This is a genomic window from Clostridium sp. Marseille-Q7071, assembly GCF_965112025.1.
Genome location: NZ_CBCOPR010000001.1, coordinates 1,131,845 through 1,362,530 on the forward strand (window position 1 = coordinate 1,131,845; position 230,686 = coordinate 1,362,530).

The 230,686-nt window shown below is 27.6% G+C and carries 205 protein-coding genes, 2 pseudogenes, 1 riboswitch and 3 other annotated features (2 of these 211 cut by a window edge); of the genes and pseudogenes, 168 read left to right on the plus strand and 39 right to left on the minus strand.

Annotation, left to right across the window (positions count from 1 at the left end; all coding sequences use genetic code 11):
• Both ACWPW7_RS05410 and ACWPW7_RS05415 read right to left on the minus strand, forming a co-directional pair.
• Nucleotides 1–74, minus strand: partial view of a hypothetical protein gene (locus tag ACWPW7_RS05410; protein ID WP_454052651.1) — the beginning only. Its footprint begins 82 nt before the window's first position; the window shows 74 of its 156 coding nt (coding positions 1–74); it begins with the start codon at nt 72–74; the stop codon falls past the left edge of the window.
• 81 nt (nt 75–155) lie between these two features.
• Nucleotides 156–1,154, minus strand: coding sequence for a hypothetical protein (locus ACWPW7_RS05415; RefSeq protein WP_454052652.1), 999 nt, complete (start codon nt 1,152–1,154; stop codon nt 156–158).
• A 420-nt stretch (nt 1,155–1,574) separates the two neighbouring features.
• Between ACWPW7_RS05415 and cdaA the strand changes: the two genes are divergently transcribed.
• The 11 genes from cdaA to ACWPW7_RS05470 all read left to right on the plus strand — a co-directional run bounded on the left by cdaA (nt 1,575) and on the right by ACWPW7_RS05470 (nt 12,032).
• A complete protein-coding gene (gene cdaA, locus ACWPW7_RS05420) occupies nt 1,575–2,423 on the plus strand; it encodes a diadenylate cyclase CdaA (RefSeq protein WP_454052653.1) in 849 nt (282 codons plus the stop codon).
• Nucleotides 2,393–3,640: a CdaR family protein gene (locus ACWPW7_RS05425; RefSeq protein WP_454052654.1), complete on the plus strand. Its 1,248-nt coding sequence runs from the start codon at nt 2,393–2,395 to the stop codon at nt 3,638–3,640. Before cdaA ends, ACWPW7_RS05425 begins: the two co-directional genes overlap by 31 nt.
• Nucleotides 3,621–5,225 (plus strand): NAD(P)/FAD-dependent oxidoreductase, encoded by a 1,605-nt coding sequence (locus tag ACWPW7_RS05430; RefSeq protein WP_454052655.1) that lies wholly within the window; start codon nt 3,621–3,623, stop codon nt 5,223–5,225. Before ACWPW7_RS05425 ends, ACWPW7_RS05430 begins: the two co-directional genes overlap by 20 nt.
• Nucleotides 5,226–5,327: 102 nt before the next feature.
• Complete coding sequence (gene buk / locus ACWPW7_RS05435; protein WP_454052656.1) at nt 5,328–6,416, plus strand: butyrate kinase; 1,089 nt, start codon at nt 5,328–5,330, stop codon at nt 6,414–6,416.
• Between the two features lie 227 nt (nt 6,417–6,643).
• The gene (gene ptb, locus ACWPW7_RS05440; protein ID WP_454052657.1) at nt 6,644–7,549 is read left to right on the plus strand and encodes a phosphate butyryltransferase; all 906 of its coding nucleotides are present in this window, start codon (nt 6,644–6,646) and stop codon (nt 7,547–7,549) included.
• Nucleotides 7,550–7,566: 17 nt separating this feature from the next.
• Nucleotides 7,567–8,637: a butyrate kinase gene (gene buk / locus ACWPW7_RS05445; RefSeq protein ID WP_454052658.1), complete on the plus strand. Its 1,071-nt coding sequence runs from the start codon at nt 7,567–7,569 to the stop codon at nt 8,635–8,637.
• Nucleotides 8,638–8,649: 12 nt separating this feature from the next.
• Nucleotides 8,650–9,321 carry a nucleotide-binding protein gene (locus tag ACWPW7_RS05450; RefSeq protein ID WP_454052659.1) on the plus strand — a complete coding sequence of 224 codons (672 nt, stop codon included), beginning with the start codon at nt 8,650–8,652 and terminating at the stop codon, nt 9,319–9,321.
• Nucleotides 9,322–9,456: 135 nt separating this feature from the next.
• Complete coding sequence (locus ACWPW7_RS05455) at nt 9,457–9,666, plus strand: 4Fe-4S dicluster domain-containing protein (protein ID WP_039635976.1); 210 nt, start codon at nt 9,457–9,459, stop codon at nt 9,664–9,666.
• 16 nt (nt 9,667–9,682) lie between these two features.
• The gene (locus ACWPW7_RS05460) at nt 9,683–10,750 is read left to right on the plus strand and encodes a 3-methyl-2-oxobutanoate dehydrogenase subunit VorB (protein WP_454052660.1); all 1,068 of its coding nucleotides are present in this window, start codon (nt 9,683–9,685) and stop codon (nt 10,748–10,750) included.
• The gene (locus tag ACWPW7_RS05465; protein WP_454052661.1) at nt 10,750–11,499 is read left to right on the plus strand and encodes a thiamine pyrophosphate-dependent enzyme; all 750 of its coding nucleotides are present in this window, start codon (nt 10,750–10,752) and stop codon (nt 11,497–11,499) included. The genes ACWPW7_RS05460 and ACWPW7_RS05465 overlap by 1 nt, the downstream gene beginning before the upstream one ends.
• A gap of 2 nt (nt 11,500–11,501) precedes the next feature.
• The gene (locus tag ACWPW7_RS05470) at nt 11,502–12,032 is read left to right on the plus strand and encodes a 2-oxoacid:acceptor oxidoreductase family protein (RefSeq protein ID WP_291561139.1); all 531 of its coding nucleotides are present in this window, start codon (nt 11,502–11,504) and stop codon (nt 12,030–12,032) included.
• 239 nt (nt 12,033–12,271) lie between these two features.
• Here the strand turns inward: ACWPW7_RS05470 and ACWPW7_RS05475 are convergent, their stop codons facing one another.
• On the minus strand, nt 12,272–12,517 hold the full coding sequence (locus tag ACWPW7_RS05475; protein WP_291561142.1) for a hypothetical protein: 246 nt from the start codon (nt 12,515–12,517) through the stop codon (nt 12,272–12,274).
• A 509-nt stretch (nt 12,518–13,026) separates the two neighbouring features.
• Between ACWPW7_RS05475 and ACWPW7_RS05480 the strand changes: the two genes are divergently transcribed.
• From ACWPW7_RS05480 to ACWPW7_RS05545, 14 genes are all read left to right on the plus strand, one after another.
• On the plus strand, nt 13,027–13,818 hold the full coding sequence (locus ACWPW7_RS05480; protein WP_454052662.1) for a polymer-forming cytoskeletal protein: 792 nt from the start codon (nt 13,027–13,029) through the stop codon (nt 13,816–13,818).
• A 33-nt stretch (nt 13,819–13,851) separates the two neighbouring features.
• Nucleotides 13,852–14,472 carry a YhbD family protein gene (locus ACWPW7_RS05485; protein ID WP_454052663.1) on the plus strand — a complete coding sequence of 207 codons (621 nt, stop codon included), beginning with the start codon at nt 13,852–13,854 and terminating at the stop codon, nt 14,470–14,472.
• Nucleotides 14,473–14,555: 83 nt separating this feature from the next.
• Complete coding sequence (locus ACWPW7_RS05490; protein ID WP_454052664.1) at nt 14,556–14,909, plus strand: hypothetical protein; 354 nt, start codon at nt 14,556–14,558, stop codon at nt 14,907–14,909.
• Nucleotides 14,910–15,547: 638 nt separating this feature from the next.
• Nucleotides 15,548–16,897 carry a phosphoglucosamine mutase gene (gene glmM / locus ACWPW7_RS05495; RefSeq protein WP_454052665.1) on the plus strand — a complete coding sequence of 450 codons (1,350 nt, stop codon included), beginning with the start codon at nt 15,548–15,550 and terminating at the stop codon, nt 16,895–16,897.
• Nucleotides 16,898–17,441: 544 nt separating this feature from the next.
• Entirely contained in the window at nt 17,442–18,161 is a 720-nt protein-coding gene (locus ACWPW7_RS05500; RefSeq protein ID WP_454052666.1) for an ABC transporter ATP-binding protein, read from the plus strand.
• 12 nt (nt 18,162–18,173) lie between these two features.
• Entirely contained in the window at nt 18,174–19,742 is a 1,569-nt protein-coding gene (locus ACWPW7_RS05505) for a putative ABC exporter domain-containing protein (protein WP_454052667.1), read from the plus strand.
• A gap of 172 nt (nt 19,743–19,914) precedes the next feature.
• A complete protein-coding gene (locus ACWPW7_RS05510) occupies nt 19,915–20,481 on the plus strand; it encodes an RNA polymerase sigma factor (RefSeq protein ID WP_454052668.1) in 567 nt (188 codons plus the stop codon).
• On the plus strand, nt 20,460–21,830 hold the full coding sequence (locus ACWPW7_RS05515) for a hypothetical protein (protein WP_454052669.1): 1,371 nt from the start codon (nt 20,460–20,462) through the stop codon (nt 21,828–21,830). Before ACWPW7_RS05510 ends, ACWPW7_RS05515 begins: the two co-directional genes overlap by 22 nt.
• 997 nt (nt 21,831–22,827) lie before the next feature.
• Nucleotides 22,828–24,654, plus strand: coding sequence for a glutamine--fructose-6-phosphate transaminase (isomerizing) (gene glmS / locus ACWPW7_RS05520; protein ID WP_454052670.1), 1,827 nt, complete (start codon nt 22,828–22,830; stop codon nt 24,652–24,654).
• Between the two features lie 64 nt (nt 24,655–24,718).
• A complete protein-coding gene (locus ACWPW7_RS05525) occupies nt 24,719–24,946 on the plus strand; it encodes a hypothetical protein (RefSeq protein WP_454052671.1) in 228 nt (75 codons plus the stop codon).
• Nucleotides 24,947–24,958: 12 nt separating this feature from the next.
• Nucleotides 24,959–25,438: a Tn7-like element transposition protein TnsE gene (locus tag ACWPW7_RS05530; protein ID WP_454052672.1), complete on the plus strand. Its 480-nt coding sequence runs from the start codon at nt 24,959–24,961 to the stop codon at nt 25,436–25,438.
• 57 nt (nt 25,439–25,495) lie between these two features.
• Nucleotides 25,496–25,762: a TnsA endonuclease N-terminal domain-containing protein gene (locus ACWPW7_RS05535; protein WP_454055473.1), complete on the plus strand. Its 267-nt coding sequence runs from the start codon at nt 25,496–25,498 to the stop codon at nt 25,760–25,762.
• Nucleotides 25,749–27,722 (plus strand): S9 family peptidase, encoded by a 1,974-nt coding sequence (locus ACWPW7_RS05540; protein ID WP_454052673.1) that lies wholly within the window; start codon nt 25,749–25,751, stop codon nt 27,720–27,722. Before ACWPW7_RS05535 ends, ACWPW7_RS05540 begins: the two co-directional genes overlap by 14 nt.
• A 767-nt stretch (nt 27,723–28,489) precedes the next feature.
• Nucleotides 28,490–29,059, plus strand: coding sequence for a hypothetical protein (locus ACWPW7_RS05545; RefSeq protein ID WP_454052674.1), 570 nt, complete (start codon nt 28,490–28,492; stop codon nt 29,057–29,059).
• A 246-nt stretch (nt 29,060–29,305) separates the two neighbouring features.
• Here the strand turns inward: ACWPW7_RS05545 and ACWPW7_RS05550 are convergent, their stop codons facing one another.
• A complete protein-coding gene (locus ACWPW7_RS05550) occupies nt 29,306–30,574 on the minus strand; it encodes a radical SAM protein (RefSeq protein WP_454052675.1) in 1,269 nt (422 codons plus the stop codon).
• A gap of 1,049 nt (nt 30,575–31,623) precedes the next feature.
• Here ACWPW7_RS05550 and ACWPW7_RS05555 point away from each other — a divergent pair.
• Complete coding sequence (locus tag ACWPW7_RS05555; RefSeq protein WP_454052676.1) at nt 31,624–31,836, plus strand: hypothetical protein; 213 nt, start codon at nt 31,624–31,626, stop codon at nt 31,834–31,836.
• A gap of 312 nt (nt 31,837–32,148) precedes the next feature.
• On the opposite strand, the gene ACWPW7_RS05560 is transcribed toward ACWPW7_RS05555, so the two are convergent.
• A complete protein-coding gene (locus tag ACWPW7_RS05560) occupies nt 32,149–32,706 on the minus strand; it encodes a D-glycero-alpha-D-manno-heptose-1,7-bisphosphate 7-phosphatase (protein ID WP_454052677.1) in 558 nt (185 codons plus the stop codon).
• Between the two features lie 427 nt (nt 32,707–33,133).
• On the opposite strand from ACWPW7_RS05560, the gene ACWPW7_RS05565 reads away from it, so the two are divergent.
• The 6 genes from ACWPW7_RS05565 to ACWPW7_RS05590 all read left to right on the plus strand — a co-directional run bounded on the left by ACWPW7_RS05565 (nt 33,134) and on the right by ACWPW7_RS05590 (nt 39,458).
• Entirely contained in the window at nt 33,134–33,691 is a 558-nt protein-coding gene (locus ACWPW7_RS05565) for a sigma-70 family RNA polymerase sigma factor (protein ID WP_454052678.1), read from the plus strand.
• A 2-nt stretch (nt 33,692–33,693) separates the two neighbouring features.
• The gene (locus tag ACWPW7_RS05570) at nt 33,694–34,668 is read left to right on the plus strand and encodes a DUF4367 domain-containing protein (protein ID WP_454052679.1); all 975 of its coding nucleotides are present in this window, start codon (nt 33,694–33,696) and stop codon (nt 34,666–34,668) included.
• Between the two features lie 201 nt (nt 34,669–34,869).
• Entirely contained in the window at nt 34,870–35,589 is a 720-nt protein-coding gene (locus ACWPW7_RS05575; protein ID WP_454052680.1) for a response regulator transcription factor, read from the plus strand.
• 121 nt (nt 35,590–35,710) lie between these two features.
• Entirely contained in the window at nt 35,711–36,601 is an 891-nt protein-coding gene (locus ACWPW7_RS05580) for a sensor histidine kinase (protein ID WP_454052681.1), read from the plus strand.
• A 69-nt stretch (nt 36,602–36,670) separates the two neighbouring features.
• Nucleotides 36,671–37,435, plus strand: a complete 765-nt coding sequence (locus ACWPW7_RS05585; RefSeq protein WP_454052682.1) for an ABC transporter ATP-binding protein — start codon at nt 36,671–36,673, stop codon at nt 37,433–37,435.
• The gene (locus tag ACWPW7_RS05590) at nt 37,425–39,458 is read left to right on the plus strand and encodes an FtsX-like permease family protein (RefSeq protein ID WP_454052683.1); all 2,034 of its coding nucleotides are present in this window, start codon (nt 37,425–37,427) and stop codon (nt 39,456–39,458) included. Before ACWPW7_RS05585 ends, ACWPW7_RS05590 begins: the two co-directional genes overlap by 11 nt.
• Before the next feature lie 168 nt (nt 39,459–39,626).
• Here ACWPW7_RS05590 and ACWPW7_RS05595 read toward each other — a convergent pair whose 3' ends face one another.
• A complete protein-coding gene (locus ACWPW7_RS05595; protein ID WP_454052684.1) occupies nt 39,627–40,664 on the minus strand; it encodes a zinc-dependent alcohol dehydrogenase in 1,038 nt (345 codons plus the stop codon).
• Nucleotides 40,665–41,342: 678 nt separating this feature from the next.
• On the opposite strand from ACWPW7_RS05595, the gene ACWPW7_RS05600 reads away from it, so the two are divergent.
• From ACWPW7_RS05600 to ACWPW7_RS05690, 19 genes and pseudogenes are all read left to right on the plus strand, one after another.
• Nucleotides 41,343–42,215: a transglutaminase domain-containing protein gene (locus ACWPW7_RS05600; RefSeq protein ID WP_454052685.1), complete on the plus strand. Its 873-nt coding sequence runs from the start codon at nt 41,343–41,345 to the stop codon at nt 42,213–42,215.
• A gap of 284 nt (nt 42,216–42,499) precedes the next feature.
• A complete protein-coding gene (locus tag ACWPW7_RS05605; RefSeq protein WP_454052686.1) occupies nt 42,500–42,880 on the plus strand; it encodes a GNAT family N-acetyltransferase in 381 nt (126 codons plus the stop codon).
• A 517-nt stretch (nt 42,881–43,397) separates the two neighbouring features.
• Nucleotides 43,398–43,529 (plus strand): hypothetical protein, encoded by a 132-nt coding sequence (locus ACWPW7_RS05610; RefSeq protein ID WP_454052687.1) that lies wholly within the window; start codon nt 43,398–43,400, stop codon nt 43,527–43,529.
• 163 nt (nt 43,530–43,692) lie between these two features.
• Entirely contained in the window at nt 43,693–43,818 is a 126-nt protein-coding gene (locus ACWPW7_RS05615; RefSeq protein ID WP_454052688.1) for a hypothetical protein, read from the plus strand.
• Nucleotides 43,819–44,031: 213 nt separating this feature from the next.
• Nucleotides 44,032–45,078: a Fic family protein gene (locus ACWPW7_RS05620; protein WP_454052689.1), complete on the plus strand. Its 1,047-nt coding sequence runs from the start codon at nt 44,032–44,034 to the stop codon at nt 45,076–45,078.
• 895 nt (nt 45,079–45,973) lie between these two features.
• Nucleotides 45,974–46,369 (plus strand): GNAT family N-acetyltransferase, encoded by a 396-nt coding sequence (locus ACWPW7_RS05625; protein ID WP_454052690.1) that lies wholly within the window; start codon nt 45,974–45,976, stop codon nt 46,367–46,369.
• A 21-nt stretch (nt 46,370–46,390) separates the two neighbouring features.
• Entirely contained in the window at nt 46,391–47,824 is a 1,434-nt protein-coding gene (locus ACWPW7_RS05630) for a serine hydrolase (RefSeq protein ID WP_454052691.1), read from the plus strand.
• Nucleotides 47,825–47,842: 18 nt separating this feature from the next.
• Nucleotides 47,843–50,932 carry a GNAT family N-acetyltransferase gene (locus ACWPW7_RS05635; protein WP_454052692.1) on the plus strand — a complete coding sequence of 1,030 codons (3,090 nt, stop codon included), beginning with the start codon at nt 47,843–47,845 and terminating at the stop codon, nt 50,930–50,932.
• Between the two features lie 172 nt (nt 50,933–51,104).
• Nucleotides 51,105–51,611, plus strand: a complete 507-nt coding sequence (locus ACWPW7_RS05640; protein ID WP_454052693.1) for a GNAT family N-acetyltransferase — start codon at nt 51,105–51,107, stop codon at nt 51,609–51,611.
• A gap of 246 nt (nt 51,612–51,857) precedes the next feature.
• A complete protein-coding gene (locus ACWPW7_RS05645) occupies nt 51,858–52,547 on the plus strand; it encodes a response regulator transcription factor (RefSeq protein ID WP_454052694.1) in 690 nt (229 codons plus the stop codon).
• 2 nt (nt 52,548–52,549) lie between these two features.
• Nucleotides 52,550–53,617 (plus strand): sensor histidine kinase, encoded by a 1,068-nt coding sequence (locus ACWPW7_RS05650; RefSeq protein ID WP_454052695.1) that lies wholly within the window; start codon nt 52,550–52,552, stop codon nt 53,615–53,617.
• A gap of 347 nt (nt 53,618–53,964) precedes the next feature.
• On the plus strand, nt 53,965–54,660 hold the full coding sequence (locus ACWPW7_RS05655) for an ABC transporter ATP-binding protein (RefSeq protein ID WP_454052696.1): 696 nt from the start codon (nt 53,965–53,967) through the stop codon (nt 54,658–54,660).
• Nucleotides 54,647–56,059 (plus strand): ABC transporter permease, encoded by a 1,413-nt coding sequence (locus ACWPW7_RS05660; RefSeq protein ID WP_454052697.1) that lies wholly within the window; start codon nt 54,647–54,649, stop codon nt 56,057–56,059. Before ACWPW7_RS05655 ends, ACWPW7_RS05660 begins: the two co-directional genes overlap by 14 nt.
• Before the next feature lie 23 nt (nt 56,060–56,082).
• Nucleotides 56,083–56,418, plus strand: a complete 336-nt coding sequence (locus tag ACWPW7_RS05665) for a hypothetical protein (protein WP_454052698.1) — start codon at nt 56,083–56,085, stop codon at nt 56,416–56,418.
• 97 nt (nt 56,419–56,515) lie between these two features.
• The gene (locus ACWPW7_RS05670; protein ID WP_454052699.1) at nt 56,516–57,169 is read left to right on the plus strand and encodes an ABC transporter permease; all 654 of its coding nucleotides are present in this window, start codon (nt 56,516–56,518) and stop codon (nt 57,167–57,169) included.
• A gap of 284 nt (nt 57,170–57,453) precedes the next feature.
• Nucleotides 57,454–57,891, plus strand: a pseudogene (locus tag ACWPW7_RS05675) (DUF523 domain-containing protein).
• A 30-nt stretch (nt 57,892–57,921) separates the two neighbouring features.
• Nucleotides 57,922–58,341, plus strand: a complete 420-nt coding sequence (locus tag ACWPW7_RS05680; RefSeq protein ID WP_454052700.1) for a GNAT family N-acetyltransferase — start codon at nt 57,922–57,924, stop codon at nt 58,339–58,341.
• Between the two features lie 282 nt (nt 58,342–58,623).
• On the plus strand, nt 58,624–59,076 hold the full coding sequence (locus ACWPW7_RS05685) for a hypothetical protein (RefSeq protein ID WP_454052701.1): 453 nt from the start codon (nt 58,624–58,626) through the stop codon (nt 59,074–59,076).
• A gap of 415 nt (nt 59,077–59,491) precedes the next feature.
• Nucleotides 59,492–60,145 (plus strand): hypothetical protein, encoded by a 654-nt coding sequence (locus tag ACWPW7_RS05690; protein ID WP_454052702.1) that lies wholly within the window; start codon nt 59,492–59,494, stop codon nt 60,143–60,145.
• A gap of 249 nt (nt 60,146–60,394) precedes the next feature.
• On the opposite strand, the gene ACWPW7_RS05695 is transcribed toward ACWPW7_RS05690, so the two are convergent.
• Nucleotides 60,395–60,949, minus strand: a complete 555-nt coding sequence (locus ACWPW7_RS05695; RefSeq protein ID WP_454052703.1) for a DUF4177 domain-containing protein — start codon at nt 60,947–60,949, stop codon at nt 60,395–60,397.
• 641 nt (nt 60,950–61,590) lie between these two features.
• Here ACWPW7_RS05695 and ACWPW7_RS05700 point away from each other — a divergent pair.
• From ACWPW7_RS05700 to ACWPW7_RS05710, 3 genes are read left to right on the plus strand one after another with little or no spacing between them, the layout of a single operon-like run.
• On the plus strand, nt 61,591–63,111 hold the full coding sequence (locus ACWPW7_RS05700) for a serine hydrolase domain-containing protein (protein ID WP_454052704.1): 1,521 nt from the start codon (nt 61,591–61,593) through the stop codon (nt 63,109–63,111).
• 42 nt (nt 63,112–63,153) lie between these two features.
• A complete protein-coding gene (locus ACWPW7_RS05705) occupies nt 63,154–63,618 on the plus strand; it encodes an aminoacyl-tRNA deacylase (protein WP_454052705.1) in 465 nt (154 codons plus the stop codon).
• 51 nt (nt 63,619–63,669) lie between these two features.
• Nucleotides 63,670–64,227 (plus strand): GNAT family N-acetyltransferase, encoded by a 558-nt coding sequence (locus tag ACWPW7_RS05710; RefSeq protein ID WP_454052706.1) that lies wholly within the window; start codon nt 63,670–63,672, stop codon nt 64,225–64,227.
• A gap of 185 nt (nt 64,228–64,412) precedes the next feature.
• Here the strand turns inward: ACWPW7_RS05710 and ACWPW7_RS05715 are convergent, their stop codons facing one another.
• A complete protein-coding gene (locus ACWPW7_RS05715; protein ID WP_454052707.1) occupies nt 64,413–65,726 on the minus strand; it encodes a sodium-dependent transporter in 1,314 nt (437 codons plus the stop codon).
• A gap of 798 nt (nt 65,727–66,524) precedes the next feature.
• Here ACWPW7_RS05715 and ACWPW7_RS05720 point away from each other — a divergent pair.
• The 5 genes and pseudogenes from ACWPW7_RS05720 to tlp all read left to right on the plus strand — a co-directional run bounded on the left by ACWPW7_RS05720 (nt 66,525) and on the right by tlp (nt 71,219).
• Nucleotides 66,525–67,499, plus strand: a complete 975-nt coding sequence (locus ACWPW7_RS05720; protein ID WP_454052708.1) for an MBL fold metallo-hydrolase — start codon at nt 66,525–66,527, stop codon at nt 67,497–67,499.
• A 195-nt stretch (nt 67,500–67,694) separates the two neighbouring features.
• On the plus strand, nt 67,695–69,659 hold the full coding sequence (pepF, locus tag ACWPW7_RS05725; protein WP_454052709.1) for an oligoendopeptidase F: 1,965 nt from the start codon (nt 67,695–67,697) through the stop codon (nt 69,657–69,659).
• A 160-nt stretch (nt 69,660–69,819) separates the two neighbouring features.
• Nucleotides 69,820–70,026, plus strand: a pseudogene (locus ACWPW7_RS05730) (IS1595 family transposase); the annotation flags it as partial.
• Nucleotides 70,027–70,221: 195 nt separating this feature from the next.
• Nucleotides 70,222–70,413, plus strand: a complete 192-nt coding sequence (locus tag ACWPW7_RS05735) for a hypothetical protein (RefSeq protein WP_454052710.1) — start codon at nt 70,222–70,224, stop codon at nt 70,411–70,413.
• 578 nt (nt 70,414–70,991) lie between these two features.
• On the plus strand, nt 70,992–71,219 hold the full coding sequence (gene tlp / locus ACWPW7_RS05740; protein WP_291561247.1) for a small acid-soluble spore protein Tlp: 228 nt from the start codon (nt 70,992–70,994) through the stop codon (nt 71,217–71,219).
• 418 nt (nt 71,220–71,637) lie between these two features.
• On the opposite strand, the gene ACWPW7_RS05745 is transcribed toward tlp, so the two are convergent.
• The gene (locus tag ACWPW7_RS05745; RefSeq protein ID WP_454052711.1) at nt 71,638–72,267 is read right to left on the minus strand and encodes a hypothetical protein; all 630 of its coding nucleotides are present in this window, start codon (nt 72,265–72,267) and stop codon (nt 71,638–71,640) included.
• Nucleotides 72,268–72,928: 661 nt separating this feature from the next.
• On the opposite strand from ACWPW7_RS05745, the gene ACWPW7_RS05750 reads away from it, so the two are divergent.
• From ACWPW7_RS05750 to ACWPW7_RS05790, 9 genes are all read left to right on the plus strand, one after another.
• Nucleotides 72,929–73,555 (plus strand): sugar nucleotide-binding protein, encoded by a 627-nt coding sequence (locus ACWPW7_RS05750; RefSeq protein ID WP_454052712.1) that lies wholly within the window; start codon nt 72,929–72,931, stop codon nt 73,553–73,555.
• A gap of 200 nt (nt 73,556–73,755) precedes the next feature.
• The gene (locus ACWPW7_RS05755) at nt 73,756–74,505 is read left to right on the plus strand and encodes an ABC transporter ATP-binding protein (protein WP_454052713.1); all 750 of its coding nucleotides are present in this window, start codon (nt 73,756–73,758) and stop codon (nt 74,503–74,505) included.
• Nucleotides 74,506–74,507: 2 nt separating this feature from the next.
• Nucleotides 74,508–75,332, plus strand: a complete 825-nt coding sequence (locus ACWPW7_RS05760) for a hypothetical protein (protein WP_454052714.1) — start codon at nt 74,508–74,510, stop codon at nt 75,330–75,332.
• Between the two features lie 15 nt (nt 75,333–75,347).
• Entirely contained in the window at nt 75,348–76,118 is a 771-nt protein-coding gene (locus ACWPW7_RS05765) for an ABC transporter permease (protein WP_454052715.1), read from the plus strand.
• A gap of 503 nt (nt 76,119–76,621) precedes the next feature.
• The gene (locus tag ACWPW7_RS05770; protein WP_454052716.1) at nt 76,622–77,989 is read left to right on the plus strand and encodes a hypothetical protein; all 1,368 of its coding nucleotides are present in this window, start codon (nt 76,622–76,624) and stop codon (nt 77,987–77,989) included.
• A gap of 69 nt (nt 77,990–78,058) precedes the next feature.
• Nucleotides 78,059–78,925 (plus strand): radical SAM protein, encoded by an 867-nt coding sequence (locus ACWPW7_RS05775; RefSeq protein WP_454052717.1) that lies wholly within the window; start codon nt 78,059–78,061, stop codon nt 78,923–78,925.
• A gap of 318 nt (nt 78,926–79,243) precedes the next feature.
• Entirely contained in the window at nt 79,244–80,239 is a 996-nt protein-coding gene (locus tag ACWPW7_RS05780) for an ABC transporter ATP-binding protein (RefSeq protein WP_454052718.1), read from the plus strand.
• A complete protein-coding gene (locus ACWPW7_RS05785) occupies nt 80,232–81,029 on the plus strand; it encodes an ABC transporter permease (RefSeq protein WP_454052719.1) in 798 nt (265 codons plus the stop codon). Before ACWPW7_RS05780 ends, ACWPW7_RS05785 begins: the two co-directional genes overlap by 8 nt.
• The gene (locus tag ACWPW7_RS05790) at nt 81,019–81,810 is read left to right on the plus strand and encodes an ABC transporter permease (protein ID WP_454052720.1); all 792 of its coding nucleotides are present in this window, start codon (nt 81,019–81,021) and stop codon (nt 81,808–81,810) included. Before ACWPW7_RS05785 ends, ACWPW7_RS05790 begins: the two co-directional genes overlap by 11 nt.
• Before the next feature lie 198 nt (nt 81,811–82,008).
• Here ACWPW7_RS05790 and ACWPW7_RS05795 read toward each other — a convergent pair whose 3' ends face one another.
• Nucleotides 82,009–82,221 (minus strand): hypothetical protein, encoded by a 213-nt coding sequence (locus ACWPW7_RS05795; protein ID WP_039636072.1) that lies wholly within the window; start codon nt 82,219–82,221, stop codon nt 82,009–82,011.
• A gap of 558 nt (nt 82,222–82,779) precedes the next feature.
• On the opposite strand from ACWPW7_RS05795, the gene ACWPW7_RS05800 reads away from it, so the two are divergent.
• A complete protein-coding gene (locus ACWPW7_RS05800; protein ID WP_454052721.1) occupies nt 82,780–83,262 on the plus strand; it encodes a hypothetical protein in 483 nt (160 codons plus the stop codon).
• A gap of 65 nt (nt 83,263–83,327) precedes the next feature.
• Here ACWPW7_RS05800 and sufU read toward each other — a convergent pair whose 3' ends face one another.
• From sufU to sufC, 5 genes are read right to left on the minus strand one after another with little or no spacing between them, the layout of a single operon-like run.
• Nucleotides 83,328–83,750, minus strand: a complete 423-nt coding sequence (sufU, locus tag ACWPW7_RS05805) for a Fe-S cluster assembly sulfur transfer protein SufU (protein ID WP_454052722.1) — start codon at nt 83,748–83,750, stop codon at nt 83,328–83,330.
• Nucleotides 83,740–84,972, minus strand: coding sequence for a cysteine desulfurase (locus ACWPW7_RS05810; protein ID WP_454052723.1), 1,233 nt, complete (start codon nt 84,970–84,972; stop codon nt 83,740–83,742). Before ACWPW7_RS05810 ends, sufU begins: the two co-directional genes overlap by 11 nt.
• Entirely contained in the window at nt 84,965–86,050 is a 1,086-nt protein-coding gene (gene sufD, locus ACWPW7_RS05815; protein ID WP_454052724.1) for a Fe-S cluster assembly protein SufD, read from the minus strand. The genes ACWPW7_RS05810 and sufD overlap by 8 nt, the downstream gene beginning before the upstream one ends.
• A 12-nt stretch (nt 86,051–86,062) precedes the next feature.
• On the minus strand, nt 86,063–87,472 hold the full coding sequence (gene sufB / locus ACWPW7_RS05820; protein WP_454052725.1) for a Fe-S cluster assembly protein SufB: 1,410 nt from the start codon (nt 87,470–87,472) through the stop codon (nt 86,063–86,065).
• A gap of 18 nt (nt 87,473–87,490) precedes the next feature.
• The gene (gene sufC / locus ACWPW7_RS05825) at nt 87,491–88,228 is read right to left on the minus strand and encodes a Fe-S cluster assembly ATPase SufC (RefSeq protein ID WP_454052726.1); all 738 of its coding nucleotides are present in this window, start codon (nt 88,226–88,228) and stop codon (nt 87,491–87,493) included.
• A gap of 296 nt (nt 88,229–88,524) precedes the next feature.
• Here sufC and ACWPW7_RS05830 point away from each other — a divergent pair, with 296 nt between their 5' ends.
• From ACWPW7_RS05830 to ACWPW7_RS05845, 4 genes are all read left to right on the plus strand, one after another.
• On the plus strand, nt 88,525–89,754 hold the full coding sequence (locus ACWPW7_RS05830; protein ID WP_454052727.1) for an aminopeptidase: 1,230 nt from the start codon (nt 88,525–88,527) through the stop codon (nt 89,752–89,754).
• A gap of 405 nt (nt 89,755–90,159) precedes the next feature.
• The gene (locus ACWPW7_RS05835; RefSeq protein WP_454052728.1) at nt 90,160–95,013 is read left to right on the plus strand and encodes a cytidyltransferase; all 4,854 of its coding nucleotides are present in this window, start codon (nt 90,160–90,162) and stop codon (nt 95,011–95,013) included.
• Between the two features lie 4 nt (nt 95,014–95,017).
• Nucleotides 95,018–96,235 (plus strand): lactate/malate family dehydrogenase, encoded by a 1,218-nt coding sequence (locus ACWPW7_RS05840; RefSeq protein ID WP_454052729.1) that lies wholly within the window; start codon nt 95,018–95,020, stop codon nt 96,233–96,235.
• On the plus strand, nt 96,219–97,259 hold the full coding sequence (locus ACWPW7_RS05845; protein ID WP_454052730.1) for an NAD(P)H-dependent oxidoreductase: 1,041 nt from the start codon (nt 96,219–96,221) through the stop codon (nt 97,257–97,259). Before ACWPW7_RS05840 ends, ACWPW7_RS05845 begins: the two co-directional genes overlap by 17 nt.
• A gap of 193 nt (nt 97,260–97,452) precedes the next feature.
• Here the strand turns inward: ACWPW7_RS05845 and ACWPW7_RS05850 are convergent, their stop codons facing one another.
• The gene (locus ACWPW7_RS05850; protein WP_454052731.1) at nt 97,453–98,088 is read right to left on the minus strand and encodes a HutD family protein; all 636 of its coding nucleotides are present in this window, start codon (nt 98,086–98,088) and stop codon (nt 97,453–97,455) included.
• Nucleotides 98,089–98,358: 270 nt separating this feature from the next.
• On the opposite strand from ACWPW7_RS05850, the gene ACWPW7_RS05855 reads away from it, so the two are divergent.
• The 5 genes from ACWPW7_RS05855 to ACWPW7_RS05875 all read left to right on the plus strand — a co-directional run bounded on the left by ACWPW7_RS05855 (nt 98,359) and on the right by ACWPW7_RS05875 (nt 101,085).
• Nucleotides 98,359–98,625: an ArsR/SmtB family transcription factor gene (locus ACWPW7_RS05855; RefSeq protein ID WP_454052732.1), complete on the plus strand. Its 267-nt coding sequence runs from the start codon at nt 98,359–98,361 to the stop codon at nt 98,623–98,625.
• A gap of 30 nt (nt 98,626–98,655) precedes the next feature.
• Nucleotides 98,656–99,441, plus strand: coding sequence for an arsenite methyltransferase (arsM, locus tag ACWPW7_RS05860; RefSeq protein ID WP_454052733.1), 786 nt, complete (start codon nt 98,656–98,658; stop codon nt 99,439–99,441).
• Nucleotides 99,442–99,610: 169 nt separating this feature from the next.
• On the plus strand, nt 99,611–99,763 hold the full coding sequence (locus tag ACWPW7_RS05865) for a hypothetical protein (protein ID WP_291561306.1): 153 nt from the start codon (nt 99,611–99,613) through the stop codon (nt 99,761–99,763).
• A 215-nt stretch (nt 99,764–99,978) separates the two neighbouring features.
• Entirely contained in the window at nt 99,979–100,455 is a 477-nt protein-coding gene (locus tag ACWPW7_RS05870; RefSeq protein WP_454052734.1) for a GNAT family N-acetyltransferase, read from the plus strand.
• 75 nt (nt 100,456–100,530) lie between these two features.
• Entirely contained in the window at nt 100,531–101,085 is a 555-nt protein-coding gene (locus tag ACWPW7_RS05875) for a DUF4269 domain-containing protein (protein ID WP_454052735.1), read from the plus strand.
• Nucleotides 101,086–101,293: 208 nt separating this feature from the next.
• Here ACWPW7_RS05875 and ACWPW7_RS05880 read toward each other — a convergent pair whose 3' ends face one another.
• Nucleotides 101,294–102,184 (minus strand): polysaccharide deacetylase family protein, encoded by an 891-nt coding sequence (locus ACWPW7_RS05880; protein WP_454052736.1) that lies wholly within the window; start codon nt 102,182–102,184, stop codon nt 101,294–101,296.
• A 573-nt stretch (nt 102,185–102,757) separates the two neighbouring features.
• On the opposite strand from ACWPW7_RS05880, the gene ACWPW7_RS05885 reads away from it, so the two are divergent.
• Both ACWPW7_RS05885 and ACWPW7_RS05890 read left to right on the plus strand, forming a co-directional pair.
• Nucleotides 102,758–103,540 carry an ABC transporter ATP-binding protein gene (locus ACWPW7_RS05885; protein ID WP_454052737.1) on the plus strand — a complete coding sequence of 261 codons (783 nt, stop codon included), beginning with the start codon at nt 102,758–102,760 and terminating at the stop codon, nt 103,538–103,540.
• Between the two features lie 3 nt (nt 103,541–103,543).
• Complete coding sequence (locus ACWPW7_RS05890) at nt 103,544–105,232, plus strand: hypothetical protein (RefSeq protein ID WP_454052738.1); 1,689 nt, start codon at nt 103,544–103,546, stop codon at nt 105,230–105,232.
• 44 nt (nt 105,233–105,276) lie between these two features.
• Here ACWPW7_RS05890 and ACWPW7_RS05895 read toward each other — a convergent pair whose 3' ends face one another.
• On the minus strand, nt 105,277–105,894 hold the full coding sequence (locus tag ACWPW7_RS05895; RefSeq protein WP_454052739.1) for a DedA family protein: 618 nt from the start codon (nt 105,892–105,894) through the stop codon (nt 105,277–105,279).
• 29 nt (nt 105,895–105,923) lie between these two features.
• Nucleotides 105,924–108,575, minus strand: a complete 2,652-nt coding sequence (locus tag ACWPW7_RS05900; protein WP_454052740.1) for a cation-translocating P-type ATPase — start codon at nt 108,573–108,575, stop codon at nt 105,924–105,926.
• 588 nt (nt 108,576–109,163) lie between these two features.
• Between ACWPW7_RS05900 and ACWPW7_RS05905 the strand changes: the two genes are divergently transcribed.
• The 4 genes from ACWPW7_RS05905 (at nt 109,164) to ACWPW7_RS05920 (ending at nt 115,218) form a co-directional block, all read left to right on the plus strand.
• Entirely contained in the window at nt 109,164–109,877 is a 714-nt protein-coding gene (locus ACWPW7_RS05905; protein ID WP_454052741.1) for a response regulator transcription factor, read from the plus strand.
• On the plus strand, nt 109,867–110,982 hold the full coding sequence (locus ACWPW7_RS05910) for a sensor histidine kinase (RefSeq protein WP_454052742.1): 1,116 nt from the start codon (nt 109,867–109,869) through the stop codon (nt 110,980–110,982). Before ACWPW7_RS05905 ends, ACWPW7_RS05910 begins: the two co-directional genes overlap by 11 nt.
• A gap of 21 nt (nt 110,983–111,003) precedes the next feature.
• Nucleotides 111,004–113,271: an alpha/beta hydrolase family protein gene (locus tag ACWPW7_RS05915; protein ID WP_454052743.1), complete on the plus strand. Its 2,268-nt coding sequence runs from the start codon at nt 111,004–111,006 to the stop codon at nt 113,269–113,271.
• Nucleotides 113,272–113,760: 489 nt separating this feature from the next.
• Nucleotides 113,761–115,218, plus strand: a complete 1,458-nt coding sequence (locus ACWPW7_RS05920; RefSeq protein ID WP_454052744.1) for a methyl-accepting chemotaxis protein — start codon at nt 113,761–113,763, stop codon at nt 115,216–115,218.
• Between the two features lie 187 nt (nt 115,219–115,405).
• On the opposite strand, the gene ACWPW7_RS05925 is transcribed toward ACWPW7_RS05920, so the two are convergent.
• Nucleotides 115,406–116,281 (minus strand): 50S ribosomal protein L11 methyltransferase, encoded by an 876-nt coding sequence (locus ACWPW7_RS05925; RefSeq protein ID WP_291561334.1) that lies wholly within the window; start codon nt 116,279–116,281, stop codon nt 115,406–115,408.
• A gap of 240 nt (nt 116,282–116,521) precedes the next feature.
• Nucleotides 116,522–116,804, plus strand: a binding site (T-box leader).
• Nucleotides 116,805–116,978: 174 nt separating this feature from the next.
• Here ACWPW7_RS05925 and metG point away from each other — a divergent pair.
• The 4 genes from metG (at nt 116,979) to ACWPW7_RS05945 (ending at nt 121,489) form a co-directional block, all read left to right on the plus strand.
• On the plus strand, nt 116,979–118,607 hold the full coding sequence (gene metG, locus ACWPW7_RS05930) for a methionine--tRNA ligase (protein ID WP_454052745.1): 1,629 nt from the start codon (nt 116,979–116,981) through the stop codon (nt 118,605–118,607).
• Between the two features lie 139 nt (nt 118,608–118,746).
• Nucleotides 118,747–119,994 (plus strand): amidohydrolase family protein, encoded by a 1,248-nt coding sequence (locus ACWPW7_RS05935; protein WP_454052746.1) that lies wholly within the window; start codon nt 118,747–118,749, stop codon nt 119,992–119,994.
• Between the two features lie 168 nt (nt 119,995–120,162).
• Nucleotides 120,163–120,990, plus strand: coding sequence for an Mrp/NBP35 family ATP-binding protein (locus tag ACWPW7_RS05940; RefSeq protein WP_454052747.1), 828 nt, complete (start codon nt 120,163–120,165; stop codon nt 120,988–120,990).
• A 52-nt stretch (nt 120,991–121,042) separates the two neighbouring features.
• On the plus strand, nt 121,043–121,489 hold the full coding sequence (locus ACWPW7_RS05945) for a DUF134 domain-containing protein (protein ID WP_454052748.1): 447 nt from the start codon (nt 121,043–121,045) through the stop codon (nt 121,487–121,489).
• Between the two features lie 192 nt (nt 121,490–121,681).
• Here the strand turns inward: ACWPW7_RS05945 and ACWPW7_RS05950 are convergent, their stop codons facing one another.
• Nucleotides 121,682–123,178 (minus strand): DUF3298 domain-containing protein, encoded by a 1,497-nt coding sequence (locus ACWPW7_RS05950; RefSeq protein WP_454052749.1) that lies wholly within the window; start codon nt 123,176–123,178, stop codon nt 121,682–121,684.
• A gap of 276 nt (nt 123,179–123,454) precedes the next feature.
• On the opposite strand from ACWPW7_RS05950, the gene ACWPW7_RS05955 reads away from it, so the two are divergent.
• The 3 genes from ACWPW7_RS05955 to ACWPW7_RS05965 all read left to right on the plus strand — a co-directional run bounded on the left by ACWPW7_RS05955 (nt 123,455) and on the right by ACWPW7_RS05965 (nt 125,943).
• Nucleotides 123,455–125,056 carry a DUF4830 domain-containing protein gene (locus tag ACWPW7_RS05955; RefSeq protein WP_454052750.1) on the plus strand — a complete coding sequence of 534 codons (1,602 nt, stop codon included), beginning with the start codon at nt 123,455–123,457 and terminating at the stop codon, nt 125,054–125,056.
• A 101-nt stretch (nt 125,057–125,157) separates the two neighbouring features.
• Nucleotides 125,158–125,295, plus strand: coding sequence for a hypothetical protein (locus ACWPW7_RS05960; protein WP_454052751.1), 138 nt, complete (start codon nt 125,158–125,160; stop codon nt 125,293–125,295).
• 363 nt (nt 125,296–125,658) lie between these two features.
• Entirely contained in the window at nt 125,659–125,943 is a 285-nt protein-coding gene (locus ACWPW7_RS05965; RefSeq protein WP_454052752.1) for a DUF4491 family protein, read from the plus strand.
• 95 nt (nt 125,944–126,038) lie between these two features.
• Here the strand turns inward: ACWPW7_RS05965 and ACWPW7_RS05970 are convergent, their stop codons facing one another.
• The 3 genes from ACWPW7_RS05970 to ACWPW7_RS05980 are packed head-to-tail and all read right to left on the minus strand — an operon-like array spanning nt 126,039 to nt 128,903.
• On the minus strand, nt 126,039–126,830 hold the full coding sequence (locus ACWPW7_RS05970) for an ABC transporter ATP-binding protein (protein WP_454052753.1): 792 nt from the start codon (nt 126,828–126,830) through the stop codon (nt 126,039–126,041).
• A 1-nt stretch (nt 126,831) separates the two neighbouring features.
• Nucleotides 126,832–127,878 carry a FecCD family ABC transporter permease gene (locus ACWPW7_RS05975; RefSeq protein ID WP_454052754.1) on the minus strand — a complete coding sequence of 349 codons (1,047 nt, stop codon included), beginning with the start codon at nt 127,876–127,878 and terminating at the stop codon, nt 126,832–126,834.
• 17 nt (nt 127,879–127,895) lie between these two features.
• Nucleotides 127,896–128,903: an ABC transporter substrate-binding protein gene (locus ACWPW7_RS05980; RefSeq protein WP_454052755.1), complete on the minus strand. Its 1,008-nt coding sequence runs from the start codon at nt 128,901–128,903 to the stop codon at nt 127,896–127,898.
• Nucleotides 128,904–129,180: 277 nt separating this feature from the next.
• Nucleotides 129,181–129,364, minus strand: a riboswitch (cobalamin riboswitch).
• Between the two features lie 406 nt (nt 129,365–129,770).
• Here ACWPW7_RS05980 and ACWPW7_RS05985 point away from each other — a divergent pair.
• From ACWPW7_RS05985 to ACWPW7_RS06035, 11 genes are all read left to right on the plus strand, one after another.
• Nucleotides 129,771–130,328 (plus strand): histidine phosphatase family protein, encoded by a 558-nt coding sequence (locus ACWPW7_RS05985; protein WP_454052756.1) that lies wholly within the window; start codon nt 129,771–129,773, stop codon nt 130,326–130,328.
• Nucleotides 130,329–130,959: 631 nt separating this feature from the next.
• The gene (locus ACWPW7_RS05990) at nt 130,960–132,705 is read left to right on the plus strand and encodes an ABC transporter ATP-binding protein (protein ID WP_454052757.1); all 1,746 of its coding nucleotides are present in this window, start codon (nt 130,960–130,962) and stop codon (nt 132,703–132,705) included.
• A 1-nt stretch (nt 132,706) separates the two neighbouring features.
• Nucleotides 132,707–134,494 carry an ABC transporter ATP-binding protein gene (locus ACWPW7_RS05995; protein WP_454052758.1) on the plus strand — a complete coding sequence of 596 codons (1,788 nt, stop codon included), beginning with the start codon at nt 132,707–132,709 and terminating at the stop codon, nt 134,492–134,494.
• Between the two features lie 267 nt (nt 134,495–134,761).
• Entirely contained in the window at nt 134,762–135,193 is a 432-nt protein-coding gene (locus ACWPW7_RS06000) for a GNAT family N-acetyltransferase (RefSeq protein ID WP_454052759.1), read from the plus strand.
• A 212-nt stretch (nt 135,194–135,405) separates the two neighbouring features.
• Complete coding sequence (locus ACWPW7_RS06005) at nt 135,406–136,443, plus strand: serine hydrolase domain-containing protein (RefSeq protein ID WP_454052760.1); 1,038 nt, start codon at nt 135,406–135,408, stop codon at nt 136,441–136,443.
• A gap of 424 nt (nt 136,444–136,867) precedes the next feature.
• Nucleotides 136,868–137,422, plus strand: a complete 555-nt coding sequence (locus tag ACWPW7_RS06010; protein WP_454052761.1) for a GNAT family N-acetyltransferase — start codon at nt 136,868–136,870, stop codon at nt 137,420–137,422.
• A 206-nt stretch (nt 137,423–137,628) separates the two neighbouring features.
• On the plus strand, nt 137,629–138,837 hold the full coding sequence (locus tag ACWPW7_RS06015; protein ID WP_454052762.1) for a GNAT family N-acetyltransferase: 1,209 nt from the start codon (nt 137,629–137,631) through the stop codon (nt 138,835–138,837).
• A gap of 355 nt (nt 138,838–139,192) precedes the next feature.
• Nucleotides 139,193–139,735, plus strand: coding sequence for a GNAT family N-acetyltransferase (locus ACWPW7_RS06020; RefSeq protein ID WP_454052763.1), 543 nt, complete (start codon nt 139,193–139,195; stop codon nt 139,733–139,735).
• Between the two features lie 108 nt (nt 139,736–139,843).
• The gene (locus ACWPW7_RS06025) at nt 139,844–140,341 is read left to right on the plus strand and encodes a GNAT family N-acetyltransferase (RefSeq protein WP_454052764.1); all 498 of its coding nucleotides are present in this window, start codon (nt 139,844–139,846) and stop codon (nt 140,339–140,341) included.
• A 44-nt stretch (nt 140,342–140,385) separates the two neighbouring features.
• On the plus strand, nt 140,386–140,790 hold the full coding sequence (locus tag ACWPW7_RS06030) for a GNAT family N-acetyltransferase (RefSeq protein ID WP_454052765.1): 405 nt from the start codon (nt 140,386–140,388) through the stop codon (nt 140,788–140,790).
• A 32-nt stretch (nt 140,791–140,822) separates the two neighbouring features.
• Complete coding sequence (locus ACWPW7_RS06035) at nt 140,823–141,542, plus strand: gluzincin family metallopeptidase (RefSeq protein ID WP_291561383.1); 720 nt, start codon at nt 140,823–140,825, stop codon at nt 141,540–141,542.
• Between the two features lie 110 nt (nt 141,543–141,652).
• Here ACWPW7_RS06035 and ACWPW7_RS06040 read toward each other — a convergent pair whose 3' ends face one another.
• Nucleotides 141,653–142,828, minus strand: a complete 1,176-nt coding sequence (locus ACWPW7_RS06040) for a dicarboxylate/amino acid:cation symporter (protein ID WP_454052766.1) — start codon at nt 142,826–142,828, stop codon at nt 141,653–141,655.
• A 614-nt stretch (nt 142,829–143,442) separates the two neighbouring features.
• Here ACWPW7_RS06040 and ACWPW7_RS06045 point away from each other — a divergent pair.
• From ACWPW7_RS06045 to ACWPW7_RS06125, 17 genes are all read left to right on the plus strand, one after another.
• Nucleotides 143,443–144,105: an AIM24 family protein gene (locus ACWPW7_RS06045; protein WP_454052767.1), complete on the plus strand. Its 663-nt coding sequence runs from the start codon at nt 143,443–143,445 to the stop codon at nt 144,103–144,105.
• A gap of 167 nt (nt 144,106–144,272) precedes the next feature.
• The gene (locus ACWPW7_RS06050) at nt 144,273–144,656 is read left to right on the plus strand and encodes a hypothetical protein (protein ID WP_454052768.1); all 384 of its coding nucleotides are present in this window, start codon (nt 144,273–144,275) and stop codon (nt 144,654–144,656) included.
• 167 nt (nt 144,657–144,823) lie between these two features.
• Nucleotides 144,824–145,021, plus strand: a complete 198-nt coding sequence (locus tag ACWPW7_RS06055) for a hypothetical protein (protein ID WP_454052769.1) — start codon at nt 144,824–144,826, stop codon at nt 145,019–145,021.
• Nucleotides 145,022–145,175: 154 nt separating this feature from the next.
• Nucleotides 145,176–145,649: a GNAT family N-acetyltransferase gene (locus ACWPW7_RS06060; protein WP_454052770.1), complete on the plus strand. Its 474-nt coding sequence runs from the start codon at nt 145,176–145,178 to the stop codon at nt 145,647–145,649.
• Nucleotides 145,650–145,817: 168 nt separating this feature from the next.
• Complete coding sequence (locus tag ACWPW7_RS06065; protein WP_454052771.1) at nt 145,818–146,357, plus strand: GrpB family protein; 540 nt, start codon at nt 145,818–145,820, stop codon at nt 146,355–146,357.
• A 192-nt stretch (nt 146,358–146,549) separates the two neighbouring features.
• Nucleotides 146,550–146,795 carry a (2Fe-2S) ferredoxin domain-containing protein gene (locus ACWPW7_RS06070; RefSeq protein WP_454052772.1) on the plus strand — a complete coding sequence of 82 codons (246 nt, stop codon included), beginning with the start codon at nt 146,550–146,552 and terminating at the stop codon, nt 146,793–146,795.
• On the plus strand, nt 146,795–148,507 hold the full coding sequence (locus tag ACWPW7_RS06075) for a [Fe-Fe] hydrogenase large subunit C-terminal domain-containing protein (RefSeq protein ID WP_454052773.1): 1,713 nt from the start codon (nt 146,795–146,797) through the stop codon (nt 148,505–148,507). The genes ACWPW7_RS06070 and ACWPW7_RS06075 overlap by 1 nt, the downstream gene beginning before the upstream one ends.
• On the plus strand, nt 148,504–149,679 hold the full coding sequence (locus ACWPW7_RS06080) for a SpoIIE family protein phosphatase (RefSeq protein ID WP_454052774.1): 1,176 nt from the start codon (nt 148,504–148,506) through the stop codon (nt 149,677–149,679). Before ACWPW7_RS06075 ends, ACWPW7_RS06080 begins: the two co-directional genes overlap by 4 nt.
• A 54-nt stretch (nt 149,680–149,733) precedes the next feature.
• Nucleotides 149,734–150,108: a MazG nucleotide pyrophosphohydrolase domain-containing protein gene (locus ACWPW7_RS06085; protein WP_454052775.1), complete on the plus strand. Its 375-nt coding sequence runs from the start codon at nt 149,734–149,736 to the stop codon at nt 150,106–150,108.
• 212 nt (nt 150,109–150,320) lie between these two features.
• Complete coding sequence (locus ACWPW7_RS06090; RefSeq protein ID WP_454052776.1) at nt 150,321–151,319, plus strand: ABC transporter ATP-binding protein; 999 nt, start codon at nt 150,321–150,323, stop codon at nt 151,317–151,319.
• An 8-nt stretch (nt 151,320–151,327) separates the two neighbouring features.
• Entirely contained in the window at nt 151,328–152,152 is an 825-nt protein-coding gene (locus ACWPW7_RS06095) for an ABC transporter permease (RefSeq protein ID WP_454052777.1), read from the plus strand.
• A gap of 14 nt (nt 152,153–152,166) precedes the next feature.
• Nucleotides 152,167–152,997, plus strand: coding sequence for an ABC transporter permease (locus ACWPW7_RS06100; protein ID WP_454052778.1), 831 nt, complete (start codon nt 152,167–152,169; stop codon nt 152,995–152,997).
• A 157-nt stretch (nt 152,998–153,154) separates the two neighbouring features.
• On the plus strand, nt 153,155–154,078 hold the full coding sequence (locus tag ACWPW7_RS06105; protein ID WP_454052779.1) for a transposase: 924 nt from the start codon (nt 153,155–153,157) through the stop codon (nt 154,076–154,078).
• A gap of 501 nt (nt 154,079–154,579) precedes the next feature.
• Nucleotides 154,580–155,200 (plus strand): HD domain-containing protein, encoded by a 621-nt coding sequence (locus ACWPW7_RS06110; RefSeq protein ID WP_454052780.1) that lies wholly within the window; start codon nt 154,580–154,582, stop codon nt 155,198–155,200.
• A 225-nt stretch (nt 155,201–155,425) separates the two neighbouring features.
• Complete coding sequence (locus ACWPW7_RS06115; RefSeq protein WP_454052781.1) at nt 155,426–156,898, plus strand: UDP-N-acetylmuramoyl-L-alanyl-D-glutamate--2,6-diaminopimelate ligase; 1,473 nt, start codon at nt 155,426–155,428, stop codon at nt 156,896–156,898.
• A gap of 75 nt (nt 156,899–156,973) precedes the next feature.
• On the plus strand, nt 156,974–157,906 hold the full coding sequence (locus ACWPW7_RS06120; protein WP_454052782.1) for a hypothetical protein: 933 nt from the start codon (nt 156,974–156,976) through the stop codon (nt 157,904–157,906).
• A gap of 88 nt (nt 157,907–157,994) precedes the next feature.
• Entirely contained in the window at nt 157,995–158,477 is a 483-nt protein-coding gene (locus tag ACWPW7_RS06125) for a peptide deformylase (RefSeq protein ID WP_454052783.1), read from the plus strand.
• A 126-nt stretch (nt 158,478–158,603) separates the two neighbouring features.
• Here the strand turns inward: ACWPW7_RS06125 and ACWPW7_RS06130 are convergent, their stop codons facing one another.
• From ACWPW7_RS06130 to ACWPW7_RS06140, 3 genes are all read right to left on the minus strand, one after another.
• A complete protein-coding gene (locus tag ACWPW7_RS06130) occupies nt 158,604–159,164 on the minus strand; it encodes a cob(I)yrinic acid a,c-diamide adenosyltransferase (protein WP_454052784.1) in 561 nt (186 codons plus the stop codon).
• 300 nt (nt 159,165–159,464) lie between these two features.
• Nucleotides 159,465–159,683, minus strand: a complete 219-nt coding sequence (locus tag ACWPW7_RS06135) for a hypothetical protein (RefSeq protein ID WP_454052785.1) — start codon at nt 159,681–159,683, stop codon at nt 159,465–159,467.
• Nucleotides 159,684–160,114: 431 nt separating this feature from the next.
• Nucleotides 160,115–161,011 (minus strand): hypothetical protein, encoded by an 897-nt coding sequence (locus ACWPW7_RS06140; protein WP_291561763.1) that lies wholly within the window; start codon nt 161,009–161,011, stop codon nt 160,115–160,117.
• 148 nt (nt 161,012–161,159) lie between these two features.
• On the opposite strand from ACWPW7_RS06140, the gene ACWPW7_RS06145 reads away from it, so the two are divergent.
• From ACWPW7_RS06145 to ACWPW7_RS06175, 7 genes are all read left to right on the plus strand, one after another.
• Nucleotides 161,160–161,939, plus strand: coding sequence for a GNAT family N-acetyltransferase (locus tag ACWPW7_RS06145; protein WP_454052786.1), 780 nt, complete (start codon nt 161,160–161,162; stop codon nt 161,937–161,939).
• Between the two features lie 153 nt (nt 161,940–162,092).
• Nucleotides 162,093–162,518, plus strand: coding sequence for a flavodoxin (locus tag ACWPW7_RS06150; RefSeq protein WP_291561759.1), 426 nt, complete (start codon nt 162,093–162,095; stop codon nt 162,516–162,518).
• Nucleotides 162,519–162,554: 36 nt separating this feature from the next.
• Nucleotides 162,555–163,175 (plus strand): DUF3793 family protein, encoded by a 621-nt coding sequence (locus ACWPW7_RS06155; RefSeq protein WP_454052787.1) that lies wholly within the window; start codon nt 162,555–162,557, stop codon nt 163,173–163,175.
• Nucleotides 163,176–163,844: 669 nt separating this feature from the next.
• On the plus strand, nt 163,845–163,997 hold the full coding sequence (locus ACWPW7_RS06160) for a hypothetical protein (RefSeq protein WP_454055474.1): 153 nt from the start codon (nt 163,845–163,847) through the stop codon (nt 163,995–163,997).
• A gap of 261 nt (nt 163,998–164,258) precedes the next feature.
• Nucleotides 164,259–164,705 (plus strand): NUDIX domain-containing protein, encoded by a 447-nt coding sequence (locus tag ACWPW7_RS06165; protein WP_454052788.1) that lies wholly within the window; start codon nt 164,259–164,261, stop codon nt 164,703–164,705.
• Nucleotides 164,706–164,932: 227 nt separating this feature from the next.
• Nucleotides 164,933–167,071, plus strand: a complete 2,139-nt coding sequence (locus ACWPW7_RS06170; RefSeq protein ID WP_454052789.1) for a M1 family metallopeptidase — start codon at nt 164,933–164,935, stop codon at nt 167,069–167,071.
• Nucleotides 167,072–167,450: 379 nt separating this feature from the next.
• Nucleotides 167,451–167,924 (plus strand): hypothetical protein, encoded by a 474-nt coding sequence (locus tag ACWPW7_RS06175; protein ID WP_454052790.1) that lies wholly within the window; start codon nt 167,451–167,453, stop codon nt 167,922–167,924.
• Nucleotides 167,925–168,064: 140 nt separating this feature from the next.
• On the opposite strand, the gene ACWPW7_RS06180 is transcribed toward ACWPW7_RS06175, so the two are convergent.
• Nucleotides 168,065–169,009, minus strand: a complete 945-nt coding sequence (locus ACWPW7_RS06180) for an NAD-dependent epimerase/dehydratase family protein (protein WP_454052791.1) — start codon at nt 169,007–169,009, stop codon at nt 168,065–168,067.
• A gap of 498 nt (nt 169,010–169,507) precedes the next feature.
• Between ACWPW7_RS06180 and rsgA the strand changes: the two genes are divergently transcribed.
• From rsgA to ACWPW7_RS06230, 10 genes are all read left to right on the plus strand, one after another.
• Nucleotides 169,508–170,581, plus strand: a complete 1,074-nt coding sequence (gene rsgA / locus ACWPW7_RS06185) for a ribosome small subunit-dependent GTPase A (RefSeq protein WP_454052792.1) — start codon at nt 169,508–169,510, stop codon at nt 170,579–170,581.
• A gap of 31 nt (nt 170,582–170,612) precedes the next feature.
• Entirely contained in the window at nt 170,613–171,080 is a 468-nt protein-coding gene (locus ACWPW7_RS06190; protein WP_454052793.1) for a methylated-DNA--[protein]-cysteine S-methyltransferase, read from the plus strand.
• Between the two features lie 631 nt (nt 171,081–171,711).
• A complete protein-coding gene (gene abc-f / locus ACWPW7_RS06195; RefSeq protein ID WP_454052794.1) occupies nt 171,712–173,460 on the plus strand; it encodes a ribosomal protection-like ABC-F family protein in 1,749 nt (582 codons plus the stop codon).
• A gap of 683 nt (nt 173,461–174,143) precedes the next feature.
• The gene (locus ACWPW7_RS06200; RefSeq protein ID WP_454052795.1) at nt 174,144–176,513 is read left to right on the plus strand and encodes a YhgE/Pip domain-containing protein; all 2,370 of its coding nucleotides are present in this window, start codon (nt 174,144–174,146) and stop codon (nt 176,511–176,513) included.
• 55 nt (nt 176,514–176,568) lie between these two features.
• A complete protein-coding gene (locus tag ACWPW7_RS06205) occupies nt 176,569–177,141 on the plus strand; it encodes a TetR/AcrR family transcriptional regulator (protein WP_454052796.1) in 573 nt (190 codons plus the stop codon).
• Nucleotides 177,142–177,726: 585 nt separating this feature from the next.
• Complete coding sequence (locus ACWPW7_RS06210) at nt 177,727–178,422, plus strand: response regulator transcription factor (protein WP_454052797.1); 696 nt, start codon at nt 177,727–177,729, stop codon at nt 178,420–178,422.
• A 2-nt stretch (nt 178,423–178,424) separates the two neighbouring features.
• Nucleotides 178,425–179,675, plus strand: a complete 1,251-nt coding sequence (locus ACWPW7_RS06215; protein ID WP_454052798.1) for a sensor histidine kinase — start codon at nt 178,425–178,427, stop codon at nt 179,673–179,675.
• Nucleotides 179,676–179,807: 132 nt separating this feature from the next.
• Nucleotides 179,808–180,491 (plus strand): ABC transporter ATP-binding protein, encoded by a 684-nt coding sequence (locus tag ACWPW7_RS06220; RefSeq protein WP_454052799.1) that lies wholly within the window; start codon nt 179,808–179,810, stop codon nt 180,489–180,491.
• A complete protein-coding gene (locus tag ACWPW7_RS06225; protein ID WP_454052800.1) occupies nt 180,488–183,058 on the plus strand; it encodes an FtsX-like permease family protein in 2,571 nt (856 codons plus the stop codon). Before ACWPW7_RS06220 ends, ACWPW7_RS06225 begins: the two co-directional genes overlap by 4 nt.
• A gap of 380 nt (nt 183,059–183,438) precedes the next feature.
• Nucleotides 183,439–185,490 carry a methyl-accepting chemotaxis protein gene (locus ACWPW7_RS06230; RefSeq protein ID WP_454052801.1) on the plus strand — a complete coding sequence of 684 codons (2,052 nt, stop codon included), beginning with the start codon at nt 183,439–183,441 and terminating at the stop codon, nt 185,488–185,490.
• 93 nt (nt 185,491–185,583) lie between these two features.
• Here the strand turns inward: ACWPW7_RS06230 and ACWPW7_RS06235 are convergent, their stop codons facing one another.
• The gene (locus ACWPW7_RS06235; RefSeq protein WP_454052802.1) at nt 185,584–186,129 is read right to left on the minus strand and encodes a DUF4352 domain-containing protein; all 546 of its coding nucleotides are present in this window, start codon (nt 186,127–186,129) and stop codon (nt 185,584–185,586) included.
• A gap of 495 nt (nt 186,130–186,624) precedes the next feature.
• Here ACWPW7_RS06235 and ACWPW7_RS06240 point away from each other — a divergent pair, with 495 nt between their 5' ends.
• From ACWPW7_RS06240 to ACWPW7_RS06285, 10 genes are all read left to right on the plus strand, one after another.
• Nucleotides 186,625–188,805, plus strand: coding sequence for a DNA topoisomerase III (locus tag ACWPW7_RS06240; RefSeq protein WP_454052803.1), 2,181 nt, complete (start codon nt 186,625–186,627; stop codon nt 188,803–188,805).
• Nucleotides 188,806–189,036: 231 nt separating this feature from the next.
• On the plus strand, nt 189,037–190,032 hold the full coding sequence (locus tag ACWPW7_RS06245) for an aromatic acid exporter family protein (RefSeq protein ID WP_454052804.1): 996 nt from the start codon (nt 189,037–189,039) through the stop codon (nt 190,030–190,032).
• Nucleotides 190,033–190,121: 89 nt separating this feature from the next.
• The gene (gene aac(6') / locus ACWPW7_RS06250) at nt 190,122–190,568 is read left to right on the plus strand and encodes an aminoglycoside 6'-N-acetyltransferase (protein ID WP_454052805.1); all 447 of its coding nucleotides are present in this window, start codon (nt 190,122–190,124) and stop codon (nt 190,566–190,568) included.
• 200 nt (nt 190,569–190,768) lie between these two features.
• A complete protein-coding gene (locus ACWPW7_RS06255; protein ID WP_454052806.1) occupies nt 190,769–191,029 on the plus strand; it encodes a TIGR04076 family protein in 261 nt (86 codons plus the stop codon).
• Nucleotides 191,030–191,042: 13 nt separating this feature from the next.
• A complete protein-coding gene (locus ACWPW7_RS06260; protein ID WP_454052807.1) occupies nt 191,043–191,192 on the plus strand; it encodes a hypothetical protein in 150 nt (49 codons plus the stop codon).
• A 22-nt stretch (nt 191,193–191,214) separates the two neighbouring features.
• Nucleotides 191,215–192,381, plus strand: a complete 1,167-nt coding sequence (locus ACWPW7_RS06265) for a sensor histidine kinase (protein ID WP_454052808.1) — start codon at nt 191,215–191,217, stop codon at nt 192,379–192,381.
• A gap of 25 nt (nt 192,382–192,406) precedes the next feature.
• Nucleotides 192,407–193,063 carry a response regulator transcription factor gene (locus ACWPW7_RS06270; RefSeq protein ID WP_454052809.1) on the plus strand — a complete coding sequence of 219 codons (657 nt, stop codon included), beginning with the start codon at nt 192,407–192,409 and terminating at the stop codon, nt 193,061–193,063.
• Nucleotides 193,064–193,312: 249 nt separating this feature from the next.
• Nucleotides 193,313–194,257, plus strand: coding sequence for an ATP-binding cassette domain-containing protein (locus tag ACWPW7_RS06275; protein ID WP_454052810.1), 945 nt, complete (start codon nt 193,313–193,315; stop codon nt 194,255–194,257).
• A 2-nt stretch (nt 194,258–194,259) separates the two neighbouring features.
• Complete coding sequence (locus ACWPW7_RS06280; RefSeq protein WP_454052811.1) at nt 194,260–195,396, plus strand: ABC transporter permease; 1,137 nt, start codon at nt 194,260–194,262, stop codon at nt 195,394–195,396.
• Between the two features lie 2 nt (nt 195,397–195,398).
• Complete coding sequence (locus tag ACWPW7_RS06285; RefSeq protein ID WP_454052812.1) at nt 195,399–196,478, plus strand: ABC transporter permease; 1,080 nt, start codon at nt 195,399–195,401, stop codon at nt 196,476–196,478.
• 78 nt (nt 196,479–196,556) lie between these two features.
• Here the strand turns inward: ACWPW7_RS06285 and ACWPW7_RS06290 are convergent, their stop codons facing one another.
• Nucleotides 196,557–197,108, minus strand: a complete 552-nt coding sequence (locus tag ACWPW7_RS06290) for a sugar O-acetyltransferase (RefSeq protein ID WP_454052813.1) — start codon at nt 197,106–197,108, stop codon at nt 196,557–196,559.
• A gap of 790 nt (nt 197,109–197,898) precedes the next feature.
• Nucleotides 197,899–198,232: a binding site (T-box leader), on the plus strand.
• A 266-nt stretch (nt 198,233–198,498) separates the two neighbouring features.
• Between ACWPW7_RS06290 and aspS the strand changes: the two genes are divergently transcribed.
• Nucleotides 198,499–199,785 carry an aspartate--tRNA(Asn) ligase gene (gene aspS, locus ACWPW7_RS06295; protein WP_454052814.1) on the plus strand — a complete coding sequence of 429 codons (1,287 nt, stop codon included), beginning with the start codon at nt 198,499–198,501 and terminating at the stop codon, nt 199,783–199,785.
• A 241-nt stretch (nt 199,786–200,026) separates the two neighbouring features.
• Here aspS and mscL read toward each other — a convergent pair whose 3' ends face one another.
• Nucleotides 200,027–200,425, minus strand: a complete 399-nt coding sequence (gene mscL, locus ACWPW7_RS06300; RefSeq protein ID WP_454052815.1) for a large-conductance mechanosensitive channel protein MscL — start codon at nt 200,423–200,425, stop codon at nt 200,027–200,029.
• A gap of 269 nt (nt 200,426–200,694) precedes the next feature.
• The gene (proS, locus tag ACWPW7_RS06305) at nt 200,695–202,131 is read right to left on the minus strand and encodes a proline--tRNA ligase (protein WP_454052816.1); all 1,437 of its coding nucleotides are present in this window, start codon (nt 202,129–202,131) and stop codon (nt 200,695–200,697) included.
• Between the two features lie 845 nt (nt 202,132–202,976).
• Between proS and ACWPW7_RS06310 the strand changes: the two genes are divergently transcribed.
• From ACWPW7_RS06310 to cutA, 3 genes are all read left to right on the plus strand, one after another.
• Nucleotides 202,977–203,246, plus strand: coding sequence for a TIGR04076 family protein (locus ACWPW7_RS06310; protein ID WP_291565026.1), 270 nt, complete (start codon nt 202,977–202,979; stop codon nt 203,244–203,246).
• 277 nt (nt 203,247–203,523) lie between these two features.
• The gene (locus ACWPW7_RS06315; RefSeq protein ID WP_454052817.1) at nt 203,524–204,522 is read left to right on the plus strand and encodes a C39 family peptidase; all 999 of its coding nucleotides are present in this window, start codon (nt 203,524–203,526) and stop codon (nt 204,520–204,522) included.
• Nucleotides 204,523–204,802: 280 nt separating this feature from the next.
• Nucleotides 204,803–205,153, plus strand: a complete 351-nt coding sequence (gene cutA, locus ACWPW7_RS06320) for a divalent cation tolerance protein CutA (RefSeq protein ID WP_454052818.1) — start codon at nt 204,803–204,805, stop codon at nt 205,151–205,153.
• Nucleotides 205,154–205,253: 100 nt separating this feature from the next.
• On the opposite strand, the gene adhE is transcribed toward cutA, so the two are convergent.
• Nucleotides 205,254–207,863, minus strand: coding sequence for a bifunctional acetaldehyde-CoA/alcohol dehydrogenase (gene adhE, locus ACWPW7_RS06325; protein WP_454052819.1), 2,610 nt, complete (start codon nt 207,861–207,863; stop codon nt 205,254–205,256).
• A 218-nt stretch (nt 207,864–208,081) separates the two neighbouring features.
• Here adhE and yaaA point away from each other — a divergent pair, with 218 nt between their 5' ends.
• From yaaA to ACWPW7_RS06350, 5 genes are all read left to right on the plus strand, one after another.
• Entirely contained in the window at nt 208,082–208,843 is a 762-nt protein-coding gene (gene yaaA / locus ACWPW7_RS06330) for a peroxide stress protein YaaA (protein WP_454052820.1), read from the plus strand.
• Between the two features lie 142 nt (nt 208,844–208,985).
• Complete coding sequence (locus ACWPW7_RS06335; protein WP_454052821.1) at nt 208,986–209,855, plus strand: radical SAM protein; 870 nt, start codon at nt 208,986–208,988, stop codon at nt 209,853–209,855.
• Between the two features lie 112 nt (nt 209,856–209,967).
• The gene (locus ACWPW7_RS06340) at nt 209,968–210,174 is read left to right on the plus strand and encodes a cold-shock protein (RefSeq protein ID WP_454052822.1); all 207 of its coding nucleotides are present in this window, start codon (nt 209,968–209,970) and stop codon (nt 210,172–210,174) included.
• A 187-nt stretch (nt 210,175–210,361) separates the two neighbouring features.
• Nucleotides 210,362–210,934: a 5-formyltetrahydrofolate cyclo-ligase gene (locus tag ACWPW7_RS06345; protein ID WP_454052823.1), complete on the plus strand. Its 573-nt coding sequence runs from the start codon at nt 210,362–210,364 to the stop codon at nt 210,932–210,934.
• Between the two features lie 15 nt (nt 210,935–210,949).
• On the plus strand, nt 210,950–212,293 hold the full coding sequence (locus ACWPW7_RS06350) for a Na+/H+ antiporter NhaC family protein (RefSeq protein ID WP_454052824.1): 1,344 nt from the start codon (nt 210,950–210,952) through the stop codon (nt 212,291–212,293).
• 800 nt (nt 212,294–213,093) lie between these two features.
• Here the strand turns inward: ACWPW7_RS06350 and ACWPW7_RS06355 are convergent.
• Both ACWPW7_RS06355 and ACWPW7_RS06360 read right to left on the minus strand, forming a co-directional pair.
• Nucleotides 213,094–213,309 carry a hypothetical protein gene (locus ACWPW7_RS06355; RefSeq protein ID WP_454052825.1) on the minus strand — a complete coding sequence of 72 codons (216 nt, stop codon included), beginning with the start codon at nt 213,307–213,309 and terminating at the stop codon, nt 213,094–213,096.
• 17 nt (nt 213,310–213,326) lie between these two features.
• The gene (locus ACWPW7_RS06360; RefSeq protein ID WP_454055475.1) at nt 213,327–213,752 is read right to left on the minus strand and encodes a helix-turn-helix domain-containing protein; all 426 of its coding nucleotides are present in this window, start codon (nt 213,750–213,752) and stop codon (nt 213,327–213,329) included.
• A 232-nt stretch (nt 213,753–213,984) separates the two neighbouring features.
• Here ACWPW7_RS06360 and ACWPW7_RS06365 point away from each other — a divergent pair, with 232 nt between their 5' ends.
• The 7 genes from ACWPW7_RS06365 (at nt 213,985) to ACWPW7_RS06395 (ending at nt 222,205) form a co-directional block, all read left to right on the plus strand.
• Nucleotides 213,985–215,523: an ABC transporter substrate-binding protein gene (locus ACWPW7_RS06365; protein ID WP_454052826.1), complete on the plus strand. Its 1,539-nt coding sequence runs from the start codon at nt 213,985–213,987 to the stop codon at nt 215,521–215,523.
• A 251-nt stretch (nt 215,524–215,774) separates the two neighbouring features.
• Nucleotides 215,775–216,704, plus strand: coding sequence for a nickel ABC transporter permease (nikB, locus tag ACWPW7_RS06370; protein ID WP_454052827.1), 930 nt, complete (start codon nt 215,775–215,777; stop codon nt 216,702–216,704).
• 11 nt (nt 216,705–216,715) lie between these two features.
• On the plus strand, nt 216,716–217,585 hold the full coding sequence (locus ACWPW7_RS06375; RefSeq protein ID WP_454052828.1) for an ABC transporter permease: 870 nt from the start codon (nt 216,716–216,718) through the stop codon (nt 217,583–217,585).
• Nucleotides 217,586–217,609: 24 nt separating this feature from the next.
• A complete protein-coding gene (locus tag ACWPW7_RS06380; RefSeq protein WP_454052829.1) occupies nt 217,610–218,581 on the plus strand; it encodes an ABC transporter ATP-binding protein in 972 nt (323 codons plus the stop codon).
• Nucleotides 218,582–218,598: 17 nt separating this feature from the next.
• Nucleotides 218,599–219,549 (plus strand): ABC transporter ATP-binding protein, encoded by a 951-nt coding sequence (locus ACWPW7_RS06385; RefSeq protein WP_454052830.1) that lies wholly within the window; start codon nt 218,599–218,601, stop codon nt 219,547–219,549.
• Between the two features lie 191 nt (nt 219,550–219,740).
• Nucleotides 219,741–220,463, plus strand: a complete 723-nt coding sequence (locus tag ACWPW7_RS06390) for a gamma-glutamyl-gamma-aminobutyrate hydrolase family protein (protein ID WP_454052831.1) — start codon at nt 219,741–219,743, stop codon at nt 220,461–220,463.
• Nucleotides 220,464–220,930: 467 nt separating this feature from the next.
• Nucleotides 220,931–222,205, plus strand: coding sequence for an L-cysteine desulfidase family protein (locus tag ACWPW7_RS06395; protein WP_454052832.1), 1,275 nt, complete (start codon nt 220,931–220,933; stop codon nt 222,203–222,205).
• 100 nt (nt 222,206–222,305) lie between these two features.
• Here ACWPW7_RS06395 and ACWPW7_RS06400 read toward each other — a convergent pair whose 3' ends face one another.
• Nucleotides 222,306–223,727, minus strand: coding sequence for a Sapep family Mn(2+)-dependent dipeptidase (locus ACWPW7_RS06400; RefSeq protein WP_454052833.1), 1,422 nt, complete (start codon nt 223,725–223,727; stop codon nt 222,306–222,308).
• Nucleotides 223,728–224,012: 285 nt separating this feature from the next.
• On the opposite strand from ACWPW7_RS06400, the gene ACWPW7_RS06405 reads away from it, so the two are divergent.
• The 6 genes from ACWPW7_RS06405 to ACWPW7_RS06430 all read left to right on the plus strand — a co-directional run bounded on the left by ACWPW7_RS06405 (nt 224,013) and on the right by ACWPW7_RS06430 (nt 227,784).
• Entirely contained in the window at nt 224,013–224,750 is a 738-nt protein-coding gene (locus tag ACWPW7_RS06405) for a LytR/AlgR family response regulator transcription factor (protein WP_454052834.1), read from the plus strand.
• Nucleotides 224,751–224,760: 10 nt separating this feature from the next.
• The gene (locus ACWPW7_RS06410) at nt 224,761–225,555 is read left to right on the plus strand and encodes a hypothetical protein (protein WP_454052835.1); all 795 of its coding nucleotides are present in this window, start codon (nt 224,761–224,763) and stop codon (nt 225,553–225,555) included.
• Nucleotides 225,556–225,557: 2 nt separating this feature from the next.
• Nucleotides 225,558–226,061: an ATP-binding protein gene (locus ACWPW7_RS06415; RefSeq protein ID WP_454052836.1), complete on the plus strand. Its 504-nt coding sequence runs from the start codon at nt 225,558–225,560 to the stop codon at nt 226,059–226,061.
• A 143-nt stretch (nt 226,062–226,204) separates the two neighbouring features.
• Entirely contained in the window at nt 226,205–226,765 is a 561-nt protein-coding gene (locus ACWPW7_RS06420; RefSeq protein ID WP_454052837.1) for an accessory gene regulator B family protein, read from the plus strand.
• Nucleotides 226,766–227,073: 308 nt separating this feature from the next.
• Nucleotides 227,074–227,634, plus strand: coding sequence for an accessory gene regulator ArgB-like protein (locus tag ACWPW7_RS06425; RefSeq protein ID WP_454052838.1), 561 nt, complete (start codon nt 227,074–227,076; stop codon nt 227,632–227,634).
• Between the two features lie 21 nt (nt 227,635–227,655).
• On the plus strand, nt 227,656–227,784 hold the full coding sequence (locus ACWPW7_RS06430; RefSeq protein ID WP_080618872.1) for a cyclic lactone autoinducer peptide: 129 nt from the start codon (nt 227,656–227,658) through the stop codon (nt 227,782–227,784).
• A 305-nt stretch (nt 227,785–228,089) separates the two neighbouring features.
• On the opposite strand, the gene thrS (ACWPW7_RS06435) is transcribed toward ACWPW7_RS06430, so the two are convergent.
• A complete protein-coding gene (gene thrS, locus ACWPW7_RS06435) occupies nt 228,090–230,027 on the minus strand; it encodes a threonine--tRNA ligase (RefSeq protein WP_454052839.1) in 1,938 nt (645 codons plus the stop codon).
• A 115-nt stretch (nt 230,028–230,142) separates the two neighbouring features.
• Nucleotides 230,143–230,352: a binding site (T-box leader), on the minus strand.
• Nucleotides 230,353–230,534: 182 nt separating this feature from the next.
• A protein-coding gene (gene thrS, locus ACWPW7_RS06440) for a threonine--tRNA ligase (protein ID WP_454052840.1) crosses the window boundary here: on the minus strand, nt 230,535–230,686 show its 3' end. Its footprint extends 1,756 nt past the window's final position; only the last 152 of its 1,908 coding nucleotides appear in the window; the start codon falls outside the window, past its right edge; the stop codon is at nt 230,535–230,537.

Consider the following 230,686-nt stretch of genomic DNA (forward strand, 5'->3'; position numbering starts at 1 on the left):
AATGAGCTTATATTTTTCGAAGGCAATATAATTAATGTTAGTAAAACTAATCCAATTACTAAATTATTTTTCATTAAACTCATCACCTCTTTATATGGTATTTTTACCTTAATGTTAAAAATCATGCATAGATTTTATAAAAAAAGTGAAAGTATTTAAATTAAAGTAGGTGCACTTTTAAGTTTTTTATAAGAGCTTTTAAATTTACTATAGTGAGTTTCTGAGCTACTTAGATGTTTTTTTGACGTTATATATAGAGATTCATAAAAATCGCTATCAGTTTCTGGATTTTTAGCATGGACTTTTTCCATGGACAACGCGTATTTAAAATTCTGAAGATAATTATAATATTCTTCCATAGAGATATCTAATTCTTCATAAGATTTTAATCCGTTATTAGGTACTGAAATATTTTTTAAGCTATCTTTTAAAATTTTTAGAGAAGTAATTTGATTATCAATATCAGAAATAGCTAATTCATAAGTTACGATATTATTTCTAGCTTTTAAGGATAGAGGAGAAAAATCTATTTTTAATTTATCATAATAACTACTAATGTTATCCATAGCATTTACAAATAGTGTATTTTGGTCATCGTTAACTTCTTTTTCTCTAGTCGAGTTAAATGTTGATAAACAATAATTAGTAATATTATCAATAGCAAAAAAACTTGACTTTAATATAGATATAGCATTTTCACTAAAAATAGAATAATAATTTGAAGCAATAGTATAATAAGTTTTTAAATTTTTAGCTGCTTTTTCTATATCATTTCCCGCTGGATTTTTTAACATAGCTTCCATTTGTATATACATAAGTATATTATTTTCCACTCCATTTCTTAAGCTATCTAATTTTTCAGGGTCATATTCTTGAATGTTAATATCATCCTTTATTTTATTTAATTCATTAATCATTTCAGGAATTATTTTTAAAGATTTATTTACATTGATACTATCCTTTACTATAAAATCATTACATCTATTATTTATCGTATTAATTTCTTTTAAAGTACTATCAATATAATTTACTTGTGAATCTATAATTCTTCCTTTAAAAAAATTATAGCTAAAGCAGAATAATGATATGGCTGCAACAACAATCATCAAATAGTTTAGAAATATTTGCTTTTTATCCTTGATTTCTATATTCATGAAATCATCCTCCTAATTTTAAAAGTTTATTAATTTTTAAAAGTATGTTTTAAATTTAGACATCTGAAAAATAGTTAGTTTAAAATTTTTATGATATTTTATATTGCACAAATAATCACATTGCAAAGATATAGAGCACATAGTTTATAAACATTAGAATTATTATTTTTAAATATGCTTATACTTACAACATAGGTCATTATTCTAAGAGTAAAAAATGCTTTTTTTATTTACTATAACTATAATCACTTGAGAATAGAGTTATTACTTTTTTATATTGTTATATTAAGAATCAAGGAAAAATATTCATAAATTATAAATTCATTATTTTACTAAATAAAAATAAACTTACAATGTATTATAAATAAAATTATTAGTGTATAATTATAATTAGGAATTATAGTAAGAGGTGAGGCAGCAATGGAGGGTTTAAATTTTATAATAAATAGCTTAAAAGGATTTGATATATTTTCACTTATAGACATTTTGGCAGTTTCTGTAATATTTTATAAAGGATATACACTTATAAAAGAAACAAGAGCTGTACAACTCTTAAAAGGTGTATTACTTATATTTTTATTAATCCCTATAAGTGAGTTTTTCAATTTAACAATGCTTAATTATATTTTAAGCAATACAATCACAATTGGATTAATTTCCGTTGTTATTATTTTCCAACCTGAAGTGAGAAAAGCATTAGAGCACATAGGAAGAACTTCTTTTATGGATAAGATAATTTATGAAGATGAAGAAATTATGAACAATGTTGTTAATGAAATTGTTGATGCTGTAGAAGAATTAGCTAAAGAAAAAACAGGGGCACTAATTGTAATTGAACAAAAGACAGGACTTGGAGATATTATAAATACTGGTACTAAAATAGATGCAGTGGTTTCTTCTGCACTACTTCAAAATATATTTGTTGTAAATACTCCTCTACATGATGGAGCTACAATCATTAGAAATGATAGAATTGTATCAGCAGGATGTTTCCTTCCACTTACTAATAATGACAAATTGAATAAGCAGTTAGGTACAAGACATAGAGCAGCTATAGGTGTCACTGAAATAACAGATGCACTTACAATTATAGTTTCTGAGGAAACAGGTGTTGTATCTTTAGCTGTAAATGGACGATTACTAAGACACTATGATAAAGATAAGTTAAAGAGTATTCTTGTTAAGATAATGAAGAGTAGACATAAAACGGAAGTAACATTTAAAGAGAGGGTTAGAGTATGGATAAAGAGAAAAGACAAGATATCTTAATTAAAATTTGTTGTATCATAGCCTCATTTGCATTATGGTTTTATATAAGAGGTACGGAAAATCCTATTACAAGTCATTCAATAAAAAATATACCAGTACAAGTTTTAAATACAGAAGCTTTAGCTCAAAATAATTTAGTGTTACTACCTGATCAAGATTTTAAAGTTAATTTAAATGTAAAAGGACCAGCATCAGCTGTTTACCATATAGATAAAAATAAAGATTTTAAAATTGTAGTAGATTTAAGTAAATATGCTCTAAAAGCAGGAAAAAATACTATACCTATAGAGATAACGGAGAGCCCAAGTACTGTAAGTATAGCGAGTGAAAATTTATGGATAGAGGTACAAATTGATACTTTAAAGGAAAAAGAGGTAGCAATTACACCGGATATACAAGGAGATTTAACTCCAGGAGCATATAGAGAGGAACCAGTTATTTCTCCATCAGTTGTAAAGGTAAATGGACCATCTAAGTATGTAGATATGGTACAAGGCGTATTAGGAAAAATAGATGTTACTAATATGGATAGAGATGTAGAAAAAGTTGTTGAATTAATACCAATTGATGGCGAAGGAAAAGCAGTAAATAATGTTACATTATCAGCGTCTACTGCAACAATAAGAATATCAATAAAAAAAGGTAAATCGGTGCCAATACGAATTAACACTACTGGGGAAGCACCAAATGGAGTAACAATTGAAACTATGGATGTTAATCCAAAAAATGTTGAGATAACAGGTGTTAGCGACGCGGTAAATAATATAGCTAGTTTATCAACAGAGCCTATAGATTTAAGCACTATAAATGCTGATACCACTCTAGATGTAAATCTGGAAGTACCTGAGGGTGTTAAAATATCAAATATTACGGTAAAAGTTAAGTTCACTTTAAATTTGAAGAAAAAATCAGAGAAAAGCTTTAATATAGGCATAAAACAGCTTAATGTTCCAGAAAAATCAACGGTAACTCTAGATAAAGATACTTTAGAATTAGTATTATCTGGTTATGAGGAAGACTTAAATAAGGTGACTCCAGAAGCTATTACTGCAACTTTAGATTTGAAAAATTTAAATGAAGGAGATCATGATGTTCCAATAGTTATCGCTGGTATTCCAGAGAACTTAACAAAAGTATCACAAAATATACAAACCGTGAAAGTAAACATTAAGAAAACAACGGAGGTAAGTAACGATAATGTGGATTCGAGTGAATAACCTAATCCTAGATATAGAAGAGGATATTAATCTATTAAAAACAAAAGCAGCTAAAAAATTAAGAATAAAAGAAAATCAAATAAAAGATTTTAGAATTTCTAAAGAATCTATAGATGCACGTAAGAAGAATTCTATCAAATTTAATTACTGTGTTGAAATTACCTGTGACAATATGGAGAAGATTGTATCAAAGGTTAATAGTAGCGATGTTAAAATAGAAAAGAAAAAATATAATGCAGAATTTGAATTTGGAAATGAAAAAATGCATAGTAGACCAATTATAGTAGGTATGGGACCAGCAGGACTTTTTGCTGGTCTTCTTATGGCTCAAAAGGGATATAAGCCTATAATAGTTGAGCGTGGACAGGATGTGGATAGTAGAAGTAAGTCTGTGGATAATTTTTGGATTAAAGGAAAGTTAAATACAGAGTCCAATGTCCAATTTGGGGAAGGTGGAGCAGGTACTTTTTCTGATGGAAAGCTAACAACAAGAATTAAAGATGATAGATGTGATTATGTTTTAGAAGAATTAGTTAAGGCAGGGGCACCAGAAGAAATACTATATATGGCAAAACCTCATATAGGAACAGACATATTAAAGTCAGTGGTTAAGAATATAAGAGAAGCTATTATTAATTTAGGTGGAGATGTATTATTTAATTCTAAACTAGAAGATTTAGTCATAAAGAATAATAAAGTAGAAGAGGTAATTGTAAATGGACAAAAAATACCTTGTGAAGCATTAATATTAGCTATAGGTCATAGTGCAAGAGATACCTATGAAATGCTTTTTAAAAGAGGGGCATTTATGACACCAAAACCTTTTGCTATAGGAGCTAGAATAGAACATCTTCAAAGTTTAATAAATGAAAATCAATATGGAAAGTATAAAGACCATTCTAGGTTAAAAGCTGCAGAATATAAGTTGACTTATAGTAGCAAAAATTTAAATCGATCTGTCTATAGTTTTTGCATGTGTCCTGGTGGTCAAGTAGTTGCTGCTGCTTCGGAGGAGAATACAGTAGTGGTTAATGGAATGAGCAATTATAAAAGAGATAGTGATAATGCTAATTCTGCTATAGTAGTGTCCGTTAACCCAGAGGACTTTGGAAATACCTCTCCAATAGCAGGTATAGAATTCCAAAGGCATTATGAAGCTTTAGCTTACAAGGTAGCAGGAGCAAGTTATAATGCACCACTGCAATTAGTAGAAGACTTTTTACAGGATAGAAAATCAACAAAATTAGGTAAGGTTAAACCAAGCTATACACCAGGTTTTGAATTTAGTGAAATGAAGGATTGCTTACCTAATTATGTCATAAAGGCTTTAAAAGAAGCACTGCCAGTATTTGATAAGAGAATAGCAGGATTTGGTAGTGGTGATGCAGTACTTACAGGTATTGAAACTAGAACATCTGCGCCAGTTAGAATAAATAGAAATGAAAGCAATACAAGTATCTCAACAGAAGGATTATACCCTGCTGGTGAAGGTGCAGGATATGCTGGAGGAATTATATCTGCTGCTGTAGATGGACTGAAAATTGCAGAAACAATAATGAAAAAATACAATGTGCCGAATTGTTAGTCATTTTAAGTTGATATTTGCATTATAAATTTGATAAAATATAAGTGGGGATTTATAAGAATTGTAAAAGTATGTCGAGATTTCGATATAGAGGGGGATATTATGGCAAGGAAAAGTTATCTGTTAGTAATTAATCCAGGATCTACATCTACAAAGTTAGCAATTTTTAATGATGAAAATTCTATAGTATCAACAAATTTAACTCATGATATAGAAGAAATTAAAAAATTTGATACTATATATGAACAAAAAGATATGAGAGTTAAAATGATTCTAGAATGGCTTAAAGAAAAAGGCATAGAATTAAATGAATTAGCTCTTGTAGTAGGAAGAGGTGGGCTTTTAAGATCCATGCCAGGTGGAACTTATGAAGTCACAGAAAGAATGCTTGAAGATTTAAAAATAGGAATACAAGGACAACATGCTGCAAATTTAGGTGGAATTATTGCCTATGAAATAGCTAAAAAAGTAGGTATACCTTCCTACATTGTTGATCCAGTTGCAGTGGATGAAATTGAAGATGTAGCAAGAATATCAGGAATGCCTGAATTGCCAAGGAGGTCTCTACTTCATGCACTAAATATGAAGGCAGTAGTTAGAAAAGTTTGTAAGGATAAGAAATTAGATTTTTTAAATAGTTCTTTTGTAGTAGCACATCTTGGTGGGGGAATATCTATATCTCCATTTAAAGATGGAAAGCTAATTGATTGCAATAATGCAAGTCATGAAGGACCATTTTCTCCAGATAGAACAGGAACACTTCCAGTAGGTGATTTAGTGGAACTTGCTTTTAGTGGAAAATATACAGAAAAAGAGCTAAGTAAAAAAGTAATGGGACAAGGTGGGTTAATAGCTTATCTTGGAACTAATGATGGAAGAGTTATAGACAAGCTTATTGATGATGGAAACAAAAAAGCAGAGCTTATTTTTAAGGCTATGGCTTATCAAATTGCAAAAGAAATTGGAGCTATGTCAATAGCACTAAAAGGTAAAATGGATGCAATAATAATAACAGGGGGGTTAGCTCATAATAAGAGGCTAATGAACTGGATTTCTGAATATGTAGGTTTTATCGCACCAATAGAATTGGTTCCTGGTGAAGATGAAATGTTAGCTTTAGCTCAAGGTGCTTTAAGAGTACTCAAAGGAGAGGAAATTGCAAAAATTTATGAGCAAGAAGTAAATCTTTAATTCTTCATTTTGAATTAGGCATCTTGTAAAAATAATAAGTCAGTATGTTAGCCTATTTTGCATCATACTGTGTTGTTGGAACCAATCTATTAATTACTATGAATGGAACCTAAGGTCTTGTCTGATATAAAATAAACTAACATCTTTACTCTATTATTTTCTTTCAGATGCCTTATAAATTATCATTAGCTTAAAAAGCTATAACTAATGCATAGGGAGGATAAAAAATGATAAAGTCATTTGATGAAATTATTGGTAAGGTTAAATCTCAAGCTATAAAAACTGTTGCAGTTGCAGTGGCTCAAGATGAACCGGTGTTAGAAGCTATAAGAGATGCTAAAAAAAATGGCATTGCAAATGCTATATTAGTTGGTGACAAAGAAGAGATAATTGCTATTGGTAAAAAAATAGGAATGAACATGGATGACTTTCAGATTATTGACGAAAAAAATGTAAATGCTGCTGCATTAACAGCAGTTAAATTAGTATCAAGTGGTAAAGCTGACATGATGATGAAGGGATTAATAGATACAGCTACATTTCTAAGAGCAGTATTGAACAAGGAAGTGGGACTGAGAACTGGAAAGCAAATGTCGCATATAGCAGTATTTGAAATTCCAGGATATGATAGATTAATATTTTTAACTGATGCAGCCTTTAATATGTATCCGGAATTAAAAGAAAAGGTAGATATAATTAATAATGCTGTTATGGTTGCAAAAGCGGTAGGCGTTGAAACTCCAAAGGTAGCACCAATTTGTGCTGTGGAAGTTGTAAACCCAGCAATGCAAGCAACACTAGATGCTGCTATGCTTTCAAAAATGAATGAAAGAGGTCAAATAAAAGGATGTATAATTGATGGTCCACTAGCACTTGATAATGCATTATCAGAAGAAGCAGCTCATCACAAGAAAATATCTGGTCCAGTTGCTGGAAAAGCAGATATATTACTTATGGCCAACATAGAAGCTGGCAATGCAATGTACAAATGCTTAACATATACAACAGAATCTAAAAGTGGTGGATTACTTGCTGGAGCAGCAGCACCTGTTATAGTTACATCTAGAGCAGATTCACCAGAATCTAAGATGAATTCTATAGCTTTAGCTGCACTAGTTGCAGAAAGTAGATAGTTTAGGAGGATAAATTTATGGCATTTAAGTTACTTATTATCAATCCAGGTTCAACTTCAACAAAGATTGGTGTGTATGAAGACACAAATCCTATATTAGTTGAAACACTAAGACATAGCTCTGAAGAAATTGGAAGATTCCAGGCTATATATGACCAATTCAATTTTAGAAAAGAAGTTATATTAAATGTATTAAAGCAAAAGAATTTTGATGTTAATACATTAGACGCAATTGTTGGAAGAGGCGGACTACTTAAGTCAATTGAAGGTGGCACATATGCCATAAATAAAGCTATGTTAGAAGATTTAAGAGCAGGAATACAAGGACAGCATGCATCTAATTTAGGTGGAATAATAGCTAATGAAATAGCTAAAGAATTAAACATTCCAGCCTACATAGTTGATCCGGTAGTTGTAGATGAAATGACTGATATAGCTAGAATTTCTGGTATGCCAAAATTAGAGAGAAAGAGTATATTTCATGCACTAAATCAAAAGGCTGTTGCCAAGAGATATGCTAAAGAAAAAAATATTAAATATGATGAATTAAATTTAATAGTAGCTCATATGGGTGGTGGAATTTCTGTTGGAGCCCATGAAAAGGGTAAAGTTGTTGATGTTAACAATGCATTAGATGGAGAAGGACCATTTTCACCAGAAAGAAGCGGTGGATTACCAGTTGGAGACTTAGTAAGTATGTGCTTTAGTGACAAATACACCAAAGAAGAAATTAAAAAGAAAATTACTGGTCAAGGTGGATTTGTGGCATATCTAAATACAAACGATGCTAAAGAAGTTGATGATAAAGCTTTAGCAGGAGATGAAAAATATAAATTAATATTCGAAGCAATGGGATATCAAGTGGCAAAAGAAATAGGTAAGTGTGCAGCAGTTCTAAAAGGAAAAGTTGATGCTATAATATTAACAGGAGGAATTGCATATTCTAAATCAATGGTAAACTACATTAAGGAAAGAGTTGAATTTATCTCTGAAGTAGTAATTTATCCAGGAGAAGATGAGTTATTAGCACTTGCTGAAGGTGGATTAAGAGTTTTAAAAGCAGAAGAACAAGCTAAAGAATATAAATAAAAAGGTGATAATATGAGTAGAATTAGGGTTTTTACAGGACATTTTGGAAGTGGAAAAACAGAAATAGCAATAAATTATGCCATAAACCTAGCAAAAGAAGGGAAAAAGGTTGCAATAGTTGATTTAGATATTGTAAATCCATATTTCTGTGTTAGAGATTTAAAAACTGAATTAGAAAAGTATAACATAAGGGTTATATCTTCTAACCCAGATTTCGTAAATGCAGAGCTTATGGTAGTACCAGCAGAAGTACTTTCTGTATTTAATGATAAAAGCTATGATGTGGTATTTGATGTAGGAGGAGACGACTCAGGAGCAATAGGTTTAGGTCAATATAACCGATATTTTAAAGAAGAGCCTTATGATATGTATTTTGTTATAAATGGAAATAGACCATTTACATCAAATAATATAAATACTAAAGAATATATAGAAATGATACAAAGAGCTTCAAGACTTAAGGTATCTTACTTAATATCAAATACTAACTTATCCTATGAAACAACTAAAGAACATATAGTTAAAGGTGATAAGGAAGTTTCAAAATTAAGTAAAGATCTTAATATACCTCATGCATTTACAGTTTGCACTAAAGATTTAGTGGATGAAGTAAAAGATGAGATCAGTGGAAAATTATTCCCAATAGACATTTTTATGTTACCACCATGGCGAAAGTATGAATAGTTAGAATTTTAACAATTAAGAAAATTGACAGCGAATTCATACAGCGTTAAAATGGAGTGGACAACCATAAAAATAGTTATCTGAAATGCCAAATTATTGAAGTATAGGGTTTGGCATTATAAGGAGGTAGAAGTTATGGCAAAAGTTATCTTTAGAGAAGAAAGATGTAAGGGATGTGGTAACTGTATAGCAGCATGTCCTAAGAAAATAATAAGCTTCTCTGAAAAACTAAACTTAAAGGGTTATCATCCAGCTACAATCACTGAGGATAAAAAAGATGAATGTATTGGATGTGCGTCATGCGGAAGAATGTGTCCAGATCTTGTAATTACAGTTGAAAAGTAAAGAGGAGGTTAGATTCATGGCAGAAAAAGTATTAATGAAGGGAAATGAAGCTATCGGTGAAGCAGCTATTAAAGCTGGATGTCAATGCTTCTTTGGATATCCTATAACACCACAAACAGAAATCTCAGCATATCTTTCAAGAAGAATGCCTCAAATAGGAAGAGTATTTTTACAGGCAGAGAGTGAAATTGCAGCTATAAACATGGTTTATGGATCATCAGGAACAGGAACAAGATGTATGACATCTTCAAGTTCCCCAGGAATAAGCTTAAAGGCTGAAGGAATATCATATATAGCAGGTGCCGAACTTCCTTGCGTAATCGTTAACATTGTAAGAGGGGGTCCAGGTTTAGGTGGTATTCAACCAGCACAATCGGACTATTTCCAAGCAACCAAAGGCGGAGCTCATGGTGACTTTAATATGCCAGTATATGCTCCAGCTTCAATACAAGAAATGGTTGATATAATTCAAGATGCTTTTGATGTTGCTGAAATATACAGAACTCCTGTAATGATAATGGGAGACGGTATGATGGGTCAAATGATGGAGCCTGTTGAATTTAAAGAAAGAGAAGCTAGAGAACTTCCAGTCAAAACTTGGGCTGCTGAAGGACTAAGAGGAAGAAAAACTCATAACGTAATAAATTCTCTTTACTTAAAACCAGAAGGTTTAGAAGATCATAATAAAAAATTACAAGCCAAATTTAAAGCTATAAAAGAAAATGAAGTTAAATATGAATTATTTAATTGCGATAGAGAAAATGAATTAGTGTTAGTTGCTTATGGAACAACTTCAAGAATTTGCAAAAATGTTATTAAAATGGCAGAAAAAGAAGGTATTAAATTAGGTTTAATAAGACCAATAACTTTATGGCCATTCCCAGTAGAAGCTTTTGATAAAACTATAAATAATACAAAAGGATATTTATCAGTTGAACTTAGCTGTGGACAAATGGTTGAAGATGTAAGATTAGCAGTTGAAGGAAGAAAGCCAGTAAGCTTCTTCGGAAGAAGTGGTGGAATGGTTCCAAACCCAGATGAAATTTTAGATAAAGTAAGAGAAATAGTAGGAGGTGCTAAGTAATGGCTATAGTATTTGAACCAACAAAAGCATTATTAGATGTTCCTACACATTATTGTCCAGGATGTACCCATGGAGTTATCCATAGATTGGTAGGAGAAGTTTTAGAAGAGTTAAATGTTTTAGATAAAACAATAGGAGTTGCTCCAGTTGGATGTTCAGTTTTAGCATATGATTATTTTGCATGTGATATGTTTGAAGCAGCGCATGGAAGAGCACCAGCAGTTGCAACAGGAATAAAAAGATCAAAACCAGATTCAGTAGTATTCACATATCAAGGAGATGGAGACCTTGCTGCAATAGGAACTGCAGAAATAGTTCATGCTGCAACAAGGGGAGAAAATATAGTTACTATATTCGTTAATAACTGTATATATGGTATGACAGGAGGACAAATGGCTCCAACTACATTACCAGGACAAGTAACAGAAACTTCACCATATGGAAGAGATGTAAAAACTCAAGGACATCCTATAAGAGTTTCAGAAATGATAGCTACTTTAGAGGGTGCTTGCTATGTTGAAAGAGTGTCTGTAGATAGTGTACCAAATGTACTTAAAACTAAAAAAGCTATAAAAAAGGCTTTTGAGAATGCTATAGCAGGAAAAGGATTCTCATTAGTTGAAGTATTATCAATATGCCCAACTAACTGGGGATTATCTCCGAAGGAGTCAATGGAATGGTTAAGAAGCAATATGATGCCATTTTATACTTTAGGAGTTAAAAAAGACTCAACTGTGGAGGTGAAGTAATTATGGCATCACAAGAAATTATATTTGCTGGATTTGGAGGACAAGGTATTCTTTCAATGGGTAAATTCTTAGCTTATGCAGGAATGGACGCTAATAAAAACGTTTCTTGGCTACCATCTTATGGTCCAGAGATGAGAGGAGGTACAGCTAACTGTTCTGTAATAGTTACTGATGAGCAAGTTGGATCTCCTATAGTTACTAAACCAACTTCTGTTGTAGTAATGAATAGACCATCATTAGATAAGTTTGAAAAAACATTAGTTAAAGGTGGATTATTAATAATAGATAGTAACTTAGTAGATAGAGATATTGAGAGAACTGACATTGAAGTTATAAAAATTCCAGCACAAGATGAGGCTACTAAAGTAGGAAGTAGTCAAATAGCTAACATGGTGCTTTTAGGAGCATTAGTAGCTAAAACTCAAATAGTTTCTATGGATGAATTATTAGAAGCTTTAAGAGGACATGGAAAAGAAAAATTCTTTGAAATTAATAAAAAAGCACTAGAAATAGGAGCTTCATACACTAAATAATAAAAGGGTCCCATTGTTTAAACAATGGGACTTTTTTATACAATTAAAAAAATAAGTTTAATTAAAACTAATTTCAACTATAAATCTTCATACTTAATTCTTAATTTCTATAGAATTCTCACTAATTAAGTTTCCCTCAAATGAAAAAACTAACAATTCTCTTGGTTGCAAAAAAAATCAATCAGAACCACCGGTTTTACCAGTAATTCTGATTAAAATATAAAACATATTACAAAGTTTTATATCTTTTTAACGTCTTTATCTTCATGTGCTTTAATATAGCCTTTATAGCTACAGTTTGGACATTGAATTTTATAATTGTTATAAGTAAGAAATGATTTATTTGTCTTAGAATCAAAGATAAAGCCACATTCTGGACAAATAAAATAGTATTTCTTAATTGTGTTTTTAAAGATAAAAATAATAATTAGTGTTAAAGATATTACTATAATTATAGGCAATATACCAATAATAGAAGAATGCATTCTTCAATAATCCCCCTTTATGATTAAACCAATAATAAATTATATATTACCGAAAATAATAACTTTAGGCAAGAACATTCCACAATTAGGCATCTTAAATATAATTATCATAGTAGATTAGTAGTTTAAAACTAGTTAAAAATTGCTTTTATCATATAGAGAAATAAAGTATTAACTTTCTTACTATTTCAAATAAAGGTGCAGAATTGTGAACTATTAATTTAAAAGTTATGATTTTGTTGTAATTATATTATATTAAAATAAATGATAATTTACATCCTGTTTAAAGAAATTTTAAAATAATATTGCATGACGAAACAATGTTATGTTACAATGAGTTTATAAAAAATAGATAATATTTTTAAAATGAATATTTTAGTTATAAAAAATATAATTTTTATAATTAAATAGCTACAGCATAAATAATAATTTTGATAAATTTTACACGTAAATCATTTCAGAAAGTTATGTTAGAGGATAGATTTATATTTGAGAAAGAGGGAATGTATATGTCATTTGATAAAAATGAATTAAGAGAATTAAAAATTACAGGCAGTGGAAGTTCTTCAGGTGGTAAATACGATGAAGTAAGTATAAGCGGAAGTGGAAAAATATACGGTGATACGGAGTGTAATGATTTCAAAATAAGTGGTAGTGGGAAAGTAATTGGAAATTTAGATGCATCAGAATTTAGAATAAGTGGCAGTGGCGGAGTAGAAGGAAATTTAAAATGTAAATCAGGAAAAATTAGTGGTTCAGGTAAGGTGCTAGGACATGTTGATTCAGAAGATTTTAAGATAAGTGGAAGCGGAAAAATTGAAGGAGATTTAAGTGGAAAAGAGATTACAATTTCTGGCTCAGCAAAGGTTTTAGGTAGTATTTATGGAACTGATGTCAAAATTTCTGGTGGAGTTGATATTGAAAAGAATGTAGAAACAGATAATTTTCAAATGACTGGTAGCTTTAAATCAAAGGGCATGTTAAATGCTGAGAATGTTAATATATATTTAGGTGGAATTTCTAATGTAGAAGAAATAGGTGCTACTAATATTGAAATTTTAAAAAGGCCTTCAAGAAATAATATAGTAGCATTAATAGCTAAAGTTATTGGAAATAATTTTGGAACACTAACTACTAAAGTTATTGAAGCAGACGAAATTTATCTTGAGAATACTAGAGCGGAAGTTGTTAGGGGAAAAAATGTTATAATAGGTGATGGTTGTAACATAAAGTTGGTAGAATACAAAAATGAACTTAAAATATTAGGCGATGGGATAGTTGGTGAAGAAAGACATATATAAAATTAAAACCAAAGAAAAGTGGGAGGTGATAACTTGGAGGATTTAATATCTAAAAAAGAGCTTCTAGAAGTGACTAATATTTCCTATGGTCAACTATATAGGTGGAAAAGGAAAAAATTAATTCCTGAGGAATGGTTTATAAAAAAATCTAGTTTCACAGGGCAGGAAACCTACTTTCCAAAGGAAAAAATATTAGACAGAATAGAAAAAATTTTATCCTTTAAAGAAGATATGCAACTGGACGATTTGGCAGAAATGTTTTCACCTAAGGTTCAAATTGATAAGAAGAGTAAAGAAGAACTTTTGAAGCTAAAGATTATAGACGATTCTACTCTAGACATCTATAGTAAGATATATGGTGAAAAGGAAATATACGATTTTGATCATATACTCTCAATGTATATTTTAGATTATATTTTACCTAAGGGAGAGATAACTTTAGATGAAGCTAAATCTATAATAGTTATTATAAATAATAATTATATGGAATTTCAAAATAATAATTATAAAATATTTTTAATGAGGAAATTAGGAGTTTCTTTCTGTATAGCCACTGTTGAGAATAACAACGTAATATTAGATGAAACCGTAAAGGTCGTGCTAAAATTAGAGTTATCTAATTACATAGAAGAGTTAAAATTAAAACTAGTGTAACTTAAGAATAATCCTATTTTTTAGAATTACTATAATCATATTATCATATAATCTATAAGTAATACTAATTTAGGAGGAAATCAATGAGGGATGAATTAACTAATATATTAATTTCGTTTAAAGAAAATAATATATCTGTTGATAATGCCAAGATGTTAATTGAACGATTATATACTCCTTATAAAGGAAAAAATATAAGTATTATAGTATTTCAAAGTGGAAAAGAGCCTGTTAAGCTTAAATTGCCTATAAAATTTGTACTTTCTGTAATTAAAACCTTTGGTACAATACCAAATTTAGGAATAAAGCAATTAGAATCAATTGACTTAAGAAAGCTTTCAAAACTTGTATCAGTAGCAGTACAAGAGAAGATTACAGGTGAAATTTTAGAGGTAGAAACAGATGACCATAATATAATTAAGATTTCTATAGTGTAAACCTTAATCAATGGAGAATTGAGAATGGGAAATTGACAATTATGGTTGAAATTAATTCTGCAAATTAATTTCTTTAATAGATTTTTGTAGGGGCGAACAGTGTTCGCCAGTTCTCTTTTGTTTATGTATCATAATTTAATATAGATTAATATTATGGCGAGCACTGTTCGCTGCTACAGTTAGGTAATTAATATAGAAATTAATTTTTGCTATCATGAAATTTCTAGCTTTTTATAAAAAGTTACTGCGTAACTTCAAAGAAGAATCAATTTAAGACACTTCTCAGTTTTTGCTGAGAAGTGTCTTAAATTGTAAATTGAAAAAGTTTTAATTAAAATACTTAAAACGCCAACTTTTTTAACATATAAATTAAATTTGAACTGGTATAACTATAGGTACATTTAAAAGCATGATGTAAGTCATGCTTTTTTTACTTGAGGTCATTGTCGCAATTTCCAATTTCTTCTCATATTGTAGAGGTAAGGGTTTTATATTATAATAACAATGTATATTCATTAATAATTTATGAAAGAAACTATATTTATATAAAATTTGATGTTAGACATCTAAAATAAAATGACTGGTGAAGATGTCTTATACAAAATTAGAGAAAAACGGATTAGAAAAGAGGTAAAAATATGAGTAGAATATTTGGTACTGACGGTGTTAGAGGCATTGCTAATAGTGAGTTAACGGTAGAACTTGCGTACAATTTAGGACGAGCAGGAGCTTATGTATTAACTGAAACAGCGCATAAGCCTAAAATATTGGTTGGAATGGATACTAGAATATCAGGACAGATGCTTGAAGCAGCATTAGTTGCTGGAATTTTATCTGTTGGTGCAGAAGCTGTTTGTTTAGGTGTTGTTCCAACTCCAGCTGTTGCTTATTTGATTAAGAAATATAATGCTGATGCAGGAGTAGTTATATCTGCTTCTCATAATCCTGTTGAGTATAATGGTATAAAATTCTTTAATAAAGAAGGATTTAAATTAAGTGATGAATTAGAAGATAAAATACAATCTACTATAGAAAATAGCTTTAAAGAAGTACCTGTTCCTGTAGGTACAGACTTAGGAAAAAAATCTATAGTTGATACAGCTATTGAAGATTATGTTAATTTTGCAATTTCAACAGTTGAAGGAAATCTAAAAGGATTAAAAATAGCAATAGATTGTGCACATGGTGCTTCATACAAAACTTCAGAATTAGCTCTTAAAAAATTAGGAGCAGAGGTTTTAACTATAAACAATACTCCAGATGGATGTAATATAAATTTAAACTCTGGTTCAACTCATCCTGAAGGATTAATTAAATTCGTTGTTGATAACAAATGTGATTTAGGACTAGCCTTTGATGGTGATGCTGATAGATGTTTAGCAGTTGATGAAAAGGGAAACCTTGTTAACGGAGATTTTATGATGGTAATTGCTGCAAAGCATTTAAAACAGCAAGGAAAGTTAAATAAGGATACAGTAGTTGTAACTGTTATGAGTAATTTAGGATTAGATATAGCATTAAAAGAAGAAAATATAAAAACTATCAAAACTAAGGTTGGAGATAGATATGTTTTAGAAGAAATGAAAAAGAGCGGATATAGTATAGGTGGAGAACAGTCAGGGCACGTTATATTCCTAGATTATAATACAACAGGAGATGGATTAGTGTCAGGATTACAACTTGCTTCAACAGTTAAAGCAAGTGGAAAAACTTTAAGTGAACTTTCCTCAGTTATGACAGAACTTCCACAGATATTAGTTAATGCTAAAGTTCCTAATGATATGAAAAATATTCATAATGAAGATAAGGAAATAATGGATGAAATAGCTAAAATGGAAGCAAGACTTCAAGGCTGTGGAAGAGTATTAATAAGACCTTCAGGAACAGAGCCTTTAGTAAGAGTAATGCTTGAAGGAAAAGTTCAAAGTGAACTAGATGAAATGGCACATTCACTAGCTGAATTAATAGAAGAAAAAGCAAATAAATAAATTTTTTAACTAGCAATAATTTTATTGCTAGTTTTTTGCTTTAGCAGAATAGTAGTGCAGCCATGAAAGGATCCTCGTGAGGTGCAGTACTTGATTTAATAAATAATTTTATTGGAACTTAATTCTTAATAAATTAATATATTCAAAAATTGTATATTATAAGCTGCACATTGTTAATTCAATAACATTATTTAATTATTAAAAATTCATTAAGTTACTAAACTTAAAGTTTTTATATGCAATAATAGAAGAGAAACAAATTTATTATATAACTCTACTTAATTATAAGTTAATAATTATAAACTATGAATTTAACCTTACTCTCAAGAACTTAGCCAATTGAGAATTGACTATGGAGAATTGACAATTATGGTGGAAATTAATTTCTTAGAATGAATCAATTATGAATTTCTTCAATTTTATGAAGAAATTCATAAAAGTTGTCAAAAATGTACTTGTATTTATAAAAGTAATGAGTTATTATATACTATATTAAACGATATAAAATAATATGTATTGCATATTATTGATAAGGGGGAAAACAATGTTAAAGGTTGAAAATCTAACAAAGAAATATGGGAAAACCTTAGTGGTAAAGGATATATCCTTTGAGGTTAACGATGGAGAGATTGCTGTACTTTTGGGACCAAATGGTGCAGGAAAATCAACCACTATAAAATCAATCTTAGGATTATTAAAAACTAAGGGAGAAATTAAGGTGAACGGATATGAGAATAAGTCTATAGAGGCTAAAAGAGACTTAGGATTCATCCCAGAAATGCCAGTTTTATATGATTGGTTGACAATAGAGGAACATGTTGAGTTTGTATCTAAGGCTTATGGAATAAAAGATTATAAAGAAAAAATGGAAGAGTATTTTGAGAGATTTGATTTAGAAGATAAAAGAAGCAAGCTTGGTAGAGAACTGTCTAAAGGTATGCAGCAAAAGGTTTCAGTTATTTGTGCTCTAATTACAAATCCGAAAGTAGTTTTATTTGATGAGCCAATGATAGGACTTGATCCTAAGGCGATAAAAGAGATTAAAGCAATTATTAAAGAATTAAAAAATAATGGTTGTACTATTGTTATTTCAACTCATATTATAGATTCTGTAGATGAACTTTGGGATAGAGCTTTAATAATGGACAAGGGTGAGATTATAGTGTCTAAGTTAAGATCCGAAGTCGAAGAGGGTGGAGAATCACTAGAAGAAATTTTCTTTAGAGTAACAGAAAAAAGTAATAAAGAAGCAGAAGAAAAGTAGGAGGTGGGATAAATGAAACCATTACTTTATATACATTATAGAAGCTTCATTAATTTTTTTAAGGATATGGTTAAAAAGCCTCTAAAGCTTTTAGGTATGATTTTTTATGTTGGACTATTAGTCTTTGCAATAATTGGAGGGTTAAAAAGTGCAACAGGTGGTGATTATAAATCACCAGAAATACTTTTAGCTATAACATCAGGCGTTTGTATTTTCTTTTATGGATTAACCTTATTTGGTAGCGGAAGTAGTAAGGGGCTATTTAGAAAAAGTGATGTAAACTTTGTATTCACATCTCCTATTAAGCCACAAAAGGCAATTGTTTATGCATGTATTAAAAATATGGCACAGCTTCTTATTTTTGTTATTATGATTGCATTTAATTCAGCTACATTGGTGAGGTTCTTTAATTTAAAAGATACAGGTTTAATAAATATTTATGTATCAATAATTTTTTGCTTAATTTCAACTAGTGCGGTATCTGTATTATTAATATCATTAAATACTAAATATCCGATGTTAGATAAAATAACTAAGTATATAGCATATATACTAGGTGCAGCTCTTGTTATACAATTTGGATTTAGTTATTTTTCTACTAATAGCTTATATGAAGCATTTATAAACACCTTTAATAGTAATGTTTTATATTATGTTCCACTACTAGGATGGAATATGCAGATAGTTAAAGGTGGATTAGTTGGTTTTGAAGTTAACACTATTATTTTCATAGGAGCATTTTTATTATTTATAGCTGTAATAATTTATACTATAAATAGAATGAACTTAGAGTATACAGAAGAAATGGTACAAAAAGCAGAAGAGTTTGAGGAAGCGCTAGAATCTGTTAAAGATGGTAAGCAAATGAATGTCTTCAGCAAAAAGGGAAAGGCAAAAATGCTAAGAGAAGCTAAAGTTAATTACAACAAAAGTGGTGCTGCAACAATCTTTAAAAGACAGATATTAGAATTTAAAAAGCGTGGAGTATATACTCAAGGATTAAAATTATTAGCATTTACGTTAATCACTATTATAGCAACATATAAATCAGGAGAAAACGGCTTTAATATAGCACTTGGAATAAATTTATATTTTGCTTTTATAATGACAATGTCTGGAGCAATAGGCGGAGAAAGAAAAAAACACTATATTTATTTAATTCCAGATAGTAATTTTAATAAGTTATTTTATAGTACTTTATTTGATAACTTAACTACTATTTTTAATGGATTAGTAATTTTCTTACTTCCTGCTATTATATTTAGAATAAGTATAATTAATATAGTATTAAATATAGCTATATATTCAATGTTCCATTATTATTTAAGATATAATGAAATAATATTTAGTAAGTATTTAGGAAATATATTAACAAAACAATTAAAACCACTTATATATTCCTTACTTTTGGTTATAACTTTAGTGTTAGGTGGATTAATAATTGGAGTAATGGCAGCTTACATTGGTGAAGCATTCACTGTCATTTATGGTAAAATAATAGCATTAATATATATAACAATTTTATGTTTCATATTTATGATATGGGCAAAAGCTGTATTTAATAATATGGAATTAGAATAAAGGGATTTAAGAATAGCAATAGAAGATAGCTTTGAAAGAGGCTATCTTTTTTTATGATTAAATTAATAGCTATAATACATAAAACTTTATTATTTTCCAAAATTTAAGTTTAAAAGTTGTATTACTATATGAAAGGCTTTTCAAACTAATAAATTTTGGGAGGAGGGGTATTGTGGATGATAAAGAAATCATCAAATCAATATTAGAGGGGAATAAGAATGATTTTGAAAAAATACTCATTAAATATGATAAAAAAGTATATGGATTTATATGTAAACTTATAGGAGATAAACATATAGCCCAAGACTTGGCTCAAGAGACTTTTCTTAAGGCATATAGAAATCTTTATAATTTTGATCGCAATAAAAATTTCATAACTTGGCTTTTTACTATAGCTAAGAATACCAGTTTAAATTATTTAAAAAGTAATGAATCTAAAAGCTTTGAAAAAATTGACGAAGAATTTGCCCATGATTTAACACCAGAAGTGGTTATTGAAAATAAAGAAAACATGAAAGAATTATATGAATTAATTCATAGTTTGCCTGAAAAATATAGAGTTCTAATACTACTTAAATATGTAGAAAAGCTAACTGCAGAAGATATAGGAAAAGTTTTAAACCTGCCAAAAGGTAAAGTAGAATCAAGACTTTATATAGCTAGGCAAAAACTTATATCCATGAGAAATAAGAATAATGAAAAGAAGGTGAAGAATTTATGCATGATAAAAGACAATTAAAACTTATAAAGAAGTTATTTAATATAGAAAAAACATATGATATAAATTCTGAAGAAGAGGCCATTCTCGAAGAAGAGCTATTAGACCTGTTTGAAGAAGAAATACTAGATAAAAATTTTAGAAGTAATGTAATGGAATTAATAAATAAAGAAGAGGTTGAATTTAAAAATAAAAAGTTGAGAAAAAATAAAAAATCCTTAATAGCAGCCTGTGCAGTTATAATAGCTTTAATAATAATATTGCCCTATAACAAAGTTATAGTAGATGCTCTTGAACAATGGGTAAGAAATATAACTATTAGCAATAAGAATATCTCACAAACTTTTAAAAGCGTAGAAGACATAGAAAGCTTGATTGATAGGAATGAAGAAGGAAAATTAGATGAGTATGAAAAAATGAAAATGTTTAGACCAATCTGTAGAAAAGAATATACTAATATTAATTCAAAAGAAGCGGAAGAATACCTTAAAAATGAATCAATAATACAATTGTATAAAGTTGGTGATTTGGAATTGCATAATATGAGATATCAAGAATACAATAATTATAAGAGTTTTGAATATCATTTTTTACGTAGAATAGATAAAAATATGGAGGATTATGGAAACGTTAATGTTGTTATAGGGCAGCATGAGGAAGTTTTTACAAATATGACTACTTACAGCAAAAACAGTGAGTTTAAAAAAGTTAAAGTATTATCTTATGAAGGGGTATTTGAAAATACAACATCTGAGTATGAAAGTAAATGGGCCTATTCAAAATCTATTATTGTACCTATTCCAGAAGAAAAAATAGAGGTGAGATTAGAATTTCAGAATTATTTAAGTGAAAATTTTGAAAAAGAAGTAATAAAAATGATGGAGCAGATAATAAAAGAAATAAAGAGAAATAAGAATTTAAAAGTAGTTACTGAGAAGAAATATGATACTGCAAAAGAGGGAGAGAAATATATAAAAGAGCAATCAATTATAGAATTATATGAACTATTAGGAATACAATTGGATAGTATGGAATATAAAAAGTATACTACTAAAGAAAAATTCAGCTATTTATATATAGATAAAAATCTTGAGGCAACATCTTCTAAGAGTATAAATAATATTAGTATAGATATAACAAAATATAATAAAAATAATAGCAGCAATATATCAGTACCAGTTTCAAATTTTGAAAAAGTAAAGATTCTATCTTATGATGGAATATTTATGACACCTTTTGATGATGGCGAATGTCTTGAATTATACATGCCAGATAAAAAAATTAAGATACATTTATCTTCCACTAATTACATCAACAAAGTAGACGCAATAAAAGCCATGGAAACAATAATAAGAGATATTAGTAAATAATTAAATATGGATTTTAAAAGTGGTATTTAAGATGTTCTTAGATACCACTTTTTTATATAAATTATAACAGAGTGATTTTTATTTACTATTTATTCTAATTAAATTATCATATAAATTAGAAGCTCTGGAGGTAAATTGAAAAAGTTGAGAATGCTGCTGTATTAAATGAGAGAAATAGATTAGCAGGAGAAGTTCATGAACCATAGGTTGCAGTCTTACTACAACTCTTCATTATCAATCGTCAATTCTCAATTATATAAGGGTGCAGTACTTAGTTAATTGATGATTAAAAATTAAGAATGAGGAATTATGGTTGAAATTAATTTTTTACTATTAATACAATTGCTAGTTTTTCCACCTCTGGGGAACAGTGGTGAAGCCCTTTAGGGTTCCCCTGAGGTACAGCAAAATTCGGAGCAATACCTAATAAGCTTAACCAATATAATGGAGATACAGAGTACAATTAAAGTATTAATTAATTTACAGTAAGTTTTATGCGATTTATATGTCACACTAAATAACCCCAAAAAACAATCTCTAATCTTAAACGAATTGTTATTTGGGGTCGTAAATATAATGATATAATAATGCCATTTTTATGAGGTGAATATTTGTTGGCATAAATTAACATTGACCATTTTAAATTACTTGAATATAATAAACTGAGATTTAATTAGTTTAAATCTTAAATTTTTAAAGCGCCAGAACTTATAGAGTTTTTATTAGTAAAGCTTTCAAGAAAGCAATTACTAAAGAGCTTATAAGTTGACGAGGATGGGGAGTATCGAATCTTCGGCGGGTGCCCCACGGTATCGCACTACCGTTAACGATTGACAAAAGCAGAGAGTAATTTCTGTTACAAATCAATCTGGTGTTAAAACCTTATTATGCAATATAAGGAAATGGCTCTATTTTTATGGTATTTATTGAATATTGTGACAAATGGCCTTTGCTTATCTTTGTGTAAAATATTTTAATATGGAAGGAAGAAGATTTTATGTGCGGAATAGTAGGTTATTTCGGAAAAAGAGAAGCGTCACCATTATTAGTTGAAGGTTTAAGTAAACTGGAGTACAGAGGTTATGATTCAGCAGGAGTTGCTATTTTAGAAGAAGGTAATCTTGAAATAGCAAAGTGCAAGGGAAGACTTTCTTGTCTTGAGGAAAAGTTAAAGGAGAGTCCTCTTCATGGAACAATAGGAATAGGACATACAAGATGGGCAACACATGGACAGCCATCAGATGTTAACTCACATCCACATTCAAATGGAAAGAAAACTATAAGTGTTGTTCACAATGGAATTATAGAAAATTATATCAGTATTAGAGAGTGGTTAATATCAAAAGGATATGAATTCACATCTGAAACAGATACAGAAGTAATACCTCAGCTTATAGATTATTACTATGATGGAGATTTGATTAAAGCTGTAATGAAAGCAGTTTCCAAAATGGAAGGGGCTTATGCAATAGGAGTTGTTACAACTCATGAACCAGATAAGATGGTGGCTGTAAGAAAAGATAGCCCACTTATAGTTGGTCTTGGAAAAGATGAAACTTTTATAGCTTCAGATATACCAGCAGTTTTAAATCAAACTAGAGATATTTATTTATTAGAAGATAAAGAATTTGTTATTATAACTAAAGATGGCGTTAAAATAATAAATGAAGACGAAGAAGTTGTAAATAAAGAAGTTTATCATGTAACTTGGGATGCAGATGCTGCTGAAAAGGGCGGATATGAGCATTTTATGATAAAAGAGATACATGAACAACCAAAAGCAATAAAAGATACAATGACATCAAGAATAGTTTTAGGACAACCTATAAAACTTGATGATATTCATATAACTAAAGAGCAAATAAATAAATTAAATAAAATTTATATAGTTGCTTGTGGAACAGCATATCATGCTGGAGTAGTTGGAAAATATGTTATAGAAAAGCTTGCTAGAATAACAGTTGAGCTTGATATAGCATCTGAATTTAAATATAGAGATCCAATTTTAGATGAAAATTCATTAATGATAGTTATAAGCCAATCAGGAGAAACAGCAGATACTATGTCAGCATTAAGGCTTGCTAAATCTAAAGGTGCAAGAGTTATAGCTGTTACAAATGTTGTAGGAAGTTCAGCTTCAAGAGAGGCAGATGACGTTCTATACACTTGGGCAGGACCAGAAATAGCAGTTGCATCAACAAAAGCTTATGTAACTCAGCTTATAGCAATGTATATAATTGGATTATTCTTTGCACAAAACAAAGAAACTCTATCAAATGAGGAAATAGAAGAAATTAAAGCCGCAATGCTAGAACTTCCAGGAAAGGCAGAAAAAGCATTAGAATGCAAAGAAGTAATACAAAAAATGACTTCAAAAACATCTATGCAAAAGGATATGTTCTTCTTAGGAAGAGGACTTGATTATGCAGTAGCAATGGAAGGTTCATTAAAGCTTAAAGAAATATCATATATTCACTCAGAAGCATATGCTGCTGGAGAATTAAAACATGGTCCAATAGCATTAATTGAAAATGGAACTATAGTAATAGCATTAGCAACTCAAGAAGAGTTATACGATAAAATAGTGAGCAACGTTCAAGAGGTTGTATCAAGAGGAGCTAAGGTGTATATGATAGCACAAGAGGGACATTGTGAAGTACAGAAAACAATTAACTCAGCAATCTATATACCAAAAGTAATGGATTTACTAGCACCAGTAATTGCAGTAATTCCACTACAACTATTCTCATACTACATGGCAATAGAAAAAGGCTGTGACGTTGATAAACCAAGAAACCTTGCTAAATCAGTAACAGTTGAATAAGATATTAGTTTAAATAAAAAAAAGAGAAAATCAGAAATAAAATTCTGATTTTCTCTTTTTTGTTTTGAATAAAAACCTAAATGAGGATAGAGAGTTATATTCATACACTGATGGATATGCAGAAGCATCAGAAGGAATAAATACTTTTCTAATAAGTCATAAATATGAAATAATGCCTAAGATAAATAAATTTAAAAGTGATAGAAGAGCAAGAAGAATAAAAGAAGATGAGCATACAAAAATGTATATCATTGAAAATAACCAAGTAAGAACTGTAGTGGATATGGGATGAGAGAGTTTGATTATGGGATTAGAATTTACTAATCTATATAATGTACAAGAAAAAGGTGAACTAGAGGAATTTGTTGAGATATTAAAACTATTAGAAAAAAGAAATGATGTAAAATCAGTAGAAATTATCATTGGTGAGTTACCAGAAGGTAGAAAAGGTAAGAGATTTGTCAAATTAAATGATGAAGTAACTAAGAGAAAGTATGCTATTGGGAAAATAGCTATAATGGATGGTAGAGAATACAGCTTGATAGAAATTGAAAGGGAGACTAGATCGTTATCAATGTTAATATTAAAAGTTAATACATATGTAAATTGGAATTGGGTTTATAGTAAAGTGTTAATAGGATTAATTAATGAAAGTGGTAGATGGAGTAATGAGAGTATAAATGCTATACATAATTTTGAAATATTAACGTATGGAATAAAACATGGATTAAAACTTAATTATAAGATAATTATTACATTAATGGGAAATTTTTATATAATATAGTTGGTAAGAATAGAATAAATTGAGTAAAATATAAGGGAGAATATTAATGAATAATATATATCTACCTTCTTTAAAAAGTATAAATATAAAATGAACCAAAACTTTATTAATAAAGCTAGAACGATAAAAAGAAAAGAAGATATTCTTGATAGTAGAGTGTTAGAGAAATTTGAAATTGAGAGAAGATATTGGGAAAAGCAAGATATTAGTTGGGGAATAGTCACGGAAGAAGAAATTGATAAAGTGTTAGCTAAGAATATAAGCTATTACTACGAGTTAAATGATATTATAGTTACGAGGGGGTTTATTAATGAAAATGAATGAAAAAACATATCTAAGTATAGAAGAGATTATTTCATTACCAACCTTATCAGGTACAAACATAAGTGATGATGGCAAAAACGTAGCATTTGTCAAGAAGACAGCTAACTGGAAAGACAATAAATATAGGAATTATGTATGGATATATGAAAAAGATAAGGGGCAGTGTTACCCATTAACAACTAGGGATATAGATAGTACATACCCATTATGGTCTCCAGATTCTAGGGATATCGCATACCTTAGCCCAGTTGGTGACGGGGATAATAAGAAAGATCAGATCTTTGTTAAGTCAATAGATGGTTATAGTGGGGTTCAAATTACTGATGAGAAAGAAGGGGTCAGTAAATTCAAATGGGAGCCTACTGGCAAGGGTTTTTATTATGTTGCACAGTCAAAAGAATCTGAGGTGATAAAAAAACGTAAGGAACTATATGGAGATTTCCATCATATAGGTAAGGAATACCAGAATAATTGTTTATATTACATTGAAATAGAAAAAGTGATACAAAATGATAAATATGAACACGAAAATGGCGTTGTTTATCAACTAACTGATGGTAAGGATTTTCATATCCATGAATTTGATATTTCAAATGATGGGAAAAAGGTTGTATTTATGGCTACACCAAGCCCAAATATGGGAGATTATATTAATGGAGATCTATACATACTAGATATTAAAGCTGGAGAGCTACAAAAGATGAATATGGATAAGTTGTTGGGAGGGAGTGTTTGCTTTTCTCCTGAAGGCAGCAAAATATGTTATTCAGCAAGCATAAGGGAAAAGGATTACTATAAGACCCATATAGAAGACAGCACACTAGAGATATATGATATTAATAATGGAGAGCTAATTCAACCTTTAACAGATTTTGATAGTACGGTTATTCCATTACGGTGGACAGCTAAAGGAATTTTAATTAGATGGCAGAATAAAACTAATTATCTTATTGGGTTGCTATCTGAGAATGGCACTGTGGAAATGTTAAGCAAAAAAGCAGATAGCTTTATAATGGATGCTTCTATAACAAGGGATGGAAATCATATATCCTATAATAAGGCTATAACAAATGAAACCTTTGAAATCTATTTAGACGATAAGAAAATAACGAATGAAAATAGCTTTTTCAAAGGAAAGCTTAAAAGTAACAAGGAAATAATCTCATGGCAAAGTAGTGATGGCATTGAAATAGAGGGAGTTTTATCAACCCCAGTAGAGTTTGACGCAAATAAAAAATATCCCTTATTAGTGGTAATTCATGGTGGTCCGGCTTGGGCATCCTTTCCAATGTTTTTAGATTATTTTAATGAGAAATATCCTATTGAACAGTTTATCGAAAAAGGCTTTATAGTTTTAGAACCAAACTACAGGGGAAGTTCTGGTTATGGTAATGAATTCTTAAAAGAAAACTATAGAAAACTGGGAATTGCTAACTACGATGATGTTATATCTGGAGTGGATAAACTAGTTGGCAAAGGGATTGCAGATAAAGATAGAGTAGGGGTTATGGGATGGAGCAACGGGGGATATATATCAGCTTTCTGTTCTACATTTAGTAGTAGATTTAAAGCTATTTCAGTTGGAGGTGGAATTACTAATTGGAGTACCCATTATGTAAATACAGATATACCTTATTTTATTAGGATGTATTTAGGAAATAATCCATGGAATGATCCAGAGATATATGCTAAAACATCACCAATGACATATATTAAATCAGCCTGTACTCCTACCTTAATCCAACATGGCGAAAAGGATGCAAGAGTTCCAACTCCAAATGCATATGAGCTATATCAAGGATTAAGTGATATGGAAGTTGATACAGAATTAATTATATTTAAAGGAATGGCATATAGTTCGGACCAGCCAGGAATTAATATGGCTATTATGAAGCAGAATTTGATGTGGTTTTCACACTATATTCTTGGAGAAAGTATGAAAGATTTTAGGGTTTTATGATTAATAAATGGATATCCTCATAGGATACATAAAGAGGAAACAGTCTTCATAAGGAAGCTTTTTTTCTTATTTAGCCTGTGATTATAGCTCTATGATTTCCATGTGAATTTCCAATGTATAATACTCTAGCAACTACATTGACTTACAATTTTATAGCAACGTTATGGCATTAAGCTCCCTGTACCTTTGTATGGGTACGGAAACGATTCGTGTAAAAACTGCAATAGGATAAAAACGTGGCTCAGATATGGAATTTTACATATTTGCCACGTTTTCTTCTTATAAAAGATTAATTAGACCTAGAAGACAAAGGAAGAAATGAGGAAATTGTAATTATAAAGACTTGGAAGTTATGATAGTGTTATAGTAATTATCGCTATTCCTATTATACCAACATACACTAGTTATTTTTGTTGTAACCTAATAATTACTTCAAATAAACAGATAGATTATTTCTAACTACAAAACTAGCCTTAACCTAGCAATTTAAATGGTTAAGGCTAGTTTTAGTATTTGCATATAATATGTTTCAACTTATCATATGAAAAACTTTATAAATAAATTATTAAGCCTCAGATATGCACCTCCTATTACTGCAATAATGTATAATGAAGGTTGGATTAATTATAAGGTGAAAATACCAATAAAATGATATATGTAAAATTTATAGGTTATAGATTTTGAATATATCATTTTATGTATGTATAATAATCTATAGTCTTATTAGTAATAGTAAGGCTAATTTGTTTTTAGAAAGGTATTTTAAAATGAGAAAAAAATATTTAATTGCTCTGGCAATTACTTGTATTCTTTGTATTACTGGTTGTAGTAATTCAAGTTCAAATATCGAAAACTATCTTAGGAGTGGGACACCAATTGATTCAAAGGCAAAAGACATTATGCCAAATCTAGAGGATTTGCCTGAATGTGAAGATATTGAATACAAATATACAGATAAGTCCATGTTAATTTTTAAATCTCATTCCGTTGCCCTTATTGTGAGCTATGATGATGATACATTCAAAAGTGAAAAAGAGAAATTAGGTGAACAATATACTTTTTTAGATGAAAAAATCAGCTCTTATTTTGATAAAAGCAAATATTACATTCCTGAATATGAATTTTCAGTACAGAGTTATACTTTTAGAGTTATAGATAAGAAGGGTACTTCTAATACGGAATTTCCTAAGTCTTTTGGAATGATTGGAATATCTGAAGAGAAAAAAAGTATAGCATATTTGTATTTTTATGATGGAGATTTAGATTATATAGGAGAAGGAAATGAAAAAAATCCTATGGATAATTTCGTTAAGGAATATTTTAAATATAATTTTTAGCTATACATTCTCTATATTATAAGCATTAACTTTAGCTTATAATTTTGATATTGAACAATTTTAGTATAGAGTTAAATGGCTAAAAACTATTAATAATGTAGTAATTAAATCAAAGTTTATATGGGGAAAATAGGAATTGAGTTTTTTTCTCAGTGAAATTTCAATTCTCACATTTATGTAATATTTATTTATCATAAATTATAAAGCCTCTTCTAGTAAATAACAAGAAAAGGCTTTATAATTAAACTATTCATCCCATAAAACTTTATTTAAATAAGGTTTTAAATAATTACATCTTTCTTCAAGAGATTCTTTATCGTTATAATAGAAATCATTAACGCCTGAACATCTATCTATACAAAAATACCTTACATTACAATCTTTACATTTAGGTATATCATCAACAATACTTTTTCTAACTTTATTATTGATAAAGTTTATATATTCTTTAGAAGCAAATATTTCATTTAGTTCATCATTTAGAATATTTCCGAAGTTATATTCTTTATTATCTAAAATAAGGCATGGATGTAATTCTCCTAAATCATTAATGGAAAATTTACCAGTTCCTGCTCTGCACGCTATATTACATTCTAGACATTCTCTGACTTCCTCTAAATCATCGGAGTTATCTAATTTCAAATTTGAATAGTTATCAACTCCAAGGTTACTATAATTATCAAAACCTCTACCAAGAGGTACAAATTTTCTAACTCCTCCAGTAACATCAAGCTTTTCACATAATGAGTTAAAATCATTTTCATGGTTTAAATTTTGATTTGTTGCTGTCATTGTGAGAATTATAGTCTCTTTATTAAATCCTACTTCTTTAAGATTATATATAGCTTGTATAATTTTATCATAAGCGCCTTTTCCTCTTATAAATTCAGTAGAGGCTTTGTCATAACCATCCACACTAATAGAAACAGCGGTCACACACCTTTTTAATAAATGGGCAATTCCTTTATCAATTAATGTTCCATTTGTTATTAAATTTACTACACCTTTAAAATTGTTTCGAATATACGGAAGTAAAGTTTCTATATCTTGTCTTATTAGAGGTTCTCCTCCAGTTATAAGTAGAGTGTCTATATCTAATTTAAAAATTTTATCTAAAATTAATTTAATTTGATTAGTAGATAAAGTATCTATGTTGCTTATGTCAGAAGAAGCAGCACAATGTAGACATTTAAGATTACACTTATTAGTTACTTTAAATTCAATTTCTTTTATATTAATTTCGTCTTTTTCATTAGACTTTACAATGATCTCTTCATCAAATAGAGTTTTAAAAGCCTCCGATAGTTCCTGCTTCTCTGTTATATCATCTAAACTATCTATATATTTTAATGGAGCTACCTTATTATCTATACAATATTTTATTTTATTTAACATAGGTTTATTAATGATTAACCATATACCAGAATCACCATTTATTATTATAAATTCATCTCTATTTTCCATAAACTTTACATATTTAGAAAAACTGATGTTATTATCATTTAAGTTTATCATGTAGCACCTGCTTTCAAAGTTATTTTATAAAAAGAAAACACCAAAGCATGTATTTACTATGGTGTTTTCTTTATTCGATAAAGTCTTAATATTCTGCAAATTTAAGGTGTTTTTTTAAGTCGTTAGGAGATACCTTATCACTCCGTTATTTTGATATAATTCATTACAAAGAATAATGTAAGAATATAGGTTATTACCTTTTGTTATCTACATAGTTCAGGGTCACCAGCATACCAAACATATGTTGGTACTAATTGAGCTTTTTTATTCTTTCCGTAAACTTTCATTTTATATCCCCCTCTCTAAAATTAAATAATTATTTATATTATATTTCATTAAATATAATATAAGAATATTAGGTTACACATAATGTACCATATATTTGAATATGTTTCAAGTAATTACATGTAATTTAATGGTTGTATTGGGTTATATCTCATATTATCTAATTGTTTTTAAAATAATTTTATAATAAAAAGTATAAGAATTGTAAAATTTCACAAGTTGAGATATTAAGAAATTAATTACTTCAAAGATTCAAATGAATGTAATTTACACCTATAAAATTAGACTATGAACTATTTAATTAATTCTAGTAAAGATGTACTTTAGAGAATTATTTAGGAAAAATTGATACCATAAAACTAGCATTGGTTAATTTTTTCATAGAGTAAATACATATATATGTATTTATATCACTAATATATATGAAGGTGAAAACAAAAAGTTTCTATAAATTAGACAATTTATAGAAGTATCATAATTAATTATAATGGACGAGCCAGCGTATACATTAGATAAAGATAGTTGACAATTAAAGGAGATATTACAAAATGATAAAGAGGGGAAAATATTAAGTGTATTGATTGCAATTTAAGATTCGAAAATTTGAATATTATTGGATAAGACGAACTTATTCAAATAATACAAGCTGTAACCAAAGGAGCACTAGATAAACAAGAGAAAGAGAGTATTTTTAATTTGGAATCATTCAAAACTGACAATATTTCGATATATTAAAGGATATTGATTTTAATAAAGAATGGTGTTTGACAGCATATAATAAAGAGTGCGCTGTTGCGTTGGTTGTTCCACAGAAATTAAGAGATAACTTTGGAACTATTAATTACATTGGAGTAATTCCAAATGAAAGAAGCAAAGAAATTGTAGATATTTTAATTAAAAAAGCAAATCCAATTTTACTTAATAATATTACTAAGATTATTGCAGATACAGATGTAAACAATTGGACTACGCAATGAGTTTTAGAGAGAAATAAGTATAAATTAGATGGAAAAGTTGCAATTATAATATAGGTTTGTGAAAATGAATGTATAGAAATTTAATATTTAAAAGCTAAGTCTTAATGAAAAAAGCATTAAAAACAAAGTTTAATCAAACTGTGGTAATATTAAATAAAGGAACGTTTTTATTTATATTTTTAGTATTAATATAAATCATGCCATAGGTTATATTACTGTGAAAATTGATATAACATTTTGATAGGGTTAAACGTTCCTTTTATATATGATACTTTTTTATAAAAAATAAAAATTATGCTTAAATCTTAAGATTTATTTAAGATTCAATATCCAATTGACAGCTTTCAGAACATTTTCAGCAATATAATCAGCTTCATAATTAATCCATGTATCTCTAAATTTTGTTAAGCTTCCTTTACCAGCACCTGTTAATACCAGGATTCCTTTTGTTCCTATTTTATTTGATAAAATAATATCCGACATCCCCATGTCTCCTACTACAAAGCTATTTTTTAAATCAATGTTAAAATCTTGAACAGCCATATCAATTAATCCCGTTAATGGCTTTTTACAATTACACTTGTCTTCTCGAGTATGTGGACAGCAGTAAACTCCATCAATATATGCACCTCCTTCTTTTAATCTTTTCTTTAAAAAACTTACTTTATTATCAAAGTATTCTTGCGAAAGATATCCTCTTGATATATTACTTTGATTTGTTATAATAATGGTAAGAATACCATTTTTATTCAATTTTTTTATAGCTTCAATCGAAAAAGGATAGAAATCAAAATTTCTAATATCATCTACACCTGTTCCACCTAAAGTGCCTTGCATATCTAAAAATACTGCTTTATTTAAAATATCCATATTTATAAATTTCCTTTACATTTTTTCAAAATAGTATATAGAATAAAATTATAGTGAAATTTTTACATATGCCTTTAATAATATTTTACTACCATAGATTAGAAAATAGATATATTTATATATTAATTAAATGCTCTTTGCTTAAATTTGTCTATAAATCTTTATACAAAATAAAGAACTTCATTTTAAGGTGATAACTTCAATTTCAAGGACATATAGTGGCTACAAAAATAATTTTTCGTAGTCACTATATGGCTTTTTTATTTTGCAAGATATTTTATTATTATTACTTAGACACAAGGAAAAATATATTTTAATGTTGAAGTGAAAGAAATAATTATAAATATGTGTAATGAAATGAAAGTTTTCTCGTATTAACATATGAAATTAGGTACCTAAAGAAAATATGAGAGGAGGGTTTAAAAAGATGAAGCAACTCGAGTTGGATAATATTTTATATAAAGAAGAAATTAAAGAAGATTTGTATGAAGAAGAATTTGCTCATATTTTTAAACTGTATTATAAGAGAATTTATAACTATATATATTATCGGGTTAATAGTGAGTATGTAACAGAGGATCTAACAAGCCAAGTTTTTGAAAAGATAATGATTAACATAGATATGTATTCTGAAAATAAATCACCCTTTGAAGTATGGGTTTTTGCTATAGCTAGAAATATAGTAAATGATTATTTTAGAAGTTTGAAAAAACATAAAGTATTTTCTCTAGATAGTATTAAAGATTTAGTAGCAAGAGAAAAGACACCTGAAGATATGGTTCTTACAGCAGAGGCTAATAATAAACTTTCAAAGGCGCTAAACACTTTAAATACAAGAGAAAGAAATATTGTGGCGCTTAAGTTTGGTGCCAATTTAAAAAATAAAGAAATAGCAGAAATAGTAGAAATTACAGAAAGCAATGTTGGGGTAATACTTTATAGAACCATGAAGAAGTTGAAAAAGAAGTTGGAAAGAGAGGAGTAAATATGAGCAAGAAAAGTATTGAAGATAAATTTTCTATAGAAATAGATGCCTATTTTAATGGTATAGAAAAGAAGAGTAAATCAGATTATGAAGAATACAATGAACTTTTAGAATTAGGTAAGATTTTAGCAGATAAAGATTTCAGTAAAGAGCGCAATAAAGAAGCGGTGTTTAAGAAGACACTTGAAAATATAAATCAGTATAAAGGAGAAAATATTATTATGAAATCAAAAAGAAATAAGTTATATAAAAGATTAGCAGGGGTAGGAATTGCATGTATTGTAACTATTACTTTATCACAAACATCCTTTGCACAAAGTTTTGTAGAAAAAATAATAAAATCCATATCTTTAGAACATGTTAAATTTGTAGAGAATGAAGATCATAAGTTAGAAGTAGAATCTATGCCTGTTCCAGGGAAGTTAAAGGGAAAACTGTTTGATAAGGATGGAAACTTGATAGAAATATTTACAAAAGAAATGAAAAAATTTTATACAGCTGATGGTGAAGAAATCGATGATTTTGATATGAAAACTGGTGCAATAACAACTGTATCACAAGCAAAAGAAAAGGTATTAGAAGTTAAAGATACTAATGAATTAAATAAATACACTTGTTTTAATGTTATTCTTCCTAGTTACTTACCAGAGGGATATAAATTTGATAGAGCAGAATTTTTTAAAGGCAAGACAGGAGTTGTAAAAGACAGTAAATATATTACTATATATTTTACTAATGAAAAAACAGGAAAAAATATATATATGCAGCAAAGATTTGCTTGTGAGGAAACTAGAACTGTATCTAATGGTAGTAATATAGAAAAAATAAAAATTAATGGAGCAGATGCCATATTATCTGATGGTGTAAGATCTGGTAGTAAAGGACTTGATTGGGAAGCTAATGGAGTTATATATGGTATTAGTAGTAGAGGAATTACAAGGGATGAATTAATAAAGTTTGCAGAATCAATCAAATAATTATATTTTAAAAATAGGTTGTTATCATTTGATAATAACCTATTTTTTGTATTTAATAAACATTTTATAATTAAAGATATGTGATATTAAAAACATTAAATGCTAAAATAGTACTAGAAAGTATTAGTTATTAATCCATTATAGGGAAGTAAATACAGTATTTCAAAAATATAAAATAATAGATTAATGAGGGGAATTTTGATGTATAAGATATTTATTGTTGAGGACAATTTAAGACTTAGGACTTTGATTAAAGATGAATTAATTAAATATGATTATGAGGTAGTTGAAAGCGATGACTTTAAAAATATTGTAGAACATATAGAAAGAGAGAATCCAGATTTAATTCTTTTGGATATAAATTTACCATATTATGATGGGTTTTATCTGTGCAGAACTTTAAGAAGAAAAAGCAATGTGCCAATAATTATAATATCATCAAGGGATACAGCTATGGATCAAGTTATGGGACTTGAATTAGGGGCAGATGATTATATTACCAAACCTTTTATTATGGATGTTCTCATTGCAAAGATAAAATCATTACTTAGAAGAATTGAAAATGAACACTATAATAAAGAAATTGTAAAAGAAAATAATATACCCAATTTATATTTAGATGAAGATAATTTGATATTATGTTTCAATGAGAAGTGTATTGAGCTTACAAAAAATGAGTTTAAAATAGTGAAAATTCTTCTTGATAACAATAGGGTAGTGAGAAGAGAGGAATTGTTATCTGAACTTTGGGAAGATAGTATTTTTGTAGATGATAATACTTTAACTGTGAATGTTACAAGGGTTAAAAATAGACTAAAAGAACTAGGACTTAATAATGTTATAAAGACCAAAAGGGGAGTTGGATACAAATTTGATATAGATAAAATTAACTGTAGTAGAAAGTGTGAAGAATTTGAATAGGAAAAGAATAAATAATTTTTTAAAGGACAAGCTACTATCTATAATAATATTGCTTTGCAATACACTTTTTATATTTTTATTTTATTATAGTACAGTGGATAAAATAGAAATTTTATATCCTATGATTATAACAATTTTTTTGATTATAATTTATTTAGTAATAGAGTGGTATAGATATTACAAGTTCAATTTTCAATTAGAAAGATTTATAGAAGATTCTAGTCATAAAGTGGTTTTGTCAACCTGTGAGCAAAAGGAGATTTATAAAGTAATTAATAAAATTCATAATAATTACATAGGACAATTAGAGGATGTTGCTATAGAAAATAATAGGAAAAGCAAATTTTTAGCTCAACTAATTCATAATTTAAAAACGCCAGTAACAATAATAGATTTAATACTACAGAAGCAAAAGGATGGGAAATTAAGGGCAGAGGATATTAATTCTTTAAAACAGGAAAATATGGTTATATATGATGGATTACAAAATGTATTAAACTTAATTAGATTAGATGAATTCTCTAAAGACTATGTACCTACTTCTGTAGATTTAGTAGGAACTATTAATAATATAATTAAAAAGAATAAGAATTTTTTTATTTATAATAATGTATTTCCCAAAATAGAAATAGAAGAAAAAGATATTTTTGTATTGTCAGATAAAAAGTGGAATGAATTTATTATAGAACAGATTATATCTAATGGAATAAAATATTCTACATCTAAAAAATCACCTAAATATATTACATTAAAAATTGAGGAAGAAGAAGAATTTGTAATACTTAAAATAGTTGATGAAGGTATTGGAATACCTGATTATGATATGGATAGGATTTTTGACGCTTTTTTTACTGGAGAAAACGGTCGTATATATAAAAATTCTACAGGTATTGGACTATATATGTGCGGAATTGTGGCTGAAAAGCTTAATCAGAAGATAACCATTGAATCAAAAGTTGGCGTTGGCACTGTGGTCAGTATAAGATATAGGCGTAAGGTAAATGTAAGATAAATTTAACCTCTTTCGATTTCTCCATATGTTTATTAGCACTAAAATTAAACTGATAAGGGGAATGGTACTATGATTATACTTGAAGCAAATAAAGTTAAAAAAATATATGGAGGAGATAAAAACACAAAAAAGACAGAGGCATTACAAGGTATAGATATTAAATTAAATAAAGGAGAATTTACTGCTATTATGGGTCCTTCAGGTAGTGGAAAAACAACATTACTTAATGTTTTAAGTGGTATGAGTATGCCAACATCAGGGACTGTTAATTTCTTAGGAAAAAATTTAAATACATTTTCTAGTGATGAACTCACAAAATTCAGAAGAAAAACTATGGGATTCATTTTTCAAGATTTTAATTTAATGGATAGTTTGACTTTAAGAGAAAATATTTTACTGCCAATGGTGCTAGAAAAAAGATCTATAAAAGATATGGAGGAAATTTCTAAGAATATTATAGAAACTATTGGACTGGAAAAAGTTATGGACAAATATCCGTATAATGTATCTGGAGGGGAGATGCAAAGAACTGCTATGGCTAGAGCATTAGTTAATAATCCAGATATTATATTTGCAGACGAACCAACAGGAAATTTGGATTCTAAGTCTTCTAATTTGGTTATGAGATGCTTTCAGGAAATCAATGAAAAAAATAACAGCACAATTCTTATGGTAACCCATGATGCATTTGCAGCAAGTTTTTGTAGAAAAGTTATTTTTATAAAAGATGGAAATATACACTCTGAGATAGTCAAAAAGGGGAGTAAAAAAGACTTCTTTTATGAAATACTAGACTTTATGGCCGTTCTTGGAGGTGAAGCTAGTGACTTTTAAGGACGTAGTATATAAAAATTTTAGGTATAACATAAAAAAATATTTATCCTTATTTTTATGTAACAGTTTTACTATAATGGTTTTGTTTATGATGTTAGATTTAAATTATAATGAGGAGTTTATACAATATATTAAAAATGACATATCTATGACGTCGGTGGTATGGTTAGCAATACTAGTGGTATCACTGTTTGCAGTATTTTTTATCATATATGCTCAAACATATTTTATAAAATCTAGAAGCAAGGAATTTGGTCTTTTCATTACAGTTGGCATGAGCAAATGGGAATTAAATAAGTTAGTATTAATTGAAAATATACTTATTGCTATATTGTCTTTAATGATGGGATTAATTTCAGGTAGTATTTTCACTAGGCTTTTCTTTTTAGTAATAGTTAAAGTCTCTAAATTTGATAAGATAAGTCACCACTTTAATATTAAAAGTTATGCAAATACTTCAATACTGTTTTTATTAATATTTATAGTGGTTTTAGTTATTTTAATAATTTCTATGAATAGATTAGAACCAACGGAAATTATGAAAGAAGGACGTAAAGGTGACAAGGTTATAAAGTATAATCCAGTGATATTTTTATTAGGAATTTTTTTTGTAATTACAGCTATTTTAATTGTATTTTATACAATGGGTGATTCAGATCAGAACATAATTCCATACTTGCCATTATCTATAGTCTGCTCCTTAATAGGACTATATTTTATTATATCTCAGGTTGGAAGTGGAGTATTACATTTTTTAAAAAAGAATAAAAAAACATATCATAACCATTTATTATTTAACAACGAAATGCATCATAAATTTAATAAAAATAAAGGAATTATATTTTCATGCAGCATTTTAATTGGAGTTACTATATTTGGATTGGGCATTTTTTATGCAATGGGCAAAATATCTGTATGGTCAGTGGATGAAATGTACCCATATAATATAAGTTATAGCGAGGTTTTAGGAATAAATAATGTATCTACAGAAAAGATTAATAATATCATTAATGAAAGTAAAACCCCAATAGTTGATAATATGAAATTATCATTTTTATTGTATAACACTGAATCACTGATTACTGAAGAAAAAGATTTATCTAGTGGACATAATAATGTAGCTTTAGTATCAGAAAAAGAGCTTAACAAATGTGTTTTTAATAATGTAGTTAAAGATTTTTACCAAGACTCTTCTTTAAAAGATATTCAATTGAAGAAGGGTGAAGTAATTATAGCTAATTTAAGCTACAATAGAGAATTACAAGATTGTAGTTTGGATACAACTATTTCATTAGAAAATGATAAAAATACTTTAAAATTTAAGATTAAAGATATTGTAGTTGATAATGTGTACTATCTTAAGTTTCCAATGTCCAATTATATAATTATTTTAAATGATGAAGATTACAATGAGATAAAAAATACTATAGATAAAAAATATATTGGTGAATTTAACATGCTGGGATTTAAAGAATGGAGAAGAACTGGTGACATAGTAGAAAAGATTAAGGTAGAGCTTCAGGATCAAAACTCTAAGCTGCCTGAAGGATTAAAAGAAGAATACTCTAAATATAGTGAGCATTTTTCTCTATTTTCAAATATTGAAATATACAAAAATAGAGTTGAAGGTGGGAATTTTTCTAATTTCTTAGCAGTATTTATTAGTTTTCTATTTTTCATTGCATCATCTGTAATAATTTATTTTAAATTGTATACAGAGATGGAAGAAGAAAAGGTAAAATATAATAAATTGTATAGGATTGGGATGAGAGAAGAAGAGTTTAAAAATATAATTTATAACCAACTTAAAGTAATATTTTTTTCACCATTAATTTTTGGGGGAATTATAGCTTATCTATATTTGTTTACATCATTTAAAATAATGAATATTCCTATAGAGCTATATGTTAACTGTAGCTATATATTTATAGCATATTTATTATTTCAGATAATATATTATTTTATAGTAAGCAGAAAATATGTAAATAATATTATTGATAATTTAAGTGGAGCTTATAAATAAAAGCTAAGTAATTCTAAGCTTTGTTTATATATTATAGTAAAACATATAAAAATTAACTTATAAATCTAATCTATTATTATGTTTGAATTTTTGAAAATTCAAACATAATAATAGAGAAAGATGCTTTATGTTCTATTAATTTTAAAATTTATTATTTATAAAAGAAGATTAAGGTCTTATAAGTATTTTTATAACATCTTCTGTTCTTTTATCAAAAATATTATAAGCTCTATCTATTTGATCTAAGCTTAATCTATGGGTAATTAATGGCTTAACATCTATCTTTCTAGAGGCTATTAAATTTAAAAGGTCAGAAGCTAGATTTAAATCTCCAAGACCCATTGTTATATTAAGGTTTTTACAGAAAATTTCTGATAATGGAAAAAGTATATCTGCCCCTATACCAATAAGAGAAACTCTACCGCCAATTCCAGCACATTCTACAGCTTGTTGAATAGCTATCTCTGAACCAGAAGCTTCTATTACTACATCCGCTCCCTTACCTGCTGTAAGTTCATATACTTGCTTTAAAACATCACTTTTTGATGCATTTATTATATGAGTAGCACCTATTTCTTTTGCTTTATTCATTCTAAATAAGTCTTTTCTGCCTACTAAAATTATTTTATTTGGGTTATATAGTTTTGAAGTTAAAATACTACTTAACCCTATAGGACCAGCTCCCATTATAACAACGTTATCTCCAGGTTTTATATTTGTTCTTTTTACAGCTGAATAAGAGGTCGATAGTATGTCGAAAACCATTACAGCTTCTTCATCGTCTATATTATCAGGTACATGTTTTAAACACATATCTGCAAATGGAACTCTAACATATTCTGCATGTACTCCATCAAGATTTTTACTTCCATGAACATTTAAAGAAGAGCCCTTTACACAATGAGAAAAATTGCCTTTTAAACAATTTTCACACACTCTACAAAATGGAGCAGGAGGACCAATAACTCTATCATTAGGCTTAAAGTTCTTAACAGAGCTTCCTACTTGTTCAATTATACCAACATATTCATGTCCTAAAATAAAGCCTGGCTCTGAAGGGATAACCCCCTTTACTATATGAACATCGCTTCCACATAGAGATGTAAGAGATACTTTGACTATTACGTCAGTATCATTTACAATGGTTGGTTTTTCAACTTCCCTCAATTCAATCTTGTTAAAATCAGAAAAATAAAAAGCTTTCATAAAAATACCTCCCCTGAAATAACTCATTATAAGTACATTTTAATACATAAATCACGAAAAATTAACCAAATTTTACACATTTATAAAAATATTTAGGCATATGAGAGAAAATAACAGACCAAAGATATTAGTATATTTTTTATCAGACAAGAAGTTAGGTCCTGCTCATAGTGGCGCTATGTGTAGGTTCTAACGACATAGTATGATGAAAAATAGGCTAATATACTGGTCTATTATTTTTTGAAGATGCCTAAATTAATCACCTCGGGGAACAGTTAAGGAATTGAGAATTGATGATAGACAATTGACGATCATGATGAAAATCAACTCTTAATAATTGATTTCTTTAATGATTTTTAACTCACAATTTTATTAGTAGTCTCTAAGAATTTATATGTTAGCTGAAAGAGAAATTTAATAACTTTATATTGTAAATATTTATCTGTGCAGTAAATTTCTATTAAACTTTTTTACGTTTTGTGTTAAAATCTTATGGTACTTAATTATTACGCAATAAAATTTACTTTATATGTATTTCGATTTGCTTCTTATGTCTTAAAGTGGAGTTTTTATGATTGTACATAATAGCTTGCTATGGTAATATTTTCTCTTTTATATACTTAATATAAAAGTTGAAATAAAAATTATACAAATATATTTAAAGGAGATGAACTAAAGATGAAAAAATTTTTAGGGAAATTATTTGAAATTATAGTTATAGTTTTATTTTTATTGATGTCTACTAAAATATTTAGAGTGGTTAATGCTACTATTGAACTCTCTGGGAGAACTTCAGTAGAAGCTGAAAATTATAGTGAGTATTGTAATATAGTAAAACAAGCTGTAAATAATTATGACAGCTCTATAGCTATAAAGATTAAAGATTTTGATAAAAAAACATACGATGTTGATTCCATGAACAACATATTGAAAGCTAACGAATTAGAGACTCTTAATTCCAATGTAAAAGAATATACAATTACTAAATATGATACATTTAATACTGTTTTAAAAATTGATTTTAAATATGTAGATAGTGTGGAGGAATTAAAGAGAAAAGAAAAATTAGTAAATGAAAAAGTTCAGGAGATAGTTAAAAATACAATTACTAATGAAATGGGGGAGTATGAAAAAGAAAAGGCGCTATATGATTATCTAGTCAATAATTGTGAATATGATATGGATACCTTTAATTCCGGGGTATGGGACAAAAATAATGATGAATATAGTGCGTTAATTAATGGACTTAGTATGTGCAAAGGATATGCTCAGGCTATGAATAGGCTTTTAAAAGCTGCTAATATAGAGTCAAAGATCGTTATTGGAGATATTATTGATGCAGAAGAACCAGATAAGGAAAAACTTGGACATGCATGGAACATAGTTAAAATAAACGGTAAAAATTATCACATAGACGCTACTTGGGATTCTACATATACACATATGTATAATGAAACTTCAGGTTATTTCTTTAATCTGTCAGATGAAGAAATAGAAAGTACTCGTACATGGGAAAGAAAATCTTATCCTGTATGTAATACTTTACAATAATATATAGGAATTATAGAAATCATCTTAAAAGTTTATATTTTTTAATGAAAAATAAAGAGTATACAACTAATAATTACATATTTATAAGTACTGTCATAAAATTATACTTTTATGACAGTACTTATTTTTTGCCCTAAAAGAAGTAGCATATAGAAATATTAAATGTTAAAATACTATTTATTATTACATAATATTCACATAATTCTAAATTATAGAAAATGCCATGTAAAGAAATTAAAAAATTATTAGATACACTAAATATTTTAAGGGGAAGGAAAGTTGATATGAGAGTAAAGTATTTAATAAATGAAAGCTTTGATGCTGATGAAGTTTTAAATATCTTTAATAGTTTTAATTGGAAAAGAGAAAAAGAACAAATATATAGTGCTTTTAAAAATTCTTATTATATTTTGGTATACAACAATGAAAATTTAATTGGATTTGGAAGAGCTGTATCTGACTATTATTGTTATACTAGCATACATGACATTTTAGTATTAAAGGAATTTCAAAATAAAGGAATTGGAACAAATATAATGAATATGCTAATAGAAAAATTTTCAAATACAAATATCTATCTCACATATACGCCAGATAAAGATGTATTTTATAAGAAATTTAACTTCGAAAAAATAAATAATGCTATGCGACTAAAATGTAAATAATTGACACATTACTATTTTGTGAGAAATATAATTAAAAACTTACTATAAAAAATTTTAAATAAAAATAAAAGATATTGCATTATAACAGTGATGTTTACGTGTATTTAAAATAAGACATATGTTTTATGTAGGGGTGAACAGTGTTCGCTAGAAAATGTTGTACAGACAGTTGATATTTTGACTAGTTATTTAAACTTTTATCCACATTGTTGATAAAAACAAATCAATAATGTGGATATTTATTTTTAAATTTATATAAATTATTTAATTACAAGATTTAGATTATCCAATGAATGGATTAGACTTGTTAGAGTAAATGGCATAAGAGAACTATTGAAAGAATTAATAGAGCAAGGGACGACCACTTTATTAGTTAGTCATATGATATAGTTTCATTAGAAGATTTTTTGATGGAAATAATGATAGAGAGTCAATTAGGATGTAATATTTTAGAACATCTAGAAATAGAAAAATTTACTTAATATTAAAAGGAATAAGAAATAAATGAGGTGATTTTATGAGCGATCGTATTCCATGCTTAACAGAGGAATGTAAAGGAACAATTCTACAATCTACCTATGATAAGACAGGTGGATATTGTATGCCCTGTGTTATAGCTAGAGAAAAAAGGAATATGAAGAATATATAAGAAAAAATGTTATAATATACTTACTCATATAAATGATAATTTTTATGTAGATGTACTATCTGTCGCTAAAGCTACCAGTAAAAATAAAACTGCTATTGAGATAAACAATTTTCATAAAAACCCCAATATAAAAAGTATCAAAGAGATGATCAAAATAGAAAACTTGAAATTTTCTGTAGGAAGCGATGCACATAGACCAAAAGATGTAGGTAATTTTACTATGGCACTAAAGAAAATAGAAGTGTGTGAGATATTGAAAGAAAATATATTGAATACAGTTATAAATTGAATAAACATATTCAAAAAAGTATAAATGAACATGTTTATTTAGGTTTTAATATATTCATTTATAAATAAACATATTCATTTATATAGTAAATGAATATGTTTATTTTATTTTGGATATATTTATGGTAGAATTTCATTAAGGGTATGAAAGGAAAATAATGAGTAAAAGATTGTTTTTTTATATGCTTACTACTTTAATTAGGAAGGTGAAATAGTGAAATCATTTGAAATAGATAGATTAAAAAATATGGCAGTTCCATTAAAAATAGTTAGATTGATATCATTAATAAATGAATATAAAGGTAAAGAGCAGCTATATATAAAGCAAAGTCCACAGCTATTAAATACACTAAAAGAGGTTTCAATAATACAAAGTGCAGAGTCATCTAATAGGATAGAAGGTATATATACTAGTGGTAAAAGATTAAAAGAAATAATGAATAATAATATTACTCCAAAGGATAGAAGTGAGGGGGAAATTGCAGGGTATAGGGACGTTTTAAATACCATTCATAATGGATATGATGCCATACCTTTAACTGAAGGGGTCATACTTCAACTTCATAGAGATTTATACAAATACACTTTTGGAAGTAGAGGAATATGGAAAACACAAGATAATATAATAGAAGAAATTCTATCAGACGGAAGTAAATATATAAGATTTAAACCTGTTGACGCTTTTAATACACCAATATATATGAGAGAATTATGTGAAAGATATAAAGATGAAATATTAAAAGGCGAAGTAGATGACTTAATACTTATAAGCTCCTTTGCATTAGACTTTTTATGTATACATCCTTTTAATGATGGTAATGGAAGAATGGCTAGATTGCTTACCTTATTACTACTATATAAAAGTGGATATCATGTAGGGCAATTTATAAGTTTAGAAAAGATAATTGAGGAATCAAAGGAAAGTTATTATGATACTTTAAATAAATCATCTATGCTTTGGCATGAAGGAAATCATAATGAATTTATATGGATGGAATATTTTTTAGGGACTATATTAGCGGCATATAGAGAATTTGAGAACAGAGTTGGAGTTGTAGAAAATATAAAAGGAAGTAAGTCTAATAGAGTGGAAAAAGTTATTGAAAATACTCTGGGATATTTTACTAAAGAGGACGTAAGGAAGAAGTGTCCAGATATTGCTGAATCTACGCTAAATAGAGTGTTCAGCAATTTGAAAGAAGAAGGATTAATTGAATTAGTTGGAAAAGGAAGAAATGCTAAATGGAGAAAGTTAAAATAAGTACTTTTAAATTAATAAAAAATTCTTAAAATTATAAAATGGTAATTGATTTATGGTAAGTAATATATTACAATATAATTATTGGAAATGAAAGGAGAATTGATGATGAGTATGTTGTTATAATTCTAGTAAATAAAAAATCTAGTAATAAAATTATGGCAGGACTTTTATAACCTTTTTTAAAATAGGTTTGTTTGCTATGGATTTTAAGATTTTAATTATATAGATGAACAACATCAATTACAATTCTTTAATTTTCATTCATATTAAAATAAGTTATATAAAGGGTTAATTGTCACTTAGATTAATACTAAATATTATGAATTACAAAGCTAATTTTATAGAATTTAGCTATTAGAGGATAATGATTTATTAACTTTAGCTTATTTAATAATAATTTGAAATTAGAGCTGTGTTGTTTTTGATAACATAGCTTTTTATTTTAAATAAGGCGTTTACTATAAATAACCAGTCAAAGATGTGCGATATTTTGTACAATAATGACCAGTTAATTTTAAAGACGTTTAAGTATATATGTCAATTGTAAGTTGCCATAGCTATTAATCCTATAAAAGATAAATAAGTTTACTTTATAAGTATTTTTTAATAGTTGGTAATAAAATTTTAAAGTACAAAATTAAATTTAATTATATAGTATATAGTATTTCTACTATATACCTATACCATCATCATGGGGGAATAGATTTAAAGCTTATAGGTTTAACTATGGTGAAAAAAATTGTACTTTTAACATTACAGTAGATATATGTAATATGAATTTTAAAGGATGTAGATGAATAGTGTGTTCATCTGCATCCTTAATTTTTTTATTACATTTAAAAACTCGTAGGAATGGTTTTTAAGCGCTTATAACTTATAATCTGGGAGGGGAAATATGAAAATTCAAAGAAAAGAAAAAATAGACTTAGTAGAATTAAATGAATTACTAAGTACTATGGGATGGGGAATAAAAGATTTAGATAAGCTAGAGAATTCTTTGAAATTATCTTGGCGGTGGATAACAGCTCGTGATGACAATGGTAAATTAATTGGGTTTGTCCAAATACTTTCCGATGGTATTAAACATGCATATATTTTAAGATTATTAGTTCATAAAGAATATCAAGGACAAGGAATAGGAACTAAAATTGTTGAGAATATGATGGAATTACTTAATGAAAATAAATTAAATCCAGTTTTAATAACAAAACCATCAGAAGAGTCCTTTTACAATAAGTTTGGATTTGATAGAAATAGCAATGGTTTTATATCAATGTTTAGATGGGAATAGATAAAGAGAGGGAGAAAGATTATGGATATTAAAAATAGAATGATAAAAAATTTAGATAGGATAATAAATGAATATGTAGAGAAAGAATCCATTCCAGGACTAGCAGTAGGAGTAGTTTATGATAATGAGATTCTTTACACAAAAGGATTTGGAGTGAAGAATGTTGATACAGAAGAACCAGTTGATGAAAAGTCACTTTTTCACATGGCATCAGTTTCAAAAACTTTTGTGGCTACAGGAATAATGCAACTAGTAGAAAAGGGCAAGATTAAATTGGATTCACATTTAACAGAATATCTGCCGTACTTTCAGCTTAAAGATGATAGATATAAGAATATAACTATAAGACAATTATTGAGTCATATGTCAGGAATGCCAGATGTTGATGATTATGGATGGGATAAGCCTCAATATGATGAAGATGCTCTAGAGAAGTATGTTAAAAGTATTAAAAATGAAGAATTAATGTGGGAGCCAGGAGAAAAATTTGCTTATAGTAATATTGCTTTTGAGATTCTAGGAGATGTTATTGCAAAGGTTTCAGGATTATCTTTTGAAGAATATGTGAAAGTAAATATTTTAGAAGTTCTTCAAATGAAAGAAAGTGACTTTTTTAACCCTAATGTTTCAAGAGTATTGCTTGCAACGCCCCATATTCTTGGAGTTGAAAATGGATATGGCGGAGTAGTAAGTGAGATATTTCCTTATAATCGTGCTCATGGTCCAAGTTCTACCTTATGTTCAAATGTAACAGAAATGTGTAACTATGCTATTGCTAATATGAATGGGGGATGTTTTGGAGAAGAGAGGATATTAAAAACTCATAGTTATTCAGAACTTTGGCATAATCATGGTTCTACAGGTTGGGGTGGATACACTTCAGAAGTTGGATTAGCATGGTTTTTAGGAGAATATAAAGGAAATAAGATGAGATCTCACAGTGGTTTAGATACAGGATTTAGAAGCAATTTTATTATCTTACCTGAAAGGGGTATATCTATAGTTATTATGACTAATTCAGATTATATTGGACTTAAACTTATTTGCACAGCTATTTTAGACATACTTTTAGGAGAAGAAGTTCAATATGTAAAGCAATCTCTTGCACACCATATGGCAAAAAAATTGTTTGATAATAATTTTGAAGTAGCATTAAAAGAATATTACTTAATAAAAGAAAATTCATTTGATAAATATAATTTTATTGAGGATGAATTTAAATTTGTTGCTTATGAATTAGTGGAGAGGGGAAAAGTAAAAGAGGCTATTGAAGTTATGAAAATCTCCACTGAAATATCTCCAGAATCATCAAATCTTTATTATAATCTTGGTAAAATGTATTTACTTCATGGAGATAAAAAACTTGCCTTAGAAAGTTATAAAAAATCAATGGAACTAGATCCCAATAATATAAAGGTTAAAAAGAAAGTAGAAGAATTAATTAAAGAAATTTAGTAAAAATGGGGGCTATATATGGAAGATATAAAATTAGTAGAATATAATAACTCTTACGCAAAATCCATAGCAGATATGTGGAGAAGAAGCACTGAAGGATGGAACGGGAATAATGGTACAGAAACAGAAGAGAGTATTTTAAAAGAACATGAAAGCATCACAGATATAAATACTTATTTAGCATTAAAGGGGGAAGAGGTAGTAGGATATTGCGGTTTTTCTAAATATCAGTATGATGATAACACCCTTTATATAAGACTTTTAAATGTAAGATATGATCTTCACGGGATGGGTATTGGAAGGGCTTTGGTATGCAAATGTGTAGAGAGGACTACAGAGCTAGGATGGCCAAGAGTTGATCTTTTTACATGGCCGGGAAATACAAAATCTCTTCCTCTTTATAAAAGATGTGGATTTTTTTTAGAAAAGAGAGATGATACCACACATTTGATGAATTTTATCCCAAAAGTATTAAATACGGAAGCATTTAAAGAATATTTTAAAAATGTAAATTGGTATAGAGATTTAAAGAGAACTATAGATATGGAACCAGATGGCATAGAAGAAGATGGATTCACCTATTATGAGTATAGTTGGGAAAAAGAAGGAAAAGAATTAAAAGTTCAATTTGAAAATAAAAGCCGAGGCATTAGATTAGTTGACGCAGAAGATTACTTAATTAAGGCTTATGTGGAGGAACAAAAGCTTATATTTGGAGAGAAGTATAAGATTAAATATGAAGTTTTAAATAAATCTAAAACCCCTTTAAATATTAAAATTAAGGGTTTAGATGATAAAAATATAAAGTATTCATTTAATGGTGAATTTGAAGTTTTAGATAGAGAAATTATTGAAGGGGAATTTGTGGTTGAGGAACCTAAAGAAAAGGTGGCCTCATTAAATACTTATCCATCTGTTATATCAGAAGTTTTAATAAATGGAAAGAGTGTAGAATTTAGAATTGGTATAGATTCGCAATATCCAGCAGATATATCTCTAAAAGTTCCAACAGGAGAATGCTATAAAAATGTTAATTCATCTTTATATTTAGATATAAAAAATAACTATCAAAAAGATGTTACCTTTGAAATTAAGCTTAGAGATAATGAGTCTATTAAGTTTATAAATAAAGAAATAAATATAAATATGAAGGCAAATGAGAAAAAGTCTTTAAAGCTTCAATATATATTAAATAACTTTAATTTCTATAATGAATTGATTGAAGTGAAGGCTAAATTTCCAGATGGAAAAGAAGTGGTGTTTACAAAAGCATTAGTTGCTCCTTTTAAGGGTAGAGAAGGAAGATTTGGTGGCAAAACAGAAGATTTTTATATGATTGCAAATGGACCTTATTCATTAAAATTAGATGAAGAAAATAGTATATCAATAGAAGCTTTTGGAATATATGATTTGGATTTTGAACTATACTATCCAATGTTAGGAAGACCTTTTTCTGAAGAATTTTCTAATGGTAAACCTAATAATATAGAGCATTATGAAGAAAAAGATAAGATAGTTTTAAAAATAACGTATATATCTGAAATCTTTAAAAATATAAGAGTAGAATCTATATTAAAGCTTTCTCAAAATGGAATAGTAGAATATCATTACGAGATATATAATGATGGAGACGCTGAAATAGCTAGTGACATTTTCTTATGCAACAATTTATTTATGAAATTAACTAATGGTATTTTGCCAATAAAAAATAAATTTGTTCAAATTATAGACCCAAGAGCTATGTGGGCAGAAATTTTTAATCTTGATGATTTAACAGAAAATTGGATATATGCTAGAGGCACAGGAGAAAACATAGGAATATGCTGGCATAAAGATTTGAAAATTAAATCAAATGGGTGGAAGATTGCCTTTGAGCATAATCTTGGGAAGATGAAAGCTTGTGAGAAAAAGGTAACAAAGCCTGTGTTTATGGTGTTGAACACCTTTAAAGATTGGAAAGACTTTAGAAATTTTGCTCTAGAAGAAAGTAATGCTGAGAATTTACATTTTAATAACAATTTTGAAATGATTATAAACGAAGGTAATCCTTTTGTAGAAGAAAAGTTTGCTGTTAGTGTTAAGCAATATCAAAACTATGGGTTAGACGGAGAATATTCAATAATTTCCGGCTATAACAATTTTGAAAAATACAGCAAAAGCATAAATGAAGAAGATAAAATCTTTGAAACAAAACTTGAAGCTTCTTTAAAAAATGATATTGATAGAGATATTTTGAAATTAGAGGCAGATTCTAAAAGTATGTATTCAGAAGAATATAAAATGGTATTTAAAGTTAAAGATGCTTTCTGTGAATCAAAAATAATTGAAGAACAGGGGCATAAAGTTCACTCTGTGAATAATGGTGTTATGGAAATTAAAGCATGCGAGACTTTTAGCCACGTATTATATTCTTTAAAATACAATAATCATGATTTTCTTGAGAGTTCATTCCCAACACCAGTACCAAAATCATGGTTTAATCCTTGGTTTGGAGGCATAGGAACAATGCCAGAAGATTTAAGTTTTAGATCAGTATTAAAAGAAAATATTAAAGCAGATTTTGTTACTATTGAAGATAATTTCAAAAATAAATGGCAGGGTATTAAAGTAAAACTTCATATAAAAAATCATGAGAAGTTTAAGGGCTTAGTAATAAATCAATATTATTTAATGCTACCTGGAGTGCCAGTATTATGTCATACAGCGGAAATAGTACAAAATACAGGTAATTTTATGAGTCTTGAACCCTTTGAGAGCTTTACATTCTTCAATTTTGATGAGAATCTTAAAAATAATTGGCTTAAGTTAAAGAATATAAAAGGAGGCTTTGATAAGTATAAAGTAGGAGTAGAAGATATGGATATTCCAACTACTTCTTCAATACTATATGGAAGTAATGATATAAAGGATAAAATTCAACTTTATTTAAATCATAATGAAGCAAAATGTCTTGGATCTATAAATACAAATGATACTACTGCTTTAATATCAAGACATATAACCATGGAAGAAGGTATAGCAAAATTTACTTCTCCAGACTTTTATATATTTACTGAGGATTATATAGAAGATGAACTTCTAAAAGATTTAAAAAATATAAGATTCTAAGCTTGTAATAATAGGGGACGATTCTTAAAATTTTTAGGAATTATAAAAATTTGAGAACTGTTTCTATAAAGAAAGTAGGACTTATGAGATTTGAAAAATAGTCAAAGGGAATAAATAAGTATCTAAGTTTTATTTGTATAAAGCTTAGATACTTAAAAAAGGAAAATTTAAAATGAATATAACAATTAAACAATTACAAAAAGAATTATTTATAGATACAGCAAAGATGATAACGGAACTTATGAACTATCATAGAAAATTAAATAATGCACCAAAGGAGTTTTGGACTGATGATGAGGAATCTATTGAAACTCTTAAAGAATGGCAAGCAACAGGAACAATATACAATGTGTTTAAAGATGAAGAAACAGTAGGATTTTTTTATATAAGATTTGGCGGACAAAATGCTGCTTGGTTAGAAGACTTATATATATCAGAAGAATTTAGAGGACAAGGTATAGGAAAAAAAGCTATGACAGCTTTAGATAATCTTATGGAAGAGAAAAAAATAACAGCTATGTTTGTTAGTGTAATTCCAAGAAACATAGCTGCAATTAAGCTTTATAGAGATTGTGGTTTTGATCATTTAAATATGATTGAACTTAGAAAGAATTATGATAAGAGATTAAATAAAAATGAAGAAATAGATATTTTAGGGTTTCAATTTAAAAAGTATTAGAAAAGAGTGGAAGATATTTAAGAAGTTTGTATATAGATAAATAAGGGACGGTTCATTAATTTATTATATTTAATTTATAATAAATTTAGCGAACCGTCCTTTTAATCTTAATAATTTCATTTATGAAGATATTAGATTAAATATTATTTTAGTAAAAAGGATAATTTGATTTAGAAGATGAATTAATTAATATGATAATATAATTTGTGTTGTATAAACTAAAAAATGTTAAAGGATTGTTATGATATGAAAAATAAAACTATTCTTGTAGTTGAAGATGATATTATGCTTAATAATGGCATATGCTTTAATTTAAGAGAAGATGGATTTAACTGTGAATCTGTATTTTCATTAAAGGATGCATATGATAAGCTAAGCTCATATAAAATAGACATGATAATATTAGATGTTAATTTACCTGATGGAAATGGTTTTGAACTTTGTAAAAAAATAAGACAAACTGCAAATACTCCTATAATATTTTTAACTGCTTGTGATATGGAAATTGATATAGTTACAGGCTTTAAACTTGGTGGCGATGATTATATAACTAAACCATTTAGTTTAATGATATTACGTGAAAGAATTTTAGCTTTGTTTAGACGCTGCAAATCAATAGACACCAAGTCTAATATAGTAATTATAGATAATTTGGAATTTAATTTTGATAAAATGACTGTATCTAAATCAGGAAATAATATAATATTAACACCCACAGAATACAAATTACTTAAAGTATTGGTAGAAGCTAAGGGGCAGATTTTGACAAGAGGAGTATTACTGGAGAAGTTATGGGATAAAGACTCTAATTTTGTAGATGAACATGCATTAACCGTCAATATAAATAGGCTAAGAGCTAAGATAGAAGAAAATCCTTCTAATCCTCAATATATTAAGACGGTTTATGGTATGGGATATATATGGGCGGAGGGTTAATAATGAAATATAAAAATAAGGTTTCAATAAAAACAACTTATATTATATTTAGCTCTATATTTACATTGTTATGTATTATACTTTTATTCTTATCAATTATATCTAGTAATAATATTATAGCTTTACATCCCGAAGTAACTGAACAGATTTATTCATTTTTACTTTTACAAATAATATTTATAATTTTATTTTTCCTTGTAGCAATTGGATTTATTGGAGTTATAAGATTAAAAGTAGTTGAATTCTCTGACAAAATATGTACTGTTATTGATAATGCAATTTCACAAAATAGAAAATGCCCATTAAATGTAGTTGACGAAACTCTACTGTCTAAAATAGAAAGCAAACTAAAGCAACTAATTAATATCATAGATAATGAAAGAAAACACTTTTTTAATGAAAAGGATAATGTCAAAAGCCTTATATCAGACATATCTCATCAAATAAAAACACCACTTGCGAATATTTTAATGTATAATTCAACATTGATTGAAAGAGAACTTACGAAAGAACAACGAAAAGAGTTCTTAAAAAATATGAAAACTCAGATTACAAAACTTCAATGGTTAATGGAGTCTTTAATAAAAATGTCACGACTTGAAACAGGAATGATATCTTTAAATTCATCTATATATTCTATTGACGAAACAATTGCACAAGCATTAAGTGGAATATATTTAAAAGCTCAGCAAAAGAATATCAATATCTCTGTGGAGTGTAGAAATAATATAAGACTTCCTCATGATAAGAAATGGACAAGTGAGGCAATATTTAATATATTAGAAAATGCATTAAAATATACATCTAATGGTGGAAATATTGATATCAAAGTAAATCCTTGGGATATGTTCACCAAAATTGATATTACAGATAGTGGTATAGGTATAGATGAGTGTGAAATAAACAATATCTTTAAGCGGTTTTATAGGGGAACAAATGTACAAGAAATAGAAGGTGCTGGCATTGGATTATATATCACAAGAGAGATTATAAGTCGCCAAAATGGATACATAAAGGTGAAATCAGAAAAAGGTGTAGGATCAAATTTTTCTATATTTCTTCTTAATTAGATAAATACTCGTCAGATATTTAATATCTGACGAGTATTTAATTTTAAGGAATAAAATATTTTTATTAGAATGTGAGGTGATTTTAACACACTGTGTTTATAAAATTCTCTAATATAAAGTGTTAATAAAACTTTATGTTTTTATATGAGGAAAAACATTTAATTGTGTCTAATAGTTATTTCATATATCCAAATATAACAAAATTGTGAGGTTTCTGAGAGGAGTTCGTTACATTTATGTGATAACTTAGAGTTAGGCATTTGAAAAAAAGTTAATATGATGACTTATTTCATATTATATTGCAATGATACCTTAAAGTAATTGAAATTAGTGAGGGGATGAGTTAAATGAGTATATTAGTTGCTTCCAATTTAAAAAAATATTATGGAAAAGAGTCTAATATAGTAAAGGCATTAGATGGTGTAGATATAGAAATTAATAAAGGTGAGTTTATAGCTATTGTAGGGACATCTGGTTCTGGTAAAAGCACTTTGTTACATATGATGGGTGGACTTGATCATCCTACAGAGGGGAAAGTTTTTATTGATGATAATGATATATTTACAATGAATGAAGAAGAACTTACAGTGTTTAGGAGAAGAAATATAGGCTTTGTATTTCAAAACTATAATCTTGTTCCTATTCTCAATGTTTATGAAAATATTATACTTCCAATAGAACTTGATGGGAATAAAATTGATATAGACTATGTAAGTTTGATTATCGATACCTTAGGGCTTAATGATAAAATAGATAATTTACCCAATAATTTATCAGGAGGCCAGCAGCAAAGAGTTGCCATAGCAAGGGCACTATCTACCAAGCCATCAATTATTTTAGCTGATGAGCCTACAGGAAATCTTGATAGCAAAACCAGTCAAGAGGTGTTAATGCTTTTAAAAAGTACTAGTGAAAAATTTAATCAAACCATTATTATGATTACACATAATGAAGAAATTGCACAGATGGCAGATAGAGTTATACGAATTGAAGATGGCAAAATTGTAAGAAGCAAAGGCGGCGGTGATTATGTTTCAAAATAATAATCAAAAAATAGTAAATAAAATTGCTATGAGAAGCTTTAAAGCAAATAGACTACGAAACATTTTCACAATACTTGCCATTATACTTACTACAGTGTTAATTACCAGTGTTTTTACTATGGGAATAAGTTTAATGGAGTCTTTTAAACAATCAGAATTGCGAATGTATGGACATTATGCTCATGGAAACTTTAAATTATTAACTACAGAACAGTATGAAAAAATAAAAAAGCATCCTTTAGTTAAAGAATATGGGATGGGAATAATGGTTTCTAATGCAGATAATAATGTATTTATGAAAAAACCTTGTGAAATATGGTATCTGGATAAAAATAATGCAAAATACAGATTTTCTACACCTACAATAGGTAAACTACCAGAAAAAGAAAATGAAATTGCTATGGAAACTTGGGTATTAGATATGCTTGAAGTTCCTCATAAATTAGGTTCTACTGTAAACTTAGAGTATAAAATTAAGGGTAAACAATATAAAAAGGAATTTGAATTATCTGGTTTTTGGGAAGGCAATAAAAATCTAGCTATTGCTGGAACTGCGATAGTATCAATGGATTTTATTAATAAAAATTTATCTCATATTAATCAAATGGAATCTATAAAGAATAATGATTATACAGGACTTATTTCAATGGGTGTAATGTTTGATAGTGAAGTAGGCATAGATAATAAAATGAATCAAATTGTGACAGATATGGGATATGAGGCAAAAAGAGGATACCCGCCTAAATATATAAATTATGGAGAGCATCCAGCCTATTATTCTAGAAATTTAACAGATATTACAGTATTATTACCTTATATGGCAATAATATTACTTGTAATGTTTAGCGGATATCTACTTATATATAATATATTTTATATATCTGTAGTGAGAGATACAAGGTTTTATGGATTATTAAAAACTGTTGGGACAACATCAAAACAATTAAAAAAGATTATTACAAAACAAGGATTACTGCTTTCTGTAATAGGAATTCCTTTAGGTATAATTATAGGCTACTTCACAGGTGGAATAGCCACTAGATTATCTACAAAGACTTTGATTTTGGAGTGTTATGTAATATCTAAAAATCCATCAATATTTATAGGTTCTGCAATATTTTCATTAATTACTGTATTGATTAGTTGTAGAAAACCACGGAAAGTTGCATCTAAAATCTCTCCTATAGAAGCTGTAAAATATACAGGAGTAATTAACTCAAGTAAGAAGATAGTTAAAAATAATTCAAAAGGCGTAAAGCTTCATAAGATGGCTTTTTTAAATATATTTAGAAATAAGAAAAAGGTTTTTATAGTTTTAATATCATTGTCTCTAAGTATGGTTGTTTTTAATTTTTTTTATAGTTTAATTGCAGGATATAATGTTGAAAAAAGCTTATAGAGTATATCCATTCAGATTTTGTTGTGGCAGATTCTAGTATATATAATCAATATAATGCTAGCGACATGAACTATATACCTGAGGATATATATAGCAAGATTAAGAAGATGGGTAATATTGAAGATTTAAACAGAGTATATTATGAACATATACAAAGTACTTTAAGTAATATAGAGAAAGAGTTTATTGAAAAAAATAAAAATAATGAAAAGATAGAACATTATGAGGCTATGGAAGAATTGATTGAACATAACACAATAAATAAAGATGTGTTTGGAATTGAGATTAATGGAGTAGATGTATTTACTGATGATTTAGTCAAAAGTACCATATTGATAAAGAAAGTTTGCAACAGGTGAGTTTTGCCTAATAGGGGAGCATTTTTATCCATATTATGACGCAGGTGACAAAATAACTATTAAAACTAATGAGGGAAAAGAAAAAACTTTAGAGATAATGGCGATAGTTAGCCCATATATATACACAACAAGAAGATACTCAACAGGGGGATATGGTATATATTTACCTGACAATACTTTCAAAGAATTAATAACGAATCCTAAAATAATAGAAATTGATATTTATAGTGAAAACATAGAGGAGCTACAAATTAAAAAGAACCTTAAGAAAATTATATCAAACTATGATAATTTACTATTAAAGTCTAAGGAAGATTTTATATATGAATTAAAGACCATGATTAATACAATATCAACTATAGGATTTACTTTAAGCGGCATAATTGCCATTATTGGAATACTGAACTTTGTTAATACCACAATTACAGGTATAATTGCACGACGACAAGAGTTTGCTATGCTTGAAGCAGTTGGAATGACTAAAAAACAATTAAAGAAAATGATTACTTTTGAAGGGTTATATTATGGGTTAATAACAATTTTTATATCTTCTACTTTGGGAAGCTTAATAGTTAATTTCTTAATAAATCTATTAGGTGAGTCCTTTGGAATTGAAAGTTATAAGTTTGATATAATTCCGCTGATTTTATCTGCATTAATAGTCGGGGTAATATCATTAGTAATTCCAAGATTATCTTATAAAAGTATAAGCAAGTCAACTGTAATTGAAAGGCTTCGTGAAATTGAATAGAATTTTAAATTATTGAGAATTAGGAAGGTACGGATTAAATAATAGAAGTTAAAAAATAAATATTAAATTAGAGTTGAGCCTTGAATATGTCTCAGCTCTTTTTTATTTAGAGTTGTTTTTATAAAAAGTATAGATTGTAATGATAAATGTTTTATATTAATTTGTAAAGTATGAGTTAATGTAGCATTAGTCTATTATAAATTTGTTTTAATTTATATGTTAATAGATTATAATAGATGATTAATAGTATTACATTATATAAGTTATAAGGGGGGATTTTGATTATGTATTTAGTAAGTTCCTGTTTAGCGGGAGTGAACTGTAGATATAATGGAAGTAACAGTGAAAATAAATTCATATTATAGCTAGTTAAAGAAGGAAAAGCTATAGCCTTATGTCCGGAACAGCTAGCTAAATTACCAACACCAAGACCAAGTTGTGAAATTATTATAGATGAAAGTGGTAATAAGAAAGTAGTTAGTAAAGATGGACAAGATTTTACTAAAGAATTTACTGAAGGTGCAGAAAAGACTTTGGCTATTGCAAAAATTACAGGAATTAAGAAAGCAATATTACAGTCTAAAAGCCCTTCTTGTGGATATGGATTTATATATGATGGAAACTTTTCAGGTAAATTAACAAAAGGAAATGGATTAACTGCAGAGATATTAATTAATAATGGAATTAAAGTATATACAGAAGATGATTTAAATCAATTATAATTATATTAATATTTAAAAAGGAGGATAAGAATGAATAATATTATAAAGGATATTGATATTAAACATAGTATACCATCTATAGAAGAATATTTAAATCTTAGAAAAATATCAGGACTAGGTGAAAAAAGTATAGAAGCTGCAGAAAAAGGATTAAAAAATTCATTATATTCTGTAATCATATATCATAAAGATTTACTTATTGGAATGGGAAGGGTAATTGGTGACGGAGGTTGTTTTTTTCAAGTTGTTGATATAGCGGTTACCCCTACTTTTCAAGGTAACGGTATTGGAAAAATAATAATGAGGGAAATAATGAATTATTTAGAGACATCAGTACCTAAGGGAGGATATGTAAGTCTTATTGCTGATGACCCTGCAAATAACTTATATGAAAAATTTGGATTCAAATATACATATCCACGTTCATATGGTATGTATATATACTATTAAGAAATACTTAAAATAAATCTTTATTATTAATTTTTTATGTAATAAAATCATAGGACGAATTACAAGAAAAGATAGAAGAGATTTTTCTATTATTGAAGGGAAATTTATATTTACATAGAAATTATAAATTAAGAATAGTTATCTTTTAGTAACTATTCTTGAATGTTTTATAGTTATCTGTTAGGGTATATATAGGTATAGAGATTCACTAATATTATGATTAAAAGCTAACTATAGTATTTTTTGTAATTATTAGTAAGTATAATTTAAGGGAGGATTATCATGGGGGTTTTTGCAAATGAAATAAACTTTGATAGTTTAATAACTAATTTAGGAAATTGTTGTTTAAAGAAAGATAGCTGTACAAGCTGTATTAAAGAAAAATGCTTAATAGGATATTCAGAAGAAAGTGTTAAAAAGTGCTTAAAAAATAATGTTCCTTATGTTGAAAATGGATATGAAAATATTCCATTAGCTGATACTAAAGTATATGATCATGATAATTTAATTATTGCTATAGCTGATATTCTTAAACAGTGTAAAAGCTGTAGAGAAAATCATTATGATAATTGTATAATAAATGTTATAAGAAGTTGTTATGAAGTAGCTCTTGTTGGGGAAACTCAAAAATATAAAGGAAGTACATTAATTTATTTAAGTGATATAAAATATCTTAATGAAGATATAGGAAATAAAATACTTGACAAATATAATTTAATTAAATCATATAAATAATTAATAAACATATTCAAAAATAACTAGCCAGTATACTAGTGTATTTTTCATCATACTGCGTCGTTTCAAATTATTATGGAGATATATTCTTTCTGTTTGATGCAAAATATACTTTGTGTCTTTGACTAGTTGTTTTCTTTTATATGCCAAATTAAAAGTTATCTTTTATTAAATTAAACCGTAATAAAAATAATTCAATAGAGCATGATTTCAGTTTACAATTAGATATAAATATTGGAGGTAATATTATAAAATGATATCTTCTGAAATTTTAAACCGTAAAGGTGCAACAAAGGCAGAAAGAGTACCAAAGGAGATTATAGAACTACTTAATAGTGGAGAAATCGAAACTGTAAACCTAACTGAATGACTTCAAGTTGATCAAGTTTTTTTGTTGAAAAATATATTAAAAGAAATGAATAAAGAAAGCTATTTAGAATTAATTTTAACAGATATTATAAATTCTAAAAAGCAATCAACAGTGGCCTTAATTGGGATTATAGGAAGAAGAATGTCTCAATTATCACATGAAGATAATCAATGGGAAGAGAATTTGCAAATTCTTTCTAATCATAAATCTGATACTGTAAGGTGTTGGGCTGCATATTTTAGTATTAATAATAAAACTACCTTTGAGGGAAATTTAGAAAAGATTAAATTTTTTGCAGCAGATCACCATTTTGGAGTTAGAGAAATTGCATGGATGGCAATAAGAGCAGAAATTGATAAGAATCTAGAAAAAAGTATAGAAATACTTTCTAATTTGACAAAAGATAGTGATGAAAATATTAGACGTTTTGCATCAGAAGCTACAAGGCCTAGAGGAGTATGGTGTAAACATATTGAAATATTAAAAGCTAATCCAACACTAGGGCTTCCAATTTTAGAACCACTTAAGTCAGATGGTTCAAAATATGTGCAAGACAGCGTATCAAATTGGTTAAATGATGCAAGTAAAACACAGTCTAATTGGGTAATTGAAATATGTAATCAATGGAAAGAAGAAAGTCCTATAAAACATACTGAAAGGATTATAAAACGAGGTTTACGTTCAATAAATAAAGAATAAAATGAGGGAATATTGTTAAAATTTTCTTGTGCAATTAAAAGTAGTGTATAGGCTCAATTTAAATTAAAAAGTATTATATTTTAAGCGGCTAATTTTAAGTTTTTTACTGTTATAAAAATATATAATTTATAAATATAAGCTTTGGCATTTATAATCATAAAGATGCTTTGAAACAATATCAGAGCATCCTTATAATATTTTATTGAAAACAAAATTTCAATAGCTTTAAAGCTTTTCTTAAATGTATAATTACTCTCTATATTTAACTCTTTCTAGGATAATTATTGTATCTTGTATATTAGGCTTTGTAATATTAGATGTATGTGTATATATATTTTCACCCAATTCATTTGAAATGATAGAACTAATCTCCCAACCTTCTTTTCCGTGAGAATTAAGTTCGTATTCAAGGTAATTAAAATCTAATGAACCATCATCCTTATCCCTAAAGTTTATCACTTTATATTCCTTATATTCTTTACTTTTTTTAATATTATTTTCTAATTGTATTTTTAAATTAATAATTGGAATCAATGAAGACAATTCTTCCATAGGGTACTTTGATAAATCTAAATCAGGTTTTAATACTTTCCTATTCTTATGATCGGATTCCTCTAGTAATACCAAATCGGTAAACTTTCCTGTTCTTTCATATATCTCGTAAGATTCGTTTGTATATCTTTTACCAAAGAGTTTAACTGAAATATCATCTAAAGCCTCTGTAGATTCTACTTCTGTTTCGCAATTAAAATAACCAATATTCTTAAGTAACTCCTCTAATTCAGCTATTAACTTATTAACCATTTTTTCCTCCAGTATCTCATTATATTTTTATGTTGTTTGTATTATAATTTATTCTTTATAAAAACTATTTCTCCTTTTATTTATGCGTTTTAAAGAAGTTTCTAAAAAAAGTATATATACTTAGTGAAATAATATAATATTTAAAAAAATAATAAATAAAAATAACTGAGAATTTTAAAAATATGGTAAAATTTATAGTAAATAGTCAAAATATGAACTTCTATTTTAATAGATAAAGCAGAAGTTTAAATTGTGAGGGGCAATATATATTTAAGAATTGATTTAGAAAAGGTACTTATAGATATATGAAAAGATGCATTAGATATTGATAGAGTTGGTGTATATGAGAGTTCTTTCAACTAGGGGGCATTCTTTAAAGAGTATGCTCACTATAGGTTAAGTAGAGAAAAAATGAACAAGTATATATTTGTAGAAGATATACTTAATAATATAATAATAAGGAAAGTGAGTTGTATTATTGGATCAAGTTATGGGTTACATTAAACTAGTGGACAGGTTGCTGAGAGGTAAGCAGATGAAATTAAAACTCTTTAATTAAAAATGTTTTTAAATTTTAATACTTACTTAGCTAAGGAGCTGTTCTAGATATAGCATAAAATAATAATAAAGGGGAGATTAGGGTGAAAAAATTAAATCCTATATTTAAATTAGGAATATTAGCTATACTTTTAACTTATTTTACTACCTGCTTTAGTGTTTATGGTAAAGAATATAATTTAGGAGATACAGAAAAATTTATAAGCAAATTAAATGATGAAATGCCTAAATTGATGAGTAAATATAATATTCCAGGAGCTTCAATTGGAATAGTAGAAGAAGGAAAAATTCAAGGAATTTATAATTATGGCATGGCAAATAAGAAAGATAAAGTGATGGTAGATGATAACACAGTATTTCAAGTTGCATCTATTTCAAAAAGTATAACATCTTGGGGAATAATGAAATTAGTTGAAGAGGGTAAAATTGATTTAGATATGCCAGTTGAAAAATATCTTACAAGATGGAAGCTGCCGGAATCTGAATATAACACTGATAAAATTACAGTTAGAACATTGTTAAGTCATACTTCAGGTCTATCTGGTGTTAATTATGCAGGTTATTCTCCAAAAGAAAAGCTACCTACAATTGAGGAATCACTTTCAGGAGAAAACTATAGCAAGAATAAAGTAGAGATTATAAAAGAAGCAGGAGAACAATTTAAATATTCTGGTGGAGGATATACTATTCTTCAATTGATAGTTGAAGAGGTTACAGGAATGACTTTTGAAGATTATATGAAAAGAGAGATAATTGATAAATTAAAATTAAATAATAGTTCTTTTGCATTAGATAAAAGTATAGAAAAGAATCTTTCAAGCAGCTATGGTGTTTTAGGCAATGAAATTCCTGGATATATGTATACGGAAAAAGCTGCAGCAGGTTTATTTATAACTACAACTGATTTATGTAAGTTTATGATTGCAAATTTAGAAGGATACAATGAGAGTACTAATTCTAGAACACTAATAAGTAAAGAAAGCATTAATTTAATACATACTCCAGTAAAAAACAATTATGGACTAGGATATGTAACAAAAGAATTGGAAAATGGATATAAGACTATAGGACATGGTGGTTCAAATAGAGGATGGCGTTCCAATTTTACAATAATACCGGAGAAAAATAGTGGAATTGTAATTCTAACTAATAGTGATAATGGAACTAATTTACTTATAAATATAATGAGTTATTGGGAAAAGTACAGTATGGGAGAATCTATTGAAAACTATAAACCTGAGAATGGTTTTGTAAAAATTATTAAGTATGTATCTATTGGACTATTTTTCGTATTGTCATTATACATGTTATCCATAATAGTTAAGATAAGAAAGGGTAAAAGAGTATTTATTTCAAAAGTTCAATATAAATCTCTTTTAAGTAAGGTTATAAGGATTATAATTCCTGTATTAATTGGAATAATTTGGTGGGTGATTTTTTATGGACAAGTAGTAATTAAGTTGACTATAGCACCAATGTTACCATATGAATGTAAGTGGATTACGTGGGCAGTGATAACTTGGTGTATATTATTTGCCATATCTGGGATATTTCCAAAAGAAAAAGTTCACCATAAAATATACAATAACCATAAGTATAACTAAACTGATGATAACTATATTTTAAGATGTTTGGAGGAAATAAATTTGAAGGAGTTTGAGAATAAGCTAAAAGAATACTTATCAAAAAATAATATAGATGGAGAACAGTATATTTTTGAAGAGACTTGTCATTCTGTTGAAGAAGCGGCTACAGCAGCTAATGCATCTACAGAAGATTTTGTAAAAAATATATGTATGATTGATAGTAACGGAAAACTTATTGTAGCTATAGTTAAGGGTGAGCATAGAGCAAGTACATCAAGAGTAGCGAAAGCATTAAATATCGAAATCCCAAGAACTGCAACGCCAGAAGAAATACTTGAAAGTACTGGATATCCTTGTGGAGGAGTACCTTCATTTGGATATGAGGCAATATTTTTAATTGATCCTAAAGTTATGGAAAGAGAGTTCGTTTATACAGGTGGAGGATCACCTTATTCCTTAACGAAGATTTCAACTAAATTACTACAACAAACAAATAATGGTCAAATTATTAGGGTAAGAAAATAAATTATTATTGAAGATATAAAATAAACTATGAGATTAAAGGGGAAATGTGAAATGTTTGTAGATGCAAAAATAGAAACTAATAGATTACTTATAAGACCTTATTCTTTAGAAGATGCAGAAAGAATTTTTCAAATTGTGGGAGAGAAGAATTTTTATAAATATATTCCCGAAGATGTACCATCACTAGATGAGGTAAAGGATATTATTAAATGGTCTATAGATTGTTGTAAAAAGAATACGCCAGATAAGATATATAAGTTCAATTTAGCTATAATTCATAAGGATGATAATAAAGTTATAGGGTATTGTGGACTAGGTCCTGACGATTTAGATTTGCAAGAAGTTGAACTTTATTATGGATTGTCTAATGAATATAGAAGCCAAGGGTTAACATCAGAAGCTGCCTATGCACTTGTTGAGTATGGTTTTAAAGTTATTAAGCTGAAAAAAATTATTGGGCTAGTAGATGCTGAAAATATACATTCAATTAAATTGGTTGAAAAATTAGGTATGAAATATCATTTTAAGATTAAGGATTTACCTGAAAATCTATCTTATTTTGAAAATCTTTCTTATTATTCAATACTAAGAGAAGAATTTATTAAATAAATTCTTTTACATACTATATTGCTAAGGTAAAAGCAATTATATTGTATTAGTTGCCAAGTATTTTTATATTAAGTATAAAAAATAGAATATACAAAAAGCATTGTAAGACTTTAATAAATATATAAATCTTGCAATGCTTTTTATTTTATATTCATTTAAAGTGAAAAAAAATTTAATTTAAAGTATTAACCAATTCCTCCATATATCGCACCTAAAACAATAACTATTATTGATACAAATACAAAAACATATTTAGCTAAAGGTATAAACCAATTACCTAAAGGTCTTCTTGCTCCCATATTAATTTCTTTTAAAGCATTATCCATTCCATATATCCAAAAGAAAGCTATGGCTGAAATTACTGTACCAAAAGGAGCTATATAAATAGTAATTATATCAGAAAAATTATTAAATAGTTCTATATTGAAAGCTAGTGGTATAGCAGCTAAAAATGAAATTACTCCAATAAATAGTACGCTTTTTCTTCTACTCCATTTTGTTTTATACATAAAAGCTTCTGAAGTTGCTTCCATCATATTTATAGTTGAAGATACAGCTGCAAATACAATACTACCAAAGAAAATAGCTCCAAATAAATGTCCACCAGGCATTGATTTAAAGATAGTTGGAACTGTTATAAATAATAAAGTAGGACCTGACGCTGGATCTAGCCCAAAAGCAAAAGCTGCTGGAATTATTATAAAAGCTGCTAACATAGCTGATAAACTATCATAAAAAGCTGTATTTATTGCAGAGGAAGGTATATCAACATCTTTTTTTATGTAACTACCATATACCACCATACCAGCTCCATTTAAAGATACAGTAAAGAATGCTTGGCCAAGAGCCATAACCCAAGTGGTAGGATTTAATAAATAAGACCATTTAGGAATCAATAAATATTGTATTCCTTCTGATGCTCCAGGAAGGGTTACAGATCTAATAAGTAATATTACAAATATAATAAATAGTGCAGGCATCATAACTTTATTTGCTTTTTCAATTCCTTTACTGACTCCATAGGCTACAACAATAGTTGTTATCAGCAAAGCTAAAGCAAGCCAGAAAATAGTTTCATTGCTTCCTAAAAAACTATCTAAGTAATTTGAAACATCTATATTTTTAAAATTGCTAGTTGTGCTTATTGAAAAATATTTTAGAACCCATCCAACTACTACATTATAAAATAAAAATATTCCCCAAACACCTAAAGTGGGTATTAGAGATATGATAGATGAACCGAATATATTCTTTTCATCTAAGATTTCTTTTATACCACCTAAGGAACCTTTTCCTTTTGATCTTCCTAAAGCGAATTCTCCCATAAGCCCTGTAGTTCCTAATATAAATACAAATATAAAATAGGGTATAAGAAAAGCGGCTCCCCCATACTGACCTAATCTCCACGAAAACATCCATATGTTTCCGAGTCCAACTGCTGAACCTATACAGGAAAGTATAAATCCAAATTTACTTGAAAAATTTTCTCTTTCTTTCATTTTAACTCCTCCTTATTAATTTTCTATATAAAAAAATCACATAGATATTTTATCTACGTGGTTTAAATTCTTAACAAAATAAAACCACGCAGAGCTCTACGTGGTTTTATTGCACAATTATATAACCATCATAGACGCAAACTGTATTTTAAAAAATACTTTACCAGTTTGCATCTATGAATTTTTTTCATTTCAGCAAACCTTATCTATAATAGCTATAATAATATTCATTTGTATTTATCATTTTTATAGTAATCATAATAAGTTGCCCCTCACATTGAATATTTTAATAGATTATACTATAAATATTTAAATAATTCAATAAAAAATCTTTAGTTAATTACTATTTTATTTATATAACCTATGACTATAGGGTTCCACAACGAAAATTTAAATTATGCATGATTTTAATTTCCATAACAAAAATTCTTTTCTATGAATGAAAAATTAAGGATGAAAGATGAAGAATTATGGTTAAAACTCCACGGTCAAAGCCTTTGGAGTTTTTTAAAATAAATTTTATTTTAAGAAATTCATCTTTAGTGAATTTTTTCCTAAATCCTTCATTCTTCATTATTAATCCTTAATTTCTAAGGGATTAATCTGTTTTTATAGAAAATTTATTTTCTAGAGTGCATATTAAGTTTTCGCATTGTATCCCTATATAGATGGGATTCCAATTATAAACAATATTTAAATGTAAATTATAAGGTGTCATAGTATAATGATATAAACGAGGATTTATTCATAAGTAGGTATGTTAAACCAAAGAATAGATAATATGAAAGGGGAATTAATATGATGGAACAAGTATATAAAAATGTTTATAGGAATGAAATACCATTGCCTAATAATCCATTAAGAGCTATAAATAGCTATATTATATTGTCAGAGGATAGAAATTTAATAATAGATAGTGGATTTGATACAGAAGAATGTAGACAAGCATTTATGAATGGTATAGAGGAACTTGGTTTAGATTTAAATAAGACAGATCTTTTAGTAACTCATTTGCATGCTGACCATTCAGGACTTGCTGCTGTTTTAAGTAAACAAGGTTTTAGGGTATATTCAGGAGAAACAGATGGTCATATGATAAATAAGATGGCTACGGCAGAATATTGGAATACTTTTAATGACTATAAAAAACTATTTTCTCTTACTCAAGATAATATAAATTTTGATGATCATCCTGGATATAAATTTTCTCCAAAGGAGCCAGTAGATTTTATATTATTGCATGAAAATGATGAAATAAATATAGGAGAATTTTCTTTTAAAGTAGTTAATATTCCAGGACATACACCAGGTCATATAGGACTTTATGAAGAGGAACACAAATTGTTTTTCTGTGGAGACCATATATTAGGAAAGATAACTCCTAATATAGCATTTTGGGGATTTGAATATGGTGATATGTTGGAAGTATATTTAAAAAATTTAAGGAAAATATATGATTATGATATAAATTATTTATTTCCTGCTCATAGATTTATAATAAAAGATCATAAAACAAGAATAAATGAATTAATTAGCCATCATGAAAGCCGTCTTGATGAGGTTATGAATATAATAAAAGAAGAAAAGAAAACAGTTAGAGATACTGCAGCATCTATGCATTGGGAATTGCGATATGATAAGTGGGAAGATTTCCCTAATCCTCAAAAGTGGTTTGCTTCAGGAGAGGCTATGTCACATTTAGAACATCTTTTATATATGGGAAAAGTTGAAAGAACAGAAGAAAATGGAGTTTTATACTATAAGCTTAAGTAGAATAAAAACCTATTATCTTTAAAGATAGTAGGTTTTTATGATCTAAACTTATCATAGTATTGAATGATTAAATTTTAAGTTTTCATAATTTCTTTAAAATACATACACTGAAAATTAACTTATAAAGAGTATAATGTATCTAATATATGTAATAAAATTACAATTATTGAAATTTTATTCAAATGGAGGGGTATCATGCTAAAATCAAGAAAAAAAATTGTTATTATCTGCATAACTGCTAGTATGATGATGAATTCAACGATTAATACTTTTGCAATAGTTAATAAAAGTGGTGTAAATGTAAATGAAAAACAATCAATAATGTATTCTGAGTCTAAGAACAATACAATAAAGCCTCAAGGTGAAAAGAAGATTGATGACAAATATAAATGGAATTTGGAGGATATTTATAAAGATGTACAAGCGTGGGAAAAGGATATTGAGAAAGTAAGAAAAGAATATTTCCCTAAATATAAAGAATACGAAGGTAAGTTAAAAGATCCTAATAAGCTGCTTGAATTCTTGAAAATGGATGAAGAAGCATCAATTGTTTTAAGTAAAATATATTGGTATGCTGGTTTTAGAGGAGACTTAAATCAAGGAGACAATGAGGCAACAGAGCTGATTTCTAAAGCAGATAGTATTGTTGCAGAATATGATCAACTGGTAACCTTTTTTACACCTGAATTGTTATCACAAGATGAAGCTTCATTAAAAAGTCTTATAGCAAATCCAAAATTAAAAAATTATGCTCATTTTATAGAATCTTTAATAAGGCAAAAAGAACATGCCCTTTCAAAAGAAGAGGAAGATATATTAGCAAATGCATCAGAATTTGTAGGTAGTCCACAAGAGATTTTTAATAAATTGAGAATGGCAGATATGAGAAAAGCAATTATAAAAGATAAAAATGGAAAAGACATAGAATTAACTTCAGGAGTATATTCAAATATACTTGATGGAAAAGATAGAGATTTAAGAAAGAAAGCATTTGAAGCTAATGGTAAAGTAACAGAAGAACTTCAAAATACTTTTGCTTCTATTTATTTAGCTTCTGTAAAAAAGGATATTTTCTTAGCTAAATCTAGAAAATATAACTCCACTCTCGAAGCATCTCTTGCTAAGGATAATATTCCAAGAGAAGTTTATGATAATTTAATTACAGCAGTTAATAACAATATGGGACCACTTCATAAATATGTAGAATTAAAAAGAAAAATTACAAATCTTGATAAGATACATGCATATGATTTATATGTTCCACTAGTTGATAATTATAAATTAACAATACCTTATGAAAATGCTAAAAAGATGGTTTTAGAAGGATTAAAGCCACTTGGAGAAGAATATTTATCTATAGTTAAGACAGGTTTTGATAATAGATGGTTAGATGTTTATGAATCAAAAGGTAAGAGAACAGGTGGGTATAATCTAGGACTATATGGTGTACACCCATTTATACTTCTAAATTATACTGACTCTTTAGATGACATGTTAACAGTAGGACATGAAATGGGGCATGCGGTAAACTCTGTTTATGCAGGAAAAGCCCAATCATATATGAACGCACATACACCTATATTTAATGCGGAAGTAGCTTCAACAACTAATGAATTGATGATAATTAAAAATTTAATAAAAAATGCTAAGAATGATGATGAAAAGCTATATTTATTAAATCAATTAATTGAAAATATAAAAGGTACAGTATATACTCAAGTAATGTTTGCGGAATTTGAAAAAACAGTACATGAAAAATTAGAAGCAGGCGAGCCATTATCAGCTAAATCTCTAAGGCAAATATATGGAGATTTAGTAAAAAAATACTATGGTGATAGCTTTGCTCCAGATGAGCTAGGAACTTTAGGATGGGCAAAAATAACTCATTTCTATAACAATTTCTATGTTTATAAATATGCTACTTCTATGGCAGCTTCTAATGAAATTGTTAAAAATATACTTGATGGAAAAGATAAGAATGCAGTTAATAAGTACTTAGAATTTTTAAAGACTGGATCTTCAGAATATCCTGTCGATGCACTAAAGAAAGCGGGAGTTGATCCAACAAAAACAACTTCAATAGATAATTTATTAGCTGAGTTTGGACAGTATGTAGACGAAATGGAAACTATCCTTAAAAAGCAAGGAAAAATAAAATAATTAAGATAATATATTAGCATAATAATAAAGTTATAAAACTTCTATGGAACAATAAATAAAAGTCCTTAGAGGTTTTTTACTCTATGTTAGGGGACGGTTCATTATATTTGTATTTGTATAAAATAAGTTATCATTGAATTGTAATGAACCGTCCTTTATACACGCCAATTTAAAAAGATGGATGGGTAGGTTTAATTGTGTTGCAACTAAGTATATCAGTAACTATCTTAAATGGTTCAAATGGATAAATACCTCTAGTACAGAAAAAGAAATTGTAAGGACTAAAAACTTGATAGTTCATAGTAAAATACCACATAGTTACACTATAGTAAAGGAATTTAAGACAAGGCAACCTATATTTGTATAAACATCATTTAATTTATATTTTTATTGGAATTATATTCCGATTTTTATGTGTAATAAGAATATAAAGTAAAGAACAATGGTATTATGTGGCGAAAGACTAAATAATATTTTAACGTAAAAATTTATGATATAATTAGGCGAAAATATGATGGTAATCCGAAGCATTAAAACTAAAATTTAGAAAGGCGGAATTAAGATGTCAAATAAAATAAAAGTATATTGTCAACATGAGGAAGAGGAAGATAATGAGCAATTCCTAAGGAACTTTGAATATAAAGGAGAAGAAATATTCGCTTGTGATACTTGCGAAACTGAAATATCAGAAGAGGAATATAAGCGTAATGACGGCATATGTGATGAGTGTAACGCTGATATATATGGGTCTTAGTTACTTTACATTCCAAATAAATTACATATTAAAAACATTTAAAGATAGTCCATTGGACTGCCCTTAGTTTATGCATAACATTAAAATAATGTGCAAGTGGAAGGTTAGGAAGTCCAACTTATCTGCGTAGTGGAGGTATGCAAGTGCTACTGTACCCAAGCACATCTTAGCATTATACCAATTAGTATGTTAGGTGACGGTTCATTATATTTTTATAAAGTAAGTTATCATTAAATTGTAATGAACCGTCCCTTAAGTGTTGAAAGACATTTTATGTTTTTCACATCGTTGATAAATATATTTTGCTAATAAGTTTTTCAAATTTTTATTTCTTCTTAACCGTAAATTAAGGTTAAAGTTTATAATGATATGTTTTAATCACATTAATATTTATATATTAGTAAATTTATACTTGTCCATAAAAAGATGCAAATTCTTATATAATACAAGAAATATATAAGAAGTTAAAAATTATTACTACATAAATAAATATATTTATACACATAATAAAGAAAGAAGAGATTTATATATAAACTATCTTTTAAAGGATAAATTTTAAAAAGAGGAGAGATGAAATTATGAAAAATAAACCAGATGATAGAAGAGATAATGTAGATAGAATTCAATATAATATTAGTAATACTATTGAAAACATTCATCGTGCAGATGAAATGATTGAAAAAACAGATGATGAAAATACGAAGGAAGCATTAAGTGAAAAAAATCAGAGAAGAGAAGCAGCTCTTGATGCTATGAGAGAAGAAATTAAAGATGAGGCAATGGATAAACAAAACGGATATAAATAAAAATATTTTTTGTAGTTTATATTATTTAATATTATACATATAGAACCAGTACAAATTTAATATATCTAAAGTAGTAAATTATAGAAACAAAAGTATCATTTTTTAGTGATACTTTCGCTTTTTTTATTTATCTATGTACAATTTTATTAATTATCTTTATTAGATATTTTAGAAAGCACAGTTGCTGTTTTATAAGAATTTCTAAGATTTGAATTGGAAACTAACCTATCAAGAATCGAACTAGTCAACATATTATCAACGTGAATTATAATAATAAATATTACGAGAGTTATAAAATGATTATATTTCATTTTAGGGGACGGTTCATTATATTTGTATTTATAAATTATAAGGTAATTCAATAATTTTAAATTATAGGGTAAGTTATTATTAAATTATAATGAACCGTCCCTTACATTTAAACTATATCAAAATCTTTTACTAAGCTTGTAATTCGCCACTTCCCATCTTCTTTTGAAACTTCAAGGGTAGCATTCCAGATATAAGTATCTTTAGCAGAGGTTGTAGCCTCAAAAACTATTTTATATTTAAATTTGGAAGGTGAGATTTCCTCTTTTTCTATTGTATATCCTTTAACCCATGGACTTGAAAATCCAGTTACCCATGAACCACGACCTTCTATTAATTTTTTAAATTCATTTTTTAGAACTTTGCTATAAGTAGCATATTGAAATACTCCATTTCTGTCCTTTATACCTTTTGCCCAAAGTTCAGCTATCTCATCTGCAGTTTTAGGATCATATAAATCTGCAAATTCTTCAAACATTTCACATCTAGCTTTTAATTCAATTTTATTTGTATCATATAGTCTTAGCCTATTTTCTTCTTCCTCATAGAAAGTATTAATATTAAAGTCCCTCACCAATGCACTATCCTTAATATAAATTTTATCATCTTTAATTAAATAATCTCCATTATTAGGTACTTCCTTATCATTAACTAATACTGTAAAAGAGGATTTAGCATAAATTATGCTGGTAATAAAGAATGTTAGAAATAATGTAATAAATAATATCTTCTTACTCATTTAACTTCTCCTCAATAAAATAATCTTTAAAGCTATTTTGTGTATTAAGTTAGAAATATATAAATTTATTTTATACTTTTAATAGATCTGCAAATTAAATAAGGAACTTAGATTATTAAGAAATTATTTTATGTAGATATGTTGTGGGTATAAGGTTGAATTAAATATTAGAAAATTATGAAAATAATAATATAATTTGAATGCCATGTAAAACAACTTATTCACGGTTTATTTTGTGAGGAAGAACATAACTATATTAGTTAAAACTATAGTGATTTATAAAAAGGAGTGATAAAAATGAATGTTTTAATTCTTGGGCAAGTGGATTTTTAGGTGGACATATTTATAAAAAAATAAAATCTCAATTAGATTTTAATGTACTGGGAACTTGTTATGGATCAAATAATTGTGGTGATTTAATAAAACTTGATGTAACTAATGAGGAAGAAGTTAAAAGGCATGTGAAAGAAAATAATAGACCAAAGATATTAGGATATTTTTTATCAGACAAGGAGTTAGGTTCTGCTCATAGTAGAACTATGGGCAGGTTCTGACGACGCAGTATGATGGAAAATAAGCTAATATACTGGTTTATTATTTTTTGAAGATGCCTTAATCTATAATATATAAGTTTAAACCAGATATTGTTTTATGGAGCTTAATGAGTAAAGAAAGTGAAAAGTATTTAATAGAAATGGGTCTAAATAATATCTTAAAATACTTATCATATAAACAGAAATTAATCTTCATGTCAACAAATGCTGTTTTTAATGGAAAAGGTAATTACAGTGAAGAAGATAACCCGAAATATAAAAATAGTGACGAGCCATTAGCACTATATTCAAATGCAAAAATAGATGGTGAGAAAATAGTTAAGCATCATGACAATTATATTATCATAAGACCAGGTGCTATTTATGGACAAGATATAAATGGAAAGTGGGATAAACGGATATCTCATTTAATTAATAAATTAGAAGAAAAACAAGAAGTTGTAAGAACAGAAAATTTATACAATACTTTTGTAAAAGTAGATGAACTAGCAGAAGCCATAATAGAGTTAATAAAATGTGATTATAAAGGAATTATCCATTTGGGGCCAGAGAAGAAGGAAAGTTATTATAATTATTATAGAAAAATGGCTGCACATTTAAACTTAGATGTTAATTTAATTAAGAGCGATTTTATTGATGAAGATTATGCTGCTAAAAATAATCGCTCATTAGACTTATCAATAAATACATCTAAGTGCAGAAAACTATTAGGAAATATATTCAGTAATGTATAGGGACGGTTCATTACTTTTTACAAGTTAAGAAATTTAAAAATTTTAATGAACCGTCCCCCTATACCTAGTCCTAGAAAGTATTCATAATTTGAGTATTTTCTAGGACTATTATTTTTTGTTACATAAAATTATATTTCTTTATAAAATCTTTAAACTTTAGCTTTATTATGGGCTTATATGGATTAAGGGAGGAAATATAGATGAAAGAAAAAAAGTTACAAATAATTAATTTAAATAAAAAAATTAAAGGAAGGACTATTATAAGTAATTTGTCTTTTGAAGTTGAAAGTGGGGATATATGTGGATTTCTTGGATCAAATGGTTCGGGAAAAACTACTACAATTAGGATGATTACAGGACTTATTTCTCCTAATAGTGGAGAAATATTAATATCAGGTAAAGATGTAAATAAAAATCGTAAAGAGGCTCTTTTAAAACTTGGTGCTATTGTTGAATCTCCTATATTTTTTCCGTATATGTCAGGAAGAAAAAATCTTCAAAATCTTGCTAGATTAAATCCGAATATGGATCGCAAAAGTCAATTAAATAAAGTGGAAGAAGTTTTAGAAGTTGTAGGACTAAAGGATAGAGCAAATGATAAGGTTAAGACCTATTCTCTTGGAATGAAGCAGAGGCTAGGAATCGCTCAAGCACTTTTAAATAATCCTGAAGTGATAATTTTAGACGAGCCTGCAAATGGATTAGACCCCATAGGAATGAGGGATTTAAGAAATTTGATTATAAGATTGCAAAAAGAAAGAGGAATTACCTTCCTTATTTCTAGTCATCTTTTAGATGAACTTCAACAAATGTGTAATAGATTAGTTATTATAAAGGATGGTAAATTAATATGGCAAGGACTTACAAGTGAGTTATTGGAAAAAGCTAAAGGAAGTAACAGGCTAGAAGATGCATTTATAGAGCTTGTCATAAATAAAGAGGGTAAATAAAAATGAAAGCTTTATTTATAAATGAATTGGAAAGATTATGGTCTAAAAAAAGCACTTGGTTGATTTTTATTGCTATTCCATTAGTACTATATGCTTCCTCAAAATATTATTTAAGTCATAATTTATCTGTGCCAGAAATTAGCCCAGAATTTACTTCCTTTGCAAATTTTCCTTCTGCTGCAATACAAGAACAACTTATAGTATTCTTTAACATTGTAGTTGTTTTACTTTTAGTTTTATCAGTAACAGAAGAGTATAGAAGTGGACAAATTAGAATGGTTATGATTAGAACAAGATCTTTTACACAATTATTTTTTGCTAAGTTTCTTGCAGTTGCTACTACAATATTGTTACTTCTTATAACATATTATCTTTTAAGCATACCAATAGGATATATGTTTATGCCTAAATTAGAAAAGGTTCAAATATTTTATTATAATGGGTTGTCCACTATAAAGGAATCATTCTTATACGGGATAAAATATTATGCTATGTCATATTTAACACTAATTGCAATGACATCAGTGGTAATGTTTATTGCAGTAATAAGTAAAACTGTTACCACTGGGGTAGGAATTAGTGTGGCTTTCCTATTAGCATCAATGATATATCCACAAATTTTACTTATATTTTCCTCTAATATGACTGAGAGGTTGTTTAAGTTTCAACTTTTATCTCTAACTCATATACAACATATGGGAATTGCTATTATGCTGGGGGAACATCCTACTTTTGTATTATACGGATTCATTGTATTAATAGTATATACATTAATTTTTACAATATTATCTTCTGCAATTTTTACTAAATTAGATAGGTATATATAGCTTAGGAGGGGTTTTATGAGACAATTGATTATAAGCGAAATGGAACGAGTTTGGAGTCGTTCAAAAACAAAGACTCTATTAATTACTTTCATATTATTATCTACATTGTGGAGTATAGCAATGGGAAGTTGGAATGTAGGTTTTTATGATAGTAATATAACTATGCCATTAAATTCTTTAAATTTTTCAGTATTTATTTTAAGGGACATTCATCCACTATTAATGTTTGTAATTTTACCAATGCTTTATACTGATTGCTTCAATACTGAATATACTTCAGGTAGTTACCGTAATGTGATGACTAGGCCTTATAAAAAGACAGAATTTATATTAGCTAAATTAATAGCTCAGGCTTTTATAACCTTTGTTTTTTTAATGATACTTTTTATAATATCAAGTCTTTTCGGGAAATTTTTCTTAGACACAGTAGAATCAACTAAGTTTTTTAATATTACAAAGGATTTTAATTCAATTGAAGCTTTTATTTATAGCTTTAAATTTTATGTTATAGAATTCCTTATATTATTTGCTATTTTATCTATTAGCAGTTTAATCTGTGGAATTATCGAAAATTCTGTGTTATCATTTTTAGCAATTATAGCAGTGTTTTTAGGCTCACTATATATATCAGACAGCTTTGTATTCTTTTTAAGTAGTTCAAAAATGATTTTTGATGTATTAGCCAATATTGCACCTATGAGTTTTTTCACTATACTATTTTTTACAACTATAATAGGAATAGGTGGAACAATTGCATTATGGAAGCATAAAGATTGGTTATTTTAAAATTAGAATATAAATTGAATAATATAGTATTATTTTTTCATTAATATAATATATAGTAAATTGATTTACTTTTACTTGTTTGTTATAATATACCATATAAAATATAGGAGGTACTATAAGAATGACAGTCACTAATTGCTAATTAATTTTCACAACTGAAAATTGATTAAAAGAAGTTTTAAAACGCCTAGTCCATTAGGTTTTTTTGTGTACTTCTTTTATAGTTAGCAATTAGAAGACATAAATCTTATAGAACTAAAATTGTAATTTTTAATTTTGCATTGAGTTTGATTTTTATTATTTGCACATAATATTGAAGTGTATAGGCTTATTTTGACATAAAGTAAAAGGCATATAGACATATTAGAATCATGCTATTTATGTTTAAATTAATTTACGGATTTTTTAGGCTACAAGAAAGCTGTGCTTTTTTGTAGCCTTTTTCTATATCTAATAACCCAATGGAATAGGCCTTAAAAATTATTTTTAAGGAGGATTTATCAGTGGAAGAAAAGGGTATTTTTGCAACAATGGAAGATATTATTAGTGTAACAGAATTAATTTATGAAAATGAAAAACCAAACATTTTATCTTATAAGGCATTCAATATATGGAGTATAATATCTTTAATTAATTTTGGATGTATTAAGAATGGAGATAAGGTACTAATTATTTGTTCAGAAGTAGATACAATTATATGGACAATATCATATATTTATAAACCACAAAAGCTGATATCAAATAAGATAAATCTAGCTGAAAAGATTAATAATGTTGAATTACTTTATAATGAAAAATGGGAAAATATTAGTGGACTATTAACAGGATATTTACACACACAACCTATTTTTTTAAATGAAAATATAGATAATATAGAGTATAAAAATGAGAGGTTTAATGTCTTTGTTGCAGGATTTATTAATACAAATGAAAAAATGATAGAAATACCTATAAGTAGATTTGATATTAGAATGGGAATTGAATATGAGATGTTTAAAAAGTTACTAATTAAATCCAAAGATTTATTAGAAAAAGATGGAGTATTATTAATACTTTCTACGCCAGCATGGGTATTAAAGACTTGGACTTTAATACATGAATTTAGATTACAATTAGAATATGATAATTATAGACTATATACTGATAATCATAGAAATGCCAATGTCTTTATATGGCTAAGATTTGTTAAAAAAGAAAAAGACTTTAATGTAAATTTACAGAAAAGAAATGTATTATCCTTAATGAAGGATAATGGGATAGACAGGCTCTCTGCACATAGAAATAATTTAAGATTTCCCTATGTAGAATTGTCATATAGTAACTCTGAATCTTATATTAAATTAAATCAAAACTTAGAATACATGCAGTATTTTTTTTCAAATGAAACTACGATAAATTTAGCAGAATTATGTGAAGGTTATACAGCTTGTTTAGTTACTCCATCAATAGCCCAATATGCATATAAAACCAATAAAAATGTAGTGCTATTTGAACGTGATAATAGATTTAGAGAGAATAAAGGCCTTAAGTTTGTCAAATACGATTTAAACACTGGCTTAAAAAAATTTATACAAAATAAATATAGAAAAAAATTTGATAGAGTTATATGTGACCCTCCATTTAATATTAATTTGAATACCCTAGCAAAGGATATTGCTGAACTATTAAAGGAGAGTAATAATAGTGTTGTATATATTATTTTCCCTGATAGCAGAAAAATTAGCTTGGTTAATGCTATGAAAACTGAAAGTTTATTATTGAGTAAAGAAAATATGAACATAAATATAGAATATGCAAAGCCACCTAAAATAGTTAGAATTTATGGTAAACAAGCAATTCAATTATATAAATTTACTTATAATAAGCAATAAATATATATAATAAAGTAGTAATAGATTTAAATATTAGAAATGTATTATATAAGTATTGGAGTGAAAGTTATGGTAAAGATGATTCAGGCAAAGACTCTCCTTTCAACTATTAAAGAGGATAAGTTATTTGGTCTTAAATATAATATGAATCTTTATAGAGGCTGTCAACATGGATGTATTTATTGTGATTCTAGAAGTAATTGCTATGGTATTGAAAATTTCTCAGAAATACAGGTGAAAGAAAATGCTTTAGAGCTGCTTGAAAGTGAACTGAGAAAGAAGAAGGTTAAAGGTACAATTGGTACAGGAAGTATGAATGATCCTTATATGCCTGTAGAAAAGAAACTTTTGCTTACTAGAAGAGCATTAGAGATTATAAATATTTATGGTTTTCCAGTGCATATTCTAACTAAAAGCAATTTAGTGGAGAGAGATATAGATATTTTAAAGAAAATAAACAAGGTCTATTGTGCAGTTTCAATTACCATAACTACTGCAGAAGATAATCTATCATCATTAATTGAACCAGGTGCACCTAAGTCTTCTGACAGGTTTAAAACTATAAAAAAGCTTTCAGAAGAGGGGATTTATACAGGAATATTAATGATGCCGATACTTCCTTTTATAAATGATACTGAAGAAAATATAAGACAAATAGTTGAAAAGGGAAAAGCAGCAGGTGCTAAATATATTTTACCTTTTATGGGAATGACATTAAGAGAAGGACAAAGAGAATATTATTATAGAGAATTAGATAAACATTTTCCTACTATGAAAGAAAAATATATTAGAAATTATGGATATGAATATAATTGTTCGTCTCCTAATTCAAAAAGATTATATAATATTCTTTATGAATTATGCAAAAAAGAAGGTATAGCTACAAATATGAATTTTTATAAGGCTAATGAATATGAACAATTGCGATTGTGGTAATAAAACTATATTTTTAGAATATATATAGAATAAGCAATAATGCATTTATGAGTAAATGTAAAGTTTTTATATTTATATAAATTTTGAAAAAATGTAATTAACTGTTGAAATGTTAATTTTTATATGATACAATATTCAAAATTGTGAGAGTGTATCTAGGGTTCCGGTGCTGATAGGATACTATTTTGCATGGCTGGACCAAGCGGTACAGGAGTTATTTCTACACTTTTGGGATAAAAGCCCAGAGGATGAGTCTCTATAGGACTTATTCTTTGGGCTTTTTTTTATTAAAATAATTTAAATAAAGGGGGAGGCTTTATGACGGTAATAAGCGTTAATAATTTATGCAAATCATTCAAAATCAAAACAAAAGAACCAGGATTTAAAGGAAGTATTAAGTCTATGATTTCACCTAGGTATAAAGAGATAGAGGCAGTTAAAGATGTATCTTTTAATGTAGAAAAAGGAGAAATCTTAGCTTTTATTGGTCCTAATGGAGCAGGAAAATCTACTACAATAAAAATGCTTACAGGAATACTTTATCCAACTGAAGGAAATATGAAAATATTAGGGCTAGATCCTTCCACTGAGAGGAAGAAGTTATCTTATAAAATAGGTACTGTATTTGGGCAAAAGTCGCAGCTATGGTTTCATCTACCACCTATAGATAGCTTTAATCTCTTAGGAAAAATTTATGATATGGAGGAAGTAAGCCTTAAGAAAAGAATAAACTTTTTAAAAGAAATTTTTGAGATAGGTGAACTTATGGATATACCTGTTAGAAAGTTATCTCTTGGTCAAAGGATACGGTGTGAGATAGCAGCGTCTTTAATTCATAATCCAGAGATAATATTTTTAGACGAACCTACTATAGGATTGGATGTTATAGTTAAACAAAATATTAGAGATCTTATTTTAAGGATAAATAGAGAAGAAAAAAGAACTATATTTTTAACTTCACATGATGCAGGTGACATAGAACAACTCTGCAAAAGAGCTATAGTAATAAATCATGGTCAATTGGTTTTAGATGAATCCATTAAAAATCTTAAATATAACTATCTCAATAAAAAAATTATAGAGGTAAAGTTTAAAGAAGAAGTTCATATAGATAAAAACAAATTTAAGGTTTTAAAAAGTAATGGCTATGGAGTAAAAATAGAGATAGACACTTTGAAAGAAAATATAGAAGAAGTTTTAACGGAAATTATAAAGTATGGAAGTATTTTAGATATAAATATTCTAGAACCACCTATGGAAGAAATTATATCTCATATATATAGTGAAAGTAAGGTAGGTGATTGTAGTGAGTAAACTCAATAAATATATTCATATATTTAAGATAAGTCTTAGTAATAATTTAGTATATTTTTGGAATTTTCTAATTAGAAATTTATTCTTTGTTTTCATAATATATATATTTTTAATGCTTTGGGGAAATATTTATGGACAAAAAGGAGATATAATATCAGGACTAACTTTAAATAAAATTATATGGTATTTAATAGTTACAGAAACTATAACCTTATCTCGATCAAATTTCCATATCCAAATTAGTGATGATGTCAAAAGTGGAGCTATAGCTTATGGGATAAATAAACCTTACAACTATGTATTATATTGTTTTTTTAACTCACTAGGTGAAATAGCAGTAAAGTTAGGTTGTAATATGATTTTAGGAATAATTATTGGTATATGTTTTGTAGGATTTTTAGAAGGCTTCAATATAGTATATCTGCCATTAATACTACTTTCTATTTTAATAGGATCAACCATCAATTTTTTCATATATATTATTTTAGCACTAACTTCCTTTTGGATTGAGGAGAATAAGCCATTTTTTTGGATATATTCAAAGCTTACATTTACCTTAGGAGGAATGTTAGTACCACTTGATTTATTTCCTAACTGGCTTAAAAATATATCAAGTTATTTACCCTTTGCCTATGTCACATATGTACCTGGAAAGCTAGCAGTAGATTTTTCACTTAAAAAATTCTATGAGGGTTTTGGAATACAAGTTTTATATTTAATTATATTTGTAATACTAGCTTTAGTTATATATAGAAAGGGGGCAGAGAAATTAAATGTTAATGGAGGTTAAAAATATCATAAAACTAATAAGAGCATATTTTAAATTTAACCTATCTTCAGCTATGGAGTATAAAGTAAGTTTTATTATACAGGTGTTAGGTATGATAATAAATAATGCTTCGTTTATATTTTTCTGGTGGATATTATTTAATAATGTAGGCACTATAGGAGGATATGGTTTTAGTGATACATTAATGCTTTTTGCCATTATGTCCACATCTTTTGGAATAGCTTTTATTTTATTTGGAAATATTGGAGAACTTACAAAAATGATTGTAAATGGAGAGCTAGATTCATATTTGATCCAACCTAAGGATACTTTAATGAATATACTATGCTCTAAAAGTGTAATATCAGCCTTTGGTGATGTTATTTATGGAATAATTCTATTTATATTTGTAGGTAATTTTAATTTAATTAACATAGCTTTATTCTTATTTTTTTCTTGTATTTCAGCTATTATACTTTCAAGTGTTATAGTTATTGTAAACTCTTTAAGTTTTTATATAGGCAATGCTGAAGGTCTATCAGGACTTATGTTAGAATTTATGGTAAATTTTAGCTCATATCCAAAGGGGATATTTAAAGGTGCTACAAAATATATAATATATACCATAGTACCAGCGGCCTTTACTGCTCACATACCGATAGCTTTAATAAAATCTTTTAATATATTAGATTTTTCTATATTGATTAGTGTTACAGTTATTTGGGTATTGGCTTCATATAAGATATTTTATAAAGGTCTTAAAAAATATGAATCAGGAAACCTAATTATAGCCAAGTTATAATTTATGAAGATTAGAGCAATTGTTTAAATGATTGCATAATAAAATGAGTAAATTATAATCTATTTTGTCAAATTTTATTTAAAATTGTTATATTGATTAAGTATATATGATATAATAAGGGTAGATAAAAGGTATCAGGCCTTTACGGTTATTTAATAGTTGTTAGAAAATAGTGGGAGAATTTTGTGATACGACCCACTATTTTCTTTTGCTTTCAGAATTTCCTTCTATATCAACAGAAAGTTCAGCTTCTATTTTTCCATTTTGCAAATCTGTATTCATTTTAGTTCTAGTACCTGTTTTAAGTGTTTCATACTTATAAACAAAGCAACCAACAATGGATACTACGCTTATAATAACCAAAGCCAAGGTAATGATTCCAATTATTGCCAAGATTGTATAATCGGTCATCATATCGCCTCCTATGCCCTAAAGGCCCAATACCATCTACCCATATTAAAGCAGCACAGGAAGTTTGAATACTGAAACAACTATAAAATAAATCTCTATTAAACAAGAGGGGACTTGCTTAATTGAGTTAAGAACATTATAACATATTTTGGAATTTAAGTGAATGTAATTTTTCTGTGAATTTAAAGCAATTAAAAAAATTTTACAAGAAGATAAAAAATATATAAATTTTCACTTTATTTAAGACAAATATTTTTTATTTTATAATAAATATAATGTAATCTCTAAATAGAATAAGGTGAAACTACACGAAAAATGTAAGTTTTTTATTTTATAAGAAAATATAAAAGCTAGTAATAAATAAGGTTATAAAAATATGTTTAAAATAACTCTAAATTTTTCAATGGTAATTAAAAATAGACATAAATTTTTAAGGTTTATCGTATATAAATGATATCTAGAGTATTAGCTTGAATAGATTATTGTATTATATTACAATTAATACAATATAAAGCAAAGGAAGTTAACTATATTAAAAATATGATTTGGGGGATTGATATGAAAATTTTAAAGAGAATAGGAATAGTAATTCTATGTATAATCCTATTGTCTATAGCCTTTAGAATACCATATCATATAGTTAATACGTCTAAGTACGCTATATATAAGTATTTTCAAAGTTTAACCAATAAAGATTTAGAAACTTATAATAATGTTAAATTTCATAGTAGCAATAATGAAGAAAAAGATGAAATTTTTAAGTATGATACTAAGTATATACTACTTCATGCCAAAAAAATAGATGTGCCTGACCTAGGATTAGAGGATGAATTGCGTATGCTTAAAAGAAGGGGCAAAGTCTTTGAAAGTTATACTAAGGAAGATATTTTAATATATGAAGTGTTTGTATTTACAGATTATCCAATGACGGATCTTCCGTCAGGACTAGTTTTAATACGAAATAAAACTGATAGTAGTAAGCCTAAATGGTTAGTATTTGAAGATACTGTATTCATAAATTACGATAGATTTAAAAAATAATTAAAATAGGGATAGTTTATTAATATTTTTCAAATTGATATATTAATGAACTGTCCCTATTTTAGCTATTTAATTGACTCTTTAAGGGTATGCCATGCAAGTACCGCACATTTTACTCTTGCAGGCATGTTTGAAATATTTTGAAAGGCTATTGCATCTTCTAATATTTCAAGTTCTTCTTCAGATTTTATTTCTCTTTTTATCATTCCTATAAAAGTTTCTACTAAATTTAATGCCTCTTCCTTTGATTTTCCCTTTATAAGATCAATCATTATGGAAGTAGAAGCTTGGGAGATGGCACATCCACTGCCTGTAAAGGCTGCATCTTTTATAATGTCTCCATCAAATTTCAATTCTAGAGAAATCTCATCTCCACAACTTGGATTGTGTCCAAGTTCCTTAGTATCAGGATTTACTAAATTTCTTTTATTATGAGAGCTTTGATTATGCTCCATTATGAGCTCTGTATATATATCATTAAGATGCATAGCCTAACCACCTCCTTACATTTTTTAAAGCTTCAATAAATATATCTACTTCTTCAAAGGTATTATAAAAATAAAAGCTAGCTCTGGAAGTTGAGTTTACTCCTAAATACTTCATTAAAGGTTGAGCGCAATGGTGACCTGCTCTAACTGCAACACCATAACTATCTAAAATTGTAGCTACGTCATGAGGATGAATATCTTTTATTCCAAAGGATATAACTGAACTCCTATCTTTCATAGTTTGGGGACCGTAAATAGTTATGAAAGGTAGTTCTTTCATTTTTTCTAATGCGTAACTAGTTAATTCTTCTTCTATCTTTTTTATATTATCAAAGCCTATATTTTCTAAATAATCAATGGCCGCAGCAAGTCCAACTGCTCCTTCAACATTTTGAGTTCCTGCTTCTAACTTGTATGGAAGTTCTGAAAAGGTAGCCCTATCTTCCCAAACATACTCTATCATGTCTCCGCCAAATAAAAATGGAGGCATTTTATCTAAAATATGCTCTTTTCCATATAATACTCCAATGCCCATTGGAGCCAGCATTTTATGGCCTGAAAATACCATGAAATCTGCATCTATAGCTTTTACATCTACCTTCATATGAGGTACACTTTGAGATCCATCTAAAATAACTAATGCGCCTTTTGAGTGAGCATAACTAATAATTTCATCTACAGGATTTATAGTACCTAGTGCATTTGAAATATGAGTTATACCCACAATTTTAGTTTTTTCAGAAATCTTTGATTTAACCTCTTCCATGGAAAGCTTACCTTCATTGTCAATATACATATATTTGAGTATTGCACCTTTGGCTTTTGCTACTTGTTGCCAAGGGAGTATATTACTATGATGCTCTGCAATGGATAGAACTATTTCATCACCTTCATTTATAAAATTCATACCATAGGAATAGGCTATTAGATTAAGGGCTTCTGTAGCATTTTTAGTAAATATAATTTCACTACTTTTTGAAGCACTAATAAAATTTTTTACCTTTACTCTTGAACTTTCATAGGCGTCTGTAGCAAAAACACTTAGAGCATGAGCACCTCTATGAGGATTTGCATTATATTTTTCATAATATTTATCTATAGCTTCAATGACTTGTTTTGGTTTATGTGTTGTTGCAGCATTATCTAGATACACTAAAGGCTTTCCATTTACACTTTCTAAAAGTATTGGGAAATCTTTTCTTAATTCTTCAAATTTACCCATTTATAAGCCTCCTTTGAATTTCTGTATCAATTTCTTCTTTTATTTCTTCAACTGGAATTAGATCTATAATAGGTCTAAAGTTAGCTTCAATTATAAGCTTTTTAGCCTCTTGTTCACTAAAGCCTCTGCTCATTAAGTAATAAAGTTTATTTTCATCGATTTTTCCTGCGCTAGCAGCATGCATTCCTTCTACATCATCCTCGTCACAAAGTAGTAATGGAATAGCATCTGATTTTACAGTAGAATCTAGAAGGGTTACATATTCTTCTTCAGAACCCTTAGATCGAGCAGAACCTTTTTTAAAGTTTAGAGTTCCTCTAAATATTTTTTTAGAATTATCCATTAATACACCTTTACATATAATGTTGCTATTTGTTCTCATTGCTTTATGTAGAATTTCATAGCTCAAATCAATAACTCTATTTCCATCTCCAAGGTAGATAGAATTTACATTAGTTTCTCCAGAGGTATCTTTTAACTCTGAAATAAAATTAGTAACACTGAATTTGCTGCCTAAGTTAATCTCTATAAAATTAACTTTTGCTCCATATTCACAAATAGCTACGTTTGAATCAAAATTATGACTATCATCATTTAGAGTTTGAATTTTTATTAAGTTAACTTCTGAACCCTTTTTGGCTAAAACTCTTGTAACTCCATTATGAAAAACAGCTTCATTACCTTTATATTGAATAATTATATTTACTTTAGAATCTTCCTCAGCAATAATCAAATTATTATCTATTAAATTATTTTTATCAATTATATGCTCAACTCTAATTGGTTCTTTTTCTTGCCCATTAGCTTTAATAACCATAGAAGAATTATAATTGTTTAAAGCATAATCCTTAACTTCTTTAGATACTCCATAATTTATGGCCTCAAATCCAAAGTCTTCTAAAAGCTCTTTAGCATTAGGGGTAGTGTCTATGAAAATAGCTTTCGGCGATATTATATTTACCTTATTGTATTCTCCAACTGTAGGTAGGGAATAAGTATCAAGTGAGATATCATTAACTTTAAGCCATCTCCAAGTAATGACTGGAAGTGTATTTAAGTTTTTAAATTTAAGTTTCATTTAATTTCCCTCCTAACCTATTGTTCCTTCAAGCTCAAGCTTGATTAAATTATTCATTTCCACAGCATATTCAAGAGGAAGCTCTTTAGATATTGGTTCAACAAATCCACGAACTATCATTGCTTTAGCTTCCGCTTCACTTATACCTCTGCTCATTAGATAGAATATAGCTTCATCACTAATCCTTCCAATTTTAGCTTCATGTCCTAAATCTACTTCATCATTCATAATATCCATAACTGGAACAGTGTCTGATTTAGATATATTGTCAAGCATTAAAGATTCACAAGAAACTGTTGATTTAGAGTGGTGTGCATTAGGTGATATTTTTACAGCACCTCTATATACAGCTATTCCTCCATCCTTTGAAATGGATTTTGTATTTATATTAGAAGATGTATATGGAGCTGCATGAATTACCTTAGCACCTGTATCTAGTTCTTGACCTTTACCTGCAAAAGTAATACCTGTAAATTCGCATTTTGCTCTTTCGCCTTTTAATACACTCATAGGGTAAAGCATAGAAATCCTTGAACCAAAGGAACCTGATACCCATTCAATAGTTCCATCTTTTTCTACTATTGCTCTTTTAGTATTTAAGTTATACATATTTCTTGACCAGTTTTCAATAGTGCTATATCTAAGTTTTGCACCTTCTTTTACAAATAGCTCAACACAACCAGCATGAAGATTATTTACTGAATATTTAGGAGCGGAACAACCTTCTATAAAGTGAAGATTAGCGTCTTTTTCAACAATTATTAGAGTATGTTCAAATTGTTCTGCACCTGGTGCATTTAATCTAAAATAAGATTGAAGTGGAATGTCTACATTAACACCTTCTGGAACGTAAACAAATGAACCGCCAGACCATACAGCACCATGTAGGGCAGCAAATTTATGATCTGATGGGGGAACACATTTCATAAAATATTCTTTAACAATATCTTCATACTCTTTAATAGCTGATTCCATATCAGTGTAAACAACACCTTGTTTTACTAAATCTTCCTTTATACTATGGTAAACTACTTCAGAGTCATATTGTGCTCCAACACCTGCTAGAGAAGCCTTTTCAGCTTCTGGTATTCCTAGAAGATCAAAGGTCATTTTAATATCCTTTGGTACTTCATCCCAGCTTGCCTTCATATCTGTATCTGGTTTTACATATGTTACAATATTCTCAATATCTAGACCAGAAATATCTGGTCCCCATGTAGGAACATCTAATTGATTATAAATTTCTAAAGATTTTAATCTAAATTCAGTCATCCATTCTGGTTCATTTTTTTCTGATGAAATAGAACGAATAATATCTTCAGTTAGTCCACTATCTACTTTATAGCTATATCTAACTTCATTTTTTATATCATATATACCTCTGTCTACATCTTCAACATAGGTTTTATTTCTTTTTTCCAAGCCATCTCACCACCTATTCTATTTATAAGCCTCATAACCATTTGATTGAATTTCATCTATAAGCTCTATTCCACCGGTTTTAACAATTTTACCATCAACTAATATGTGAACAAAATCTGGTTTTAGATGCTCTAAAATATTATTGTGGTGAGTTATTATTAGAATAGATCTATCACCATTTACAAGCATTTTAACACCCTCAGATACAACCTTAACAGCATCCACATCTAATCCTGAGTCAGTTTCATCAAGAATTGCTAGTTTAGGCTCAAGGATTGCCATTTGCAGAATTTCATTTTTTTTCTTTTCACCGCCAGAAAATCCAACATTTAAATATCTACTTGCATAAGATTCATCCATTTTTAACATTGCCATTTTTTCTCTTAGGTCTTTTCTAAAACTCATCATTTTAAGAACTGTACCTGAAACAGCGGCCCTTGAAGTTCTTAAAAAATTTTCAACGGTAATTCCAGGAATCTCTTCTGGATATTGAAAGGATAAGAATATTCCTTTTTTAGCTTTCTCATCTGGGCCAAGTTCATTTATAATTTCCCCTTCAAATTCTATTATTCCTTCAGAAATTTTATATTTTGGATGGCTCATCAATGTGTTAGCAAGGGTAGATTTACCAGCACCATTAGGTCCCATAATTACATGAATCTCACCCTTATTTATTTCTAAGTCTAAGCCTTTTAAAATTTCTTTATCTTCAACTTTGCTGTGTAAATTATTTATTTTAAGTAATTTCTCTGACATTTTTATATCTCCTTTAAATTATATCAGAGTTAAATACTCTGAATTAATATATATTTATATCATACTACTTTGCTCGGAATTAGTCAAAAGCTTTTTAACATATTTTATTACATAAAAATATTAATAAAAATTAGGCTTATAAAGCTATATAAAAGGATAAATTAATAGTAAGCTTTTCGAACTATAGCGGCTTTTATAATGAAATTAAATACATATTTAAATGAAGTTTTACAAAAGTTACTAATTTAATGTTAAAATAGGTCTATATAAAAATGATTTTTCGGAGGTGTTTAATTATGAAAGAAGAAATGTTAAAAAAATATGCGAGATTGGCAGTTAAAACAGGAGTTAACATACAAGAAAATCAAACACTTGTAATAATGTCACCAATAGAGTGTGCTCCTTTTACTAGAATGATTTCTGAAGTTGCTTATAAAGAAGGGGCAAGAGAAGTTATAATTCATTGGTCTGATGAAATATCAGCAAAAATTAGGTACATGAATGCCAGCACTGAGGTTTTAAGTGAAGTAGCGCCTTGGCAGGTGGATTCTTTAATTCATTATGCAAAGGATGGTGCTGCATTTTTAAGCATATCTGCATCAGATCCAGAGCTTATGAAAGAAGTGCCAACTGAAAAAATTTCTACTTCAATGAAAGCAAGACAAATAGCATTAAAAGAATTTAATAAGAGATTGATGACTAATGAAAACCCATGGTCAATCGTTTCAATTCCTACAAGGGCATGGGCTAAAAAGGTATTTCCAAACCTTTCAGAGGAAGAGGCTGTGGAAAAGCTTTGGGAGGCAATATTTAAAATAGTTAGAGTGGATAAGGAAGATCCAGTGGAAGCTTGGAATGAACATAAAAATAATCTTAAAGTAAAAATGGATTTTTTAAACTCAAAGAACTTTAAATCTATTTATTTTAAGAACTCATTAGGAACAGATTTAAAAATGGAGCTTCTAGAAAATCATATTTGGGTTGGAGGAGCAGAGAAAAGTTCTGAGGGAATTGAATTCATAGCTAATATGCCAACAGAAGAAATATTTTCAATACCAAAAAGAGATGGAGTAAATGGTGTTGTATATAGCTCAAAACCATTAAATTATGCTGGCAATCTTATAGAAAATTTCTCTTTAACTTTTAAAGATGGAAAAATAGTAGATTTTACAGCTGAAAAAGGATATGAGTCGTTAAAAAGTTTAATTGAAACTGATGAAGGTTCTCATTATTTAGGTGAGGTTGCACTTGTACCTTTTGATTCTCCTATTTCAAACTCAGGAATAATTTTCTTTAACACATTATATGATGAAAATGCTTCTTGCCACTTTGCTATAGGAAGAGCTTATAGTCTATGTGTTAAAGATGGAGATAAAATGACTGAAGAAGAGTTATTAAAGGCTGGAGCAAATAATTCTTTAACTCACGTAGACTTTATGTTAGGTACAGAGGATTTAGATATAGTGGGAACTAGTTATGATGGAGAGTCAGTTCAAATCTTTAAAGATGGAAACTGGGCATTTTAAAGAGGAATTTATCATCTAGGTAAATAGATAACAAAATAAATATATATACCAGTAAAATATCTTAACCTCTTAAAAATTAAGAATTAATAGTTAAGAATACGAATCCAGGAAAAAATTCACTAAAGGTGAATTTCTTAAAATAAAATTTATTAAAAAAACTACAAAGATTTTGGTGGTGGAATTTTAACCATAATTCTTAATTCATAGAAAAGGATTTTTGTTATGAAAATTAAAATTATGTATAAGTTGAATTTCGACTAAGAAGCCCTATATAAAGTATTTATATAATAGAAATGGTCAAGATAAAAATAGGTTAAAGTCTATTTTTATCTTGACTTTTTTAAAAAATTAAACAATTTAAAATATGATATAATTTATTTACGGTGGAATAAAGGAGTGAGATTAGTGGAAGTAAATTTTGAGAATATTTACGCTCGTATTCAGAGAAAAGTTTTAAGTGTTAAATGGATTAATAAAGTAAATTTAGATAAGATTATTATAGATTCTCATATAAAATCCGATTATTTTGTGGCAAAGCTAAGAGAAATGATTTTAAAAAATGATTATACAGCAAAGTCTACATTGATATTATTAAAACCATTAATCTTAGAATTATCCTATAAAAATATATTAGAAAATTCAGATAATGAGCTACTTTTATACCTATATGAATACTCACTATCAAAAGTTTTTCCTGAAGCAGTAAGTATTGAATTAAATGCTAATTTAGACCCTATTTGTAATCTTTATTTTAGAGTTCTTAGAATAATTTCAGCCTTTGAAAAACACTGTAATGGAGAAAGTTTTATTTCTAAATATCCTATGGAATTTTTAAAAGGCCAAGAAGTAGAATTTCTTGAATATAGTGACGAGTACTTAAAATTTGTTAAAGCCTTTGACGATTCTTATATCTATGAAATGATGAAGGTAAATGGAGAGATAACAGGATTTAATACTTTAGAACATATTTCTGGAGTTCATTATTTAGCTATGCACATTGCAAGACAAGTTAAACATCAAGGACTTAAGGTGGATTTAGGAAGAGTTTCTGGAAGTGCTGCTGGTCATGATATAGGAAAGTATGGTTGCAAGAAAAATGAAATGAAAAGAGTACCTTATTTACATTATTATTATTCTGATATTTGGTTTAAAAAGCATGGTATAAACTATATAAGAAATATTGCTATCAATCATTCAACTTGGGATCTTGAGTTTGAAAATCTTTCTCTTGAAAGTCTTATTTTAATATATTCAGACTTTAGAGTTAAAAATAGACAAATAAATAATAAAAATGAAATGCACATATTCTTCCTTAAAGAATCTTTTGATGTAATTTTAAGTAAGCTTGATAATGTAGATCAAATCAAGGAAAAACGTTATAGAAGAGTTTATTCAAAGCTTAGAGATTTTGAAAAATTTTTGCAATCAATTAATGTTGAAACTGAGGTTAAGGATATAGATTTAAAGGGTATGAAGAAGATAAAAGAACCTTTATATTCTCTTAATCAGGGTGAGAAAATCGTTGATAATTTAAAATATATGGCCATAAATCACAATATAAATCTAATGTATATTTTAAGGGATGAACATTCATTAAATACTATTATTGAAGAAGCTAGAAGCGAAAAAAATTGGAAAAGTTTAAGAGAATACATAAGAATATTTGAGGAGTATTCCACCTATTTAACTCAAAATCAAAAAATCCAGACTATAAACTTCTTATATGAAAATCTTGTTCATCCTGAAGATGATATAAGGCGTCACTCTGCTGAAATTATTGGTAAGCTTATTGCTATATTAGATGAAGAATATAGAAAAGAATTACCAGAAGGTGCGGTAGATGATTTTTTTAATATTAATAGTAAAGATGTATTAAGGAAGTATATAGATAAAATGTTATTTCCAAGTCATAAAATTATATCAAGCCACAGATATTGGATTGGGTATAGCTTAAGTACATTAATAAAATCTCTATTTGAAAATTGTGGAGAAAATAAAAAAGAAGAATATAAAGAAGTAGTTCTAAGTTATTATGAGAGTTTTAAATATAAAAATTCAGATAATTTATTATTTCTAATTGAAAGTGCTAATTATATTCCAATAGATAAAGATGATAAGCTTTTAGATAAATTATATATTTTTATATTTACTATGTTAAAAAAGAGAAATATAACATTAAGACTTTCCACTTTAGGTTTATGTATTAATTTAATGGAAAAATTAAATGATGAATCAGTATTTGTAATTCACTTAAAAGACTATTTATATTCTGTTAGTGCTAAAAGCAGCTATGGAGCTGAAATCTTATTAAGATATCGGCTTTCACAAAAATTAAGTTTAAAAGATTTAGAATATAACTTAAAAGAAAATTTACAAGTTCAAAAGAAAAATATACAAGAAATTTATTTGAGTAATTTAAAATCTGCTACTGAATGGAGTGTAAAAAGGTATCAGATAGAATTAATTCTGGAATTTGTAAAAAATCATAAAGAAATCAATGCATTGCAGGCATCAATACATTTTTGTAATTTGCTTAAGGTGAGTGCTGTAGAAGAAGTTAGAGTTAGTGCAGGAAAAGCAATTGTTGAAATAATGGATTTTTTATCTTTTTCTGAAAGAAATGAAGTTGCTATAGAACTTTTAAGATCACTAGAAATAGAAGGCCATAAGATAACTGAATATATATCAAGATATTTAGGGCAAGTCCTTCTTTATATACCACCAAAAGAATTTGATGAGATAATTGATGATTTAGCCTTTAAGGTTAAAATAGCAAAGCCTTCAGTAAAGACATTAATGTTAAAAACTATAGGAGTAGTTTTAGAGTATTATAAATGTTATGCTAAAAGATTTAATGAACCAGAAAAAATATTAAATAAGAGGAAAAATACACTTCTTAGCATTCTTTTAAATGGGCTTGGTGACTATACAAATGAGGTTAAAAGAAGTGCCTTTACCACTATTGGAAAAGTTATTTTTGGCTCTAAGATTTTATCCTTAAAAGAAAAGAAGAATTATTTTGATCTTTTAGCTAAAAAGATATTGACTCTTGTTATAAATGATGAGAAGGAAGATTTATTTTTTCTTTCAAATGCAGCAGGATTAGCTCATATATATAGATTTATTGCTGATTATAATTTTTTTATTGGAAAGTTTAATATGGAGATACCACAGAAAATTGCATTTTTTCCAGGAACATTTGATCCATTTTCCCTCAGTCATAAAGAAATTGCAAAGACAATTAGGAATTTAGGATATGAAGTTTATCTTTCAGTAGATGAATTTTCTTGGTCTAAAAAAACTTTACCCCATTTATTAAGAAGAAATATTCTTAATATGTCCATTGCTAGTGAGTTTGGAATATTTGTATATCCAGAAAGTGAACCTATAAACCTATCTAATAAAGAAGATCTTCAAAGTCTTAAAGATAATTTTAAAGAGCAAGAAGTTTTTATAGTAGTTGGAGCAGATGTAATTACTAATGCTTCTAGTTATAAATTGCCTTACAATAAAGGATCCATTCATGATTTTTCTCACATAGTTATTGAGAGAAATAAAAACAATACTTTGTCAGAGCATTTAATGGAGATAAAGGGAAATGTCCATATTATTAATTTACCAAGTAAATATACAGATATAAGTTCAACACAAATTAGGAATTATATTGACAGTAATAGAGATATATCAAGTCTTGTAGATCCGCTAGCAGAGCAATATATTTATGATAATGGATTTTATCAAAGAGAACCATTAGAGAAAGCCACTTTAAACTTATTATATCTTGAAACAGAAATAGTAGAACATAAGAATGAAGAGATTATAAATGCCTTATGTAATATAGCTAATAATGGGCTAAGGAAAAAAATTGAAGAACTTTTCTCAAAACCTTCTGGTAGAATAGTAATTTTAAAAGATTGTAATAAAAATGAAATACATGGTTTTTCATTAATACACTGGGCTCGCTCAGGTATGCTCTATAGTGATATAAAGGATATGGAGATAGCTCAGTATATGAGAGAAGAAAGTCAAGGAAGAGTAATTTTATTAGATGGATTTTACATTAAAAATTATGAAAAAAATAAAAATTTACTTTCAATATTGATAACTGAAACTTTAGCTTTTGCTTGCAGTCGTGATTATGAATATGCTCTTTATAGGCAGTGTGAAAAAGATAATCTATCCACTACAATTAAGGATACTTTAGCTCTATATGGATTCAAAGAAATTTTTGATTCTGTTCATCTTGTAAATATGAGTTCACCTTGTATTTTAAATTTTGATATAGAAAATCTAATAAAAGAGCCTTTTAGAAGCAATAATAAAATAAAAGCTGCAATTAATGAAAGTAGAATTAAACTTCAGCAGGTAATATGTAGTCTTTTTCCAGGAAACTTAGTGCTTTCTTTTGATTCCAATATGGTTCATCAAGGACTTATAAAAAAGATTTGCAAAGAAAATAAAGTATCAGAATATGAAACAAATCCAAGATCATTAGGAAGTGCAATGTGCGTACCTTATGGAGATATATTAGATAGATATATAATTCCTAATACAGTGACTAAGTCACTTCACACGGAAAAATACTTTAATCCTGATATGAAATCATTTAAGATTGGAGAATTTCCACATTATCTTAGCTTAGAAAATCAGATTAAAATGCTAAAGTCTTTTAATAGACCAATTATATTAGTAGATAACCTCCTTCATAAAGGATATAGAATGAAAGCTATTGAGCCTATATTTAAAAAAGAAAAAATAAATATACAAAAAATTATAGTTGCTATATTATCTGGTCGTGGTAAAGATCTTTTAGATTATCAAGGAGGAGAGGTTGATTGTTTATACTTCATCCCTAGATTAAAAATTTGGTTCAATGAAAATGCATTATATCCATTTATAGGTGGCGATGCAGTTTGGAGAGGGGAATTTCCAGGCAGAAATCTTCTTCCATCAATCAATTTAATTATGCCATATACTTCGCCTAAATTTATAAGAGGTGCTAATAATAAAGACCGTTATAAATTATCTAAGGTATGTATAGAAAACTCTATAAGTATACTTAAAGCTTTAGAAGATGAATATCATTATATAAATGAAAGAAATTTAACACTTTTATCTTTAGGGCAAGTATTTACTATACCAAGATCTGTAGATAGAGGACTTGATATAAATTATGACTTAAATCACAAACCTTCACATTATTTAGAAAATGACCTTGAGAGTTTAAAGAGATTTGAAGATATGTATATAGGGAGATGATATGATGAAGTACTATAAATATAAAGACTTACTTTTTATAAGTGAGGAGACTTTATCAAATAAATTTACTAACATAACTGAGGAAGAAGGATTAAATTTAAATAGAAGGGCTTATTATCTTGGAAAAAGACCACTTAATAACTTTCGAAGTTATTTTAAAGTATCTTCAATAAAGGAATTATATAATGAAGATTTAAATGTGATTATAAAAGAAAAAGAAGAAGAAAACAAATTGTGTAAAATACTAAGCAATCTTTCCTTCATAAATTTAAATAATGATAAGTGGGAAGAAATTATAGAAGATAAGCCATCTAAAAAATATAAAATAAATATTGTTGGATTAGGTGATGTTGGAGGAACACTTCTTACAGGATTAAGGCTTTTAGGGGCAGATGTAGTTGAGAATATAGGTATATATGATCTAGATAAAAATAAAGTAGATAGATGGTACTTTGAAGCTAACCAAATATATGATACTAATAATACAGATATGCCAAAGATAATTAAAATAAATGAAAATGAGCTTTTTGATTGTGATTTATTTATATTTTGTGTATCTGTTTTTGTACCTGAAGTTGGTGATGAAAAGAAAGATGTTAGAATGGTTCAATTTGAAGGAAATAAAAAAGTGATAAGTATTTATAGTAAAATGGCAAGAAAGGCTAATTTTAAAGGGGATTTTGCAGTGGTGTCAGATCCTGTAGATTTACTTTGTAAAGTAGTATTTAATGAAAGTAATAAAAATGAAAATGGGGATTTTGACTTTAAAGGGCTTAGTTCTCATCAAATAAGAGGTTATGGTCTTGGAGTTATGAATGGGAGAGCAACTTTTTATGCTGATGAATTCAATATAGATTATGAGAGTGAAGGAAGAGCTTTTGGTCCACATGGAGAAGGATTAATAATTGCAAATAGCATAGAAAATTATGATGAGAATATTTCAAGCTTTCTCACAGAAAAAACTAAAACTGCAAACTTAGAAGTGAGAGCTTCAGGATTTAAGCCTTATATCGCTCCAGCATTATCTTCTGGAGCAGTGAGCATTCTTGCATATCTGAGAGGACAATGGCATTATAGTACTTCTTTTTTAGGTGGTGTTTTTATGGGAATTAAAAATAGAACTACTGAGAGTGGCATAGAACTTGAGACATACAATATGCCTGAAGAACTTTTAAATAAATTAAAACAAACCTATAATTATTTAAATGCTCTATATAATTAATCCAAGAAAAAAGACTTCTAAGATGCTTCAGGACATGATTTCTCAGTTTACCCATGAGAGCTACAAAATTATTCAAGATGAATTAGTAAATTTAAATAATAAAAAGATATTATTAGCAATAGATGTTGATGAAACACTTTCTGATATAAGTATGTTAAATTTTATGAAAAAACTCATGAAAAAAGACAAAAATGGATTCTCAGGTTCTCACTGTGGAATTATTTGTACATCTACTTCAGAGCTTGGCACAAAAGATATCTGTCAGGATATAATATTTCTTGCAAATTCTATGGGTGCAATTTTTATGGGGCATCCAATGGTAGAAGCTACTAAGGACCTTATAAATTTTTCAACATGGCAAAAAGTTCTTAGTGTACCTCTTCATGATATACTTTTAGAAAGATGTAAAAACTTAAATGAGAGACTAAGAAAGTTTGAGTTTAAGAAGTATGAAGAACTAGATATAACAGTTCTATATTCAACTCCTAATAAAATTTCTAACTCTTTAGATTTATGGAAAATGGTAAAATCAAGCCTTGATTCTACAATAAATATTAAAGAGATATTGATAGAAAATGGGTCAGTACAGGATTGTAAAGGCTGTGGGTATAAGGTATGTACTCACTATGGAAAAGATAATAAATGCTTTTATGGTGGCCCTATGATAAGTGATGTATTGCCTGCTATAGAGAAATCTAATGCAATAGTTTGGATTTGTCCTAATTACAATGATGCTATAGCCGCAAATTTAACAGCAGTAATGAATAGATTAACAGTACTTTATAATAAAAAGCCTTTTCATGACAAGGTTATATTTGGAATAATAGTATCAGGAAATTCTGGTGGAGACTCTGTAGCAAAACAACTAATAGGGGCATTAAACTTAAATAAAGGTTTCATGCTTCCATCAAAAGCATTCTTACTAGCAACAGCTAATGACCCTAAATCAATATTTAATTATAAAGATGTGGATAAACTTGCTAAGGAATTTAGTGAAGAAATAAAAAGAATTATTAATAAATAGTTGTATTACAAGGGGGATAAATATGTATAAAATATTTACCTCATGATGCTATTACTCTAATTTGTAGATTATATGAATAGCAATCATGAGGTATTTTTTGAATAAAATATACTTTTAAAATAATTAATGGATATGTTCCTTTATTTTTATATATTGAATCAGTATAATAACTCATTATCTTTAGTTAGTTATTTTATCTTATATTATACAAAACAGTTGACCTTATAATAGTAGCTTTCTCAGATATACTATTTATGGTAATTTTTAAGTTATCACAATAATCTTTTATAGTTATAAGCAATAAATCATTTTTCTCTAGTTTAATATTTTCAGCATCATTTATAGTTATATTGCAATTACCATCTGCAGCATAAAAACTTTCTAATAAGGTTTCATCTTCCCTTTTAGGAATTAAGTTATTTTTAGGAACAGAATAGGTATTATTATTATTTGATAAGAGTATAGAATTTACATAACCTTTGGAGTTTTCCCTAAGCATCAAATTAAAATCTCTTACTTTTCCAAAGCTCTTAGTTTCCCATTCACCACTAAAGCTATGTACTTCAAAAGGCTTTAAATTTATAATTTTATTATTTTCATGTTGAAGCTTTAAAGGATTATCTAAAGAGAGAATAAATCTAGATGTATTAGGTAAATAAGTAAAAGTAGATTCTTCTAATTCAACCTTTGCAGAGCTTAAACGCCATTTAAAATTTAAACTTTTATAATCAGAAGCAATAGGATATATAGCAAGTTCTGTGGTGGTTCCACCTGACCAATTGGAAGTTTTATAATCTTCATTATGAATAAGTTCTATAGAATAAGACATTTATATTAACCCCCCACAATTTTAAATATGTTCATAGTTTAATTTGATTATTTTACAATATTATACATCAAGTCATAATTTAATATAATATCTACAGAGAATAAAGTAAGTTATAAAAATAAAGTATATAGATAAATACAATAGATTTTATATGAAAATAATATGAGAGTAAAGATAAATTATTGACATATAATAATTTTGTGAGTATTATATAACTATATTATAATTTACTAATATAGTTATATAATCTTCAATTTAGGAGGATATTATATGGAAAATCAAGTGAAAATCTTTAAGGCATTAGCTCATCCTATAAGATTAAAAATAATTACAAAGCTAGCTCAAGGTGAGCTTTGTGTTTGTAAACTCAATGAAGATGTGGATTTTAGTCAATCTAATTTATCTCAACATCTTAGAATATTAAAAGAAGCCAATATCTTAAATGCTCGAAAAGATGGTATGTGGATCTATTATAGCATTAAAAATAATAAAATTTTAGACATTTTAAATATTGCTAAATCTATGAATGATTCTTAAAGTTTAAAGATAAGCTGGAGGTAGATTAAATTGAGCAAAATAAATAGTGATGATATAAGAAAAAGTGTTCGAGAAAGTTATAAAAAATTTGCAATTGAAGATAAGAAATCAGAAAGCTGCTGTAGTGGACTTAATCTAAAAAAATCTGCATTAACTATATCTAAAAATATTGGATATGCTAGAGAAGATATATTAGCGGTACCAGAAGGTTCCAATATGGGACTTGGTTGTGGAAATCCACAAACGATAGCTCAGTTAAAAGATGGAGAAGTAGTTTTAGACCTTGGAAGTGGTGGCGGCTTTGACTGTTTTTTAGCTGCTAATAAAGTAGGTGTAAATGGTCATGTTATAGGTGTAGATATGACACCAGAAATGATTAGTAAAGCTCGCTTTAATGCTATAAAAGATGGGTATAAAAATGTAGAATTTAGGCTTGGAGAAATTGAAAATCTACCTGTTGCAGATAATATAGTAGATGTCATAATTTCTAATTGTGTTATAAACTTATCTCCTAATAAACAAAGAGTATATAATGAAGCTTATCGTGTATTAAAAAAAGGTGGAAGAATTGCTATTTCTGATGTAGTGCTAATGAGGGAGCTTACAGAAGAAATGAAAAGTGATGAAAAACTCTATTGTGGATGAGTGACCGGTGCTTCTTCAGTTGAAGAATTAGAAATATATTTGAAAAATGCAGGTTTTAAAGATATTAATATTAAAATTAAAGAAGTATCTAAAGAGTATGCAGAAAAATGGGGATATGGATTGAACGTAGGAGAGTATATCATGTCTGGTGAAATTAAAGCAGTTAAATAATAGGATCTTATTTAATAATTTTTATTCTAAAAAATGCGCTGGTATTTTTGGATATTTAAATGTTCAATGCAATTCATAATAAATTCTTTATTACCAATGATAAATTCTATTTATTTCTTTAACATAAAATCTTTTCTCTAGGGCAACCTAAGAAGAAAAGGTGGTTTTTATGAGTAGAGATAATAATTTTAGAGATGGTAAGAAAAATATGAAAGCAATAGGACATTATACTAAAAATGCAATAGAAGAATTTGAAGAGAATATTGTAAGTCAGACGAACTTTTTAGAAAAAGTAAAAGAAAATACTGAAAAGAAGGATTAAGAAAGTTCAATTTAGGCTGACTTCTTATAGCTAATCACATTGAAAGCATAAAAGAGAGTGAGATTTTTTCATTCTCTTTTATTGATTTAAAATTAAAATTTCTATTTGCTATAATTAAATGGAACATACATAAATAAATTATAGTAAAATAATTCTATTTATGATACTATGATGTAATACTCTTTTACATTAGATTATAGAGGAGGTCAATAAAAATGAATTTTAGTATTAAAAAACTTAATGAAGTGGATATTGAGAAAACATATAATTTCTTTAAAGAATTGGAGATATTGCATAGTAGTAAGTTACCTAATATATTTAAAAGACCAGATGAAGTAGAATATATAAAAGAGTATGTTAATAATGCTCTTAACAATCCCAACCAAATATTTTTTATAGCAGAAATAGGGGGAGAACCTATAGGGTTAATAGAAGCACTTATTATTAAGAATGGTATAAATCCTGTGCATGTAGATAGAGAATATGCAATAATAGATAAACTAATAGTAAAAGATGAGTATAGAAAGTTTGGTGTTGCTACATCATTAATAGATACCACTGAAAGTTATTTAAAAGAAAAAGGAATTAAAGAAGTGGAAATCTATGTTTGGGATTTTAATAAAAATGCCTTTAATTTATACCAAAATAAAGGATTTACAACTCTTTGTAGAAGAATGATAAAAGAGATATAGCCTTTAAAATCGCACTTATGAAGAATATATATTAAAATTACTATAAAGATTAATAAAAAATAAATTGGAGGACTTATGGAAAAAGATTGGACAAATATAGAGTATTTATTAAATGGGAATACAAAGCAGCAACAATCTTATAATATACTTATGAATGCTAATATTCTTCGTATATTAAAAGAATATAGTCCAATTTTAGTTGGAACAATTCCATTAGAAATAGATATTGAAAAAAGTGATCTTGACATTATATGTGAAGTCCATAATTTTTATGAGTTTGAAAAGTTAATTAAAAACTCATTTCAAAAATATGAGAATTTTAATATTAATAAGATTAACGAAAATCAAGCTATAGTAGCAAATTTTTTTATTAAAGAATTTGAGGTAGAAATATATGGACAATCTATATCAACAAAAAAACAATATGGATATAGGCACATGGTTATAGAAGATAAAATTTTAAAACTTGGTGGAAATAAGTTAAAACAAGAAATTATAAATTTAAAGAGAAATGGTATGAAGACAGAACCTGCTTTTGCTAAATATTTAAATTTAAATGGAAATCCATATGAAGAATTATTAAGGCTAGAGAATATGAGTAATAGAGATATAGAATTACTTTTATCATAATAATATATACTAATATTATAAATTAATAATTAATTATAGAGGAATAATAAAGTGTAGGATAAGCAATGGAGTATTATTTTAGTGTATAAAACTATAAAAAATTATAGCTTTAAATAAAATTTACCCTATAGAGTAGACAATTTTAAAAAAGCTCTACTCTATAGGGTTTTTATACTTTTGAATTATAACAAAGTTTCAATTTTTAATACTATTCATATTTTGGAGTTGTCATTCTTCTGATAAATTCATCTAAGTCATAAAAATCACTCATATACACTCTAGGAATTGAAAATAAATCATCATCTCCAGAAGCCCATCCACTATCAGTTGAAAATCCCATTTTATAACCTATTTCTCTTGTAATATTTTTTGTATCATCATTATAGGAACCATATGGATAAGCTACATACTCAATTTTTTCATTTAATAAATTATCTAAACGATCTTTAGATTGTTGCAACTCTTCTTTTTGTTTTTCTTTCGGTAGCTTAGCTAAGTATAAATGATTTGCAGTATGGCTTTCTATATTGATTTTATTTTTTTCCAACTCTTTTAATTGTGATTCTGTTAAAAAATTTGGATTGCCAACAAAATCTGAAACCATAAATATTGTTGTATCAAAGTCAAATTCATTAATTATTGGCATAGCATTTGTATAATTATCTATATACCCATCATCAAAAGTTATAACTACAGATTTTTCAGGCACTGGAGTATTATATTTTATATAATTATAGAATTCTTCCATTGTTAAGGAGGTATAATTATTATTATTTAACCATTGTAAGTGGCTTCTAAAAAGTTCTGGATCCATCATAAGTTCATTTTCACCACTTTTTTGTATGGAGTGATAATAGAGCACAGGAACTCCTACTGAATTATCTTTAAGAGGCAATCCATCAAACTTAGTACTCTTACTATCTTCTTTGATTTGAACTTCTATATTTTGATTTTCTGATTGTGCTATCTTCTCATCTTCATTAGTTGAAGCTACTACACTTTCTTTAACGTTTTTTTCATTAAGATAAAATCCTGTTCCTGCTAGAAAAGCTATAATAGCAACAATTAATAGGATGAAAAATTTTCTTCTAGTATTCATTTCTACCTCCATATTTGTATTAAGTATCTTTAAAAATAATTAGTTAATATGCTAGACTATTTTATATGATATTTTGACCATAGAACTTGTAAATATAATCTCTATTAAGGATACCTAATTTTGTATCTAACACAAAATATTCCACTTATCTTTGACTAACTATTTTAATGTACATACTTTAGTATAGATAAAAAAGTTGTAGTTATTTTTAATTTATTTAATTTTTGCACTTTTAGAAAAAAGTTAAAATATGATATGACTATCAATTATAATATAGATATTAATCAAAATCTAAAAAGGTATTGTAAATGATTTTTATAATATGATTATTTTATTTGAAACTTCAATAATAAAAATATTATAACATATTATTTCGTGCTATAGATTAATTATATGTAACATAAAATATGGAAAATTTTTATTATATGAAGGATTAAAATAAGTCATTAACGAATTCTAGTTAAGAATAGATATTAAGGTATTTTCAAAAAAAGTAACAGGTCAGCATGTTATTTTTTAAAAACTGTCTTACATAGTTATAAAATTAAAACTACAATTTTAGGGGGAAGGGCAATGTGTGTAGAACCTATAATATCCGTTAAGGATTTAAAAAAGCATTATGGAAGTAAAGAGGTTTTAAAAGGAATTAGTTTAGATATTTACCCTGGACAACTTATTGGATACATTGGTCCTAATGGTGCAGGTAAAAGTACTACCATTAAAACTTTTCTTGGAATTATAGAAGATTATGAAGGTGAAGTAAAAATATTCGGCGAGAATATTTCATCTGATAATAAAGAATATAAAAGAAGGATAGGATATGTACCAGAGGTTGGAGAAATTTATGATAATCTCACCGCTAGAGAATATTTAACTTTTATTGGAGAGTTATATGGACTAAGTTATGAAATAGTAGATAAAAGAGCAAATAAACTCATGAATATTTTTGGCATAGGTGATAATTATGATAATAGAATTGCCTCTTTTTCAAAGGGAATGAGGCAAAAGGTTATGATAATTAGTAGTCTTTTACATGATCCAGATATTTTATTTTTAGATGAGCCCTTAAGTGGACTTGATGCTAATAGTGTTATTGTTATGAAGGAAATATTAGCACAGTTAATAAAAGAAGGGAAAACCATATTTTATTCATCTCATATAATGGATGTAGTTGAAAAAATAAGTAATAGAATTATTGTCATTAATAATGGTGAGGTAGTAGCTGATGGTTCTTTTGAGGAATTAAAAAAACAAAGCGAAGAGGGATCACTAGAAAAGATATTTAATGATTTAACTGGATTCAATTCTCAAGAACAATTAGCAAAAGACTTTATTGCTACGCTTAAGGAGGTGTAGTATATGAGGGAACCTTTCCAATTAAAAATAATAGATAGATTAGGTGGAATATTTGAAAGGTTAGGATACGACTACAATGTTGTTAGAAAGATACTTAAAATAAAACTTATTATGGATAAAAGAAATGTTCCAACTATAATACAGAATCAAAATAAGAAAGAGAAAAAAGAAAGCAATAATTTTAAGACACAAATGATAATGTATTTAATATTCGGAATTTTTACAGGATTATTATTAATCTTAGATATACCACTATATGTATCTATGAATATGATCTTTGGAATAACTATATTTATAATAGCACTAAGTATGATGAGTGATTTCTCATCAGTTCTTTTAGATGTAAAAGATAAAAACATACTTTTACCAAAGCCAATTAAAGGCAAGGATTTAAATTTAGCAAAAGTGTTGCATATAACTATTTATCTAATTACTTTAAGTGTTTGCTTTACAGGGGTAACTATAGTTATAGGAACAATTAAATATGGAGTATTATTTTTATTAATTTTTCTTTTAGTTATGCCACTTTTAGTTGGATTTATAATATTTCTTACATCTTTAATGTATTTATTGATTCTACATTTCTATGATGGAGAAAAACTAAAGGATATTATTAATTATTGTCAAATCATGTTAACCACTATTATGGTTATTTTTTATCAATTATCTGGAAGAGTTTTTAATTTAATGGAGATAATCAATTTAAATTATACTCCAAAACTTTGGCATTATATTTTACCATCAATGTGGTTTTCTGCTCCATTTGAACTTTTTGTTGGTAAAAATGATAATCCTAGTTTTACCATTTTTACAATACTATTAATAGGAATATCTATTGTATCGCTAATTTTATATTTGAAGGTTATTTCGCCATATTTTGAAAAAAATCTTCAAAAATTAAATAATAACTCCTCAAAAAAAGCATCCTTAAGAAAAGGGAAAAGACAAAGAGCTTTAGTAAATATATTATGTAGAGATAAAATTGAAAGAGCGTTTTTAAAATTTGATTTAAATATGCTAAATAGTGAAAGGAAAATAAAACTTACAGTTTACCCCAATATTGCTTTGGGGCTAATACTACCAGTTTCAATATTGTTAGCTCAAATTTTAAATAAAGGATCTTTTAGCGATGCTATGAGAGAGGCAAGCAATAGTAAGACATATCTTTTAATATATGTTACTATTACAATGCTGAGTACTATAATTTCACTAGTACATTTTAGTGAAAAATATGAAGGTGCATGGATTTATAAGGTAGTACCACTAGACTCACCAAGACCAATAATCAAGGGGATATTTAAAGCTATAATATTAAAATATATATTGCCTTTATTTATTGCTATTACAATAATTTTTACTTTCATTCTTGGAGTTGAAGTTATACCACATATGATTATAGCCTTTATAAATTATATTTTAATTATGATTGTAGTTTATAAAAGAAACACTAATCTTCAAATACCTTTCAGTAAAAAAAGCCAAACTGTTAGCAATAGTGGAGAACTTTCAACGTTATTTATTGTAATGGGAGTTACAGGATTATTAGCTTTTATACACTATAGAGCATCTCTAATAGATTATGGTATTTCTATTTATACTATAATAATTATTGTAATAACATATTTACTTGGAAAAAATGCTGTTAATATAAAATGGAATTATACAAAAAAGAATGAAATAAAAGATTCATAAGTAAATAATAATAAAAGCATCAGAGATTTCTGATGCTTTTATTATCATTTAGCTTTTTTAAAATTAAATTTTTTCCTAAAGATTATTACTACAATTATAATTAATGCAATAGCAGCACAGGCAGTACTATACTGTTTCATTAAAGATTCAATAACTGTCCAATTTTCACCGACGAAATAGCCTAATGTTATTAGTACTGTATTCCAAAGTGTTATTCCAACTAATGAATATAAAATAAAAATTATAGAATTAAACTTTGTTGCTCCTGCTATAAAAGAAACATAGGTACGGGTTAAGGGAAATAATCTTGCAAATAAAACAGCAAGTTTCCCATGTTTTTCAAACCATTTATTTAATGCAATTGTACTTTTTTTAGTTTTTGGGAATTTTTTTGTTAATGATAAGATCAGTGGATTGCCTCCATAATATCCCATTAAATAACAAATAATTGATCCAAAAATTCCAGCGACAACACTAACTAATATCACTCCTAAATAACTAAAGGAGTTTTGAGAAGCAAGTATTCCTATAAAAGGTAATATAACTTCACTAGGAATGGGAATACAGGCATACTCTAAAGTTACACCTAGGGCAATTCCTATATATCCCCATTGTTCTATTAAATCTATTAGTTTAGATACGAGAGTACTTAAGAACTCCACTTTTATTTATACCTCCTAAGTAAAAAATATTACATTTTATCTGTTAGATTTTTATTGAAAGAATAAGAATTTGTTGTAGATTTTCCATCAATAAATAGCTTTGATAATTGAACTAGTAGAAGTGGGATAAATGCAAGAATATAAACTAGTATGTATTCATTAAGTCCAAGTTTACTTAGTTCAAAGATTCTTCTTAATGGTTCAAATGCTAGTACTACATTAAGTAAGATTAATCCAGATAAAAAAGCAAACCAACTATATTTATTGGTAAATACTCCAACTTTAAATATAGAATTCTTAGATCTACAATTAAAGCCATGAAATAATCTTGCAATACATAAAGTTAAAAATGCCATAGTGCTTGCTAGTTGTTGATTTCCACGATTTAATCCAATATGGAAAGCAGTCATGGTACAAATTGCAATTATTAACCCTTCAATTAAAACTTCTTTTAGAAAGGCTTTAGATAAAATTGGAGCATTTATATATCTAGGTTTTTCATTTAATACATTATTATTTTGTGGTTCAAGACCTAATGCTATAGCAGGTAAACTATCCGTTAAAAGATTTATAAATAATAGATGAACTGCAGCAAAAGGCATTGGCAGAGCAGCTAGTGAAGCATATAAAACTGAAAGAATTCCAGCTGCATTTCCTGAGATTAAAAATTTTATAGAATTTTTAATATTGGTATATATATTTCTACCATTTGAAATAGCCTTTACAATAGTAGAAAAATTATCGTCAGTTAATACCATAGATGCAGCATCTTTGGCTACTTCAGTCCCAGTAATGCCCATTGCAACACCTATATCTGCCTGTTTTAAAGCGGGAGCATCATTAACTCCATCACCAGTCATAGCTACAACATTACCTTTTTCTTGCCAAGCTCTTACAATTCTAATCTTATGCTCTGGAGATACCCTAGCATAAACAGAAATTTTATCAACTTTTTCTTTTAGTTCTTCATCACTTAATTTATCTAATTCAACACCTTCAATAGCTTCACAATCTTTTTGTAAAATTCCTATCTTTTTAGCAATTGCAGATGCAGTTATTTTATGATCACCTGTAATCATTACTGGCTTTATGCCAGCTTCAATACAATCTTCTACAGCTTTTTTTGATTCCTCTCTAGGTGGATCAATCATTGAAATTAATCCAAGGAAAGTAAGATTATTTTCATCATCTAAACTAATATCATTTGAGCTATCAATTTCTTTATAGCAAAATGCCAAAACTCTAAGACCTTCATTAGAGAAATCTTTATTTACTTTTTCTATTTTAATTTTATCATGATCTGTTAATTTTCTAATGCCATCTTTTGTTTCTATATTTATTGTGCGGTTTAAAAGTACATCTAAAGCTCCCTTTGTAAGCATAAAGGTTTTATCATTAATTTCATGTACTGTACTCATCAATTTTCTTTCTGAGTCAAAAGGAATTTCACAAAGTCTAGTGTAATTCTTTCTAACATCTAATTCCTTTAGAGAATAAGCTTTACCTAAATCTGTTAAGGCAATTTCTGTTGGATCACCTATACCATTTTCATCATTTGAAATTGCGTCATTGCACAATAAACTTGATAACAGTAATTTATTATGAAGCTCTTCTTTTAAGTTCATATTTTTAGATGATATTATTTCTTCATTTATATAAATTTTGCTAGCTGTCATCTTATTTTGTGTAAGGGTACCAGTTTTGTCAGAGCAAATTATGGATACACATCCTAAGCTTTCTACCGCTTGAAGCTTTCTAATTATAGCATTTTCACTAGCCATTTTTTGAGTTCCAAGAGCAAGTACTATTGTTACTATAGAACTTAGTGCTTCAGGAATCGCTGCCACAGCTAAAGAAACCGCAAACATTAAAGAGTCAACAATTTCATAACCTCTATACATATTTAATAAAAAAACAATAGCACAGATAACTAATATGCAACTTGCTAACTTTTTACCGAAATTATCAAGACTTATTTGAAGAGGTGTTCTCTTTTCTTTTGTATTATCCAAAAGTGTAGCAATCTTTCCAAGTTCAGTAGACATACCTATAGATGTTACTAATACCATTGCTCTACCATAGGTTACTAGACTGCCAGCAAAGACCATGTTTTTTTGATCACCAATTGGTATATTATCTCCAGTTATAATATCTATATTTTTAATAACACTCTCTGATTCACCAGTTAATGAACTTTCATTAATTTGAATACTATAATTTTCAATAATACGTCCATCAGCACTTATATAATCTCCAGCTTCTAAGAATAAAATATCCCCAGGAACAACCTCTCGAGATGGAATCTCTATTTTTTCACCTTTTCTTAGCACTCTTGCCATTGGAGCAGATAACGCCTTTAAACTATTTAAAGATTGTTCAGCTTTTATATATTGGACTGTGCCTAAAATTGCATTAATTGTTATTACAGCAAAAATAACAATTGTACTTTCAACATTTCCTATAGACATTGAGATTAGAGCAGCTACAACTAATATTAGTACTAATAAATCTTTAAACTGTTCAAAAAATATTTGTAGAATTGACTTTTTCTTACCTTCAGTTAGTTGATTATAGCCATATTCAGACCGTTTTTTTTCTACCTCCTCCTTACTAAGTCCTTTAGAATTAGAATTAAACATATTGAATAATTCTTCTGGTACTCTTTTGTAATAATCTTTCATAAATTTTACTCCTCCTTAATAAAAATAAAAAAAGACTTTTAATATAATTCTTAATAAAATAAGAATTATATTAAAAGTCTTGTAACCAAATTATTGGTATATAATACCAGAATAGAAAAGCCTAGTCGGGTATGTTGGTATTATATTTGCTACTACTCCCTCTTAATATAGAGAATTGTATATTCAATTTAAATTAATGATATAGCATGTACAAAAACATGTCAAGTAGGATTTTAAATATTTAACAAAAGAATGCAAGATTACCAAATTATATTTAGAAATTAATTTTTTACAAAATAAGAATTCTTTTTTATTTCTAGTATCTTAAACTTAAGATTATCTTAAGAATATCTTTAGTCATCCTAAAGATTATCAATGTATCATTAGTACTAGAAAGGAGGAAAGGTATATATCTTTAAGTATTATAATATCTATTTTATAGAATACATTTATTCCTACAACTATTAAAAAGCTATATTTAAAAACATTCAATTAAATAAATTACTAAAATGTTATAATATTTTCATAATTATTAATAATAATACAGAAATTTTTATAATTAGCTTTTAATATTGAGGAGGAAGAATTATGGCATATAAAATTTTAATTGCTGATGATGATGAAGATATATTAGAGATACTTGAGCTTTATCTTGAGAAAGATGGATTTGAAGTAATTAAAGCAATAAATGGACAAAAGGCATGGGAATTTATAGAAAAAGGTAAAATAGATATGGCAATTGTAGATGTAATGATGCCTATAATAGATGGATTTAAATTAGTTAAGAAAATAAGAGAAGAACATAATCTTCCTGTTATTATTCTTTCAGCTAAAAATCAAGACACAGATAAAATATTAGGACTAGGATTAGGAGCAGATGATTATGTTGTAAAACCATTTAATCCTTTAGAAGTGGTAGCAAGAGTAGAAGCTCAGCTTAGAAGATTTTATAATTTAAATTCTGATAGTAAAAATGTACAGAAGATAATAAAAATTGGAGAGATAGAGCTTGATATATTTAGTAACACTCTTAGAAAAAGGGACAATGAAGTAATCTTAACATCAGTAGAATATAAAATTATAAAACTTTTAATGGAGAATGCGGGAAGAGTATTCACTAAGAAGGAAATATTTGAAACTGTTTGGGAGGACTATTTTATGGGAGATGATAACACTATAATGGTTCACATGAGCAATTTAAGGGAAAAAATTGAAGAGGATTCAAGGAAACCTATATATTTAAAGACTGTAAGAGGGCTTGGGTATAAGTTTGAAAAGAAGGTAATAAGCAATGAGGAATAAGAATAAAAAAATATTTACTTCGCTTATTATAAATTATAGTGTGTTTGTATTCATTCTCGCATTATTATTTGTTGTAATTGCAGGTGTTTTATCATGGAAATTAGAAAAAGTCATTGGTAGTGGAGCTGGCAGTGTAGAGGAGATTTCTAGTGCTAATTTAACTATATTTTACAATATGCTAATAAAAGCTGGAATAATTTTTTTGTTAACCTTTATAATAAATGTTATTCTTTTTAGCTTATGGACATCAAAAAAAATAAGTAAGCCATTAGGAAAGATAACTGAGGGAATGAGCAAAATGAGTGAGGGAAATTATGATACAAAGATTGAATTTTATGCAGAAAGGGAATTTGCAGTAATAAGAGATACCTTTAATTTTATGGCAGAAAAATTAAAAGTTATGGAAAGGGAAAAAAAAGAACTTGAGGACAGAAAAACCAGAATGCTTGTAGACTTATCTCATGATATTAAAACACCAATAACCACCATTCAAGGGTATTCTAAGGCGCTAAGCGAAGGGCTTATTGAAGATGAAGACAAAAAAATAAGATATTATAATACTATTTTTAATAAAGCTGGTAGAGTAAGTGAACTTACAGATGATCTCTTTGAATTTGTCAAACTGGAAAGTGTTGATTATAAGCTTTTAATAACAAAAACTGATTATGTAGAATTTGTACGAAAAATTATAGTAGACCACTATGAGGAAATTGAAGAAAAGGGATTTGAATTGGATTTAAGGTTTCCTGAAAAAGAAATTTTATTAGGTTTTGATACTAAGCTTATATCTAGGGCAATATCAAATATAATTGAGAATGCATTAAAATATAATCCTGACGGTATAAAATTACGAATAGAAATAATTGAAGAATATGACAAAGTTATACTTGAAATTGGAGACAACGGAATAGGTATACCTGAGAATATTAAAAATAGAATTTTTGATGCCTTTGTTAGGGGAGAAGAATCAAGAAAGGATGATGGAGGAACTGGTCTTGGACTAGCAATATCGAAAATGATAATTGAAAGACATGGAGGCCAATTGAGACTTAAAAACCAGGTTACAGAAGAAAAGAGTGTTTTTTCAATAATTTTAAATAAATAGAAATGTGAATTGGAGGTTACGATGAACAAAATAAGGAATAAATTTATAGATTTATTTAAAAAGTTAAGATATAAAATAAAAAATATTAAACCACTAAGTGATGGCTGGAAAGGTGCATCCATTAGCTTAATTATTATAACCTTATTTTTGTATATAATGCAGAGCTATTATTTATTCTCATCACACGGTTTTTGGGATTTTATTAAAGGAGCATTTGTACTTCTATTAGCAATATCATTAATAGGAAGTATAATATCTATTTTAATCCACTATATGAAAAAGGTTCCTAGTGGCTATATTCTAGTTTTTATTAGTTCATTTATTTTGATTTTCATAAGTTTTCTTGCACCTATGCAGGCTAATATTATAGCTACAATGTTCACAATAATAAGTTTTTCTTTATTAGGATCTTTAATATATAAATTTACAAAAGGGAGTTATAAAAATGTAAATAGTCTAAAAAAGATTACAACTATAGCTTTATCAGTAGTTATAATAGTATCTATAGGCTTAGGAGGATACTGGATAGTTAATGATGGGAATAACAGAGATTTAAATGCTATAAAAGAAAATATAAAAGAAAGTAAAAGACAAATAAAATATAGTAGTACAAGCATTGAAAATCCTTCCTTAGAAGGACCTTATAAAGTAAAAAAGCTATCCTATGGTAGTGAAAAAAGTTATCGTAAAGAATTTAATGAGAAGAATTCTATAATCACTAATCCTGTTGATGGGTCAGCATTTCTTGAAAAATCCTTATCAAAATGGTCATCTTCAAGAAGAAAATTTTTAGGCTTTGGACCAGAGAATATGCCTCTTAATGGACTAGTTTGGTATCCAGAGGGGGAAGGCCCATTTCCTTTAGTTGTAATTGCACACGGAAATCATATAATGACCGACTACTCAGACCCAGGATATGAATATTTAGGACAACTTTTAGCAAGTCGTGGATACATTGTAGCTTCAATAGATGAGAATTTTTTAAACTTTTCTCCATATGATGACAAATTCATGTTAAGTGTTTTAGAAGGTGAAAATCCTGCAAGAGGATTTTTGATGTTAGAACATCTTAAGGTTTGGAAAGAATGGAACGAAGATGTAGAAAAAGATTTTTATAATAAAGTGGATATGAATAATATTGCACTTATAGGTCATTCAAGAGGTGGAGAAGCAATAACTATTGCTACAGCTTTTAATAAATTGAAGTCTTATCCTGAGAATGGTAATGTGAAATTTGATTATAATTTTAATATACGTTCAATCATTGCTATTGCATCAACTGATAAACAATATAAACCTTCAGGAAACTCTCTTCCGTTAAAAGATGTTAATTATCTAGCTTTACATGGAGCTCATGATATGGATGTAAGTTCTTTCAGTAGTTCAGACCAATATAATAGAATAGATTTTACTGATGGCACTGATTATTTTAAGTCTTCTATTTATATATATGGAGCAAATCATGGCCAGTTTAATAGTAGGTGGGGAAGGGAAGATGCTGCTGGTTTAGGGAACAGATTTTATAATACCAAGCAGCTTATAAGTGAAGAAGAGCAGCAGAAAATATCAAAGGTATTGATAACATCATTTTTAGAAACCACTCTAAAGAATAATACGAAGTATAGGGAAGTATTTAAGGATATAGAATATGCTAGGAAATGGCTTCCAGACACTTTATATGTAAACAACTACTTTGATTCAAATACTAAAATAATTTGTTCATATAATGATGATATAGATGTGAATAGTACTACCATTGATGGAGGGAATATAACTGGAGAAAATTTAAGTCAATGGAAAGAAGAGAAAGTTAAATTGAAATACGCTGAAGGAGAGTATAGTGAAGTTCGCTTAGGATGGGACATAAATAAGAATCCTAATGTTGCTATGTATAATATAATATTACCTAATAAAGATTTAAACATTAAAGAAAATAGTAAAATAGTATTTTCTTTAGCTGATGGTGATGAGGAGAAAAGTGATAATGACAAAAATCTATTAATAGATTTAACAATAAAAGTTGAAGATATGAATGGAAATAAATCAAGTCTTCCACTAAGTCATTTTTCTTATTTACCACCAATGATCCAAAGCAAAATATTAAAGGCACCATTTAGTAGTTTCTTACCAATAAAAGAACCTGTTTTTAAAAGCTTTGAGTTCAATTTAGAAGATTTTAAAAAGACTAATACAAATTTTAATCCAGAGCAATTAGCCAAAATAAGTTTTCAATTTGATAGAACTGAAAGAGGTACTGTATTATTAAATGATGTAGGAATTAGATATTAATAACCATATAAATAATTTGTATTAAAAATAACTAGTAAGTATGATAATGTATTTTTAACCATAATCCGTCGTTAGAGCTATATGATAACTGATTATCGTAAGAGTTTATTGACTGATATGATGTAAATACATCACTCATCTTTCACTAGTTATTTTTTTTATATGTCTTAAACCATATAGAAATTTTTAATAATTTTTAGCATGAGATTATGACAGCTTTATATTACAATGAAAATAAAGATATTTTTTACCTTAAAATATATTATATAACTTAAAAATAATCATAAATAAATAGTTTTTTAAGTATAGAAATATGGTTAATTAAATAACAAGATAGATATTTGCAATTTAGCTAGAGATTATTTAAAAAACTAATATATACACCATAATGTATTGTAGCTATTATACGATAATAATTAAGGATATTATTTAGTATGAATAAAAATAATGTTAAATATAAAATCAAAAAAAGTAAATGGAGGAGATGAAATGTTTTTTGATAAATCGAACAAATTAAAAGAAATAATAGACTGTATTGAGAATGGAGATTGTGAAAAAGTAGTCGATAAAAAATGTTCAATAAAGAAAGAATTAAAAGATAAAATAGACTATTTATGTGTAAGATTAAATAAAGGCAAAGACGTTTTTGGAGAAATAGTCAATAATACATTAAATGCAGTTATGCAAGTAAGTAACTTTGATTTAAGGTTAAAGTTTTATGGAGAAAAAGTAAATAGAGTAAGTGAAGAAATTAATGGTATGATTAAAGAGCTTCATGTAGCGTCACAAGCTACAGTAGCGTCAACAGAAGAAATAACTTCTGCTAATGCAGAATTAGTGAATTTAATGGAAGAAATCTCAAATAAGGCTGACTTCATGAGTGAAAATTTTAAAAACAGTGAAAATATGGCTAATCAAATTGAGTCATCAATGGAAAATGCCATTAATTTTTCAGAAAATATGAAAGGTGATATAAATAATTTACTTGAAACACTAAATAGAATTAAAGAAATAGTTGGTTCAATTAATAGTATATCTGATCAAACAAATCTATTAGCACTTAATGCTTCTATTGAGGCTGCTAGAGCTGGGGAGATGGGAAAAGGATTTTCAGTTGTAGCAGAAGAAATTAGAAAACTTTCAAGTAATACAAAAGGACTTATGGGAAATATGGAGAGTTTGCTACTTGAAATTGGAGAAGCATCTCAAAAAAGCAGTAATAGTGTAAATGATACAGTAAATTCTCTACATGAAATTGATTCAGCAGTAAAAGGTATTGTAGAATCCACAACTTCAAATAATGAGGCAATTCAAGAAATGGCTTTAAATCTATTTGATATAAAATCTACCACTGAGGAAATAAATGCTACTATGGAAGAAGAAGCTTCATCAGTAAGTATTATTGGAAATAAAATAGAAGATTTACATCACTATTCAGAAGAGCTAAAGGAATCTAGTAATGATATACAGGGATTGTCTGGAGAGTTACAAATGGTAGAAGAGGTCTTAGACAAAACAGCTAAAATAGGTGGAGAACTTACCTTGGATAACTTTTATACAGTTCCTAACGAAATTTTTATAGAGTTAATGGATAATGCCATTGATAAACATAAAGCTTGGGTTAACAACTTAAAATACATAGTAGAGAATATGGAAATATTACCTCTTCAAACTGATCATCATAAATGTGGGTTTGGACATTTTTATTACTCTTTAAAGCCTAAACATGAAAATATTATTGAATTATGGAGCCAAGTTGAAGAATACCATGCTAGATTTCATAAAATAGGAGATAATGTCTTTGAAAGAATAGATAATGGAGAAAAGAGAGAAGCGGAACTACTTTTAAGAGAAGCAGAAGAGCTTTCATCAATACTTATAGAAACATTTAGCAATATGATTTCTATAAGCAAAAACTTAAGTGAAAAAGGCGAGACTGTTTTTTAAAACTAAATACTAAATTTATTATAAAGCTATGAAATAAAAGGGTAGATTAAATCATAAATTTGAAAATTTATGATCTTTATGAACTGTAGGTAAATCTAAGCAGAAATAGATTTATCTACAGTTTTATTTTAAATATAGTCTTACAAATATGTTTTTATAAAGTATATATTAAATAAAGTTCAACATATTACTGGATAGAATCTTTTATTAATATTGAAGTACACCATTCATTTGTTTGCTTCTTACCAAGAAGTGTATAACCATATTTACTTACTTCATTTATAACGAGATCAAAGGTCCATTCTACAAGACCAGATATCAATAATTTTCCACCTTTTTTAACATGGCAATCTATAAAGTCCATAAACATTTGTGTTTCTTCTCCACCAATATTTATAAATATATAATCATAGCTGCCTGCAAGAGTAATTTCATTATCTAAGGCATTACCAACTAAAACATCTATGTTTTCTAATGAGTTTAAGGAAGCATTTAGGTTTATTTCTTCTTTTACATCTCTTATATCTATAGAAGTTACTTTTTTAGCATTTTTAATAGCTGAAGCTATTGATAATATGCCAGAACCTGTACCAATATCTAATACAGTCTTATTTGTAAAATCTTCTTCTAATATAAAACGAAGACAGTCTTGAGTTGTCTCATGAAGTCCTGTACCAAAAGCTCCTTGTGGAATAAAGTTTATTTTATTTTTTCCTTCTACAGTATAATCTGGAGATGCAATTATCCATCCATTATTTAAATCTATTGGTTCGATATTTTCATTAAACTCAACATTTTTTATTTCAGTTATAGATACATTAGATAAATTAAGAGTACTTTCTACTATACTTTTTTGTTTTTTTGCCTCGTTGTAATTTTCACTTTCTACAACGATATTGAAATTTATTTTTTCATCTTTATTTTCATAATACCCATATCCGTAATCAGTAGTGGTTATAGTTATTGGAGTTTCATAAAATACATTGTATATATCTACAATATATAATTTCTCTGCTGCTTCTTCAGCTTTTGAAAGAGGGTAATCAAAAGTAAGTTTATACATAAAAATGTTCCTCCTTATTTATTTATCTTTAGTATTGACATTATTTTTTAGTTTCTTAACCATAATTTAACTTATACATTTATAATAAGTTATTTAATGTAATTAGAGTAATTTACAAGGTTAAAATTATATCATAAAATTAATCTCATATAAAGTTTAGAAGTTAGGATAAAATTCTAAATAACTGAAAATACTATTGACATTAAGGATAATAAATGTAATAATGTTTTAAAATTTATAATTTAAGCGTTGAAGAGAAGAGTAAGTTTATAATTTCTTTTACAGAGAACTTCTATTTGGTGAGAAGAAGTAGTGAATAGTAAACTGAACATGGCCTTGGAGCTTCTGTACCGAGATTCCTATGAATTTAGACTACAGCGGTAAAATCTGCACCCGTTACAGTGCTTAGAGTATAAACACAAATAACTGTTAAGTTGATTTTGTGTCGTACTTGAAGAGATTTATATGGTGACATATAAATAAACTAGGGTGGTAACACGAAGTATTTACTCTCGTCCCTAAGACTATAGTCTTAGGAACGGGAGTTTTTTTATGTTATTTTAAAAAAATTAATAGTTGGAATTAAGAAAAGTACTAAGAAGATTGAGGATTATAAAAAAATTGATAATCAAATTCTCTATATTATTAATAAAATTGTTTACTGTGAAATTTAATTTAAATTAAGGGAGGAGATAATATGAGTATTTTTATTGGAGGAGCATGGCCTTATGCTAATGGATCCTTACATTTAGGACATTTAGCAGCATTATTACCGGGAGATATTATAGCAAGATACTATAGGGCCAAAGGAGAAGAGGTTTTATATGTTTCTGGTAGTGATTGTCATGGAACCCCTATTTCTATTAGAGCAAAAAATGAGAAAGTTTCACCGATGGAAATAACAAATAGATATCATGAAGAATTTATATATTGCTTTGAGAAGCTAGGATTCACTTATGATTTATATTCTAGAACAGATGATGAATTTCATAAAAGAGAGGTTCAAAGTATATTTAAAAATTTATATGACAATGGATATATTTATATAAAGCAAGAAGAACAGCTATATTGTGATAAATGTAAGCAATTTTTACCAGATAGATTTATAGAAGGAGTTTGCCCACAGTGTGGAAATATAGCAAGAGGAGACCAATGTGATAGTTGTTCTACATTACTTGATCCATTAGATTTAAGTGATAGGCATTGTAAGAACTGTGGAAATATACCAATAGTCAAAGAAACAGAACAATTATTTTTTGCCCTTTCAAGATTTCAAAATACTATTGAAACATATTTAAAAACTTCTAAAGGTTGGAGAACAAATGCAATAAATATGACAGAGAGGTATTTAAGAGAAGGACTTTTAGATAGAGCAGTTTCAAGGGATTTACCATGGGGAATTGATATTCCTATTAGTGGATTTGAGGATAAAAAAATATATGTATGGATAGATGCAGTTTTAGGATATTTAACTACAAGTAAAAAATGGGCAAGAGATAATAATGGTGATTGGGAAAAGTTTTGGAGAGAAGATACAATCTCTTATTATATCCATGGAAAAGATAATATTCCATTTCATACAATTATACTTCCAGCTTTATTAAGTGGAGTAGGAATATATAAGTTACCTAGTAAAATTATTTCCAGTGAGTATTTGACCATAGAAGGAAAAAAGTTATCTACAAGTAATAATTGGGCAGTTTGGGTTCCATATATAATAGAAAATTATAATGCTGATTCTATTAGATATTTTTTAACAGCGAATGGACCAGAGAAACGTGATACAGATTTTTCTTGGAGGGAGTTTATAAATAGTAATAATGGAGAGCTACTAGGTGCTTATGGCAATTTAGTAAATAGAACTTTAATATTTATACAAAAATATTTTGATAATATTATTCCAAAGGGAACTATAGATGAAACTATAAAGAATAATACACTTAAGTTATATAAGTCAGTAGGAAATAAGATAGAGAATGGAGAGCTTAAAGAAGCATTAGAAGAAATATTTATATTTATTAGAAGTATAAACAAGTATTTTGATGAAGAAAGACCATGGATAACTATAAAAGAAGATAGAGAAAAATGTATAAATACTATTTATAATTGTGTTCAAGTTATAGGAAATTTATCTAATTTATTAGAACCATTTATACCTTTCTCTTCAAAGGAGATAAGAAATTGGCTATTTATTAAAAATGTAAATTGGCATTATATAGAGGTAAAAGAAGGTATAGAACTAGGAGAAGTAAGGATATTGTTTGAAAGGATAGATAAAAGTAAAATTGAAGAAGAAGTAAAAAAACTAGGTAAAAATATTATTTAGGTTTATTTACAACATTTAAAAATTATTATTAATAAACTATCTATATGTTAATTAAATAGAGTTTTACCATAAATTAAAAGGATTTAGTGAGTCATTGTCGAAATTTTATAAAGGTTTAAAATTTTTTAGGAGGGTTATTATGACTTTAAAAAATATTGCCTTTGTAGGCGGACTTTTAATTGATGGTACTGGCAAGGAACCAATAGAGAAATCTTTGGTTTTGGTAAAAGAAGGAAAAGTTCAATATGCTGGAGAAAACAATGGAAAAATTTCTTCAGAGTATGAAACTATTGATATAAGTGGAAGGGTTATTATGCCTGGACTTATAGATACTCATGTACATTTTGGAGGAGCATTAAGCCCATCAGATTTAGATTGGGTTTTAGAACCAGTTCTTCAAAAGGCTATAGTTGCAGTAGCGCAGGGAGAAGCATGTTTAAATCATGGATTTACAACTACAGGAGATATATCTCGTAATGGAACTTATTTAAGAGATATGATAAATAGAGGAATTGTAAAAGGACCTAGAATAGTAACTTGCGGATTAGGATTTTCAAGAACTTGTGGACATGGTGACACTCACACATTGCCATTAGATTATGTTAAGGAATCACATCCTTGGGCAGTATGTGCTGATGGAAAAGAAGAATTGAGAAAAGCAGTTCGTGAAGTTTTAAGAACTGGTCCAGACATGTTAAAAATATGGGCAACAGGTGGCGGAGTTTGGAGATTAGATAGTAAAACTCATCAACATTATAGTTTTGAAGAAATAGCTGTAGTAGTTGAAGAAGCAAATTATGTAGGATTACCTGTAAGAGCTCACTGTGAATCATTAGAAGGTGCAATAGATTGTATAAAAGCAGGAGTACATAGTATAGAACATGGACAAGAGCTTAATGATGAGTGCTTAAAAATAATGAAAGAAAAAGATATAAGCTTAGTTCCTACTATGAAATTCTTCTATGAATGGTTTACAGAATATGAACCACCATACAGACCAATTTTAGACAAATTCCCTGGTGAAACTATGGCAGAGAAAGAATTAAATCGTACTATTGCAAACTTTAAGGCGGCTAAAGATGCAGGAATACGTATAGCTGTAGGTTCAGACTCTTTCTGTAGTAAGCTTACTCCTTATGGAGCATATAGCTTAAAAGAAATATATGCAGTACATGATGCAGGTCTTTCACCAATGGAAACTATAGTTGCAGCAACAAAAGCTGGTGCTGAAGTATTAAAAATAGATAATATAACTGGTACTTTAGAAGAAGGAAAAGCAGCAGACATAGTTGTGCTTAGTAAAAACCCATTAGAAGATGTTAGAAATATAGCTTTAGAAAATATGAGTATAGTCATGAAAGATGGAGAGTTTGTAAACGAAAAATAATATAAGGAATATAAAATAATAAATTAAGAGAAAGTGGATATTTTTAGTTTAATAAATACAACTAAAGATATCCATTTTATAATTTAAAAGTGAATAAATTTTTGACAACAAGAATAAATATAGCTACAATATTATTAGCATATGCTAATAACTAATGAGGTGATTTAAATGTCAAAATGTGATAGTTGTTCTAGTAAATCTAGTTGTACTTCTCAATCAACTTGCACTATTGAAAATAATCCACATAATAAGATTAAAAATATAATTGCAGTTATGAGCGGAAAAGGTGGAGTTGGGAAATCTACTATGTCTACCATGATTGCTAAAGCTTTAAATAAAAAAGGTTATAAGGTAGGAATACTAGATGCAGATATAACAGGTCCAAGTATTCCAAGACTTTTAAAAATAAAACATGAAAAGCTTTTTGGGAATGAAGCTGGAATAATACCAGCAAAATCTGAAGAAGGAATATCAGTTATGTCTGTTAACCTTCTAATGGATAATGAAGAGCAACCAGCTATATTAAGAGGTCCAGTTATATCTGCTACTGTTAAACAGTTTTGGACAGATGTTTATTGGGGTGAGTTAGATTTTCTTATAATAGATATGCCACCAGGAACAGGAGACGTGCCACTAACTGTTATGCAATCAGTTCCTATTAGTGGAGTTGTTATAGTATCTACACCACAGGATATGGTATCTATGATTGTTGCTAAATCTTTAAATATGGCTAGAAGTTTAAATATTCCTGTTATAGGCGTTATTGAAAATATGAGCTATCTACTATGTCCAGACTGCGATACAAAGATTAGAATTTTTGAAAATGAGAATCTTAATGACTATATTAGCAGAATGAACACAACATTACTTGGAGAGCTTCCTATGTGCAAAGAGATAGCACAGCTATCAAGTGAAAAGGCAGAAAAATATAATGAAAATATTGAAGAAACTATGATTTTAATATCTAATAAAATTATAGATTATATAAAAAAATAAGGTTTAATTAAAATTTGGCCTTATCTAAAAAAATTAATTAAGGAGAATTTTAATGGCAAGACCAATAAAATTGAGAAAAGTTCAATTTATGCCTAAAAATACTTATTTTATACCTTGCTCTAAAAAAGATTATAAGATTAAGGATAGAGTGGAGGAAGTTAAGCTAAAATTTGAAGAAGTTGAAGCGATGAGGTTAAAAGATGTAGAAGGACTTTGTCAAGAAGAATCTGCGAAAAAGATGGAAGTATCAAGACAAACTTTTCAAAATATAATTGATGAGGCTAGAAAAAAGGTTGCATTAGCACTTATTAATGGATATGCACTTTCCATAGAAGGCGGACACTATACAAAGTGTATATGTAAATTTAAATGTGTTTCTTGTCATAGTGAATATGAACTAGCCTTTGAAAAAGTAAAAGAGAGTTGTATAATTTGCAGTTCAGAGAAAATAATATGTAGAAAGAGAAATCTATGTGATATAAAATGTAGTAAGTTATAAGTATATAAGATAATTTTATAATTTTAAAAAGCAAAAATTTTACTTGTTATTTATTTATAAATAAAAATTTTGTTGAAATTTCACAAATAAGAAAGTAAAAAATCATTTCTTGGGAAATAACTTATACCTATATTAATATAAATATTTTTTATTGTGTATTGAAAAAGCCGTGACATAAGTCACGACTTTCTTTTATGTGGTCATTGTGGTCATTCTACTTATAGGATTTGTTTGAGAGAATAGATCTCTAATTTCAGCATAAGGTATTGCAATCTCAAACAGTCCATAAGAAGCAGGTGTAAATTCGCCAGGTTGATAATATAACACTAGTGCATCTGGTGTTAGATAGAATTGTTGATTGTTAATAATTCCCTGAAACTCCTCGGTGAATGGAATATTTTCTGCTCTAGCTCTTTGAACAGCAAGCTGACTGAGCCTTTCTCTAAAGTTTGAGCTAGGATTAAATAGATCTTCAAAATCGTATTCTTCTCCAGTGTTAGAATCTATAATTAAGGAACTATAAATTGTATTTTCATTTTCTCCCATAGTATTAGTATACAAATAGAAGAGAATGCTTATCAATCCATTTCTCTGAAGAGAAAGGATATAAGAACTAACAATTTCATTAAAATTAGTTTGCTCAGGAAGAAAAACAGCGCTATTAAACATAGAATTAACTTTCTCAATAATTGATCCATTTATGTTGGATTGAACATCTTCATTTTGCAATCCTTCAATAATTGGGTAATCTACTGTAAAGCTTCTAGGTGCTATACTCACATTTTTAATATTAGATGAAAGATCCATTACTTCTCTAAGAAAACTTCTTCCAAAACATTCGAACATCGCAATTCTTCTTAAGTCCATTCCAAAATAAACCCATCTTCGTCCATTCCATCTAAAGCCTGCTATACTTCTTCTATCTACGCTGATTAACCATGCCCAGAAAGGTCTACCAATTGTAGGCCATATAAATACAAATTGAAACCTACATGGACGTATAGAACCTGGAGACACAGCGAAAGGTTGTGCACCAGGGGCTCTTTGTGGTGTGAAATTTGGAGGCGGACTAGAAGGTGCACCAAATTGTCTTCCAGGACTAGGTGGGCCCATTGGTGGTCTGCCAGTTGGTTGAGCTATTGGCGGTCTACCAGTTGGAGCCATTGGTGGTCTACCAGTTGGTTGAGTCATTGGCGGTCTACCAGTTGGAGCCATTGGTGGTCTACCAGTTGGTTGAGTCATTGGCGGTCTACCAGGTGATGGAGCCATTGGCGGTCTACCAGTTGGAGGCATCGGTGGTCTACCAGGTGATGGAGCCATCTGTTGTGTACCAGGAGTTGGAATCATCTGTTGTGTACCAGGAGTTGGAACCATCTGTTGTGTACCAGGAGTTGGAGCCATCTGTTGTGTACCAGGAGTTGGAACCATCTGTTGTGTACCAGGAGTTGGAGCCATCTGTTGTGTACCAGGAGCTGGAACCATCGGCGGTCTACCAGTTGGCTGAGTCATTGGTGGTCTACCAGTCGGTTGACCCATTGGTGGTCTACCAGTTGGTTGAGCCGTTGGTGGTCTACCAGTTGATGGAGGCATCATTTGACGCTCTCTATCGTAATTAAAAGGTATAAAATCATAATCTAAATCTTCGTTGAATGACCTAAAATCATTGTCATATGGATGACGAATAAACATACTATAATAACGCTCCTTATTAGTATTACCATAATATAATATGTAGTGAGTTTGAAAAAGTTACCAAATTAATTAATTACTACTAATAACAATTAATATAAGAAATTTTATATATTATGCTGAACTATGTAAATATAATGTTAGAAATGAGAGATAAAGGTTTTTATTATAAAATATAGAATAATTTATATAGTATAACTTTATTATAATTTAGTTAAGGGTTTTCAAAAACTGTTAAGTAATTTAAGATTTATAATAAATCTATTAGGAGGAGCTATGGAGAGTTATAAAAAAAAGGAGAAGCTAAACAGAATACTATTTATGGTATATTTTATTATGGGCTTTGTTGGAATAGGAAATAAGTATGTCTCTCAAAATAATGTATCTAAATTTTTAGTTTCTATTAAAATGCTTTTTATTATTTTTTTGCTAATAATTTATCCAATAGTACTATATAAAATATATAAGAATGATATAACAACTTATAACATTATTCCTCTTATAATAATTGAAGCCATATTTGGTATTATTTTATGTTTTTCTTTTTATATGGTATTTATTTCACCTTTTTTAGAAGTAGGAGTTTATCTTGATATATTCTACATATTGTGGACTATATCATCAGTTTTATTAATTTATTTAGAAGGAAAAATTGCTAATGAACCTATAAAGAAAAGTTCTATAATTTTTATTTTTATTCTATTTTTTATTTTAGGATATTTTATTTATTCTAAATATGCGCAACTTTTAAGATATGAAAAGCAAGATATAAAAGTAGCTGAATTTAAACTTCCTAGACATATGGTTATAATTAATCAAAAAACTCATGATAGAACCTTAATAATTGATAAAAAAATTATTGAAGATTTATTCACTGAGATAAATTCTTCTAATATTCAGTATATAGGGGACTATAAAGGAATAAGTGATCTAAAGATATTTGAGGAAAAAACCATAATAAATAGAGTGTGGATGGATTATGGTGATGATGAAGAACGTAAAAGTTTAGAAGAAGGGTATATAGATTCTATTAGATTTTATGATGATAAATTTTCGACTATAGTTGTTACATCTTCAAATAAAAATATTGATTATCAATATAAAGTTAATTTAAGTAAGGAAATTATAAATAAAATTTTAAATGCACCTAATGAAGTTTTACCTTTTGAGAATTATTATGAACTCGAAAAAAAAGCAAAAAAATATATAGGGAAATTGGGATATAAGATTATAGACGATAGTGAACAGGTTTATTATTTAAAACTTCCAAAGGATTATAATTATATTTATAACAATTATAATATAGGAAGCTTTTTAAAGGATAAAAATGAATTATCTAAGAAAAATGGATATGACTTTTCTAAATATATGGGTGAAGATGTAAAGTTATTTACTTATAAAGTAAACAATAGTGAAAAAGACATTAAGAATATTTACTTTTTCTTATATGAGGATGATATTATTGGAGCATGGCAAGAAGATAGAGAAGATATTGATGATTTGTCAATTTTAAAAGCTCATACTAAAGAAATAAGAGAATATTATACATTTGAAGATCTAAATATAGGGAATATAGAAGATTTAAATATTATAAGAATTTCAAAAAATAATAAAAAATATAAGACTATTGATGACAAAAATGAAGTTAATAAGTTTTTAAAAGAGCTTAATAAGTATTCTTTAAAGTTAAATGAAGATATGGATAAAGATACTTTGGCTGTTTATTATCATATAAAATTAATGAATAGTACAAGAAGCAATTTAATTGATATAAAAAGATGTGAACAGAATACATTAATAATTAATAATGTACCTTATTCTATAATTGATGGAAATATAAATTTTGAAGATTTTTATCATAAAGGAAAAGATAATTAAAAAATAAAATTTCATAAATGCTATTAATTTCTTGAGTTTAAATTATAGATTTGGGCAAAATAATCCTATAGTTAATTTATATTTTAGAGGAGGATTATTCTATGAAAAATGTGCCTGAAGCAAAACGTGTAGCATTAACCCCATCTACAAAAAAGGAATTAAATAAATTTAACCAAGAGTTTTCAGAAGATATTTCTCAAGATTCTGAAAAAAATAATAAAGCAAGAAAAAATAAATAGTTATTAGTAATGACATATTGCACCTCTGTGGAATTTATATTCTCAGGGGTGCAATATGTTGTAGAAATAATTTGATAATAGTTACTTATTGCATTCTATTTTATATTAGATACCTATATAATACTTAAAATGTATATAGACTATTCATCAATAATCGTTATATATTGCTTTTTTTATTTTAGTTATAAAATTTATATTTAAAGCATAATTAAATCTCATATATATTAATATAATAGATATGACCTGCTATAATATAATCAATTAACAATTTATTAAATTACTTTCAAACTTTTCTTAAATTGGTTAGAATAAAACAAATTTAGTTTTAATTTGGAAAGCAAAGTAAATTAGAGGGGGGATATTTTGAACTTTCAAGGAATTATAATAGGAATATTTTCATTTTTAATTATAGGTATTTTTCATCCTATAGTAATTAAAGGGGAATACTATTTTAGCAAGAAAATATGGCCAATGTTTTTATTATTAGGTATTATATTTATAATTGTATCCTTAAATATTAAAGGTCAATTGTTATCAGCTTTACTAGGAGTTACAGGTTTTTCTTGTCTTTGGAGCATACATGAGCTAATAGAACAAGAACAACGGGTAAAAAAAGGATGGTTTCCTAAAAATCCTAAACGTAAATAATTTTTATATAATAATATATAGTTAAAAAATAACTAGCGTAATGGCTAGTTATTTTTCAAATACCTAAGATAATATATAAATAAAAAATAATTGTATTAAATTACTGTAGCACTTCTTAAGTCATTATTAAAGGAGTTTGGAATATATATTATGTTTAATTTATTTGTTAATTTATTTCTCTCAATTTGACAATTAAGTCCGAAAAGCTCATATACAATATTCTCATTTAAAACATCTTCTGGCTTTCCAAAATCTAGTATTGTTCCATTTTTCATTATAATTATTTTATCGCAATAATAGCAAGCAATATTTAAATCGTGAATTGCTGAAAATACTGTTAAATTTTGAGATTTTATTATGTCCATTATTTGTAGTTGATATCCAATATCAAGGTGGTTAGTTGGTTCATCAAGAATCATAAAATCACTTTCTTGAGCTAATGCTCTTGCAATTAAAACTCTCTGTTTTTCTCCACCAGATAAATTTAAAAAATTTCTATCTTTAAAATCTAACATTCCAACTTTTTCTAAACAATTTTCAGCGAGTTCTATGTCATTAGAATTGTTATTTTCAAATAAACTTTTATGTGCAAAACGACCTATTAACACCATATCTATAACTTTAAAGTCAAATTCAGGTCTATTTTCTTGAGCTACTACTGACATATTCTTAGCAATTTCTTTATTAGATAATTTTTTTAAGTTTATATTGTTTAAGAAAACCTCACCTTTATCTGGTGTACAAACTCTATATATATTTTTAAGTAAAGTTGATTTGCCACTACCATTTGGTCCTATAATTCCAACAAAATCACCTTTATTTATTTCTAGATTTATATTTTCTAATATATGCTTATATTGTAAATCTTTTACGCTTAATTTGACCATGTTAACCTCCAAAAGAATATTTACTCTTTTTTAATAGAAGTAAGAAGAATGGTGCGCCAATGAAAGCCGTAACAACACCTATAGGAAGTTCTTCAGGAGAACCAATTATTCTTGCAAGTATATCAGACCATATTAAGAATAAAGACCCTAAAAGAATAGTTAATGGAATAAGCTTTTTATGCACAGAACCAGCAATAGTCCTTGAAATATGAGGAATTACAAGACCAACAAAGCCTATTATCCCACTTAGAGATACCATAATTCCAGTTAATAGTGTACTTGTAGCTATTATTATTTTTTTCAAAAGTTTAATGTTAACACCTAAAGTTATAGCTGCATCTTCACCAAGTAAAATTGCATCCAATGTTTTATGAATTATTAAAGCTATTATGGAGGAAACTACTAAAACTAAAAAAGCTAAAAGTAAGTCATTCCATTTAGCACCAGCAAGTGAGCCAGTCATCCAAAACATTACAGAGTAAAGCTTTCTAACATCTTTGGCTTTAAACATAACAAAGTTTGTTATAGCTGAGAATACAGATGCTACTGCTACTCCTGTTAAGACCAATCCAGAAGAAGAAAAATTTCCCTGACTACTTGAAATAATAAAGACAATTATTGAAGAAAGTAATGCTCCAATAAAAGCACCTAAATGTACAGATAAGATAGGGAATGATAGTGTACTACCTAGTAAAATAGTTAGTACAGCCCCGGTTGAAGCACCGGAAGATATTCCAAGTATATAAGGGTCAGCTAGAACATTCTTTGTTAATGCTTGCATTAATACACCAGATAAAGATAGACCAGCACCAACAATCGCGGCAAGAAGTACTCTCGGAAGTCTTAATTGCCACACTATATTTTCTACAGAGTTAGACCAAGTTTTTGGAAAAAATTCTTTGTTTGATATATTATTAATTATTATTTTACATAATTCAGTACCACTTATATTTATAGATCCTACATTAACAGCAATTATTATAGAAACTATTAAAAATAGAATTAAGGATATGTATATAAAGGGAAAGGTAAGTTTATTTTTTTTCATGTCAATAACTCTCCATGTCAATTCTTAAAAGCTTCTGGATGGAATTTTTCAGCCATAGTTTTTATTGCATTAGAGTTTCTTACACCTGCAACAACATCTGAAAGTCCTAAAACAAAAATATTATTATTTTTTATTGCATCTACATCTTTTAGAGCTGCATTATTTTTTAAAAAGTTTATTTTTTCTTCTACGTTATCAGCAGCATTGTATTGCATAACAATTATGTATTCAGGATTTCTATTTACAACTTCTTCCCAAGTTACATTAGCCCATGGTTTTTCACCATCTTTAAATATATTCACACCACCAGCAAGCCTAATTAAATCTGTTGGTAAACCATTACAAGATGTAAATGGTGAATCTTCTCCAGAGTCATAAATAAAAGCTCTAACTGGTTCTTTGTCTTTAGGAACAGCAGATGAAATATCTTCAATTTCTTTTTTCATTTTTGATATAACATTACTTGCATTTTCTTTTACATTAAATATATTTCCTAGATTAGTAAAATCTTCATAAACAGTTTCCATCGTTGCATTAGGACTTTCACATTTTGGAACATAAATTTTTATTTCATTTTCTTTGCAGAACTCAGCATTAAAGTTGTTTTCTGTAAAGGTAGACATCCATCCAGTTATAAAATCTGGTTCTACGCCAAGTAAAGTTTCTTTTGAAGGCATTAAGTCAGCTAACTCATTTAATTTAGCATGGGCGTCTTTATATTCCGGCAATATCTCATTGTCTTGAAAGGAATATCCAGCTATGGAGTTTTCTAAACCTAAAGCAAGAAGCATCTCTGTTGTAAAACCACTTAAACTTGCAGCTTTCTTAGGAGCTTCAGAGAAAACTTCATCTGCCTTTCCAAAAGGTAAGTCATTATTAATTGTAACTTGAGCATAAGCTTTAGTATCAGAGGTTGATTCTACAGAATTTGAAGCATTATTTTCATTTGCATTACCACATCCTCCTAACATAGTTGCAGTTAAAGAAACCGCTAAAATCAATGAATAAATTTTTTGTTTTTTCATCTTAAAATTCCCCCATTATTTTTTAGAATTGTAATGTGTTATTTATATATTTAAATAAAATATTTTATTTATTAACTTTAAAAAAATAGCAATAGAAAGCTATTAAAATTAAGTTTTTTATTAATTTTTAAAATAAAAAAAGTATCTTAAGAATTAAGATACTAAAAGATGTAATGCTAAAATAATAAATCTATTTCTAATATTTAAACTATAAATAAAATAAGACAATACCATATAGTTAAATTAGCAACCTTAAAATACCTTATCCTAGTAAGTGATTTTAAAACCTATATTGGCAGGTCTCCTGACTTAGATTCATCATAAGTTTTTACCTTCCCACAAAAAAAATGCAGTGGCATAACAAAAATTTACTCTTCAATACAGTGGCTGGACCGTAAGGGATTTTCACCCTTTTCCCTTTTAAGAAATACCTATATTTCACCAAAATAGTTAATATATTTAATTTTAAATAAAGATTTACAATTACTTCATCAGGATTATAACACAAAATTTTACAAAAAGTATATTTCAGAAAATTTAAATTATTGCAAAATGCATTTGTTTCTTTATATAATTTATTTACTATAAGCAATAGATATAATAAGCAATAGATATAAATTATATATAGTATTAAGAGAGTAATAGTATTATAACAGTATAAAGAAAAATTGTAAATATTTTGATATAATTGGCATGAAAGATTCTGGCAAAAATTTAATTATAACTAATAGTGTTGAAGAGTAAAAATCTATAATTATAAGAAAAATTGATTTAAGGAAATATAAAAATAAGAAAGGAGAAGCCACTAAATAAAATTGTATACAAAAAGAAAAGTGTTCATAGAAATATATTTTTAGTGGCAAAATAATGATGATAACAAATATTTATTTAGTTAGACATGCTCATTCTAATTACAACGCTGATGAGCTAAATAGATCCTTATCTAATAAAGGAATTATAGACAGAAATAAAATTACGGAAATACTTGCAAAAGAAAATATAGATTTAGTAATTTCTAGTCCTTATAAAAGAGCAATAGAAACTGTAGAAGTTGTAGCAAATTTAATAAATAAAAGTATAATTATAGAGGAAGGCTTTAAAGAAAGAAAATTATGTGAATATCCTGTGGATAATTTCGAGGAAGCTATAACAAAATTGTGGACAAATCCAAGCTTTTATTTTGAAGGTGGAGAAAGTAATATAGAAGCACAAGCAAGGGGCGTTAATTCCTTAAATAATATATTAGATAATTATAGTGGAAAAAATATAGCTATTGGAACTCATGGTAATATTATGGTGCTTATTATGAATTATTATTGCAAAAAGTATGATTTTGATTTTTGGAAGGAACTTAAGATGCCTGATGCTTATAAGTTAATTTTCGAGAATAAAAAGCTCTTAGCTATAGAAGCAGTTAGTAAATAAAGGTATAAATAAGTTATTTACTACAAATATTTAATAGAAGTTTATAATAAAATTATTAAAATTATGATTATTTAATGAAATTTAAAAATAATATGAATTTTTTATTAATATGTTAATAAAAAGTTAAAATGTATAAATAAAATAATATATTGACATAAATATCTAGATATAGCTATACTTAGTACATGGGTGTAAAACCTAAATATGATTAATTTATAAAAGGAGGTAGTAAGATGTTAAACAGATTAATAAGTATAGGATCCAAATTTAATATTGTATTAACTAATACCCTACCTCATGATATAGGTTTATCATAGCCTTTTTGTGTAAATTTTAGTCCTAGGGTATTCCTAGGACTTTTTTATGCATTAATAGCTGTATTTTCCTGTTTATCAATGGGAAAATACGGCTTTTTTTCATCTCTGGGGATTCTATATTAAGTAAAAATTGGATAATCATTCTAGGTAGATTGTTCAAAAAACATTTGTAACAATGTGCAATTTTAAACTTGTGTTTAGAACTAAAAAAATAAATATAAATTTTAAAATTTTCTATAGCAGTTTAGAAGGTGTTGAAAATTGTACGTTGTTTATTTTAAAAAGTGACTTGTAGCTGGAGGGGGCGATTTACGTTGAAGAAAATTTTAAGCTACACAAAAAATTATAAACTAATAACACTAATTGGAGCATTAGCTATGATTATTATAATTGGTGTTGACTTAGTAACTCCTTATATTACAAAACTATTTATTGATGATGTAATTGTAAAGGGAAATTATGAAATACTAGGAATGTTGCTCAAAGGTATTGCAGTAATAGCATTTACAAAATTTATATTTGGATATGTAAAGGAATTTATGTTTGATTATCTTGGAAGAAAAGTTGCAGGAGATCTAAAACAAAATCTTTTTGATCATATTCAAAGCTTATCTTTTTCATATTTTGATAATATGAATACTGGTGAACTTATGTCTAGAGTTGGTGAAGATGTAGACAATATTTGGGGAGTTATGGGTTTTGGAATGAGATTATTTATAGAAAATATTGTTTACTTTGTTTTATCTACAGTTATCTTACTAAGAATGAATGTACTTTTAACAGTAATTGCACTAATTACTATGCCAGTTATAGCTTTTATAACTGTAAAGCTTGAAAAGCAATTAGACTCAGTTTTTGAAAAAATAAGTGATCATACAGCAGTATTAAATACTACTGCTCAAGAAAATATTGCAGGGGTTAAACTGGTAAAAGCCTTTGCAAGAGAAAAGCATGAAATATTAAAATTTCTTAAGTTTAACAATAAAAATTATGATCTTGCTGTTGAGCGGTCAAAAATTTGGGGAAAGTTTTATCCTATAGAAGAATTTTTAGGAAATTTATCTGTACTTTTAGTTAATGGTGTAGGTGGAATATTAGTTATTAGAGGCAATTTAACTGTAGGAGAACTTGTAGCTTTTAATGGCTATTTATGGCTTTTGATTTGGCCAATGAGAATGCTTGGTTGGCTTACAAGTATGTTATCTCAAAGTAAGGCTTCTCAAAAGAAGATAGATGCCATACTTTCTATAAATCCAGAAATAAAAAATTCAGAAAACTGTGCAGTACTTGAAGAAATTAAAGGAGATATTTCTTTTGAGAATGTTACTTTTAAGTATAAAGAAAAACCAGTTCTTAAAAATATTAATTTAGATATTAAGGCTGGAAGTACAGTTGCAATTATGGGATCTACTGGCTCAGGGAAGTCATCATTAATAAGTCTTTTATTAAGAAATTATGATGTTATGGAAGGTGCAGTTAAGGTTGATGGTCATGATGTTAAGAATATTGATTTATACTCTTTAAGAAAAAGCATATCTATTGTGCCACAGGATTCTTTCTTATTCTCAGATACAATAGAAAATAATATTAAATATGGAAAAGAAAATGCTACAAGAGAGGAAATAGAAAAGGTACTAGGACTTGCTTGTGCAAAAGAATTTGTAGATGAGTTAGAAGAAGGAACTGAAACTTTAATAGGGGAAAGAGGACTTGGATTATCTGGAGGACAAAAACAAAGATTATGTATTGCTAGATCTCTTATTAGAGACTGTTCAATATTAATTCTTGATGATTCTACTTCAGCTCTAGATATGGAAACAGAATATGATCTTCTAAAAAACCTTTATCATAGTGAAAAAAAAATTACCACCTTTATTATAGCTCATAGAATTTCAGCGGTAAAAAATGCAGATTTAATTATATATATGGATGAAGGTGAAATTGTAGAGTATGGAACTCATGAGAGTTTACTTAAAAAAGGTGGCAAATACTATGAAATTTATAAAACACAATTTAAAGACTTTATAAACTCAGAGAAGATAAAAGAGGAGGTGAGTTAATATGGCTAAGAACTCAATAAATCAAGATGAGAAGATAACTAGTAGATCAAATAAGGAAATATTTTCTAGGTTAATAAAATATTTAAAGCCTTTTAGAGTTAAAGTATTTTTTATAATTTTCTTAATGATAATAATTATGATTAGCGGGTTATTAACTCCATATCTACTAAAAATATCTATTGATAAATTTATAGTGGCAAAAAATGCTAAGGGTCTTATAATTACAACTTTATTAGTTATAACAATTAACTTTATTGGTATGCTTTCATCTAGAGTTTCAACTATAGAAATGTCGAAGATAACCAATAATATATTATTGAATATAAGGCAAGAATTATATACTCATATTCAAAAATTATCTTTTGCGTTCTTTGATGAAAGACCAGTTGGAAAGATTCTTGCAAGGGTTATTGGAGATGTTAACTCTTTATCAGAACTTTTTTCTAGTGGAGTAACTACAGTAATACCACAACTTTTAACAGTTGTATGCGTTGCTACACTTATGTTTATCATGAATGTAAAGCTTGCACTATTAGCTATTATTGTATTACCAATATTATGTTTTACTATGTTTTCTATAGAAACTATATCTAGAAAAAAGTGGCAAGCTTATAGACAAAAGCGTTCTAATATGAATGGATATACTCATGAAGCTTTCTCGGGAGTAAGGATTATTCAAGATTTCACTTATGAAAAAACTAGTTCAGATAAATTTAAATTTTCATTAAAAGAAATGTTAGATGGTTTTATGAAAGCAATTGTATTTAATGATTTTTTTTGGCCAATAGTTGAATTATCTTGGGGTATTAGTACACTTATTATATTTTGGTATGGAACCAAATTTTTCCAAAGTAGAGAAATTAGCGTAGGTACAATTGTTGCTTTTATAGCTTATTCTGATATGTTTTGGAGACCAATTATAAACTTAGCTTCTTATTACAATACATTAATAACAAATTTTGCAGCGGCAGAGAGAATTTTTGACATAATGGATGTTGAACCCGATATTATAGATTTGGAAAGTGCTGAAATTATGCCTAAAATTAAAGGAAATGTAGAGTTTAAAAATGTAACCTTTGGTTATGAAGAAGGAACTCCTGTCCTTAAAGATGTAAGTTTTAAAATAAGGCAAGGAGAAAATATAGCTTTAGTTGGTCCTACAGGAGCCGGAAAAACAACTATAACTAGTCTTGTGAGTAGATTTTATGATTGTGATCTTGGAGAAGTATTAATCGATGGTAAAAATGTTAAAGATGTTAACCTTTATTCTTTAAGAAGCCAAATGGGAATAATGCTACAAGATACTTTCTTATTTTCTGATACCATAAAGGAAAATATACGTTATGGAAAGTTAGATGCAACTGATGAGGAGATTATAACAGCTGCAAAAGCAGTAAATGCTCACGAGTTTATTATGAAGCTTGAAAAGGGATATGATACAGAGGTAAATGAAAGAGGATCAAGACTTTCAGTTGGTCAACGTCAGCTTATTTCCTTTGCTAGAGCTCTTCTTGCTAATCCAAGAATTTTAATTCTTGATGAAGCTACATCTAATATAGATACTGCTACAGAAATATTAGTACAAAAGGGGATTAATAAACTTCTAAAAGGAAGAACATCTTTTGTAATAGCTCATAGATTATCAACTATTAGAGATTGTAATAAAATCATGGTAATAGATGACGGAAAAATAATTGAAGCAGGAACCCATGATGAGCTTATGGCTAAAAAAGGCTTCTATTACGGCTTGTATATGGCACAGTATAGATTCCTTAATGAAGGAGCTTAAGAATAGAGAATTTAAATTAGCAAAAAGAATATAGATGTTAATATATTATTTTCACCTTAGAGGAATGCTATGGAGCCATTTAGGGGTTCCTCTAAGGTGTAGTTATAATAAGCAATTAAGGTAAAACTTAAATATTAAATTAATTATATGGGGTATAGATATAAGATAAAAGGATTAATAGAGAATTCTATAAGAGTGAGAAAGAATTCATGATTAAATAAATTGGGGGCTTTAAAATAGACAAATAGCAGAGAGGAATTTCTAACTATGAATATTAGAAAATATAATGAGAATGAAATAAATTATATAGTTGAACTTTGGTGTGAGGTTTCTAAGAAATCTCATGATTTTATTAATGCGGAATATTGGGAAGAGAAAAAAGAAGATATGGCGAAAAAATATATTCCTATGTCTGAGACTTATATTATAGAAGATGATGGTAAAATTTTAGGATTTGTGTCTATGGTAGACAACTATTTAGCAGCATTGTTTATTGATAGCAATTATCATAATAAGGGGTATGGTAATAAGTTATTGAATTTTGTAAAAGAAAATAAAGATGAAATTCAATTAAAGGTTTATGCAAAAAATAAAAAAGCCTATGAGTTCTATTTAAGAAATGGTTTTATTTTAAAAGATGAATTGATTGATAATGACACGGGAGAAAAAGATTATTTAATGATATGGAAATCTAATTAAGAGTTATGGTAAAAGCCTAAGACCCTTAATTATTAGGGCCGGTTCATCAACTTTTATAAATTAGAAATTTTAAGCAAATTATTAGGGACAGTTCATTAATTTTTATAAATTAAAAACTCTAAATATATTTTAGATAAGCTATATTTTAAAAATTATATAATTTTTTGAACTGTCCCTTATTGATTATCATAAGTAGAAAGGCAATATAAAATATGAATAGTGTGTTTGATAAAATAGAAAGCATTATTAGTGATATAAACAATAAGAAAGAATTTTCTGGAGTTGTTTTAGTAAAAGAGAAGGATAATATCATATTTGAAAAGTCCTATGGCTTAGCAAATAGAAATGAAGAAATTAAAAATAAAGTAGATACAAAATTTGGAGTTGCATCAGGAGCTAAAGGATTTACTGCAGTTGCCATATGCCAGTTAGTACAACGGGGATTAATATCATTTGATACCTTATTAAAAGATTGCTTAGATATTGATTTTCCTAAGTTTGATTCTAATATAACCATTCATCATTTATTAACTCATTCTTCTGGAATACCTGATTATTTTGATGAAGAAGTCATGAGTGACTACAGTGAACTATGGAATTCCATGCCAATGTATAACATATGTGAAGTAAAAGATTTTCTTCCTATGTTTAAAAATAGAGCAATGGAATTTAAACCTGGATACAAATTTAAATATAATAATGCAGGATTTATTGTATTAGGATTAATAATAGAAAAATTAACAGGTTTAAAATTTGCAGAATATATTGAAAATAATATATTTAAAATATGCGAAATGAATGATTCAGGATACTTTTTTATGGACAACCTTCCTAAGAATACAGCCTATGGATATATTGAAAATCATGAGAATAATTCTTGGAAGACTAATATTTATTCCATTCCAATTGTAGGGGGACCGGATGGCGGGGTTTTTACTACAGCATCAGATATGACAAAATTCTGGAGTGAATTATTTAATAATAGATTATTAAATAAAGAATTAACTGAAAAGATCTTATCAACTCAAATAGTTGTTGAAAAAGACCTATATTATGGATATGGAATCTGGATTGTACAAAATAAAGATGGCATATTTAAATACACTCTAATGGGTGCTGATCCAGGAGTAAGCTTTAGATCATCAGTATATCCAAAGCATAATATCAATTTAACTGTTATGGCTAATAAGGAATATGGGGGAAGTATCATAACAAGGGAATTTGAAAGTAAAGTATTGAAGGATTACTAAAGACTTTATTTTATATTAAGGGACGATTCATTACTTTTTATAAGTTGTAAAGTTTATATATTGAGGACAAGAGATCTAAAAAATATATAATTTTAATGAACCATCCCTTAAATTTAGGAGACTGCGAAAAATATATATTAAGGGACGGTTCATTGCTTTTTATAAATTGCAAAGTTTATATATTGAGGAGAAGGGATCTAAAAAATATATAATTTTAATGAACCGTCCCTTAAATTTAAAGGTGAGTATGCTAGATTGGGAGTAGCAGAGTTTAATAAAAGAGCTATCAAATCATATGAAAAAGCAGGATTTGAAATTTTTGCTACCCCATAATTGTGAAATATCATGATAAAAAATGAAGATTTTATGGATGAAAAAAGCACTCGAAAAATAAAATTAATAAAAGGTAAATGGAGTAATTTTTATGGAATATTTAAGAAAAATTGTTGGAGAGAATTGCTATTTATCACCTATAGATGCTCAAGGAGCTGATAAAGTTGCTAAATGGAGTAATGATATGGAAGTAGCTATTAGAACTGGTGATGCTTCTGACATGATAAGTTATGAAGTGCAAAAGGGATATCTTGAAAATATGAATAATAATGGTTATGCATTTTATATTGTTAGAAAAGATAATGATGAAGCTGTGGGAATTGGAAGATTGATGAGAGTAGATTTAATAAATAGAAGAGCTACGCTTGGAATGTTTATAGGAGAAAAAAGTTGCTGGAATATAGGAATAGGAACAGAAGCAACAAAATTGATATTAGATTTTGGCTTTAATATTATCAATTTAAATAATATAATGATTGAAACTTTTTCCTTTAATGAAAGAGCAATACAGGCATGTAAAAAGTGTGGATTTAAAGAGATAGGCAGACGCAGAAAAGCAATAATATATGGGAAAAAACAGTATGATGAAGTTTATATGGACATACTTTCTGAAGAATTTGAAGGAGACTTAATTAATAATATATAGAATTAAAGGACGATTTATTATTTTCTACCATATTAAAATTACATATAAATGACTCTTTGGCATTTTTCTAAATAGTAAAATAAAAAATAAATACTTTGATGAATCGTCCCAAATATTTAAATTATACTTTAATAATTAATAAAACAAGATGAATAATGAGCTAGAGTAATCCTGTTGGTGAATAAAATTATTAGGAGAATATAACTATGGAAATTAAAAAAATAAAAGCTAATAATCTTGATCAAGCTAGAGAGTTACATATCTATTGTACAAGCCGTCAATGGACTGATAAAGCAGCATCAAAAGATGAGTTATCATTTTATACGCCTGATGAAATTTTAGGAGTGTTTGAGGACGAAAAATTAGTATCTATGATAAGGAACTATACTTTCAATCAATCAGTTAGAGGCATAATTAAGAAAATGGGAGGGGTTTCCCACGTAGCTACTTTTCCTGAATACCGTTTACGCGGATATGTAAAAGATTTAACAAAAGCAGCATTTTTAGATATGAAAGGAAAGAAGCAATCTGTTAGTATGTTGCATCCTTTTAAAGAAAGTTTTTATAGCTCTTTTGGCTATGTTGGAACAAATGACAATTTATTAGTCAAAATTTCTCTAGATGGATTTTCTCATTATTTGGGAGATGTATCAAAAATAGAAGGTGAGTGGGAAGAAAAAAGGGTAAGGGCTACTGAGGTACAAGATGAATTTGAGGCATTTAAATTAGAACTTGATTTATTACAACATCATGGACTTGTTTTTCTTAATGATATGTCTAATGAATATTGGATAGAAGATCATGGTGGGGTAATTGTAGTCTTCATAAAGAGAAATAATAAAATTATGGCAGCAGCAAAATATATTAAAATAGGTTCTGGAGAAAATGGAATAATTTTTGTGCCAGAAATGTATTGGAAAAGCATAGAAGGTAGAGTAATGTTGTTCAGATATTTTGCAAAACATAAAGACCAATTTTCGCATATAGAGTTAAGAATTCCATATGGTGTTAATTTTTTTGGGTGGTTATGCGATACAATGAGACCTTCTGAAGTAAATATTAATAGGAACCCATGGATGGTAAGAATTATTGATGCAGTAGAAGCAATAAGTGGTATAAATGTAAATTTAGAAGAGGAAATTATTTTAGAATTACATGATGAATATTGCCAGTGGAATAATGATGTTTATGATTTGAAAGCTATTAATAACAAACTAAAAATGAGTGAATGCAGGAGTGAAATTAAACCACATGTAAGGATGGATATAAAAGGACTTACTTCACTTTTATATGGTGTATATTCTATAGAAGAGCTTGAATTTAAGGAGTGGCTTATTCTATCAGATTCAAAGAGTGGAAGGATATTAGATGAGTGGTTTCCGAAAAAACTTCTTTATAATCCATATTATTTCTAATGTATTAATTTAATATGTGCAAATATCTCAATCATATATTAACAAGTCAGTAATTAGAAATATTGAATTTACGATAAGTTATGATTTATAGCATAACCATAAAAAATTATTATTTAATTTACTAGGGGATATTCGAGAGAAGTATAAGTTATTTAAATGTTATGAAAAGTAAAGAGCGTTTCTACCCTTTACTTAGAAGTTAAGGGACGGTTCATTATATTTTATTGTATTTAAAATTGCATGTAAGCAGTTGTTTAGAATTTTTCTAAACATTACAATAAAACTTAAATATTTTGATGAACCGTCCCTGATATTTCAAGATGAAATAAATATTATCCAATTAGGGGATGGGATTATGATTAAAATTAGGCAATTAACAGAAGCAGATATGAGACAAGCAATGGAATTAAAGATTTTATGCTGGACAGAAGAGTTAGCTGGTAAGGCTGAAAACACTCTTTCACTTTCACAACAATTGGATTTTTGGGTAGATTGGATGAATGCAGCTAAAGAAAACAATGATATTCGTTTGTCGATTGGAGCATTTGAAGACGACAAGATGCTTGGTGCTACCTTTAGTAGTTTTGCTGAAAGTTTTGATATACCTGAGAAAGGGATAGAGTTGAACGGTCTTTGGGTATATCCCGATCAAAGAAATAGGGGAATTTCACTTATGATGATTATTTATACATTAGATTTCTATATGGCTAAAGGTATAGAAAAGATGGTGGTCTATAATCATCATTATTCATCATCAAATCAGTTTTATCGCAAATTTGGTGCACAGGTTGCAAGACAAGAATATCAGATAGGTGGTAGATTGTTGATAGATGTATTTTTGGCAGATATGCTGTTAATGAAAAGGAATATGGAACAGTCGCTAAAGAAATACGTATAGGAGCATAAGAATAATCTATATACAAAATAATAGGAATTAATCTTACATGATAAGTAAAATTAGTAAATGTATATGAAGACATAGGGATATTTCGAGGAGGTTAATGAAATGAAAAATAAAATAAAATTACTCCCGATAGATGCAAAATCACAATCAATTTTTAAGAACTTGATGACTTTGTATTTGCATGATTTATCAGAATTTGCAGATGATTTAAAAATAAATTCTGAGGGATTATTTGAGTATGATGGAATTGAATATTATTTTAAAAGTGAAGATTTAAAGCCTTTTTTTATTTATGTAAATGCGGATATAGCAGGCTTTGTTCTTTTGAACAGTGGCAAATATGTGCCAGAGAATATAGATTACTCTGTACATGAATTGTTTTTAATGAAAGCTTATAGAAAAAAAGGTATAGCATCTGTGGTTATAGAAAAACTTTTTGAATTATATAAAGGAAGTTATAAAGTAGCACAGTTGTATCATAATACTCCAGCAATAAATTTTTGGAGAAATTTTTATAAGAAGAATTCTATTAATTATAAGGAGTTTGAAGAAGTAGTAGATGATCAAAGGGGTATATTCCAAATTTTTTCAGTAACTTAGATGATAATTAATAGATAAGAGAACAGTTTTGGGAGGGGTTTAATATGGATGATTTAGTAATTAATGAGGAATGTCCAACAGTTGAAGAATATATTGAATTAAGAAAAGCTGTAAAATGGAGAGTAATTGACATAGAAAATATAAGAAAAGGATTAAAAAATTCTATATACTGTGTATGTATTAGAGATAAGAATCGTATGATAGGTTTTGGAAGAATTGTAGGAGATGGAGGAACAGTTTTCTATATACAAGATATCATTGTTGAACCTCAGTATCAAAACAAAAAAATAGGCACTAAAATTATGGAGAAGATAATGGGTTATATTAAAAATAATTGTTCAAAAGATGCAATTATAGGTCTTATTGCTGTAAGTGAACTTGATGATTTTTACACAGATTTTGGGTTTGTTCATAATGAAAATAACTATTTTTACCGCTTAAATATGTAATATTATTAATTTAAGATTTTGGAGGAATTAGTATGTGGAGTACTATTGATTCAGAACATTACATTTTTAACTTTCATAAAGATTCTTTATCAGAAAAGCATATACAGCATATTATTTGTTGTCAAGAAAATTGTTATGATGTTATTTGTAGAGTTCTTAGTATAGTCCTTGATAAGAAAATCAATTATTATCTATGCGATACTAGAGATGAAGTAGGAAAACTTTATGGAGACAATGAACCCTGTAATGGATTTTGCAGATACCCGGGTAAAGAAATGGATGGCATTTATGCTGTCTATAATGAAGACATTAAATGTTTAGGATATCATGAAGATGTTCATTATATTGCGTTTATCGCAATGGGAAAGGCAAGTAGAAATTTTATTAGAGAAGGACTTGCTATGTACTTTGATAAACTATGGTGGGGAATACCAAATGAAGCGTGGATAAAAGAATTTATAAATAAAGATAACTATATACCAATTAGAAACTTAATGAATAATGAAGAGTTTTTTAAGAATAATGAGATATTTACCTATACATTAGCTGGTGCATTTACTAACTTTTTAATAATAAACTATGGTAATGAAAAATATAGTAAGTTTTATTCGACCTGTGATGATTATGCTGAAGAAAAGCTAGAACAAGTTTATGGAAAAACTATAGAAACTTTAGAAAAAGAGTTTTTACAAGATATAAATAATATTGAGTTTAATAATGTAATTAAAAAATATGTTCTAGATAATATTTAAGCAGATAAATATTAAAGGAACGGTTCATTAGGCTTCAAAACTATAAAGAAAACATCTTTAATAGTCTAATATTTTAATGAACTGTCCCTTTAAAAATTATAAATTACATACTATACTTTCTCAGGCATTAATTTATCTTTTATTGAATCTACCATTATAGCTATAGCGTTATCTCCTGATATATTACAAGCAGTTCCAAAACTATCTTGAGTTATATATAAGGCTATCATAAGTGCCAATTGAGCTTCGGAAAAATGTAAATTTGTTTGAAGAAGACCTAATGCAGCCATTACAGCACCCCCAGGCACTCCAGGAGCAGCTACCATTGTTACACCTAACATAGCTATAAATCCAGCAATTTCTCCAAAGTTTATAGGCATTCCATTCATTAACATTATAGTTATACTGCAAGCAGTTAAAGTTATAGTACTTCCAGAAAGATGAATAGTTGCACAAAGAGGAACTACAAACTCTCTTACTCCTCTTGAAACTCCATTTTTTTCTGCACATTCTAAATTTATAGGGATAGTTGCAGCAGAAGATTGAGTCCCAATAGCAGCTAAATATCCTGGAATTTGATTTTTTAAGCAAGTAAATAAATTCTTTTTCCCTAATATAGAAGCAATTAAGAATTGTATTACTATTATAGTTAAATGCATTAAAATTATTACTAGAAAGACTTTCCAAAATACTGAAAGAATTCTGCTAACTTCACCTGCAAATGTCATATTAGCAAAAATACCCATAATGTAAAAAGGTAGAAGTGGGATAATGAGATTAGATATTGTTTTTTCCATTATTTTTTGAAATTCTGAAGCTACATTGTATAAAGCTTTAGTTTTAATAGATGCAATACCAAGTCCTAGTAAAAAAGCTAAAACTAGAGCTGTCATTACTGGCATCAATGGTGGAATAGCAATCTCAAATAGTGGTTTTAAAAGCTTTTCTTCTGGATTTCCTGCACTGGATAAATTTGCTGTTGTCTCCACAAACTTTGGAAATAGATTAGAAGCTACAAAGAAGGAAAAAAATCCAGCTACTAAAGTAGAACCATAAGCTAAAAATGTTGTTATTCCAAGCATTTTACCAGCCCCTTTTCCTAAATCAGCTATTCCAGAAACTACAAATCCTAGAATTATTAAAGGAATTGCAAAATCTAAAAAGCTTGCGAATATGGAGCTAAAGGTTGCTAGGATCTCCACAATATTTTTTGGTAAATAAGAACCAATAAGTATACCAAGTATGATAGCGATAATTAATTTTGGTATGAGACCAATCTTTTTCATAAATATAGCACCTCCAATTGTTTAGTTATTCAAAAAAGATATAGTAGATATAGTATAGCAAAAAAAATTTAATTTAAATTATTATTATGTAATAATTCATAAAAAATACATTTAATCATGCATAACAACTATATATTATTTTGAATTAAAGTGTTTTAAAGTATTTTGGAAAACTATAATGTATAATTGATGAAAGTACAGTTAATTGATTCTTACAAAGTTAAAGCAGATAGTTATAACGATTTAATACATGTTCTTAATTTTTTATTAACTTATTAACATATTTTTTAATAAGCATATTGATTAGAATATATTAGAAGAATTATTTAATAAAAAATGGAAGGGTATAAAAAAATAGTGGAGAAAGATATGTAGATTTACTATATTTACAGTTTATAAATATAGTAGAGGAGTTCGAAATGTTGTGGCTTAAGTGTTAATGATTTAAAATTGAAGGAAAGGAAATTTTAGGATAGTTATGTTATTTAGTGTAGAAGATATAGAGTACATTCAAATCATATTGAATTATTTAAATATGATTTAATTGATAATTTAAATTTAGTTAAAGAAAGAGTAGGCTTTAACATTTATACAAATAAGAAGGAGAAAAAATAATGTTTATATTTGAAACCACAAATGAGCTATGTTGCCTTGCTAAGGGTAGAGGTGAATTTTATGCAAAAAAAGGTGCCATGATAGGATACAAAGGAGATTTTAGATTTGAGAAATCATTGCTAGGGCCTAACAATAATCGAGGGGCATTAGGAACTTTAATGGGATATGTAAAGAGAAATATCTCAGGAGAAAATATTGAACTTATGACGGTAGAGGGGGATGGAGAAGTATATTTAGCGGAAAATGCTTATCATGTTACCATAATAGACTTAGAGCCAATGGATGGTGTATGTGTTGAAAGTGAAAACATTCTTGCCTTTCCTAAAGAAATACACTATGATGTTTCATTTGTTGGAACAGGGGTAATTTCTCAAAGGGGGTTATGTTCTACTCAATTTACAAACAAAACAAATCAAATATTATCTGTTGCAGTGCTATCAGATGGAAATCCTTTAATATTAGAGGGACCCTGTGCAGTAGATCCAGATGCAGTAGTTTGTTGGACAGGAAGAAATCCTTCCATTGGAACTCAAGTAGGATGGAAAACTTTAATTGGACAAACCTCCGGTGAAAGTTATTATCTTCAATTTAATGAACCAGGACAAAAAGTAATAATTCAGCCTTCAGAAAGATTGTCTGGACTTAAGCTATCTATTGATTAGTTTATACATAAATGTTACTTCTACTAATATATATATATAAAATTAAGGGACGGTTCATTACTTTTTATAGATTATAAAGGAACATTTTTTATAATTTAATGTATTGTAATGAACCGTCCCCTATATAAATTTGAAAAATTTATTAAAAGGGATTTGAGGGTAAAATTATGAGTGAAATAAATATAGAAAAAGTTGAGAAGAATATTGAAGTTTATTATGATAATAGTAAAATACTTTTGCCAGAAGAATATAGTAATAAAGTTGAAGAGTATTGGAATGATTTAATAAGAAAAGGAAAAAGGTTCTTTAGGGGAGATTGTTACACAATTGAAGATATAGAAAAATCTAAAGAAAGTATAAAAATTAATGTTAAACTAACAGATTATGCTCATTATTTATATACATTACATAGAAGTTTTTCTACAGAATTTGATTGTAGAGTTATATCTACATCTGCATTAATCGAAACTTTAGATGGAAGACTTGTTTTGGGAGAGATGAATAGTAATACAGTTGCTCAGGAAAACTTCAATTTACAGGTGGAGGAATAGATAAAGAAGATATTATAGGAGATTGTATAGATTTAAGGGAAAACATCAAAAAAGAAATCTTTGAAGAGTTAGGAATTGACACTAATAATGAAAAGTTAGTTAAGAGTTTGGAACCATCTTATTTAGTAAGTGAAGGAAATCATAATTTTCTTTCTCTTGTCTTTAAAATGAATTTATTAATAAGTGAAAAAGAAGTATTGGATATATTTAATTTTCACAACGACATATTAAAGTCTAAACAAATTATTCCAGAGTTTAATTCATTGACATTTATACATAATAATAAAACTTCTATAGAAGAATTTATTATAAACGATTTAAGAGAAAAGAGTGATAACATTATTCCAGTTTTAAGAGCTATATAGAAATTTGAATAAATTTATAGTATTAATTTGCAATAATTACATTTTTAATAATTAACCGTCCCATAATAATTTAAAAGATTTGAATTGTGAAGTAGATTTTATTTCAAATATTAGCTATAATCTTTCATAACACAAAAAAAGGAGCGGTAAAAATATGATTATAAGGAAAATACAAAAGGAAGATAATAAAAGAATAGAAGAGGTTATAAGAACTTGCTTAATAGAATTTGGAGGAAATAGAGAAGGACTTGCGTGGGCAGATCCAGAATTATCATATTTATCCGAAGTTTATAAAGATGAAAATTGTGAGTACTGGGTTGTAGAGAATAATGGTGAAATTCTAGGGGGATGTGGAATAACACCTATGAAAAACCTTGAGGGTATATGTGAACTGCAAAAAATGTATTTATTAAAAGAAGGTAGAGGAACAGGAATAGCTAATGATCTTATGAAGATAGCTTTAGATTTTGCATCAAAGTATTATGATAAATGTTACCTTGAGACTTTGAGTAACATGGGAGCTGCAAATAGATTTTACCAAAAACATGGTTTTAAAAGTCTTGACAAGCCTATTGTCCAAACAGAACATTTTTCCTGTGATGCATGGTATATAAAAGATTTAAAATAGATATTAATAAGTATTTAGATACCTTAAAATACAAGTACACTTAATTAAAGTGCTTATATTTTAAGGTTTATTTTTACATAAATGTTAAAGTTAATGCTATTATTAGCATATAAAACATTATGTTAAGTGGCTGAAAAATTCTGAGAATAAATATATGAGGTGTTGAGAATGATTGGATTAAAAAGAGGAATTGTGAAGTTAGTTCCATATACCTATGAATGGGAAGAAGAATATAATAAGGAAGAAAAATTACTGTACTCAGTAATAGGAAAATATGTTTTAGATATTCAACATGTAGGTAGTACATCAATAGAAGGGCTTGATGCTAAACCTATTATTGACATAGCAGTAGCTGTTGAATCACTGGATATAGTAGACTGTTTTAAAGAACTATTAGAGAACATAGGTTATCAGTATAGAAGTAATGCAGGTATTGAAGGAAGGCTTATGTTTGCTAAGGGTACTGAAGAACTAAGAACACATTATTTGCATATAGAGATTTTAAATGGACTTATATGGAAAAATCATATATATTTTAGAGATTACCTTCGTTTACATAAGGAATATATTCATCAGTATTCAGAGTTAAAAAGAAACTTAGCTATAAAGTTTAGCGATGATAGATATTCATATACTAATGAAAAGGACAAGTTTATTAGCATGGTATTAGAAAAAGCTAAAGAAGAATTTTCAGAGAATGAAAATTAGTATTTATTAATAATATTACTTAATTAAAAGAGGAAAGAAGTTCCTCTTTTAACTATATAACTTTAATATAACTATGATAAAAACTAAGAATAACATAGGGTTAAGTTATGAGCTAGAATTTTTCTGAATTAAATTGACACAATATTAACAAAATTCTATACTTAAAATATAAAATTTATAGGAGGCAATTGTATGGTTGTAAAGGTATGTGTGGGAAGTGCCTGTTATCTGAAAGGATCTCACAAAATTATAAAGGAACTACAAAGATTAATTGAAGAAAATAATTTAAAAGATAAGGTAGAATTAAAAGCAGCATTTTGTTTGGGACATTGTACTAAAGCAGTATCGGTAATGATTGATGATTCAGATATATATACAGTAGAGCCTAATTTTGTTGAAGAGTTTTTTACCTTAGAGATTGCAAAGAAGGTGATGTAATGCAAGTAATGGATTTTTCACCAGCGAACTGCAAAAATTATTATAAATGTGTGAGGACTTGTTCTGTAAAAGCTATAGAGGTAAAAAATCATCAAGCTAAGATTATAGAGGAACGCTGCATAGCTTGTGGTCATTGTTTTGTAGTTTGTCCTCAAAATGCTAGAAATGTACTTTCCGATTTAGAGCATATAAAATCAGCAATTAAAAATGGTAATAAAGTTATTGCACAAATTGCACCTGCCTTTCGTGGATTTTTTGAAAATTCACCTAAAATTGTTACTGCATTGAAGAAACTAGGTTTTCAAATTGTAGAAGAAGTTTCTATAGGTGCGGAATTGGTTTCCCAAAGTTATGAAAAAATTATTAGAGAAAGTGATAAAAAAGAATTTTTAACAAGTTGTTGTCCCTCAGTAATTATGTTAATAGAGCAATATTATCCTGAGCTAATATCTGACATACTTCCTGTAGTTTCTCCTATGATTGCTCATGGAAAAACTATAAAAGCAAGTCATCCTGATAGCTTTGTAGTGTTTGTAGGGCCTTGTATATCTAAAAAATATGAAGCATTATTAGAAGAAAATAAAGGTATTGTTGATGCAGTATTAACCTTTGATGAGTTAATTCAATGGATAGGTGAAGAAAGCATTGATTTTAATCATTTAAAAGAAAGTAAAGTAGATAATTATGGTTCAAGAAGGGGAAACTCCTATCCATTAGCGGGAGGGATATTAAGTGCTATAAAGTCTACAGCTTTATCAAAAGATATAGATTTAATAAAAGTTGATGGTATAGAAAATTGTAAATCTTTGTTGGAATCATTAAAAAATAATAATTTAAAAAATGTTTGTGTTGAACTAAGTATTTGTAATGAAAGTTGTTTAGGTGGCCCAGGGGGAACGGCCCAAGGAGGAACACCTTTTAAGAGAATACAAAATTTGCATAAATATATAAGTATAAGAGAAAAAGAAGCCATAAAGGAAATTAATTATAAAAATCCTTTAGTGGATTTAATCCGTACTTTTAAAGATAGAAGTATAAAGAGTTATATGCCTACAGAAGAAGAAATAAAAGAGATTTTACAGAAGATGGGTAAATATGAAAAAGAAGATGAACTAAATTGTGGTGCCTGTGGATATGATAGTTGTTATAAAAAGGCTATAGCAGTATCGCAAAATATGTCTCAAATAGATATGTGTATTCCTTATATGAGATCACTTGCTGAAAGAATGAGTAATGAGATTTTTCAAAATTCACCTAATGCTATTTTATTACTAGATAAATCTTTAAATATTATTGATATGAATCCTATAGCAAGAAGAATTTTTAGAATAGAAAATAAAGACTTAAGCAGCATATCTATTTCTACTATTATGGAGGATACTACTTTTAAAAAAGTAATTGAAAATAAAAAGAGCATACCTAAACAAAAGGTAAGTTACTCAGAATATGATTACTATGCTTATAGAAGCATTATATATATGGAAAAACAATCTGCACTTTTAGTTATTTTTACAGATATTACAGAAGAAGAGAATAGAAAACTTGAACTTAGCAAAATAAAAGAAAATACCCTAGATGTTACTCAAACTATTATTGATAAACAAATGAGAGTAGCTCAAGAAATAGCAAGTCTTTTAGGGGAAACTACAGCAGAAACAAAGGTTGCATTAATGAAGCTCAAAAAAGTATTGAAAGAGGAAAAAGAAGTATGATTAAATATTTTATTGATGTAGCTAATTTTAGTATGAATAAATATGGTGAAGAACTTTGTGGAGATAATGTAGAGATAGCTAAAACAGAAAATGGAATGATTATTGTTATGGCAGATGGACTAGGTAGTGGAGTGAAAGCAAATATATTAGCAACTTTAACTTCTAAAATTGCTATAACAATGCTCAAAGAAGGTGCAAGTATTGAGGATACCATTGATACCATTGTAAATACTCTTCCAGAATGTCAAATTAGAAAATTAGCATATTCAACTTTTACAATAATACAAATCACTAATGATGGTGAGATTTACATGGTTGAATATGATAATCCACCAATATTTTTCTTTCGCTACGGTAAAGCTTGTGAAATTTATAAAGAAGAAAAAAAGATTAATGGAAAGAAAATATATGAAAGTAGATTTTATATGGGAGAGCATGATGTACTGACATTAGTAAGTGATGGAGCAATTCATGCTGGAGTGGGCCAATTATTAAATCTAGGATGGCAATGGGAAGATATAAATACTTTCTTAGAAAGTATCATAGTAAAAGAGAGATATGTTGAGAATATTGCAAGACATCTTATAGAAGTATGTAATAACCTTTATGATAATAAGCCAGGTGATGATACAACTGTAGTAACTATAAAATTAAAACCAGAAGAGTATATAGATATATTTACAGGGCCACCTAAAAATATAGAAGATGATAAGTATATGATTAAAAAACTTTTAGAAAGCAAAGGCAAAAAAGTTATTTGTGGTGGCACTACTGCTAATATAGTAGCTAGAGAATTAAAGAGAAAAATAGATATAGACTTAGAAAGTTTTAACAAAGAAGTCCCTCCCATGGGATATATGAAAGGAATGGACTTAGTTACTGAAGGACTATTAACACTAAATAAAACTGCTGAAATAATAGGTGAATACATAATTCAAAAGAAAAATAAAGTAATAACTTCACCTATTGAAGGAGCAGATGGAGCATCAAAACTTTCTAAAATGCTTATAGAAGAAGGAACTCATATTCATATTTGGGTAGGTCAAGCTATAAATCCTGCCCATCAAAATCCACTATTTCCTTCAGATTTCAACTTAAAAATAAAGGTAGTTAAAGAATTAGAAAAATACTTAAAGAAATTAGGAAAATATGTAGAGATAAGTTATATATAAAAGCTTCATTAGATTGTTTATAAGTAAAAATAAAATATAAGAAGGAGATTTAAAATGGACAGAGACATAGAGGATTTAAGAATTTCCCAAATGCTTAAGTTTTCAAAAACTTTATGGGAGAAGAATAAGGATAATTGGTCTCCTATGGAACCTAAATATGGTAAGAATTTTATATTATACATGATAGAAGAAATAGGGGAAGTTATATCCATAATAAAGAAAAAAGGTGAAGATGAAATTATGGATAATAATGAAGTTAGAGAAAGATTTATTGAAGAGATGGGTGATGTTTTAATGTATTATATGGATGTACTTAATAGGTTTAATGTCACCAGTGAAGAATTCTCTAAAATATATTTAAATAAATATATTAGCAATATGGAGAGAAATTATGAAAAACAATATAAAGACTTTATTACAAATAAGTGATAATGAAATGATAGAAGAAGTTTTTTATATAAATAAGTATTAATTTGAACTAGGGAAAAAGTAAAATAGTTATTAAGTTTATCTATAAAGTTTAGTGAAGAAATTTCATATTATTCACTAAATTCTTTTTTTATTATTTACAACGTAACAATGTTATGTTACAATTAAAATACTTTACATTACATAAAAAGGAAATAATGGGGGTATATTTTATGGAAGCAATTGTGAAAGTTGACAATGTTAAAAAATATTTTTATAGCAAAAAGAAGAAATTTTTTAAGGTTGTTGAAAAGAAAGAGTTTAAGGCTGTTGATGGGGTTAGCTTTGAAATTAATAAGGGTGAAGTTTTTGGATTATTAGGACCTAATGGGGCAGGTAAAACTACTGTAATAAAAATGATAACAGGCTTATTAAGACCTACTAGTGGACAAATAAAAATTAAAGGTTTAGATGTGGATAAGAACTCTATTGAAGCATTAAGAAATTTGGGAACAGTATTAGCAGGAGATAGAAGTATATATTGGAAACTTACTGCTAGAGAAAACTTAGAATACTTTGGAGCTCTTTATGGATTAAATAAAAAAGAGGGAGCTAAAAGAGCAGATGAAATATTAAAAAAGTTAGGTTTAGTTGATAAAGCTGATGAACTGGTAGAAAAGTATTCTACAGGAATGAAGCAAAAGGTTGCTCTAGGAAAAGCATTAATGCCTAATGCTCCTATAGTCTTATTAGATGAACCTACTTTAGGATTAGATCCACAATCAGCATTAAATTTAAGAGAAATTATTTTAGATATAAAAAATGAAGGAAGAACTGTACTTTTAACTACGCACTATATGGAGGAAGCTGATTTTTTAAGTGATAGAATTGCAATAATGGATGGGGGGAAAATTATTGCTTTAGATACTCCAGAGAATTTAAAGAGCAGACTAAACGATACTAAATCTATAAAAGTAGAGTTAAATAATTGTAGTGAAGAGTTTTTAGAATGTGCAAGAAATATAGAAGAGGTAGATAAAGTTATATCTGCTTATATCGAAGATAAGAGAATCTATAAAATTACTATTCAACATCATAGTGATAATGGAATAATGCAAAACCTTTTAGAATGTATAGCTAATAATAATCTTAAAGTTATTAATATTAATGTACTAGAACCGTCTCTTGAAGATGTGTTTATTCATTTAACAGGTAAAAGTCTTAGGGAGTAGGTGATAATATGAATAGGTTAAGAGTTATTTTTGCCATATTTAAGAAAGATCTTCGACAAACTTTAAGATATTCTACTTGGTATATAAATCTGATAATATGGCCATTAATCATGCCTCTTATGTATATATTATCCGCAGTAGGCATGGGAGGTAACGATAGTGAAAGTATGGCTATTTTTGAAAGTTCCACAGGTGCAGAGAATGTAGTTAGTTATATAGTTATAGGTACTATGGTATGGATGGCAGTTAATATGATTATGTGGAGCTTTGGAAATTATTTAAGGAATGAACAAAATAAAGGAACTTTAGAATCTACATGGCTTTGTCCTATAAATCGATTTGATATTTTAATTGGTGGGGGATTAATTTCCATGTTAATGCTTATTTTTCAAGCAGTAATTTCTGTACTAGAGTATAAATTGATTTATGGTATTACTTTTACTGGTAATATTTTAGAGTGGGTAGTACTTTTCTTAATAATTATGCCAGCTACCTTTGGAATAGGAATGTTATTTGCAAGTTTAATATTATGGCTTAAACAAGCCAATGCTACAATAAATGTAATAAGAGGAGCGGTGATGATACTTTGTGGAATAAGCTTTCCTATAACTGTAATGCCAAACTCTTTGCAGTTTTTATCTAAACTACTGCCTTTTACTCATGGTATAGAAGCAGCTAGAACAGTTATGGTTACTGGGGGAAATTTAGTTACTGCAAGTAAAAGTATTATGATTTGTTTAGTTCAAGGTGTAATAATATTGATATTAGGTAGAATAGCCTTTGGGTTTACTGAAAGAAAAGTAAGAGAAGTAGGCTCTTTAGAAAGATTTTAGGGGGAGAGGTTTATATGGAGAAAATAAAGAGAGGGCTAAATATTTTTAGAGCAGTATTTATAATGCAAATGAAGATATATTTTAGATACCCTATAAATTTTTTTATGACTTTAATTGATCCTATTATATGGCTTGCACCAATTTATTTTATGAGTAAGTGCTTTAGTTTAAATGGAAAGTTTCCTGGTTTTGAAAAATATGCAGGAAACTCTGATTATATGGGATTTGCAATTTTAGGATTTATGGTATCTACTTATGTTTGGACTGTATCATGGAGTATGGGCTTTGCATTAAAAGAAGAAATGACACAGGGAGTTTTAGAATCAAATTGGAGTGCACCTGTAAGTAGAATAGGACTGTTAATAAGTAAAAGTGCTTTTCAATTTTGTGTAGCAACCTTTGAAATTATATTGACAGGAATATCTTGTTACTTTGTATTTGGATTTACTGTAAATGCTAATATATTAAAAGCATTATTATTTATCATGCCTGGAGTTATAGGATTACTTGGACTAGGTTTAGCAATCTCCTCCGCAGTACTATTGTTAAAAGAAGCAAATACAATAATTGATATAGGAAATAACTTAGTTATAGGCTTTTCAGGAGGATATTTTCCACTAAAAGTGCTTCCAAAATGGGCATTGTTTATATCTTCAATGATACCGTTAACCTATATGTATGATAGCACAAGAGCAATACTTTTAGAGCAAAATTCAATAATGCCATTATCTAAAGAATTTTTACTATTAATATGTTCCATGCTTGGATTTTGCTTAGTGGGAGCATTAGTATTTAATACTATAGAAAAAAGATGTAGAACTAAAGGAATACTAGGAACACATTAATTATCTATCAAAGGGACGGTTCATTAAATTTATTAGATTAGTTAATATATGATCTAATAAATAATGAACCGTCCCTTTGACTTAATTAAATTTAGCTTATTACTTGATAGATTTGTCAATAATTATAACAAATTATAATTATTGGAGGAATTTTTATATGGCAAGAAAGGCAAGAGAATTATGCGATACAGGAATATATCATATTATGACGAGAAGTTTTCCAAATAAACTTTTATTCTATGACGATAAAGATAAAGAAGTTATGCTAAAAATTTTAAGAAAACTGCAGATAGAAGAAAATTTTAAAATATATGCTTATTGTTTAATGGATAATCATACACATTTTCTAATTGATATTAATGGTGGAGAATTAGGAAAAATTATGAAAAAACTTAATTTAAGATATGGAGGGTACCTTAGAAAAAGCAAAAAACATGAGGGCCCTGTGTTTAGGGATAGATATAAAAGTAAACCTATAAAAAATGATGCTTATTTAATAGAAGTTTCAAAATATATACATAGAAATGCAGTTGATATTATAGGGTATAAAGATAAGCCGGAAACTTATGAATTCTCTAGTTTATCACTATACTTAGGATTTAAAAAAGATAAATTTAAAATATGTGATGAAGCTTTTATTATGAGATTATTTGGCAAAACAAAGAAAGATGCAAGAGAAAATTATTATAAAACTATGTTTAAGATAACAAATGAAAGAATTAAAGAAGTGGAATTTGAAATTGAAAAATCTGAATATAGAAGTGAAAAAGTAATTCTACTTAGAAATTTAAGTGATGAGCAAATACGAAATTTTATATGTAAGAAAACAAATACAAAAGAAATAGAACTTAATTTAAAATATAGAAGAAAAAGTCGAAAAATAAAGGCTCTCTATGTAGTATACTTAGTACAATTCGCAGGTAAAAAAGCAAAAGATATATGTAGTTTAATAGGAAATGTAACACAATCTAATATATCTAAACTATGTAGTGATGGTATTGAATTAATTTTAAAAGATAAATTTCATAAAAGTTTATTAGATGAATTTATAGAAATGAATAGCAAAGTAATAGCATGTTAAGATAGTAATAAAAGAAAAAAATTTATTTTGAAAAATAATATTTTAATCTCATCAATGGACAAACTGTTAAAATTATAAAAAATCACATCAAATTTTAATTACTATATAGATAGAATGATTAGTCTATAATAAAAAAATATGAGAAAGGGACGGTTCATTATTTTTTAGCATCATTTATTAATAGATTTAAATATATAATGAACCGTCCCTTATATTAAAATTTATAAATAGTTAGATTATTTATCATTGAGATGAAGCCTGTAGATGTAGAAGCTGTAATACTGATAATTGAAAATATATGGTATAATTTTCATATATTAATCTATTGGATTAGTTAAATATAGTTATTATAATAGTTTATACTTTAAAATAAATGTTAGAGATTCGATACAATAAAAGGTTAATTAAGATTTTGCATAATAATACCAATCTAATTAATTAAATAAATATATAAATGTTTATTTATATAGAAGGATTATATTAAAGGATAAAGGTGAAATTATGAAAAACAATATATTAAATGGAGTTCCAACTTTAGAAGAGGCAAAGTTAATTTTAAAAGAAGCAGAAAGTTTAAACCCAGGTTCGTGGGTAGAACACTCTAAATATACTGGACAAGCTGCTAGATTAATAGCGGAGAATATAGAAGGCTTAAATTCAGAAGTTGCAGAAGTATTAGGAATGCTCCATGATATTGGAAGAAGAGTGGGAGTATATAAAATAAGACATAGTATAGACGGATATAATTACGCTATGGAAAAAGAATATAGTTTATTAGCAAGAGTTTGTATCACACATTCTTTTCCTTATAAAAATATAAATATAATTTTGGATGAGTGGGATAGTACCGAAGAGAATTTTAATTTTCTTGAAAAATATTTAGAAGAAGTAGAATTTGATGATTATGATAAATTAATACAACTGTGTGATGCGCTTGCTTTGCCAAGTGGATTTTGTCTTTTAGAAAAAAGAATGGTTGATGTAGCTTTAAGATATGGAGTGAATGAGTTTACAATACCAAAATGGAGAGTTACTTTTCAATTAAAAGATTACTTTGAAGAAAAAATGAACAAGTCCATTTATAATGTATTACCAGATGTAGTTGAGAGTACATTTAAATAATGCTAAAAAAATATGTAAATAAATTTTATGTTTATTTTAATTTATTAGGGACGGTTCATTAAAAAATATATATCCGAGCAGAAATAAAAGATAATATATTAAAAAAAGAATGAACCGTCCCTTTGTATATTAAGGATATTATTATAAAATGATTATAAAGATTCTTTAATAGAACTAATTAAAGAAATAGATCTCCATTAATTAAAGAAGAATAGGAGAATTTTTATGAATATAAAAGAGTTATTATTTAAAATAGACTATGATATTTTAAAAGGGAATGATGATGCAGAGGTATGTGAAATTGCGTATGATTCAAGAAGAATTACGAAGAAAAATTCATTATTTGTATGTATAGAAGGATTTAAAGTGGATGGTCATAGATTTATAGATGATGCCATTAAAAATGGTGCTACTTCTATATTAGTTGAAAAGGAAATAAAAATAAGCTCTGAAGATGTAAATATAATTAGGGTTAAAAATACAAGAAAAGTATTATCTGAAATATCAAGTGCATTTTATAATGAGCCATCAAAAGAATTAAATCTAGTTGGAGTAACTGGCACTAATGGGAAGACTTCAGTATCCATTATTATTTCAAATATATTGGAAAATCTAGGTCATAAAGTTGGTACAATTGGTACTATTGATAATAGAATAGGAAATAAAATTTTAGAAGTAGAAAAGAATACGCCTACAACACCAGAATCTTTAGAACTTCAAATGCTACTTAGAAAAATGGCAAAGGAGAAAGTTCAAGATGTAATTATGGAAGTTTCCTCAATGGCATTAGAATTACATCGAGTAGATAATTGCATATTTGATATAGGGGTTTTTACAAATTTAAGTCAAGACCATTTAGATGACCATAAAACCATGGAAAATTATAAAAATGCAAAATTAAAGTTATTTACAAAATGTAAATATGCTATAGTAAATATAGATGATAGTGTATCAAAAGATATAATAAATACTGCTACAGCTAAAATATTTACCTATGGAATTAATAATAGTGCAGATTTAATGGCAAAGGATATAAGGTTATCTTCTGATGGAGCAAGATTTAAAATAAGTTTTAATAAGGAAGAAAAAGAGGTAGTTATTAAAATTCCAGGCTTATTTAGTGTTTATAATTCTTTAGCAGCTATTGCAGTTTGTATTCATTTAGGATTAACACTTGAGCATATAATTTTAGCGCTACAAGATATAAAAACTGTAAGAGGGAGGGCAGAAGCAATAAATACAGAAGAGGGATATATTGTAATTGTTGATTATGCACATAGTCCAGATGCATTAAAGAATATTTTAACTACTGTTAAGGGTTTTGCAAAAGGTAAAGTTATTACAGTGTTTGGCTGTGGTGGTGATAGGGATAAAGGCAAACGTCCTATAATGGGGAAAATAGCAGGTGAAAATTCACAATTTTGTGTAATAACATCTGATAACCCTAGAACAGAAGAACCATTACAAATTCTTTATAATATTGAAGAGGGGATAAAAGAAACTCACTGTTCATATAAAAAAATTTTAGATAGAAAAGAAGCTATATATTTTGCAATGGATAGTGCAAAATCTGGAGATGTAATTGTTATAGCTGGAAAAGGTCATGAAACCTATCAAATTCTAAAAGATAGAATTATCAAATTTGATGATATGGAAGTGGTAAAAGAATATTTAAAGAAGAAAGTTGGTGTTGAATAAAAATTTAAAGCTATGAAATTAAATTTTAGAAAATATTTAATATAGATTAATATAATAAGATGGGGAATTTAGGGTATGGGAGAGTTAAGAGTATTTATTAATAATAATCCAGAATTTAAAACTACAATCGAAAGTATAATAAAAAAAGAGGTCTGGGATATAGATAATATTCCATATATAAAAGTAAGTGGAGAAGGCTTTGAAGATGGACAAAAGAATATTAAAGTATATTGTGATGATGAACTTTTAATAAAAAGTATTGTTTTAGTGAAAAAAAGTGCTTTTAATTTAAAAGTTGATTTAAAAGAAATATTCCAAAGTATGAGCAACATTAAAGTAATTATAGATAGAGAAGAATATAATATTCCAGTACAGCTAAAAAAACTTTATGGAAGAGTTACTTACTTTGATGGGATACCAGTAAAAAATCCAATGGTTTTAACCAATAGTGATATTAAAGTCGTAGGCGATGAAGAAGGATATTATGAAGTATGTTTAGCTGAGAAAGAGGAGTATATAGCAATATTTAATAAAGATTATTCTAAAGAAGCTTTAGAATGCTGGTTATATGATGTTAATTTAATTGAGGATATGGAGTTAGATGTAAGGATAGATAAATTTGAAATTTATAGATTACACGGATGGTATGGTGAACATAGTGTTAATATACATTTTATTCCAATGTCTTTAACAAAAGTACTAGAAAGTATGAAATATATAAGTGATGAATCCTATGAAAATAATGATATTTGGCCAGAAGTAAGTGAAGAAAATATAAAAGTTTATATAGGTGATATAGAACAAAAAATAGTTGCATTTAAAGAAGTTAAAGATTTTTTATACTATGAAGATAAAGGAAAGACTAGTAGACCAGCCTATTTAATTAGTGTTGCAAGGGAAACTATGGTTAATGATGTTATAAAAGTTGTTATTAATAATAAAGCATTGAAAGATAATAAAGAAATAATTGAAAAAGGTGAAAGCTATTATTTTGGATTTTTAAGATAAAGAATATTTACTTAAAGAGTCTAAATTTATAAAATTATTATAAAAAGTAGTTTTATAGAAATATTTATAATTTTAGGGAGAGTAAGAGATGGCTATAAGAGAAATTTTATTATTAGGTAATGAAAAGTTATACCAAGTATCAAGTGAAGTGAGAAGAGAAGAATTAGAAGAAGTGAAAAAAATAGCTGAAGACTTACACGATACTTTAATAGATTTTAGAAAAAAATATAAATGTGGAAGAGCAATAGCAGCACCACAAATTGATGTATTTAAAAGAATCATTTATATGTATATTGATAAGCCAGTAGTATTTATTAATCCTAAACTGCAGTTTGTTGACAAAGAAAAATTTGAACTTTGGGATGATTGTATGAGTTTTCCTAAGTTAAAGGTTAAAGTTTTAAGATATAAAAAATGCAAAATTTCTTATAAAGATTTATTATGGAATGATTGTGAAATGTTGCTTTCTGATGATTTATCAGAATTGTTACAACATGAGTATGATCATTTAGATGGAATACTAGCAGTACAAAGAGCAATTAATGATAAATCACTTAAGATGGAAATATAGATTATAGAATTAAAACACTTCACAGTTTAACATTACCCTTAACTGTGAAGTGAGGATAAAAAATGAGATTAAAATTAATTATAAGTTTTAATCTCATTCTTTTTTCTTAGTATTACAAATTATAGACTATTTTAGTTCCATTATAGTTTCTTTTTTACCTTGTAGATGATTTAAATATCTAGATAGTGTAAAGAAATAGTCAGATAATCTATTTATATATTTATAGCTATCCCCTACATCTATATTTCTCTCATGAATTAATTCAACGAAAGCTCTTTCAGCTCTTCTAGTTACAGCTCTTGCTACGTGTGCATAAGTTCCTTCAGGAGAACCACTGTATAGAATAAAGTGAGTTTGTGGTGGCATTGAAGTAGTCATTTTATCAATAGCTTCTTCAAGAGCAGTAACGTCTTCTGATTTAATTTTAGGTTCTTTAAATTCTAAGGAGATTTCTACACCAGTTACATAAAGTTTATGTTGAATTTCTTCTAAAAAAGTTGAAATTTCTTTTCTAGCAGAAGGTTTAATGCTTTGATTTAAACAAAGCATAGAATTTAGATATCCTACATGACTATTTAATTCATCTATATGTCCTTGAACATCAATTAACAAATCACATTTTAATAGTCTATTTCCAGCTAAGTTAGAAGTTGAACCTTTGTCTCCACCTTTTGTATAAATACCCATAGTTATCACCTCTGAAATTATATATTTATATTGTTAATCTATTTTAGTATGTATTTAATTATATCTTAATTATACACTAAATTGTAGATGAGAGAAATATTATTAGTTGATAAAGGTAATTAATTAAATTAAAGGTTTATTGTTAAATATTTTTTAAACAATAAACATAATCTTAAAAAGGATTGGTATTTAAATACCAATCCTAGAGAATTATAAATTATTTATAATATATAAAATTTTATTATTTAATCTCATTAAGAGTATTATTAGCAACGCTATATTGCTTTAATAGAAGCAAGATTATAATATGGAGAAAAGAAGTAATAAAGAAAGTAGGTCATCGCCTTCATTACCAAAGTTGCCCGAATCATTACTCCAATCGTCTCTTCTACAACATCTTCTACAACATCTTCTTTCGCATCTTCTTTCACATCTTCTTCTACATCTTCTTCTACATCTTCTTCCGCTATCCCAACCGTCGTTAGAACCAAAAGATTCAAATAAATCTTGATTACTCATTATTAATTACCCCCAACTAATTTATAATTATTATCTTTAATGTCAAATTTATCAATGGCTTGTACATTTATAGTTTCTCCTACTCATAATATATAAATATTATGAAAAATTGTGATTTAAAAAACATAATTATAAAAAATATATAATAAAAATCTAGATTGAAATATAATTTTCTTAATTTCATAATGTCTATATTAAAAGAATAGATATATGATATTAATTAGAAAATATAATAAATAGTTAAAATGTTATATAATGAAAAAAAATACGATGGAATCAACAAAAAGAAAGGATGTGATAGATTCATATCCTTTCTCTGTAAAAGGGGCTTAATTGTATGAATAATACAATATTATAAATATTTATAATATTATTTTTCTATTAATTAATATTTATATTTTAGCAAAATTAAATACATTATAAATATAAGGTTATTGGAGTTTTAAATAAAAGTTATTACCTTTTACAGTAAAACCATTCTTTTTATAAAAATTTATTCTATCACCATTAATATCCCCTTCAGAAATAGAATTAGTTCTACTATAAAGCATTTGAGTTTTAAATTCCTTGCTTAGGGATAAATTTCCTTCTTTGAGTTTTTTATCTAATATATGGTTAAGTTCAGGTATTAAAGTTTTAATTAAATATTGAAGTGCAGTTGCACCTCTATCTGAATCTTTTTCCTTTCCAATTTCTAAAGTTTTAAGTTCAAGTACGGAAGTAAAGTTATTGCTGTATCCTAAAGTCATTTGAAGATAGTTTCCTTTTTGCGATAAAGATCTATACTCACCATAAAAACCATAAATTTTAAAGTTATTTGTAGTATAAGAAAAGTCTGGTGAATTTATATGGCAAAAAAACGCTATAGGACTTCCCTTTTTATCCTTAGAGAAGTGAAAATAGGGTCTTTCTACATTTGAATAATCAATCTCACAATCCTTTAAAAATTTATTTAAATCCTTTACTACATTTATATATTTATTATAGTTTTTACAACTATTTTCTATATTTTGAATTATTTTATTGCTTATAAACAGCTGCTCTATAATAGTATCTTCAGTAGGATAGTTAATATTTGCTAGATGAATACTATCTAAAATGTCTTTAGACACAATATCTTCTAAAGAAATATAAGAAAGATCACTACACAGTATTTCATGTATATATTTACAGTTTAAGCATAAATATTTAAATCTATTTAATTTAATAGAGGTTTCAATTTTTGCATTTTCTAATATTCTATTATATTCCTTTAAAGTGTCTAAGGTTTTCTCGGTGCTATTTTTACTTATGACTGATAAAAATATATGTTTAAAAGAATACTTCATAAAAACGCTCCTTTCAAAATGGAGATATCGTTAGATTATATGAAGTATAAAGGCTTAATTATTCTTATTTTCAAATAAATTTTATAGTCATAAATGTTAACTTCATAGAATATATTTATATATTAGAAATTCCATGGAGGAAATGAACTTGATTGTAAAATTAAATGAAAGCCATAATGATGGATTAGAAAAATTTCTAAGCAAAAATAAAGAAATTAATGTTTGTATTATAGGATGTTTAGAGAAATTTGGTTTTGATGATAGATTACAAGAGATATGGGCTGAATTTGATGAAAATTACAATTATATAGCTATACTACTAAGACATAATACTCAATTTTATTTTCACTCTGTAATAGAAGATTATAATGCAGAAGGCTTTTGCAAAATCATAAATGGTTATAAAAATAAAGAGCAAATTTGGGGAGAACTTATTTCTATAACTAAGTTATTATCCATATTAACCTATGATAAAGTAAAGTTTAATCAATTTGCATATTTAGATAATTTATTATTAATGAAAGAAAATGTTTCAGTGATAAAAGCAAAATTAGAGGATGCAGAGGAAATTTATAATCTTAGAAAGACCATAGAAGAGTTTAACGATTTTAAAACATCATCTGCTAGTATCAAAGCAGCAATTAATAGTGGCTTTGGAAGAGTATATTGCATTAAGGAAAATAATAAAATTTTAGCTTCTGCAGCAACTACAGCAGAAAGTAAAGAATTAGCGATGATAGTTTCTGTTATGACTCATAGTAATCATAGAAATAAGGGCTATGCAATGAATTGTGTTTATAAGATATGTAGGGAGCTCATAGATGAAGGAAGGATTCCCTGTTTATTTTATAATAATCCTAAAGCAAAAAACATATATAAAAACTTAGGGTTTGAGGATATAGCAGTATGGGTTATAGTTAATTTTTAAAGATGTATTTATTGAATAAACCACATTTTTCATTTTTTTATGAAAAATGTGGTTTTTAATGTTGACAAATCCAAAATTAACAAATATAATATAAATAGATGGTAATGATAATCATTTTCAATTAAATGTGATTTTCGTAAAGGGAGTGTTATTATGAACAAAGTTTCAATAATTTATTGGAGTGGTACAGGAAACACAGAAGCTATGGCTAACTTCATTGCAGAAGGTGCTAAAAATGAAGGAGCAGAAGTTGAAGTAAAAGCTGTTTCAAATGCAGTTGTTAGTGATATAGATAGTGCAGATGTGATTGCTTTAGGATGTCCTTCCATGGGAGATGAAGTTTTAGAGGAATCAGAAATGGAACCTTTTATAGAATCAATAGAAACTGCCGTAAAAGGAAAAAAAATAGCCCTATTTGGTTCATACGGATGGGGAGATGGAAAATGGATGAGAGACTGGGAAGAAAGAATGACTGGTTATGGCGCAATTGTGATAAATGAAGGATTAATTGCTAACTATACACCAGAATCAGATAAAGAAAAAGAGTGTTTAGAGCTCGGTAAAGAATTAGCAAATTAGTTTTAACATCATCAAAATATTAAGGGAGTGATTACAGTGAAGTTAGCAGTTAAAGCTTTTAGAGAAAAAATAAATACTTTAAATGATGTGGAATATATGTTTAATGTGATAGCCTATAACATTGCCCCTACAATTAAAGGGCTTAAGGCTGCTACCACTGTAACCCTATGTAATCATGATAAAAACATGTGCAATAACTGGAAAAGTTATAAGCATGAATTATTAAATAGATTAAAGGTGAAAGCCTTTGAGTTAAAAGAAACAAATAATGCAGTAGTAGTACTGTTTTATAATGAAGAATTATTAAATAATAAATTCCAAGATAAAAGAGTTACAAATTTTTTAGCACAGTTTGGTTATGAACCAAATATGACTATAGTTGAAAAACTAAAAGTATTGAAAAAAAGATATGATATTTCGATTTGTCCTCATGAAATGGGAATATTTTTAGGATTTCCACTACAGGATGTACAAACATTTATAGAAAGTCCACATAAGGAATGTTTACTTTGTGGATATTGGAAAGTGTATTATGATAAAGACTCTGCCTTACAAACTTTTAAATACTTTGATGAAGCAAAACTAGAAATAGTAAATAGTGTTTGTCAAGGTAAAAAACTATTCGAGGCTATAGAAGTATTATCTATAGCCTCATAGGAAAATCGGTAAAACAATCTTCTTTAAATATATAATATTTTTTAGTACATGATATACAAACAAACTTATAAAATCCACAGTTTTATCTAGAAATTAGTTAAAGCTGTGGATTTTATTTTAAATAAATTAAAAGGTATAAATAGGCCTCAATTAAAATCTTATTTAGTAGGTTAAGCAACTACATTATGGACTTATATGAATTATAGAGGGAATTTGAAAAGTTTGTAGAAATATAATGTAAGTTTTATTAATTATATTTTGAATATAATTTAAATAGAAATTAAATGAAATTATAGTTAATCCTATAAGAATAATATATTAAAATACAGGCTAATTAGTATGGTTATAAAAGTGTAGGGCGGGGAAATAATATGGTATTGCCTAAAGTTACTAATTATGATTAAAAACAATAATCGCTACATATAAAGGGTTTTAATGTAAAGACTAGAATAACAATTTTAAATGATAGTGAGAGTCTAATAAGTGAAACCCTAGTAATACTTTATTATAAGACTAGTACAAAATATTTATGATGATAAAAAAGAAGAGTTAGTTTTTTCAAGAGGTTGTTAAATTAATAAAAGTAAAAGAAGTCAAAGTATAGAAAATAAGAAAATTTATTATTATAAAAGCTCTACTCCTTCATGAAAATCGTATGTACTTTATAATATAATTGGTGATGAAAACTTTAAAGATTCTATTAAAGAATTTATAAACGAACATAAAGAAAAAAACATAGATTTCAATATGTTTAAGAACTTTATAGAAGAGAGAACAGAAATAAATTTATCTAAATTTTTTGACGAATGGATTTTGGAATAAACTCCTCTAAATATCTTACTGATAAATTAGAATTTGATGAAATTTTGAAAAAACATAATAAAAAGGTATAATTAAAGGCAAATTACATTTTAATTGATATATAGTATAAAAGTTTTCAATATACATTTAATTATTTTATATTGTAAGGTTTACTTGTGAGAACTAATTAAAGTATTGAATAAATCTAAATTTTACATTGCTTTAATAGATCTACTTAAAATGTGATTTTTACTAAATATATTAATAAAGATAGGTGATAATATGTCAAAGGAAAGAGTGCAAGCAGTTATAATTGAAGAAGATAGCGTGTTACTTGGTATTGGTAAAATTGATGGGCAAATTAGACACTTTTTTATTAGTGGAAAAATACAGGAGGGAGAAACCCCAGAAGAAGCTGTAATTAGAGAACTGAGGGAGGAAGCTAATGTAGATGGGAAAATTATTTTTAATATAGTTAATAATACTTATTTAATAGATATAGGAAATCAAATTCCGATTTTGGGTTATATTTCTCAAGAAGATGATGACTTAGAATTTTCGGAAAGGACATTAGAGGATATAAAATATATATCACTAGATGACTATGAAAGTTTTAAGGATATAGATGTAAAATATTTTATTTTTCTAGAGAAGAAGTGTAAAGCCTTAAATTATTATCCAATATGGTATGAAAAATTAAGAAATTTAATTGAAAATTATAAAAAGTAGCTTAATTTTTAATAGTTAATATTTATTAAGAGATTAGGAATTATAAAGAGAATTAATTCTGAGAAATTAATTCTCTTTATTTTGTTACAATATTGTAAGATTAGACTTTTAAAATGTAAGTCTGATGAATGGACTAAAAAATACTATAAATATAAAATTATAGTAGATTGTAAATGAATAAATCTAATTTATATGTATATGAGGCAGAATTTTAGGAGGCAATGGAAATGAAAAGTACAAAAAAACTTGTATCTTTAGCAATAGCATCAATGATAATATCAGGAATGCTAGTTGGATGTGGAAATATTACAGGGAGTAAAGCTGATAATTTTAACAGCTTTATAAATTATAAAATAGATGCAAATTTAAATGAAAAAGATCAAACTATAACAGCAAAGCAAAATGTTAAATTTAAAAATGTATATAAAGATGAATTAAAAGAGATATCATTTAATGTCTTTGCTGATGCTTATAATAAAAAAGAAACACAAACTGAAATGTTTAGAAACAGTAATGAAAAGATAGCAAAGGAGAACCCGGATAAAAAGCCAGAAGACTTTTTAGGAGGAATAGATATAAAATCTATTAAAAGTAGCGATGGAAAAGAATTAAAGTTTACAAAAGAAAACCAAGTGTTAAAGGTAGAATTAGAGAAAGAATTGAAGAACTCAGAAGAAGTTTCTTTTGATATAGAGTTTGAAGTAAAAGTTCCTTTTGGAATGAATAGATTATCATATTATAATGATGTTTTTTCAGCAGTCCACTGGTATCCAGTAGTTGCAGTATATGACGAAAAAGAAAAGAAGTGGAATGAAATTCCTTATAGTAAAGATTTTGAAACAGACTATTTTGAGTCCTCTAATTATGAAGTAAATTTAAATGTTCCTAAAGATTTTAATGTAGGTATTACAGGAACTGAAACAGAAAAAATAGAAGGAGATAGAAAAATAGTTTCAGCTAAGGCTGAAAATATAAGAGAGTTTGTTTTCTTTGCTAGTAAAGATTACAAAAAAGTTAGTAAGACTAAAGATGGTATTACTGTGAATATTCATTATTTAAGTGAAGATGAGAAAAAAGATAAATTAATGAATGAATATATAGATGAAGCTTTTAGCGCTATTGAGTTCTTTGGTAAGAGATTTGGTAAGTATCCATATAAGGAATTTGATGTATTTGAATCATATGTCGAAGGAGTTGCTATAGAATATACAGGAGCAATACAATTAGGAAGATTTAATGTGGATGGAAATGATCCTAAAAAGAATTCAGTGTTTATTCATGAAATAGCTCACCAATGGTTTCATGGTATTATTGGAAATAATTCAGAGACAGAGTCTTTCTTAGATGAAGGCTTTGCAGACTTTTCAACATACTATTATTTAGATAAGACTCAAGGTAGTGAAAATGGCTTTGAAAGTATGTTACTTTATGAGAGTGGTCCAGCAAATAAAAAAATTACATCTACTAATAAAGAAGTTGATGGAATGTCTAACCAAGTTTATTATGATAGAGGAAGAACAGCAATATATGAACTTTACAAAAAAGTTGGTGAAGAAAAATTTGATAAGCTTATGCAAACTTATTTCAATAAATATGAGTTTAAAAACGCTACTATAAAAGGATTAATAGAAACAATAGAAGAAGTTTGTGGTAAAGATGTGTCAGATCATTTTAATGATATAATAAATGACCCTAATTTTGATTTAAGTGATGAATATAAATTATCACCAGAAAGGCAGGCAGAATTACAAGCTAAAAGTATAAAAGAATTATATGATAGTTTATTCCAAATGGAAAGTACTCCAGAACTTTCTTTAGCTAGAATTATGCATAGAAGATTAAATGAAGAAAAAGTCGCATTAGTAAAAGCAACAGGAGTTTCAGAAAAAGAAAATATAGCGCAAAATAAATTAATTGAAAAACTTACTTTACAATATGAAATGAATAATGTGAATTTTGAAGTTGTAGAAGATAATAAAGTTGATGATAATGTGATAAAAAATAGTAATTTAATAATATTAGGAAATTCATGGAATAACTCTTTTTATAAGAAAATAGAGAGTAAAATAAATAAAAAAGTTACAAGAGAAGGCTTTATTTCAGATAAAAATGTGAAAAATGAAAATATATTTGGAGCATTTATAGATAAAAATCCTGAAAATGAAAAATATTTAGCAGAAGTAATTTTCTGGAATGTTCAAATATTAGATGATGAAAATTTTGAGAAGACTTCTCAAGATATAATTACTAAAAGTACATCATTTGGATCAAACTTCTATGAATATATTGTGTACTCCAATAATGGAGAAAGGTTACTAGATAAAAAGGAGAAAAATCCATATTCAGATTTCCTACAAATGGATTAGTTTAAATGGCGTAAGCAATGCTTATGCCATTTTTATATTCTCTAAAATTATATTTATAAATTTAGGGAAGTATTTACTTTATAAATAATAAGCTTTAATTAAATATAAAATAGTTAGAAAGTACTCTTTGCAAATTATGAATTAGTTTACAATTTTACTATATAGGGTTACAATAGTTGAGGAAATATATTACAATTATATTATATTAAGTTTTATTAGATATTTATAAAAGAAAATAACTAACTAAAATGCCAAATATATTTTGTGTCAGAAAAGAAGATAGATTTTTTGAACTATTAGGTTCTGATGATGTATTATAACGAAAACATACTGACACTAGCTGATTTTTAAATATGACTTACATAGGAGGATTATATTTATGGATAGCAAGGAGATTAAAGAAGAAGAAGAAGAAAAAACTATAAGCGAGATTGCTAATTATGAAATGCATACAATTTTTATATTAGTAATAGGATTATTTTTAGATGTAGCTTATAAGTTCTTTATATTGCAGAAGCCATTTTATGAGTTTGCCATATCATTTTTTACCCTTATAATAGGAATGTTATATCTTTCTATAAAGTTATGGGGAAATGGTATAATAATGAAAACTAAAAAAATAAATGAAGTTAAAAGGATAAAATTAAGCTTATTTAAAGAAAGTATAATCATAGGAATATTTATATCCATAATTACTTATGCAATTGCTAAAGATGGGTTTAGAATACTATATCCACAAGATCTTAGAATAAGTTTTGTGTTAACTTTTATTTTAGAATCACTTTTTGTGACAGTAATAAGCTATTTTATAAAAATAATGATTGGTAAAATCTTTAAGAAGACTGTAGAATAATAGATTATAGAATAGATTTAAAAGGAATTTTAATAATTATGAGTTTAATTATAGTTATAAGATGGAATTAAAAAATCGTGACCTAAAGTCACGATTTTTTAATATATATTAAGAAACAATATATATCAAAATTATATATTTTACGCTAAAATTACTTTATCTATATTAATCATGGTATTATCCTCTAATTTTACAGTAGAATTTAAATACCAGCAAAATGATTTTTTAAGTCCTTCTTCTAAATCAATTTTAGGAATATATATATTGTCTTTTATAAGTTCAGTAATATCAAGCATATAAGTTATATTCCTAAAAGGAAAGTATGAACGAGGGCTAAAAGGAAAATCTTCTGTATTTACTTCTCGTATTATAGGTGTTTTTCTCATTACTTTTCCACAAGTTTTTACTAGTTCTTTAAAGGTTATTATTCTAGGATGAGTAATATTATAAGCTTTTCCAACTACATTACTCTTCATAGCACTTTCAAAGGCTCTAACCAAATCATCAATATGTATAAATTGAGTTTTAGCATTGCCATATGGTATAGGAATAGGTTCTTGATCTAAGATTTTATCAAAAAAATAAGCTTCTCTATATAAATTATTTTCTTCACCATAAATATAGGTAGGTCTAAAAATTATAATAGGATAGTTATCTTTTTTAGATTTTTCTAGCAAATAATCTTCTGCAAGTTTTTTATTTAATCCATAATCACCAAAGTTTTTATTTTCTCCTCTTTTAAAATCTTCGGAAATTAAGTCTTGATTTTCTTTATAAACGGCGCCTGAGGAACAAAAAATATATTTTTTTAGTTTACTACTATCTATAGTTTCTATTACATTTTCTACATCTTCTTTTGTATATCCACTTATATCTAATATATAATCATAGGTTTTTCCTAAAAGTACTTCTCTTAATTCATTAATATTTTTTCTGTCACAAATTAAATGATTTTTATATCCATGATAGTTTATTTTTCTAAGGCCTCTTGTAAGTATGTCTACATTATAACCTTTGCATATTAAATGTTTACATAAGTTGCTACTGACAAAGGTTGTGCCCCCTAAAATTAAAACATTATACATTAATCTATCGCTCCTTAAATGTTTTCATTATGGACTAATAGTAATTCTATTATAAATATATTCTATGAATGTTACATAATTATGACAATCTAGTATTTTTACCATATTATAATTAAGGAGAGCTATAACATAATTAGCTAACACACTATCTTTAAATAGTTATTTTAGTTAAGAATAATTAAACTATTGAATTTGAAATTTTATTGTGGTAAAATAAATACAGAATATTTTGAAAGGAGTGGTGTTTTATGAAAAAGAGAATTTTATTTACAAAGTTAAATTTTAATAAAAACTACTCCAAGGTATGTATGGTTTCTTAGCATATTAAAAGTTTGAATTACTGAGAGATTTAAAAAATTTTAATATTCTTATATTGTTATATGATATATACAATATTTATTTAGCTATACATTATAAATTCGAATAGTTCCCTGGAGTAGTTTATAACACTATTTCAGGGTATTTTTATACCCAAAGTTAAAATTTGGGAGGAAATAAATGAATTATAAAAGATTATATGACTTAGGACTAGATGAAGAATTATTAAAAGAGGTAGAAGAAAAATATAGTGATTTTTATATAGGAAGAGTTGCTTTTGAAAGTAAGGGATTGTATAAGATTATGACGGAAGAAAGTACAGTTATAGCTAAAGTTTTAGGAAAATTAATTTATAACTCTAATGGAAGGGCTGATTATCCAGCAGTAGGAGATTGGGTTGTATTAGATAGAGACACTGATAAGAATGGAGAAGCCATTATTTATGATATACTAAGCCGAAAAAGTAAATTTTCAAGGAAGGCTCCAGATAGAAAAATAGAAGAGCAAATAGTAGCAGTAAATATAGATTATGTGTTTATTTGTATGTCACTTAATAATGATTTTAATATAAGAAAGTTAGAAAGATATATTTCTGTAGCTTATGATAGTGGTGCCGGAGTAGTGGTTATACTTACAAAAGCAGATTTATGTGATAATGTAGAGAAAAAGCTTTTAGAAGTATCATCTGTGGCTTTAGGAACAGATGTTATAGTTATAAGTTCTATTTTAAATTTAGGAATAGAAGAGGTTAAAAAGTACGTTGAAAAAGGTAAAACTGTTGCTTTTTTAGGTTCTTCAGGAGTAGGGAAATCTACTTTAATAAATAGCTTATTAGGTGATGAAAAGCTAAAGACTAGTGATATTAGAGAAGGCGATGACAAAGGAAGACATACTACAACTCATAGAGAATTGATATTGATTCCTAATGGGGGAGTAGTAATAGATACTCCTGGAATGAGAGAGCTTCAAATTTATGATTCTTCTCAAGGGGTTAGTACTAGCTTTAGTGATATAGAGGAGTTAGCAGCAAGGTGTAAATTTTCAGACTGTAATCATGATACTGAACCAGGATGCCAGATTAGAAGAGCTTTAGAGGACGGAATCTTAACTATTGAGAGATTTAATAGTTATTTAAAATTAAAAAGAGAAGCTGAGTTTATGGAAAGAAAGGTAAAAAGATCTGAAGCATTAAATTACAAGAAAAATATAATTAAGGCAAGTAAAAAGTTTTATAATGAAAAAAGAAAACACTAGTAGTTATAATTATAAATTAACGGAGGAGAAAATGGAAATTTTATATACGGCGTATTATCAATCTCCTATAGGAGTTATATCAGTTCAAGGAAATGGGGAAGGTATAGTATATATAAACTTTTTAGATGAAAGTAGAGAAGATGATGAAAACTTACCAGAAGCAATGATAGAATGTTTAACTCAATTAGATGAATATTTTAGTGGGAAAAGAAAAGACTTTAAATTAAAACTAATAGCTAATGGCACAGAGTTTCAAAAAAAAGTATGGAATGCTTTAACTACTGTTAGTTATGGAACTACTGCTTCCTATAAAGATATAGCAGAAAAAATAGATAACCCTAAGGCAGTAAGAGCTGTAGGAGGAGCAAATAATAAAAATCCTCATAGTATAATTGTTCCATGCCATAGAATAATTGGAAGTAACGGTAATTTAGTTGGATATGGTGGAGAACTTTGGAGGAAACAGTGGCTTCTAGATTTTGAAAAGAAAAATCTTTAGTGTTAAATAAGGCATCTGAAAGAAAATAGTAAAGCAAAGATGTTAGTATATTTTATATTCTACTTACAGTTGGGCTATGTTCAGAACATGACAGCGAAGTATGATGGAAAATTGGCTAACATACTGGTATATTATTTCTTGAAGATGACCAAATTAATGATATAATAATAGTGTAAATATTTATGAAATTTCGGAGGTAATATGTAAAATGAGAATTTCTGTTTTTAACTAGCCAAATTTAATATTTTCTAAAGGAATAATTTATAAAATTACCTTAGGCATCTTTTTTATGTGCCTTAATATAGAGGTTTATTTATTATGTATTCTTTTAGATTAGGTTGTTAAGAACAGAGGTTTATAATGATTTTAAGAATATTATGCTCTAAATTTAAGATTTATTAAAGCATAATAAGTCATAAGTAGACGTAGGTTTATTTATGACTTTTTTTATTTCTAAATGAAGAAAAAATATATTTATATTTGAATAAGAAAGATTTTTATTAATAATCAACTTAATAAAAGTTTATTATTAGTATGAATTAATTATAGATTTAGAATTAAAAACAAGATGTTCTTAATAGCCAAAGATAAAGCATCTTATAAAGATGTGTAGCTTTGAGGAGGAATATTTATGTTGTTATCTTTTAAAAATATAAAAAAAGATTTTGATAATGTAGAAGTATTAAAGGACATTAGTTTAGATATAAAGAAAAATAAAATATTAGGGATTGTAGGAAGAAACGGTGCAGGGAAGAGCACTTTAGTTGATATTATTTTTGGATTATCAGAAAAAGACGAAGGAAAGATACTTTTTCACCAACCAGAAATTAAGGCAGCTTATCTTAGGCAGAATGGTTCTTATGAACTTAATATATTATGTAAGGCAAATAGTAAAAAAGATAAAGATATAACTTTAAATTATAATATGCTTAAATTTACTAGTGAATTGGGACTTGAAAAATTTTATACTTGGGATAATGTTAGGCTTGACAATTTAAGTGGAGGAGAGAGAACTAAAGTATCTCTAGCTAATATTTGGAATTTTAAGCCACAGCTTTTAATTTTAGATGAGCCTACAAATAATATGGATTTTAAAGGAGTTAATTGGCTTTTAAGTGAACTTGGAAAATTTAATGGGTCAGTAATTATCATATCTCATGATAGATATTTTTTAGATAAAGCTGTGGATGAAATTCTAGAAATAGAAGATGGAAAATCTATAATTTTTGAAGGTAACTACAGTTTCTACAAGGAAGAAAAAGAACGTAGATTTAAAGCGCAGCTTAATCAGTATAAGGAAGAACAAAGTTATAGAGAAAAGATTCAGGAAGATATTGGCAATTTAAAGAATTGGTCAGAAAAGGCTCATAGAGAATCTAGAAAAAAAGCACTTGCAACGGGAAATAAGATGGGAGGAAAAGAGTATTTTAGAGTTAAAGCTAAAAAGAAAGATGTGCAAGTTAAATCTAAAATTAAAAAATTAGAAAAATTAAAAATAGACGGTGTGGAAAAACCTAAAGAAGATAAAAAGATATATTTTGAATTTAACTCTAATGCAAAAGGAGGAAAGAGACTTCTAGAATTTAAAAATGTAAGCAAGGCTTTTGAGAAAAATGTATTATTTAATAATTCTAGCTTTTATATTAATAGAGGAGAAAAGATAGGGATTTTTGGTGAAAATGGTACTGGTAAAAGTACTCTTATAAAAATAATAATTGGTGAAGAAAAACTAAATAATGGAGAAATGTGGGTTAGTGATTCACTTGAAATTGCATATTTAAGTCAAAATGTAGTAGATTTAGATAGTGAAATTACTCCATTAAATCTAATAGGCGAATTTCCTAGAGAAGATATGGGGAAGATAAGAACTATGTTATTTAATATGGGTTTAAGCAATAGAATTTTAGATACAAAAATAAAATATTTAAGCTTTGGAGAAAAAATGAAAGTAAAACTAGCGGGATTCATATTGAAAAATTATCCATTAATTATTTTAGATGAACCAGAAAATCATATTGATTTACCAAGTAGAGAACAATTAGAAGAAGCATTGATAAATTATGAAGGTACAGTAATAATTGTTTCTCATGATAGATATATGATGGAAAGAGTTTGTAGTAAGATGATAGTAATAGAAAATAAAATGATTAAAAGATATGAGAAAAATATTAAAGATATAAATTTAAGGGAAAGTAATAATAGTTTAACTAATGATGAATTAAAATCAAAGCTTATGGTAATTGAAAATAAAATCGCTGAAGTGTTAGGAAAGTTAAGTATGATTGCAAATAAAGATGAAAAATATTTAGAACTAGAACAACAGTTTAATATTCTTCTAAAGGAAAAATCTATATTAATGGATAGAATTAAAAGCAAATAATTATAGTTAAAGAGCATGAAAATAGTGATAGATTTTAATTAAAATCTATCACTTTTTATGTATTAAGGCTAAAAGGGTTTTAGGTTATATTAAAAGAGTATCATAAGTTAATAGAATAAGGTATCTTCAAAAAATAATAGACCAGTATGTTAGCCTATTTTCCATCATACTGCGTTGTCAGAACCCTCCATAGCACCACTATGGGCAGGTTCTGACGACTTGTCTGATATAAAATATACTAACATCTTTGATTTATTATTTTCTTTCAGATGCCTAAATATGAATTAAATATTAAAAATTTTAAAATTATTATAGTTAGCAAAAAAATATTTTTAAAGCTCTAGAACATATTAGTATATTGACTAGCTATTTTTGAAAATAATTTATATAAAATTAAAAATCTATGGAGTTTAATGGTAAATATAAAAATTACTATTAGATTCTTTTTTGTTTATTAGAATAATTTATGAGATTTTACATTTTTACATTAATTACTATTAGTTACATATATGTATATAATATGATTTTTATTTTTTGTTTGTATACAATTACATGAACTTTTCTCTAAAAAAGTTATAAATTCGACGTGTTTTTTGTCAAAAAAGGTTGATTTTTAAAAACTATGAGTGTATCATAAAACAATACTGACTAGTCAGTACAATAAACTACGGAGAGGTGATTGCATGAAAGTTACAGAGGTAACTAAAAGAGATCTTAACAAAATAAAAAAGAATGTCTTTAAGGTTTTAGTAGCCTTAGGAATTTGTATTATTCCTGTTATTTATGGATTTACTTATTTAGCTGGATCATGGGATCCATATAATAATTTAGATAAAATGAAGGTTGCTGTAGTAAATGAAGACAATGGTTATATGAGAGAAGACAAAAGATATAATTTTGGGCAAGATTTAGTTGACAAGCTAAATGAAGATAAAAATTTAGATTGGCAGTTTGTATCTTTAGAAGAAGCAAATAAAGGTATGGAAGATAAAAAATATTATGCTATGATTCAAATACCTGAAAACTTCTCAAAAGACATGTTTACTCCCATTGACAGCAAAGAAGTGAAAGAACCAGTAGTATATTTTACTTCTAATAAGAAAAAAGGATATGTTTCAAATAAAACAGTAGATGTGGCAATGGACACAGTACAAAAGAATTTAAATCAATCCGTATCCCTTAAGGCTACTGCTAGAGTTGTGGATAAAGTATATGACACTAAAGACAAATTGGTAAAAGCAGTTGACGGTAGCAAAGAATTAAATAAGGGAATGGAAGGGCTTAATGAAGGAGTTAAGAAGATAAAAGATGGTACAGATCTTTTAACAGGAAAAGCTCCTGAAGTAAAAGAAGGCGTAGAAAATTTATATAATGGTGTAGTTCTTATAGATGACAACATCGATATGCTAAACAAGAAATTTAAAAATGTAGAACATATGTTAAATGAAAATTTAGATTCAATAGATAAAGCAAGTTTAGATAAATTAATAAATGATGCTTATCAACTTGAAAATGGCTTAGCACAAATCGATATGGAAAAAATAAATGCTACATTATCGAATCCAATGATTCAAAAAATGTTAAGTAACCCAGAAGAATTGCAAAGTGAAGTTAATGAATTAAATAATAAAATTGATAAGATTTTAGCTATAACTAACAGTTCAGAAGTTGCTAATGCTATGCAAACTCTTTCTTCAGTAGGAGAAAAGTTAAATCAAATACAATCTTCAGGAATATTAAATCAAACAGCAGCAATAGCAAATAATAAAGATGGATTACTAAAACTGATAGGATCACTTCAAGCAAATGGAGCTATAACAGAAGAACAAGGAAAATTACTTATGGGTTCTGTTATGGTAACTAGTACTGTTAATAATGAAGCAGGTAATTTAGAGTCAATTTCAAAGACAATTAATGGATTGAATATCAATCCTCAAGATATACAAAAAATAAATGATACGTTGGTAAATGCTAAAGGTTCACTTAATGCTATAGCACCAATGTTATCACCAGAAAATATGAGTAATTTATCAGCTGTAAAATCTTTAATACCACAAGTTAATGAAATAAAATCAGATATTGAAAAGAACCAAGGAAATATACAAGCTGCAAAGCATGCAGTAGCACAAGGTAAAGAATATTTAGCACTATTACCAAGTTTGTCAGAAAAACTTGATATGTTTAGTGAAGGATCTAATAAATTAAGAACAGGTGTTGAATCAATGCATGATAAGATTCCTTCAGCATTAGAAAGTGTAAATAAATTATCAGGGGGAACATCTGAGTTATATGATGGATCAACAAAAATTAAAGATGGATCTAAAAAACTAGCTACTGAGTTAGAAGATGGTGTAAAAGAGTCTGATAAAGTTTTAATTCATAATAGTGAAGAACTTTCAAAATTTATGGAAGAACCAGCAAAGGTAGAGAAAACATTCTTAGGAAATGTTGAAACTTATGGTGAAGGATTAGCACCATATTTAATTCCATTATCATTATGGGTAGGAGCGTTAGTTAGTTTCTTCTTAGTAAAAGAGAAAGTAGATGAAGATTTAAAAGATACTAGTAAAGTGTCAATAGTTTTAGGAAAATTTATGTCCTATGCTTTAATAGGTATAGTACAGTCAGTAATACTTAGTACAATGCTTTTAGTGCTAGGAATAAGACCAGATAATATAGCCTTATACTATTCTTTAAATGCCTTACTTTCATTAACATTTATGGCAGCACTTCAATTCTTAATATTTACATTTGGAGATATAGGAAAATTTTTAGGTATAGTAGCCTTAGTTGTGCAATTAGTAAGTTGTTCAGGAACATTTGCTGTTGAAACTTTACCAAAAGTATTTTCAATAATACATCCATTTGTACCATTCACTTATGCTGTTGATTTATTAAGAGAAGTATTAGCAGGACCAAGTATGAGTATAGTTATTAAAGATTCGCTTATCTTAGGAGGATTTTTAATTGGATTTGTTCTGCTAACAATAATCTTTAAAGATAAATTAAGTGAAAAAGTAAAAGATGGAATTGAAGAAGCTTTAATAGATTAGTACTTATGTAGTATAATTAATGTTAAATTATCCATTGGGATTTTGGGAGGAGAATATGAGTAAGACAAGGGAAACTATCTTAAACTCTGCAATAAAGGTTTTTTCGACAAAAGGTTATGATGGAGCCACAATGGATGACGTAGCCATTGTTGGAGGAGTAGCCAAAGGAACATTATATTATCATTTTAAAAGTAAAGAAGAGCTTTTTAAATATGTTATAGATGAAGGCATAAAAAATATGGAAGAAAAAAGCTCAAGCGTATTATCTCTTGAACAAGAACCTATTGACAAGATAAGAGCATTAATTAAAATACAATTAGAAATAGTACATGAGTATAAAGATTTTTTTAGAGTTGCGCTAAGCGAACTATGGGGAAACGAGGAAAGACAAAAAGATCTTAGAAATACCATTAAACAGCACATAGAATATTTATCAAATCACATTAAAAAAGCTATAGAAGCTGGAGTAATAGAAAAAAATGATTCTGAGTTTTTAACATACACATTCTTTGGAGGACTATGTACTCTAGCTATATATGATATAATCAATGAAGACAAATATGATGTGAATGAATTAACTGAAAAACTTATAGCGTATATATCAAAAGGAATAAGCTTAAGTAAATAATATAATACCCCTAGGATATTAACTAAATAATATAATATCCTAGGGGTATTTTTTTAGATTAAAATCTTACTTCTATTTATCTCTTACTATTTTGTAAGTTTAAAATTCATTTAACTGTAAGATTAAATATTTATAATAGATTTATAAATATTTTAGTAATCATATTCCCAAATAACTAAATATTAGATTTTCAGATACTATGCTAAAGAAAGAATCATGATTGAAAAAAGTGATCAGGGCTTTAGAAAAATTAATGCTAGGAGCTGAACTAAAAAGGACGATGGGATAATAATGTTATAATATATTTAGTTACATTAAAAAAGAACTAGTAAGTATACTTATATGTTTTGAGGAATATAAGTTTTAAGAAATTAAAGATAATCTAACGACTATTGGAACATATTCTTTTATATTATAGAAAGTATAATTGTAACTTTGAATAGTTATTTTCTTTTATTTATTGCAACTTTATAATAAGTATATTATAAATATTATTCAATAGGTAAAAAATGAGGGATTTAATATATAAAAAATTATTTGTATAATAGAATTTAAGTATTAAAACATCGATAAAAAGGAGGAAATATGGTTAAAATTTTATTAGTTGAAGATGATGCTACATTGGCTATGGGAATGGAATATACTTTAAAAAATGAAGGTTTTGATGTTACAGTTGCATCAACTTTAAAAGAAGCAAGAGAAAGTATAGAAAATTATAATATAGATTTAGTATTACTAGACTTAATGTTACCAGATGGAAGTGGCTATGAACTTTGTAGAGAATTAAGAAAAAAAAGCAATACTCCTATAATTTTTTTAACTGCCTCTGATGAGGAAGCCAATGTAGTTATGGGGCTAGATATGGGTGGGGATGACTATATTTCTAAACCTGTTAGAATTGGTGAGCTAATTTCAAGAATTAAAGCAGTTTTAAGAAGATATGAAAAGAATTCAGGTTATAGAAGTAATAAATTATATTCAGGCGATATTACTATTGAACTTTTAAGCAATAGAGTTATGAAAAATGATGTAGAAATTATATTGACATCATTAGAATATAAATTACTTATTTCCTTAATACAAAACCCTAAAGTAGTACTTAGCAGAAGCCAAATACTAGAAAAAATATGGGATGTAGGTGGAGAATTTGTTGATGATAATACTCTTTCTGTATATGTAAGGAGACTTAGAGAAAAGATTGAAGATGACCCAGCAAAGCCAGAATACATAATTACAATGAGAGCAGTAGGATATAAATGGAATAAGGAAACGAGGGAATAGCTATGGAAAAATTATATAGAAATCCAGAAATTAAAAGTATCACTATTAAAATTGTGATACTTTGTTTTGTATTTTTAATATTTACGTTGATAACTATGAATATAGGTATAAATAATATAAATAAAAAAGTCATAAGACAAAATGCAGCAGTATTAGGCATAGTATTAGAAGAAAATCCTGAATTAGAAAAAAATATAGTAGGATATTTTACTAAAGGAATATCAGAAGATCAAATTAAGAGTGGATTAGCTACTTTAGAGAAATACGGTTATAATGAAACATTAAAACCAGCAGATATTCCTTTGATTAGAGAATCTTCAAAGAACTTGTTATTTAACATTTTAACTATTAATATTATATTTTTTATTATAATCTTTTTTATAATCTTGTTAGATTATAAAAAAATTCTATCTAAAATAAATATCGTATCTAATAGTGTTGAAAGAGTTTTAGAAGGGGAATATGATATGACCCTTGAAGGAGGAGAAGAGGGAGAGTTTTCCATTTTATATAATCAATTAAACTTACTAGTAAATAGATTAATTGAAAACATGGAAAAATTAAAGAATGAGAAAGAGTTTTTAAAAAACATTATTTCAGATATTTCTCATCAACTAAAAACTCCGCTATCATCTATAATCATGCTCAATGAGCTAATGACTAGTAAAGATGATATGGATGAAGAAACAAAGGTGAAATTTCTTAATAAAACTAGCGAACAACTTACTCGTATGGAATGGCTTATAATTAATTTGTTAAAGATAGCTAGAGTAGAAGCTGGAGCTATTAATTATAAAATGAGAAATCAACCTTTAATTATAACTATAAATAAAGCATTTTCTCCATTAAAAGAAAAAGCTAAGGCTAAAAAACAAAATGTCATTATAGAAGAAAAAAGAGACGTTTATTTAAATCATGATAGTGATTGGATGACTGAAGCCATAGGAAATATAATAAAAAATGCTATTGAACATACAGAAGAATATGGGACTATATCTATAGAAATAAAAGAATCTCCACTGCTTGTAAGTATTATTATTAAAGATAATGGTAATGGAATAAAAAAAGAAGAATTACCACATATTTTTGAAAGATTTTATAAAGGAAAGCATGAAGTAAAGCCTATTAGTATAGGAATAGGTCTCACACTATCTAAATCCATAATTGAAAGTAATGGTGGTAGTATTTCAGTGAAAAGTATAGAAGGAGAAGGAACGGAGTTCGTTATAACATTTTTGAAAAGTATAGTATAAAATACAATGTTAATCTTATAGAAGATTTCAAATGCCTTACAATCTTTCTATTTTGTAAGAATAAAATTCACTATAGAGTAAGAATAGGAAAGTATACTTAAGATATAAATTAAGAAACTAGGAGGAAACACTATGGAGATATTAAAAACCGTTTCTCTTTGTAAAAGTTATGGTGAAGGAGAAATTAAAGTTGAAGCATTAAAGGATATTAATCTTTCTATAAATCAAGGTGAGTTTGTTGCAATAGTAGGGGCAAGTGGTTCAGGGAAAAGTACATTATTACATTTGTTAGGAGGGGTAGATAGACCTACTTCAGGAAATGTCATTGTAGATAATGTAGATGTATATAATTTAAATGAAAATCAGCTTGCGGTATTTAGAAGAAGGAAAGTAGGATTTATATTTCAGTTTTATAACTTAATACCTGTACTTACTGCAGAAGAAAATATAAAGCTTCCTCTTCTTTTAGATTATAAAAAAGAAGATAAAAATTATCTTGAGGATCTAATTAATATTTTAGGTATAAAAGATAGACTACATCATCTTCCCTCTGAGCTTTCAGGAGGACAACAACAAAGAGTTTCTATAGGAAGAGCTTTAGCCTATAAACCGTCTATAATATTAGCGGATGAGCCAACAGGAAATTTGGACTCTAAAAATTCAAAAGAAATATTAGAACTATTAAAACTTTCAGTTAAAAAATATAATCAAACACTTATAATGATTACTCATGACGTAAACATTGCCTCTCAAGCAGATAGAGTTATTACTTTAGAGGATGGTAAGGTGGTAAGTGATGAGGTGATAAGAAGATGAAAAGCTACAGTGAAATTACAGGAAGATATTTAAAGGTACAAAAAAAGAGGACTATTCTGACTATAATAGGGATAGTACTTTCAGTAGCACTTATAACTTCTATTGCCACAATGTTTAAAAGTTTTCAGGACAATAGAATAAGGCAAGTAAAGGGGTATTCAGGAGATTTCCATATACTTTTCAATAGTGTAAATGGCGGGCATATACCCTATTTTAAAGCTCATAAGGATATAAAGAAAACGGGAATAACTAGATATGATGGGGCAAGCATCATTGGTAAACGTAAAAAAACCGGTAGAAATGTAGAACTTTATTTAGAGTCTTACAATAAAGAAATGTTTGAATTAAAAAATATTAAATTAAGTGAAGGACGCCTTCCGCAAAAGGAAGATGAAATTATTCTTGAACCTTGGGCTATGGAAGTGCTAAATGCTAAAGTTGGAGATAAGATAACTTTAAAATTAGGGGAGATAATATACCCAGAAGATGAAGGCAATGGTAAAGAAATCAATTATGAAGATATAAAGTTTAAAGAGAAGAACTCTAAGGAATATATCATATGTGGATTAATAAAGGAATCGATACAGGGAAATGGAATAAGTTATTTATCGGAAGATAGTTCTTTAAATAAAAATGAAAAGTATAATATTTATGCCAATATAAATTTAAAAAAACAAGCTGAAGTTATAGGTAAACAAATTGTAGAGGAACTAAATTTAGATGAAGACAGTATTTGGTATAATGAAGAGCTTTTAAGAGTTATGCTAAAGAGTTTAGATGATAGTGAAAATAGAATAGTAGGTTTGATTGCAGTATTTTTTATAATTTTAGTTATTGTAGCAACTATTTCAGTTATTTATAATTCTTTTCATATGTCTGTTATGGAAAGAGTATCTCAATTTGGAATATTGCGTTCTGTAGGAGCATCTAAAAATCAAATAAAGAGAATTGTAATGAAAGAAGCTATGATTTTAGCAATTATATCAATTCCAATTGGATTAGTTTTAGGATTAGTGGCTTTAAAAATTGTAATTATGATATTAGGTTCACTTGCTTTCTCTATGTTTGAAGGCTTTGAAATAACTATAAATCCAATAATATTATTAGGAAGTGCAGTTTTAGGTCTTATAACTATATATATATCATCAAAAGGACCAGCAAAATTAGCAGCCAAAGTATCTCCACTAGAAGCTATTAAAAATAGTGGAACTGTAAAGAAGGAAGATCTTAAAAAGGCTAAAAGTGGAATTATAGCAGGAAAGATTTTTGGTATAGAAGGACAAGTTGCTTATAAAAATTTAAGAAGAAATAAAACAAGGTTTAGAATAACTATTTTTTCAATGGTTATAAGTATTGTATTGTTTATTGTATTTAACTCCTTTGCTTATGATATAAAAAAAGTAGAAAAAGTTGCAATGGCGACGGAACCTGAATATAGAGTTATGCTAAGCAGTGGTGAAGTAGAAGAAAGCACTATATCAAAATTTTGTGAGGATATAGAGAAAGTACAGGGAATAGATTTAGTGTATAAAGAAATACGGGAGTCCCCAGCTATAGCTATTGAAAAGGATAAGCTTAATAAAGAGTATGAAGATTTAACGGAAACAAATTTTTATAATTTTGATGATGGAGATTATGCTTTTACCTATAGTCCATTTTATGCTTATAATAGTAAATCTTTTGAAAAGAGCAAGAAAAATATTATAGCAGGAGAAATAAATGAGAAAAAATTAAATGAAGAAAATGGAGTTATAATAATTCAAAATGCTCATATCAAAACTAAAGATAAAAAAAGGGCTAATATTAATGTTACTAATTATAAAGTTGGAGATGAAATATCAATTATACCTTCATCAATTGCTGGAGATACAGATGAAAATTTATTAAACCATGTAGGAAAGATTAAGGTTAAAGTCTTAGGAATTCTTGAAGAAGATGCTGTATTTGAAAATAGCTGGGAATGGGGTAGCTTAAGATTTATAAGTACAGAAAAAGTATATAAAGATATATTTGGAGAACTGAGATCTAACAAATTAAATATAAGGACTGGAAAGGATGTCGATCATAAGGTAATTAAAGAAAAGCTAGAAAGTATTACTAATGAAAATAATATGTATATACTTGATAATGTGGAAGCAGCAAAGAGAGATAAAAGTATGATGATACAAATAATGGTATTTATTTATGGATTTATAACAGTAGTTACCTTGATTAGTTCTATAAATATAATAAATACCATAAATACAAATTTATTACTTAGAAAAAGAGAATTGGCAACTTTTAAATCTATAGGTATGGCAGAAAAGCAAATTAAAAAGATGATAGTTTTAGAAAGTGTATATTATGCTATTATTGCATCATTTTATGGAATATTGATGGGAATGCCATTGTCCTATATTCTTTATAGATTAATGAGTGAATTGAGAGCTTATGAATGGAATATACCTTGGAGTTCAACAGTAATGGCATTTATAGGTTCCATAGTAATAGTAATTATAGCATCAATGATATCTTTAAGAAAGATGAGTAAAATAAACATAATGGATAGCATTAGGGCAGAAGAATAATGCCTTAGATAACTTACAATCTGTTTAATCTGTTTAGACTTTTAAATAAAAATATTAGTTTAGATAATATTAAAAAAATCATGACTTTGTCATGATTTTTTTAGGTTTTTCTTTATATTTTAAAATAAAATTAGATTAATATTTAATAAGCTATTATATAAGTAAAACTTTATTTTGATGATAAAACTTATTATTTCTAAGACGTAAATTTTTATAATAAAATTGGCCGCTGAAAGATATCTTTATTGATAAATAGTTAACAGGTGAAAAGTCTAAAGTTTTCTTAGGTTCTTAACGAATATAAGTTATATAATTTTATGAAATTTATCATAATAAATTACAATTTTTAAAAAAATCACTATAGTTAGAAGGAGAATAAGATGGCAAAATTAAGATCTAAAAGCATAAAAAGTAAAATGTTAGTTATGATATTACCAGTAACTATAATATCAATGCTTATGTTATCATCATTATCTTACGTTACTGCAAAGAAAACAATAGATAGTGAAATTAATGAAAAAATGAAGTATCAAACTGATGCGGTTATTGAAAATATATCTAAAAGTTTAGAGAATCATTCAAAAATTCCATTTACTTTAGCAAGAACAGTGGAAGCAAGTAGAGATACTTTAACTGAAAAAAACTATGAAAATTTAGTGAAATCATATGTAAATTCTAATGATCAAACCTTCGGAGCTGGAATATGGTATGAACCTTTTAAATATAAAAATGATGTAAAATTTTTTGGTCCATATGCTTATAAAAAAGATGGCGTAGTAACTTATACAAATGAATACAATAAGACAGATTATACTTCTAGTCATTGGTATAAGCTAGGTGAAAATATAGATAAAGGTTTAAGTTGGTCAGAACCATATATAGATGACGTTACAAATACAACTATGATAACTACAACAGTGCCTATCTTAGATGATAAAAAGAACCGTATAGGTGTTACTACAGCAGATATAAATTTATCCAATATACAAGAAATGATAAAAAACATAAAAGTAGGTGAAGGTGGAAGAGCATTTTTATTAAATAAAGATGGAACATACCTTTCTGATATAGATGAAGAGAAAATAATGAAAGCCAATATTTCAAGCGATTCAAATGAAAGTTTATCTTCTATAAGTAAAAATATATTAGAAAATGAAAATGGCATAGACTCTTTTACTGACTCTAATGGAAAAAATATCATATTTTTCTCAAAGGTACCAAATGTAAATTGGAAATTAGTTTTATCTATTCCAGAGAAAGAACTTTTATCTCCACTGAGAAGCTTATTATATAAAGTGCTAATAACTATGACAGGAACTATATTACTTATAGTTTTAATTATAATGCTCATAGTTAACAATATAAAAAATAGGATATCTAAGGTTAATAAATTAGCAGAAGCTATATCTTCTGGAGATTTAACAAATAGAATAGAAATTACTAATAATGATGAGCTGGGAGAAATGGCAGTTTATCTTAATAAAATGAATGATAATCTGAAGGATATAATAAAAAGTGTGTCTGATGGATTAGAGCAAGTAGTTGCTACTTCAGAAGAATTAACTGCTAGTGCAGGACAAACTAGAGAAGCAGCAGATCAAATAGCTGTTTCTATACAAGAAATAGCTAACGGTAGTGACTTACAGTCCTCATCATATGATATTGTGTCAGAGGAAAGTGAGCAAGTATTTAAAGGTGTAGATAAAATAGCAAGTGATATAAATACTGCCACAAACTCTTCAATTACTGCTTATAATAAAGCTTTTGATGGAAATGATGTCATAGTAGGAACAATAAATCAAATGAATGAGATAAATTCTAAAGTATATACTTCATCCAAAATGATAAATTCTTTAGGAGAAAAATCAAGTAAAATAGGAGAAATAATATCCTTAATAACAGATATATCTTCAAGAACTAATCTACTTGCATTAAATGCAGCCATAGAAGCTGCACGAGCTGGAGAACAGGGAAGAGGTTTTGCAGTTGTTGCTGATGAAATAAGAAAATTAGCAGAGCAATCTGCTAATGCATCAAATAATATTTCTTCAATAATAAATGAAATTCAAAATGAAATTTCATTTACTATAACCTCAATGAATGAAGGAAATAAAGCTGTAGATGAAGGAATGGTTCTTGTTGAGAATGCAGGAGAATCATTTAAAGATATATTAAGTGAAATTGAAAATGCTTCTAATAATATGAAGAGTGTCTCAGAAGTAATAAATAATGTTTTATCAAGTACTAAAGTAATGGTTAAATCTATAGATGAAAATGCTCAAATTTCAAAGCAGACCGCTTTAAATTCGCAAAATGTAGCGGCATCAAGTGAAGAACAATCTGCTCTGATGCAAGAAGTTTCACATGCATCAGAAGAACTTTCAAACATGGCATTTGAGCTACAATCAGATTTAACTAAATTTAAATTATAGTCTGTTATAATATTAATTTTGAAGCAAATAAGAGCTTCTTTATAGATATCTTAAAAAATATTTATAAAGAAGCTCTTATTTATTTTATTTTTATTATTGTTCAATAGTTGCCTTTACGTAATTTGGTTTTCCTGTTAATTTAAGTTTAACTTCTAGTTCTACATCTTGAGTATCAACAGGAACAGAGAATGCAGTTTCGCCAGTCATTTTTCTTCCAGCGGCAAGTGAACCATTTAAACTACCATTTAAATCAGTTACAATAGCCATATCAAAGCTTCTTCCGTCTTTATCAAGTAATTTAAAACCTAATGCTGAACTTATAGTTGCATCTTCATTTCCTGTGTTTTCAATGGTAACGTCTGCTGCAACCCATTTATTTCCTTCAGCAGGTTTAAGTAAATCATTTGTAGGCTTTACTTCTCTAACTTTATTTACAGTGACTTTAAAGCCATCTTGCTCAAAAGTATCTCCAACCTTAAGTTCTTTATTTTCTTCTTTTTTCTCATCTTTCTTTTCTTCTGCAGCAGGTTTATTTGTATTTTCATCAGCTTTTTTACTATCTGATGAACAGCCTACAAAAGTAAAAATAGAAACAGCAGCTAAAGAAGCACAAATTAATCTAAATTTTTTACTCATCATAATTTAACCCTCCAATAAAATTATATAAATATAATTTGACCATGAAAATTATAGCATAAAGTTATATTTATGTAAAATTAATTAAATATAATTTAATTATGAAAATTATAGAACAAAATTATATTTATGTAAAATTAATGAATTATCTTATTATTTTATGTAGAATGTTAAACAATTACCATAATAATATAAAATTTAAATTTAATAATATCGTGATGACTTTTATAGAATTAATATATTAAATGCTTAGTTTAGAATACTAAAGAAAAAAATGATGTCATTCTATTCTCCAAATATATGTATATTCAAATAAAAAAAAATTATGATTAAAAAAATAAATAACAAGATTTTTTATAAAGAATTAATTGAATAAATATATTGACATAAATAACAAGTGGAATATAAATTTTTCATTAGGAATGGTGATTTTATCACGATTTTTCTTTTTAGTGGTATAATAAATATTACTATATAAATTTAGATTGGAGATATGAGATGTCAAAAATATTGGTTTTAGCTGAAAAGCCTTCTGTTGGTAAGGAGTTAGGGAAGGTTTTAGGTTGCAATAAAGTTAATAATGGATATTTAGAAGGAAATAAATACATAGTTACTTGGGCACTTGGACATTTAGTTACACTAGCCGACCCAGAAGCTTACGATAATAAATATAAGGTTTGGAGTTTAGAAACTTTACCTATGCTTCCTAAAAAGATGGAACTAGTGGTAATTAAACAAGGTGGAAAACAGTTTAGTATTGTTAAAAATCTTATGAAACGAGAGGATGTTGGAAGTCTTATTATAGCTACTGATGCTGGAAGAGAAGGGGAGCTTGTAGCGAGATGGATTATGGAAAAAGCTAATTTTAGAAAGCCTTTTAAAAGACTTTGGATCTCTTCTCAAACGGAAAAAGCTATAAAAGATGGATTTAACAATTTGAAAGATGGAAGGGCTTACGATAATTTATATAAGGCAGCACAATGTAGAGCTGAGGCAGATTGGCTTGTAGGTTTAAATGTAACTAGAGCACTGACAAGTAAGTTTAATGCACAATTATCAGCAGGACGTGTGCAAACACCAACCCTTTATATGATAGTAAAAAGAGAAGAGGAAATTAAAAAATTTAAACCTGTGGATTATTACAGTATAGATGTGAAAACTAAAGGTTTTAATTTAAGTTATGTGGATAAAAATAATAATAATAGAATTTTCGATAAGAAAAAGGCCGATATTGTAGCAAGTGATTTCAAAAATGGCACTATAACAATTAGTGAGGTTAAAAGTGAGAATAAAAAGGAACTTCCACCATTAGCCTATGATTTAACAGAACTTCAAAGGGATGCTAATAGAAGATATGGTTATTCTGCAAAGCAAACTCTTCAGCTTATGCAAAGATTATATGAAAATCATAAGTTATTAACTTATCCGAGAACAGATTCAAGATATTTAACTAGCGATATGGTATCTACCTTAAGTGATAGACTTAAGGCAGTGAATATAGGTCCTTATAGTGAAGCTGTAAGAAAAATATTAAGAGGAAAAATTAATGCTACTAAAAGGTTAGTTGATAACTCTAAGGTATCAGATCATCATGCTATTATTCCTACTGAACAACATGTTAATTTATCTTCACTAAGTTTTGAGGAGAGAAATATATATGATTTAGTTGTTAAAAGATTTTTAGAGGTTTTATCTCCAGCTTTTGAATATGAACAAATTACAGTTAAGGGAGAATGCAATAACCATATTGTAAGAGCTAAAGGAAAAATTGTTAAATCTCTAGGATGGAAAGAAATCAGTGGAAATGTAGTTAATGATAAAGAAGATGAGGATGAAAAAGAACAAAATCTGCCAAGCATTAATGTTGGAGATAAATTGAAAGTGGAAGGAGTTTCTTTAAGAACTCTACAAACTAAACCACCAGCAAGATACACAGAAGCTACATTACTTTCAGCTATGGAAAATCCTCAAAAGTTTATGGAAGACAATAAGGCCTTAAAAGAAGCTATAAACGAAGCAGGGGGACTAGGAACTCCAGCTACAAGAGCAGATATAATTGAAAAATTATTTTCTACATTTTATGTAGAGAGAAAAGGAAAGGAAATACATCCTACTTCTAAAGGAATTCAGCTTATAGACTTAGCACCAGAAGATTTAAAATCTCCTAAGCTTACAGCAAAATGGGAACAAACTTTAAATTCAATAAGCAAAGGAAGTGCAAATCCTAAAGATTTTGTAGATGAAATGAGAAGATATTCTGCAGAGCTTGTTAAAACAGTAGCAGGTAGTAGTACAAAATATGTTCATGACAACATGACTAGAGAAAAATGTCCTGATTGTGGTAAATATCTACTAGAGGTAAATGGCAAAAAAGGAAAGATGCTTGTATGCCAAGATAGAGCCTGTGGATATAGAAAAGGAATAGCGAGAGTGACTAATTCAAGATGTCCAGAATGTCACAAAAAGTTAGAGTTAAGAGGACAGGGAGAAAAGCAAATATTTGTATGTCCAAACTGTAATTATAGAGAAAAAATGTCTGAGTTTAAAAATAGAAAGCAAGAGAGTAACAAAAAAGTTACTAAACAAGAAGTAAATAAATATTTAAGACAGCAACAAAAAGAAAATAATGAACCTATAAATTCCGCACTAGCAGATGCTTTATCAAAATTAAAGTTTTAAAAAAATGTTTTAATTGAAATCAATTTTTATTACTATTATAAACACCCCAGAGGAAAGAGATTTCGCTGGGGTTTTAATCTACCTAAGAAGTTATAATATATATTTTATTATAACTTACTTTATTTTTTATGAGATTGATAAAATTATATATAAAACGGTGAAATTTTACGATACTATATATAGTGTATGAATTAAAGAAAGTAATAGTATTTATAGATAAAGGAGGAGTTTATGGGACGATTTATTGGACTTAGAGTATTAAAGACTGCCATTGGAGCAACGCTTGCCATTATTTTAGCTAAGGCAATAGGGTTACAATATGCTGTATCAGCAGGGGTCATTACTATTTTAAGTATTCAAAATACAAAGAAAAAATCAATTACTTTAGCTTTTCAAAGATTTGAATCTACAGTAATGGCACTAGGAATAGCAGCTATCTTATTTACTGTATTTGGTTACAATGCTATATCCTTTGGAGTATTTTTACTTATTTTTATTCCATTTACGGTGAAGTTCAATTTGACAGATGGTATAGTAGTTAGTTCTGTTTTAGTAACTCATTTGTTAGTTGAAGAATCTATTTCATTTTACTGGATGAAAAATGAAATATTATTGATGGCAGTGGGTGCAGGAATTGGAATTTTATTAAATACTTATATGCCTAAAATTGAAGGTGAGATTAAAGAAGATCAGCGTTATATTGAAGAGAGTATACGCAAGATTTTATTAAATATGGCGCATACCCTAAGAAGTCATTCTGTTTATATAGATGAAGAGAAGGTTTTTCAAGATTTAAAAAAACGATTAGAAGAAGCAAATGAGCGTGCAAGACAGCATTTAGATAATTACATTATGCATGAAGTAAAATACTATGTGCAATATATGGAAATGAGAACTACTCAATTTACAATATTAGAACATATGCGTAAACATATTGTTAAGTTTGAAATGACGCCAACTCAAACGGAGATTGTGGCAAATTTTGCAGAAAAAATTGCCTTAGAGCTACATGAATATAATAGTGCAGAAGAGCTATTAGAAGAATTTAAAATAGTCTTAGAAGCCTGTCGTATTCAAGAATTACCAAAGACTAGAGAAGAGTTTGAGAGCAGAGCAATACTATTTCAATTTCTAAATGATTTAGAGTACCTATTAGAAGTAAAAAGAGATTTTAAAAATAATTTAGATAGAGAAGAAATTGGATATTTCTGGCCAAATGAAAAGTAGTATGATTAGAAAAGTAATGAAATATGAACATTATTATTTGAATAGTATAGTTTAACTCAATTAAATATTTAATGAAGTGAGGGGAATTTATGAATAAAAATGTTGTATTTGCAAGCTTAGAAAATATAGATGATATCCTACTTATGGCTTTACAATTATGGCCTGATAATACTTATTATGGGCTAAGAGAAGAGCTAACTGAAATTTTAAATAATGAAAAAGAAAGAATACTTTTATACAAACTAGAAGATGAGCTTATTGGATTTAATCATGTTGCTATAAGGCATGATTATGTAGAGGGATCAAATTCTAGTCCTGTTGGATTTATAGAAGGTATATTTGTAAAAGAAAATCATAGAGGAAAAGGTATTGCTAAAATGTTAGTCAGAAGTGGCGAAGAATGGGCAAAATCAAGAGGATGTACACAAATGGGATCTGATGTTGAATTTCATAATGTAGGGAGCTACAATTTTCATAAAAAAATAGGATATACGGAAATTAATCGAATAATATGCTTTTTAAAGGATATAGGCTAATTATTTTAGATTTAAGGATTCAATAGTTAAAAAGAAGCTATTATTTATTGAGTTATAATTGTAAAATTAATTTTTTAAAAGAAAATTTTAAAATAATAATATTATTATATCAGTGATTTTAAAATATATTTATTATATAGATAATCTATAATTTAATAAATAACCGTAGTAATTTGTGATGATTTAAGGAGTAAAAAATTATGCCAAAAGTGAAATTAACTATAAAAGAAAGTAAATGCAGATGTGGATATTATAAAAATGGTGATAGTTTTATTGTTGAAGACATATGCCCACCTATTTGTCATGAACTTTGGAATAGTATATACCCAAGCGTATACGCTCTTCTAAATGGTGCTACATTAGACTACGGTAATTATAAAGAGAAAAAATTTGAAATGAAATGTCCTGATAATGGTAGAGTTGTTATTTATGGAGAAGTAGAAGAAAGTGAATTTAAATAACAATGTGATTATATTGCTTATTAAAGGAGAAGGAGAAAATATAGAACTACTTATAGAAAGTGGTTCTTTTTGTTTTGCAGCAATAGATTATTATTGTAAAATAATGAGTGAGGATAGATTTGTATTATATATAGTAAACTATGAAGAATTAAAACTTCATTAAATAAATTTATTAAGGGGGAAACATGTTTAGAAAAGTACAACAACAAAAATATATGATATTTTTAAGGTATGGATATATATTACTTTTTATGCTATCTTTTGGTAAAGAATATAAAAGTACAGGTCCATTAGAAATTATAATTTTGCTAACTTATATTATAAATAATCAATTAAGATATTTTATACTGCCTAAGGAAAATACTTACATAGTGCCGTCACTGGTAGGTGAAATATTGTTAGGTTATAAATTATATATTTTAGCTGGAAACTTTGGTGGATTAATATTTGTTTTGTCGTTAATAGATATTATTTATATGTTTAAAAAAGTGTGCACACTAATATATATATTAGGAATAACAATATTGATAATTACTCAAAAGAATTTAGAACTGCTGATAAGTTGGCTTATAGCAGCTTTACCTATATTTTTATTATTAGCAAAAGTAAAAGACGAAGAAGGAAGAAAGTTAGAGGCTCAAAACTTATATGATAAATTAAGAGAGAAAGATGAAGAGTTAAAAAGAGTAAATAAAGAATTGGAAGTTTACGCTAATACTATAGAAGAAATTACTATTTTAAGAGAAAGAAATAGAATATCAAGGGAAATACATGATAATGTTGGACATGCATTATCTACAATAATAATACAATTAGGAGCTATTGAAAAAATATGCAAAAGTGATGGAGAAACAGCTTCAATGATGGCTAAGAATTTAGGTGATTTTACAAAAGAAAGTATGGAAAGAGTTAGAGGCGCTGTGAGGGCTATGAAGCCTAGAGAGTTTGAGGAGTATGAAGGTGTAATAGCTATATCAGAAATGATAAAAAACTTTCAGAAGCTTACAGGAGTAGAAGTAAAATTAAGAGTGTCAGATAGTGTTTGGAAATTAAACTCAGATCAGACCATGGTTATATATAGAATAATTCAAGAATTTTTATCTAATGCTGTGAGACATGGTAAGTCAACAGAGGTAAAGATATTCTTAAATTTTTTAGAAACTCATTTAAGAATCCATTTAAAAGATAATGGAGTAGGATGTTCTAAGGTTATACCAGGAATTGGGCTTCAAAGCATAAAAGAAAGAGTTGCAACTTGGGGAGGTAATATAGAGTATTTTACTAAAGAAGGACAAGGTTTTGAACTTGTAGTAACAATGGATAAGGTGAAGCTAAGTTTAGATGGAGTATAATCTTTATTATAGGAGAGGGAAATAAATGGATAAAATAAAAATAATAATAGTTGATGATGAAAAATTAATTAGAGAAGGGTTAAAAATAATACTTTCCACCTATGAAGATATTGAGGTTTTGTCTATATGTGAAAATGGAAGAGTTGCCTATGAATTCTGCAGAGAAAATACTGTTGACGTGGTTTTGATGGATATAAGGATGGAAGAATGTGACGGGGTACTTGGAACAAAGCTAATTAAGGAAGCTGCACCTAATACGAAAGTTTTAGTTTTAACTACCTTTAAAGATGGAGAGTATATTGAGGAGGCTCTTAAAAATGGTGCTTCAGGATATCTTCTTAAAGATAGTTCCTATGATTTAATATACGGCGGAATTAAAGCAGTTCATGGAGGGAATGTAGTAGTTCATCCAGAGATTATTACAAAGCTTATGGTAAAGGAAGAAACACAATGTGAACAGTTAAAAACAGAGTATATAAAAAAAGAAACAGGATTAACGGAAAGAGAGTTAACTATAATTAAGGAAATAGCTAAAGGATTATCAAATAAAGAAATAGGAGAAAAAATGTTTTTAACTGAAGGGACTATAAAAAACAATATAACTACCATACTTTCAAAGCTTTCCCTCAGAGATAGAACTCAGATAGCTATATTTGCTTTTAAAAATAACTTGGCTCAGTAATATTATAATCTGATAGTTTTTAGTTTGACATTCAAATTTAAAATAATTGGCAATAAAAATAAATATTAAATTAAGAATTGAAACATTTTAGAAAGTACTTAGGTCTAAAGAGGTTGATTATAATCAGCCTCTTTTGCTTTTAGCACTATATTAAATGACTTAAGTCATTTAATATGATTACCTAGGCTAATAGGTAGAATGACAAAATTAATTTATAATTGAATTATAAGGTTAATGGAGGTAATTAGTATGAAGTTTATAGAAATTAAAAACTTAACAAAAAGATTTAATGATAAACTTGTTATAGACAATGTTTCTTTACGAATAGAAAAGGGTGAAATTTTTGGATTACTTGGCCCTAATGGAGCTGGTAAATCTACCTTAATTAATTTGATGGTTGGACTCTTAAAAATAGATAGAGGAGAAGTAGTTATAGGGGGATACAATATATCAAAGGAACCTTTAAAGGCAAAGGAAAAAATAGGACTAGTTCCGCAAGAAATAGCTCTTTTTGAAAATCTAAATGCTAAAGAAAATTTAGAATATTGGGGAGGTCTTTATGGACTAAGAGGGGCTATGTTAAGAGAGAGAATAAATGAAGCTTTAGAAATAGCAGCTTTACAGGAACATATAAAAAAGCCTGTAAAAAAATATTCTGGAGGAATGAAAAGAAGACTTAATATAGCTGCAGCTATGATGCATCATCCAGAAGTTTTGATTATGGATGAGCCCACAGTAGGAATAGATCCTCAATCAAGAAATCATATTTTTGAAGTGGTTAAGAAAATGAATAAAGAATATAATTCAACAATAATATATACTTCCCATTATATGGAGGAAATAGAAGCACTCTGTGACAATATATTTATTCTTGATTTAGGAAAAGAAGTTGCTTATGGGAGTAAAGAAGAATTAAAAAGAATGGTTATAAGCGATAAGGTAATAAAAATAAAAGCTCAAGGAGAGCTAGAGAAACTTATGTTTGATATAAAGAAGCTTTCTACCATAAGAGGAGTAGAAATAAAAGGGGAAGAGCTTAAAATAATAGCCAATGAAAAGATAACCCTTAATGAATTATTTAATGAAATTTCAAAACATAAAGTAGAAGTCAAAAATATAGGTATAGAAGAACCAACTTTAGAAGAAGTCTTCTTAACTTTAACTGGTAAAAAATTAAGGGATAAGGAGGAATAAAAATGCAAATATTTCCTCAGATTAAAAAGAACTTAATATCATTTTTAAGAGAAGGTAAAATTACAATTATTTGTTTTTTGCTTTTTCCAATGATAATGGCCTATATATATGGAGCGATGCAAGAAGACATGTTTCAAGGGAAAAGTCATTTTGAACCAATAAAGGTTATTTTTAATTATGATAAATTCTCAAAAGAAGGAGAAGTTTTAGCAGCAATACTAAAGGATAAAGAAACGAAAAGCTTTATAACTGTTGTAGCAGATGAAGAGCCACAATGTAAAGTAACCATAAGTGATGATTTTAAAACCATGGATATTGAAAAATTAAAGGGATCAGATACTCAAGTAGACATGGTGAAGGGATTTATGGAAATATTTAATGAAAATATAAATCAATATAATATAGTAGTAGATAATGTAGATAAATTAAGTTTAACCTCTGTAGAAAAAGGGGAATTAATAAATAAGTTACTATTTAAATTACAAGAAAATAATAGAGAAACATTAATAAAAGAAAAATTGGTAGAAGGTTATAAAAGTTTAGGAGCTAGAGAATATTATACAATTTCAATGTTTAGCTTTACATCAATAATGCTTGTTATAGTTCTAATAAAAGAGTTTTATAAAGAGAAAAAACAAGGAGTAGTTAGAAGAAGTTTTTCTACGCCAAATAGCAGGGCAAGTTATCTTTTGGGATATTTAACTTCTTGTTTTATCTTAGCATTAGTTATAAATTTTGTTTATGTAGTTGCAAATATAATATTAGGAATAGCATTCTTAGGTAATTTTATAGGAAATATTATAATTATAATACTTCAAAGTTTACTTCAAACAGCTGTAGTAGGAATGATAATTTCTTTTATAAAAAGTGAGAAAATAGCAAATTCTATTATGAATATCATTATATTCATACCAGCTATAATTGGTGGAGTATTTTTTTATTCCGATTTAATAGAGATCAAAATTTTAAAGTTTTTTTCAGATATTTCACCAAACTCATTGATATTAAATTCATATAAAAATTTGTCTATAGCTCAAGAAATTTATGGAGCTAAAAATCAGATAGTAATTATGATGATGTTATCGTTAGTACTTTTAATTGTAAGTTTTATTAGAGTTAAATTTAGTTGGGAGGAGTAATGATGAAATTCTTAATTGTTTTAAACAGTAATTTAAAAAGAATCACTAAAAGTAAAAAAATTGTTATTGCAAACTTTCTACTGCCAGCTATAGTTATTTTAACTCTTGGATTTGTATTTAATAGAATTACTGGTACAGATAATGAATATGCAATTATAAATAGTGATAAAGGTGTTTATGGTGAAGAGTTTATAAAGGAAATTCAAAAAAATAGTAAAGTTAAAATTTATAAAAAAGATGAAGGAATAGAAAGAGTTAAGAAGAAAAGAATGTCTTTATGTTATGAGATTCCAGAAGAATTTTCAGAACTAATATCTAAAGGCGAAAAACCTCAAATTATTTCACATAAAATAGAAGAAGGTACAGAGCCAGGAAATTTTCAGTTTAGTGCAAGTTCCCTAATAAATAAGATGATTTTGAGAAGTGAACTTAAAAATAATGGAAAAGACATTTCATTAGAAGCTCTAAATTATGAAAAAAATAATATAAATATAATAGGCAAAGATAAAAAAGCAATGGGTGATATAATAATTTTGAATATGATTATAAGCTTTATTCTATTTGGGTCTATAGGAATTTCTATGGAGTTATTTGAACTTAAAAGACAAAATATCTTAAAAAGAAGTTTTACTACATCAAATAAACCTAAGACTATAATTGGAGGAGTTCTAGCAGCATTATTTTTAATATCTTCACTAGGATATAGCGGAATATTTTTACTAAATTTATTTATAAATTCAAACAACTACCTAAATAAAGCACCTATTATAATATTAAATATAGTGTTTTTAGTATTACTTGCACTTAGTTTAGGAATATTTGTTACAAGAATAATTAAAAATGAAAATCTTATACCTATAGTACTACAAATAATAATATCCCTTACATGCTTTGTTGGAGGAAGTTTTATGCCTATAGAGCTTTTACCTAAAGGTATAAGAGTATTTTCAAAATTTACTCCTCAATATTGGGCACTACAATCGATTGACACGGGAAATGTCTGGCTATCATTTATAGTAGTATTATTTGCATTAGCTTTATTTACCGCAGGAACTTTTAAGACAAAAAACTTTATAGATTAAAAAATATAACCTAATAGAACTATCCTATTAGGTTATATTTTTTAATATTTATAAATACATATATATTTATAAAAGTTATTATTTTATAGTTTTTATTATCTTAGCAGGATTGCCTCCAACAACTACATTGTTAGGTATGTCTTTTACTATAACGGAGCCAGAAGCAATAACTACGTTATCACCTATAGTTACACCAGGGTTTATAGTAGAATTACCACCTATCCAAACGCTGTCTCCTATGGTTACTGGTTTTCCAAACTCAGTTTTAAGTCTTTCTATAGGATCAAGTGGGTGAGAGGCTGTATATATATGTACACCAGGAGCTATAAAGCAATTACATCCTATACGTATTTCACAGACATCTAACATAACACAGTTAAAGTTAGCATAGAAATTTTCTCCTACATGTATGTTATATCCATAATCACAACGAAAAGTGGGCTCTATATAAAGAGATTCTCCTGTAGATCCAAAGAGTTCTTTTAATATAGAAGTACGCTTATCTATTTCATTTTCAGAGGAATCATTAAAAAGCCTAGTTAATTCTCGGGCTCTCATTCTTTCTTTTACCAATTCAGGATCATTTGCTATATAAAGATAACCCTTGATCATTTTTTCTTTTTCTGTCATAAAATATCTCCTTTAATCGTAGTTTTTTAAGTATTTATATATGATTATTGTATGTTAGTATTTAAAATATTATAATAATATAATTAGATTTTAGAATAAAATAAGTAAATTATAAAAATTTATTAAAAATCATAATTTTAATAAATCCTATGAAAGACAACAGCTCTCATAGGGTTTTATTATTTTTGAAAAATATTTAGTATAAAAGTTATTATCAATGCAATTAATAACGAAGGTAAGATTAGAATGATAAAATAATCTAAAAGTTTATTATGACTAATCATCCAAGATATATAACTACACCATGTTTCATATAAATTCTCAGTGCAAGCATTAAAGGGAATTAGATATGTTTTTACTGATTTTATTCTCATTAGAGTAGTTACTATGAAGGATGTGATAAAGATTGTAATATTTCGTTTGGAAAAGACATGGCCCCTCATCTTGAATACCCCCTTAATTAATTTAGAGATTATCTAGAGGATATAATGTATAGAATTAAAAGTCAACAGATTATAAAACTTATTTTTTGAAAATTAAAAATATTATTATGAGCTTTACTAGTTGTAATAAAAACATTAGAACAAATATTTAATTATTGTTAAAAGAAGTATATTACAATTATAAATGATATTTAATACACTGGAATTTATAGATTTTATATGGAATGTAATTTGTATAATGAGTTAAAGTAAATAGAGTAAAATTAAAAACTGTAGGAGAAGTGAAGAATTATTTTTTAAATATTAAAATTATATTGACAAATTGGATACTTAGTAGTAAAATCTTATTAAATTCTATGAAGGAAAGAGTAGGTATTAGGTTAGTATCTAAAGCGAGTGAGGGATGGTGGAAGCCTCATGAGAAAAACAATGCTGAATGACATTCCAGAGAAGTTTATCTGAACGCTATTTTAGTTAATAGGATAAAACGTATTCCTACGTTACAGGATTAGAGATGACTTTAATTTTTAATTGAAGTTAAGCAGGATGGTACCGTGAAGTTTATACTCTCACTCATGCACAATGAGTGAGAGTTTTTTAATTTTCATAATGTGAGCTGCTTAAAATTTAATTATATATTAAGGTTAATTAGGGTGGTACCACGAATTTTTCGTCCCTTGAGATTTATCTCAAGGGATTTTAATTTTTATTAGGAAAGAAAGCTTTCGTTAAGTAAACTAATATATCGAAATTAAAAATGAATAATTGTAAATTAATTCTAAAAAACTAGTTTTTTAAATAGACTTTATAAGTATCAATAATTATGGACATTTATGATAAATTATTGATTTCTCAAGGTAAATCAAATTTCTTTAACTTAGTGAAGAAATTTGATTTAATATGTGAATGATTTAAAAATTGAAAGGTATTTTAAAGGAGAGATTTATATGAAAAGAATTATGATAAATGAATTAATAAATTATGAAAATGAAATTGTATCTGTGAAAGGCTGGGTTCATAGAATAAGAAAACTTAGCAAGATTACATTTTTAGTAATAAGAGATAGGTCTGGTATGGTTCAAGTAATTATAGATAATAATGAACTTTTAAAAGATATTAAGTTAGAAGCAGTAGTTTCTATAGATGGATTAGTAGTGAAAAGTAATAATAAGATTTCACCTATAGAGATACAAGTAAATAATGTTCAAATTATATCAGAGGTAAAGGAGGATTTACCTATAGAAGTAAATTTAGATAAAATTAATGGAAATTTAGATACCATATTAAACAATAGAGCTTTAAGCTTAAGGAATGTAGTGTTAAATGCAATTTTTAAAATACAAGCATTACTAGCTCAAGGCTTTAGAGAGTATCTTATAAAAGAAGGATTCATTGAGGCTTTTACTCCTAAAATCGTAGCAGAAGGTGCAGAAGGAGGAACTGCAATTTTTGAAATTAAATATTTTGAAAAAAAAGCATATTTAGCTCAAAGCCCTCAGTTTTACAAACAAATGATGGTTGGGGCAGGTTATGAGAGAGTCTTTGAAGTAGGTAGTGTTTATAGAGCGGAAGAGCATAATACTAATAGACATTTAAATGAATATGTGAGTATGGACCTTGAAATGGGATTTATTGAGGATGAAAAAGACATTATGAAATTAGAAACAGAACTTTTGAGATATATGCTAAATAAGTTAAAAACAGAAGGAGAAGAATATTTAAAAATATTAAATATAGAAGTACCGTTCATAGGAGAAGAAATACCTTCTTTAACACTTAGTGAAGCAATAGAGATATTGAAAAAGGAGTATAATAAGACTGACTTAGAGGGAGATCTAGACTCAGAAGGAGAAAGACTCATTTGTCAATATGCTAGAGAAAAGCTAAATTCTGAATTTATATTTTTAACAGATTATCCCAAAGAAAAAAGGCCTATGTATACTATGCCTAAAGGGGATAATTTGACTCATAGTTTTGATTTACTGTTTAGAGGACTTGAAATAACTACAGGAGGTCAAAGAATTCATAATTATGAAATGCTTATAGAAAATATGATATCAAAAGGGTTAAATCTAGAAAATTTTCATAATTATATGGAATTATTTAAATTTGGTATGCCTCCTCATGGTGGTTTAGCTATAGGTCTTGAAAGATTAACAGCTCAACTTATAGGGCTTAAAAATGTAAGGGAAGCTTCCTTATTCCCAAGAGATAGAACTAGAATAACACCTTAATTAGGCATCTTCAAAAAAATAACTAGTCAGTATGCTCATTTATTTTGTATCATACTGCGTCGTCAGAACTCCATGATAGTTAAACTATCATGAAAACCTGTCTTCTTGTCTGATGCAAAATATATTTCGCATCTTTAACTAGATATTTTATTTCATATGCTTAAAATATACTAACATCTTTGGTCTATTATTTTCTTTCAGATGCCTTAAATAAAAAAAAGCGTGATTTATGTCACGCTTTTTATTTCTCTTTTAATATGTCACGAATTTCAGTAAGTAATGCTTCTTCTTTGCTTATTTTAGTTACAGCTAGTTTATCTTCTACTTCTTCTTTACGTTTAAATTTAGATATAAATTTTATAAATAGAAAAATGGAAAGAGAAATTATTAAAAAATCTATAACAGCTTGAATAAACATTCCATAGTTTAGTGTAAGTGCTGCCAAACCATCTCTTTCAGGTCTAATAGGATATTTTAAAGATGTGAAGTTAACTCCACCAAGTAATACTCCTATTATAGGCATTATTATATCATTTACTAAGGAAGTAACAATTTTACCAAAGGCACCACCGATAATAACTCCTATTGCTAAATCCATAACATTGCCCTTAAGTGCAAACTCTTTAAATTCTTTAATCATAGAATACCTCCTTTAATAAATATAACTATTATTATTATAGACAAATTTTATAAAAAAATATATAAGGGATTTTGAAATATAGTTAATCAGTATGATATTGTATTTTATATTATGCTTTAAAGATAAAATCATATAATAGTAGTATTGCCAAGGTGATATTACTCCTTATCTTAGATAAAATATTTATCTTATTTTTGATAAATGTTGTTAAAGATTAAAAACTAATCAAAAAAACCGCAACTTAGTCACGGTTTTTTAAGTTAGTTCTTCTAATAAGCTTTTCCCCAATATACTAGAGAAACTGTTTCTTTTCCACAGCATATACAAGTATTAGAAATAGATTCTTGTTTAAATGGCATACATCTAGCAGTTACTCCTGCCTCTTCTTTTAATTTATCTTCACAAGCTTTATCTCCACACCACATTGCTTTTATAAACCCAGGTTTATTTTCAGCAATATCTTTGAATTCTTCTAAAGTTAATGCATTGAAAGTTTTTAATTCTCTATGATTCTTTGCTTTTTCAAGTAAGTCTAGCTGAATTGTATCAAGGAGTTTAGAAAGTTCCTTTTCAAGCTCATCAATAGAAACTACAAGTTTTTCTCTTGTATCTCTTCTAACTAGAACAACTTGATTATTTTCAATATCTTTAGGACCTATTTCAAGCCTTATAGGCACACCTTTCATTTCATATTCATTAAATTTCCATCCAGGCATTTTATCACTAGCGTCAAGTTTAACTCTAAAGCTATTAGAGATTCTTTTTTCAAGTTCTTTAGCTTTATCTAAAACTCCTTCTTTATGTTGAGCAATAGGAACTATAACTATTTGCTTTGGAGCTATTTTAGGTGGCAACACTAAACCGCTATCGTCTCCATGAACCATAATTAATGCACCTATTAACCTAGTAGTAGTTCCCCAAGAGGTTTCGTGTACATATTGTAGATTTCCATTTTTATCACTATATTTAATATCAAAAGCTTTAGCAAAATTATCCCCGAAATTATGAGATGTACCACTTTGAAGTGCTTTACCATCATGCATTAAACTTTCTATTGTATAGGTAGATTTTGCACCTGCAAATTTTTCTTTATCAGTTTTCTTTCCTTTTATAACAGGTATAGCAAGTACTTGCTCGCAAAAATCTGCATAAAGATTCAGTATATTTATTGTTTCTTCTTCAGCTTCTTCATAAGTAGCATGTATTGTATGACCTTCTTGCCATAAAAATTCTGTAGTTCTTAAAAAAGGGCGTGTTGTTTTTTCCCATCTCACAACAGAACACCATTGATTATAAAGTTTAGGTAAATCATTGTACGATTGAACTATTTTAGCATAGTGTTCACAAAATAGAGTCTCTGAAGTAGGACGAACACAAAGTCTTTCAGTTAACTCCTCTGATCCACCATGAGTTACCCAGGCAACTTCAGGTGCAAATCCCTCAACATGATCCTTCTCTTTTTGAAGCAAGCTTTCAGGGATAAACATAGGCATATATACATTTTCATGTCCTGTAGCTTTAAGTTTTTCATCTAAAATTTTTTGCATATTTTCCCATATGGCATATCCATATGGACGAATTATCATACATCCTTTAACACTAGAATAGTCAACAAGTTCTGCTTTTTTAACTATATCTGTATACCATTTTGCAAAGTCTTCATTCATTGAGGTTATGGCTTCAACGAACTTTTTATTTTTAGACATAATTTATAACCATCCTTTACTAATTATTTTCGTACATAGACTTTAGTTTGAAATTTTGTTAAAATTGACATTCAGCTTGTATTATTACTAATAATACAATTATCTATATACCTAAACTATTTTTGAAACCAATGTATATGTAGAATAATTGATTTTTATTATTAAGTAATTTTATATTTTAAAAAATAAATTAATTCTAAATTTCTTAGCTATTACTAACAAATATCCAAAATTGTTCATCGTCAATAATTTTATACTAATGTGAATGCCAATAATTCAATACCACAATTATATGAACATATAAATTAAATTTGAAATCGGTACATCTATATCTTTAGCAGTATAGAATATTTTATTATTTCAAATATTCGTAAAATATCTATGATGCTATGTTAAAATAACATAGTATAGTTGTCAATACTTATACAATTTACAACCTTATACAGTTGAAAGTTAGCAACTGTATTCAATATAATAAATGAAATTTTTGTCACAGCAGAAGAGCTATAGATATATCAGCTCTAAAATTAATATATGTAAAAATAATTGATATTTTTTGGTATCATAGCTGAAACTATTGAATTTACAATTCACAGTTCAAAATGCACAATTGTGGATATTTCTCAGTTACCACTGAGAAATTTATAATTGATTATTTCTTGAAGTTACAAGGTAACTTTTCATGAATGATTAGCAATTACATTGCTAGCCAAAAAGTACATTAAAGAAATTATTTTGCTAAAAAATAATTTCTACCTCAATTGTGAATTTTACATTGTGAATTGTGAATTGATCTATATTGTCTGCTATAATTAAAATAGATAAGGGAAGAGGGGGGATTTTCTATGAGTAAAAGACCAAAAATTAGAATTACTTTAGTAGATAAAAAGGGGAAATGTGGATGTCATCATGGACATAAAATAGGAGATAGTTTTGATTTTGATAGTGATAGAGGTAAACTTTGTCCTATGGCTATGCATGTAGCTTTTCCTTATGTAGACATATTAAGATATGGTGGAACTATTCCAGGAAGTAAAGATAATGGTGAAGTATTAATTTGTTGTCCTGATGTAGATGTAATTAATGTATTTAAAATTGAAAAAATAGATAATTAATTTATTAATACTATCTTTATATAATCAGTGTGCAATATAAAGAAATGTAGTAATATTACGTTATATTCAATAGAGAAGTATTTTTTATTTCCTTAAGGCGTCTTCAAAAATGTAATAGACCATTATAGTAGCCTATTTTCCATCATACTGCGTTGTCAGAACCTGCCCATAGTGTCACTATGGGCAGAACCTAACACCTTGCCTGATAAAAAATATACTAGCATCTTTGGTCATTATTTTCTTTCAGACGCCTAAAACATGAGAAAGGTAGAATTATATGAAGAAAAAGAGAAAGTTTCCCATAATAACTTTTATCCTCTCATTGTGCTTATTATCTGTAGCTTCCTACAATTATATAAATGTTAGTGCTGAAGAAAGTGCAATTAAAGACCAAATACACAGTATAAAGTCTTCAGGACAAATTAGCGAAGGATTTTTAACTAAAATAGAAAAAGAAGAAATAGAAGAACGAAAGCAGAAGGAAGAGGAAAAAAAGAGGAAAGAGGAAGAGAAAAAAAAGAAGGAACAAGAAAAAGCTAAGGAAAAGGCTGAAAAAGAAGCTAAAATAAAGGCTGAAAAAGAGGCTAAAATGAAAGCAGAAAGAGAAAAAGAATTGGCAGCTATAAAGGCAAAGCAAGAAAAAGAGCTTAAAGGAAATGAAAAAAAATTACCTGAAAAAATAATACTTGATATAGAGCCTATAAATCAGTTGCCAGAGCTTAAAAATGGATGTGAAGTTACGTCTTTAACTATGCTTTTGCAATATAAGGGAGTCAAAATAGATAAGATGACCTTAGCTAATAAAGTCAAAAAGGATACTACCAGTATAGAGTATGATGGCTATGGGAAAATAGTCAAATGGGGAGATCCAGATGAAGGATTTGTAGGAGATATTACTGGAAAATATTCGCCAGGATATTCCGTTAATCCTAAACCATTAATGCCACTTATGCAACAATATATAATGCCTAAAGCAGTGGACTTAACTAAAAGCGATTACAGTGAGTTGGAAGTATACCTAAGTATGAAAAGGCCTGTTATAGCGTGGATTACTAATGACTTCTCTATGCCTTCAAAGGATGCTTCTTGGAAAAAAGGAGACAAAGTTATAGAAGTTCATTTTAATCAGCATGCAGTTCTTTTAACTGGATATGATAAGGATTATGTTTATTATAATGATCCATTAAAAGAAAGTAAAAACTCTAAAATTGATAAAGAAACTTTCAAAAAAGTTTGGATTAGTATGGGAAGTAAAGCCCTTAGTTATACAAATTAGTTTAATGAAGTGAAAGCCTGGGAATTTATTGAATTGTAATTACTTTTCAGATACGTCTTTTTTAACGGGTCTGAAATTAGGGATTAGTTCATATAAAAATTTCGAGGTTTTTCTTTTGATACAAATAAAATTAGAAATTATTCAATTTTAAATAAAAAATTAAGGATGTTAATTTTGATAAATTTATTATTAGTGAGGCTAAAACATAATAAAAAGGTAATTATATGGGAAAAGTAAAAAAAAATATAAATTTAATAGTTAGAGGTAGAAGGAGAAAACTATGGAATTTTCTTTAGTAAAGGTTGAAGTATTTATACCTAAGGAATATATAAATAAATTAAGATATAAATTAAATGAAATAGGGGCATTAACTATAGGAGGAAATTATGATAATTGTATGAGTTATTCTATGGTTGTAGGATCATGGAGACCACTAGAAGGTGCTAATCCTTTTAATGGTGAGGTAGGAGAAATTTGTGAGGCAGAAGAAGCAAAGGTTGAATTTTGCTGCAAAAGACAATTAATAAAAGAAATTGTAGAAGTAATAAAAAAAGTACATCCTTATGAAGTACCTGTGATAAATGTACTTCCTATAATAAATGGAATGCTTATATATGAAACTTTGGATTAATTACCAATTGAAAAAAGCATGATTTTTCATCATGCTTTTTTCTTTAAGGTCTAACAGAGTAGCATTCATACTTGAATAAATATTTTCATGGGGAATTTATTTAGTATGCGTTTTGAATTAATTCTATAATCTCCTTAACTAATGGAAGTCTTGGATTTGCAGTTGTACATTGATCTTCAAAGGCTTCATCAGCAAGGTTATAGATAACTGAATCTAAATGATCTTTTGTAACACCACATTCTGATAATGTAGAAGATACATTAAGTTCATTCATTAAATCTTTTATAGCATTAATTAAACTTTCAATACCTTCTTCCTTAGTAGAGCATGGAAGTCCTAAGTGTTTAGCAATTTGCCTATATTTTTCTGGTGCCATGTAGTATTCATATTTAGGGAAAGATACTAACTTACTTGGATTACTTCCATTATATTTAATAACATGAGGAAGCATTATAGCGTTAGCTCTTCCGTGTGGTATATGGAACTCAGAACCTAATTTATGAGCTATACTATGGTTAACACCTAAGAAGGCATTAGTAAATGCCATCCCTGCTATGCAAGAAGCATTGTGCATCTTTTCTCTAGCTAGTGCATTGGAACCATCTTTATAAGCTATTGGTAGGTATTTAAATACCAATTCTATAGCTTTAAGTGCTAATCCATCTGTATAATCAGAAGCCATAACGGAAACATATGCTTCTATAGCATGAGTTAATACATCCATTCCAGTGTCAGCAGTAACTGAAGGTGGAACGGTCATAACTAGTTCTGGATCAATTATAGCGATGTCAGGAGTTAGCTCGTAATCTGCTAATGGATACTTAACTCCATTTGCTTTATCTGTAATAACTGCAAAAGCAGTAACTTCAGAACCAGTTCCAGATGTGGTTGGAATAGCTACCATTTTAGCTTTTCTACCTAATTTAGGGAACTTAAAAGCTCTCTTTCTTATATCCATAAATCTAAGTTTTAATCCATCAAATTCAATGTTAGGATTTTCATAGAATAACCACATTCCCTTAGCAGCATCCATTGCAGAACCTCCTCCAAGGGCTATAATAACATCAGGTTCAAAGCTTCTCATTTGATCTGTACCTTTCATAACTGTTTCTGTAGATGGATCTGGTTCAACGTCTAAGAATACATTAATGTCCATATTAGCTTTCTTTAAGTGATACATTACTTTTGAAACATATCCTAATTTATCCATAAATTTATCTGCAACGATAAATGCTTTCTTTCCTTCTAATTTCTCCAAGTATTGCAATGAGCCTGGTTCAAAATAAATTCTTTCAGGCACTCTAAACCACAGCATATTAACTCTCCTTTTTGCTACCTTTTTAATATTTATAAGGTTTTGTGCACTAACATTTTGAGTAGTTGAATTTCTACCCATAGTACCACAGCCTAAAGTTAATGAAGGCATATTTGTATTATAAATATCACCTATAGCTCCCTGAGAAGATGGAGAGTTTACAATGATTCTTCCAACCTTAACTCTTTTTGAGAATTCCTCTATAACTTTTTCATTTGATGTATGAATTACAGCAGAGTGACCTAGTCCACCAAACTCTATCATTTCTTCACATTTTTTAATTCCTTCCTCAGTACTATCTACAATATACATTGATAGTATTGGGCTTAACTTTTCTCTTGAAAGTGGATATTTTGGTCCTATTCCTTCCAATGGAGTTATCAATATTTTGGTAGTTTGTGGAATGTCAATTGATATCATTTTAGCAATCTTTGTTGCTGGCTGGCCAACTATCTCGGCATTCATAGAACAAGATTTTGGGTTTATTGCTAGTTTTTCCAATTTATCCATTTCATCTTTGTTAAGTATATGACAATTATATTCTTTTAAAAGTTGAATAACTTCTTCTGAAACATCTCTATCAATTATAACTGCTTGCTCGGAAGCACAAATTGTACCATTATCAAAGGATTTACTCATAACTAAGTCGTTAACTGCCCTTTTTAAATTTGCTGTTTTTTCAATATAACATGGAACATTTCCAGCCCCAACGCCTAAAGCAGGTTTGCCAGTGGAATAAGCTGATTTAACCATTCCTGGTCCACCTGTTGCTAAAATCATATCAACGCCAGAATGATTCATTAGCATTTGAGAAGCTTCAATTGATGGTGTTTCAATCCATTGAATGCAGTTCTCAGGTGCTCCAGCTTCTATTGCGGCATCTCTAACTATTCTTGCTGCTTCAGCACTACATTGTTGAGCTCTAGGATGGAAACTAAAAATTATAGGATTTCTAGTTTTTATAGAAATAAGAGATTTGAAAATTGTTGTGGATGTAGGATTTGTAGTAGGGGTAACACCTGCTATAACACCGATAGGTTCAGCAACATCCATACAATCTTCTTCATCATTATCATTTATAATTCCAACAGTTTTCATCTTTTTTATGCTATGATATACATATTCAGACGCAAAAATATTTTTAGTTATTTTGTCTTCATATATGCCCATTCCGGTTTCGTCAACAGCCATTTTAGCTAACTTTCTATGATCTGCAAGAGCAGCTAAGGTCATTTTTTTTACTATATTATCTATTTGTTCTTGGTTAAGATTTAAGAATTCATTATAAGCTTTTCTAGCTCTATTTACTAATAAATCTATAGATTCTTGTGTACTAGGAGTCTTAACCTCTAAATTTTTGTCTTCAGTAGTATTTAGGTTTTCTGTTTTACTCATGTAAATTACCCCCAAAAATAGTTTGTTATTTTTTTAACTAATTATATTGTAGCATATGGGAAGAAAAATGCAATATATTTTGTTAAAATAATATCAATATATTTTCGACAAATGTATAAAAAGTAAAAAAAGTTAATTGATCTAAATGTAATATAAAGATTTAAAAAATATTAGAGATTTATATAATTTTTAGTATAATTATTATTGAGGTGATGAAAATGATAACAATAATATCTCCAGCAAAGTCATTAAATTTTGATTCAACTTTAATGTTGGAGAAATCTACAAAGCCAAAGTTCTTAGTTCAATGCAATGAGCTTATAGAAGAGCTAAAAACAATGAATTCTTACGATATTATGAAATTAATGAAAGTGAGCAAAAATATTGCTGACTTAAATATAGAAAGATTTAATAAATTTAAAGAAAGTAATAAAGCTAAGCAAGCAATATTTGCTTACAATGGACAAGTTTATAAATCCATGAATCCTGTAGATTTCTCAGAAAAAGAAATAGAGTTTGCACAGGATCATTTAAGAATTATATCTGGTCTCTATGGTATACTTAAACCCTTAGATTTAATAAAAGAATATAGACTAGAAATGAGTACAAAGTTAAAAAATTCTTATGGAGATAATTTGTATAAATTTTGGGGTGAAAAAATAACATCTGTATTGCAGGAAGAAATTAAAAATCATAATGAAAAGGCTATTGTTAATCTTGCTTCAGAAGAATATTCAAAGAGTATTAATCTGAAAAAATTGAGTGAAGAATATAAAATTTTAAATATAGTTTTTAAAGAGAATAGGAATGGTCAATACAAGGTAATAGGAATGAAAGCAAAAACTGCTAGGGGACTTATGGTTTCTTATATTATAAAAAACCATATCGATAAAGTGGAGGAAATAAAAGATTTTGATACAGATGGATATATTTTTAATAGCAAATTAAGTGATAAAGATACATGGATATTTACGAGATAGAAATTATATAAAGTTAACAATAAAAAGTTTAAGATTATTTTAAAATCATATTGAGCATAAAAATAATAGGATGTTAAGCTTTATTAGTTTAAATTATCAATTATATATTTTAATTAAGTAACAAATAAGGAGCGAGTTTTATATGAGATATGAAGGTACTGTTTATAGACCACCAAGTGAGGCATATAGCTTGATAATTCAGGCTACTATAGGATGTTCTCATAATAAATGCAATTTTTGTAGTATGTATAAAGAAAAGAATTTTAGAATAAGGCCAGTAGAGGAAGTAATTGAAGATTTACATATGGCAAGAAATCGATATAAGAAAGTAGAAAAAATCTTCCTTGCAGATGGAGATGCACTTATTATTCCCATGGAAAAACTTAGAGTTATACTGAAAGCTATAAGAGAGATCTTTCCTGAGTGCCAAAGGGTAGGGGTATATGGCTCTCCAAAATCCATACTTATTAAATCTATAGAAGATTTAAAGGAATTAAGAGATTTAGGAATTGGAATAGTTTATTTAGGTATTGAAAGTGGCAGTGATAAAATCTTAAAGGAAGTAAATAAAGGTGTAACATCACAAGAAATCATAATAGCGGGAAAAAAAGTTAAGGATTGTGAAATTAAGCTTTCAGTAACACTAATATCTGGATTAGGTGGAAAAGAAAATATAGAGGAACATGGGTTAAAATCTGCACTGGTTATAAGTCAAATAAATCCTGATTATTTAGGTTTTTTAACACTGATGATAGAAACGGATACAAAGCTATATGATAAAGTGCAAAGTGGAGAGTTTAAGTTGTTAAACCCACAGGAAGTTATGGAAGAAATGAAAATTTTTATTGAAAATGTAAATGTAGAAAATACTGTATTTAGAAGTAATCATGCTTCTAATTATGTAAGTTTAAAGGGAACATTACCTTTAGATAAAGAAAAAATATTAAACACTATAAATAATGCATTAAAAAATAGTAATAGTTATAAAAGTGAATTTTTAAGAGGGTTATAGAAAATATTAATTGTCAAAGAAATTTTATAAATTATTCTCCTATTTTAAAGTATTAAAAGTATAAAATTGTAAAAACTAAATGCATATTATATTTTGAAATGGAGGTTTAATAATGGAAACAGGAATAGTAAAATGGTTTGATAATAAAAAAGGATATGGATTTATATCAGGTAATGAGGGAAAAGATGTTTTTGTGCATTATTCTCAAGTAAAAGAGAAAAGTCATAATAAAGACCTACATGAAGGTGAGTCAGTAATGTTTGATATTATAGAAAAAGAAAAAGGCCTACAAGCTATAAATGTTCAAAAAATGGAATGACAAAATAAATTAACTAAGATATTTATAGTAAATTTTATTTATAAATTGATTATAAGACTAATAAAGGTAAGAGCTAATAGTTTTAATTATTAGCTCTTATTTTAGTTAGCTTTTTTATATTTAAATTTTAGTGAAAATGATAGAATAATTTTAAGAGCTTTATTATGATATGAAAGTAGGAGTTTTTATGAATATAAAAAGTAAAAAGGAAATAAGAAAAGAAATTTTACAAAAGAGAGATTTAATAAGTGAAGAAGATAAAAAACTTATAGATGAAAAAATATTTAATAAGCTTGTAAATAGTGATGAATATAAAAAAGCGAAGACTATTTTTGCTTTTGTAAGTTTTAAAAGTGAAGTAAATACACATAAGTTTATTGAGTATGCTCTTTCACAAGGTAAAACCATTGGAGTACCTAAAATAAGAAAAAAAGAAGAGGGTATGGAAGTTTTTAAAATCCACTCACTTTCTGATTTAGAAAGTGGATATTTTGGGGTAATGGAGCCTATTGAAAGTTGCAAAAAAATAAATAAAGATAATATAGATTTTATATTAATGCCTGGAGCTGTCTTTGATGAAAAAGGTGGAAGGATTGGCTATGGTGGAGGCTTTTATGATAAATTTTTAAGTGATGTAAGGAGATCTGTTCCAAAGATAGCTATTGCCTATGAGTTACAGATTATAGATAATGTACCTATGGAAGAGTATGATATTAAAATTGACGGTATAATTACAGAGAAAAGGACAATTAAATTTTAACAAAAGGAGAATTACATGGACGTTTTAATAGGAATAGTTGTTTCTACAATTTTATTTTTATTTGCAGTTATAACTGGCATAGATATAATTTACTCATTGATATTAGTTTTATTAATTTTTACTTTTATTACAGTAAGAAGAGGCTTTACTTTAAAAGAAACTTTAAAAATGATTTTTGATTCTAGTAAAAAATCACTTATAGTACTAGAGGTATTTATTCTAATAGGAGCATTGATATCTGCTTGGATGGCAGCAGGAACAGTACCAGCTATTGCTTATTATGGAATCAATTTAATTGACCCTAATCTATTTATTTTATCAGCTTTTATATTAAGTGCAGTAGTATCAATGCTTATAGGAACTTCATTTGGTACGGTTGGTACTATAGGGATATCTATGATGGTTATGGTACGAGCTGGTGGAGGAAATGAACTTATGGTAGGTGGTGCCATAATAGCAGGAGTTTATTTTGGAGATAGATGCTCTCCTATGTCTTCTAGTGCAAACCTTGTGGCATCTATAACTGAGACAGATTTATATACAAATATAAAGAATATGATAAAGACCTCCATACTACCTTTAGGATTATCAATAATTTTTTATTTGGTATTATCACTTAATTATCCGTTGAACTATAGTGAATCAAATGTATTAAATAACATAACGAAATATTTTAATGTAAACTTAATAGCGCTGCTTCCAGCAGTGGCAATACTTATATTATGTGTATTGAAAGTTAAAGTTAAGATCTCAATGTTCATAAGTATATTGATAGCATCATTTATAGCAGTGATTTATCAAAGTGTTTCAGTAAAAGATATTATGAAGTATTTAGTTATGGGTTTTAATCTTCCACAGGGTAATCCTCTTGCTGGAATTATAAAGGGTGGAGGACTTATTTCTATGGCGAGATCAAGTGCTATGGTTATGATATCTTCAGGATTAGCAGGACTATTTGAAGGGGCTAAAATGCTTGATTATATTGAAAAATTTATGAAAAAAGCTGATAGTCGTCCTAAGATATTCTTATATACTATTGTTTCCAGTGTATGTGCTTCGGCTTTTGGATGTACACAGGTTTTAGCGATAATGATGACTCATTTACTTATGAAAAATTGTTATAGAGATAGAAACATAGATGATTATTCTTTTGCAGTGGATTTAGAAAATACTGCTATAGTAATAGCGCCATTGATTCCATGGAATATAGCAGCAATGATACCACTTGAAAATTTAGAATTAAGTTCTAAATCTTTGGTGTTTGCAATTTATTTGTATTTAATGCCTCTAATTAATTTAATCACATTGTATTTTAAACATAAACTAGAATTAAAAAGCACTAATGATTTAAATATATAAGCTCTAAATTAAGCTTATTTAAATCGGTTTTGTTGATTTCATTAGCTTATAATTTATAAAATACTTGAAACTTTTCTTAGAGCATTTATTAGGTATAGAAGTTATAGGAAATCACTTAGTGAGTTGTCATTTATTCTAAGTAAAATTAATAATAAATTTTTAGATGTACATATGTTTTCAAGGTTAGTTACAATTGCATATATTTTTGAAATAAACCACTTCTATTAAATTATGTTTTAAATAGTAAGTGGTTTTCTTATATAAATTTAATAATATTAAAGGTTTAAAAGTTCAATTTTAATGAGCAGTGGATCTAAATACATATCACTATTAAAAGAATTGTGAATAAAGAATTAAATATTAGCACTAATGACATTAGTAGTATCAATAATTCAACACTAACAAGAATACTTATTTCAATAAAATCTGGAGTAATATCAAATTCATATATTTTAAATGTAGTATTAATAAAAATAAAGCCTAGAAAGATTTTTGAAAATTACCTATTTATGCCTCGTTTTTCATTTATTAAAATATGTACTTATGAAATAGTTTTTTAAATTTTTACAAATATTCATAAAGCTTGTAAATAGATGATTTGTAAAATATAACATTGTCTATGGAAAGTAGAAATAAAAATGTTGTTCTAAACTTGAAAATTAAAAGTGAAGCTCACATGGCTAAAGTCACGTGCTTCTAAGATTACTCTTAGATTTTCCCACCTCGTCCACCTCGTAACCTACTATGTCTATGGGCGTTAGTTCGGATACTTCCTACCCTACTTTATTTATACAATTTAATTAAATCCTAACTCTAATAATTCTTGATTTAAATTCTCTATGAACTTTTGCTTTAATCCATTTTAATTTAGGTAGCTTTATTTTGTTATTCTCAGAATCAACTTCTATATTATTATTTGTAAAGTTAGTAGTGTAAGAATAATTGTGATTCTTCTTACCTTTGAATTTTGGGAAACCTGTATGTTCTTTAAAGAATTTTTGATAAGCCGTATCCAAATTATAAATAGAATTAGTTAATGCGAATTTATCAACTTCTTTAAGCAAAGGTATTCTTTCTTTAATTCTCTATTACAATAATTATTGCAATCTGTTTTGGATAAAGATTTACCTTCATTTTTATATAAATCTATCTTCATTGCTAATATTCGGTTATAGACAAATCTTACACACCCAAAAGTTTTAGCTAATTGTATTTCTTGCTCTTTAGTTGGGTAAATTCTATATTTATAAGCTTTTAACATTGATAAATTCACTTCCTTTCTACTTTTGTTTTTGACTATTAATAAATGAATATGGTCTAAATATCCATTAATTCCCAATATCTTAAAATTATTATCATAAGCTATTTTATCTAATAATTTTCCCTTTATATCTTTTTTTAATACTTTATGTCTATATTTTACGCACCATACTATGTGATATTCTAGTATATTAATTATATTATTATTTTTATAGGATTATCGAGTATTTTTATTTGACATATATCACCACTAACTCATAACCGAAGTCACGAGAGTGCGTGGCTATGCTTCAAGTTTTTTTCTTATAAAAACTCATAAGTTTTTAAGTAAAATTACTAAAAGAATTTTATAGAGTTATAAATTTATAAAACTTTAAGTATATATAGTTTATAAACGTACTCATTTATGAATAAAAGAGGAGGTATTGGTATTGATAAAAAGTAAAAGATTTAAATCTTTAATAGCTACAATTTTAACAATTGCTATGATAGGAGTATTTACAGGATGTAATAACAATAATTCTGATTCATCAAAGAAAGACTCTTTAGTTGTAGCAACAGCCTATGATGCCAAATCATTAGACCCCTATGCAGTAAATGACGTAGCATCTGCTAATGTTATGATGCAAATTTACCAAACTCTTATAAAAGAAGGTGACGACGGAAAGCTAGAACCACTATTAGCAGAGTCTTTTGAACAGGTAGATGAGACTACTTTTAAATTCAAACTTAAAAAAGGTGTAAAATTTCATAATGGTGAAGAAATGAAGGCTTCTGATGTAAAATTCAGCTTTACAAAGGCAGCCCAATCAGCTCCTATAGCTCATATTATGGGCGATATTGATATAGATAGTTTTGTAATTGATGATGATTACACCATAAGTTTTAAAATTAAAAATCCTTCATCAGCTTTTTTAGCAGGCTTGGTACACTCAGGAGCAGCTATATTAAGTGAGAAAGCATATACAGAAGCAGGAGAAAACTATGGAATGAGTCCAATTGGTACAGGACCATTCAAATTTGTAAGTTGGGCTAAAGGTGATAACGTAGTGCTTGAAAGATTTGATGATTTTTACGGTGAAAAGCCAGCATTAAAAAATATCACTATAAAAGTTATACCTGAACCAACAAATAGGACTATAGAGCTTGAGAGTGGAGGAGTAGATATAGCTTATGAAATTTCAGCAAATGACTTAAAAAGAATTGAAGAGAATGAAAATCTAAAGCTTGTAAGAGGATTTGATTATTCAGTTCAATATTTAGGAATTAACACGCAAAAAGCACCATTTAACAATGAAAAAGTACGTCAAGCTATAACTCATGCAATAGATGTAGAATCAGTTGTTGAAAGTGCATACAGAGGAATAGGTAAAGTTGCTAAAGGGCCTATGTCTCCAACTATAAAATATTATAATGATGGTCTTCAGCCTTTAGAATATAATGTTGAAAAAGCTAAAAAATTATTAGCAGAAGCTGGATATCCTGATGGGTTTAAAGCAGAAATCTGGACAAATGAGAAAAAAGAAAGAGTGGATATGGCTACAATAATTCAGGAACAGTTAAAGCAAGTTGGAATTGAAATTGATGTTAAAGTTTTTGAATGGGGAGCTTACTTAAGTGGTTTAGATAATGCTCAGCATGATATGTATTTCTTAGGATGGACAGCAGAAACTACAGACCCTCATACAGCTCTTTATGCGTTATATCATTCATCTGCAAAAGGTGCTGGTGGAAATAGATCCTTCTTTGAAGATAGTAAAGTTGATGAATTATTAAGTAAAGGTGCAACAATGTTAGATTCTCCAGAAAGAGAGGCGGCATATAAAGAAGTTCAAAAAATTTTAGTTGAAAAAGCACCAGCGGTATTTATGGAAAATGGAGAACAAGTTGTTGGAACAACAAAACAGGTTACTGGATTTAAAACAAGTCCAGTAGGATATCACGTTCTATATAATGTGAAATTTGAGTAAAATAAATTAGAAATAGCTAGGAGTATAAAAAATATTAAATTATATCTTTGATAATTTTATTAATAAGATTAAGTCTGGCATTTAACAGCCAGCAAAATTTATAAATAGACTATGTTTAAAAAACTTAGAATTAAGAATTTGAATGAAGAATTGTGGAGAGTTCTTGTTTAGATTAAGAGGTTGATAACTGACTTTCTCCATAATTCTTCATTATTTATTAATTCTATAAATAATAAGGGAGGAGAATTAAATTGCTAAAATATATAGTTAGAAGAATTGCTTTACTTATCCCTGTTATATTAGGAGTAACCTTTATAGTCTTTACGTTAATGTATATAACTCCTGGTGATCCAGCAAAAATTATTTTAGGGGAAATGGCGACAGAAGAGGCAGTTTTACAGTTAAGAGAAGAAATGAAATTAGATGATCCATTTTTAGTGCAGTATGGAAGGTATATGAAAAATTTAATTTTTCATCAGGATATAGGAAGATCTTACGTAACTAAAAGACCAGTATTACAAGAAATAAAGGCTGTATTTCCAGCTACTTTTAAATTAGCGTCACTATCAATAGTTGTAGGTGTAGTTGTAGGTATACCTATTGGAATATTATCTTGTATAAAACAATATTCTCTTTTTGATACCATTGCAATGATAGGAGCACTTATTGGAATATCTATGCCTGTGTTTTGGTTGGGACTTTTATTAATACTATTATTTTCTGTAAAGTTAGGATGGCTTCCAGCTTCGGGATTTAGTAGTTTTAAACATATGATACTTCCATCTTTAGCTTTAGGTGCTCAATCAGTAGCAGTAATTACTCGTATGACAAGATCTAGTATGCTTGAAGTAATAAGACAGGATTATATAAGAACAGCAAGAGCTAAAGGACAAAAGGAAGGAAAGGTTATTTTAAGACATGCTTTAAAAAATGCACTTATTCCAATTATAACTGTAATAGGATTACAATTTGGTGGATTATTAGGTGGAGCGTTGTTAACAGAATCAATTTTCTCTATACCTGGTGTTGGAAGATTAATGGTTGAGTCAATAAAGATGAGAGATTTTCCGGTTGTTCAAGGAGGAGTTCTATTTATTGCTATAACTTTTAGTATTGTAAATTTATGTGTTGATTTGTTATATGCATATGTAGATCCGAGAATAAAATCACAATATAGTTAGGGGGAGGAATTATGGCAGAAGTTAACATACCTAAGAAGAAGAAAAGCAATATAGCTGAAATTTGGGGAAGATTAAAGAAAAATAAATTGGCTTTAGTAGGTTTAGTCATAATTATAATATTAGCTTTAGTAGCTATATTTGCTGATTTTATTGCATCCTATGATTATGCGGAACAAAATTTAAAATTAGCGCTTAAAGGACCAAGTTCTGAACACTGGTTTGGTACTGATGAATTTGGTAGAGATATATTTAGTCGTATTATATATGGTTCTAGGGTATCTTTGAAAGTTGGATTTATAGCTGTCAGTATAGCTATAGTAATAGGCGGATTTCTAGGAGCTATATCTGGATATTATGGAGGGAAAATAGATAATGTCATAATGCGTTTTATGGATATATTGCTTGCAATCCCGGGAATATTATTATCTATTTCTATAGTAGCAGCACTAGGACCAGGACTTATAAAACTAATGATTGCGGTAGGTATTTCATCTGTTCCACAATATGCAAGAATAGTAAGAGCTTCAGTTCTATCTGTTAAAGATCATGAATTTATTGAGGCAGCTAAGGCAATGGGAGCAAGTGACTTTAGAATAATTGTTACACATATATTACCTAATTGTTTGGCACCAATAATTGTTCAAGCTACTTTAGGAGTGGCCATAGCAATTTTAACTGTAGCGGGACTTAGCTTTATTGGACTTGGAATACAACCTCCAACTCCGGAATGGGGAGCAATGTTATCAGGAGGAAGAAGTTATATAAGAGATTATTCCTATATGACTATTTTCCCAGGATTGGCAATTGTTTTAATTATATTTGCACTGAATGTATTAGGTGATGGTCTGCGTGATGCATTAGATCCTAAATTAAAAAATTAAATTAGGATTAAGGAGAAATATGGTATGAAAAAAGATGAGATTTTATTAGATATAAAAGATCTAAGTGTAGAATATAATACTGAAAATGGAGCAGTTAATGCAGTAAAAAATTTAGACTTACAGTTAGATTATGGAGAAACATTAGGGTTTGTAGGGGAAACTGGTGCAGGTAAAACTACCACTGCATTAGCAATTATGAGATTGATTAGTAGTCCACCAGGAAAAATAATGAGCGGAGAAATTTATTTTGAAGGAGAGAATTTATTAAAAAAATCAGAAAAGGATATGAGAAATATAAGAGGTAGTAAAATTGCCATGATATTTCAAGATCCTATGACTTCTTTAAATCCTGTTATAACTATAGGTGAACAAATAGCTGAAATGATAGAACTTCATGAGAATATAAATAAAAAAGAGGCCTTAAAAAAGGCAGAAAAAATGCTTGATATAGTAGGAATTAGAAAAGAAAGGATTAATGATTACCCTCATCAATTTAGTGGTGGTATGAAGCAAAGAGTAGTTATAGCTATAGCATTGGCTTGTAATCCTAGTCTTTTAATTGCTGATGAACCAACAACAGCTTTAGATGTGACAATTCAAGCACAGGTTCTAGAGCTTATGAAAGATTTAAAAGAAAAATATAAAACTTCAATGATTATGATTACTCATGATTTAGGAATTGTTGCAGAAATATGTGATAAAGTAGCTATAATGTATGCGGGAAACGTAGTTGAATATTCAGATAAAAGAAGCTTATATTTAAACCCATTACACCCATATACAAAAGGGTTATTTAGCTCTATTCCAGACTTAAATGTGGATCAAGAAGAATTAGAAACAATAGATGGATTAACTCCAGACCCTACTAATTTACCATCTGGATGTTCTTTTCATCCAAGATGTAGGAAGGCTATGAAAAAATGTTCTAGGGAAGTTCCTCTAAAATATCAAGTTGATTCAGGACATTTTGTAAGATGTTTCTTATATGAGAAATAATATAAGGGGGCTTGTATATGGGAGAGATATTACTAGAGGTTAAAAATTTAAAGAAGTATTTTGATACTAAAAAAGGTAAACTACATGCAATTGATGATATTAATTTTTATATAAATAAAGGTGAAACTTTAGGATTAGTTGGAGAATCTGGATGTGGTAAGTCCACTACTGGAAGAGCAATATTAAGATTACATGAGCCTACAGCAGGAGAGGTTATATATAGAGGAGAGAATATAGTAAGTTATAATTCGAAAAAGATGAAAGATATGCGAAGAAAGCTTCAAATAGTTTTTCAAGATCCATATTCATCTTTAAACCCTAGAATGTCTGTATTCAAGCTTATTTCAGAGCCACTATATGTAAATAAGGTTTATAAAACTAAAGGTGAAATAGAGAAACGAGTAAAAGAAGTTATGGGGGTTGTAGGATTAGAAAGAAGGTTGGAAAATTCTTATCCTCATGAACTAGATGGCGGTAGAAGGCAGAGAATAGGAATCGCTAGAGCTTTAGCTTTAAATCCTGAGTTTATAGTTATGGATGAGCCTGTTTCGGCACTAGATGTTTGTATTCAAGCTCAAATTTTAAATTTAATGAATACTCTTCAAAAGGAATTTAACTTAACTTATTTATTTATATCACATAATTTAAGTGTAGTTAAACATGTTAGTGATAGAATTGCCGTGATGTATTTAGGAAAAATAGTTGAGCTTTCAGATTATAAGACCTTATTTGAAAGTCCTAAGCATCCATATACTCAGGCATTATTATCTGCCATACCTATTCCTAAAGTAGACATACAAAGAGAAAGAATTTTATTAGAAGGTGATGTGCCTAGCCCTATAAATCCCAGTGATGGTTGTAGATTTTATGGAAGATGTATTTATAAAAAAGATCTATGTAATAAAGCTACACCAGAATTTAAAAAATGTAGCAATGGAAGCTATGTAGCTTGTCATTTTGTAGATTAAATCCTCTAAAATAACTAGTTAAAAGTGAGATGAATATTTTCTGTTATGCAGATTAGCAAGTTTTGCTTATAGTAGTATAATAGAATATTCTATTGATGAAACATTACAGAAAACAGGTTTTAGCACATTGACTAGTTATTTTTAAAGATGTATAAAATATAAATTAATTAATTCTGTATAGGGGGATAAAGATGAAAAAACCCTTGATAGGTATAGTTGGAAATATTATTACTAGTTATGATGATAATATAGGAGAAATAGAAAAGTTCTCTATTAGTTTGGATTATATAAAAGCAGTAGAGAGGGCAGGAGGAATACCTATAATATTGCCTATTGCGGAAGAAGAAGAAACAATAAAACTTCAATTATTAAATTGTGATGGAATAATACTTGGTGGAGGATATGATATTCACCCTAAATTTTATAAAGATGAACCTCATAAAGAAATAGGATTTATGAGAGAGGATATTGATGAATATCAATTTAAGCTATTAAAAATATTTTTAGAAGAAGATAAACCTATATTGGGAATTTGTAAGGGATGCCAACTTTTAAATGTATTTTTAAATGGAGATCTATATCAAGATTTAAGTGAATATCCAAAGGAAACATTGATGCATATTCAAAAATCAAGAAAATATGAGCAGTGCCATAATGTAAAAATAAAGGAAAATAGTAAATTGTTTAATTTATTTGGAAAAAATATTATGGTAAATAGTTTTCATCATCAATGTTTAAAAAACATAGGTGAAGGATTAGAAGTGACAGCCTTATCAAAGGATGGAGTTGTAGAAGCAATAGAATTAAAAGATAAAAAATTCGTTATTGGAGTTCAATGGCATCCAGAAATGATGTTATCAAAGAGGGAGATTATGTTAAATCTCTTTAAAGAACTGATTAGCAATTGTATTTAACAAGAAAGTTTAATAGCTAGGTAATCCATAGTGAATTTTTAGTAATTTATGATATAAATATTTAATTTTATTACTAATGTTTTTAAATAATTATATTTAATTTCAAGTGCTGTATTATAGGTAAAGTTAAGATAAACGAATATCACAATAAAAAATAGCTATTATCATAAGTTATATGATAATAGCTATTTTTTATCAATGGACATAACCATAATCAATTAGTTATTAAAAAGCTAGAGTCATTAAGGGGAATTTTCTAAATAGTAAGAAAAAACGAAAAATTATTACATTCTTTTAATAAGAATTAGTTGAATATACTTGTACTAAAAGTATTTTTTTGTTTAAATTAATTTATAAACAATTATTATAAAGGTTTTATCTGTAAGTTTTTATAAATTTATATCAATAAAATTATTACAATTTATATCTTAAAATTATATATCTACACAGGTGTAGGGGGAGATTAAATGAATTATAATTTAATTACTGAGCTATTAAAGACAGAAGTTATACCAGCTTTAGGCTGTACTGAGCCCATAGCTATAGCAATGGCTACGGCTAAGGGCGCAAGCTATTTAAATGGAACACCAGAACATATAGAATTATATTTAAGTACAAATATAGTTAAAAATGCCATGTCGGTAGGGATACCGGGAACAGGGAGTAGTGGAATACACATAGCAGCAGCATTAGGTGCTATAGCAGGAAATGCAGATTTGAATCTTGAAGTTTTAAGAGATGCTACCATAAAAGATGTGGAAAATGCTAAGAAAATGGTTAATGACCAAAATGTGAGTGTACATTTATCTGATAGGCATGAAAAGCTATACATAGAAGCTATATGCATAAAAGGTGAAGAACGAGCTAAAGTAGCGATAAAAGATAAACATACAAATATTATATTAATTGAAGTAAATGGAAAAGTGGTGTTTACAGTAGATGAAAGTGAGCAGACTACTTCAGTTAATACTTCTAATGTGGAACTTTCAGTAGAAAAAATTTATAATTATATAACAAATGTTGATGCTGATGATATTAAATTTTTACTTGATGGTGCTGAGATGAATAGAAAAGTTGCAGAAGAAGGACTAAAAAATGACTATGGTATGAATGTTGGAAAAACTTTAATGAAAAGTATTGAAGAAGGACTAATTGGAGATGATATTATGTCCTATACAATGGCAGTAACAGCTTGTGGAGCTGATGCAAGAATGTCAGGATGCATATTACCAGTTATGAGTAGTGCAGGTAGTGGGAATCAAGGACTAACTGCAATACTGCCTATAGTAGCTATAAATGAAAAACTAAAGTGTAGTGAAGATGTATTAGTAAGAGCATTAGCAATGAGTCATTTAATTACTTATTATATTAAAAGTCATTTAGGAAGACTTTCAGCACTTTGTGGATGTGGTGTTGGAGCAGCAATAGGGGCAAGTTCAGCAATGACTTACATGATGGGCGGAAAATTGGACAATGTGAGTTATACTATTAAAAATATGATTGGTGACGTTTCAGGGATGATTTGTGATGGAGCTAAGCCAGGATGTGCATTAAAGTTATCAACAGCAGTTGGGGCAGCAGTTAAATCTGCCATACTTTCAACAAGAGGAGTTGAAATATCTGAAAAAGATGGAATAGTAAGCAAAGAAGCAGATAAATCAATTAGAAATCTTGCAAGTATAGCAAATAAAGGTATGTGTGATTGTGATAATGTAATTTTAGATATAATGATTTGTAAATAGATATAAAATTAAAAGCCGTAATCTTCTATTACGGCTTTTAATTTTAGAAATCTGAAAGAAAATAATAAACTAAAGATGTTAGTATATTTTTGAATATGCCTTATATCAGGGAATCTTCACTTGATACCATTCTTGCTAGTGCTACAGCATAAATTTCTGTTGCTTTTAGCAATTTTTCAACAGACATATATTCGTTAGCAATATGGCAGCATTCATCTTCGTCATAAAATACAGGTCCCCATGCTACTGTATTTGGCATTGCTTTTGCATAAGAGGTTCCATGACCTAATGTAAATTCATTTTTTAATCCACTTAATTCATTATAAGTATCTTCCATTATTTTTAAGAATGGTTTTTCTTTACTTACAAATATTGGAGCTAAGAAATCTTCAATTTCAAAAGTGCAGTTAGCACTTTCACATACTTTATTTAAAATTTCCTTTAAGCCTTCTACTGTAGTACCATATACTGGTCTCATATTTAAGTTTATACCATAGATGTTATTTTCACCTTTAACAACTGTTGGGGAAATAACGTTTCTATGCATATATTCTCCATCTAAATATTCACTTTCACTATACAGTCCTAAGCCTTTTCCAAAATAGTCATAGCAAAATTCTGCTATAAATTTAACTAATCTAGCTTCTACATTATTTGCTAAATTTAAAGTATTTAAAAACTTACCTATCATTACTATAGGATTAACACCTTGTTGTGGAAATGCTGAGTGACAGGCAAATCCTTGTGCTGTTACTATGATGTTTTCACCATCTAATTTTAATGATATTTTTTCATCTTTATTTTCTTTTATGTAGGCTTTAACTATAGCTTGTAATTCTTCTAAGTTTCCTTTTAAAGTTGCTTTAGCCACTGCAGGCACTGAATTTGTAGCATTACCACTTTGTAAATCTAAAATTTCAAAATTACCTATATTATCTTCACATTTTCCTTCAAATTTAAATAATATATCTGCATATCCTTTTTCTTTGTTGCATATAGGAAATTGTCCATCAGGGGTAAAGCCGTAGTCTGGTAGAGGGTATTTTTTTACATATTCATTCATATCTGTCCACTCTACTTCTTCTTGAGTACCTATTATAAGTTGAACTTTTTTCTTAATAGGAATATTTAACTTACGGATAGCATCCATAGCATATAATGCAGAAATTATAGGTCCTTTGTCATCCAATACTCCACGACCAAATAGAACTCCATCTTTTTCAACCATTTCAAAAGGTTTGGTTTTCCAATCCTCTAAATCATCAGCTAGAACTACATCTATATGAGTTAATATTCCGATTGTTTCCTTTCCCTCTCCCATTTCAATAATTCCTATGGAATCATTTAATACGGTGTAAGCTTTAAAGCCCATATTAGAAGCTTTATCTATAGCAAGTCTTAAAGCTTCTTTTACTTTATCTATATTTTCAGATACACTTGGAATTTCAACTAAGTCCTTGGTATGATTTATTATATTTTCTCTATTTTCTTCTAAAAAGTTATGAATTTTATTTATTTCCATAGCTGTTAACCCTCCTAGTTTTAAAGATTTTATAGAAAAAATCACAAAGATATCTTAATTAACACAATTGTAACATTTGCAGCATTAATTTAAAAGTATAACAATAAAAAATATTTAGTATAGTTCTAAAATTTGTAAAATATAAGAATAATTAATTAAATCGTTTACAATAAATTTATTATTATCTATAAATTAAAACTTCGAAGAAAAGAGGAGAAATTGAATATTTGGAAAATTGATATTATAATAGGTATTATTATGACTATCTAGGAAGGGGGAATATAGATGTCATATAATGTTATTATTTGTGATGATGATAATGTTCAAGTGGGGATTATTAATGGATATTTAAATAAGTTTTCTGATGGCAATGATTTATTTAATATCTTAAGTTTTAATAGTGCAGAAGAACTTTTGGACAAACTATCAAAAAATAGTTCATCATTAAAAGTCAATGATATAGACATTTTTCTTCTAGACATTGAAATGAGTGGCTTAAATGGTATGGAGCTTGGATACAAAATTAGGGAAGTTAATAAAACTGCAATTATAATCTATATAACAGGATTTAAAGATTATGCTTTGAATGCATTTGAAATAAGAAGCTTTAATTATATTATTAAACCTATATCTTATGAAAAGTTTTATAGTGTTATTTCGGAAGCAATAGAAATATTAAGTTTAAAAATTGAGAAATCTAAAGAACTAGTAATAGATAATAAAGATAAAGTTTATAGAATTAGATACGATGATATATATTATTTTGAAAAGTATTTAAGGAAAGTAAAGGTGATAACAAAACAGGAAACTATTGAATATTATGCTTCTTTAAAAGAGCTAAAGAAAGTGTTAGATATGGATTACTTTGTACAATGTCATCAAAGTTTTATAATTAACAGAAGTAAACTAACCTCCTATAAAAGTCAAAGTGTATATATTTCAGATTTAGATATTGATATTCCTGTAAGCAAAGCATCAGTTAAAGAAGTAAGAGAATGCTTAGCAAGCAATTTATTTGGATAGGTGAGGGTATGTGGATATAGTAGTAATTTCAAATATTTTTATAAAAGTTGTAGAAGTAATTTTAGGATATTTATTTATGAGAGCTATGTTTGATAAAAATAATAGACCTAAACATATAGTGGTTATTCTATTAATTTTTCAAATTACAGTAACTTACTTGAGTAATAGCTACTTTGGATTAGGAAGTCAAAAGGGGATTTTATTTATAATATTTTCAAATGTAATTACTTATAAATATATTTTTAACTCAGATTTGTTAAAAATAATTTTTGGGAATTTAGCTTATATAATTGTAATAACCTTTGTAGAACTTATATTTGTTTCATTTACTTATATGTTATTTGATATAAATCAAAATCAACTAGTTTCTTCTAATTTATATACAGTAATATATTTTATATTAACTAGAACAATAGTATATTTAATGATTAGATTTGCAGGTAATATAAAAATAGTGCAAAAAAATTTAAAGAAGATATATGTATATGAATTAATAATGACCTTAAGTATAAATATATTTTTTATATTTATGATATTTAGCTTATTTAAGAACAAAGATATAGTTGAAGCTAGTTCATCAACTATATTTACAATGACAATAACAATCATCATTTTTACTGCAATGGTCATAAATGTTATAAATCAAATAATTAAATATTCAAAAAAGGAATCTGAATGGCTATTGCTTATGAGAGAATATGAAAGACAACAAAATTATATAGAAAGTTTAGATAGACTTACATATAAGTTAAAGGCTCAAAGACATGATTTTAATCATCATATAGCTGTATTTATGGGCTTTTAGACTTGAATAATATTGATGAAGCTAAGAAATATGCAAAAGAATTATTAAAAGATGTACAAGAAGTTAATAATATAGTAAACATAGAAAATTCAACAATTTTAGCCATACTAAATAATAATTTAACAGTAGCAAAGGAAAAAGATATAGAAGTAGATTTAAATATAGATATTCCTAAAGAACTAAAAGTCAATTCTATGGATATTTCTATTATACTAGGTAATTCACTTAGTAACGCTATAGAAGCTTGTGAAAACTTAAAAAAGAAATATATAAAACTTTATATGTATATGAAAGGTGAATATTTAATTATAAAAATAAAAAATAGTAAGAAAGAAGATGTATTTATTGATGAAAATAGTTATGAAACCACTAAAATAGATAAAGAAAACCATGGATTTGGACTTAAAAATATAAAATATATTGTTGATAAATATGATGGATTGCTAAAAATTGAACAATCAAAAGAAGAATTTATTTTAAATATTGCTATGAAAGAGATATGTTAAAAACCTTATTTTTATAAGGTTTTTAATACTTTTAGCCCAATTATTACATTTGAAAGTCAAAATGTGCAAAATGTATTTTAAAAATTAAATGGATATATTAATATAGCTATTGAAGAGTAAATACTTTATTAAGTGGTGATACAATGATAGGCACTTTATCAGTAAAGATATGTAAGTCCTTAGTTAAAAACAATATAATCAAATTTGATGATTTTCAGACTTATATAAAGAAACTTCAAAAGGTTATCTTGTTAATTTTAGATGTTATAGGATTTACAGTAATTGGAATATTGTTTAATTGTCTTTCACAAATGATGTTATTTATTATATCATTTAGAATAATGAGGATGTTTGCAGGAGGATGTTGGCTTAGCAATTATATAAAGAATTTCATTTGCTTTTCCTCTTTAGCATTAATAAGTGTTTACATATCCTCAGTTAATGAATTATCAGGAAATAATATAATAATTACTGTGGTGCTTATGATTATAGCACTTGTAATATTTTTTAAACAAGCACCTTATAAAATAAAATTTTCTTCTTATTCTGAAGAAAAGAGAAAAAAGCTTAGAAGAAATACATTTATAGCCTATTTTTTACAGGCTTTAGTAGTTTTAATATTATTTTTAATAAATAAGAATTTATCATCATATTCTTGTACAATAGCTTTTGCTATTTTTATTCAGTCAGTTACTTTATTATAAATAAATTAATCCCACATAAATTAGCAATCCATTACTACCTATGGATTATAAAAGGTCACCTATAAATATAGGTGATCTTTTATATTTTAAAATTATAATTTTAAGGAATTAATTTATATTATAATTTGAAAACATTAATATCTAGATATATAAAACTATTAATTATAACGTTATTAGGTACTTTTTATAAAAGATTGTCCAATTATTACATTTCAATGTCAAATTATGCAAAGCTACTTTATTTTAAAGTAAAAGTAGCTTATATTAATAATAGAAAAATAAAGAAATTTGATAAATGAGGTAAAGTTATGGTAAATAGAATATCTAGCAAAATATGTACTTCATTAATTCAAAATAAAATAATTAACGAAGATGATTTAGAAGTTTATATGTATGGCTTAACTATGTTATTAATAACTATAGGAGAGCTAATTGGATTAATTTTATTAGGGGTTTTATTTAATTGGCTTAAAGAGATGATAGTTTTTACAGTAATATTCTTTTTTATGAGGTTGCAAGCAGGAGGATATCATGCTAGTACACCATTAGGATGTTTTCTATCATTTTCAATATTAAGTAATGTTTCTATATTTTTATTTAAAAATATAGATTTGATAAGAAATCCAATAATATTAATAGGAATGCTTTTAATAGCATTGATAATATTTATTAAATTAGCACCAAAGGATACGAAAAATAAACCTCTAGATGAAGATGAAAAGAGGATTTATAGAAAAAGAACATTTATAACATATTTTATTGAAGTATCCATTATAACAGCTTTATTTATATTAAATAAAGATTTAAATATTTATTGTTATATAGGTTCTGCAGCTATATTTATAGAAGCAGTATCTTTATTAATATAATTTATAGAGGGGGAAGTCATTATGAAAAAAAATTCATTAGTTCTTAAAGGCATAGGAACAGCATCTCTAGCTGTTGCTAAAATGAGTGCAGGAACAGCTTGTTGGGGATTATGGTATCAACCAGCAGTTCCTAAAAAATTAAAAAAATAGTTTAATACCCAATTTATACCCTTTAATATACTTGCTTTAAATGCGAAGTAAAAAAATCATACCTCACATAAACTTTCGCTTGTTGATGGTAATAGCAAAATGCTATTACCTTTTTTTTATTATGAGATAATGAATTTAAGAATATAAATTATTATTAAAAAGTTAATATATTATTAATTATATTTTAAAAAAACTAAATTTACAACCTTATTTAAGTAATTATTAATATTAGGTAATTATAAATATCATGTATTTATCAGAGCAATTTAAATTATAAAATCGTGGCAGTTAGCCACGATTCTATTTTATCTTTCTTTATTATTAATTTCAGTTAATACTCTTTCAACAAATACATCAAGTGCTACAGCACCTTCTTCACCATTTTGTCTACTTCTTACAGCAACTTCTTTATTTTCAGCTTCTTTTTCACCTACAACTAAGATATAAGGAATTCTTTCATTACGAGCTTCTCTTATTTTGTAGCCTATTTTTTCAGCTCTATAGTCAGCTTCAACTTTTATATTATTTGCTTTAAATGTTTTAACAACTTCTTCTGCATAATCATGATGTTTTTCAGAGATTGGGAGAACTTTAACTTGAACTGGTGCTAGCCAAGTTGGAAAAGCACCGGCATATTTTTCTATAAGTAACGCTAGAGTTCTCTCATAACATCCAATTGAAGTTCTATGAATTACGTATGGATATCTCTCTTTACTGTCCTTATCAATATAAGTCATTCCGAATCTTTCAGCAAGTGAGAAGTCAATTTGAACAGTGATTATTGTATCTTCTTTTCCATGAACATTCTTAATTTGTAGGTCTAATTTTGGACCATAGAAAGCAGCTTCACCAATAGCCTCTTTATAATCAAGTCCTAAGTTATCTAGAATTTGCTTCATTATAACTTGAGTTTCTTCCCAAGCTTCTGGTTTATCTATATATTTAGCTTTATTATCTGGATCCCATTTAGAGAATCTATAAGTTATATCTTCTCTTAATCCTAAAGTTTCTAACATATAGTTAATTAAATCAACTACTCCTCTAAATTCTTCTTCTAACTGCTCTGGAGTAACTATTAAGTGACCTTCAGAAATTGTAAACTGTCTTACACGAATTAATCCATGCATTTCTCCAGAAGATTCATTTCTAAATAGAGTTGAAGTTTCACCATATCTTAATGGCAAATCTCTATAGCTTCTTTTTTTAGAGTTATATATCATAAATTGGAAAGGGCAAGTCATTGGACGAAGTGCAAATACTTCCTCATCATTTTCTTCATCTCCAAGAACAAACATTCCATCTTTGTAATGATCCCAATGTCCTGAAATTTTATATAGATCACTTTTAGCCATAAATGGAGTTTTAGTTAATAGGTAGCCTCTTTTTTCTTCTTCATCTTCTACCCATCTTTGAAGAGTTTGAACAATTTTAGCTCCTTTTGGCATTAATAGTGGAAGTCCTTGACCTACTGGTTCAGCAGTCGTAAATAATTCAAGTTCTCTTCCTAATTTGTTATGATCACGTTTTTTAGCTTCCTCAACTCTTTCTAAATACTCGTCTAAATCAGATTTTTTAGTAAAAGCAGTTCCATATATACGAGAAAGCATTTTATTTTTCTCATTTCCTCTCCAATATGCACCAGCTATTTTAGTTAATTTTATAGCTTTAATATATTTTGTAGACATTAGGTGAGGACCTGCACATAGATCTACAAATTCACCTTGTCTGTAAAATGAAATTATAGAATCCTCAGGTAAGTCGTTGATTAATTCAACTTTATAAGGTTCATTCATTTCATTCATTAATTTAAGTGCTTCTTCTCTAGGAAGTTCAAATCTTTCAATTTTTAAATCTTGTTTAACAATTTTTTTCATCTCAGCTTCAATTTTTTCTATATCCTCAAAAGTAAAAGGTTTTTCTACATCAAAGTCATAGTAGAAACCTTCCTCGATTGAAGGACCTATAGCAAGTTTTGCGTTAGGATATAAGCTTTTAACAGCTTGTGCTAGTATGTGTGCTGTTGTGTGCCTAAAAGCATTTCTTCCTTCTTCATCATTAAAAGTAAGAATGTTTAATTCGCAATCTTTATCAACTATATAACGTAGATCTACAGTTTTATTGTCAACAAATCCAGCAGTTGCTACTCTTGCAAGACCTTCAGAAATATCCTTAGCAATATCTAAAACTGATAATGAGTTTTCATATTTTTTTATTGAGCCATCTTTTAATGTAACTTTAATCATTTTTATTTACCTCCTTAAAACTATTGATAATTAATTATGATAATTCACATCAAAGCATGAGAATTTTTAAATTATTTTTTAAAATAAAAACTCGCCTCTTTTCTATAATAATTAGAAAAGGGACGAGATAATATTCCCGTGGTTCCACCCAAATTGTATATCAAGATTATGATATACCACTTTAAAGATTTTAACGGATTTATCCGGACTTTATTAGAGTCACTCAGAGGTAGTTTTCAACTGATTCTATTTAAGAATACTTTCAGCTAATGTATTCTCTCTCTGTAAATGTAAGGCAGTTTACTCTTCTCTTCACAGCTTTATACTATTATTATCATATTTAAATAAATTTATTACTACTAAAATTATATAATAATAAAAATAAATTTAAAAGAAGTATTTTAAATTATTGTATAATTTTTAGGATAAATATATCTTTATTAAGTCTGTTTTAATATTATTAACTATTAATACTAAATTGAGAGTAATTTTGTATAGTAAATTTTTCTATAACTCTTTACTCTTTATTTCTTTAAGGATTTCCTCAATGAAATTGTCTATAGAAATATTGCCTTCTTCACCATTTTTACGACTTCTAACAGATACTTCCTTTTTAGAAGCTTCTTTTTCACCTACCACTAAAATATAAGGAATTCTTT

Bases quoted from the DNA above. Each gene is read 5' to 3' on its own strand.
- ACWPW7_RS05455 (WP_039635976.1), top strand. From the start codon at position 9,457: ATGGCAAAAGTTATCTTTAGAGAAGAAAGATGTAAGGGATGTGGTAAC.
- ACWPW7_RS05720 (WP_454052708.1), top strand. From the start codon at position 66,525: ATGATGGAACAAGTATATAAAAATGTTTATAGGAATGAAATACCATTG.
- proS (WP_454052816.1), bottom strand. From the start codon at position 202,131: ATGTCTAAAAATAAAAAGTTCGTTGAAGCCATAACCTCAATGAATGAA.
- ACWPW7_RS05870 (WP_454052734.1), top strand. From the start codon at position 99,979: ATGAATTTTAGTATTAAAAAACTTAATGAAGTGGATATTGAGAAAACA.
- ACWPW7_RS05735 (WP_454052710.1), top strand. From the start codon at position 70,222: ATGTCAAATAAAATAAAAGTATATTGTCAACATGAGGAAGAGGAAGAT.
- ACWPW7_RS06180 (WP_454052791.1), bottom strand. From the start codon at position 169,009: ATGTATAATGTTTTAATTTTAGGGGGCACAACCTTTGTCAGTAGCAAC.
- ACWPW7_RS05715 (WP_454052707.1), bottom strand. From the start codon at position 65,726: ATGAAAGAAAGAGAAAATTTTTCAAGTAAATTTGGATTTATACTTTCC.
- ACWPW7_RS06130 (WP_454052784.1), bottom strand. From the start codon at position 159,164: ATGGGTATTTATACAAAAGGTGGAGACAAAGGTTCAACTTCTAACTTA.
- buk (WP_454052656.1), top strand. From the start codon at position 5,328: ATGGCAAGGAAAAGTTATCTGTTAGTAATTAATCCAGGATCTACATCT.
- rsgA (WP_454052792.1), top strand. From the start codon at position 169,508: ATGAATTATAAAAGATTATATGACTTAGGACTAGATGAAGAATTATTA.
- ACWPW7_RS06290 (WP_454052813.1), bottom strand. From the start codon at position 197,108: ATGACAGAAAAAGAAAAAATGATCAAGGGTTATCTTTATATAGCAAAT.
- cdaA (WP_454052653.1), top strand. From the start codon at position 1,575: ATGGAGGGTTTAAATTTTATAATAAATAGCTTAAAAGGATTTGATATA.
- glmM (WP_454052665.1), top strand. From the start codon at position 15,548: ATGAGTAGAATATTTGGTACTGACGGTGTTAGAGGCATTGCTAATAGT.
- ACWPW7_RS05670 (WP_454052699.1), top strand. From the start codon at position 56,516: ATGGCGATAGTTAGCCCATATATATACACAACAAGAAGATACTCAACA.
- ACWPW7_RS06065 (WP_454052771.1), top strand. From the start codon at position 145,818: ATGATTGGATTAAAAAGAGGAATTGTGAAGTTAGTTCCATATACCTAT.
- ACWPW7_RS06345 (WP_454052823.1), top strand. From the start codon at position 210,362: ATGAATATAAAAAGTAAAAAGGAAATAAGAAAAGAAATTTTACAAAAG.
- ACWPW7_RS06135 (WP_454052785.1), bottom strand. From the start codon at position 159,683: ATGAGTAATCAAGATTTATTTGAATCTTTTGGTTCTAACGACGGTTGG.
- tlp (WP_291561247.1), top strand. From the start codon at position 70,992: ATGAAAAATAAACCAGATGATAGAAGAGATAATGTAGATAGAATTCAA.
- ACWPW7_RS05690 (WP_454052702.1), top strand. From the start codon at position 59,492: ATGAATAAAGAAAGCTATTTAGAATTAATTTTAACAGATATTATAAAT.
- ACWPW7_RS05800 (WP_454052721.1), top strand. From the start codon at position 82,780: ATGAAAATTTTAAAGAGAATAGGAATAGTAATTCTATGTATAATCCTA.
- ACWPW7_RS06395 (WP_454052832.1), top strand. From the start codon at position 220,931: ATGAATTATAATTTAATTACTGAGCTATTAAAGACAGAAGTTATACCA.
- ACWPW7_RS05750 (WP_454052712.1), top strand. From the start codon at position 72,929: ATGAGTAAAGAAAGTGAAAAGTATTTAATAGAAATGGGTCTAAATAAT.
- ACWPW7_RS05575 (WP_454052680.1), top strand. From the start codon at position 34,870: ATGTATAAGATATTTATTGTTGAGGACAATTTAAGACTTAGGACTTTG.
- ACWPW7_RS05880 (WP_454052736.1), bottom strand. From the start codon at position 102,184: ATGAATACTAGAAGAAAATTTTTCATCCTATTAATTGTTGCTATTATA.
- ACWPW7_RS06430 (WP_080618872.1), top strand. From the start codon at position 227,656: ATGAAAAAAAATTCATTAGTTCTTAAAGGCATAGGAACAGCATCTCTA.
- ACWPW7_RS05795 (WP_039636072.1), bottom strand. From the start codon at position 82,221: ATGACCGATTATACAATCTTGGCAATAATTGGAATCATTACCTTGGCT.
- ACWPW7_RS06420 (WP_454052837.1), top strand. From the start codon at position 226,205: ATGATAGGCACTTTATCAGTAAAGATATGTAAGTCCTTAGTTAAAAAC.
- ACWPW7_RS05900 (WP_454052740.1), bottom strand. From the start codon at position 108,575: ATGAAAGATTATTACAAAAGAGTACCAGAAGAATTATTCAATATGTTT.
- ACWPW7_RS06015 (WP_454052762.1), top strand. From the start codon at position 137,629: ATGGAAATTAAAAAAATAAAAGCTAATAATCTTGATCAAGCTAGAGAG.
- ptb (WP_454052657.1), top strand. From the start codon at position 6,644: ATGATAAAGTCATTTGATGAAATTATTGGTAAGGTTAAATCTCAAGCT.
- ACWPW7_RS05570 (WP_454052679.1), top strand. From the start codon at position 33,694: ATGAGCAAGAAAAGTATTGAAGATAAATTTTCTATAGAAATAGATGCC.
- ACWPW7_RS06265 (WP_454052808.1), top strand. From the start codon at position 191,215: ATGTTTAGAAAAGTACAACAACAAAAATATATGATATTTTTAAGGTAT.
- ACWPW7_RS05545 (WP_454052674.1), top strand. From the start codon at position 28,490: ATGAGAAAAAAATATTTAATTGCTCTGGCAATTACTTGTATTCTTTGT.
- ACWPW7_RS05950 (WP_454052749.1), bottom strand. From the start codon at position 123,178: ATGTTTATTCGTCATCCATATGACAATGATTTTAGGTCATTCAACGAA.
- ACWPW7_RS06025 (WP_454052764.1), top strand. From the start codon at position 139,844: ATGAAAAATAAAATAAAATTACTCCCGATAGATGCAAAATCACAATCA.
- ACWPW7_RS05660 (WP_454052697.1), top strand. From the start codon at position 54,647: ATGTTTCAAAATAATAATCAAAAAATAGTAAATAAAATTGCTATGAGA.
- ACWPW7_RS05695 (WP_454052703.1), bottom strand. From the start codon at position 60,949: ATGGTTAATAAGTTAATAGCTGAATTAGAGGAGTTACTTAAGAATATT.
- ACWPW7_RS05925 (WP_291561334.1), bottom strand. From the start codon at position 116,281: ATGTATAAACTTACTTTTGATTACCCTCTTTCAAAAGCTGAAGAAGCA.
- thrS (WP_454052839.1), bottom strand. From the start codon at position 230,027: ATGATTAAAGTTACATTAAAAGATGGCTCAATAAAAAAATATGAAAAC.
- ACWPW7_RS05975 (WP_454052754.1), bottom strand. From the start codon at position 127,878: ATGAAAAAAAATAAACTTACCTTTCCCTTTATATACATATCCTTAATT.
- ACWPW7_RS05650 (WP_454052695.1), top strand. From the start codon at position 52,550: ATGAAATATAAAAATAAGGTTTCAATAAAAACAACTTATATTATATTT.
- aspS (WP_454052814.1), top strand. From the start codon at position 198,499: ATGAAAAGAATTATGATAAATGAATTAATAAATTATGAAAATGAAATT.
- ACWPW7_RS05765 (WP_454052715.1), top strand. From the start codon at position 75,348: ATGAGACAATTGATTATAAGCGAAATGGAACGAGTTTGGAGTCGTTCA.
- ACWPW7_RS06040 (WP_454052766.1), bottom strand. From the start codon at position 142,828: ATGAAAAAGATTGGTCTCATACCAAAATTAATTATCGCTATCATACTT.
- ACWPW7_RS06115 (WP_454052781.1), top strand. From the start codon at position 155,426: ATGAATATAAAAGAGTTATTATTTAAAATAGACTATGATATTTTAAAA.
- ACWPW7_RS05505 (WP_454052667.1), top strand. From the start codon at position 18,174: ATGAAACCATTACTTTATATACATTATAGAAGCTTCATTAATTTTTTT.
- ACWPW7_RS06315 (WP_454052817.1), top strand. From the start codon at position 203,524: ATGAAGAAAAAGAGAAAGTTTCCCATAATAACTTTTATCCTCTCATTG.
- ACWPW7_RS06385 (WP_454052830.1), top strand. From the start codon at position 218,599: ATGGGAGAGATATTACTAGAGGTTAAAAATTTAAAGAAGTATTTTGAT.
- ACWPW7_RS06045 (WP_454052767.1), top strand. From the start codon at position 143,443: ATGTTTATATTTGAAACCACAAATGAGCTATGTTGCCTTGCTAAGGGT.
- ACWPW7_RS05480 (WP_454052662.1), top strand. From the start codon at position 13,027: ATGTCATTTGATAAAAATGAATTAAGAGAATTAAAAATTACAGGCAGT.
- ACWPW7_RS06280 (WP_454052811.1), top strand. From the start codon at position 194,260: ATGCAAATATTTCCTCAGATTAAAAAGAACTTAATATCATTTTTAAGA.
- ACWPW7_RS05490 (WP_454052664.1), top strand. From the start codon at position 14,556: ATGAGGGATGAATTAACTAATATATTAATTTCGTTTAAAGAAAATAAT.
- ACWPW7_RS06020 (WP_454052763.1), top strand. From the start codon at position 139,193: ATGATTAAAATTAGGCAATTAACAGAAGCAGATATGAGACAAGCAATG.
- buk (WP_454052658.1), top strand. From the start codon at position 7,567: ATGGCATTTAAGTTACTTATTATCAATCCAGGTTCAACTTCAACAAAG.
- ACWPW7_RS05460 (WP_454052660.1), top strand. From the start codon at position 9,683: ATGGCAGAAAAAGTATTAATGAAGGGAAATGAAGCTATCGGTGAAGCA.
- ACWPW7_RS06240 (WP_454052803.1), top strand. From the start codon at position 186,625: ATGTCAAAAATATTGGTTTTAGCTGAAAAGCCTTCTGTTGGTAAGGAG.
- ACWPW7_RS06425 (WP_454052838.1), top strand. From the start codon at position 227,074: ATGGTAAATAGAATATCTAGCAAAATATGTACTTCATTAATTCAAAAT.
- ACWPW7_RS05625 (WP_454052690.1), top strand. From the start codon at position 45,974: ATGAAAATTCAAAGAAAAGAAAAAATAGACTTAGTAGAATTAAATGAA.
- ACWPW7_RS05430 (WP_454052655.1), top strand. From the start codon at position 3,621: ATGTGGATTCGAGTGAATAACCTAATCCTAGATATAGAAGAGGATATT.
- ACWPW7_RS05595 (WP_454052684.1), bottom strand. From the start codon at position 40,664: ATGAAAGCTTTTTATTTTTCTGATTTTAACAAGATTGAATTGAGGGAA.
- mscL (WP_454052815.1), bottom strand. From the start codon at position 200,425: ATGATTAAAGAATTTAAAGAGTTTGCACTTAAGGGCAATGTTATGGAT.
- ACWPW7_RS05745 (WP_454052711.1), bottom strand. From the start codon at position 72,267: ATGAGTAAGAAGATATTATTTATTACATTATTTCTAACATTCTTTATT.
- ACWPW7_RS06120 (WP_454052782.1), top strand. From the start codon at position 156,974: ATGGGAGAGTTAAGAGTATTTATTAATAATAATCCAGAATTTAAAACT.
- ACWPW7_RS06375 (WP_454052828.1), top strand. From the start codon at position 216,716: ATGGCAGAAGTTAACATACCTAAGAAGAAGAAAAGCAATATAGCTGAA.
- ACWPW7_RS06200 (WP_454052795.1), top strand. From the start codon at position 174,144: ATGAAAGTTACAGAGGTAACTAAAAGAGATCTTAACAAAATAAAAAAG.
- ACWPW7_RS06055 (WP_454052769.1), top strand. From the start codon at position 144,824: ATGAATTTATTAATAAGTGAAAAAGAAGTATTGGATATATTTAATTTT.
- ACWPW7_RS05475 (WP_291561142.1), bottom strand. From the start codon at position 12,517: ATGCATTCTTCTATTATTGGTATATTGCCTATAATTATAGTAATATCT.
- ACWPW7_RS06125 (WP_454052783.1), top strand. From the start codon at position 157,995: ATGGCTATAAGAGAAATTTTATTATTAGGTAATGAAAAGTTATACCAA.
- ACWPW7_RS05875 (WP_454052735.1), top strand. From the start codon at position 100,531: ATGGAAAAAGATTGGACAAATATAGAGTATTTATTAAATGGGAATACA.
- sufC (WP_454052726.1), bottom strand. From the start codon at position 88,228: ATGTCAGAGAAATTACTTAAAATAAATAATTTACACAGCAAAGTTGAA.
- ACWPW7_RS05780 (WP_454052718.1), top strand. From the start codon at position 79,244: ATGACGGTAATAAGCGTTAATAATTTATGCAAATCATTCAAAATCAAA.
- ACWPW7_RS05450 (WP_454052659.1), top strand. From the start codon at position 8,650: ATGAGTAGAATTAGGGTTTTTACAGGACATTTTGGAAGTGGAAAAACA.
- ACWPW7_RS06335 (WP_454052821.1), top strand. From the start codon at position 208,986: ATGAGATATGAAGGTACTGTTTATAGACCACCAAGTGAGGCATATAGC.
- ACWPW7_RS06215 (WP_454052798.1), top strand. From the start codon at position 178,425: ATGGAAAAATTATATAGAAATCCAGAAATTAAAAGTATCACTATTAAA.
- ACWPW7_RS06085 (WP_454052775.1), top strand. From the start codon at position 149,734: ATGGACAGAGACATAGAGGATTTAAGAATTTCCCAAATGCTTAAGTTT.
- ACWPW7_RS06380 (WP_454052829.1), top strand. From the start codon at position 217,610: ATGAAAAAAGATGAGATTTTATTAGATATAAAAGATCTAAGTGTAGAA.
- ACWPW7_RS06220 (WP_454052799.1), top strand. From the start codon at position 179,808: ATGGAGATATTAAAAACCGTTTCTCTTTGTAAAAGTTATGGTGAAGGA.
- ACWPW7_RS05470 (WP_291561139.1), top strand. From the start codon at position 11,502: ATGGCATCACAAGAAATTATATTTGCTGGATTTGGAGGACAAGGTATT.
- ACWPW7_RS05775 (WP_454052717.1), top strand. From the start codon at position 78,059: ATGGTAAAGATGATTCAGGCAAAGACTCTCCTTTCAACTATTAAAGAG.
- ACWPW7_RS05585 (WP_454052682.1), top strand. From the start codon at position 36,671: ATGATTATACTTGAAGCAAATAAAGTTAAAAAAATATATGGAGGAGAT.
- ACWPW7_RS05890 (WP_454052738.1), top strand. From the start codon at position 103,544: ATGAGGGAACCTTTCCAATTAAAAATAATAGATAGATTAGGTGGAATA.
- ACWPW7_RS05935 (WP_454052746.1), top strand. From the start codon at position 118,747: ATGACTTTAAAAAATATTGCCTTTGTAGGCGGACTTTTAATTGATGGT.
- ACWPW7_RS05415 (WP_454052652.1), bottom strand. From the start codon at position 1,154: ATGAATATAGAAATCAAGGATAAAAAGCAAATATTTCTAAACTATTTG.
- ACWPW7_RS06225 (WP_454052800.1), top strand. From the start codon at position 180,488: ATGAAAAGCTACAGTGAAATTACAGGAAGATATTTAAAGGTACAAAAA.
- ACWPW7_RS05760 (WP_454052714.1), top strand. From the start codon at position 74,508: ATGAAAGCTTTATTTATAAATGAATTGGAAAGATTATGGTCTAAAAAA.
- glmS (WP_454052670.1), top strand. From the start codon at position 22,828: ATGTGCGGAATAGTAGGTTATTTCGGAAAAAGAGAAGCGTCACCATTA.
- ACWPW7_RS05465 (WP_454052661.1), top strand. From the start codon at position 10,750: ATGGCTATAGTATTTGAACCAACAAAAGCATTATTAGATGTTCCTACA.
- ACWPW7_RS05845 (WP_454052730.1), top strand. From the start codon at position 96,219: ATGCTCTATATAATTAATCCAAGAAAAAAGACTTCTAAGATGCTTCAG.
- ACWPW7_RS06075 (WP_454052773.1), top strand. From the start codon at position 146,795: ATGCAAGTAATGGATTTTTCACCAGCGAACTGCAAAAATTATTATAAA.
- ACWPW7_RS06095 (WP_454052777.1), top strand. From the start codon at position 151,328: ATGAATAGGTTAAGAGTTATTTTTGCCATATTTAAGAAAGATCTTCGA.
- ACWPW7_RS05540 (WP_454052673.1), top strand. From the start codon at position 25,749: ATGAAAATGAATGAAAAAACATATCTAAGTATAGAAGAGATTATTTCA.
- ACWPW7_RS05500 (WP_454052666.1), top strand. From the start codon at position 17,442: ATGTTAAAGGTTGAAAATCTAACAAAGAAATATGGGAAAACCTTAGTG.
- ACWPW7_RS05565 (WP_454052678.1), top strand. From the start codon at position 33,134: ATGAAGCAACTCGAGTTGGATAATATTTTATATAAAGAAGAAATTAAA.
- ACWPW7_RS05605 (WP_454052686.1), top strand. From the start codon at position 42,500: ATGAGAGTAAAGTATTTAATAAATGAAAGCTTTGATGCTGATGAAGTT.
- ACWPW7_RS06205 (WP_454052796.1), top strand. From the start codon at position 176,569: ATGAGTAAGACAAGGGAAACTATCTTAAACTCTGCAATAAAGGTTTTT.
- ACWPW7_RS05850 (WP_454052731.1), bottom strand. From the start codon at position 98,088: ATGTCTTATTCTATAGAACTTATTCATAATGAAGATTATAAAACTTCC.
- ACWPW7_RS06175 (WP_454052790.1), top strand. From the start codon at position 167,451: ATGGATAGCAAGGAGATTAAAGAAGAAGAAGAAGAAAAAACTATAAGC.
- sufU (WP_454052722.1), bottom strand. From the start codon at position 83,750: ATGCATCTTAATGATATATATACAGAGCTCATAATGGAGCATAATCAA.
- yaaA (WP_454052820.1), top strand. From the start codon at position 208,082: ATGATAACAATAATATCTCCAGCAAAGTCATTAAATTTTGATTCAACT.
- cutA (WP_454052818.1), top strand. From the start codon at position 204,803: ATGGAATTTTCTTTAGTAAAGGTTGAAGTATTTATACCTAAGGAATAT.
- ACWPW7_RS05560 (WP_454052677.1), bottom strand. From the start codon at position 32,706: ATGGATATTTTAAATAAAGCAGTATTTTTAGATATGCAAGGCACTTTA.
- ACWPW7_RS06285 (WP_454052812.1), top strand. From the start codon at position 195,399: ATGAAATTCTTAATTGTTTTAAACAGTAATTTAAAAAGAATCACTAAA.
- ACWPW7_RS06340 (WP_454052822.1), top strand. From the start codon at position 209,968: ATGGAAACAGGAATAGTAAAATGGTTTGATAATAAAAAAGGATATGGA.
- ACWPW7_RS05940 (WP_454052747.1), top strand. From the start codon at position 120,163: ATGTCAAAATGTGATAGTTGTTCTAGTAAATCTAGTTGTACTTCTCAA.
- adhE (WP_454052819.1), bottom strand. From the start codon at position 207,863: ATGAGTAAAACAGAAAACCTAAATACTACTGAAGACAAAAATTTAGAG.
- ACWPW7_RS05710 (WP_454052706.1), top strand. From the start codon at position 63,670: ATGTTTGTAGATGCAAAAATAGAAACTAATAGATTACTTATAAGACCT.
- ACWPW7_RS06050 (WP_454052768.1), top strand. From the start codon at position 144,273: ATGAGTGAAATAAATATAGAAAAAGTTGAGAAGAATATTGAAGTTTAT.
- ACWPW7_RS06010 (WP_454052761.1), top strand. From the start codon at position 136,868: ATGGAATATTTAAGAAAAATTGTTGGAGAGAATTGCTATTTATCACCT.
- ACWPW7_RS06005 (WP_454052760.1), top strand. From the start codon at position 135,406: ATGAATAGTGTGTTTGATAAAATAGAAAGCATTATTAGTGATATAAAC.
- ACWPW7_RS06235 (WP_454052802.1), bottom strand. From the start codon at position 186,129: ATGATGAGTAAAAAATTTAGATTAATTTGTGCTTCTTTAGCTGCTGTT.
- ACWPW7_RS05580 (WP_454052681.1), top strand. From the start codon at position 35,711: ATGATTATAACAATTTTTTTGATTATAATTTATTTAGTAATAGAGTGG.
- ACWPW7_RS06140 (WP_291561763.1), bottom strand. From the start codon at position 161,011: ATGAAGTATTCTTTTAAACATATATTTTTATCAGTCATAAGTAAAAAT.
- ACWPW7_RS05910 (WP_454052742.1), top strand. From the start codon at position 109,867: ATGAGGAATAAGAATAAAAAAATATTTACTTCGCTTATTATAAATTAT.
- ACWPW7_RS06255 (WP_454052806.1), top strand. From the start codon at position 190,769: ATGCCAAAAGTGAAATTAACTATAAAAGAAAGTAAATGCAGATGTGGA.
- ACWPW7_RS05425 (WP_454052654.1), top strand. From the start codon at position 2,393: ATGGATAAAGAGAAAAGACAAGATATCTTAATTAAAATTTGTTGTATC.
- ACWPW7_RS05790 (WP_454052720.1), top strand. From the start codon at position 81,019: ATGGAGGTTAAAAATATCATAAAACTAATAAGAGCATATTTTAAATTT.
- ACWPW7_RS05755 (WP_454052713.1), top strand. From the start codon at position 73,756: ATGAAAGAAAAAAAGTTACAAATAATTAATTTAAATAAAAAAATTAAA.
- ACWPW7_RS06090 (WP_454052776.1), top strand. From the start codon at position 150,321: ATGGAAGCAATTGTGAAAGTTGACAATGTTAAAAAATATTTTTATAGC.
- ACWPW7_RS06310 (WP_291565026.1), top strand. From the start codon at position 202,977: ATGAGTAAAAGACCAAAAATTAGAATTACTTTAGTAGATAAAAAGGGG.
- ACWPW7_RS06100 (WP_454052778.1), top strand. From the start codon at position 152,167: ATGGAGAAAATAAAGAGAGGGCTAAATATTTTTAGAGCAGTATTTATA.
- ACWPW7_RS06060 (WP_454052770.1), top strand. From the start codon at position 145,176: ATGATTATAAGGAAAATACAAAAGGAAGATAATAAAAGAATAGAAGAG.
- ACWPW7_RS05865 (WP_291561306.1), top strand. From the start codon at position 99,611: ATGAGTAGAGATAATAATTTTAGAGATGGTAAGAAAAATATGAAAGCA.
- ACWPW7_RS06165 (WP_454052788.1), top strand. From the start codon at position 164,259: ATGTCAAAGGAAAGAGTGCAAGCAGTTATAATTGAAGAAGATAGCGTG.
- ACWPW7_RS05810 (WP_454052723.1), bottom strand. From the start codon at position 84,972: ATGGGTAAATTTGAAGAATTAAGAAAAGATTTCCCAATACTTTTAGAA.
- ACWPW7_RS05905 (WP_454052741.1), top strand. From the start codon at position 109,164: ATGGCATATAAAATTTTAATTGCTGATGATGATGAAGATATATTAGAG.
- sufD (WP_454052724.1), bottom strand. From the start codon at position 86,050: ATGAAACTTAAATTTAAAAACTTAAATACACTTCCAGTCATTACTTGG.
- ACWPW7_RS05530 (WP_454052672.1), top strand. From the start codon at position 24,959: ATGGGATTAGAATTTACTAATCTATATAATGTACAAGAAAAAGGTGAA.
- ACWPW7_RS05955 (WP_454052750.1), top strand. From the start codon at position 123,455: ATGGAGAGTTATAAAAAAAAGGAGAAGCTAAACAGAATACTATTTATG.
- ACWPW7_RS06070 (WP_454052772.1), top strand. From the start codon at position 146,550: ATGGTTGTAAAGGTATGTGTGGGAAGTGCCTGTTATCTGAAAGGATCT.
- ACWPW7_RS05830 (WP_454052727.1), top strand. From the start codon at position 88,525: ATGAAAGAAGAAATGTTAAAAAAATATGCGAGATTGGCAGTTAAAACA.
- ACWPW7_RS06035 (WP_291561383.1), top strand. From the start codon at position 140,823: ATGTGGAGTACTATTGATTCAGAACATTACATTTTTAACTTTCATAAA.
- ACWPW7_RS05515 (WP_454052669.1), top strand. From the start codon at position 20,460: ATGCATGATAAAAGACAATTAAAACTTATAAAGAAGTTATTTAATATA.
- ACWPW7_RS06245 (WP_454052804.1), top strand. From the start codon at position 189,037: ATGGGACGATTTATTGGACTTAGAGTATTAAAGACTGCCATTGGAGCA.
- ACWPW7_RS06170 (WP_454052789.1), top strand. From the start codon at position 164,933: ATGAAAAGTACAAAAAAACTTGTATCTTTAGCAATAGCATCAATGATA.
- pepF (WP_454052709.1), top strand. From the start codon at position 67,695: ATGCTAAAATCAAGAAAAAAAATTGTTATTATCTGCATAACTGCTAGT.
- ACWPW7_RS06030 (WP_454052765.1), top strand. From the start codon at position 140,386: ATGGATGATTTAGTAATTAATGAGGAATGTCCAACAGTTGAAGAATAT.
- ACWPW7_RS05920 (WP_454052744.1), top strand. From the start codon at position 113,761: ATGTTTTTTGATAAATCGAACAAATTAAAAGAAATAATAGACTGTATT.
- ACWPW7_RS06390 (WP_454052831.1), top strand. From the start codon at position 219,741: ATGAAAAAACCCTTGATAGGTATAGTTGGAAATATTATTACTAGTTAT.
- ACWPW7_RS06000 (WP_454052759.1), top strand. From the start codon at position 134,762: ATGAATATTAGAAAATATAATGAGAATGAAATAAATTATATAGTTGAA.
- ACWPW7_RS05680 (WP_454052700.1), top strand. From the start codon at position 57,922: ATGAATAATATTATAAAGGATATTGATATTAAACATAGTATACCATCT.
- abc-f (WP_454052794.1), top strand. From the start codon at position 171,712: ATGTTGTTATCTTTTAAAAATATAAAAAAAGATTTTGATAATGTAGAA.
- ACWPW7_RS05635 (WP_454052692.1), top strand. From the start codon at position 47,843: ATGGAAGATATAAAATTAGTAGAATATAATAACTCTTACGCAAAATCC.
- ACWPW7_RS06150 (WP_291561759.1), top strand. From the start codon at position 162,093: ATGAACAAAGTTTCAATAATTTATTGGAGTGGTACAGGAAACACAGAA.
- ACWPW7_RS05685 (WP_454052701.1), top strand. From the start codon at position 58,624: ATGGGGGTTTTTGCAAATGAAATAAACTTTGATAGTTTAATAACTAAT.
- ACWPW7_RS05885 (WP_454052737.1), top strand. From the start codon at position 102,758: ATGTGTGTAGAACCTATAATATCCGTTAAGGATTTAAAAAAGCATTAT.
- ACWPW7_RS06190 (WP_454052793.1), top strand. From the start codon at position 170,613: ATGGAAATTTTATATACGGCGTATTATCAATCTCCTATAGGAGTTATA.
- ACWPW7_RS05840 (WP_454052729.1), top strand. From the start codon at position 95,018: ATGAAGTACTATAAATATAAAGACTTACTTTTTATAAGTGAGGAGACT.
- ACWPW7_RS05980 (WP_454052755.1), bottom strand. From the start codon at position 128,903: ATGAAAAAACAAAAAATTTATTCATTGATTTTAGCGGTTTCTTTAACT.
- ACWPW7_RS06080 (WP_454052774.1), top strand. From the start codon at position 148,504: ATGATTAAATATTTTATTGATGTAGCTAATTTTAGTATGAATAAATAT.
- ACWPW7_RS05655 (WP_454052696.1), top strand. From the start codon at position 53,965: ATGAGTATATTAGTTGCTTCCAATTTAAAAAAATATTATGGAAAAGAG.
- ACWPW7_RS05945 (WP_454052748.1), top strand. From the start codon at position 121,043: ATGGCAAGACCAATAAAATTGAGAAAAGTTCAATTTATGCCTAAAAAT.
- ACWPW7_RS05645 (WP_454052694.1), top strand. From the start codon at position 51,858: ATGAAAAATAAAACTATTCTTGTAGTTGAAGATGATATTATGCTTAAT.
- ACWPW7_RS05630 (WP_454052691.1), top strand. From the start codon at position 46,391: ATGGATATTAAAAATAGAATGATAAAAAATTTAGATAGGATAATAAAT.
- ACWPW7_RS05610 (WP_454052687.1), top strand. From the start codon at position 43,398: ATGAGCGATCGTATTCCATGCTTAACAGAGGAATGTAAAGGAACAATT.
- metG (WP_454052745.1), top strand. From the start codon at position 116,979: ATGAGTATTTTTATTGGAGGAGCATGGCCTTATGCTAATGGATCCTTA.
- ACWPW7_RS05995 (WP_454052758.1), top strand. From the start codon at position 132,707: ATGGCTAAGAACTCAATAAATCAAGATGAGAAGATAACTAGTAGATCA.
- ACWPW7_RS05640 (WP_454052693.1), top strand. From the start codon at position 51,105: ATGAATATAACAATTAAACAATTACAAAAAGAATTATTTATAGATACA.
- ACWPW7_RS06275 (WP_454052810.1), top strand. From the start codon at position 193,313: ATGAAGTTTATAGAAATTAAAAACTTAACAAAAAGATTTAATGATAAA.
- ACWPW7_RS06230 (WP_454052801.1), top strand. From the start codon at position 183,439: ATGGCAAAATTAAGATCTAAAAGCATAAAAAGTAAAATGTTAGTTATG.
- ACWPW7_RS05855 (WP_454052732.1), top strand. From the start codon at position 98,359: ATGGAAAATCAAGTGAAAATCTTTAAGGCATTAGCTCATCCTATAAGA.
- ACWPW7_RS05550 (WP_454052675.1), bottom strand. From the start codon at position 30,574: ATGATAAACTTAAATGATAATAACATCAGTTTTTCTAAATATGTAAAG.
- ACWPW7_RS05600 (WP_454052685.1), top strand. From the start codon at position 41,343: ATGAAAAAATTTTTAGGGAAATTATTTGAAATTATAGTTATAGTTTTA.
- ACWPW7_RS06210 (WP_454052797.1), top strand. From the start codon at position 177,727: ATGGTTAAAATTTTATTAGTTGAAGATGATGCTACATTGGCTATGGGA.
- ACWPW7_RS06400 (WP_454052833.1), bottom strand. From the start codon at position 223,727: ATGGAAATAAATAAAATTCATAACTTTTTAGAAGAAAATAGAGAAAAT.
- ACWPW7_RS05985 (WP_454052756.1), top strand. From the start codon at position 129,771: ATGATGATAACAAATATTTATTTAGTTAGACATGCTCATTCTAATTAC.
- ACWPW7_RS06110 (WP_454052780.1), top strand. From the start codon at position 154,580: ATGAAAAACAATATATTAAATGGAGTTCCAACTTTAGAAGAGGCAAAG.
- ACWPW7_RS06405 (WP_454052834.1), top strand. From the start codon at position 224,013: ATGTCATATAATGTTATTATTTGTGATGATGATAATGTTCAAGTGGGG.
- ACWPW7_RS06350 (WP_454052824.1), top strand. From the start codon at position 210,950: ATGGACGTTTTAATAGGAATAGTTGTTTCTACAATTTTATTTTTATTT.
- ACWPW7_RS06105 (WP_454052779.1), top strand. From the start codon at position 153,155: ATGGCAAGAAAGGCAAGAGAATTATGCGATACAGGAATATATCATATT.
- ACWPW7_RS05915 (WP_454052743.1), top strand. From the start codon at position 111,004: ATGAACAAAATAAGGAATAAATTTATAGATTTATTTAAAAAGTTAAGA.
- ACWPW7_RS05960 (WP_454052751.1), top strand. From the start codon at position 125,158: ATGAAAAATGTGCCTGAAGCAAAACGTGTAGCATTAACCCCATCTACA.
- ACWPW7_RS06270 (WP_454052809.1), top strand. From the start codon at position 192,407: ATGGATAAAATAAAAATAATAATAGTTGATGATGAAAAATTAATTAGA.
- ACWPW7_RS05970 (WP_454052753.1), bottom strand. From the start codon at position 126,830: ATGGTCAAATTAAGCGTAAAAGATTTACAATATAAGCATATATTAGAA.